The sequence below is a fragment of the Microbacterium lacus genome, from assembly GCF_002812805.1.
Classification (GTDB): Bacteria; Actinomycetota; Actinomycetes; order Actinomycetales; family Microbacteriaceae; genus Microbacterium; species Microbacterium lacus_A.
On the sequence record NZ_NMUM01000019.1, the window covers coordinates 1 to 181,085 of the forward strand.

179 protein-coding genes and 4 tRNA genes are annotated in these 181,085 nt (G+C 67.6%); 112 read left to right on the forward strand and 71 right to left on the reverse strand.

All coding sequences use genetic code 11. From position 1 onward, the window contains the following. Positions 1–181: 181 nt before the first annotated feature. Complete coding sequence (locus tag CGU34_RS05330; protein WP_036294992.1) at positions 182–1,651, reverse strand: IS1182 family transposase; 1,470 nt, start codon at positions 1,649–1,651, stop codon at positions 182–184. 90 nt (positions 1,652–1,741) lie between these two features. On the opposite strand from CGU34_RS05330, the gene CGU34_RS05335 reads away from it, so the two are divergent. Continuing rightward, positions 1,742–3,568, forward strand: coding sequence for a DUF2207 domain-containing protein (locus CGU34_RS05335; protein ID WP_232711552.1), 1,827 nt, complete (start codon positions 1,742–1,744; stop codon positions 3,566–3,568). Between the two features lie 27 nt (positions 3,569–3,595). Here the strand turns inward: CGU34_RS05335 and CGU34_RS05340 are convergent, their stop codons facing one another. Then, complete coding sequence (locus CGU34_RS05340; RefSeq protein ID WP_100813510.1) at positions 3,596–5,080, reverse strand: HNH endonuclease signature motif containing protein; 1,485 nt, start codon at positions 5,078–5,080, stop codon at positions 3,596–3,598. A gap of 328 nt (positions 5,081–5,408) precedes the next feature. Between CGU34_RS05340 and CGU34_RS05345 the strand changes: the two genes are divergently transcribed. Next, positions 5,409–6,002 (forward strand): putative glycolipid-binding domain-containing protein, encoded by a 594-nt coding sequence (locus CGU34_RS05345; protein ID WP_100813511.1) that lies wholly within the window; start codon positions 5,409–5,411, stop codon positions 6,000–6,002. A gap of 12 nt (positions 6,003–6,014) precedes the next feature. On the opposite strand, the gene CGU34_RS05350 is transcribed toward CGU34_RS05345, so the two are convergent. Further along, the gene (locus tag CGU34_RS05350) at positions 6,015–6,686 is read right to left on the reverse strand and encodes a response regulator transcription factor (RefSeq protein WP_100813512.1); all 672 of its coding nucleotides are present in this window, start codon (positions 6,684–6,686) and stop codon (positions 6,015–6,017) included. A gap of 139 nt (positions 6,687–6,825) precedes the next feature. On the opposite strand from CGU34_RS05350, the gene CGU34_RS05355 reads away from it, so the two are divergent. Beyond that, positions 6,826–7,113, forward strand: a complete 288-nt coding sequence (locus CGU34_RS05355; RefSeq protein WP_036297704.1) for a GlsB/YeaQ/YmgE family stress response membrane protein — start codon at positions 6,826–6,828, stop codon at positions 7,111–7,113. A 201-nt stretch (positions 7,114–7,314) separates the two neighbouring features. Here the strand turns inward: CGU34_RS05355 and CGU34_RS05360 are convergent, their stop codons facing one another. After that, complete coding sequence (locus CGU34_RS05360; RefSeq protein WP_100813513.1) at positions 7,315–9,432, reverse strand: MMPL family transporter; 2,118 nt, start codon at positions 9,430–9,432, stop codon at positions 7,315–7,317. 81 nt (positions 9,433–9,513) lie between these two features. On the opposite strand from CGU34_RS05360, the gene CGU34_RS05365 reads away from it, so the two are divergent. Next, a complete protein-coding gene (locus tag CGU34_RS05365; RefSeq protein ID WP_100813514.1) occupies positions 9,514–10,014 on the forward strand; it encodes a MarR family winged helix-turn-helix transcriptional regulator in 501 nt (166 codons plus the stop codon). Between the two features lie 15 nt (positions 10,015–10,029). Here CGU34_RS05365 and CGU34_RS05370 read toward each other — a convergent pair whose 3' ends face one another. Beyond that, on the reverse strand, positions 10,030–11,355 hold the full coding sequence (locus CGU34_RS05370; RefSeq protein WP_100813515.1) for a flavin monoamine oxidase family protein: 1,326 nt from the start codon (positions 11,353–11,355) through the stop codon (positions 10,030–10,032). 149 nt (positions 11,356–11,504) lie between these two features. On the opposite strand from CGU34_RS05370, the gene CGU34_RS05375 reads away from it, so the two are divergent. Next, a complete protein-coding gene (locus CGU34_RS05375) occupies positions 11,505–13,193 on the forward strand; it encodes an FAD-dependent oxidoreductase (RefSeq protein WP_100813516.1) in 1,689 nt (562 codons plus the stop codon). Between the two features lie 205 nt (positions 13,194–13,398). On the opposite strand, the gene CGU34_RS05380 is transcribed toward CGU34_RS05375, so the two are convergent. Then, entirely contained in the window at positions 13,399–13,698 is a 300-nt protein-coding gene (locus tag CGU34_RS05380; protein ID WP_232711553.1) for a metal-sensitive transcriptional regulator, read from the reverse strand. Positions 13,699–13,814: 116 nt separating this feature from the next. Here CGU34_RS05380 and lgt point away from each other — a divergent pair, with 116 nt between their 5' ends. From lgt to CGU34_RS05415, 7 genes are all read left to right on the forward strand, one after another. After that, on the forward strand, positions 13,815–14,684 hold the full coding sequence (gene lgt, locus CGU34_RS05385) for a prolipoprotein diacylglyceryl transferase (RefSeq protein WP_332870608.1): 870 nt from the start codon (positions 13,815–13,817) through the stop codon (positions 14,682–14,684). Positions 14,685–14,781: 97 nt separating this feature from the next. Continuing rightward, positions 14,782–15,126: a PadR family transcriptional regulator gene (locus tag CGU34_RS05390; RefSeq protein WP_036300245.1), complete on the forward strand. Its 345-nt coding sequence runs from the start codon at positions 14,782–14,784 to the stop codon at positions 15,124–15,126. A gap of 1 nt (position 15,127) precedes the next feature. Continuing rightward, a complete protein-coding gene (locus CGU34_RS05395) occupies positions 15,128–15,487 on the forward strand; it encodes a DUF1048 domain-containing protein (RefSeq protein ID WP_036300242.1) in 360 nt (119 codons plus the stop codon). Positions 15,488–15,489: 2 nt separating this feature from the next. Continuing rightward, on the forward strand, positions 15,490–16,284 hold the full coding sequence (locus CGU34_RS05400; RefSeq protein WP_100813518.1) for an ABC transporter ATP-binding protein: 795 nt from the start codon (positions 15,490–15,492) through the stop codon (positions 16,282–16,284). Next, positions 16,281–17,045, forward strand: a complete 765-nt coding sequence (locus CGU34_RS05405) for an ABC transporter permease (protein ID WP_100813519.1) — start codon at positions 16,281–16,283, stop codon at positions 17,043–17,045. Before CGU34_RS05400 ends, CGU34_RS05405 begins: the two co-directional genes overlap by 4 nt. A 41-nt stretch (positions 17,046–17,086) precedes the next feature. Further along, a complete protein-coding gene (locus CGU34_RS05410) occupies positions 17,087–17,797 on the forward strand; it encodes a spermidine synthase (protein ID WP_100813520.1) in 711 nt (236 codons plus the stop codon). Positions 17,798–17,829: 32 nt separating this feature from the next. Further along, complete coding sequence (locus tag CGU34_RS05415) at positions 17,830–18,471, forward strand: hypothetical protein (RefSeq protein ID WP_100813521.1); 642 nt, start codon at positions 17,830–17,832, stop codon at positions 18,469–18,471. Positions 18,472–18,475: 4 nt separating this feature from the next. Here the strand turns inward: CGU34_RS05415 and CGU34_RS05420 are convergent, their stop codons facing one another. After that, positions 18,476–19,027: a pyridoxamine 5'-phosphate oxidase family protein gene (locus tag CGU34_RS05420; protein WP_081766397.1), complete on the reverse strand. Its 552-nt coding sequence runs from the start codon at positions 19,025–19,027 to the stop codon at positions 18,476–18,478. A gap of 106 nt (positions 19,028–19,133) precedes the next feature. On the opposite strand from CGU34_RS05420, the gene CGU34_RS05425 reads away from it, so the two are divergent. Next, the gene (locus CGU34_RS05425) at positions 19,134–19,748 is read left to right on the forward strand and encodes a cyclodeaminase/cyclohydrolase family protein (RefSeq protein WP_100813522.1); all 615 of its coding nucleotides are present in this window, start codon (positions 19,134–19,136) and stop codon (positions 19,746–19,748) included. Between the two features lie 91 nt (positions 19,749–19,839). On the opposite strand, the gene CGU34_RS05430 is transcribed toward CGU34_RS05425, so the two are convergent. The 3 genes from CGU34_RS05430 to CGU34_RS05440 are packed head-to-tail and all read right to left on the reverse strand — an operon-like array spanning position 19,840 to position 22,205. Next, positions 19,840–20,475: an NADPH-dependent F420 reductase gene (locus CGU34_RS05430; RefSeq protein WP_100813618.1), complete on the reverse strand. Its 636-nt coding sequence runs from the start codon at positions 20,473–20,475 to the stop codon at positions 19,840–19,842. Positions 20,476–20,520: 45 nt separating this feature from the next. Beyond that, complete coding sequence (locus tag CGU34_RS05435; protein ID WP_100813523.1) at positions 20,521–21,783, reverse strand: RNA polymerase sigma factor; 1,263 nt, start codon at positions 21,781–21,783, stop codon at positions 20,521–20,523. Continuing rightward, positions 21,780–22,205, reverse strand: coding sequence for a YciI family protein (locus CGU34_RS05440; RefSeq protein WP_100813524.1), 426 nt, complete (start codon positions 22,203–22,205; stop codon positions 21,780–21,782). The genes CGU34_RS05435 and CGU34_RS05440 overlap by 4 nt, the downstream gene beginning before the upstream one ends. A gap of 154 nt (positions 22,206–22,359) precedes the next feature. Here CGU34_RS05440 and CGU34_RS05445 point away from each other — a divergent pair, with 154 nt between their 5' ends. Continuing rightward, the gene (locus CGU34_RS05445) at positions 22,360–23,193 is read left to right on the forward strand and encodes an aldo/keto reductase (RefSeq protein WP_036299400.1); all 834 of its coding nucleotides are present in this window, start codon (positions 22,360–22,362) and stop codon (positions 23,191–23,193) included. A 12-nt stretch (positions 23,194–23,205) separates the two neighbouring features. Here CGU34_RS05445 and CGU34_RS05450 read toward each other — a convergent pair whose 3' ends face one another. Beyond that, entirely contained in the window at positions 23,206–23,613 is a 408-nt protein-coding gene (locus CGU34_RS05450; RefSeq protein WP_100813525.1) for a VOC family protein, read from the reverse strand. A 96-nt stretch (positions 23,614–23,709) separates the two neighbouring features. Between CGU34_RS05450 and CGU34_RS05455 the strand changes: the two genes are divergently transcribed. Further along, positions 23,710–24,969, forward strand: coding sequence for an FAD-binding protein (locus CGU34_RS05455; protein ID WP_100813526.1), 1,260 nt, complete (start codon positions 23,710–23,712; stop codon positions 24,967–24,969). Positions 24,970–24,994: 25 nt separating this feature from the next. Here CGU34_RS05455 and CGU34_RS05460 read toward each other — a convergent pair whose 3' ends face one another. From CGU34_RS05460 to CGU34_RS05475, 4 genes are all read right to left on the reverse strand, one after another. Continuing rightward, positions 24,995–25,213 carry a hypothetical protein gene (locus tag CGU34_RS05460; protein ID WP_036299365.1) on the reverse strand — a complete coding sequence of 73 codons (219 nt, stop codon included), beginning with the start codon at positions 25,211–25,213 and terminating at the stop codon, positions 24,995–24,997. A gap of 25 nt (positions 25,214–25,238) precedes the next feature. After that, a complete protein-coding gene (locus CGU34_RS05465) occupies positions 25,239–26,192 on the reverse strand; it encodes a DNA-3-methyladenine glycosylase family protein (RefSeq protein WP_100813527.1) in 954 nt (317 codons plus the stop codon). 51 nt (positions 26,193–26,243) lie between these two features. Further along, positions 26,244–26,960: a winged helix-turn-helix domain-containing protein gene (locus CGU34_RS05470; RefSeq protein WP_036299382.1), complete on the reverse strand. Its 717-nt coding sequence runs from the start codon at positions 26,958–26,960 to the stop codon at positions 26,244–26,246. Between the two features lie 355 nt (positions 26,961–27,315). Next, positions 27,316–28,296 (reverse strand): acetylxylan esterase, encoded by a 981-nt coding sequence (locus tag CGU34_RS05475; RefSeq protein ID WP_100813528.1) that lies wholly within the window; start codon positions 28,294–28,296, stop codon positions 27,316–27,318. Between the two features lie 213 nt (positions 28,297–28,509). On the opposite strand from CGU34_RS05475, the gene CGU34_RS05480 reads away from it, so the two are divergent. The 12 genes from CGU34_RS05480 to CGU34_RS05535 all read left to right on the forward strand — a co-directional run bounded on the left by CGU34_RS05480 (position 28,510) and on the right by CGU34_RS05535 (position 42,318). Continuing rightward, complete coding sequence (locus tag CGU34_RS05480; protein ID WP_100813529.1) at positions 28,510–29,538, forward strand: LacI family DNA-binding transcriptional regulator; 1,029 nt, start codon at positions 28,510–28,512, stop codon at positions 29,536–29,538. Positions 29,539–29,660: 122 nt separating this feature from the next. Then, a complete protein-coding gene (locus tag CGU34_RS05485; protein WP_100813530.1) occupies positions 29,661–30,974 on the forward strand; it encodes an ABC transporter substrate-binding protein in 1,314 nt (437 codons plus the stop codon). A 96-nt stretch (positions 30,975–31,070) separates the two neighbouring features. Beyond that, on the forward strand, positions 31,071–32,048 hold the full coding sequence (locus tag CGU34_RS05490; RefSeq protein ID WP_036299355.1) for a carbohydrate ABC transporter permease: 978 nt from the start codon (positions 31,071–31,073) through the stop codon (positions 32,046–32,048). Next, entirely contained in the window at positions 32,048–32,941 is an 894-nt protein-coding gene (locus tag CGU34_RS05495; RefSeq protein WP_100813531.1) for a carbohydrate ABC transporter permease, read from the forward strand. Before CGU34_RS05490 ends, CGU34_RS05495 begins: the two co-directional genes overlap by 1 nt. After that, positions 32,941–35,178 (forward strand): alpha-xylosidase, encoded by a 2,238-nt coding sequence (yicI, locus tag CGU34_RS05500; RefSeq protein ID WP_100813532.1) that lies wholly within the window; start codon positions 32,941–32,943, stop codon positions 35,176–35,178. The genes CGU34_RS05495 and yicI overlap by 1 nt, the downstream gene beginning before the upstream one ends. After that, a complete protein-coding gene (locus tag CGU34_RS05505) occupies positions 35,175–36,620 on the forward strand; it encodes a GH1 family beta-glucosidase (RefSeq protein ID WP_100813533.1) in 1,446 nt (481 codons plus the stop codon). Before yicI ends, CGU34_RS05505 begins: the two co-directional genes overlap by 4 nt. A gap of 63 nt (positions 36,621–36,683) precedes the next feature. Further along, positions 36,684–36,983: a GNAT family N-acetyltransferase gene (locus CGU34_RS05510; protein ID WP_100813619.1), complete on the forward strand. Its 300-nt coding sequence runs from the start codon at positions 36,684–36,686 to the stop codon at positions 36,981–36,983. Positions 36,984–37,019: 36 nt separating this feature from the next. After that, a complete protein-coding gene (locus tag CGU34_RS05515; protein WP_232711554.1) occupies positions 37,020–37,442 on the forward strand; it encodes a DUF1622 domain-containing protein in 423 nt (140 codons plus the stop codon). Positions 37,443–37,539: 97 nt separating this feature from the next. Beyond that, a complete protein-coding gene (locus CGU34_RS05520) occupies positions 37,540–37,761 on the forward strand; it encodes a hypothetical protein (protein ID WP_100813534.1) in 222 nt (73 codons plus the stop codon). Continuing rightward, positions 37,758–38,051, forward strand: coding sequence for a hypothetical protein (locus CGU34_RS05525; protein WP_100813535.1), 294 nt, complete (start codon positions 37,758–37,760; stop codon positions 38,049–38,051). Before CGU34_RS05520 ends, CGU34_RS05525 begins: the two co-directional genes overlap by 4 nt. A gap of 62 nt (positions 38,052–38,113) precedes the next feature. Then, positions 38,114–39,298: an exonuclease SbcCD subunit D gene (locus CGU34_RS05530; protein ID WP_100813536.1), complete on the forward strand. Its 1,185-nt coding sequence runs from the start codon at positions 38,114–38,116 to the stop codon at positions 39,296–39,298. Positions 39,299–39,300: 2 nt separating this feature from the next. Next, positions 39,301–42,318, forward strand: coding sequence for an AAA family ATPase (locus CGU34_RS05535; protein ID WP_100813537.1), 3,018 nt, complete (start codon positions 39,301–39,303; stop codon positions 42,316–42,318). A 1-nt stretch (position 42,319) separates the two neighbouring features. Here the strand turns inward: CGU34_RS05535 and CGU34_RS05540 are convergent, their stop codons facing one another. Further along, entirely contained in the window at positions 42,320–43,273 is a 954-nt protein-coding gene (locus tag CGU34_RS05540; RefSeq protein WP_100813538.1) for an aldo/keto reductase, read from the reverse strand. A 73-nt stretch (positions 43,274–43,346) separates the two neighbouring features. Between CGU34_RS05540 and CGU34_RS05545 the strand changes: the two genes are divergently transcribed. Then, positions 43,347–43,529, forward strand: a complete 183-nt coding sequence (locus tag CGU34_RS05545) for a hypothetical protein (protein WP_036299335.1) — start codon at positions 43,347–43,349, stop codon at positions 43,527–43,529. A gap of 4 nt (positions 43,530–43,533) precedes the next feature. Here the strand turns inward: CGU34_RS05545 and CGU34_RS05550 are convergent, their stop codons facing one another. Next, positions 43,534–44,091: a nucleosidase gene (locus CGU34_RS05550; RefSeq protein WP_036299370.1), complete on the reverse strand. Its 558-nt coding sequence runs from the start codon at positions 44,089–44,091 to the stop codon at positions 43,534–43,536. Between the two features lie 91 nt (positions 44,092–44,182). Here CGU34_RS05550 and add point away from each other — a divergent pair, with 91 nt between their 5' ends. Both add and CGU34_RS05560 read left to right on the forward strand, forming a co-directional pair. Then, complete coding sequence (gene add, locus CGU34_RS05555) at positions 44,183–45,241, forward strand: adenosine deaminase (protein WP_100813539.1); 1,059 nt, start codon at positions 44,183–44,185, stop codon at positions 45,239–45,241. Positions 45,242–45,244: 3 nt separating this feature from the next. Then, complete coding sequence (locus CGU34_RS05560) at positions 45,245–45,868, forward strand: nucleoside deaminase (RefSeq protein WP_100813540.1); 624 nt, start codon at positions 45,245–45,247, stop codon at positions 45,866–45,868. 7 nt (positions 45,869–45,875) lie between these two features. Here the strand turns inward: CGU34_RS05560 and CGU34_RS05565 are convergent, their stop codons facing one another. Then, positions 45,876–46,532, reverse strand: coding sequence for a response regulator transcription factor (locus CGU34_RS05565; RefSeq protein WP_036299329.1), 657 nt, complete (start codon positions 46,530–46,532; stop codon positions 45,876–45,878). Continuing rightward, positions 46,532–48,058, reverse strand: coding sequence for a sensor histidine kinase (locus CGU34_RS05570; RefSeq protein ID WP_100813541.1), 1,527 nt, complete (start codon positions 48,056–48,058; stop codon positions 46,532–46,534). Before CGU34_RS05570 ends, CGU34_RS05565 begins: the two co-directional genes overlap by 1 nt. Positions 48,059–48,147: 89 nt before the next feature. Here CGU34_RS05570 and CGU34_RS05575 point away from each other — a divergent pair, with 89 nt between their 5' ends. From CGU34_RS05575 to CGU34_RS05585, 3 genes are all read left to right on the forward strand, one after another. After that, the gene (locus CGU34_RS05575) at positions 48,148–49,281 is read left to right on the forward strand and encodes a phosphotransferase (RefSeq protein ID WP_100813542.1); all 1,134 of its coding nucleotides are present in this window, start codon (positions 48,148–48,150) and stop codon (positions 49,279–49,281) included. A 102-nt stretch (positions 49,282–49,383) separates the two neighbouring features. After that, the gene (locus CGU34_RS17160) at positions 49,384–49,803 is read left to right on the forward strand and encodes a hypothetical protein (RefSeq protein ID WP_198517693.1); all 420 of its coding nucleotides are present in this window, start codon (positions 49,384–49,386) and stop codon (positions 49,801–49,803) included. Positions 49,804–49,924: 121 nt separating this feature from the next. Beyond that, the gene (locus CGU34_RS05585; RefSeq protein ID WP_100813544.1) at positions 49,925–50,494 is read left to right on the forward strand and encodes a hypothetical protein; all 570 of its coding nucleotides are present in this window, start codon (positions 49,925–49,927) and stop codon (positions 50,492–50,494) included. Here the strand turns inward: CGU34_RS05585 and CGU34_RS05590 are convergent. Next, on the reverse strand, positions 50,491–52,560 hold the full coding sequence (locus CGU34_RS05590) for an NAD(+) synthase (RefSeq protein WP_100813545.1): 2,070 nt from the start codon (positions 52,558–52,560) through the stop codon (positions 50,491–50,493). The two genes, CGU34_RS05585 and CGU34_RS05590, sit on opposite strands and share 4 nt — an antisense overlap. 31 nt (positions 52,561–52,591) lie before the next feature. Between CGU34_RS05590 and CGU34_RS05595 the strand changes: the two genes are divergently transcribed. Together CGU34_RS05595 and CGU34_RS05600 are read left to right on the forward strand one after the other, a co-directional pair. Then, positions 52,592–54,067, forward strand: a complete 1,476-nt coding sequence (locus CGU34_RS05595) for an MFS transporter (RefSeq protein WP_081766213.1) — start codon at positions 52,592–52,594, stop codon at positions 54,065–54,067. Between the two features lie 54 nt (positions 54,068–54,121). Continuing rightward, positions 54,122–57,670, forward strand: a complete 3,549-nt coding sequence (locus tag CGU34_RS05600; RefSeq protein WP_100813546.1) for a TM0106 family RecB-like putative nuclease — start codon at positions 54,122–54,124, stop codon at positions 57,668–57,670. Here the strand turns inward: CGU34_RS05600 and CGU34_RS05605 are convergent. Beyond that, positions 57,606–58,166: a gluconokinase gene (locus CGU34_RS05605; protein WP_100813547.1), complete on the reverse strand. Its 561-nt coding sequence runs from the start codon at positions 58,164–58,166 to the stop codon at positions 57,606–57,608. The two genes, CGU34_RS05600 and CGU34_RS05605, sit on opposite strands and share 65 nt — an antisense overlap. A gap of 93 nt (positions 58,167–58,259) precedes the next feature. On the opposite strand from CGU34_RS05605, the gene CGU34_RS05610 reads away from it, so the two are divergent. Beyond that, a complete protein-coding gene (locus CGU34_RS05610; protein WP_036297406.1) occupies positions 58,260–58,634 on the forward strand; it encodes a hypothetical protein in 375 nt (124 codons plus the stop codon). 3 nt (positions 58,635–58,637) lie between these two features. Here CGU34_RS05610 and upp read toward each other — a convergent pair whose 3' ends face one another. Further along, positions 58,638–59,270 carry a uracil phosphoribosyltransferase gene (gene upp / locus CGU34_RS05615; RefSeq protein WP_100813548.1) on the reverse strand — a complete coding sequence of 211 codons (633 nt, stop codon included), beginning with the start codon at positions 59,268–59,270 and terminating at the stop codon, positions 58,638–58,640. A 77-nt stretch (positions 59,271–59,347) separates the two neighbouring features. Here upp and CGU34_RS05620 point away from each other — a divergent pair, with 77 nt between their 5' ends. Then, positions 59,348–59,794 carry a nucleoside deaminase gene (locus CGU34_RS05620; protein ID WP_100813621.1) on the forward strand — a complete coding sequence of 149 codons (447 nt, stop codon included), beginning with the start codon at positions 59,348–59,350 and terminating at the stop codon, positions 59,792–59,794. Here the strand turns inward: CGU34_RS05620 and CGU34_RS05625 are convergent. Then, positions 59,698–60,678, reverse strand: coding sequence for a cation diffusion facilitator family transporter (locus tag CGU34_RS05625; protein ID WP_100813549.1), 981 nt, complete (start codon positions 60,676–60,678; stop codon positions 59,698–59,700). The two genes, CGU34_RS05620 and CGU34_RS05625, sit on opposite strands and share 97 nt — an antisense overlap. 13 nt (positions 60,679–60,691) lie before the next feature. After that, complete coding sequence (locus tag CGU34_RS05630; protein WP_100813550.1) at positions 60,692–61,804, reverse strand: alpha/beta hydrolase; 1,113 nt, start codon at positions 61,802–61,804, stop codon at positions 60,692–60,694. A 90-nt stretch (positions 61,805–61,894) separates the two neighbouring features. Here CGU34_RS05630 and proC point away from each other — a divergent pair, with 90 nt between their 5' ends. Next, the gene (gene proC, locus CGU34_RS05635) at positions 61,895–62,752 is read left to right on the forward strand and encodes a pyrroline-5-carboxylate reductase (RefSeq protein WP_100813551.1); all 858 of its coding nucleotides are present in this window, start codon (positions 61,895–61,897) and stop codon (positions 62,750–62,752) included. A gap of 30 nt (positions 62,753–62,782) precedes the next feature. Here proC and CGU34_RS05640 read toward each other — a convergent pair whose 3' ends face one another. Further along, a complete protein-coding gene (locus tag CGU34_RS05640) occupies positions 62,783–63,280 on the reverse strand; it encodes a MarR family winged helix-turn-helix transcriptional regulator (RefSeq protein WP_100813552.1) in 498 nt (165 codons plus the stop codon). A 137-nt stretch (positions 63,281–63,417) separates the two neighbouring features. Here CGU34_RS05640 and CGU34_RS05645 point away from each other — a divergent pair, with 137 nt between their 5' ends. Further along, the gene (locus tag CGU34_RS05645) at positions 63,418–64,401 is read left to right on the forward strand and encodes a bacteriorhodopsin-like (RefSeq protein ID WP_232711555.1); all 984 of its coding nucleotides are present in this window, start codon (positions 63,418–63,420) and stop codon (positions 64,399–64,401) included. On the opposite strand, the gene CGU34_RS05650 is transcribed toward CGU34_RS05645, so the two are convergent. Together CGU34_RS05650 and CGU34_RS05655 are read right to left on the reverse strand one after the other, a co-directional pair. Further along, positions 64,305–64,976: a potassium channel family protein gene (locus CGU34_RS05650; RefSeq protein ID WP_036297397.1), complete on the reverse strand. Its 672-nt coding sequence runs from the start codon at positions 64,974–64,976 to the stop codon at positions 64,305–64,307. The genes CGU34_RS05645 and CGU34_RS05650 overlap by 97 nt on opposite strands. Beyond that, entirely contained in the window at positions 64,969–66,363 is a 1,395-nt protein-coding gene (locus tag CGU34_RS05655; protein WP_232711556.1) for a TrkH family potassium uptake protein, read from the reverse strand. Before CGU34_RS05655 ends, CGU34_RS05650 begins: the two co-directional genes overlap by 8 nt. A gap of 172 nt (positions 66,364–66,535) precedes the next feature. Here CGU34_RS05655 and CGU34_RS05660 point away from each other — a divergent pair, with 172 nt between their 5' ends. The 5 genes from CGU34_RS05660 (at position 66,536) to CGU34_RS05680 (ending at position 68,282) form a co-directional block, all read left to right on the forward strand. Further along, positions 66,536–66,946, forward strand: a complete 411-nt coding sequence (locus tag CGU34_RS05660; protein ID WP_036297393.1) for an ArsR/SmtB family transcription factor — start codon at positions 66,536–66,538, stop codon at positions 66,944–66,946. A 123-nt stretch (positions 66,947–67,069) separates the two neighbouring features. After that, a complete protein-coding gene (locus CGU34_RS05665; RefSeq protein WP_036297391.1) occupies positions 67,070–67,279 on the forward strand; it encodes a helix-turn-helix domain-containing protein in 210 nt (69 codons plus the stop codon). A 99-nt stretch (positions 67,280–67,378) separates the two neighbouring features. Further along, positions 67,379–67,477, forward strand: coding sequence for a 30S ribosomal protein bS22 (locus CGU34_RS05670; RefSeq protein ID WP_003792170.1), 99 nt, complete (start codon positions 67,379–67,381; stop codon positions 67,475–67,477). 112 nt (positions 67,478–67,589) lie between these two features. Then, on the forward strand, positions 67,590–67,883 hold the full coding sequence (locus tag CGU34_RS05675; protein WP_036297388.1) for a rhodanese-like domain-containing protein: 294 nt from the start codon (positions 67,590–67,592) through the stop codon (positions 67,881–67,883). A gap of 90 nt (positions 67,884–67,973) precedes the next feature. Continuing rightward, on the forward strand, positions 67,974–68,282 hold the full coding sequence (locus CGU34_RS05680) for a glutaredoxin family protein (RefSeq protein ID WP_100813554.1): 309 nt from the start codon (positions 67,974–67,976) through the stop codon (positions 68,280–68,282). 3 nt (positions 68,283–68,285) lie between these two features. Here the strand turns inward: CGU34_RS05680 and CGU34_RS05685 are convergent, their stop codons facing one another. From CGU34_RS05685 to CGU34_RS05710, 6 genes are all read right to left on the reverse strand, one after another. Next, the gene (locus tag CGU34_RS05685; RefSeq protein WP_100813622.1) at positions 68,286–69,392 is read right to left on the reverse strand and encodes an ABC transporter ATP-binding protein; all 1,107 of its coding nucleotides are present in this window, start codon (positions 69,390–69,392) and stop codon (positions 68,286–68,288) included. Further along, positions 69,386–70,201: an ABC transporter permease subunit gene (locus tag CGU34_RS05690; protein ID WP_100813623.1), complete on the reverse strand. Its 816-nt coding sequence runs from the start codon at positions 70,199–70,201 to the stop codon at positions 69,386–69,388. Before CGU34_RS05690 ends, CGU34_RS05685 begins: the two co-directional genes overlap by 7 nt. 32 nt (positions 70,202–70,233) lie before the next feature. After that, on the reverse strand, positions 70,234–71,181 hold the full coding sequence (locus CGU34_RS05695) for an ABC transporter permease (RefSeq protein ID WP_370651708.1): 948 nt from the start codon (positions 71,179–71,181) through the stop codon (positions 70,234–70,236). Further along, positions 71,178–72,338 carry an ABC transporter substrate-binding protein gene (locus CGU34_RS05700; protein WP_100813555.1) on the reverse strand — a complete coding sequence of 387 codons (1,161 nt, stop codon included), beginning with the start codon at positions 72,336–72,338 and terminating at the stop codon, positions 71,178–71,180. Before CGU34_RS05700 ends, CGU34_RS05695 begins: the two co-directional genes overlap by 4 nt. A gap of 280 nt (positions 72,339–72,618) precedes the next feature. Beyond that, a complete protein-coding gene (gene aspS, locus CGU34_RS05705) occupies positions 72,619–73,962 on the reverse strand; it encodes an aspartate--tRNA(Asn) ligase (protein ID WP_100813556.1) in 1,344 nt (447 codons plus the stop codon). A 27-nt stretch (positions 73,963–73,989) separates the two neighbouring features. Beyond that, positions 73,990–75,402, reverse strand: a complete 1,413-nt coding sequence (locus CGU34_RS05710; protein WP_100813557.1) for an HNH endonuclease signature motif containing protein — start codon at positions 75,400–75,402, stop codon at positions 73,990–73,992. 265 nt (positions 75,403–75,667) lie between these two features. On the opposite strand from CGU34_RS05710, the gene CGU34_RS05715 reads away from it, so the two are divergent. From CGU34_RS05715 to ccsB, 7 genes are read left to right on the forward strand one after another with little or no spacing between them, the layout of a single operon-like run. Beyond that, a complete protein-coding gene (locus CGU34_RS05715) occupies positions 75,668–76,408 on the forward strand; it encodes a DedA family protein (protein ID WP_100813558.1) in 741 nt (246 codons plus the stop codon). Next, positions 76,405–77,436, forward strand: a complete 1,032-nt coding sequence (locus CGU34_RS05720) for a DUF368 domain-containing protein (protein WP_081766459.1) — start codon at positions 76,405–76,407, stop codon at positions 77,434–77,436. Before CGU34_RS05715 ends, CGU34_RS05720 begins: the two co-directional genes overlap by 4 nt. A 9-nt stretch (positions 77,437–77,445) precedes the next feature. Then, positions 77,446–78,075, forward strand: a complete 630-nt coding sequence (locus CGU34_RS05725; protein WP_036301531.1) for a histidine phosphatase family protein — start codon at positions 77,446–77,448, stop codon at positions 78,073–78,075. Beyond that, entirely contained in the window at positions 78,072–78,674 is a 603-nt protein-coding gene (locus tag CGU34_RS05730; protein ID WP_100813559.1) for a TlpA family protein disulfide reductase, read from the forward strand. The genes CGU34_RS05725 and CGU34_RS05730 overlap by 4 nt, the downstream gene beginning before the upstream one ends. A gap of 13 nt (positions 78,675–78,687) precedes the next feature. Next, a complete protein-coding gene (locus CGU34_RS05735) occupies positions 78,688–79,443 on the forward strand; it encodes a cytochrome c biogenesis CcdA family protein (protein ID WP_100813560.1) in 756 nt (251 codons plus the stop codon). Further along, a complete protein-coding gene (gene resB / locus CGU34_RS05740) occupies positions 79,424–81,163 on the forward strand; it encodes a cytochrome c biogenesis protein ResB (RefSeq protein WP_100813561.1) in 1,740 nt (579 codons plus the stop codon). Before CGU34_RS05735 ends, resB begins: the two co-directional genes overlap by 20 nt. A gap of 4 nt (positions 81,164–81,167) precedes the next feature. Further along, positions 81,168–82,211: a c-type cytochrome biogenesis protein CcsB gene (gene ccsB, locus CGU34_RS05745; protein ID WP_100813562.1), complete on the forward strand. Its 1,044-nt coding sequence runs from the start codon at positions 81,168–81,170 to the stop codon at positions 82,209–82,211. 104 nt (positions 82,212–82,315) lie between these two features. Here ccsB and CGU34_RS05750 read toward each other — a convergent pair whose 3' ends face one another. Together CGU34_RS05750 and CGU34_RS05755 are read right to left on the reverse strand one after the other, a co-directional pair. Further along, positions 82,316–84,289, reverse strand: coding sequence for a YhgE/Pip domain-containing protein (locus tag CGU34_RS05750; RefSeq protein WP_100813563.1), 1,974 nt, complete (start codon positions 84,287–84,289; stop codon positions 82,316–82,318). Further along, a complete protein-coding gene (locus CGU34_RS05755) occupies positions 84,286–87,072 on the reverse strand; it encodes an efflux RND transporter permease subunit (protein WP_100813564.1) in 2,787 nt (928 codons plus the stop codon). The genes CGU34_RS05750 and CGU34_RS05755 overlap by 4 nt, the downstream gene beginning before the upstream one ends. Positions 87,073–87,199: 127 nt before the next feature. On the opposite strand from CGU34_RS05755, the gene CGU34_RS05760 reads away from it, so the two are divergent. Next, on the forward strand, positions 87,200–87,850 hold the full coding sequence (locus CGU34_RS05760; RefSeq protein ID WP_100813565.1) for a TetR/AcrR family transcriptional regulator: 651 nt from the start codon (positions 87,200–87,202) through the stop codon (positions 87,848–87,850). Here CGU34_RS05760 and CGU34_RS05765 read toward each other — a convergent pair. After that, entirely contained in the window at positions 87,828–88,829 is a 1,002-nt protein-coding gene (locus CGU34_RS05765; RefSeq protein WP_100813566.1) for an o-succinylbenzoate synthase, read from the reverse strand. The two genes, CGU34_RS05760 and CGU34_RS05765, sit on opposite strands and share 23 nt — an antisense overlap. Before the next feature lie 38 nt (positions 88,830–88,867). Here CGU34_RS05765 and CGU34_RS05770 point away from each other — a divergent pair, with 38 nt between their 5' ends. From CGU34_RS05770 to CGU34_RS05785, 4 genes are read left to right on the forward strand one after another with little or no spacing between them, the layout of a single operon-like run. After that, on the forward strand, positions 88,868–89,767 hold the full coding sequence (locus tag CGU34_RS05770; protein ID WP_100813567.1) for a 1,4-dihydroxy-2-naphthoyl-CoA synthase: 900 nt from the start codon (positions 88,868–88,870) through the stop codon (positions 89,765–89,767). A gap of 7 nt (positions 89,768–89,774) precedes the next feature. Beyond that, positions 89,775–90,836, forward strand: coding sequence for an AMP-binding protein (locus CGU34_RS05775; RefSeq protein WP_100813568.1), 1,062 nt, complete (start codon positions 89,775–89,777; stop codon positions 90,834–90,836). Between the two features lie 9 nt (positions 90,837–90,845). Further along, positions 90,846–91,484 (forward strand): LysE family translocator, encoded by a 639-nt coding sequence (locus tag CGU34_RS05780; RefSeq protein WP_100813569.1) that lies wholly within the window; start codon positions 90,846–90,848, stop codon positions 91,482–91,484. A 27-nt stretch (positions 91,485–91,511) separates the two neighbouring features. Continuing rightward, positions 91,512–92,477: a 1,4-dihydroxy-2-naphthoate polyprenyltransferase gene (locus CGU34_RS05785; protein WP_036301556.1), complete on the forward strand. Its 966-nt coding sequence runs from the start codon at positions 91,512–91,514 to the stop codon at positions 92,475–92,477. Here CGU34_RS05785 and CGU34_RS05790 read toward each other — a convergent pair. Further along, positions 92,451–92,729 carry a DUF4229 domain-containing protein gene (locus tag CGU34_RS05790; RefSeq protein ID WP_036301557.1) on the reverse strand — a complete coding sequence of 93 codons (279 nt, stop codon included), beginning with the start codon at positions 92,727–92,729 and terminating at the stop codon, positions 92,451–92,453. The two genes, CGU34_RS05785 and CGU34_RS05790, sit on opposite strands and share 27 nt — an antisense overlap. 274 nt (positions 92,730–93,003) lie before the next feature. Beyond that, complete coding sequence (locus CGU34_RS05795) at positions 93,004–94,473, reverse strand: IS1182 family transposase (protein ID WP_036294992.1); 1,470 nt, start codon at positions 94,471–94,473, stop codon at positions 93,004–93,006. 91 nt (positions 94,474–94,564) lie between these two features. Here CGU34_RS05795 and CGU34_RS05800 point away from each other — a divergent pair, with 91 nt between their 5' ends. Continuing rightward, positions 94,565–94,957 (forward strand): PLD nuclease N-terminal domain-containing protein, encoded by a 393-nt coding sequence (locus tag CGU34_RS05800; protein ID WP_036301559.1) that lies wholly within the window; start codon positions 94,565–94,567, stop codon positions 94,955–94,957. A 50-nt stretch (positions 94,958–95,007) separates the two neighbouring features. Then, a complete protein-coding gene (menD, locus tag CGU34_RS05805) occupies positions 95,008–96,750 on the forward strand; it encodes a 2-succinyl-5-enolpyruvyl-6-hydroxy-3-cyclohexene-1-carboxylic-acid synthase (RefSeq protein WP_100813570.1) in 1,743 nt (580 codons plus the stop codon). On the opposite strand, the gene CGU34_RS05810 is transcribed toward menD, so the two are convergent. Further along, positions 96,751–98,058 carry an isochorismate synthase gene (locus CGU34_RS05810; protein ID WP_232711557.1) on the reverse strand — a complete coding sequence of 436 codons (1,308 nt, stop codon included), beginning with the start codon at positions 98,056–98,058 and terminating at the stop codon, positions 96,751–96,753. A gap of 22 nt (positions 98,059–98,080) precedes the next feature. Between CGU34_RS05810 and CGU34_RS05815 the strand changes: the two genes are divergently transcribed. The 5 genes from CGU34_RS05815 to CGU34_RS05835 are packed head-to-tail and all read left to right on the forward strand — an operon-like array spanning position 98,081 to position 102,917. Next, positions 98,081–98,662 (forward strand): DUF402 domain-containing protein, encoded by a 582-nt coding sequence (locus CGU34_RS05815; RefSeq protein ID WP_232711558.1) that lies wholly within the window; start codon positions 98,081–98,083, stop codon positions 98,660–98,662. A gap of 55 nt (positions 98,663–98,717) precedes the next feature. Next, positions 98,718–99,380, forward strand: coding sequence for a class I SAM-dependent methyltransferase (locus CGU34_RS05820; protein WP_081766464.1), 663 nt, complete (start codon positions 98,718–98,720; stop codon positions 99,378–99,380). A 9-nt stretch (positions 99,381–99,389) separates the two neighbouring features. Next, positions 99,390–100,451, forward strand: a complete 1,062-nt coding sequence (locus CGU34_RS05825) for a polyprenyl synthetase family protein (RefSeq protein ID WP_036301570.1) — start codon at positions 99,390–99,392, stop codon at positions 100,449–100,451. A gap of 50 nt (positions 100,452–100,501) precedes the next feature. Further along, a complete protein-coding gene (locus CGU34_RS05830; RefSeq protein WP_036301571.1) occupies positions 100,502–101,893 on the forward strand; it encodes an FAD-dependent oxidoreductase in 1,392 nt (463 codons plus the stop codon). Between the two features lie 22 nt (positions 101,894–101,915). Then, positions 101,916–102,917, forward strand: coding sequence for an alpha/beta hydrolase (locus CGU34_RS05835; RefSeq protein ID WP_100813571.1), 1,002 nt, complete (start codon positions 101,916–101,918; stop codon positions 102,915–102,917). 27 nt (positions 102,918–102,944) lie between these two features. On the opposite strand, the gene CGU34_RS05840 is transcribed toward CGU34_RS05835, so the two are convergent. Then, positions 102,945–103,847: a LysR family transcriptional regulator gene (locus CGU34_RS05840; RefSeq protein ID WP_036301573.1), complete on the reverse strand. Its 903-nt coding sequence runs from the start codon at positions 103,845–103,847 to the stop codon at positions 102,945–102,947. Positions 103,848–103,972: 125 nt separating this feature from the next. On the opposite strand from CGU34_RS05840, the gene CGU34_RS05845 reads away from it, so the two are divergent. Genes CGU34_RS05845 through CGU34_RS05865 form a run of 5 tightly spaced genes read left to right on the forward strand, consistent with a single transcriptional unit; the run spans position 103,973 to position 109,111 of the window. Next, on the forward strand, positions 103,973–105,616 hold the full coding sequence (locus CGU34_RS05845; RefSeq protein WP_198517694.1) for a thiamine pyrophosphate-binding protein: 1,644 nt from the start codon (positions 103,973–103,975) through the stop codon (positions 105,614–105,616). Positions 105,617–105,666: 50 nt separating this feature from the next. Next, positions 105,667–106,731, forward strand: a complete 1,065-nt coding sequence (locus tag CGU34_RS05850; RefSeq protein ID WP_198517695.1) for an ABC transporter substrate-binding protein — start codon at positions 105,667–105,669, stop codon at positions 106,729–106,731. Positions 106,732–106,755: 24 nt separating this feature from the next. Further along, positions 106,756–107,535 (forward strand): ABC transporter ATP-binding protein, encoded by a 780-nt coding sequence (locus CGU34_RS05855; RefSeq protein ID WP_036299189.1) that lies wholly within the window; start codon positions 106,756–106,758, stop codon positions 107,533–107,535. Further along, the gene (locus tag CGU34_RS05860) at positions 107,532–108,314 is read left to right on the forward strand and encodes an ABC transporter permease (RefSeq protein WP_036299180.1); all 783 of its coding nucleotides are present in this window, start codon (positions 107,532–107,534) and stop codon (positions 108,312–108,314) included. The genes CGU34_RS05855 and CGU34_RS05860 overlap by 4 nt, the downstream gene beginning before the upstream one ends. Continuing rightward, complete coding sequence (locus tag CGU34_RS05865) at positions 108,311–109,111, forward strand: ABC transporter permease (protein WP_100813572.1); 801 nt, start codon at positions 108,311–108,313, stop codon at positions 109,109–109,111. The genes CGU34_RS05860 and CGU34_RS05865 overlap by 4 nt, the downstream gene beginning before the upstream one ends. Here CGU34_RS05865 and CGU34_RS05870 read toward each other — a convergent pair. After that, a complete protein-coding gene (locus tag CGU34_RS05870) occupies positions 109,069–109,641 on the reverse strand; it encodes a mismatch-specific DNA-glycosylase (RefSeq protein WP_100813573.1) in 573 nt (190 codons plus the stop codon). The two genes, CGU34_RS05865 and CGU34_RS05870, sit on opposite strands and share 43 nt — an antisense overlap. A 12-nt stretch (positions 109,642–109,653) precedes the next feature. Then, positions 109,654–110,142 carry a YajQ family cyclic di-GMP-binding protein gene (locus CGU34_RS05875; RefSeq protein WP_100813574.1) on the reverse strand — a complete coding sequence of 163 codons (489 nt, stop codon included), beginning with the start codon at positions 110,140–110,142 and terminating at the stop codon, positions 109,654–109,656. A gap of 58 nt (positions 110,143–110,200) precedes the next feature. On the opposite strand from CGU34_RS05875, the gene CGU34_RS05880 reads away from it, so the two are divergent. From CGU34_RS05880 to CGU34_RS05895, 4 genes are all read left to right on the forward strand, one after another. Then, on the forward strand, positions 110,201–110,683 hold the full coding sequence (locus CGU34_RS05880; protein WP_100813575.1) for an FBP domain-containing protein: 483 nt from the start codon (positions 110,201–110,203) through the stop codon (positions 110,681–110,683). A gap of 9 nt (positions 110,684–110,692) precedes the next feature. Continuing rightward, entirely contained in the window at positions 110,693–111,625 is a 933-nt protein-coding gene (locus CGU34_RS05885; protein ID WP_100813576.1) for a carbohydrate kinase family protein, read from the forward strand. 84 nt (positions 111,626–111,709) lie between these two features. Beyond that, positions 111,710–111,794, forward strand: a tRNA-Tyr gene (locus CGU34_RS05890). A 211-nt stretch (positions 111,795–112,005) separates the two neighbouring features. Beyond that, positions 112,006–112,509, forward strand: coding sequence for a hypothetical protein (locus CGU34_RS05895; protein WP_198517697.1), 504 nt, complete (start codon positions 112,006–112,008; stop codon positions 112,507–112,509). Between the two features lie 269 nt (positions 112,510–112,778). On the opposite strand, the gene CGU34_RS05900 is transcribed toward CGU34_RS05895, so the two are convergent. The 11 genes from CGU34_RS05900 to CGU34_RS05950 form a co-directional block, all read right to left on the reverse strand. Beyond that, the gene (locus CGU34_RS05900) at positions 112,779–113,363 is read right to left on the reverse strand and encodes a hypothetical protein (RefSeq protein WP_100813578.1); all 585 of its coding nucleotides are present in this window, start codon (positions 113,361–113,363) and stop codon (positions 112,779–112,781) included. 181 nt (positions 113,364–113,544) lie between these two features. Continuing rightward, entirely contained in the window at positions 113,545–114,774 is a 1,230-nt protein-coding gene (locus CGU34_RS05905) for an AAA family ATPase (RefSeq protein ID WP_100813579.1), read from the reverse strand. Then, complete coding sequence (locus CGU34_RS05910) at positions 114,764–115,393, reverse strand: hypothetical protein (RefSeq protein ID WP_100813580.1); 630 nt, start codon at positions 115,391–115,393, stop codon at positions 114,764–114,766. Before CGU34_RS05910 ends, CGU34_RS05905 begins: the two co-directional genes overlap by 11 nt. 50 nt (positions 115,394–115,443) lie before the next feature. Then, positions 115,444–115,830, reverse strand: a complete 387-nt coding sequence (locus tag CGU34_RS05915; protein WP_100813581.1) for a hypothetical protein — start codon at positions 115,828–115,830, stop codon at positions 115,444–115,446. Further along, positions 115,830–116,048, reverse strand: a complete 219-nt coding sequence (locus CGU34_RS05920; protein WP_100813582.1) for a helix-turn-helix transcriptional regulator — start codon at positions 116,046–116,048, stop codon at positions 115,830–115,832. Before CGU34_RS05920 ends, CGU34_RS05915 begins: the two co-directional genes overlap by 1 nt. Before the next feature lie 302 nt (positions 116,049–116,350). Beyond that, a complete protein-coding gene (locus CGU34_RS05925) occupies positions 116,351–116,872 on the reverse strand; it encodes a hypothetical protein (protein WP_100813583.1) in 522 nt (173 codons plus the stop codon). Between the two features lie 75 nt (positions 116,873–116,947). Beyond that, positions 116,948–117,523, reverse strand: coding sequence for a hypothetical protein (locus CGU34_RS05930; protein ID WP_100813584.1), 576 nt, complete (start codon positions 117,521–117,523; stop codon positions 116,948–116,950). A gap of 13 nt (positions 117,524–117,536) precedes the next feature. Next, positions 117,537–117,803 carry a hypothetical protein gene (locus tag CGU34_RS05935; protein WP_100813585.1) on the reverse strand — a complete coding sequence of 89 codons (267 nt, stop codon included), beginning with the start codon at positions 117,801–117,803 and terminating at the stop codon, positions 117,537–117,539. A gap of 31 nt (positions 117,804–117,834) precedes the next feature. Further along, a complete protein-coding gene (locus CGU34_RS05940; protein WP_100813586.1) occupies positions 117,835–118,029 on the reverse strand; it encodes a ribbon-helix-helix domain-containing protein in 195 nt (64 codons plus the stop codon). A gap of 306 nt (positions 118,030–118,335) precedes the next feature. Continuing rightward, positions 118,336–118,554 (reverse strand): hypothetical protein, encoded by a 219-nt coding sequence (locus CGU34_RS05945; RefSeq protein ID WP_100813587.1) that lies wholly within the window; start codon positions 118,552–118,554, stop codon positions 118,336–118,338. A 360-nt stretch (positions 118,555–118,914) separates the two neighbouring features. Continuing rightward, positions 118,915–119,661, reverse strand: a complete 747-nt coding sequence (locus CGU34_RS05950) for a helix-turn-helix domain-containing protein (RefSeq protein ID WP_100813588.1) — start codon at positions 119,659–119,661, stop codon at positions 118,915–118,917. A 58-nt stretch (positions 119,662–119,719) separates the two neighbouring features. On the opposite strand from CGU34_RS05950, the gene CGU34_RS05955 reads away from it, so the two are divergent. Together CGU34_RS05955 and CGU34_RS05960 are read left to right on the forward strand one after the other, a co-directional pair. Continuing rightward, the gene (locus tag CGU34_RS05955) at positions 119,720–120,241 is read left to right on the forward strand and encodes a small multidrug efflux protein (protein WP_198517698.1); all 522 of its coding nucleotides are present in this window, start codon (positions 119,720–119,722) and stop codon (positions 120,239–120,241) included. Between the two features lie 5 nt (positions 120,242–120,246). Further along, positions 120,247–120,885: a hypothetical protein gene (locus CGU34_RS05960; RefSeq protein WP_100813590.1), complete on the forward strand. Its 639-nt coding sequence runs from the start codon at positions 120,247–120,249 to the stop codon at positions 120,883–120,885. Positions 120,886–120,888: 3 nt separating this feature from the next. Here the strand turns inward: CGU34_RS05960 and CGU34_RS05965 are convergent, their stop codons facing one another. Together CGU34_RS05965 and CGU34_RS05970 are read right to left on the reverse strand one after the other, a co-directional pair. Beyond that, a complete protein-coding gene (locus CGU34_RS05965) occupies positions 120,889–121,725 on the reverse strand; it encodes an NAD-dependent epimerase/dehydratase family protein (RefSeq protein WP_100813591.1) in 837 nt (278 codons plus the stop codon). Between the two features lie 52 nt (positions 121,726–121,777). Next, positions 121,778–123,085, reverse strand: coding sequence for an HNH endonuclease signature motif containing protein (locus CGU34_RS05970; protein ID WP_198517699.1), 1,308 nt, complete (start codon positions 123,083–123,085; stop codon positions 121,778–121,780). 107 nt (positions 123,086–123,192) lie between these two features. Here CGU34_RS05970 and CGU34_RS05975 point away from each other — a divergent pair, with 107 nt between their 5' ends. From CGU34_RS05975 to araA, 4 genes are all read left to right on the forward strand, one after another. Further along, positions 123,193–124,188 (forward strand): LacI family DNA-binding transcriptional regulator, encoded by a 996-nt coding sequence (locus tag CGU34_RS05975; protein WP_100813593.1) that lies wholly within the window; start codon positions 123,193–123,195, stop codon positions 124,186–124,188. A 108-nt stretch (positions 124,189–124,296) separates the two neighbouring features. Then, a complete protein-coding gene (locus CGU34_RS05980) occupies positions 124,297–125,010 on the forward strand; it encodes an L-ribulose-5-phosphate 4-epimerase (protein WP_100813594.1) in 714 nt (237 codons plus the stop codon). Continuing rightward, entirely contained in the window at positions 125,007–126,599 is a 1,593-nt protein-coding gene (locus CGU34_RS05985) for a xylulokinase (RefSeq protein WP_100813595.1), read from the forward strand. The genes CGU34_RS05980 and CGU34_RS05985 overlap by 4 nt, the downstream gene beginning before the upstream one ends. Positions 126,600–126,622: 23 nt before the next feature. After that, a complete protein-coding gene (araA, locus tag CGU34_RS05990) occupies positions 126,623–128,137 on the forward strand; it encodes an L-arabinose isomerase (protein ID WP_100813596.1) in 1,515 nt (504 codons plus the stop codon). Position 128,138: 1 nt separating this feature from the next. On the opposite strand, the gene CGU34_RS05995 is transcribed toward araA, so the two are convergent. Then, a complete protein-coding gene (locus tag CGU34_RS05995; RefSeq protein WP_100813627.1) occupies positions 128,139–129,353 on the reverse strand; it encodes an ROK family protein in 1,215 nt (404 codons plus the stop codon). Positions 129,354–129,441: 88 nt separating this feature from the next. Here CGU34_RS05995 and xylA point away from each other — a divergent pair, with 88 nt between their 5' ends. The 4 genes from xylA (at position 129,442) to CGU34_RS06015 (ending at position 134,264) form a co-directional block, all read left to right on the forward strand. Then, the gene (gene xylA, locus CGU34_RS06000; RefSeq protein WP_100813597.1) at positions 129,442–130,638 is read left to right on the forward strand and encodes a xylose isomerase; all 1,197 of its coding nucleotides are present in this window, start codon (positions 129,442–129,444) and stop codon (positions 130,636–130,638) included. Between the two features lie 9 nt (positions 130,639–130,647). Then, the gene (locus tag CGU34_RS06005) at positions 130,648–132,048 is read left to right on the forward strand and encodes a xylulokinase (protein ID WP_036298709.1); all 1,401 of its coding nucleotides are present in this window, start codon (positions 130,648–130,650) and stop codon (positions 132,046–132,048) included. After that, complete coding sequence (locus tag CGU34_RS06010) at positions 132,045–132,989, forward strand: aldose 1-epimerase family protein (RefSeq protein ID WP_100813598.1); 945 nt, start codon at positions 132,045–132,047, stop codon at positions 132,987–132,989. Before CGU34_RS06005 ends, CGU34_RS06010 begins: the two co-directional genes overlap by 4 nt. 414 nt (positions 132,990–133,403) lie before the next feature. Continuing rightward, positions 133,404–134,264: a hypothetical protein gene (locus CGU34_RS06015; protein ID WP_100813599.1), complete on the forward strand. Its 861-nt coding sequence runs from the start codon at positions 133,404–133,406 to the stop codon at positions 134,262–134,264. A 3-nt stretch (positions 134,265–134,267) separates the two neighbouring features. On the opposite strand, the gene CGU34_RS06020 is transcribed toward CGU34_RS06015, so the two are convergent. Continuing rightward, positions 134,268–135,899 (reverse strand): phytoene desaturase family protein, encoded by a 1,632-nt coding sequence (locus tag CGU34_RS06020; RefSeq protein ID WP_100813600.1) that lies wholly within the window; start codon positions 135,897–135,899, stop codon positions 134,268–134,270. A gap of 51 nt (positions 135,900–135,950) precedes the next feature. On the opposite strand from CGU34_RS06020, the gene CGU34_RS06025 reads away from it, so the two are divergent. The 4 genes from CGU34_RS06025 to CGU34_RS06040 all read left to right on the forward strand — a co-directional run bounded on the left by CGU34_RS06025 (position 135,951) and on the right by CGU34_RS06040 (position 138,323). Then, complete coding sequence (locus CGU34_RS06025; protein WP_100813601.1) at positions 135,951–136,745, forward strand: inositol monophosphatase family protein; 795 nt, start codon at positions 135,951–135,953, stop codon at positions 136,743–136,745. 166 nt (positions 136,746–136,911) lie between these two features. After that, a complete protein-coding gene (locus tag CGU34_RS06030) occupies positions 136,912–138,075 on the forward strand; it encodes a M23 family metallopeptidase (RefSeq protein WP_100813602.1) in 1,164 nt (387 codons plus the stop codon). A gap of 74 nt (positions 138,076–138,149) precedes the next feature. After that, positions 138,150–138,221, forward strand: a tRNA-Thr gene (locus CGU34_RS06035). A gap of 28 nt (positions 138,222–138,249) precedes the next feature. Continuing rightward, positions 138,250–138,323, forward strand: a tRNA-Met gene (locus CGU34_RS06040). A gap of 209 nt (positions 138,324–138,532) precedes the next feature. On the opposite strand, the gene CGU34_RS06045 is transcribed toward CGU34_RS06040, so the two are convergent. Beyond that, on the reverse strand, positions 138,533–138,775 hold the full coding sequence (locus CGU34_RS06045) for a hypothetical protein (RefSeq protein WP_232711559.1): 243 nt from the start codon (positions 138,773–138,775) through the stop codon (positions 138,533–138,535). Positions 138,776–138,853: 78 nt separating this feature from the next. Continuing rightward, positions 138,854–140,242, reverse strand: a complete 1,389-nt coding sequence (locus CGU34_RS06050; RefSeq protein WP_232711560.1) for a D-alanyl-D-alanine carboxypeptidase family protein — start codon at positions 140,240–140,242, stop codon at positions 138,854–138,856. Positions 140,243–140,459: 217 nt separating this feature from the next. Between CGU34_RS06050 and CGU34_RS06055 the strand changes: the two genes are divergently transcribed. The 11 genes from CGU34_RS06055 (at position 140,460) to CGU34_RS06105 (ending at position 150,917) form a co-directional block, all read left to right on the forward strand. Further along, entirely contained in the window at positions 140,460–141,887 is a 1,428-nt protein-coding gene (locus tag CGU34_RS06055) for a hemolysin family protein (RefSeq protein ID WP_100813603.1), read from the forward strand. Then, positions 141,884–142,912: a hemolysin family protein gene (locus tag CGU34_RS06060; protein ID WP_100813604.1), complete on the forward strand. Its 1,029-nt coding sequence runs from the start codon at positions 141,884–141,886 to the stop codon at positions 142,910–142,912. The genes CGU34_RS06055 and CGU34_RS06060 overlap by 4 nt, the downstream gene beginning before the upstream one ends. Further along, the gene (locus tag CGU34_RS06065) at positions 142,912–143,859 is read left to right on the forward strand and encodes a DUF5996 family protein (RefSeq protein ID WP_100813605.1); all 948 of its coding nucleotides are present in this window, start codon (positions 142,912–142,914) and stop codon (positions 143,857–143,859) included. Before CGU34_RS06060 ends, CGU34_RS06065 begins: the two co-directional genes overlap by 1 nt. Before the next feature lie 94 nt (positions 143,860–143,953). Next, on the forward strand, positions 143,954–144,253 hold the full coding sequence (locus CGU34_RS06070; RefSeq protein ID WP_036298753.1) for a hypothetical protein: 300 nt from the start codon (positions 143,954–143,956) through the stop codon (positions 144,251–144,253). Positions 144,254–144,608: 355 nt separating this feature from the next. Continuing rightward, on the forward strand, positions 144,609–145,337 hold the full coding sequence (locus tag CGU34_RS06075) for a potassium channel family protein (protein WP_100813606.1): 729 nt from the start codon (positions 144,609–144,611) through the stop codon (positions 145,335–145,337). Positions 145,338–145,409: 72 nt separating this feature from the next. Beyond that, positions 145,410–146,234, forward strand: coding sequence for a sulfite exporter TauE/SafE family protein (locus tag CGU34_RS06080; RefSeq protein WP_100813607.1), 825 nt, complete (start codon positions 145,410–145,412; stop codon positions 146,232–146,234). Between the two features lie 28 nt (positions 146,235–146,262). After that, complete coding sequence (locus tag CGU34_RS06085) at positions 146,263–146,709, forward strand: FAS1-like dehydratase domain-containing protein (RefSeq protein WP_036298767.1); 447 nt, start codon at positions 146,263–146,265, stop codon at positions 146,707–146,709. Beyond that, positions 146,706–147,122, forward strand: coding sequence for a MaoC/PaaZ C-terminal domain-containing protein (locus CGU34_RS06090; protein ID WP_036298769.1), 417 nt, complete (start codon positions 146,706–146,708; stop codon positions 147,120–147,122). Before CGU34_RS06085 ends, CGU34_RS06090 begins: the two co-directional genes overlap by 4 nt. Before the next feature lie 5 nt (positions 147,123–147,127). Continuing rightward, positions 147,128–148,279 (forward strand): UDP-N-acetylmuramate dehydrogenase, encoded by a 1,152-nt coding sequence (locus tag CGU34_RS06095; protein WP_100813608.1) that lies wholly within the window; start codon positions 147,128–147,130, stop codon positions 148,277–148,279. 86 nt (positions 148,280–148,365) lie between these two features. Beyond that, positions 148,366–149,832, forward strand: a complete 1,467-nt coding sequence (locus CGU34_RS06100) for an aldehyde dehydrogenase (protein WP_100813609.1) — start codon at positions 148,366–148,368, stop codon at positions 149,830–149,832. After that, positions 149,829–150,917 (forward strand): zinc-binding dehydrogenase, encoded by a 1,089-nt coding sequence (locus CGU34_RS06105; protein ID WP_036298775.1) that lies wholly within the window; start codon positions 149,829–149,831, stop codon positions 150,915–150,917. Before CGU34_RS06100 ends, CGU34_RS06105 begins: the two co-directional genes overlap by 4 nt. A gap of 22 nt (positions 150,918–150,939) precedes the next feature. Here CGU34_RS06105 and CGU34_RS06110 read toward each other — a convergent pair whose 3' ends face one another. The 10 genes from CGU34_RS06110 to aceB all read right to left on the reverse strand — a co-directional run bounded on the left by CGU34_RS06110 (position 150,940) and on the right by aceB (position 163,397). Continuing rightward, positions 150,940–152,139 (reverse strand): pyridoxal phosphate-dependent aminotransferase, encoded by a 1,200-nt coding sequence (locus CGU34_RS06110; RefSeq protein ID WP_100813610.1) that lies wholly within the window; start codon positions 152,137–152,139, stop codon positions 150,940–150,942. Positions 152,140–152,185: 46 nt separating this feature from the next. Next, positions 152,186–153,454: a sugar ABC transporter permease gene (locus CGU34_RS06115; RefSeq protein ID WP_036298777.1), complete on the reverse strand. Its 1,269-nt coding sequence runs from the start codon at positions 153,452–153,454 to the stop codon at positions 152,186–152,188. Then, positions 153,451–154,239: an ATP-binding cassette domain-containing protein gene (locus CGU34_RS06120; RefSeq protein WP_036298779.1), complete on the reverse strand. Its 789-nt coding sequence runs from the start codon at positions 154,237–154,239 to the stop codon at positions 153,451–153,453. The genes CGU34_RS06115 and CGU34_RS06120 overlap by 4 nt, the downstream gene beginning before the upstream one ends. Positions 154,240–154,324: 85 nt before the next feature. After that, the gene (locus tag CGU34_RS06125; protein ID WP_036298781.1) at positions 154,325–155,401 is read right to left on the reverse strand and encodes a sugar ABC transporter substrate-binding protein; all 1,077 of its coding nucleotides are present in this window, start codon (positions 155,399–155,401) and stop codon (positions 154,325–154,327) included. Between the two features lie 281 nt (positions 155,402–155,682). Then, on the reverse strand, positions 155,683–156,876 hold the full coding sequence (locus CGU34_RS06130) for a sugar ABC transporter permease (RefSeq protein WP_232711565.1): 1,194 nt from the start codon (positions 156,874–156,876) through the stop codon (positions 155,683–155,685). Positions 156,877–156,908: 32 nt separating this feature from the next. Further along, positions 156,909–157,766, reverse strand: coding sequence for an ATP-binding cassette domain-containing protein (locus tag CGU34_RS06135; RefSeq protein WP_198517700.1), 858 nt, complete (start codon positions 157,764–157,766; stop codon positions 156,909–156,911). Next, complete coding sequence (locus CGU34_RS06140) at positions 157,763–158,836, reverse strand: sugar ABC transporter substrate-binding protein (RefSeq protein ID WP_036298785.1); 1,074 nt, start codon at positions 158,834–158,836, stop codon at positions 157,763–157,765. Before CGU34_RS06140 ends, CGU34_RS06135 begins: the two co-directional genes overlap by 4 nt. Positions 158,837–158,863: 27 nt before the next feature. Continuing rightward, positions 158,864–160,051, reverse strand: a complete 1,188-nt coding sequence (locus CGU34_RS06145; RefSeq protein ID WP_100813631.1) for an ROK family transcriptional regulator — start codon at positions 160,049–160,051, stop codon at positions 158,864–158,866. A 57-nt stretch (positions 160,052–160,108) separates the two neighbouring features. Then, a complete protein-coding gene (locus tag CGU34_RS06150; protein ID WP_036298787.1) occupies positions 160,109–161,704 on the reverse strand; it encodes an isocitrate lyase in 1,596 nt (531 codons plus the stop codon). Between the two features lie 49 nt (positions 161,705–161,753). Then, entirely contained in the window at positions 161,754–163,397 is a 1,644-nt protein-coding gene (gene aceB / locus CGU34_RS06155; protein WP_036298789.1) for a malate synthase A, read from the reverse strand. Positions 163,398–163,522: 125 nt separating this feature from the next. On the opposite strand from aceB, the gene CGU34_RS06160 reads away from it, so the two are divergent. Next, positions 163,523–165,001: an XRE family transcriptional regulator gene (locus tag CGU34_RS06160; RefSeq protein ID WP_100813612.1), complete on the forward strand. Its 1,479-nt coding sequence runs from the start codon at positions 163,523–163,525 to the stop codon at positions 164,999–165,001. Between the two features lie 6 nt (positions 165,002–165,007). Here the strand turns inward: CGU34_RS06160 and CGU34_RS06165 are convergent, their stop codons facing one another. Next, complete coding sequence (locus tag CGU34_RS06165) at positions 165,008–166,561, reverse strand: PucR family transcriptional regulator (protein WP_100813613.1); 1,554 nt, start codon at positions 166,559–166,561, stop codon at positions 165,008–165,010. Between the two features lie 93 nt (positions 166,562–166,654). Between CGU34_RS06165 and gabT the strand changes: the two genes are divergently transcribed. From gabT to rplA, 12 genes are all read left to right on the forward strand, one after another. Continuing rightward, positions 166,655–168,013 carry a 4-aminobutyrate--2-oxoglutarate transaminase gene (gene gabT / locus CGU34_RS06170; protein WP_036302097.1) on the forward strand — a complete coding sequence of 453 codons (1,359 nt, stop codon included), beginning with the start codon at positions 166,655–166,657 and terminating at the stop codon, positions 168,011–168,013. A gap of 14 nt (positions 168,014–168,027) precedes the next feature. After that, entirely contained in the window at positions 168,028–169,386 is a 1,359-nt protein-coding gene (locus tag CGU34_RS06175) for a flavin monoamine oxidase family protein (protein WP_036302099.1), read from the forward strand. Then, positions 169,383–170,267 (forward strand): universal stress protein, encoded by an 885-nt coding sequence (locus CGU34_RS06180; RefSeq protein WP_036302102.1) that lies wholly within the window; start codon positions 169,383–169,385, stop codon positions 170,265–170,267. The genes CGU34_RS06175 and CGU34_RS06180 overlap by 4 nt, the downstream gene beginning before the upstream one ends. Next, positions 170,264–171,847 (forward strand): APC family permease, encoded by a 1,584-nt coding sequence (locus tag CGU34_RS06185; RefSeq protein WP_036302104.1) that lies wholly within the window; start codon positions 170,264–170,266, stop codon positions 171,845–171,847. The genes CGU34_RS06180 and CGU34_RS06185 overlap by 4 nt, the downstream gene beginning before the upstream one ends. Next, on the forward strand, positions 171,844–173,316 hold the full coding sequence (locus CGU34_RS06190; RefSeq protein WP_100813614.1) for an NAD-dependent succinate-semialdehyde dehydrogenase: 1,473 nt from the start codon (positions 171,844–171,846) through the stop codon (positions 173,314–173,316). The genes CGU34_RS06185 and CGU34_RS06190 overlap by 4 nt, the downstream gene beginning before the upstream one ends. Before the next feature lie 21 nt (positions 173,317–173,337). After that, positions 173,338–174,705, forward strand: coding sequence for an NAD-dependent succinate-semialdehyde dehydrogenase (locus tag CGU34_RS06195; RefSeq protein WP_036302119.1), 1,368 nt, complete (start codon positions 173,338–173,340; stop codon positions 174,703–174,705). 69 nt (positions 174,706–174,774) lie between these two features. Continuing rightward, positions 174,775–175,212, forward strand: a complete 438-nt coding sequence (locus tag CGU34_RS06200) for a pyridoxamine 5'-phosphate oxidase family protein (RefSeq protein ID WP_036302109.1) — start codon at positions 174,775–174,777, stop codon at positions 175,210–175,212. Between the two features lie 148 nt (positions 175,213–175,360). Next, positions 175,361–175,433 (forward strand) — tRNA-Trp (locus CGU34_RS06205). Positions 175,434–175,481: 48 nt separating this feature from the next. After that, positions 175,482–175,760 (forward strand): preprotein translocase subunit SecE, encoded by a 279-nt coding sequence (gene secE / locus CGU34_RS06210; RefSeq protein ID WP_036302121.1) that lies wholly within the window; start codon positions 175,482–175,484, stop codon positions 175,758–175,760. Positions 175,761–175,834: 74 nt separating this feature from the next. Then, positions 175,835–176,950, forward strand: coding sequence for a transcription termination/antitermination protein NusG (nusG, locus tag CGU34_RS06215; RefSeq protein ID WP_157811242.1), 1,116 nt, complete (start codon positions 175,835–175,837; stop codon positions 176,948–176,950). Positions 176,951–177,072: 122 nt separating this feature from the next. After that, a complete protein-coding gene (gene rplK, locus CGU34_RS06220; protein WP_036302113.1) occupies positions 177,073–177,504 on the forward strand; it encodes a 50S ribosomal protein L11 in 432 nt (143 codons plus the stop codon). 14 nt (positions 177,505–177,518) lie between these two features. Beyond that, positions 177,519–178,208: a 50S ribosomal protein L1 gene (gene rplA / locus CGU34_RS06225; protein WP_036302115.1), complete on the forward strand. Its 690-nt coding sequence runs from the start codon at positions 177,519–177,521 to the stop codon at positions 178,206–178,208. A gap of 66 nt (positions 178,209–178,274) precedes the next feature. On the opposite strand, the gene CGU34_RS06230 is transcribed toward rplA, so the two are convergent. Continuing rightward, positions 178,275–178,913: a LysE/ArgO family amino acid transporter gene (locus CGU34_RS06230; RefSeq protein ID WP_232711561.1), complete on the reverse strand. Its 639-nt coding sequence runs from the start codon at positions 178,911–178,913 to the stop codon at positions 178,275–178,277. A gap of 69 nt (positions 178,914–178,982) precedes the next feature. Here CGU34_RS06230 and CGU34_RS06235 point away from each other — a divergent pair, with 69 nt between their 5' ends. Together CGU34_RS06235 and CGU34_RS06240 are read left to right on the forward strand one after the other, a co-directional pair. Then, positions 178,983–179,705, forward strand: a complete 723-nt coding sequence (locus tag CGU34_RS06235) for an ArgP/LysG family DNA-binding transcriptional regulator (RefSeq protein ID WP_100813616.1) — start codon at positions 178,983–178,985, stop codon at positions 179,703–179,705. A gap of 58 nt (positions 179,706–179,763) precedes the next feature. Continuing rightward, the gene (locus tag CGU34_RS06240; RefSeq protein WP_100809674.1) at positions 179,764–181,032 is read left to right on the forward strand and encodes an IS256 family transposase; all 1,269 of its coding nucleotides are present in this window, start codon (positions 179,764–179,766) and stop codon (positions 181,030–181,032) included. Positions 181,033–181,085 lie beyond the last annotated feature (53 nt).

Below are 181,085 nucleotides of genomic sequence, written 5' to 3' on the forward strand. Positions count from 1 at the left end.
CTAGGTGCGCGGGTCAGAATCGGGTGGCGTGGCGCGCGGCGTTGACTCTGGCATCGCGCGCTGACGGTCGCGAACGGGAACGGGCGGGCCGTTGCGGTGTGAGAGCGTGCGGGATCGCACGGCGAGGGGCTCGTGGCGACTGTCGGTGCGTGCTGTGACGCCCAGGGACCCCTGGGGAGGCCTATGCGGGCGCCAGCCCGGCGGCTGTAGCGACGCGGAGCTTGCGGAGGTTGTGGCAGATCGTGTGGAGTAGCCATTCGCCTTGGGCGCCGGCGAGTCCGCGTAGCCGGAGCTGTCCGGCGTTTTGCCGGGTCTTCATCTGCCCGAACGCGGGTTCAACGATGGCTTTGCGGCGCGCGTAGTCGGTGCGGCCCTGCTCGGTGCGCAGCGCGTGCGCCATCCGCTCCCGCCGGCTCGCGTCCTCTGGGGCCGGGTCCGGGGCGCCGGCGGTAGGGAAGCTCTCGCCGTGACGTTGCCGTCCCGTCGCGATCAACACCTGTGCGTCCAGATCGTCGGCGGCTTCGAGGTTGGCTTCCGAGCAGTAGCCCGCGTCAGCGAGGACGACCTCTGGGGAACGCTCGATTCCTGCCGCGTCGAGGTTCCGTAGGGTCTGCTCGGCCATCGGGACGAACTGCTGGATATCGGTGGCCTGCTGGGTGACCTCGGCGCTCAACACGATCTGGTGGCCCTCATCGACAACGGCCTGCGCGTTGAACGCGTAATCGAAGCCGCGGACCGTCTTCATCATCCGCGCCTCAGGATCGGTGAAATTGCGTTGCGCTTTCGGCTTCGGCGCCGCCGTGTCCACCGCAGTCGCGACGGCCGCGTCGGCCTGCTCAGGGGGCTGACCGGCGGCGTCGGCCTTCTTCCGCGCCACGGCTGCCGCCTTCTCGGCGGCGTCGGCCTCGATCGCGTCCTTCGCGGCACGTAGTTTTGCCAGGCGCCCCTCACGGCGGGCCAGCTCCGGGGCGACCTCGTCCCCGCGCCGGTCCTGGCCGAACTGCTGATCCTCGGCCTCATCGACCGCCTCCGCCTCGGCGAGCAGCGCAGCGACCTCGGCTTGGAGCTGATCGATCTTCGGCACGATCCGGTCATAGCTCATCGCCTTATGCCGCGACGCGTTCGCAGCCAGCTTCGTGCCATCCAGCGCGACCCGCCCCAACCGCACCAGCCCCGCCTCCGCGCAGACCCGCAGCACCTGCAGGAACAACCCCGGCAGGGCATCCAGGTGACGCCGACGAAACCGGGCCAGCGACCGGTAGTCGGGCGCCTGGTTGCCCGACAGCCACCGGAAGGCGATATCGCGCTTGCAGCGCCGCTCCAACTCACGAGACGAGGTCACGCCCGTCGCGTACGCGAACAGCAGCAGCTTCAACATCATCCGCGGGTCATACGGAGGCGCACCCGAGGCGGACGCGTACGACGCGTAGACCGGCGTCAGATCCAAGAGCTCTTCGACGACCTCGGAGATGAACCGGGCCTCATCATCCTCGTCCAGCCAGTCATCCAGACTCGGCGGGAGCAGGAAACACTGCCCCTGGTCATACCCACGGAACGTCTTGCCCGCACCCGCCGGTGCAGCCGATCCCGGCGCCCGCGCCTCACCCGGCTCGACCTCGAACAGACCCTCCAGGCTGGCAGTCACCGTCATGAATCGATTCTCCCAGCACCCCGCGCTATCCACCGGATTCACCCCGGCGCGTTAACGGAAGGATCTGACCCACGCACCTAGGCTGGGCCCATGCGTGCATTGCTTCGAACGGGACTGATCGTCGCGATATCGATCGCGATGTCGATCGTCGTCGCGGGGGGAGTGGGCGCCGGTGTTCCCCCGGCGTCCGCCGCGGAGCGGGGTACGGGGTCCGACTTTGCCGCCGCCGTTCCGAGCGATGTCGACGACTTTTCGTTTGCGAGCCTCGACGTCGAATACACCCTGTCCCGGGCAGAAGACGGCACCAGTCGGATGCGGGTGATCGAGACGTTCGTCGCCGTCTTCCCCGAGAGTGATCAGAATCGGGGCATGCGGCGGCTCATCCCGAACAGCTATCTGAACGCACCCCTATTCCCCTCTCTCGTTTCGGTGACGGACGAGACGGGTGCCGAGAGGCCCGTCGAGACCGACGACGAAGACGACTTCCTCATCGTCACCTCGCGAGCGGATGACTACGTGCACGGCGCGCAGACCTACGTCTTCACCTATGACCTTCAGAACGTCACGCGGGGCTTTGATGACACGGGCGTCGACGAGCTGTACTGGGACGTCAACGGAGAGGAATGGGCGCAGCCGTTCGACCGCGTGGATGCGCGCGTGGTGCTCGACGGAGACCTGGCCGAGGCGGCGATCGGCGATGTCGCGTGCTATCAGGGATCAACCGGCTCGACCGATAACTGCGAGATCGACGTGGCGACCGATGCGACGGGCGCCGTCGTCTCAGCGCGCGCCGATGCCTTGGCGCCGCGCCAGACGATGACAATTGCGGTTGCCTTCGAGCCCGGCACGTTCGCCGCGTTCGATTCGTCGCCCTTCGCTTCACCGGTCGGTTGGTTGCAGGGCGGGGCGACTCTCGTCGCTGTGCTGGCCGTGATCTGGGCCGCGGTCATCCGGCGCCGTCGGCTGCAGGACGACCCTGGCCGGCCGACGGTGATCGCCGAGTACGACCCACCGCCAGGCCTCGACGCGCTCGAGTCCGCGGTGCTGTGGGGCGCGCAGACCAAGGGCATTCCGGCGGAGGTGCTGGAGCAGGCGATCGCGGGCTCGATTCGAATCGTCGAGGGCGAGCGCAAATGGGGCAGTCAGACATTCGAGCTCGAGCTCGTCAACCGTTCGCTGGCTGACGAGAACGGCCGCGAGCTGCTCGACGGGATGTTCCCCGACGGGAAGACGACGTTCACGCTCGGCAAGAGCGACGCGCGGGTGTCGCGCACGGCGCAGAAGATCCTGAAGGAGGCGGATGCGACGCTGGCCGCGATGGGTGTGCGGCGCGAGGTGCCGGGAATCGTGCGAGCGCGGCCGATCCTCGTCGGAGTCCTTGCGGCGGTCGCGTCGGTGATTCTGGGCGTTGTCGGTCTCGAGGGTGGGATCACCCCCGCCTGGTCTGTTCCGCTGCTCGTCGCGGCGCCCATCCTCGCGATCACGGCGGGTGTGCTGGTCTCGCGCCGGCCCCTGACCTCGCGCGGTGCGGAACTGCGCGACCACCTCGCCGGGGTGAAGGTGTTCATCGAGTGGGCGGAGGCCGACCGCATCCGGATGCTGCAGTCGCCGCAGGGAGCCGAGCGCACGTCGATCGCCGTCGACGATCCGCGACAGATGATCAGGCTGTACGAGCGTCTGCTGCCCTACGCCGTGGTGTTCGGCCAGGAGAAGAAGTGGGCCGAACACATCGTCGTCTACTACGGCGACTCCACGCCCGGCTGGTACTACGGCACGAGTGCTTTCAGTGCGGCCGCTTTCTCGTCGAGCATCTCTTCCCTGTCGACGAGCTCTTCTACGGCATCCACCTCGGGTGGATCGTCCGGCGGCGGTTCCGCGGGCGGTGGCGGCGGCGGAGGTGGCGGCGGCGGGGTGTAGGTCCTTGCCCGGCCTCTAGCCCTGCCCTCACCCTGGCCGCGCTCGTGTTCCTCGCCGATGCCCGTGTGGGTGCACCGGGCGCCAGGGCCTGCGGGCTTCGACCCAGGCCGGTGCGCGGGTTTCGGGCACCCCGTTGCGCATGCGCACCTCCCATCCGCTCGTCTCGAGGGTGCGGTGGTGGAACCAGCACAGCAGGACGCCGTTGTCGGTGTGCGTCGGTCCGCCGCGGGCGTGGTCGGTCGCGTGATGGACCTCGCACCAGGCCGAGGGGACGTGGCATCCCGGGATGACGCATCCGCCGTCCCTCGCGATGATCGCGCGCCGCTGGTGCGCCGTGAAGACGCGCTGTGGTCCGCCGAGTTCGATGATGCGGCCGTTGGCGTCGAGAACAAGGCGCTGGATGCCACCGGAACACGCAACCTGTCGAGCGAACGTAGCGGGAATCGGCTGGGCAACCGCGTCGGCGCCCATGTCGTCGCTCAGGTGCGCGGCGTCGAGTAGGCCGAAGCCGTCGCGACGCTCGAGTTCGGAGGCGCTGATCGTGACGAGCAGCGTCGGTGCGCTGCCGCCGATCGAGGGCGACTCGGCCGCGCGCGCTGCCACCCCGAGGATCGCCGCGAGAGCGTCGTGCTGTCGCTGCGCCCGGGTGCGCGAGTCATCCCTCGCGTGCGCGGCGTCGTGCGCGCCGGCCGTGTCCTCAGTGAAGGCAGGGCGCCCGCGGTCCGCCACGCGCGGGCTGATCTGGGCGTCGAAGAGTCGCTGCAACTGCGCCGCAACGTCGATCGTCAGCGCGCCCGAGAGGGGAGTCAGGCCGTCGCGCTCGCGTCCGAGCGTCAGGCCTCGACGCCGCATGGTGCGATCAGGATCGGGCAGGACGCCGTCGGGATCGAGGTAGAGAGCCCAGAGCTTCGCCTGCATCCGGATCTCGTCGGCTGCGGCCGGCGGCGCCCCGTCGGGCGCGGTGCCCGTGGCGGCCGCAACCAACTCGCCCTCGGCCGCAGCGACCGCCTCAGCCCCGCACCGTTCGGTCAGGGAAGAAAGGGTGCCGGTGATGGCGACCAGCGAATCGATGCCCAGCTCGCCGGCGCTGAACGCCGCCCGCGCCGCGGGAAAGTCTGAGGGAAGAGTTTCACCCGCGAGGCCGAACCTCGGCGCTATGTGCGCGCCGAGTCGCAACCGAGTCCGCGCCGTCGCGCCCGACACCGAACACAACCGCTCGAGGAGTTCAGCCGGGTTGCGGCATCCGAGGCGTGAACTCAGCCCCTCCGCGCCCCGCTCGGGTCCTGACCGGCGTCCGACCTCCGCGGCCGCGAGCGTTCGCAGCGCATCCGCCCGCCTGCCCAGTTCTTCCGCAACGCGCGTGAGCTCCAGGAGCTCGTCGTCGGGCAACAGGCCCAACTGATCCCGTGCGGGGAGTACGTGCGCGTCGAGCAGGGCGGTTGCCTCGGCCACACCAGCCCGCAGCGTCGTGCCGAGGGATGCCCCCGTGTCGCGGGGTGCGGTCGTGAACATGCCTCCAGAATCCCATCGACCAACGACATTGACGGCGACAAAAGACCCGGTCAAACGTTTGTTCTGTGGATAACTCTCGGAGACTTGTCCTGTGGAGGAGCGAATGCGCGCCGCGGCACGCAGGCAGGTCGCAGACGGCAAGAGTAAGGGCCGGTCAGAGAGGCTTCTGACCGGCCCTTGTCCCTTGCACCAAGAGTGTCCTGCAATCACATGTCGGGAGCTGCCACAGCAAACAACTTCCGTGCTTGCACTCTATAACGGCGAGGTAACGACAAGCAAGGTTTCCCGTTATCTATCTGTGATGTTTTCGTCGAGCTAGATTCGCCTCATGAGGCTGACACCATTGCCTTCCGCCGAGAGCTGGAATCACCAGGGGCTGCGGGTCGGCTTCGAGGTTGCGTTCTTCCGTGATGTGCGGCTGGGTCATCGTTTGACGGGGCACACAACAGCGAACGAGTCGGGCGCCCTGTGGTCGGTCGGCTACGACCTGACCGTGGATCCTTCGTGGACGACGATCTCGGTGCGGGCGTCTCGCTTGAGCGCTCAGGGGACGGGCGAGATGACGATGACGCGTGACGCGCAGGGTCATTGGATTGTCGGCGGGACGCAGCGCCCGGACCTCGACGGATGCGTTGACGTGGACTTCGAGTCATCCGCTGTCACGAATACTCTTCCGATCCACCGGCTCGACTTCATCGTCGGAGCCAGCGTCGACGTGCCCGCGGCTTTCGTTCGCGCCGATGACCTTCGGGTGGAACGACTGGAGCAGAGATACACCCTGGTCGGGACCACGCCCGACCGGTTGCTGTTCCACTACGAGTCATCGACGTTCGATTTCGCGTGCGACATCCCGTTCGACCGTGCGGGGCTCGTCGTGGAGTATCCCGGTATCGCCGTTCGGACCCCTACCGGGCGCGGGTGAGCCCGGCGCGCGTCACGGCCCGCCCATCCAATGGTCGATCCGGTGGGTGTCGGGGGTGAATCCGTGGGCGACGCCATACAGCACGGCCTGAGTGCGGCTCGTCGCGCCGATCTTGCGGTAGACGGATCGGATGTATGACTTCACCGTGTTCGGGCTCAGGTAGGTGAGGCTCGCGACCTCGGCGTTGCTCTTGCCCTGGGTGATGAGCGCGAGAATCTCGGACTCGCGATCGGTGATGCCCTCGAGTCGTCCCGGCCAGTCGAGCCCCGGCGCGCTGGGCGCCCGGCGGCCCTGATTGCTGATCACGAGTTCACCCGCGTGCACCGCCTCGATCGCCGCGACGAGCTGCGGTGCCGTCAAGGTCTTCGAGAGGTATCCATGGACCCCCTGGCGCCGAGCCGACTCGATGAGTTCGGGATGGAAGTTCCAGGTGTACATGACGACGCGACGGGCGCTGGGGTTCTTGATGAGCTCGGAGATCTCGTGATGGTCGGACTCGGGCTGCGCAAAAGAGTCGTACAGCACGACATCAACCGAGTCGCTCACCCCCCTGTTCGCGTCGATCTCGGCGACCAGAACTCGATCACGGTATTCGTCGAACAGATGCGCCAGCCCCTTCAACACCACGTCGTAGTCATCGACGAGGGCGACGGTGATGGGGCGCGAGGCCGGGGATGAGGGCATGCTCGAGCTTTACACCCCCAGGGGTGTGCCGCCACACCCTGAGGGGTGATGAAGTCAGGTGTTGTCGCGAATTGCGGCATTCCGCGCATCGAATGGTGCGCGCCCACCACGCCTCTCGGCGTCGAGAAGAGGAGCAACCATGCTCGGTCTCATCATCAGCATCATCGTCATCGGCCTCATCGCCGGATTCATCGCTCGCGCCGTGGTTCCTGGCAAACAGGACATGAGCATCCTCATGACCATCGTCCTGGGAATCGTCGGTTCGTTCGTGGGTGGATTCCTCGGCTTCTTGCTCTTCGGGCAGGACGCCGCCGACGGCTTCTTCCAGCCGGCCGGAATCATCGGTTCCATCATCGGCGCGATCATCGCGCTGCTGATTTACGTCATGGTCAGGGGTCGTGGCGCCTCAGCGCGTCGCCGCGGCTGATCCGCAGCGCGTCCGTGCGCATCCGGTCGCGATCCACGTCGTCGTCCGGACACAAGTGAGGGCCGGTCAGAGAGGCTTCTGACCGGCCCTTGTCCCTTGCACCAAGAGTGTCCTGCAATCACATGTCGGTAGCTGCCACAGCAAAACAACTACCGTGCGTGAACTCTATAACGGCCAGGTAACGATGGGCAAGGTTTGTCGTTATCTTTCTGTGACTCTTTGCGCCGCCGGTGCCAGAGCAAGCGCATCCGCGCCGGCGGCCGCGGCGTCCGCGTCCCGGAGCTTCGGCTTGCGGGGCCACCAGAAGGCGTCCTTCGTGATGAACGCGAGCGCGGGAACGATCACCGTGCGTACGAGCAGCGTGTCGATGAGCACACCGATGCACACGATGATGCCGATCTGCGTCAACGTGATGAGCGGGAGCACTCCGAGCACCGCAAACACCGCGGCCAGCAGGATTCCCGCGCTCGGGATCACCGCGCCCGTAGCGGCAAGGGCACGAATCATGCCCTGCGTGATGCCCAGGTGGTCGGACTCCTCTTTCGCCCGCGTCACGAGGAAGATGCTGTAGTCCACGCCGAGTGCCACGAGGAACAGGAAGCTGAACAGCAGCACGTTGGCGTCGATGGCGGGAAAGCCGAAGAGCGGCGTCTGGAAGAGCCACCAACTCAGGCCGATGGCCGAGAAGAAGCTCGCCACAACCGCGAGGAGCAGCAGGAGTGGCGCGACGAGCGCGCGTAGCAGCACGACGAGGACGATGAATACGAGCACCAGGATGAGCGGAATGATCAGGGCCTGATCGCGCGCCTGCGCGTTCGTGACGTCGAGGGCTTGGGCGTCGAGCCCACCCACCAGACCCTCGCCGGTGCCGACTCCGTCGAGGGCTGCACGCATCCGCTCGACCGTGGCGAAAGCCTCCTCGGTCTCGGCGTTCGCGCCGAGCGTGACATCGATCCGGGCGAGGTCGTCGGTCGTCTCGCCGATCGCCGCTGAATCGACTCCCTCGAGGGCGGCCAAGGCGCTCTCGGCCTCTTCGGCTTCGTCGAGCGGAACGATGACGATGGAGGGCGAGGTCGTTCCGGCCGAGAAAGCCTCGGCGAGGACCTCCTGTCCCTGAACGGCCTCGGGCTTCTGCAGGAATCTGTCGTTTTGCGAGAGCCCGGTCTGGACGAAGAACAGCCCGCTCGCCATCACACCCAGCACGATGAATCCGCCCGTAGCCACGATGACCGGACGCTTCGAAACCGCGCGGCCGAGCTTGCCCCAGACGCTCCGGGCGATCGCGTCGGGCGAGCCGAAGCGCGGGATGTAGGGCCAGAAGAGTCCGCGGCCGAACAGCACAAGCGCCGCGGGCAGAACGAACAGGGCGAAGATCATCGCGACGACGATGCCGACGGCGCACGCCAGTCCGAGTGCCCGGTTGCCGGCGAGCTCGGCGAGCAGCAGCGTCAGCAGCGCGAGCGCGACGGTCGAGCCGCTCGCGATGATCGCGGGGCCGGCTCCCCGCAGGGCGCGCTGCATCGCGTCCCGGCGATCCTCATGCAGGCGTAGCTCGTCGCGGTACCGCGCGATGAGCAGCAGTGCGTAGTTCGTTCCCGCTCCGAAGACCAGTACCGACAGGATGCCGGTGATGGATGCATCGAGCTGCACCCCGACCGCGCTCGCCACCTGTCGCGCGACGATGCCGGCGAGCCCGTCCGCGACCCCGATGACGACGAGTGGGACGAGCCACAGCCAGGGGCTGCGGTAGGTGATGAGCAGCAGCACGGCGACGACGATCACGGTGGTCAACAGAAGGGTGAAGTCGGCCCCCGCGAAAACAGCAGCGATATCGACCTCAAAGCCCTCTGCGCCGGTCAGGTAGACCCGTACCCCGTCGAGGCCCGCTGACGCCGCATCGCGGAGTTCCTGTGCGCGCTCGCTCTGCGCCGCGACGTCGGTCTCGGGCTCGAGCGGTACGACGACCAGGGCGACCGTTCCGTCGTCCGAGACCTGCGCGGGAGGAACAAATCCCTCGCGGGAGAGGTCCGCGAGCTCTCCCATGGCGTTCTCGTTGATCAGGGCGAGCGTGTCGGCGTCGAGCTCGCCCTCATCCGACGCGAAGACCAGCAGGGCTGAGGTATCGTCGGCGCTCGGAAACTCTTCGCGCAGCTGATCGACCTGGACGGACTCGGCGCTGTCGGGCAGGCCGACCGAGGGTGCCGTTTCGGACTCTTCGCCGCCCGCGATGCTGAACAGTGCGGCCGCTGCGAGAGCGGCCAGGACGAGCACGATCCATGACGTCTTGGCGGATGTGATGAAGCGCAGCAGGCCGCTCATGGGGGTTCTCCACGTCTGTGAAAGTTATTTGAAGATCAAACTATATGACTATCGAATGAATGTAGCGATATCGTGGGTCTCATGCAACCGAGGCACGGCGACAGTCCAAGCGCGGACGCGTCCGGGTTCTCTCCGACCCGTCCGGCCACGGCGTCGTTGCGGGAGTTCATCGAACTCACCGATCAGTTCGAGCGTGCGATAGCAACCGAGCTCGAGGTCAATCCGACGGATCTGGCGGCCATGGAGCATCTGCTCATGGGTGGTCCGCTGGGGCCGACCGAGCTGGCGCGGCGCGTGGGCATCTCTGCCGGCGCCGCGACGACCTCGATCGACCGGCTCGTCGCGCTCGGTCACGTGACGCGCGAGCCCCACCCCACGGATCGCCGCGGCACTCTCGTTGTGCCGCAGCCCGCTTCGCGCGACCGCGCGATGGGGCGGCTCATGCCCATGATCATGGGCATCGACGGCGAGCTCGACGCGTTCACCGAGGCCGAGCAGGAGGTCATCACGCGGTATCTTGCCCAGGTGGTCGAGCGGTTGCGGATGCACGCAAGTCCCCGGGCATCCGAAGTCGAAAGCTGAGCTGCGCGCCGCAGGTCAATCCATCCAGAGTCGCTCGATCGGGATGTCATGATCCAGGATGCGTGTCGCCGCACGGTGTCCCGAGCACATCGCCGCGGTGACGGTGGCCGGGTCATCCGTCCACGTCGCCTCGCCCGCCAGGTGCAGGACGCCGCCGATCGGGGTGGCCAGGGCGTCGTGGTCGTCGGTCGTCGACCCGAGTGTCATGTACGCATACGAGCCTCGGGCGAACGGGTCGCCCTGCCAGGCGGTGATGTGGACGTGGGACGGTTCCTCGACGCGGTCGCCGCAGAGCCGACGCAGCTGCGCGAGCACGGACTGGGTGACCCGGTCTGTCGCCCAGCCCCGTGTCTCGATGCCCGCGGGTCCCGCCGCGAAAGTCAGCAATGTGGGCTCGCTGTGCAGGGCGGTCAGGTCGTACCACGAGTGCCACCAGCGTCCCTCGGGGCCTTGCTGGCGGATCGCGTACACGTCGTCGTCCCAGAACTTCGTCGGGAAGCGCAGGAAGACTTTCTCGAAGGCATTCATCGTCAGGCGTCCGAGCGCGCCCGCCACCGGTTCCGGGAGGGCGGGCTCGATCACGAAGTCCTCGGATTGCAGCACGCCGACAGGCACGGTGACCACCGCATCGCGTGCGGCGAATGTTCCGCGATCGGTCGTCATGACGACTCCATCGGTGCTCCACTCGACACGAGACACCACATGCTCGAGTCGCACGTCGAGCCCCTCCGCCAACCCCGCCGCCAGCGCGTCGTACCCCTGCGGGAACACCACTTCGTCGCCGTCGATCGAGTCGTCGTCGAGGCCGTGGGCTGCGAGATCCTCGATCCACGCGCCGTACTGCTCCTCGGCGCGGTGCTCGAGGTATTCGCGGACGCGCTGGACGCGGTCCTCGCTCCAGTTCTGAAGCGCGAGGGCTGCTTCTGTCACATCACGGTACGAGGCATCCGGGCTCGATGAGGCGATCACGTTGACGAGAGCCGCGTCGACCGCATGGATGTCTGAGACATAGGCCTGTGCGGCGGCGTTCGAGAGGCGGTGCCCGTCGGGCCCGTAGTGGGCGATCGGGCGACCGTCGGGCTGATATCCGCCGACCGTGAACTCGACCATCGGCATCCCGAACGCTTTTGCTACCGCGGCGACGGGGGAGTCGGTGATGCCGTGGATCCAGGATGCGCCGAGGTCGGTGACGAGCCCCTCGCTACGGTCAGTGTGCACCCGGCCACCCACGCGGTCGCGCGCCTCGAGAATCACGACGCGGCGCCCTTCTCTCGTCAAGAGGCGCGCTGCGGTCAGTCCTGCGATGCCCGCGCCGACCACGATCGTGTCGAAAACGTCCACGGCGAAACCTCTCTCGACGCGCCCGCATGGCGCGATCCCGACGCTATCGCTCCGACCTTGTCAAGCGCGAGGGATCGCCGGTTCGGCGGCGCAGATAGATACCCCCCGGGGTATGCTAACGTGAGTCAGAAGGACCAGAGAGGTCAGTTATGTCCAGGATCGTGATCGTCGGTGGGGTCGCCGGGGGAATGAGCGCCGCGGCCCGTGCGCGCCGCCTCGACGAGTCGGCCGAGATCATCGTGCTCGAGCGCGGCCCGCACGTATCGTTCGCGAACTGCGGCCTGCCCTACTTTGTCGGCGGCGAGATCGAAGATCCCGCGAAGCTCCTCGTGCAGACGCCGGAGACGCTGCGCGCGGCGCTTGCGCTGGATGTCCGGCCCGGGCATGACGTCATCGCCGTCGACACTGCCGCGAAAAACGTGACCGTGCAGACGGCGAATGGTCTCGAGGTCATCGACTACGACGCCCTCGTGCTCGCTCCGGGTGCGGCCGCGGTCATCCCCGCGATCCCGGGAATCACCTCCGCCCGGGTTCGCACGCTCCGCACCGTCGACGACGCCCTCGCGCTGCGCGACTCGGTCACGGGCGGCGCGCGCCGTGCTGTCGTGCTCGGCGCAGGGTTCATCGGCGTCGAGGCTGCCGAAGCTCTGGCCGCGAGCGGTCTCGAGGTGTCGATCGTGCAGAGCTCCGCGCATCCGCTCAGTCCCTTCGAACCCGAACTCGCCTGGCTCTTTTCGCAAGAACTGCGAGCGATCGGAATCGACGTGCACGCCGGCGCGACCGCGACCGTGATCGAGGAAGGTGCAGGCCACGACATGGTGGTGCTCTCGGATGGCTCACGCCTTGCCGCCGACATGATCGTGCTCTCCGTCGGGGTTCGTCCGGATACGGCGAGCTTCGAACGCGCCGGCATCGCGTGCGTGCGCGGTGCGATTGTGGTGGATGACCACGGCCGCACGAGCGTGCCCGGGGTCTGGGCTGTCGGAGACGCGACCCTCGGCGTCGATCCGATCACGGGCGCCCGTCACCCCGTGGCGCTCGCGGGACCCGCCAACCGCGCCGGACGCCTGGTGGCCGACGACATCCTGCGCCCGGCGACGGCGCGAGCGATTCCGCCTGCGCTCGGCACCGCGATCGTGCGCGTGGGTTCGCTGACCGCCGCGCTGACAGGCGCGAATCGTGCGGTGCTCCACGCCCACGGCATCGCGCACACCACCCTGCATCTGCACGCGAATCAGCACGCTGGGTACTTCCCGGGTGCGAGCCAGATCCATCTCGTGGTGCACATCGACCCCGACACGGGGCTCTTGCTGGGTGCCCAGGCTGTCGGAACCGAGGGCGTCGACAAGCGGATCGACGTGCTCGCCACGGCCATCCGCGCGGGCATGGCGGTCGACGAACTGATCGACCTCGATCTGGCCTACTCGCCGCCCTATGGACAGGCGAAGGACGCCGTGAACCTCACCGGCATGGTGGGCGAGAACGTGCTGAACGGGACCCTGTCGCTCTGGTACGCCGAAGACCTCGACGAGGTGCTGGCTACCTCACTGGTGCTCGACGTGCGCCGCGACGACGAGTGGGCCACCGGCCATGTTCCCGGTGCGCTGCACATTCCGCACACCGAACTGCGCGAGCGCATCGACGAGGTGCGGGAGCGTGCGGCCGGCCGCCCGGTGCGCGTGATGTGCGCCTCGGGCGTGCGTTCGGCCATCGCCCACCGCGTCGTGACGCAGGCGGGTCTGGACTCGGCATCGCTGTCGGGAGGCATCCTCACGCTCCGGGCGTCGCTCGGCTCACGTGCTCGCGACGTCCTCGTCGTCGACGCAGCCGTTCGCTGACCGCAACATCTCCAGGAGACAGACCATGTGCTACCAAGTGGCGTGCAAGAAGTGCGGCAAGGCGAGCTGGGCAGGGTGCGGCCAACACGTCGATCAGGTGATGCGATCGGTTCCGCGCTCGCAGCGGTGCGAGGGCCACGCGAAGGAGCCGTCGACCGGATTCTTCGCGCGATTCTTCGCCCGCTGAGCCCGCGCTGAGCTCGCCTCAGGCGAGCGTGAGGAAGAGCTTCTCGAGCTCGTCCGGCGTCATCGACTCGTCCTCGGGGTCGGCGATGCAGGTGCGCATGGCCGAGGCGACGATCGCGTAACCCGCGCGGTCGAGGGCTTTGGACACCGCCGCCAGCTGGATGACGACGTCGCGGCATTCCGCGCCGGACTCCACGGCGTTCACGACGGCTGCGAGCTGACCCTGTGCCCGGCGCAGGCGATTGACGATCTTGCGTTGCTGCGCGATCAGCTCGGCCTCGCGGTCGTCCGTGGTTTCGGATGTCGCGGTCTCGTTCACGGTGGGCCTCCTGGTACCGCACGCCGACGGCGTCGCGGGTTACACGCCATTATTCCACGAAAAGCAGATACCCCACCGGGTATCGCATACAGGTCCGAGGACTACAGTTGCCCCTTGTGATTCGAGCCAGCATCCCGAGCCCCGACCCCGTCTTCGCCCAGTTCTCGCTCGGGCCGCTGACGATCCACACGTACGCGCTGTGCATCATCGCGGGCATCATCGCCGCGGTGCTCATCACGCAGCGACGCCTCGGCAGTCGCGGGGCGGAGCCGGGGACTGTTCTCGACGTCATCATCTGGGCGGTGCCGCTCGGCATCGTCGGCGCGCGTTTTTACCACGTGTTCACCCACGTCGGGGATTACTTCTACCCTGGCGCGAACATCTGGGCGATCTTCGCGATCTGGGATGGCGGCAACGCGCTGTATGGCTCGCTGCTCGGCGGAGCGGTGGGTGCGTGGATCGGATGCCGCATCGCGGGCATTCGGCTGTGGTCGTTCGCCGACGCACTCGCCCCGGCCATGCTGGTGGCGCAGGCGATCGGGCGCCTCGGCAACTGGTTCAACCACGAGCTCTTCGGTCTGCCCACCACCCTGCCGTGGGGGCTGGAGATCGAATCGACGAACCCGAAATTCCCGGAGGGTCTCGCCGAGGGGACGCTGTTCCATCCACTGTTCCTGTACGAGATGATCTGGAACCTCGTCGGGGTTGCGATCATCCTGCTGCTCGAACGCCGCATCGCGCTGCGCTGGGGCAAGGCGTTCGCGGTGTATCTGATCTGGTACGGCCTGGGTCGCAGCTGGCTCGAGGCGATCCGCATCGATCCGACCAGCGATGGTCTGTTCGGAATCCCGGCCAATGTCTGGGCCTCGTTCGTGGCGATCGGTCTCGGCGTCGCGCTGTTCGTGATCCAGAGCGTCCGTCACCCGGAGCCGGAGCCGAGCATCTTCCGCGATGGGGTCGGTCCGAAGGCCGCACAGCCCGCCTGATCTGACCTTTACGCAGAACGGATGCTTGACGCATCCGCAGTACTCAGTGTTACTATCTACCAGTACCTAGTGACACTGAGTAATGAGGCGATTCCGGATGGGTAAACAAGCGACCGAGATGCTCAAGGGCGTGCTGGAGGGCATCGTGCTGGCGATCCTCGCGACGCAGTCCGCGTACGGCTACGAGATCACGGCCCGGCTGCGTGACGAGGGCTTTGCAGACATCGCCGAGGGCACGATCTACGCCCTGCTGATCCGTATCGAGCAGCGGGGGCTCGTCGATGTCGAGAAGGTCCCGTCGGAGAAGGGTCCCCCGCGCAAGGTTTATTCGCTGAACGCTCAGGGCCGCGACTACCTCGACGAATTCTGGGGAACGTGGGGCTTTCTCACCACGCGGCTTGAACAGCTCCGCACCGCATCAACCGAGACCGAAGGGAACTGACATGTGGATCGAGAAATTGACCGGCGACCTCGCCGACAAGAAGCACTACCGCGAATACAAGGCGCGGGTGAAGGCTCTGCCCGAGCCGTACCGTGAGGCTGCCGGGGGCCTCGAGCGCTACCTGATGTACCTCGGCCCGAGCGACGACGGCAAGAGCCTGATCGCGATGTTGACGGACCTGGCCGAACTCTTCGAACAGGCAGTCGCCGACGAAACACCCGTGCGCGACCTGGTCGGCAGCGACCCGGTCGAGTTCGCAGAGACGTTCATGCAGAACTACGGCGGGGGCAGTTGGATCCGCAAAGAACGCGCGCGCCTCGAGAAGACCATCGATCGCGCCGTCGAGGAAGAGGGGCGCTGAGCATGTCCGCCGCGGCCATCGCTGTGCGCGGGATCGAGAAGTCCTTCGCGGATGTCTCGGTGCTGCGCGGCGTCGACCTCGACGTGCAGGCTGGGAGCATCTTCGCCCTGCTCGGATCGAACGGCGCGGGCAAGACGACGCTCGTGCGGATACTGTCGACACTGCTGAAGGCGGACGCGGGCACGGCATCCGTCGCCGGGTTCGACGTGGCCGCGGCTCCCGCCGACGTGCGCGAGTCGATCAGCCTGACGGGACAGTTCGCCGCGGTCGATGAGGTGTTGACCGGGCGCGAGAACCTCGTGCTCGTCGCGAAGCTGCGGCATCTGCAGGATCCGGGCGCGATCGCCGACCGCCTGCTCGCGCAGTTTTCGCTCGTCGAGGCTGGCGGTCGCCGAGCCGGTACGTACTCGGGCGGTATGCGCCGACGCCTCGACATCGCGATGAGCCTGATCGGCGATCCGCCGGTCATCTTCCTCGACGAGCCCACGACGGGCCTCGACCCGCAGGCTCGTCTCGAGGTGTGGCGCGCGATCACCGACCTCGCCCGGGGTGGCACGACCGTCCTGCTGACCACGCAGTACCTCGACGAGGCCGAGCAACTCGCCGACCGCATCGCGATCCTGCACCGCGGCACGATCATCCAGAGCGGCACGCTCGCCGAGCTCAAGAAACTTCTGCCCCCGGCGAAGGTCGAGTACGTCGAGAAGCAACCGTCGCTCGAGGATGTCTTCCTCGCCCTGATCGGCGAGACCGAACCACCCGAACGATCCGGAGCATCCGAAGGAGAGCCGTCATGAGCGCCCACGTTCTCGCCGACACGAGCGTCCTCACGGGGCGGTCGCTGCGACACATCCTTCGCAGCCCCGACACGATAATCACGACCGCCGTCACCCCGATCGCGCTCATGCTGCTGTTCGTCTTCGTGCTCGGCGGTGCGATCAACACAGGCTCGGGGGAGTCGTACGTCAACTACCTCCTCCCCGGCATCCTGCTGATCACGATCGCGTCCGGAGTCGCGTACACCGCGTATCGGCTGTTCCTCGACATGCAGGGCGGCATCTTCGAACGCTTCCAGTCGATGCCGATCGCCCGATCGAGCGTCCTGTGGGCCCACGTGCTGACCTCCCTCGTCGCGAACGTCGTCTCCATCGCGCTCGTCATCGGCGTTGCACTGCTCCTGGGTTTCCGAACGGGGGCAACGGTCGGGGCGTGGCTCGCGGTAGCGGGCATCCTGATCCTGTTCACCCTGGCGCTGACGTGGATCGCCGTCATCGCGGGGCTCTCGGCCAAGACCGTCGACGGCGCGAGCGGCTTCAGCTACCCGCTGATCTTCCTGCCCTTCATCAGCTCGGCGTTCGTGCCGACCGATTCGATGCCGGGCCCGGTGGCGTGGTTCGCCGAGAACCAGCCGGTCACATCGATCGTCAACACGATCCGTGCGTTGTTCGCCGGCCAGCCGGTCGGTGGCGAGATCTGGATCGCTCTGGCGTGGCTCGCGGGCATCCTGGTCGTCGCCTACGGCTTCGCGATCGTGATCTATCGGCGCAAGGTCCGCTGAGTGGCAGCGTAGGGTGTGACGTCACCGGAAGGCGGACGCCGATGATCGCGCGATTCGAAGAGCTCGACTGGCAAGAGACGCGGATGGGGGAGTTGAACCTCCGCCGCCGTACCGACAGCCAGTCCGGCGAACTCATCTACGAGGTCAAGCTCGGCGATGAATATCTCATGTCGAGTCTGTTCACTGTCGCGGAAGAAGAGCTGGCACGGCTCGGCCTCGCGGCGACCGACGGCGGCTCGCTTGCGGTCTTGGTTGGAGGCCTCGGCCTCGGATACACCGCGGTGACAGCGCTCGAGGACAACCGTGTCGCCCGCCTCGATGTGATCGACGCCCTCCCGGCCGTGATCGGATGGCACGAGCGGCATCTGCTGCCCGTTTCGACGAAGCTCGTGGATGACCCGCGCACGACGCTCGTCCACGACGACTTCTTCGCGGTGATGCGTCGCGCCGCCGCTCCAGACGAGGCGCCGTACGACGTCATCCTGCTCGACGTCGACCACTCGCCCCGCCATACCCTCGACCCGAGTCACGCCGATCTGTATACCGCCGCGGGACTCGAGCGTCTCGCCGCTCATCTGGCCGATCGCGGGATCTTCGCCCTGTGGTCGGACGATCCGCCCGACGCCGACTTTATGACGGTGCTCGCCTCGGTTTTCGACGAAGCCCGAGCCCTCGAGGTGGCGTTCGAGAACCGCCTGACCGGTGGTAGCTCGTCGAACACGGTGTACGTCGCGCGGCGCCGGTCACTCTGACGCGTCGGACGCGCACGGCAGAATGGGTCGGGATGGACGACCAGCTGATCGACGAACTCCGGATGCTGCGGACCCGGGCGTACGGTCCGGAGCCCGACATCCAACACGACCCGTCCGCCCTGGCCCGCTTGCAAGACCTCGAGCGCCTCGCCCGCGGACCCGAGGTCGAACAGCTGCCGCCGAAGCCGCCGCTGCCCGTGCAGACCGAGCCTGTCGTTGACGTCGAGCCGCTCGTCTCGGCGGAGCCGTCCCCCGACGAGGTCGCCGTGCTGGGAGTCGACGCGTTCGCCGAGTGGCCTGGAGCGTTCTCCAACTACTACGTCGCGCAAGACGGATCAGAAGAGAGATCCGACGTGCCGGAAGGGGGCAGGGCTTTTCAGACCTTCCACGGACTGGCCCTGTTCAGCATGCCGAGTGGGCCATTCAGCTACGGGACCGGGCAAACCTGTTTGATGGTCGTGGCGTCAACGAACATCGACAGCGAGTCCAGCTCCCTTGAGGGGCCGTTCTTCAACGGGTGCACGGCGGGCGACTTCGCGGCGACCATCGAAATCGTCGTCACCGAGGACTATCAGGGCCTCCCCGACGAACTCCTCCAGGTCTTTCCCAAAGGCACCGGCCTGCAGTTTGTCCTCGAGGGCGACGAGGTCGTCGTCCTGAGCGACCAGGACTGAACGCTTAGGCCTTCGGCGGCGGGTGATGCGGGATCGGCCGTGGCGGCCGCGCACGCTCGGAGTTGATGATGGGCCCTGTGCGCGGCGTCGCCCCCGACGCGCCCCCGTCGCGGATCCTGATTCGGCGGCCACTGATCGTGACGACACGCAAACGAATAACGTACGGCTTGCCGCCCGAGTTCACCGACGCGAGTCGCAGAACACCGGATGCCTCGATCTCGGCATCTGTCGCCGCATCAACGTCCGTCTCCAGGCGCGCAGCCGTACCGCGAGCGACAACACTCCAGCGGTGATCGTCGCCCTCCCCGTCGATCTCGATCGCGGTCTCGGGGTGTTCGGCGATGACGCTCAGCTTGGACCCCTCGGCGGAGCGGGCGTACAGCGCGCCGTCGTGGGCGAGGACGTTGAGGGGAAAGACATCCGGCTTCCCGTCCGCGCCCGTCACAGCAAGTCGCCCGATCGCGGGGTCGGCGAGTAGTCGCCAGCATTCCGCGGGGCTCAATCGTTGGAAGGCGTGTGCTCCCGACGCCCCGGGCCCAGCACTTGATCGAGTCATCGCACGTGCCTCCGTTCGATCACTTCGATTCAACTCCGTTGACCCGCGCACCGCTAGGGGTCAACCCTCTGAACGAGAAAGTCGAGCGCGGCTAAGGTCATGGCTCATGACGGACGAATCGCGTGTACCCGTATCTCTCTCGCTCGACGCCTGGCTGGATCGCCTTTCGCAGCGCGGCGGTGAGCCGGGCGGTGGGGCGGCCTCGGGTGTGATGATGGCGATCGGTGCCGCGCTGCTGCACATGGTCGCGGCGTACACCCCCGACGACGAACGAGCGCAGCAGAGCGGCCAGCGCTCGATCGAGTTGCGTGTTGAGGCGCTGCAGGCGGCGGAGGATGACGGGGTGCGCTCGGCCGCCCTGGGCGCTGCGCTCGCGGCCGAGTCCTCCCCGGAGCGGGACGAGCGCATCGTGGCGACGGGCACGGCCGGCGCCGAGTCATCCGCGACTCTGGTCGGGATCGGCGCCGCGCTCGCCGCTGAACTGCGGGTGCTCGCCGATCGCGGCAACCCGCACCTGATCGCGGATGTCGCGGTTGCGGCAGAGGCGATCGGCGCGGGCCTCGGCGGCGCGCTGACGAACCTGCGCGCGTGCCTCGCGCTTGCCCGCAAGCACCTGCCCGCGGGGGCAGGGTTGTCTGGCGATTTCGACCGTCCGCTCGCAGAGGGCTCCGCGGCGCGAGCCGACGTTGCGCTACTCGCACAGGCGGTCGAAGAGCGCTGAGGCTCGGCTGCTCCCTTCGACAGGCTCAGGGAGCGTGCTTCGTCACCCGGTCACTGAGCTTGTCGAAGTGACCCGTAGCGGGGCGCCCTGATCAGCGCTCTGCGGCCGCCAGGTTGGCGCGAAGTTCGTCCGCGTCCTGGCGCACGCCATACGCCGGAGTGTCGCGCTCGACACGCCAGCTGTCGGCGAGCGGGCCGATGTTGACCGTGTCGTATCCGAAAGCGTCGTAGAGGTCGGTCACGAACTGCGCTGCCTCGGGTGCGTCGCTCGCCGTGGCGAGAGCACGACGGCCTGGCGTGCCCTGAGGTGCGCCCGCTGTCAGGATCTCTGCCGCGCCGATGTGATTGAACGCCTTGGCGACCTTCGACTCCGGCAGGTGTCGCTGAAGCATCTGCGAGGTCGTGATCTGCTTCTCGTCGAGCTCGAGGATGTGCCCGTCGCGCTCCCAGTAGTAGTTGTTCGTGTCGAGCACGATCTTGCCCGCGAGGGGGGCGACGGGGACGGTGTCGAGCGCCTTCAGCGGGACGGTCACGATGACCCACACGCCGGCCTCTGCGGCCTGCTCCGGTGTTCCGGCGGTCGCGCCGGCGCCGAGCGTGGCGACCAGATCGGCGAGGGTCGCGGGCCCGCGAGAGTTGCTGATCACGACCTCGTAGCCGCGGTTGACCAGCCCCTGCGCGAGTGCCGATCCGATGTTTCCTGCTCCGATGATTCCTACGCGTGTCATGTACGGCCCAACGCCGGTGGGCACGTCGCGCATTCCCTCGTGCACCTACAGTGCTGCGGCCTTCGCCTCGAGAACGGCGCGTTCGCGCGTGTTCGCCGTCAGCCCGGCCGCGGTGAGCAACTCGGAGCGCGCCTCGGACACGCGGCCGAGCCGGGCGAGCAGTTCGCCACGCACGCTCGGCAGCAGATGGGACCCCCGCAGGGCGCCATCCGAGGCCAATCCATCGATGATGCGGAGGGCGCTCGCCGGGCCCGTGCTCATCGAAACCGCGACCGCGCGGTTGAGCTCGACGATCGGGCTGGGGGCGATCCGCCCCAGCGCCTCGTACAGGATCACGATGCTCTCCCAGTCGGTCTCGTCCACGCTCGGCGCGGCGGCATGGCATTCGGCGATGGCTGCCTGGAGGCCGTACGTTCCTCTCCCGCGTCCGCGTCGACCCGAGGCATCCGCTCGCTGGAGCGCCGCGCGACCCCGCGCGATCTGTGCGCGGTCCCACTTCGTACGGTCCTGATCTGCCAGGAGGATGGGCGACCCGTCCGCCGCGGTACGAGCGCCGAAGCGGGATGCTTGCAGCTCCATCAGAGCGAGAAGTCCCTGCGCCTCGGGCTCACGCGGAACGAGGCCCGCGAGCACGCGACCCAGCCGAAGCGCTTCGTTCGCCAGATCGACGCGCACCCAGCGGTCGCCCGACGTCGCCGCATACCCCTCCGTGAAGATGAGATAGACCACGCTCAGCACCCCGGTGAGACGCTCTGCCCACGCGGCGGGATCGGGCACCTCGAACGGCACGGCCGCCGCAGACAGCGTCTTCTTGGCCCGGGTGATGCGGGCCTGCACGGTCGCTACGGGCACGAGCAGCATCCGGGCGATCTCTTCCGATGTCAGCCCGCCGACGACACGCAGGGTCAGGGCGACCTGCGACTCGCGCGAGAGAACCGGGTGACACGCGACGAAGATCAAGCGCAGCACGTCGTCGTCTATCGGCTGCCAGGTGTCGGCGTGGTCCGATCGTTCTGTTTCGTCGGCCAGATCGTGAGCGAGGGCGGCGTAGCGGTCATCCAGCCGCTCGCGCCGCCGCCATCCGTCGATCGCCCGGCGCTTCGCCACCGTGGTCAGCCAGGCTCCGGGATTGCTCGGCACGCCGCGTTCGGGCCACTGCTCGAGGGCCTCGACCACCGCCTCCTGGGCCAGGTCCTCGGCGAGCCCGAGGTCGCCCGTGGCCTTCGCCAGTGTGGCGACGACCCGGGCGCCCTCGATGCGCCACACGGCGTCGACGCGGCGGCGGATGTCTGGCGCCGGCCTACTCATTTCGTGCCGAGCTCCTCGCGCCACTGCTCTTCCTTCTGCACGTACTCGTTGTCGGCGTAGTCCGCGAAGTCGGACTCATCCGTGACGCGCCGCACCTCGAGCTTGCTGCCGGGTCCGAGGGGGCAGCGCTTCGCCCATTCGGCGGCCTCTTCCTTCGAGGATGCCTGGATGATCCAGAAGCCGTTGAACAGCTCGTGCGTCTCGCCATAGGGGCCATCCGTGACGATCGGGGTCTCGCCGGCGAAGTCGACCACGAAGCCCTCCTTCGCATCGGAGAGCCCCTCGCCCGCGAGCAGCACCCCCGCCTTCATCATCGATTCGTTGTACGCGCCCATCGCGTTGATCACGGCCTCGAAGTCCATGGACTCGTAGTCCTCGACGGCGGCCTCGTTCGACCGCATGATCAGCATGTATTTCGCCATCGTCTGCTCCTCTGTGTCATCTCTGTGCCATCGGCCGATCCCGGCCGCGGGTGGGCGCTCGTGCGTCCTCCTACTATCGCGTCGAACGGCACCGAGCGAAATCGACATCGTCGCGAAAGTTCTTGCAGTCCCGGATGTGGGCCAGGATGGCAACATGCTCTCCATCCCCGAAGTAACCCTCAACGACGGTCACCGCTTCGCCGAACTCGGTCTCGGCACATACGGGCTGCGTGCCGAAGAAGGCATCGAGTCGGTCACTGCGGCAATCGATTCCGGGTATCGGCTGCTCGACACCGCCCTCAACTACGAGAACGAGTCCGAGGTCGGCGAGGGCATCCGCCGCAGCAGCGTCGACCGCGACGAGCTGATCGTCACGACCAAGCTCCCCGGACGCGACCACGGCTACCACGAGACCATCGCGAGCGCCCAAGCCTCGCTGGCCGCCCTCGGCCTCGATCGAATCGACGTGTACCTGATCCACTGGCCGAACCCCCGCGTGAACAAGTACGTCGACACGTGGAAGGCGATGATCCACCTCCGCGACGAGGGTGTGCTGCGCTCGATCGGCGTCTCGAACTTCACGGTCGGGATGCTCGAGCGACTCGCCGACGAGACAGGCGTCGTACCGGCGGTCAACCAGGTCGAGCTGCATCCGTATTTCCCGCAGGCGGAGCTGCGGGCCTATCACGCAGCGCACGGCATCCGCACCGAGAGTTGGAGCCCGCTCGCCAAGCGCAGCGAACTGCTGAACGAGTCGATCGTGCAGGAACTGGCAGAAGTTCACCGCGTCACGCCGTCGCAGATCGTGCTGCGTTGGCACGTCGAGCTCGCGAGCACCCCCATCCCGAAGTCGGCCGACCCCGACCGTCAGCGCGAGAACGCCGATGTCTTTGGATTCTCGCTCGACGCCGAGGATGTCGCCGCGGTCTCGGCCCTCGAACGGGGTCGCCTCTGGGGCGGAGACCCCGAGACGCACGAGGAGTTCTAGGGGGGGGTTCGCTCAGCTCGCGTTGAGCGCGACCATCCAGTCGATCCCGAATCGATCGGTGAGCATGCCGAAGCGACCACCCCAGGGTGGTGTCTCGAACGGCATACCGACGGTTCCGCCGTCGGCCAGCGCGTCCCAGTAGCGCTCGAGTTCGGCCTCGTCGTCCCCGCTGATCGAGATCGAGACGCCCGCCGCGGGCGTGTAGGGCATCGAGCTCGGTGTGTCGGCCGCCATGAGGACGAATCCTGCGGGCGTCTCGAGCTGGCCGTGCATGATTAGGTCGTTTTCGCGGGGATCCTGGCCCATGTCGAACGCGGCGAAGGTATCGAGGTCCAGTTCGCCGCCGAACACCGAGTGGTAGAACTCGAGGGCGGGGCGTGCCTGATCCCGGAACGAGATGTACGGGTTGAGGCGGGTCATAACGGTGCTCCTGTCGTGACACGATTTCCGCTTTTGCGCGGCACGCTCAGTGTCTTCCCTGCCTCCGACATCCGCAAGAGCCCCGACAATGGAGGGATGTCTCAGCAGAACTGGTCGGGAAACATCCGCTTTCGCGCGCGTGCCATCGAGTCGCCGGCGGATCTCGACCAGCTCCGCCGGATCGTGACCGACAACGAACGCGTGCGAGCTCTCGGGTCGCGACATTCGTTCAACGACATCGCCGACACGGATGGCGTTCTGATCGATCTCACCCGCCTGAATGCGCCATTCGAGATCGACGTGAAATCCCGCTCCGCGTGGGTGCCCGCCGCGGCTCGATACGCCGAGATCGCCTCGGCGGTCGAGGATCACGGGCTGGCGCTCCGCAACATGGGGTCGCTGCCGCACATCTCGATCGGCGGGGCGATCGCGACCGGGACGCACGGATCGGGCGATGGCAACAGAATCCTCGGCGCATCCGTCACCGGCCTGGAGATCGTCCGCGCAGACGGGCGCTTCGAGGTCCTCGAGAGTGAGGATCCGCGCTTCGCCGGATCGGTCGTCGGGTTGGGTGCGCTCGGTATCACCACGCGCGTGCGCCTGGACCTCGTGCCCTCCTTCGATGTGCGGCAGGACATCTTCCTGAACGCTCCGTGGGATGAGGTACTCGCCGGGTTCGACGCCGTGATGGGGTCGGGTTACCGCGTGAGCCTCTTCATCGCCGACTGGGGGACGGACGTCGTCGATCAGGTCTGGATCAAGTCGGTGGTCGGTACGACCAACGCCGAGGCGGTGCTTCCCGCCGGCGTGACGGCCGAGCGGGCGACCCGACAGATCGGCCCCATCGCATCCGGTCCCACCGACTCCGTCACGCCGCAGCTGGGCGAACCGGGGCGCTGGCTCGACCGGCTGCCCCACTTTCGGCGGGACGCGCCACCGAGCAACGCGGGCGACGAACTGCAGTCCGAGTTCTTCGTGGCGCGCGAGGATGCTCCGGCGGCGCTCGCCGTGCTGCGAACACTGGCCGCGAGCATCTCGCCGGTGCTGCTCGTTTCAGAGGTCCGGAGCATCGCCGCGGACGATCTGTGGCTCAGTGGAGCCTACGGTCGCGACACGATCGCGCTGCACTTCACCTGGCGGAACGATCCGGACGGCGTCGCGGCACTGCTGCCGACCATCGAGACCGCGCTCGCACCCTTCGACGCACGCCCGCACTGGGGCAAACTCTCGGCCACGGGCGGCGGCGCGTCCGTCGATCGCTATCCGCGCGGGGGAGACTTCCGTGCACTCGTCGCGGCGGAAGACCCCGCGGGGCGGTTCACGAACGAGTACCTGCGGCGCGTGCTCGGTTCCTGAGCGCGGCGAGCCCTCAAGGCTCCGGTCAGAGCTGGATGCCGTGGTTTTCGTCGTTCACGCCGGCATTCCGCCCACGCCACGACTCGTACGCGATCAGCCAACCCAGGGACACCGCGATGCCGATGACGAGTCCCAGCCAGACGTTCGAGAGGCCGAAGCCCACGAGCGCTCCCGCGATGAGCAGACCGATGGTTCCGAGCAGCCACTGCACACGGCCGCGCGGCCAACGTTTCTGTCCTGACATGCCCCCAGCCTAGAGGGAGGGCGCGTCAGCGTGCCCGGTGGTCTTCGGGGTGCAGGCGTGGTCCTCGGCGCTCTTCGCGGGCGCCGCTCATGCGGATCAGCCGGATGGCTCGCTGACGCTGCCCCGCCCACGGCTCGAGCAGTTCGAGCATGCCGTCATCGTCCACGCGGTGACCCGTCAGCGCATAGCCGACCTCGTGGGCTAGGTGGTAGTCGCCGACGCTCACCGCATCTGGATCCCCGAAGGCCCGGATGCGGGTCTCGGCCGCCGTCCACAGGCCCACGCCGCGCACGCTCGTGAGCACGCGGTCGCGATCGGGGCCGTCGCCGGCGCGCTCCGCGGCAGCCACGAGCGAGCGGCCGATACGAGCCGCGCCCACGATGGTCCGCGCCTGCGGCGGTTCGAGACCCGCCCGGTGCCACGACCACGAGGGGATGCTCCGCCATCCTTCGATCGTCGGCGGGGCGTGCAGAGGCACCGGCGTCGGCCCCGGGGCGAGCTCGCCGTGCCAGCGCACCAGCCGGCGCCACGCCGCGAACGCCTGCATTCCGGTCACCTTCTGCTCGATGATCGCGCCGGCAAGCGCGTCGAAGACCAGATCCGTGCGGCCGAGTCGGAGCTCGATACTGCGGCGGTGGGTGTCGCGGAGGAGGGGATGGTCTCGGGGGTCGAAGGCGTCGGGGTCGTCGGAAGCGCCGCACAGGTCGGGGACCTGGGCGAGAGCCCACCCGGCTCCGTCACCCCACGCGGCAGCGCGGACAGCGCCCGACGAATCCTGTCGCAGGGCGACCGTCGCCGTGCCCTCGGGAGTTCGGCTCGCACGCCAGATCACCGGACCGTCCTGCAGGATCGTCGGATCGCCGCCCCCGCGTCGCTGGAACATGATGACCTGCGCCAGATTGAGTGGGTGCGCGGGGCGATAGACGGTCTCGATCGGCCGATCGAAGACGCGTCCCGTTGCGCTCAGACTCAACGTCATCGCCCCACCATACGGCGCCCGTCCGACACCGGGGGCCCAAGGCGGATCGGCTCAGAACCGGTCGGGCGAGGGCGTGCCGTGGCCGTAGCGGATCGAGACATCCGCGTGCCGGTCGAACCGGTAGCCGACGCCGCGGACCGTCCGCACGATGTCTTCGTAGCGTCCGAGCTTGGCGCGCAGTCGCCGGACGTGCACATCGATCGTGCGCTCGCCGGGGGCATCGTCGTCGGCGGCCGACCAGAGCGACGACACCAACTCGGTGCGCTCGATCGTGCGTCCCTCGCGGAGCACGAGGTACTGCAACAGCTCGAACTCCTTGTAGGTGAACGCCGCGGATTCGCCGTCGAGCAGCACCTTCTTGCGCGAGATGTCGACGACGACGCCGACGGATGCCGCTTCGGTCTCGTCCGAGTCGCGGCGGCTGCGTGCGACCGCGGACGGCTCGTGCAGTGCCAGGCGCACAAGATCGACGTCGCGTCCCCCGGCGTCTGTCGGCGCAAGCGCGACCGTTGCGTAGGTCTCGGCGTCGGGGGCCAGGTCGGCGAGGGTGCGGCGGAGGGCTTCGACGAGGGTGCCGAGGCTGACACCCGCCGCGGCGGCCTTCTGCTCATCGAGACCGACGTACAGGGCGAAGCCGCGCGGTGCGCTGCGCGGAGCGGCCGCGCGAACCGGTTGCGCAGCGGGGGTGCTCGGTGCGGGAAGGGATTCGACCGGCCGCAGATGTGCGGGTCGAGCGAGGGGAGCTTCGAGAAGGGCGGTGTTCGACATGATGAGGTCTTCTTCCGGGAGGGAACCCTGCGGGTTCTCCGAGGTACGGCGATGTGTCGGCCGGTGGCCGGGTGAGGGGTGTCCGAAATCCCCGACTTCTGCGGGGGTGGCACCCGGGGCCGTCGCGGCCGCGTCGGCGGCGGCGTGAGGGCCCGGCTGGGTCACGAGATCAGCGACACATTCGACAACACAGGGCAACGCGACCGGCGCTCATCGTGCCGGCACTCCGGTTCGCCTCCCAGGCGGACACAGGGCGTGCGTTGTCACTCATGCCGCCGATTATCTCCGAGATCCCCGGGATGTGTCAAACTGCGCGGGCATCCCGGCATTCTCGGTGGCCGGTTTCGCATTCTGCTCAGTCGGCGCCGAAGCGCTCCGCCAGCCAGGAGACCTGTCGCAGCCACTGGTGGTGACCGCCTCCCTCGTGACCGTTGTACTCGTACACTTCGATGTTTTTGTCTGCCGATGACACCGCGTTGTAGGCGGCGAAAACGCTCGCCGGGAGGACGATCTCGTCCATGAGGGCCACCGAGAACAGCGCCGGCGCGGTGATCCGCCGCGCGAGGATCGCGCCGTCGAAGTGAGAGAGCGTGTGCAGGGCCGTCGCGGCGGCGGCGCGGTTCACCGACAGGTAGCGGGTGATTTCGGTAAACGGGTCGTGGGGTGTGCGGGTGATCGAGCGCGGGAAGTCGCAGAGGAAAGGTACGTCGGGCATGACGGCGGCGACCAGAGGCGAGAGAGCAGCCGCCGCGATAGCGGTACCCCCTCCCTGGCTACCGCCGGTCACGGCGATGCGGTCCCGGTCGATTCCACGCAGCTCCGCGACAGTTTCAACGAGTCGCACGGCGTCGGTGAACATGCGCCGGTAGTAGTACTGCGATGGGTCGTGGATGCCTCGGGTCATGACCCCCTGCGCTGCTGGTCCGGACCCGTGCGGGTCGGGAGTGTCCCCGCCCGATCCCCAGTTGCCGCCCTGACCGCGGGTGTCCATGAGGACGTGCACATAACCGCAGGCGGCCCACTTCAGGTGTTCACCCGGTAGACCCCGACCGCCCCCGTAACCGAGGTACTCGATCACAACCGGGCGGGACTCGCTCGATCGCGGGCGTGAGATCCATGCGCGGATGGGGTCTCCGGCGAAACCCGAGAACTCCAGGTCTTCGATCACGATCTCAGAGATCGGGGTGCGCGCCGGCGCGATGACCGGATCGGATGCGGCGGCCCGCGCCTCATCGAGCGTTTCGCTCCAGAAGGCATCGAGTCCGGTGGGCTCGGCGAGTTTCGGGGAGTAGACCCGTAGCTCGTCCAGGGGTAGGTCGGTGAACGAAAGCGCCATCGATTCCTCGTTCGGTGCAAGGGAGAAGTGTCCACAACCCTAGGGGAGCGTCGATGCGTTCACCGCTCGATAAGTTGTGTCAAACGCCAAAAGGTCTTGCTTTTGTTCGAGGGTGCGGCATAGAGTGCCTGTCGAAGCGCTTCCGCGAAACGCTTCGACATTCCGATCCGCTCTCAATCCTCAGTTCGACAACACTCAGACAACGGAGTCCGCATGGCGAAGATCAACGAGGTGGCCAAGGCCGCCGGCGTCTCGATCAGCACCGTGTCGTATGCGCTGAGCGGGAAGCGCCCCGTCTCACCCGACACGCGTCGGCGCATCGAGGACGTCGCTCGCGAGCTCGGCTACGAGCCGAACGCGGGAGCTCGCATGCTCGCGGGTAGCCGCACGCATATCTTCGCCCTGACCGAGCCGTTGCGCGTCGACACCCACGCGCCGACCCACATGGCGTTCGTGCTCGCGACCGCCGTCGCCGCGCGCAGGCAGGGCTACGACATCCTGCTGCTGACCGACGAGCAGGCGTCCGCGGGCATGCGGAGGGTCGCGGCGAGCGACCTGGCGGACGCGGTTCTGGTGCTCGATGTGGCTCCTGATGACGAGCGAGTGGCGATCGCGCGCTCGATCGCGATCCCCACGATCTTCATCGGGATCCCGAACGACCATGAGGGCCTGGTCTGCGTCGACCTCGACTTCGAGGCCGCAGCGCGCATGGCTGTGGATCGCGTGGCGGACGCCGGGCACAGGCGTGTCGCGATGATCGGGCAGCCCGCGGTCGCGTATCGACGATCCAACTTCCCCCCTCGCGTCCGCACCGCGTACGAGGCGCGAGCGCAGACACGAGGCCTGGCGCACTCATTCGGCGCGAGTGGCGAGCTTCAGATGGAAGCCCATGCCGTCCGGGCAGAACTCACCGCGGCGCTGGAGCAGGGCGCGACCGCGCTTCTCCTGCACGGAGCGGACGACATGCACGTCGTCGTTCTGGCCGAGCTTGCCGCCCGCGGACTCGAGGTCGGCCGTGACATCTCGGTGCTCTCGGTTGCCGCCTCGTTCGACATGGCACTGCTGCCGATGGCGCTCGACACGATCCCGCTCATCCCGCAGGCGTCGTGTGAACGGGCGGTCGAATTGGCTGTGCAGGCCCTGGGGCCCGACCGGCTGCAACCGGCGGTTCACCTCATCGATCCCCTCTACGTGGCTGCGGGCACCGTCCTCGCCCCCGCCGCACTCGCCGAACGGGCGTGAGCGTGAAGAACACGCACACGACCATGTCATCAATCGAAGCGCTTCGACGAATACCCCCACACGCAGCGTGTGCGGTTCACCGATCCCGACCAATGCGGGTCACCAAGAAAGGAGTGCCGACGATGGCACAACACAGCACCAGAAAGAAGAACACGCGGCTCATCGCCGCCGTCGGCGCGATCGCCGTCGGCGCGCTCGCCCTCAGCTCCTGCTCGGGCGGATCCGGGGGAGGCGAGGACGACAACACCCTCACCCTCTGGCACTACGAAGGAGCCAACAGCGCGATGGGCATCGCATGGGCCGAGGCGATCGAGGTCTTCGAGGAGGAGACCGGCGCGACGGTCGAATTCGAGGAGCGGAGCTTCGAGCAGATCCGCTCGACCGCGAGCCAGGTGCTGAACTCCGACGAGGCCCCCGACCTCATGGAGTTCAACAAGGGCAACGCCACGGCAGGATTCCTTGCCAGCCAGGGTCTGATCAGTGACATCAGCGAAGCCGTCGAAGAGTACGGCTGGGACGACATGCTGGCCCCCGCCCTCCAGACCACGGCGCGCTACACCGAAGACGGCGTCATGGGCTCCGGCGAGTGGTACGGCATTCCCAACTACGGCGAGTTCGTCACCGTGTACTACAACAAGGACGCCTTCGCCGCTGCGGGGCTGGAGGTGCCGACGACCTACGACGAATTCATCGAGGTGCTCGACGCGTTCCAGGCGCAGGGCATCACGCCGCTCGCCGAGGCAGGCCTGGAGTACCCCCTGGGTCAGCTCTGGTACCAGCTCGCGCTGAGCCAGGCGGACCGCCAGTGGGTCAACGACTACCAGCTGTACGAGAACCCCGTCGACTGGACAGGGGATGAGATCACGTACGCCACCGAGACCGTCAAGGAGTACGCCGACAAGGGCTACTTCTCGCCCGACGTCACGGGCATCAAGGCCGAGGATGCGGGTGTGTCCTTCATCAACGGTACGGCGCCTATCTTCGTCTCGGGCAGCTGGTGGTACGGCCGCCTCGTCGACGAGATCTCGACCTTCGACTTCGGCGTCTTCCCGTTCCCCGACAGCCAGCTGAGCCTGGGTTCGTCGGGCAACCTGTGGGTCGTTCCCGAGCGTGCGGCGAACAAGGAACTCGCGTACGAGTTCATCGACATCACGATGCGTCCCGAGATCCAGGCGCTCATCGGCAACAACGGCGGTCTGCCCGTCGCCGCCGATGTGGCCGACATCACCGACGAGAAGAGCCTCGAACTCATCGAGGCCTTCAACGCCGTCAACGAACTGGACGGCCTGTCGTTCTACCCGGACTGGCCCACCCCCACGTTCTACGACACCCTCGTCGCCGAACTGCAGGAGCTCGTCAACGGCACGAAGACGGCAGCTGAAGTCCAGGAGGCGCTCGGCGCCGAGTACGACTCGTACGTCGACGACTTCCGTTGATGCACCGGTGGTGGCTCGCCCGTGTGCGAGCCACCACCGACCGCGCTGCTCCGGCAGCATCCTTCTGTTCGCACGAACCTCCCGAGGAGCCCGGCGATGACCGCTGTCCCGTTCGTCCGCACGCCGCGGACAAAAACGAAACTCCCACCCGAGGAGCCGCTGATCCCCCAGCGTCGGGGTGGCACGGCCGGGTACTGGCTGTATCTCGTTCCGGGCCTCGTGCTGGTGACGGTCATCATCGTCGTCCCGCTCGTCTGGAACGTGTACCTCAGCTTCACCGACTGGCGGGGCATCCGTCCGCCGGAATTCATCGGGCTTGCGAACTGGATCGAACTCGCCGGTGATGCGAAGTTCTGGACGTCGTTCGGCAACAGCATCTGGATGATCATCGCGATGGTGATCTTCCCGACCATCATCGGGCTCGTGCTGGCGGCCCTGCTGTTCGACGTCATCGGCCGGAAGTTCGGTGGCCGCTTCGCCAGCTTCCTGCGCGCCACCTATTACCTGCCGCAGATCCTGCCCGCGGCGATCGCGGGCATCGTGATCGGTTGGATCCTCCGTCCGCAAGACGGAGCGCTCAACACCATCCTCGAAGACATCGGTCTCGGATTCCTCGCCCACAACTGGCTCGGCTCGCCCGACACTGCTCTCGCCAGCATCATGGTCGTGCTGGTCTGGATTCAGATCGGCTACCCGGTCGTCGTGTTCATGGCGGCTCTGCAGCGCGTGGACCCCGAGCTGTATGAGGCGGCGGAGCTCGACGGTGCGAACTGGTTCCAGCGGTTCCGTGCCATCACGGTCACGATCATCCGGCCCGAGATCTACGTCGTCACGCTCACGTGCACGATCGCGGCCTTGAAGGTGTTCGGGCCGGTGTACGTGCTGACCCGCGGTGGTCCCGGCGACTCCACGATCGTGCCGGCGTACTACGCATACAGCGAGTTCTTCCAGTCGCAGCAGGTCGGCTACGGCTCGACCATCGCCACGGCGCTGACGATCGTCATCGCGGTCGTATCGATCCTGTTCATCCGCGCGCAGAACGCCGCGGAGCGCAAAGAAAGGGCGGGACTGTAATGGCCGCCACAATGGCAATGACCACGGTGCGAGGCGGCAAGAAGGCCCCCGCGCCGCGCGGCGGAATGACCAAACGCCGGGGCGTCGACTGGCTCCTCGTCGCGTTCGCGGTCGTTGCGGCGATCCTGATCATCGCGCCCTTCTACCTGATCCTGATCAACTCGTTCAAGTCGCCCACCGACTACTCCAACGGCGGCCCCCTCGCGCTGCCGACGGGTCTCTACTTCGACGGCATCATCGCGTTCTGGGAGCGCGTGAACTTCCCCGAGAAGGTGTGGAACTCGTTCTTCATCTCGGGCACGGTCGCGGTACTCGCCGTGCTCATCTCGGTGCTCAATGCCTTCGCCATCGGAATTGGACGCGTGCGCGGGCGCTCGTGGATCGTGCTGCTGTTCCTGCTCGCCAACCTGCTGCCGCAAGAGGCGCTCCTGTACCCGCTGTACTACATGTTCCGCGAGGTCGGTCTGTACAACAACGTGTGGAGCGTGATCATCGTCTTCACGGTGATCCAGGCGGCGTTCGGCACGTACCTGCTCTCGGCGGTGTACGGCACGTTCCCGAAGGAGGTGCTCGAGGCGGCATCCATCGACGGCGCAAGCCGGTGGCAGATCCTCTGGCGCGTCATCTTCCCGATCAGTCGCCCGACCCTGTCGGTGCTCCTCATCTTCTTCTTCATCTGGACGTGGAACGAGTTCCTCATCCCGCTGACGTTCCTCGTCTCGAACGAGAACCAGACGGTGCCGGTCGCCATCAGCGTGCTGCAGGGCGACCGCCTGATGGATGTCACGACCACCAGTGCCTCGGCGCTGCTGGGCCTGATTCCGACCCTTCTCTTCTTCCTCATCTTCCAACGCACGCTCACCCGCGGCATCACAGCAGGAGCAGTCAAGTAATGAAGTTCACCGATGGTTTCTGGCAGCTACGACCCGGGGTCACGGCCCTGTATGCGCAAGAGGCCTACGACATCTGGCAGGTCACCGACACCGCGGACGGGGCCGGGTTGCAGATCACGGCGCCGACGGCGGTCATCGCCAAACGCGGCGACGTGCTCAACCGGGCCACGCTGACCGTAACGCTCTCGTCGCCGCTCGAGGGCGTCGTGCGGGTGCGGATCGCGCACCACGAGGGCGGTCGCCGCGAGGCGGGCTTCGAGTTGCCGGGTGCAATCGCGGGCGGTGTGGGCGAAGCATCCGTCACCGAAACGGGCGGATCGTTGACGTCGGGCCCGCTCACCGCGCGGATCACGCAGGGCGCGCCGTGGTCGCTGTCGTTCGAAGAGGGTGGTCGCCGCCTGACCGGCAGCGGGCACAAGGCGCAGGGCTACGTGCAGCTCGCCCCCGATGCGCAGGTCGATTCGGGGATCGTCGGGAACGCCCGTGCCGCGCAGGCACGACCCGCGGCGAACACGTTCGTGCACGAGCAGCTCGACCTGGGCGTGGGCGAACTCATCTACGGCCTCGGCGAGCGATTCGGTCCCCTGGTCAAGAATGGCCAGAGCGTTGAGATCTGGAACGCGGATGGCGGGACGTCGAGCGAGCAGGCGTACAAGAGCGTGCCGTTCTTCCTGTCCAGTCGCGGCTACGGTGTGCTGGTCAACGACCCCGGCCACGTGTCGTTCGAGATCGGGTCCGAGGCGGTCGAGCGCACGCAGTTCTCGGTCGCGGGCGAGGCGCTCGAGTACTTCGTGATCGCCGGCCCGACGCCGAAGGATGTGCTCGAGCGGTACACCGGCCTGACCGGCCGGCCGCCGGTCGTGCCGGCGTGGTCGTACGGGCTCTGGCTGTCGACCAGCTTCACGACCGACTACGACGAGGCGACGGTCACGTCGTTCATCGACGAGATGGCGCGGCGCGAGCTTCCGATCTCGGTCTTCCACTTCGACTGCTTCTGGATGCGCGAGTTCAACTGGTGCGACTTCGAGTGGGATCCCCGGGTGTTCCCGGATCCCGATGGGATGCTCGATCGGCTGCACGAACGCGACCTGCGCGTGTGCGTGTGGATCAACCCGTACATTGGGCAGCGCTCGCCGTTGTTCGCCGAGGCCGCGGCTGCGGGCTATCTCGTCCGCCGGGCCGACGGCTCGGTCTGGCAGTGGGACCTCTGGCAGGCCGGAATGGGCCTGGTCGACTTCACCAACCCCGACGCGACCGCCTGGTTCCAGGGCAAGTTGCGCGCCCTGGTCGACCAGGGTGTCGACTGCTTCAAGACCGACTTCGGCGAGCGAATCCCCGTCGACGTGGTCTGGCACGACGGTAGCGACCCCGCGCGCATGCACAATCTCTACACGCACCTGTACAACAAGGCCGTGCACGACGTGCTGGTCGACGCCCGCGGCGCCGGCGATGCGGTGCTGTTCGCGCGCTCGGCGACGGCGGGCGGCCAGACCATGCCCGTACATTGGGGCGGCGACTCGACCTCGACGTTCCCGTCGATGGCCGAGACACTCCGGGGAGGACTGTCGCTGGCCCTCAGCGGCTTCGCGCACTGGAGTCACGACATCGGCGGGTTCGAGGGGACACCGGATGCCTCGGTCTTCAAGCGGTGGACGGCGTTCGGCCTGCTCGGCAGCCACAGTCGCTTCCACGGGTCGCAGTCCTATCGTGTGCCGTGGATGTTCGACGACGAGGCCGTCGAGGTCACGCGCGTCTTCACCCGCCTGAAGATGCGTCTCATGCCGTACCTGTTCCAGGTCGGAATCGATGCGACGCGCACGGGCGCGCCGATCATGCGTCCCATGGTGCTCGAGTTTCCGGATGACCCGGGCGCCGCCTACCTCGACCGTCAGTACATGCTCGGGCGCGACATCCTGGTTGCCCCAGTGTTCACCGAGTCGGGTGAGGTCGACTTCTATCTGCCCGCGGGCACGTGGACGCATCTGCTGACCGGTGAAAAGGTCGAGGGTGGCGGTTGGCGGCGCGAGCGGCATGACTTCCTGAGCCTGCCGATCTATGTCCGTCCCGGCGCGGTTCTGCCCTGGGGTGCACGGGAGGATCGCCCCGACTACGACTATCTCGACGGACTGACGCTCCGCGTCTTCCCGGGTGGGACCGGTACCATCGAGGTAGCGGTCACAACGCCTGACGGGCGCAGAGAGACGTTTTCTGCGGACCGTGCGGAGGTGACCGAATGAGCATGCAGGGCAACAGCGACTACCGGGATGCGGGGCTCGTCTTCCCAGACGGCTTCACGTTCGGGTCGGCGACGGCGTCGTACCAAGTAGAGGGTGCATTCGACGAGGACGGCCGCGGCCCCTCGATCTGGGACACCTTCAGCAAGACGCCCGGCAAGGTCTGGAACGGCGACACCGGTGACGTGGCTTGCGATCACTACCACCGTGTGGACTCCGACCTCGATCTGATGCAAGACCTGGGGCTCGGGGCGTACCGCTTCTCGATCGCCTGGCCCCGCATCCAGCCCACCGGCACGGGTGCGCCGAACCAGGCGGGGATCGACTTCTACTCGCGCCTGGTCGACGGTCTGCTGGAGCGAGACATCCGTCCCGTCGCGACGCTGTACCACTGGGATCTGCCGCAGCCGCTCGAAGATGCGGGCGGGTGGCCGGTGCGGGCGACGGCGGACGCGTTCGAGCGCTACGCCGAGATCATGGGTGCGGCCCTCGGCGACCGCGTGCACACCTGGACGACTCTCAACGAGCCGTGGTGCTCGGCCTACCTCGGGTACGGGCAGGGCGGTCACGCACCGGGACGCCACGAACCCGCGGCGGCCCTCGCCGCCGTGCATCACCTGAACCTCGCCCACGGACGTGCCGTGCAGGCACTCCGCGCGACGTCCACGGGCGATCCGGATTACTCGGTCACCCTCAATTTCCACGTGCTCCGGGGTCTCGAGAACAGTCGCGGGGAGGACGCCGCTGACGCGATGCGCCGGATCGATGCCCTTGCAAATCGCGCTTTCACCGGTCCCATGCTCCGCGGGGAATACCCTGACGATCTGCTCGAAGACACGGCATCCGTGACCGACTGGGCGTTCGTGCAGGACGGCGATCTCGAGCAGATCAACCAGCCGATCGACGTGCTCGGGGTGAACTACTACTCCACCGCCACCGTGCGTCTGTGGGACGGCGAGTCGCCCAAGCAGCAAAACGATGGTCACAAGGGCGCGGAGGGCGGAACGGCCTGGCCGGGCAGCAACGACATCGTCGAGTTCGTCGAGCAGCCCGGGCCGTACACGACCATGGGTTGGAACATCGCGCCCGAGGGTCTGGAAGAGCTGCTGCTGTCGCTGCGCGAGCAGTTCCCCGAGCAGGCACTCATGGTCACCGAGAACGGGGCCGCCTTCGACGACGCGGTCGCCGGAGATGGCTCGGTGCCGGACGCCGAGCGCCTGGACTACCTGCGCCGTCACTTCACCGCGGCACACCGGGCGATGCAGGCGGGGGTGGACCTGCGTGGTTACTTCGTGTGGTCGCTGATGGACAACTTCGAGTGGGGCTACGGCTACGCCAAGCGGTTCGGGATCGTCCGCGTCGACTTCGACTCGCTCGAGCGCACCGTCAAGGACAGCGGGCTCTGGTACCGCGATCTCGCACGCACCGGAGTTCTTCCTGCCTAGACCGATCACGGCATTCAGCGTGCGCCCAGCCTCGACCGCTCGGGGCGGGCGTACGCTGTGCCGGTGACTTCGCTGACTTTCACCCACGAACCGGATGCCTCGCGGTACACGTTGCACGACGGGCCCAACCTCGTGAGCGCCCTCGACTACCGCGATGACGGACGTACCGTCGCACTCACCCGTGCGTACACGGTGCCCACCTTCCGCGGCCACGGCTATGCCGGCGAGGTCGTCGACCGTGCCGTGACAGAACTCGAGCAGGCCGGGGATCGCAAGGTCCTGCCGGTGTGCTGGTACGTGGCGGAGTGGTTCGAGGCGCACCCCGAGCGCGCGGGAATCCTCGCCGAGCGCACCCGCGCGTAACGGTTCGAGCGCTCGGCCCACCCCTATGCTGGCCGGGTGGATACGGAGCAGGCCTTCATCACCGTCGCGGTCGTCTTCGAGGCGGCCGGCGCCCTCGCGATGATCGTCGGCGCGGTCATCGCGATCGTGCTCGGCATCCGCACCCTCGCCCGCGGCGACGGTGGCACGGCGGCCTTCACGACGCTCCGCACGACCTTCGGTGGGGCGATCCTGCTGGGCCTCGAGGTTCTCGTCGCCGCGGATTTGCTACGCACGATCACGTCTAAGCCCTCGCTCGAGGACGCCGTGATCCTCGGCATCATCGTGCTGATCCGAACCATCCTGTCGATCTCGATCCAGATCGAGATCGAGGGTGTGCTGCCGTGGCGGCGCGCGCTGCTCACGAGTGGCGCGGGGGTCGTTGCGGGCGAGGTGGCGCGGGAGCGAAGGGCGAGCGCCGCCCGAACGCCGCGAGATTGACGTAGTCCCGCCCCCGAGGTGCGTCAAGCCCCTTGGCTCGGGCGCGGATCCGGGTGATGGTTGTCTCGACCACCCGGCTCGATCAAGAGGAGACCCGATGAGCTCGTCACGCGAGGAACTACCCGAGGGCGTCATCGACGCCGATCCGACGGGCGGGTGGCAGAGCGGCGACACCGCGAATAAGGACTCCGGAGAGCCGGTCGCACCCGACGCTCCGATCGAGGGTTCCGAGCCCGGCCAGGTGGCCGACCCCGATCTGAGCGACGATGTAACGGACGAGTCCGTCGAATCCGACGGCGATGACAGGAGCGACTCATGACCTCGGGAGAATCCGCGCACGACAACACCCCCACGGAGAAGGCCACGGCCGAGCGCGACGCCGTCCACGATTCGCCGATCGTCCGGACGGGCGACGTTGTGCAGACCGAGCCCGCGATGGACATGAATGACACGACAACGTCCGAAAAGATCGACGGCATCGTCGCCCAGACGCGAGCGGATCACGCCGCCGATGGTCACGACCGCATCATCGCGGTCCTGAAGCAGCGCCTCGATCAGGCGGGCATCGAGATGTCGGACGACGAGATCGTCCAGCTCGCGAAGGACTGACGCTCGGCGAACCGCGGCCGGGGATCCGGGCCGATGTCGGTGCTCCCGCATAGCGTGGGAGCATGCGCATCCTGCACACCTCCGATTGGCACATCGGGCGCTCGTTCCACGGGCACTCGACACTCGCCGCGCTCGCGGTAGTGCTGGACGAACTCGTGTCGCAGGTCGCCGAGCGCGACGTCGATCTCGTCGTGGTGGCCGGCGACGTCTTCGACTCCGCAACGCCCGCCGCGGGCTGCTATCCGCTGCTGACCGACACCCTCGCGGCGATCCGTGCCGCGGGGGCAGAAGTCGTTGTCACGAGCGGCAACCACGACAGCGCCGCGCGGCTCGGCTTCCAGGCGCCGTTCGTCGCGGCAGCGGGCATCCACATCCTCACCCGATCCGATCGCGTGGGCACTCCGGTGACCCTGCACGACGAGCACGGGCCCGTGCACGTCTACGGCATCCCGTTCCTCGAGCCCTCGCTCGTTCGTCATGTCTGGCCGGACGTGACGCTGCGGACGCAAGAGCAGACGATGGGGCATGCGATGGGGCTCGTGAACCACGATCGGGCCGAGCGCGGGGGCCGCTCGATCGCGATCGCGCATTGCTTCGCCGCGAACGTCGAGGCGACACCGGGGGTCGAGCGTGAGATTCGGCAGGGCACGCTCGATGTCGTCCCCCTGTCGACCTTCGACGGCCCCGACTACGTCGCGCTCGGTCACATCCACGGACGCAACGAGCTCTCCGAGCGGGTGCGGTACGCGGGTGCTCCGCTGCACTACTCCTTCGGCGAGCAGCACAAGCCACGCGGTTCGTGGCTCATCGACCTGGATGCGGAGGGCCTGGCGGCGGTCGAGTGGGTGCCGCTCACGGTGCCCCGACGCCTCGTCACGATCACCGGGACGCTCGACGAACTGCTGACCGATGCCCGCTTCGAGTCCGAGGCCGACGCCTGGGTGTGCGCGCAGTACACCGACACGACGCCGCAGCGCGACCCGATGCGGCGGCTGCTCGCGCGTTTCCCGCACTGCGCGACCGTGCAGCATGTCCCGGCTACGGTGCCGGAGTCGAGCGAGCGCTCGTACTCGGCGCGGGTGCGCGAAGCACGGGACGACGGTGAGTTGATCTCGGCGTTCCTCGCGCACGTGCGGCAGGGCCAGGCCGCCGATCAGGCCGAGGCCGAGATCCTGGCCGAGGTGATCGTGGAGGGCGCCGACGAGCGCGCTCTCGCCGAGCGCACGGAAGGCGGCGTGCTCGCGTGAGGATGCATCGGCTCGAGATCGAGGGTTTCGGGCCGTTCCTGCGCCCCCAGACCGTCGACTTCGACGCATTCGCCGACGACGGGATCTTCGTCATCTCAGGCCGGACGGGCGCGGGCAAGTCCAGCATCCTCGACGCGATCTGCTTCGCGCTGTATGGGTCGGTCCCGCGTTACGACACGGGCGAGAAGCGCCTGCGCAGCGACCACAGCGGCCCCGACGATTCGACGATCGTCGCCCTGGAATTCAGTGCGGGTGGCGAACGCTGGCGGGTGGAGCGTTCACCGGAGTACGACCGTGCCAAGCGCAACGGAACGGGAACGACGACGGCCCCGCCGCAGGCGCGATTGTTCATCTGGACGAACGGCGGGTGGGAGGGCCGCGCGGCGCGTCCCCGCGACGTGGGCGAAGCGCTGCACGAGATCCTTCCGCTCACGCAGGAGCAGTTCCTCCAGGTCATCCTCCTGGCACAGAACCGCTTCGCGCGGTTTCTGCTCGCGACGCACGGCGAGCGGCAGGCTCTCCTACGCACCCTCTTCGGTACGCGCCGCTTCGAGGAGTACGAGCACGCGCTCGAGCAGCGCCGCAAGGACTCCGAGGCGCGCGTCGCCCGCGACGGCGACACCCTCGCCCACCGCCTCGACGACGCCGAGCGGCTGATCGCGGATCACGACCTCCGGGGTGAACTCGGGCGAGAGGATGCCAAGGGTGGGGCACCCGCGAATACCGCCGTGCGGATCGATGCGGTGCGCCAGGCGGCGCAGCGCGCGGCGTATCGCGCCGATACCGCCGCCCTCGCACAAGACGCCGCTCGAGCCGCGCGGGATGCCGCCGAGTCGGCCCTCGCGGATGTTCTCGCTCGACGGGACGTGCAGGAACGCCGCGACCGTGCGCGCCGCAGCGTCGCGGCTCTCGAGGCGGATATGGCCCGCATCCAGAGCGTGCGCGACGAGCGCGACACCGCGACGCGCGCCGAGCTGGCGCGTGAGGGTATCCGGGCGCTGGATCTGGCCCGTGCCGAAGCCGCGCGTGCGAACGACGCGCGCGAAGTCGCGCTTGCGCAGTGGCGGGCCCTGGCTGGCACGGTCGGTACCGACGCCACGCCACCAGGGACCACCGAGCTTGCTGCGCGTATCGATGAGGTCAAGCACGCCGTCGGCGGATGGCGGCTCCTGCTCGCGCGCGAAGAGAGCATCGCCGAGCGGCGCGCCGAGCTCTCGCAGGGCCGAACCGATCTCGCAGCCCTGCAGGCTGCCGTGGACGCCAGCCGTACGGAGCGTGACGTCGTTGTCGCGCGTCGCGATCGGGTCGACGCCCGACTCATGCAACTCGCGCCCAGCGTCGGGGGCAGAGGCACTGCCGAATCTCGCCTCGCAGACCTCGATGCCCGCTCGGCGGCCGCCGCGGACGCCGAGCGCCTCGAGAACGAAGCCGCAACGACCGAGCGGAAGGCGCTGACGGCCGATCGGGCGCTTGCTGAGGCATCCGTCGCCCTGGCGGATCTTCGTGAGCGCCGCCTGCGCGGGCACGCGGGCGAACTCGCCGCCGAACTCGTGCCGGGCGAGCCGTGCGCCGTATGCGGGGGCGTGGACCACCCCGCGCCAGCCCCACGCGGGGAGGATCCCGTGAGTGCCGACGACATCGAGTCGGCCGAGGCGCGGGTCGTCATCGCCGTCTCGGAGCAGCGTGAGGCATCCGACGCACTGGCGACCGTCCGGCAGGCGGCGGCGCGAGCGCGGGGGCGAGCGGGGGATCGATCGGCCGAACAGCTCGCCGCCGAGCGGGCTGAGGCTGCGCAGGCGCTCGCGATCGCCACGAAGGCCGAGCTCGAGGTGACCACGCTCCGCGCGGAACGCGAGGACTGCACGACGACCCTCGAAGCGCTCGACGCGGCGCTCACGGAAGCAGCGCCGCGCATCGAGTCCCTGGATCGGTCTCTCGTCGTCCTCGATGCGGGCATCGCGTCGGACAACGAGGCTCTGACGGAAGCACGGGGCGGCTTCGCGTCCGTCGCGGAGCGGATCGCGGACGCGGAGAGCATCGCCGAAGCTGCGGAGCGACTGCGCGATGCCATCACGACGGCCGAGCGCTGCACGAGCGCCGAGTCCGCCGCGCGGGCGCGAGTCGAGGTCGATCTCGCCTCAGCCGGTTTCGAGTCCGCAGATACCGCCGTCGCGGCGCTCCGGGACGCGGCCGCTCGAGCCCGCCTCGACGAGACCATCCGCGAGCACGAGACAGCGCTGTCCGCGGCCAAGTCGGTTCTCCTCGACCTCGAGTTGCAGATGCTGCCCGAGGAACCGATCGATGCCCGCGCCGCCGAAACCGCGCGCCAGGACACCCGAGAGGCCTGGACCGCCGCGGTACAGAAGACCATCGCGGCCGATCAGATCCGCGACCGCCTGTGGGAACTCGCCCGGCAGGCCGAGGCGGCCCAGTCGGGTATCGCCGCGGCCCTCGCCGAACACGAGACGATCGAAAGGCTCGCCCACACGGTGGCGGGCAAGGCGCCGAATACGCACCGGATGAAGCTCGAGACCTTCGTGCTGGCGGCCGAACTCGAAGAGATCGTGCAGGCGGCGAACCTGCGTCTTCACGACATGTCGGATGGTCGCTACCGTCTGCTGCACACGGATTCCCTCGCCGCGCGCGGGGCCGCCTCCGGCCTCGGCCTCGACGTGCTGGACGCCTACACGGGGCGCCCGCGCCCGCCGCACTCGCTCTCCGGCGGAGAGACCTTCCTCGCCTCTCTCGCGCTGGCGCTCGGCCTCGCCGAGGTCGTGACCGGACGCGCCGGGGGAATCGAGCTCGACACACTGTTCATCGACGAGGGCTTCGGCTCACTCGACGCCGAAACCCTCGACACGGCCATGCGGACGCTCGACGAACTACGACAGGGCGGCCGGACGGTCGGAGTCATCAGCCACGTCGAGGCGATGAAGGATCAGATCCCCGCGCAGCTGCTCGTCGCCGTCGCAGAAGACGGCTCGAGCGAGGTCGCTGCCCACGCCATCATGCCCGTCTGATTCAGGCGGGCGACCAGGTCGAGACGCGGCCCAGCTCGTCGAGCTCAGCAGCGGACAGCTCCAGCGTGCCGGCGGCGAGCAGGTCGGCGACCTGGTCCGCCCGGGAGGCACTCGCGATCGGCGCAGCGACCGTCGGTTGGGCGCGCAGCCACGCGAGCGCGGTCGTGGCGATCGATGCACCGTGCGCGGCGCCGATCGACTCGAGCGCATCGACGATCGCCAGGCCCTCCGGTGTGGCGTACTTCGCGGCACCCTTCGCCCGCGGCGAGGTGTCCGCCGCATCCGGAACATCGGCCGAACGGTACTTGCCCGTCAGGAAGCCGCTCGCCAGCGCGTAATAGGGCACGAGGCCCAGGCCGAACTCTTCCGCGACCGGGACGATGCTCTCTTCCACGGTATTGCGGTGCACGAGGTTGTAGTGCGGCTGCACGGCCACCGGGAGGGCAGAGCCCGCGGCGCTCGCGTAGCCGACCCACTCGCGGATGCGGTCGGCTGAGTAGTTCGAAACCGCGGTGTGACGAACCAGCCCGTCCGTCACGAGGTCGCCGAAAGCGGCCACGGTCTCTTCGAGGGGCACGGTCTCGTCGTCGTAGTGCGCGTAGTACAGGTCGATCGTGTCCACCCCGAGGCGCTTCAGCGACGCCTCCGCAGCGGCGCGGACGTTCTTCGGCGCGAGCCCGCGGAAGTCGGGGTGCTGGCTGACCTTCGTCGCGATGATGACGTTCGCCGGGCGCCTGGCGGCGAGCCATTCACCGATGATGCGCTCGCTGTCGCCACCCGTGTTTCCCGGAACCCACGCGCTGTACGAATCGGCGGTGTCGATGAAGTTGCCGCCTCCGCCGTGGAACGCGTCGAGGATGCGGAAGGATTCGTCCCGATCCGCCGTCCACCCGAAGACATTGGCGCCGAGGCAGAGGGGGAAGACATCGAGATCACTGCGGCCGATACGGGTCATGCTGCTCCTTGCTCGAGAGATCGGCGACCCGGATGCTGCGCGGGAGCGCCGTCGATCAGCCTAGGCTGGAGGAATGAAGACCGGCACCCTGTGGACAGTCATCGGCGTCATCGTCGCCATCATCATCGCGTGGGTGCTCGTGAACGTCTTGTTCTCGGTGCTCGCGTTCGTCTTCAAGCTGCTGGCAGTTGCGGTCGTCGCCCTCATCGTGTTCGTCATCCTGCGGATGGTGTTCGCACGATCGTCGGACGACTGACCCCCTACAGCTGGTAGTCGGCGCGGAAGCTCTGCCAGAGCGCCGCGCTGCAGGTTGCGACGACCTCGTCCCACAGCTGCGTCGCGCCGTCCTGCGCACGGTCCGATACGGCCTTGATGATGCGCAGCGGCACACCGAACTCACCGGCCACATACGCGTAGGCGTAGGCCTCCATGTCGACCAGCACGGCGTCGAGGTCGCGGATCCGGACGACCGCATCCGCGTCGTCGACGAAGATGTCGCCTGTGGCGATCGCATGACCGTCGTTCGGCAGGTCGATGCGGGCGGGCAGTGAGACGTGCTGCCCGACGATGCCGTCCAGGTCGCTCACATCGTGCTGAAGCACGGTGCCGACCTCATGGACGGCCGCCTCGAGCTCGGGATCGAGCGCGCCGGCGGTGCCGACCACCACGATTTCGCTGTACTCGCGCGCGGAGAGGGCCCGGGTGAGGGCAACGGCCGCCTTCAACTTGCCGGGTCCGGTGACGAGACGGTCGAAACCGTCGATCTGAGCGGGGAATGCCACGAGTTCGGCGTCCAGCGCCGCGACGAGAAGTCTCACGGTCACCCATTCTGTCCCGTTACGGCCGCGAAACACGCATCGGGCAAGCTGAACGGGTGCCGTCGCCCGACCGGCGCCCCCGAGGAGCCACGTGCTGAGCTACGCCGACTATCTGCAGCTGTTGCCGAAGACCGAGCTGCACTGTCACTTCACGTCCACGATGACCGCCGAGCTGTTCGTCGCACTCGCCGGCAAACACGGCGTCGAGCTGCCCACAAGCGATCCGGCCCATCTCTTCGCGTATGCCGACCTGCGCGAGTTCTTGGTGGGTTTTGAGCTCGCCCACGACGTGCTGCGCGACCCCGAAGACATCGAGGCGGTCGCACTCGAGGGTGTTCGCGTCGGCGTCGAGGCGGGCCTGCGCTACCGCGAGTACTACGTCAATCCGCAGTACTTCATCGCGCGCGGCATGTCCTACGCGGATGTCATCGATCCCCTCATCTCGGGGCTCTCGGCCGCGGAAGCCCAGTACGGGGTCGGGTTTCGCATCGTCGTCGCGGTCAATCGTGCGGAGAGCGGTGCCGAAGCCATCCGTCTCGTTGAACTCATGGCCGAGAACCCGCGACCGAGCGTCGTCGGACTCGGGATGGATGATCTGACGCCCGAGGGGCTCGAGGCGCCCGAACGGTTCGCCGAGGCGTTCGCGCTCGCCCGGAGCGCAGGCCTCCGTCTCACCGCCCACGTGGGCGAGACCGATCGGTCCGAGGCGCACTCCGTGCGTTTCGCGATGCACGACCTCGGTGTCGACCGCATCGACCATGGCTACCGCGTGCTCGATGATCCCGACCTCGTCGCGGAGGCGCGGGAGCGTCGCCTGCCGTTCTGCGCAACGCCGGTGTCGACGACGATCTGCTCCGACTGGCAGCTCACGCCCGATCACCGCATCGCCCGGATGATCGAGGCCGGGCTCGCCATCAACGTCTCGACGGACGACGCCATGTTCTTCCGCACCGACATCGGACGCGAGTTTCGCGAAGCCCTGCCAGCCCTCGGAGTCGACGCGGCGACCGCGCGTCGGATCGCGTTCAACGGCATCGACGCCGCGTTCTGCGACGATGATCAGAAGGCGCGTCTGCGCTCACAATTCACGGCCGAGTTCACGGCCCTCGACGCCCTATTTCAGCGCGACGCGCTGCTCCCGGAGGACTGACGCATGGACATGGCCTATTTCGCGACCGGATACTCGGTGAACCTGCCCGATTGGATCGGGGAAGAACTCCACGGCGTTCCCGACATCATTCCCGACCGGGCGGAGCGGATGGCTCTCGTGCACCGTCTCGCCGATCGCAACTGGCGTGAGGGCAACGGCGGCCCGTTCGCCGCGCTCGTGGCCGAGTCCGACACCGGGCGCATCGTGTCGGTCGGGGTCAACGTCGTGCTCGGCAGCGGCATCTCGTCCGCACACGCCGAGGTCACTGCGCTCGGCACGGCGCAGGCCCGCGTCGGATCGTGGGATCTCGGGGCCGAGGGGCTCTCGCCCCACGAACTCGTCGTCAACTGGCGCCCCTGCGTGCAGTGCTACGGAGCCACGATGTGGTCCGGCGTGCGCACGCTCATCGTTGCGGGCTCGGGTCCCGAGCTCGAAGAGATCAGCACCTTCGACGAGGGGCCGATGGTCGCGGACTGGGCCGAGCAGTTCGAGGCGCGCGGCATCGAGGTCGTGCAGGACGTGCTGCGCGACGAGGCGCTGGCGGTCTTCCGCGCCTATCGCGCCGCGGTCGACAGCGGTGGCGTCGTGGTCTACAACGCACGCTCGGGGGATGACGCCGCGGAGTGAGGCGCGCCTAGATGAGGCGGTAGCCGGCGCCGCGCACGGTTTCGATTCGGTGCGAGCCGAGCTTCTGGCGGAGGTATCCGACGTAGACATCGGCGACGTTCGATCCGGGGTCGAAGTCGTAGCCCCACACTCGGCTGAGGAGTTGTTCACGGCTGAGCACCTGACCGGCGTTCCGGATCAGCTCCTCCGCGAGGGCGAACTCGCGGGCGGACAGTTCGACCGCCCGTCCGTCGACGAGTGCGCGACGGGTCCGGATGTCGAGGGTGAGACCTTTGTGCGTCATCTCCGACACGACGGCCGGCTCATCCGTCCGCATCCGCAGCCTGATGCGCGCGAGTAGCTCGTCGAACCGGAATGGTTTGCCGAGGTAGTCGTCGGCACCGCCCTCGAGGCCAGCGATCGTGTCGTGCAGCTCGACGCGCGCGGTGAGCATGATCACGGGCAGGCGGGATCCCGATCCGCGCAGCTGTTCGAGGACCTCGAACCCGTCCATCCCGGGCAGGTTGACGTCCAGCACGAGCAGATCGAACTCACCGGTGAGAGCCAAGCTCAGCGCCGAGGGTCCGGTCTTGGCGACGCTCGTCGCGAATCCGGCCGCGCGCAGTCCCTTGTCGATGAATCCCGAGATGCGCGCCTCGTCGTCGGCGATCAGAATCGACGGCATCAGGTGGCCTTCTCGGATTCGAAGGGGAACGGCAGGGGTGGTACCGGCGGACGTGGAGGCACGTCCGAGGGGGCCAGACTCTGTTCTACCGGACGCCGCAGGGGAACCGAAACCACGAACAGCGCGCCACCGCCCTCGGCCTCTTCGACTCGCGCCGAGCCACCATGGGCGCGGGCGATGACCTGCACGATGTTCAGGCCCAGGCCGCTGCCGGTGGAGGCATCCCGCCCCTCTTCTCCGCGGTAGAAACGCTCGAAGACTTTCTCGCGTTCGGTGAGCGGAACGCCCGGCCCGTGATCACGCACGGTGAACTCCAAATTCGGTCCGGCCAGCGAGCTGCCGATCTCGACCGACCCGTCGCCGTGTGTGACGGCGTTCTGCGCCAACTGCAGCAGGGCCTGCGTAATGCGGTCGGAATCGAGTGCCGCGACGATGTCGACGTGCGAACCTGCTCGCACGGTCGCGCCCGCTATGCCCTCGGCTTTGCGCACCACCTGACGTGTCAGGTCGGCGACGTCAACCGGGCGCGGCGAGATCGGCGAGGCGCCGTGCAACGAGGCCGAGCGGGCGAGGTCTTGCACGAGTTGGCCCATCCGGTCGAGCTCGTCCACGGCCAGAGCCTGCGTCTCGCGCACATCCTCTGGATCGGTGGGGTCCATCACCTCGACGTACCCGCGGACGATCGTGATGGGGGTCTTCAGCTCGTGCCCGATATCGTGCAGCAGGCGGCGCTGCGAGTCCACCGCGTCGTCCAGGCGATCGAGCATCGCGTTCATCGTCGCGGCGAGCTCGGATACATCGTCCCGGCCCTGGATCGGAAGCCGCTCCGAGAGCGAGTTGGCCGACACGCGGTCTGCCGTCTCACGCATCTGGCGGAGGGGGCGCAGGAGCCGCGTTGCGACGAGCCACGCGACTCCTGCGATGACGACGAGCGCGATTGCGCCGGTGAGCAGATACACCTGCGCGGCGACGTTGATCTCGGCGAGTTCGGCCTCGACGTCGTACGCCATCGTGAAGAGTGCGGTCTCGGGCGCCGGGGAATCCGGCACCGTGATCGGAGCTGCGAGGTAGCGCCACACACGGTCGCCGGCCACGTAGGTGCCGATTACGGGTCGGCCATCCGCGCTTTGCTCGGTGACTTCGGCGACGAAGCCGGGGGCGGCGCTCAGGTCCACGTCGAGCGCCACACCGGGCGCGAGAGCGGGCTGACCCTCGATGACGCCCAAGGCGCCGGTGTTGTCGTCCGGACTCATCCGCTGCACGACGGTTGTGAGTGCTTCGGTCGACGAGGCCCACGTGCCCGTCTCCGGATTCCCCTGCGAGACGAGGTAGCGGGCCGAGTCGAGGTTCGCCGCGAGCCGATCGTCGATCTGCGCGATGATGCGTGCGCGCTCGACCATATACACGGCCGCACCCACCGAGATGAGGCCGAGCGCGGAGACGATCGTGATGACCGCGATGATGCGCGTGCGGACAGAAAAGACGGTTCGCTTCCGGCTTTTTTCTGCTGATTCCGACGCGCTCATATTCTTAGTATGTCGGCGGGCGAGAGGCGGCCGGACTGCCTAAGGAACATCTCACGAAGCACCTTAGACGCGGGTGCTGAGATGGATGGATGACTCGAAGCGATCCCGCCGCCGCTGAATCGGCGCTCCTGTGCGATGCGTTAGAAGTGGCGCCCGAACGCGTGAGCTTCATCCGCCGCGAGCCGCTCGGGCCGGGTTCGGTTGCCGCGTTCGCCGTGTCGGGTGAGCCGGTCGAGGGTGACTACTTCGTCGACACCTCGGGTCTGGACGTCGCTGTCGAGACCGGGATGGCGCTGCCGGGTGTCGCGCGCATCTGGATGCATCCGGCCGATCCCCATCTTCCTGCCCTGGCGCCGACGGCCTACGGCGGCGCCGCGGGGGTCCTGCTCTCTCGCATCGGACACGAGGCGACGGACGCGCCCGCGATGGTCGCCTACCGTCCCGGTCGACGGGCGGTGCTCACTGTTCCCACGCGAGAGGGCGTGGTGTGGCTGAAGGTCGTCCGCCCGTCGCGGGTTGAGCCGATCGTCGAGTCCCACGCGTTGCTCGCAGCATCCGGCATCCCCGTCCCGGCGATCCTGGCGTGGTCGCCCGAGGGTCTGATCGCGCTCGCCTCGGCCGAGGGGGCCCCGGCGACGGAGGTCGCGTGGCATCCCGAAGCGCTGCTCGATGTGGCCGAAGAGGTGCAGAGCAGGTTTGCTCAGGTGCCCCTTCGGCGCACGGCGCGTACGGGGCTGGAGGATCGTCTGCCCTGGTACACCGCCAAGCTCGAGGCCGTCGCGGCTCGGCCGGATGGGGTGAGTCTCGTCTCCGCGCAGACGGCTGCCGCGCTCGATGTCGGCCAGGGTGAAGTCGAGCCGATCCACGGAGATCTCCACCTCGGTCAGCTCTTCCTCACGGGTGAGGGTTCGGAGGTGAGCCTTGCCGGCATCATCGACGTCGACACCGCGGGTCGCGGGTTCGCCGCCGACGACAGTGCCGCGTTCCTCAGCCACGCCATCGCGAGCGCCATCCTGACGGAAAACGGGGGCGATGCCCCGCGTGCGTGGGCGCTCGCCGACGGCGCTCTCGTGCGGTGGGGTGACCGACCCGGCGTCCGCGGGCGGGCGGCCGTGCACCTGCTCGGTCACGCGCTCGCCGCCGCCGAGGGTGGCGAATTACTGCGGAGCGAGCGGCTGCTGGGCCGTGCTCACGATCTCGTAAGCGAATCGAAGAATACCTAAGACCGCCCTCATGTCCGGCTTCGAGGGCCCTTAGCGGGGCTTGCCAATCTGGAGCTATCGAACAGAGCCCGTCCCCCCGGGTCACAGACGAAGGAGAGAAACATGGACACCAAGAAGAAGTGGATCACATTCGGCGCAATCGGCGTTGTGGGGCTCGGCATCCTCGCCGGAGGAGCTGCGGCCACCGCCGCGAGCATGGATTTGCGTTCCACGGACGGCACCGTTCTTCCCGGTGGCGCGATCACTGGCCGTGAGTCCGGCGTGCTCGATCGCTCGGGTGTGCAGATGAACGTGACGGACACCTCGGTATCGGTCGTCTCGGTCGCCTCCGTCGTGACGCCGCCCTCGGTCCCGTCGCCCGCCAGCGTCGCCTCCCCGATCACCCCGCCCCCGGCTCCCGCCCCGGCACCTGCGCCCGCGCAGCCCGCCCCGGCACCCGCCCCCGCCGACTCGCCCGCGAGCATCCCCAGCGCGGCATCCGCGGCCTCCGTCGCGTCGGTCGCATCCGCAGGATCGAACTGACGCCTCCCGAACAGAGGCCGCCGATGCGGGTGCCGGGTCCCCAGCCCGGCACCCGCATCGCTTTACGAAATCGGTGGGCGGGGGACATCCGCTCGCAACACGACCCGACTTAGGCTGAGTCATGGCGCACTCAGACACCTCCCCCTTCGCGGGAGCCTCCGGCACGGTCGTCGCAATCGTCGGTACAGAATCGGCCGGGGCACTCGCAACTCTTGAGGGCATCCCCGGGGTGGAAACCCTCACGCTGCGGGACGCGGATCCCGCGATCGCCGCTCGCCGCATCTCGGCGTGCAGCACGCCCTGGATCGTGCACGATGCAGATCCCCTCGAACATGTCGCGGCCGCGTGGGTCGAGCTCTACGAAGAGCGCGCGACGCTCGGCACCCTCGAGGTCGAGGTCGAGACAGCTCTCGCCCACTTCGAGGAGGGCACCGCGCTCATGCCCGACTACTACATCGTCCTCGACCCGGACGCGGCGGACGGCACGTGGCGGCACTGGTGGTGCGGGGCCCTCGGCTTCCGGGCTCCCCGTCGTGTGCTTCCGGCGGCATCCCCCTCGACACCGCGCGACACGGCGATGCGGCGGATGCTCACAACTCTGCCGACCTCGCGCCCGTGGCCGGAGCCGATCTCGTGGCTGCCCGGGCTCGCGTTCGAGATCCCCGACCGCGTGGGGTTGCGGGATATCTAAACCGGGTCGGGAAGGGCCTGTCGGAGCTCCTCGAGCCACACCTGCGCATTGCCGTCCGAGGGGGCCCGCCAGTCGCCACGCGGCGAGAGCGACCCGGCGGCCGAAACCTTCGGTCCGTTCGGCAGCGCCGAGCGCTTGAACTGGGCGAACCCGAAGTAACGCTTCAGGAACACCTCGAGCCAGCGCACGATCGTCGGCAGGTCGTAGGCGACCCGGGCGTCGTCGGGGAATCCCGGGGGCCAGCCCGAGGCATCCGCATCGCTCCACGCTTCGGATGCGAGGAAGGCGATCTTGGAGGGCCGGAACCCGTAGCGAAGCACGTGGAAGAGCGTGAAGTCGTGCAGGGCGTAGGGGCCGACGAGCGACTCGGTCGACTGCGTCGCCCCGTCTGCATCCGCGGGCACGAGTTCGGGGCTGATCTCGGTATCGAGCACCGATTGCAGAACGGCGGCTTCGGCCGCATCCACGCCCTCACCCGCGGCGATGACCCAGCGGATGATGTGCTGGATCAGGGTCTTGGGTACGCCGGTGTTCACGGCGTAGTGGCTCATCTGGTCGCCGACGCCGTAGGTCGCCCAGCCGAGCGCCAGCTCGGACAGATCGGACGTACCGATGACGATCCCGCCGTTCTGGTTGGCGAGGCGGAAGAGGTAATCCGTGCGCAGGCCCGCCTGAACGTTCTCGAAGGTCACGTCGTAGACCGGCTCGCCGCCGCTGAAGGGGTGCCCGATCTTCTCGAGCATCTCGTTCGCCGCGTCGCGGATGTCGATCGTCTCGATCGAGGCGCCGACGGCCTCCGCGAGGGCGATCGCGTTGGACTTCGTGTGGTCGCTCGTCGCAAAGCCGGGCATCGTGTACGCCAGGATGTCGGAGCGCGGCCGGCCCATCCGGTCCATCGCGCGAGCGATGACGAGCAGCGCGTGCGTCGAGTCGATCCCGCCGCTGACGCCGATCACGGGCTTCGGATCGCCGATCGCGCTCAGCCGCTGAACGAGTCCCGTGACCTGGATGTTGAACGCCTCGTAGCAGTCCTGGGCGAGGCGCGCGGGGTCGTCGGGCACGAAGGGGAAGCGGTCGAGGGGGCGCCGGAGCCCCGTCTCGCCCGCGGGAACACCGAGCGTGAACGGAACCGTGACGAACGAGCCGGTGCGCGCGGCGTGGGTGCGCCGGTTGTCGTCGAACGTGCCCTGGCGGGCCCGGTCCTGGCGGATCCGGTCGAGGTCGACATCCGCGACCGAGCGACGCGGACCATCCGGAAAGCGTTGCGTCTCGGCGAGCAGTCCGCCGAGCTCGTAGATCATGGTCTGCCCGTCCCACGACAGGTCGTTGGTCGACTCGCCCTGGCCGGCCGCGGCGTAGACGTATGCCGACAGGCAGCGGAACGACTGAGCGCGACACAGGATGGCGCGCTCGTCGGCGCGGCCGATCGTGATGGGGCTACCCGAGAGGTTCAGCAGAACGGTCGCGCCCGCGAGCGCAGCTTCGGACGAGGGTGGGATCGGAACCCACACGTCCTCGCACACCTCGGCGTGCAGCACGAGCCCGGGCACGTCTTCGGCGTCGAAGAGCAGGTTCGGCCCGAACGGTGCCTCCATGCCACCGACCGAGATCCAGCGCGCATCCTCGCTCAGTTCGTCGCCCGCGGCATACCACCGGCGCTCGTAGAACTCGCGATAGGTGGGCAGGTACGACTTCGGCACGACGCCCAGCAGTTCACCGCCGTGGATCACCACGGCGCAGTTGTACACGCGGTTGCGGTGCCGCAGCGGCGCACCCACGACGAGCACGCTCATCAGATCGCGGGATGCCTCGACCAGGCGCGCGATCGCGGCCTCGGTCGCATCCAGCAGGGCGTCCTGAAGCACGAGGTCTTCGATCGCGTACCCGGTCAGGCAGAGTTCGGGGAAGACGGCGACCGCGACGGCATCGGCGTGGCACTCGCGGGCCGTCGTCAGCACGGCCTCCGCGTTCGCTGCGGGGTCACCGATACGCACCGGGATCGTGCACGCCGCCACGCGCGCAAAACCGTGGCGATAGGCGTTGCGGAACGGAAGGCCGGCGGTCATCACCCCAGTTTGGCACCTTAGAGTTGTCAGGATGAGTACGGCACCCCCGGAAGAGCCCCCGCGCACGCAGGAGATAAAGCTCACCGACCGTCATCGTTGGCGTGCCTACTGGGTCTGTGTCGGTGTCGCCGCGCTCACGATCCTCGACCTGAGCAAGGTCAACGTGGCCCTGCCCTCGATCGAGAAGGCGTTCGGTGCCGGATCGACCGAGCTGCAGCTCGTCGTCTCGGGATACGTGCTGGCTTTCGGTCTGGCGCTCGTTCCGATGGGGCGTCTCGGCGACCAACGTTCCCGACGGGTCCTGTTCATCGTCGGCCTGTCCCTCTTCACCGTAACGAGTCTTGCCTGCGCCCTCGCGCAGGACGTGACCTTCTTGCTCGTCGCGCGTCTCATCCAGGGTGTCGCGGCCGGCATCCAGATGCCGCAGGTCCTCGGTCTGATCCAGCAGCTGTTCCGCGGGGCGGAGCGCGGCAAGGCCTTCGGCCTGTTCGGGGCGAGCATCGGCATCGCGACGGCCTTCGGCCCCACGCTCGGCGGCTTGGCGATTGCGATCGGCGGTCCGACCGACGGATGGCGCGGCATCTTCTGGATGAACGTTCCCCTCGCGCTCATCGCGATCGCGGCGGCGATCTGGCTGCTGCCGGCGACGCGGACGAAGTCCCGGCGAAAGCTCTCCCTCGACCCGGTCGGCATCCTGCTCTTCGGGCTCGCGGTCATCTCGCTGCTGTGGCCGTTCCTGTTCACGACGGGTTCGCCGAGCGATGACCCGAACCGGTGGTGGCTGCTCGTGCCATCCGTCCTCTTCATCGGGGCGTTCATCGTGTGGGAGCGCGCGTACGAGGCTCGGGGTCATCAGCCGCTCGTGCCTCTCGGACTGTTCGGTGTGTCGTCATACCGCAACGGAACGGTCCTGGCGACGGCCTACTTCGCCGCGCTCCCGGCGCTCTTCCTGCTCACGACGCTGTTCCTGCAGACCGGCGTCGGGCTCGAGCCGGTCTTCGCGGGCATGGTCACGATCGGATTCGCGCTCGCGAGCGCGCTGACGTCGTGGTTCGGCGGCCTCTGGGTCAACCGCATCGGCCGCCCCCTCGTCGTATGGGGGCTCGCGATCATGCTCGTGAGCACGGCGGGCCTCGTCGTCACCGCGCTCTACGTCCCGTCGGGCGCGATCATCTGGGTCATGGCGGCCATCATGATCGTCGCCGGTGCGGGCGGAGGCCTCGTCGTCTCACCCAACCAGACGCTCGCCCTCGCCAATATCCCCCCCAAGCGCGGTGGACTCGCGGGCTCTGTCGGGCAGCTCGGTCAGCGCATCGGAACATCGATCGGCACCGCGATCGCCCTCGCCTTCTTCTACGCGACGGTCTACAGCGAGACCGACACCGCGCCGACCATCGTCGTCTACCACGACGCGTACGCGATCGGAATGGTCACGGTCGGTGTCGGACTCGCACTCGCCTTCGTGATCTCGCTCGTGGACCTGACGGCACGCGCCAAGTCGAAGTAGCTCGCCGGGCCGCTGTCTGAGGCCGCGGGTAGGGTCGCAGACGGAGAGGGTCCCGTGCGTTATATCGAGAACGAAGGCCGGCTGGTCACGAGCGCGAGCGACCTCAAAGCCGCGTCGGAATGCGAGTTCGCGTGGGTGCGGGCGATCGATGCCCGCCTCGGTCGTGTCCCCCAAGTCGTCGAGCCTGAAGACCTGACGCTCGAGCGGGCGGCGCGACTGGGCGATCGCCACGAGCAGCGGGTGCTGGATGAGTATCTGGCGGACGATCCGGATGGCGTGGCCACCATCGAGCAGGTCTCGTCGGGCGATGCTTCGGCGCTGGCAGAAGCCGTTCGGCTCACGAATGCGGCGCTCGCCGACCCATCCGTGCGGATCATCTATCAAGCGGCGTTCGCGACCCGTGACTTCGTCGGTTTCGCCGACTTCCTGGTTCGCGACGAGAACGGTCGCTGGCTGGTGCAAGACACCAAGCTCGCCCGCCGGGCGCGGGTCACCGCCCTCATGCAGCTGGCGGCATACGTCGAGCGTCTCGACGATCTAGGTGTCGAGCGCTCGGATCGCGTCGAGTTGCTGCTCGGCGACGGCACCACGAGTTCACACCTCGTCGACGACATCCTGCCCGTCTACCGGCTGCGCTACGCGCGCCTGATCGAACTGATCGAGAGCCGTCAGGTCGAGCTGGGTGCGGGGGGAGCGCCGACCGCGTGGGGGGACGACCGGTACTTCGCCTGCGGTCGATGCGCGACCTGCCAGATCGAGGTCGAGGCATCCCGCGACCTGCTCCTCGTCGCGGGCATGCGGCCGCTGCAGCGCACGAAGCTTCGGGCGGCGGGCATCCGCACGCTGGACGACCTCTCGGTCGCGCAGACGCCGCCTTCGACCCTGAACGCGGACGTCTTCGGCCTTCTGCGGACGCAGGCGCAGCTGCAGCGTGCGTCCGAGATCGCCGCGACCGACGCGCCCGACGCCGTCCCTGCGCCGGTGTATCGCGTCGTCGACCGTGCGGGACTCGCGGCGCTGCCCCCGGCCGACCCGGGTGACCTGTTCTTCGACTTCGAGGGCGACCCGCTCTACACAGAGGGAACGGGGACGGGAACGGGAACGGGCACGGGCGCGAGTACCGGCACGGAGTGGGGCATCGACTACCTGTTCGGCTGGGTCGACGAGAGCGAGACGTTCTCACGCCTCTGGGCGCACTCTTTCGCGGAAGAACGCGTGGCGCTCCAGCGCTTCCTCGACTTCGTGGATGTGCACCGCGCGGCTCATCCCGGCATGCACATCTACCACTACGCCCCCTACGAGCCCACTCATCTGCTCGCGATGGCTGCGCGCCACGGCACGGGCGAGGCGCAGGTCGATCGGTTGCTTCGCGACGGGGTCTTCGTCGACCTCTACCCGATCGTGCGTCGTGCCCTGCGCGTCGGGTCGCGGTCGTACTCGATCAAGAAGCTCGAGCCGCTGTACATGGGGCACGAAACGCGTCAGAGCGACGTACAGCGCGGCGACGAGTCGATCGTCCGCTACGTCGAAGCGCGGATGCTTCAGGATGCGGGCGACGACGAGGGTGCGCGGGCGATTCTCGATGACATCGCCGACTACAACCGCTACGACTGCGTCTCGACCCGTCGTCTGCGCAACTGGTTGCGCGACCGCGCCGACGAACTCGGGATCGTCGCGATCGCCGACCCCGAACCCGACGCCGCCGGTTACGAACCCTCGCCGCGCGCCGTCGCGCTCATCGCGCTCGCCGAGTCGGCCGATGGCGAGGATGCCGCGGCCCTCCGCCTCGGATCGGCCGCGATCGACTACTACCCGCGCGAGGCGAAGAGCTACTGGGCGACGCACTTCCTGCGCCTGCGCGAGCCCGTATCGGTGTGGGAGCAGAGTCGCGATGTCGCGGTCTTGGATGCGTCGCGCTGTGAGGTCGTCGAGGACTGGCACCGTGCCGAGGGGCACCGGGTGGATCGACGCATCCTGCGCCTGCGCGGCGAACTCGCTCCCGGCACGCGCCTCTCGCCCGGAAGCGAGCCGTTCCTGCTTTACGAGCTGCCCGCGCCCTTCGTCTTCGAGGCATCGCCGCGGTGGTTGCATGCCGATCACCGCGGTCGCGTGTTGGAAGAGTTGGAGGACGGCGCGATCATCGAGGAGCGCGCTCGGGGCGGATTCACCTGGGGTGAACTCCCCATCGCGATCACGCCGGGCTCGCCGCCGCGTGCCCTGTCGCAGCAGGTCGCGATCGATGAGTGGGCCGACCGCGTGATCGCCGCGAGCCCCGCTTTCCCGACCGATGCGGCGACCGACCTGCTGCGCCGTCGCCCGCCGCGCCTGCGCGCGGGGCACCCGGTTGCCGCCGATCCGACAGATCCCGTTCCCGCGATCGTCGCGACGCTGCGCGACCTCGACCACAGCTACCTCGCCGTACAGGGCCCACCGGGCACCGGAAAGACGTACGTCGGCTCGCACGTGATCGAGCGTCTGGTGCGCGAGCACGCGTGGACGATCGGTGTCGTCGCGCAGTCGCACGCCGTCGTCGAGCACATGCTCGATCGGATCATCGACGCGGGTGTACCCGCCGCGCGGGTCGGCAAGGCGCCGAAGGACGATTCCGTGCCGGTGCGGTTCACCCCGCTGCAGAAGAACGGCGTCGCGGCATTCGCGGACGAGCACGCCCAGGCGGGGTTCGTGGTCGGCGGCACGGCGTGGGACTTCAGCCACGAGGGCCGCTTCCCCCGCGGTTCGCTCGACCTTCTCGTGATCGACGAGGCCGGGCAGTTCTCCCTCGCCTCCACCATCGCGGTCTCGGTTGCAGCGCAACGCCTGCTCCTGCTCGGTGACCCGCAACAGCTGCCGCAGGTCAGCCAGGGCACCCATCCCGAACCCGTCGACACGTCGGCGCTCGGATGGATCATGGATGGGTCCGCAGTGCTGCCCGACGCTTTCGGGTATTTCTTGCCCGAGAGTCGGCGGATGCATCCGCTCGTCGCCCTGCCCGTGTCGAACCTGTCGTACGCCGGGCGGCTGGCCTCACACCGCTCCGCAGCGCTCCGATCCATCGATGGCGTCGAGCCTGGCCTTCATCGGGTTCCGATCGAGCATCACGGCAACGCCACGGCATCGGTCGAAGAGGCGGCTGCAGTCGTGGATCTCGTGCGTGGGCTGATCGGCACCTCGTTCACCGATCTCGCGCGAGACGGCGGAGAACCCCGGGTAGTCGCCCCGCGGCTGCTCACGGCGGATGACATCATCATCGTGACGCCCTACAACGCACAGGCGGCGACCGTGTTGGCCGCCCTCGCTGAGGCGCAGTTGCCGCCCGTCCGCGTCGGAACGGTCGACAAGTTCCAGGGGCAAGAGGCCGCGGTGTCGATCGTTTCGCTCGCCGCGTCGTCGGGGCGGGATGCGCCCCGTGGACTCGAGTTCTTGTTGCTCGCGAACCGTCTGAACGTCGCGATCTCGCGCGCCGAAGTGGCCGCGTTCCTCGTCTATTCGCCGGGCTTGCTCGACGATCTGCCGCACACCCCCGAGGGTGTGGCCCGGCTCAGTGGCTTCGCGCGGCTGGTGGAAGATCCAGGCGCTTCGTCAGCCCGACCACGGCGGCCGTGACCAGATCGTCGACGGGCAGGCTCGCATCGACGGCGAAACCCTCCTCGTCGGCGTCGAGGGGTTCGAGTGTTGCGAGCTGGGAGGCGAGCAGAGAAGCGGGCATGAAGTGGCCCTCACGCGCCCCGGCGCGGATGGCGAGAACGTCCGCGGGGGCATCGAGATGCACGAACACCGCGCCGGGCGCGGTGGTGCGGATGGCGTCACGGTAGCGCCGCGCGAGAGCGGAACAGGCGATCACCGCGCCGCCGGACTGTTCGGCCAGCGCCATGCCCACCCGCCCGAGCCACGGCATCCGCTCGATATCGGTCAACGGGATACCCGCCGCCATCGACGCGACCGCGGCCCCATCGTGCAGGTCGTCCGCATCCAGGAAGGGGATACCGAGGCGTTCGGCGAGGGCTGAGCCCACGGTCGACTTACCGACGGCCGAGACGCCCATGACCACGATCCGTGCGGGTACGGAATGCTCGGACGACGGCTCTGTCGGGGCGCTCATCCCTCCACGTTATCGCGGGCCCGCGATCGGTACCCGCCACGCCGAAACGCGATCCTCCAGCGCCGCTGTGCCCGGATCCGCCACACTGATCGCATGAAAACCCGAATCCTGGCCCTTGCTGCCGCTGCCGTGTTCGCCTCGTTCGCCCTCGCGGGCTGCTCGTCCTCGGGGGATGACAGTGAAGTCATCGCCCCCGTCATCATGTCCGCCGAAGAACTGCAGGGCGCGAGCGTCGAACTGCGCGTCGGCCAAGGCCTCGACATCACGACGGGCGACCTGGCGGAAGACAGCTACTCGGCCGAGATCGCCGACTCGTCGATCGTGAGCTTCTCGAAGGGTGGCGAGCGCGATGGCGCGACCTTCAACCCGGGGCTCATCGGCGAGGCTGTCGGCGAGACCGAAGTCACCCTCACGAACGAACAGGGCGGCATTCAGCCGGTCGAGTTCACCGTGACGGTGACCGAGTAGGACTTAGACGGTTCCGTACAGTCGATCGCCCGCGTCGCCGAGTCCCGGAACGATGTAGCCCTTTTCGTTGAGCCGCTCATCGAGCGCGCCCAGCACGAGGGTCACATCGCGTCCGGCGACTTGGCGCTCGATCGCCGCGACACCCTCCGGGGCTGCCAGCAGGCAGATCGCGGTGACGTCCTGTGCGCCGCGGTTGAACAAGAACTCGATGGCGGCTCCCAGAGATCCGCCCGTTGCCAGCATGGGGTCGAGCACGAAGCACTGGCGATCGCTGAGATCGTCGGGCAGTCGCTCGGCGTAGGTCGAGGGCTCGAGTGTCTCTTCGTTGCGGACCATACCCAGGAACCCGACCTCGGCGGTCGGCAGAAGCGTGACCATGCCCTCGAGCATCCCGAGACCCGCGCGGAGGATGGGAACGACGAGCGGACGCGGGTCGCCGATCCGCACACCCATGGTCGTCGTTACCGGAGTCTGGATCTCGACCTCTTCGACCCGGACGGCGCGGGTCGCCTCGTAGGCGAGCAGCGTCACCAGCTCGGAGGTGAGTTGACGGAACACCGGCGAGGGGGTGCGCTTGTCGCGCAGCACCGTCAGCTTGTGGGTGATGAGGGGATGATCGGCGACATGCACACGCATAAACACAGGCTACCGAGTCGTATGCTCGGGGCGTGACCGTCGCAGCCCCGGGCAACTCGCCCGCCGACTCCACCGCCATGGCTCGCGCGCTCGCGCTCGCGGCCGAGGCGGGTGCCGCGGGCGACGTCCCGGTGGGGGCGGTCGTGACGGATGCCGCGGGCGTCATCATCGCCGAGGGCCGCAACGAACGCGAGGTGACGGGGGATCCGACCGCGCATGCCGAGGTCCTGGCTCTTCGCCGAGCTGCCGAGGTCGCGGGGTCGTGGAACCTCGAGGGTCATTCGCTCGTTGTGACGCTCGAACCCTGTGTGATGTGCGCGGGCGCGCTGTTGCAGGCCCGGATTTCGCGTGTCGTCTTCGGATCGTGGGACGCCAAGGCGGGCGCCGCGGGTTCTGTCTACGACGTCGTCCGCGATCGGCGGTTGCCCTACCGCGCCGAGGTCGTCGGGGGAGTGGCGGCCGAAGAATCCGCTGCGCTGCTCGGGACGTTCTTCGAAACGCGCAGGATGTCCGGCTCGAGGTAGACGACGCGCGCGGCGGGAACTGCGGCTCGCACCCGAGCCTCGATCGCATCGATCGTGGCCGCAACCTCACCGAGCGTCTGGTCGGCGGGGAAGGCCAGCTTCGCGGCGACCATCAACTCATCGGGTCCGAGGTAGAGCGTCTTCACGTGGATCACCGAGACGGGCGCATCGCCGGACTCCAGAGCCCGCACGATCGCGGTGTGGTCGCCTTCGTTGGCACCCTCGCCGACCAGCAGGCTCTTGGTTTCGATGCCGAGGGTGATCGCCACGACGATCAGCAGCGTGCCGATCATCAGGGTGCCGAGTGCGTCGAACAGCGGGTCACCCGTGATGGCGGTCAGGCCGACGCCCAGCAGCGCAAACACGAGACCGATCAGCGCCGCGACATCCTCGAGCAGAACGACGGGCAACTCGGGTGCTTTCGCGTGACGGATGAATCCGATCCACGACTCGCCCTTGGCGCGCACCAGGTTGCTTTCGCGGACGGCGGTGCGGAGCGAGAAGGACTCAAGTCCGATCGCGATGACCAGAACGACGAGGGGAATCCAGAGGTTCGTCACCTCATGCGGATCGATGAGCTTCTCGACGCCCTCGTAGATCGAGAACAAGCCACCGACGGAGAACAGGATGATCGACACGACGAACGCGTAGACGTATCGTTCGCGCCCGTAGCCGAACGGATGCTCCTGGTCGGCTTTCTTGCGCGCCTTTCGACCACCGAGCAGCAGCAGGATCTGATTGCCCGAGTCGGCGAGGGAGTGGATGCCCTCGGCGAGCATGGACGCCGACCCGGAGAAGAACCACGCGACGAACTTCGCCAGGGCGATGCCGAGGTTTGCGAGGAACGCGGCGATGATCGCCTTTCCTCCGCCGGATGCACTCACGAGGCGCGCCCTTTCAGTCCGCGGACTTCAGGATGATCGCCTCGGTGGGAGGCGCGGGGTCGGCGGGCTGGTCGACGTAGCCGATCACGCGCAGCAGAGCGCGGCGCACCTCGGCGGGGCGTTCGAGGTGCGGGGTGTGGCCCACACCCTCGAGGGCGATCTCGGTGACGCTGCCACCGCGGTCGGCGTAGCGCGCGAGGACGTCGCGCGTCTGCGACACCATCGGCTGGGCCGGCGCGACCTCGGCGCCCGGCCAGTCGGGGATGATGCCGGCCTCGCCCAGATAGCCCGCGTCGAAGAACGACGTGTCGGAGACGATCGCGTCGTCCTCACCGTGGATCCAGAGGATCGGCGGCTTGGGGTCGAGATCGACGATGTTCGAGACGTCGAAGTACCGCGGCGCCAGGGCATTCATGACACCGATCGCCCCGGCCGCGAAGCCGGGCCAGTTCTGGGACGCGACGGTCTCGCCGGGGTAGTTGCCCGTTGCGGTCGAGGTCGAGAGCATCGACTCGACCCAGGTGTCCTCGTTCTCGGACGTGTAGCCCGGAGCAACATACGCGGTGCGGAAGACACTGCGGGGCGAGGTGGGGGCATCGGTCGACGTGTCGCCCGCGATGAGTCGCTCGACGAAATCCGGGTTTGCGACGCCCGCGCCCGCTCCGGCGTCGTCGTCCGTCAAGCGCGTGCCGTCGCGCCGCGTTCCCCCGAACCCGAAGGGCGAGACGGGGGATTCGAGCGTCAGGCTCAGCACCGGGTGATCGAGCGCGTACTGCATGACAACCGCGGCGCCCAGGGCCCAGCCCACGAGGTGTGCCGGTGTCGCCTCGAGCAGTTCGAGGGTTACGTGCAGGTCGTCGCTGAAATCGCGCACCCCGCGGGTGGCGTCGACGGGGGCGTTCTCGGTCGCGCCGAATCCGCGCAGGTCGACCGCGATGATCCGCAGATCCGGCGGCAGGTCCTGCATCAGCTCCTGCCAGATCAGGCTCGACGACACCTGACCGTGCACGAACACCAGGGTGCGCTCGGGAACGGTCGTCGCTTCGTCACTTACGCGCTCGAGAATGTTCACCGTGAGTCTCGAGGTCTCGATCTGACGTGCGGTGATTCCGTCCATGATCGCCATGATGTCCCTCTTCTCGGTGCCATCTCAGTGCCCGTGCGCAGGGCTCCTGTTACCTCGCCGATCCTAGTCCGGCCCTCATAGGATGACCTGATGGTCGACCACGAAGAATCCGCCCGTCCGCTTCCGTCCGTCGCCATTCTCGGGGCCGGTTCGATGGGCGGTGCGATCCTCTCCGGACTGCTCGCCTCGGGTACAGCGATCGAGGGCTGCGTCACGGTGACGAACCGGTCGCGTGAGAAGGCCGCGGCGCTCGCGGAGCTCGCGGGTGTGACCTCGATCGCCCTCGCCGACGACTCCGACGGAAACCTGCGTGCCGTCCGAGACGCCGACATCGTTCTGGTCGGGGTGAAGCCCGCCATGGTGCCCGCGCTGCTCGCCGAGATCGCCCCCGCGTTGCGTCCGGGTGCGGTTGTGGTGAGCCTGGCGGCCGGTGTCACCCTCGCGACCTTCGCCGAGGTGCTCGGCGGCGAGGTCGCGGTGATCCGCTCGATGCCCAACACCCCGGCTGTGGTTCGCCAGGCCGTGACCGGTATCGCGTCGGGCAGTGCCGTGACCCCCGAGCAGGTGGACGCCGTTCGGCGCCTGTTCGAAACGGTGGGCGTGGTCGTCGAGGTGCCCGAGGACCAGATCGACGCCCTCGGGACGATCTCGGGGTCAGGGCCCGCCTACGTCTTCCTCCTCATCGAAGAATTCACTCGGGCGGCGATCGCGCGGGGCTTTGGCGAGAGCGAGGCGCGCCTGCTCGCCGAGCAGACGTTCATCGGTGCGGGTGCGCTCCTGGCGGCGACGGGCGAGAACCCGGCCGAGCTGCGACGGCGGGTGACGAGTCCCGGTGGCACGACCGAGCGGGCAATCGCGGTGTTGCAGGATGCCGAGCTCGGCACTGTCTTCACGCGCGCGACCGACGCGGCTCTGGCGCGCTCTCGCGAACTGGCTGAGGGCGCCTGACCGACGCGCTCCATCGAGTGCGAGAGCCGGTCAGAGTGCCGCGGCGCTCTTCGCGGCGCTGATCTTGGCGGTGTGCTCGGCGATCGCCGTGGCTACCGAGTCGAGTGAGCGGGTGAACTGATCCAGCTCTCCCTCACTGAGATGAGCAGTGGCGCCGCGCACCATGTCGGCGAAGTCCGCGTGAATCCGCTCCATCGTGGAGTGCGCCAGCGGGGTCAGCTCGACGAAAACGCTCCGCCGATCGCCCGGGTGCTCGGTGCGAACCAGCATGTCGATCTCAACGAGCCGACGGGTGATGAAGGTGATCGCACCCGTCGTGACGTGCATGTGCGAGGCAAGTTGTTTCGGGGTGACGCGGATGTGCTCGGCGACGTAGAACAGCGCTCGCAGTTCGCTCGCTGAGAGGCCTTCTTCTTCGGCGATGCGCTCACGATTGCGGTCGAGGGCACGCGAGAAGCGAACCGCCGCGGTGGGGAACGCGTCGAGCCGGTGGGAACGCCCGATCTGCGCCGCCATCTGCTCCGTCATCTGGTCTCCTCCCGAATCGTTCAGTGTAACCGCGTTTTCGGGCAGAGGTTGTAATAGCGACTAACTAAGTTAGTAACTTGTATAGTGACTGTGATAACGGAGTTCCGCCCGGAACTCCCCCGACGAAGGAGTCCTACGTGATACCCGACCTCCTGACCGCCGCGCAATTCTCGACGGTTTACAACGCCCTCTCGTTGGTGATCGCCGCGCAACTGTTCACGGCGATATTCCTGCTGATCTCGCTCCCGAGGGTCCTACCGAGATATCGGACCGCCCTCACCATCGCGCTCGTCGTCTGTGGCATCGCCGCGTACCACTACTTCCGCATCTTCGATTCCTTCAACGCGGCCTTCACGACGGAAGCCGCGGGAGGGCTGGGTGATTACACCACGACGGCCGGAGCGGCCTTCAACGAGGGCTACCGGTACGTGGACTGGCTGCTGACCGTCCCGCTTCTGCTGGTCGAATTGATCGCCGTGCTGGCGCTCGCCCGCCAGCTGCAGAATCGTCTCCTCATGCAGCTCGTGCCGGCATCCATCCTGATGATCGTCCTCGGTTACCCGGGCGAGATCAGCAGTGATCTCGGTGTGCGGACCGTGTTCGGAATCCTCTCCACGATCCCGTTCCTGTTCATCCTGTACGTGCTGTTCGTGCAGCTGTCCCGTTCGCTCGCGAACCAGCCCGAGGCTGTTCGCGGCAAGATCAGCCGCCTGCGGTACCTGTTGGTGCTGAGCTGGGGCGTCTACCGATCGCCTACCTGTTGCCGTCGCTCGACCTCGGCGCCGATGGCTGGGTGTGGAAGCAGGTCGGCTATTCGATCGCGGACATCGTGGCGAAGGCCGTCTACGCCATCATCATTTACCAGGTTGCGCGCACGAAGTCGCTGCTCGAAGACCCGGCGTTCGCCGCCGTGGAGCGTCCGCACTCCGACCACCGTCCGGCGAAGGACACGGCTCTGGCGGCCTGATACCGGGCCTGATACCGATGGGGTGCCGCGGATGCGTCTGCGGTACCCCCGTCGGCGTCAGCGGTCGAGCGACGCGAAGCGCTCGATGTCGCTGTTGGTGCCCGAGACGATGATCAGGTCGTGGTTCGTCACGACCGTCTGTGCTTCGGCATAGCGGAATGGTTTGCCGGGGCTCTTCACGCCGACGACCGTCACGTTGTACTTCGTCCGCACGCCCGACTGGTTCAGGCCCACCCCGCGGATGAACCGGGGCGGGTACATCTTGGCGAGCACGAAGTCGTCGTCGAAGCGGATGAAGTCGAGCATGCGTCCGCTCACGAGGTGGGCGACACGCTCACCGGCCTCGCGCTCGGGGTAGATGACGTGGTTCGCGCCCACACGGGCGAGGATCTTGCCGTGCGACTGCGAAACCGCCTTCGCCCAGATCTGCGGGACCTTGAGGTCGACGAGGTTCGCGGTGATGAGGACGGATGCCTCGATGCTCGAGCCGACCGCCACGACCGCGACCTGGAAGTCGGCGGCACCGATCTGGGTGAGGGCGTCGATGTTGCGCGCGTCGGCCTGCACCGTGTGCGTGACCCGCTCGGACCACTTCTGCACCAGGTCGAGGCTCTCGTCGATCGCCAGGACCTCGCGGTCGAGTCGGTCTAGCTCGCCCGCGCAGGCGGCGCCGAATCGTCCGAGTCCGATCACAAGAACGGGCGCGTCGCCGCGGATCTGCTCAACCAACGATGGGCCTTTCCACGGGCAACGAATAGAGCTGCGAACGGGATGTCGCGGCCACCGCCGCGGCGAGAGTCACTGTACCAATGCGGCCCATGAAGATGGTGAGGGCCATGACGTAGGCGGCGGGATCGGGAAGCTCGGCCGTCAGGCCCGTCGACAGCCCGACGGTGGCGAAGCCCGAGATGACGTCGAAGAGCACCTCGGCGATCGGAGCCTTCGTCATCTGCGCGATCGTGATGGTCGACAGTGCCACGATCGTCGCGCCCCACGCGACGACCGACAGCGCGACTCTCTGCACGTCGCTCGGGATGCGGCGGCCGAACGCCTCCACCGACACGCGCCCCTTGGCCTCGGACCAGACTGCCAGGGCCAGCACCGCGAGGGTCGTGACCTTGATGCCGCCGGCCGTCGAGGCCGAGCCGCCGCCGACGAACATCAGCATGGATCCGACGACGAGCGAAGAACCATTGAGCTCGCCGATATCGACAACCGAGAAGCCGCCGGAGCGCGTCATGGCCGAGAGGAAGAAGGCCTGGAAGACGGTGTCGCCGGCGTCCATCGATCCGAAGGTGCCCGGGTTGTTGTATTCGAGCCCGAGGAAGACGATCGCACCTGCCACGAAGAGCAGCATCGTCGTGATCAACGTCAGCTTGACGTGGAGGGACCACTTCTTGACGTGCCAGAGGTGCTTCGACAGGGCGTAGATGACGGGGAATCCGATGCTGCCGAGGAAGACGCCCATCATCAGGATCGTGAGCACGAGATAGTCGTCGGCGAACGGCTCAAGGCCGCCCGGGTTGGGGGTGAAGCCGGTATTCGTGAACGCCATCGCGGCGTAGAACGGCGCCTCCCACAGGGCGTCGAGGGGAGCGACATTCGCGAGCAGCAGCGCGGGGTAGAGCAGTGCGGCGATCACGGCCTCGATCACGAGCGTCGAGATCGCGACGGTGATCAACAGCTGCCCGACCTCGCCCAGACGGACCGTCTGGCCCTCGTTCACGGGGCCGCCGTGGGCCCGCATCGGGTTGGTGTCGCTCGCCGCGATCAGCTTGGCGCGCAGGCCGAGGCGCTTGGAGATGATGAGGCCGAGGAGAGAGGCGAGCGTGAGTACGCCCATCCCACCGATGTTGACCCCGAGGAAGATGATCGCCTTGCCGATCGGAGACCAGTAGGTGGCGATGTCCACGACCGTCAGGCCGGTCACACAGATCGTCGAAACGGCGGTGAACAGGGCATCGACGAGAGGCGCCTGCCGGCCACTCGCGGATGCGGCGGGAAGCGACAGTAACGCGGTGAAGATCAGGATGAGCGATGCGAAGACGAGGATCGCGAAGCGTGCGGGTGACGAGGTGGTGAAGTCCCGTAACAACTGCCCGATCGAGGAGAACACCTGTCTGCCCGACGGTCTCGTGGCCGACGAGTTCGATTGACTGCTCGCCTGCCCGCTCGACCGATTGCTCGACCGTTTGCTCAACAATGGCCGCATCCTCGCCATGCAGCCGCCCCCTTCGCGCAGAACCTCCATCATGGTACTCGGGCCCTCGCGCGGCTAACCTATGGGGATGGCGGACATCTTCGACGTGATCGCGGACGGCACACGGCGGGAGATCCTGCAGATCCTGCTCTCTCGTTCTTCCTCAGGGGACGGTGGCACGAGCGTCTCGCAGATCGTGCACGAGCTCGGTGTGAGCCAGCCGACCGTGTCCAAGCACCTGAAGGTGCTGCGCGAAGCAGACCTTGTGACGGTGCGCGAGGAGGGGCAGCACCGCTACTACAGCCTGCAGAGCACCCCCCTTGAGACCGTCGACGACTGGCTCGTCCCCTTCTTCATCGACGAAGCGGATGGCGAGGAGATCGTGCGGATCGGGTCGAGCGCGCTGCCCGAACCTGCCGCTCAGGCGGCCGAGTTCGTGGGCCGCGCTGCCGCGTCCGCCAAGCATGCGGTGACCTCCGCGTTCCGCCGTCGCACCTGACCCGCGCGCGGCGCACGCAGCACGGTTCCCACTCGTCCCACGAGTCACACGGGTTTACACGCGCCTCTCGCACCCCTAGAGTGTGCTGAGCGTTCGCGTTTGGGGAGAAAGTGGGGCGGTCACATGGCCGAATTGCCGGACATGCGGTTCTTGACCGTTGCCGAGGTTGCCGAGATCATGCGCGTCTCGAAGATGACGGTCTACCGTCTCGTTCACGCGGGTGAGCTTCCCGCCGTCCGCTTCGGCCGGTCGTATCGGGTTCCCGAGCAGGCGGTGACGGAGGCCCTCAGTCGTCCTCTCGAGTTCGGCCGGCCCATCGCCGACGCCGGCTGACTGGTAGGCTATTTCGAAGGCTCTGTTCGCAGAGCCTGTTCCCGGGCCCTCCGCACGCATCGCGGACGGCGCCCACCCCTGACATAGTGAGGTCCTTCCGTGGGTTCTGTCATCAAGAAGCGCCGCAAGCGCATGGCGAAGAAGAAGCACCGCAAGCTGCTTCGTAAGACTCGCCACCAGCGCCGCAACAAGAAGTAAGCGGCTCGGGGACTCCGGTTCCCACACGCCGAGCGCCTGTCCCCTGGACGGGCGCTTCGTGTTTGTGCTCGGCAGCAGTCATCCGTTCATCTCGAGGCGAGGGGCCCCGGTCATGAAGTCGATAACCGTTCAGCAGCTGCACGATCGGGGCGATGTCCCGCTGATCGACGTGCGCGAGGAAGACGAGTTCGCCGCCGGGCACGTTCCCGGTGCCGTGAACCTGCCGATGTCGAAGATCGGCGACCTGCTCGACCAGCTGCCGGCGGAGCCGTTCGACGTCATCTGCCAGGCCGGGGGCCGTTCGGCGCGGGTCGTCGAGGCGCTCGAAGCGCGCGGCTACGAGGCGACGAACGTCGAAGGCGGCACCGGCGAATGGATCGCGGCGGGGTACCCGACCGAGAAGTGACCATCGCGTTGAGCGAGACCTGATCAAAAGCTGATCCGGCGCTATCCACAGCGTCGCCGAGGCGTGGGAATCCGTGCCTAGGATGATTTCGTGCCCACAATCACCGTGATCGGCAAACCCGACTGCCACCTCTGCGATGTCGCAGAAGGGGTCGTCGAACGCGTGCTCGCCGATCTTCCTGAGCGTGTCGCATCCCGCATCGAGGTGATCGAGTCATCCATCGCCGACGACCCCGATCTGTATGCGAAGTGGTGGGAGAAGATCCCCGTGGTTCTCATCGACGGGCAGCTGCATGCGCATTGGCGGGTCGCACCCGACCGCCTGCGTGAGGCTCTGCTGGACGCCAGCGACAAGAAAGTCGCCGGCGCCCGTGCGGATGCCGAGGAAGTAACCCTCTAGCGATCAGTCGGCCACCGGCCGCACCACGACGGGCTCGGGTGCAACCGTCAGGCGCACCGAGTCGTCGTAGGACAGGCGGTCGGCTGCCGAATGCTGGACGCGGACGAGTTCACCCTCGGCCGTCCGCACGAGGGTACGGCGGAAGCTGCCGAGGAACGTGCTCTCTTGGACGTTCCCGTATACGCCCGAGTCGCCAGAGACCGCGAGTCGCACGTTCTCGGGCCGCAGGAACACATCGACGGCTCCGTCTACGACCGATCCCTGCACGGGCAGTCGTTGGCCCCACAGTTCGACCTCCGTACCGTTGACTGTTCCGCGCACGGTGCTCGAGAGCCCGACGAAAGCGGCCACGTAGGGCGTAGCGGGACGCAGGTACAGGTCTTCGGGGGTTCCGACCTGTTCGATCCGTCCGGCGTTCATCACGGCGATCCGGTCCGAGACGGCCAGGGCCTCTTCCTGGTCGTGCGTCACGAAGACCGTCGTGGTGCCGAGGCGCAGCTGAATGCGTCGGATCTCGTCGCGCAGCTGCACGCGTACCTTCGCGTCGAGCGCCGAGAGCGGCTCGTCGAGCAGCAGCACGCGGGGTTCGGTGACGAGGGCCCGCGCGAGCGCCACGCGCTGCTGCTGACCGCCGGAGAGCTGGTGCGTGTAGCGCTCGCCGAGGTGACCCAGGCCGACCAGATCGAGCGCGTCCATCGCGCGCGCCTCGGCCGCGACGCGAGCGACACCCCGTCGCCGCAGCCCGAACGCGACGTTCTCGCGGATCCGCAAGTGCGGAAAGAGCGAGTACGCCTGGAACACCATCCCGATGTCGCGCTTGTTGGTCGGCACGCGCGAGACATCCCGATCCCCGAGCAGAACCGAGCCCTCGGTCGCATTCTCGAGTCCCGCCAGAACGCGGAGCGCCGTGGTCTTGCCGCAGCCCGACGGACCGAGCAGCGAGACGAACTCGCCGGGCTTGATGTCGAGGTCGACGCCGTGCAGCACGCGGGTGCTGCCGTAGTCCTTCACGACCCCGCGGAATTCGACGCGAGTTCCCTCGCCGGCGTCGGCCAGCAGCTGGTTGTCGGATGTGCGGGGCAGGGGGCGGGGGGTGGTGTCGGTCACGATGAGGTCCTTCCCGTGCGGGCTCTGCCCGCGCGGCCGATGAAGAGCAGGAGGAGGAAGGCGAACAGCAGCGCCAGCAGTGTGAAGATCGAGGCCGCGTAGGCATCGATACGGTTCACGACGACGAGCGCGGTCTGCAGCACCTGGCGGTTCAGTAGCGAGGCGATGGTGAATTCGCCCAGCACGACGGCGACCGAAATGAGGGATGCGGCGAGCAGCCCCTGACGCAGGTTCGGCGCCAGGACGCGCAGCACGACCGTCGGCCACGATGCGCCGAGCGAACGGGCCGCCTCGGCGAGCGTCTTCATGTCGACGGCGTCGATCGAGGCCTGGATCGAGCGGTACGCGAACGGCAGCACCGTGATTCCGTAGGCGAAGGCGAGGGTCCACGCTCCCGTGCCGAGGGTGCGTCCGATCTGCAGGTAGATCGGGGTCAGGCCGACGACGAGCACGATCGCGGGGATCGAGATGGGCAGCAGCACACCGAACTCGAAAGCCGGCCGCAGCTTCGGGAAGCGCAGCGACACCAGGATCATCGTCGGGGCGAGCAGCAGCAGGACGATGAGGACCGTGACGACCGCGAGAATCAGCGAGTTGCCGAGGCCCGTCCAGATCGGCGCATAGAGTCGCGCGTTCTCGGGGTCGAAGAGCGCCGCCCAGTTCGTCAGCGACAGCCCACCGGTGGACTGTCCCTCAACTGAGTTGTCGCGCAGCGTGTAGAGGAACGTCGAGACGAGCGGGATCGCGAACGCGACGCCGACGACGACGCCGATGATCCAGCGCGTCGCCCGTGAGGGGGCGATGCCGCTCATCGTGCCGCTCATGCCGCCGTTGAACGCGCCCTTCATGACTGCCACCGGGCGGCGCGACTCTGGACGACGGAGTAGGCCCACATCACGATGCCGACGATCACGATCATGCCGAGCGCGAGCGCGCCGGCGAGGTTCTCGCGACCCAGCACCGTCTCGCTGGTGAGAGCGGTGCGGATTCCGAGGGGCACGATCTGCGAGCCCTGGCTGGCCAGGGCCGCGGCCGTCGCGTACGACGAGAACGCGTTGGCGAACAGCAGCAGCAGGCTCGCGAGGAACGAGGGGGCGAGCACGGGGATTCCGATCGTGGTCCAGAAGCTCAGGCGTGTACCGCCGAGCGTGAGGTTGGCCTCGGCCCACTGCGGTTTGAGGGCCGAGAGGGCCGGCATGAATGTGATGACCATGAGCGGCACCTGGAAGTAGATGTAGGGCAGGATCAGGCCGGGAAGCGCGTAGAGCCACCCTCCGTCGGCGATGTTGATGCCGGTCGCGCTCAGGATGAATTGGGTGACGACGCCCTGGATGCCGATCGTCGCGATGAAGGCGAACGCCAACATCACGCCACCGAACTGGGCGAGGACGCCGGATGCAGCATCCACCGTCGTGCGAACGCCACTGGTTTCGTGCAGGCCGAGCATTGCGTAGCAGACAAGGGCGCCGAGCACGGCGCCGATGACCGCGGTGAGAAGCGATAGCCAGGTCGAGTTCCAGAATGTCTGGAGGATGACGGGATCACCGAGTGCGGCGAGGTTGTCGAAGGTGAATGCGCCATCTGCGTCGAAGAGCCCCGAACCGATGGCGAGGACGGTCGGCAGGGCGAGGAAGATGAGGACGTAGACGGCGAACGGCGTGAGGCCGAGCCAGGCCCAGCTGCGGACGCCCCGCCGACGGGCCGGAGCGAGAGGCTCCGACCCGGCGGCGTTCTTCGACAGCTCGGCGTCCGCCAGCCCCGCGGGGCTGGCGATCGCTTCGAGGGAGGTCACTGGACCGCCGAGGCCCACTTCTCGCCGAGCAGGGTGCCCGCGGTCGAGCTCTGCTCTTCGGTCGGAACCACCGTGTCGGCGGGCGCCTCGGGCAGTGCGTCGGCCAGCTCCTGGACGATTGTGCCGGCCTCGATCATTGCCTCCATGCGAACAGGGCGAGCGCCACCCTTCAGCCACAGGTTCTGGACCTCGTCGCTGTAGAGGAACTCTTGCCACAGGCGCGCGGCGGCCGGGTTGGGGGCGTCGATGTTGATCGCCTGGTTGTAGTAGCCGGCGTATCCGGTGCCGTCGAAGATCACGACCTCCCAGGCGGGGTTGTCGGCCTTGTGCGAGGCGTTGAGGTAATCCCAGTCGAAGACGACCGGGGTCTCGCCGCTCGCGATCGTCGCGGTCGTGACGTCGAGCTTCAGCATGTTGCCCGCGGCGTTCAGCTCGGAGAAGAAATCGATGCCCGGCTGGAAGTCATCCAGCGTGCCGTCGTTCTGCGCGTCACTATTCAAAAGCGTCGCGAGGCCGACGGCGGCGAAGGCCGCGCCCGCCTGCGTCGGGTCACCGTTGATCGCGACCGAGCCCTTGTAGTCGGAACCCAGCAGGTCGCCGATCTCTTCGGGGGCATCGAACTTCGACGAGTCGTAGCCGACCGACATGTATCCGCCGTAGTCGCCGACGAACAGGCCCGTCGACTCCTTGAGGGCGTCGGGGATGTCGTCCCACGTCTCGACCTTGTAGGGAGCGAAGACGTCGGTGTTCTGCAGGGCGACGGTCAGGCCGATGTCGAAGACGTCGGGCGCGGTGTCGAGGCCCTTGTTCGTCTCGGCAGCGGTGATCTCTTCGGCACTTGAGACATCCGGGGACTGCTCGTTGATCGTGATCTCGGGATACTTCTCGGCGAACAGGTCGAGGATCTCGCCGTAGTTGGCCCAGTCGCGGGGGAGGGCGATGACGTTCAGCTGGCCCTCGGCGATGGCGGCCGCCTCGAGCTCTTCCATCGTGCCGAAGTCGGCGAGGCTGGTCGCCGTGGCCGCGTCGACGCCACTGGCCGACTCGGTGTCGGATCCGGCGCCGCCGGCGCAGGACGACAGCAGCAGGGCGGCGCTGAGGGCAGCGGTTCCTGCGATCAGCACGCGGCGCATACGCCGCGGTGAGATTGATGACATGCGTGTGGGTTCCTCTCGGTGTTCCCGGGCGCTCGGGTAGGGCGCCGAATCGGGGTGACGGAGGAACGCTAGGGAGCGCCGGTTACCACGGGAGCGGTCCCGGGTAAACGGCGGGTGAGAGGTGTGTGGCCGGTCGGCGCTCGCGGGTCTGGCTCGGGGCGTGGCGGCACACCGAGTCCGCCGCTTGTTTACGAGGTCGCCGGTTATTGCCCGCGGCTAAGCAGCGGTCTCGGCGACAAGCGGCAGTCTCGGCGGCGCGGGTTGCCGATGCGCGTGCGGGTTACGGCGCGAGGCGCGTCGGGCCGCGGAACAGGTAGGTGACCTCGCGGATCGACGATTCGCCGAGCAGCAGCATCAACACGCGCGCGAGGCCCATGCCGAACCCGCCGTGCGGCGGGGCGCCGAAGCGGAAGAAGTCGAGGTAGAAGTCGAGGTGCTCGGGGTCGAGCCCCTTCTCCTTCGCCTGCTCGATCAGGATGTCGACGCGGTGCTCGCGCTGGGCGCCGGTCGTGATCTCGACGCCGTTGAAGAGCAGGTCGTACGACTTGGTCAGCCCGGTTTCTTCGTCGCGCATGTGGTAGAAAGCGCGGATCTGCGGGTGGTAGTCGGTGACGAACACGAACTGGTGCCCGAAGGTGTCCTGTGCCCACGCGGCGATCTGGCGCTCACCCTCGGGGTCGAGGTCGCCGTCGGTGCGCGGGACTTCGTAGCCGCGCGCCTTGACGATCTCGAGCGCCTCGGCGAGCGGGACCCGCGGGAACGGGATGGCCGGAACGTGCACCTCGACGCCGAAAAGTTCTTCGATCTCGGCGCCGTGCTTGTCTTTCACGGCCTGGAAGGCGAACTGCAGAAGCTCTTCCTGCATCCGTGCGACGTCTTCGTGCGAGTCGATCCAGCTGATCTCGGCGTCGATCGAGGTGAACTCGGTCGCGTGGCGGCTGGTGAAGCTCGGGTCGGCGCGGAACGCGGGGGCGATCTCGAAGATCTTGCCGAAGCCGGCGGACTGCGCCATCTGCTTGAAGAACTGGGGGCTCTGCGCGAGGTAGGCCGTCTTGTCTTCGAAGTAGTCGAGCGAGAACAGTTCGGCGTTCGACTCCGACGGGCTCGCCATGAGCTTGGGGGAGTGGATCTCGATGTAGTCGCGTTCGATCCAGTAGGTGCGCATCGCGTGCTCGAGCGTGGTCTGCACGCGGAAGATGAGGTTGTTTCGGCGCTGGCGCAGGTCGAGGAAGCGCCAGTCCATGCGCTTGTCGACGCTCGAGTCGGCCGCGATCGGGGTCTCGGGGTTGGCGGCCGCGGCGATGTCGAGGGTCGCGAGCTTGATCTCGACGCCGCCGAGCTTGACGCGCTCGTCGTGCTTAAGTTCGCCCGTGACGGTCAGGAAGGTGCCCGTCGCGAGTCCCGAGATCGTCTCGGTGAGGGTCAGGGCAGCGGATGCCTCAGGCGCGGCGTCTTCGGCGAGCTCGCGCGTCGCCGGGTTGACGAGCTGCACGGCGCCGGTCTCGTCACGCAGGATGACGAACTGCACCTTCTTCTGGTCGCGGACGGTCTCGACCCATCCCGACACCGAAACGGTGCCGTCGGGCAGACCCTGAAGCTGGTTGACCAGTACGCGTTGACTCACGAGGGTTCAGTCTACGGGGGGCTCGCTTCACGTCTGCCGGACGACCCGATCGCGCAGATGGGTGGGGGAGCGGGTGACCGGACGCCACAGCATTCGGGCATCGATCCAGGAAGGTGCGCGGACTTCGGGGACGCCCCGGTTCATGCGGATCGACCAACCGTTTCGATCGACGAACCTGTGGTGGTACCAACAGAGGAGGACTCCGTTGTCGGTGTGAGTCGGGCCGCCCTCGGCATGACCCGTGACGTGATGGATTTCGCACCAACCGGCGGGGACTCCGCAGCCGGGGATGATGCATCCGCCGTCCCGCAGCGCGATCGCGCGTCGCTGGTAGCGGTTGAAGACGCGCTCCTCGGTGCCGAGGCGCAGGATGCGGCCGTTGTCGCCGAGGGTCACGCGCTGCACGACGCCGGCGCAGCCGATGTGCCGTGCCGCGGTGAGCGAGAGGGGCTCGTCGGTTGCCTCGGTGTGTGCCCAGCCGCGACCCTCGACGAGGTCTTCTGAACGCACCGAGACTACGAGGGTGGGGGCCGCGCCGCCGATCGTCGGCAGCTCTCCGCTCACGGCTGCGGCCGCGAGCGCGCCGGCGAAGGCGTCGTGCTGTTGCTGCGGGCGGCGGCGGTCGTCATACGGTGCCGAAGTGTTCGACGCATCCGCTTCGACGAATCGCACGCCGTCGCCCGCGACCTTCGGCGAGAGCGATGCGTCGAAGATGCGCTGCAGTTGCGCCGCGACCTCGGGCAGCAACCGACCGTTGATCGGGACGAGCCCATCGCGCGCAGGTCCCAGCGTGAGCGCCCGCTTGAGGAGCGCTTGTCGTTCGCGGGGCTCGGCGCCGTCTTGGTCGAGCACGACAGCCCAGACTCGTGCCTGCACCTTGAGCAGGTCGGCGCAGAGGGGCGGGGCGCCGTCGGGCCCCTCGCCGCGCGCTTCGGCGGCGAGCACCTGATCGGCGACCAGCAGCGCCTCGCGCGACACCCCTGACGCCAGCGACGAGAGCGGCTCGGCCACGGCGAGAACTCCATCGAGCCCGACCTCGCCATCCAAGAGCGCCTCGCGCATCGCGGGAAGCGCGGCCGGTTCGAGTTCACCCGAGAACACCGAGCGACCCTGACGCGTGGCCCGCGCCGCGCGCTCCAACCGACCCACGGTGTGGGGGCCGAGGCGTGTCGTCCGCTGCACGAGCTCGCTCACGCTCCGGCATCCGAGCCGCGACGTCAGTCGCTCCTCCCGCACCGCCGATTCGGACCGCGCCGTGACCTCAGAAACGGCCTCGATCGTCACGGCGTCGACGCGGCGGCCGAGCCGACCCAGCAGCTCGAGCGCGACCGCCTGATCGGCATCGGATGCCGCCGCCACGAGCCCCTCGTCGTGCATTCGATCGACGACCTCGCCGACGTGCGCGACCAGTTCGCGCAGCGTGTCGACGAGGCTTTTCATACCTCAATTCTGCCGAGGGCCACCGACATTCAGCGGGGGTTTTGGGCAGGTCAGATATGAAATAGTTCTCATGTTTCGGGGCGTCTTGGGGTAGTCGTTTCGACTCGCCTTCGGCTCGCTCAACGACCGGTGCGGGGAGCGTTTCGTCTCGTCTGCGGCGCGCTCAACGAACGGAGGTCTGGCTCACAGAATCCGGACATCCGCGGCTCATATTCTGAAAAACGACCCACCGACCGAGCACGATCACCGAGCGCGAAGGCACCCGATGACCGCAATCATCAGCGCCACGACCACAGCAGTCCACGTCTCCGACGGCTCGTGGCTTACGGCGATCGTCGACTGGTCGGTGTCGCTCATGGAGGTCATCGGGCCGGTCGGCGCCGGTATCGCCATCGCCCTCGAGAACATCTTCCCGCCGCTGCCGAGCGAGGTCATCCTGCCGATGGCGGGTCTGACCGCCAGCCGCGGCACGTTCACCCTCGCCGAGGCGCTGATCTGGACCACCCTCGGCTCGATCGTCGGGGCGTTTCTGCTCTACGGCATCGGAGCGGTGCTCGGACTCCCACGACTGCGGAGGATCGCCGCGAAGGTGCCGTTGTTGCATCCCGAAGACATCGACCGCACCGTGGAGTGGTTCCGCCGTCACGGCGGCAAGGCCGTCTTCTTCGGACGGATGATTCCCATCTTTCGGAGCCTGATCTCGATTCCCGCGGGAATAACGCGGATGCCGCTATGGAAGTTCGGCCTGCTCACCGCCGCGGGCAGTGCGGTCTGGAACACGATCTTCGTCCTCGCGGGGTTCTATCTCGGTGAGTCCTGGCCGATCGTCGAGGAATACACGGGGATCCTGCAGTACGTCGTCATCGCCGCGGTCGCCATCGGCGTCGCCTGGTTCCTCTATGGCCGCACACGCGCCCTATTGCGCGCGCGCCGCGATCGTTCGCGGACTCCCGACGCGGCCCTCTCAGCATCCGGAAGGCGCCCCACCCGTACCCTTGATGCATGACGCTGACCTCGACGATCTCGCGCCGCCGGGCCACCCTCCGTTCGCTCATCAACGCGGTTCGTGGTGGCCTGATCGGGATCGCCGAGCTGTTGCCGGGTATTTCGGGTGGAACCGTGGCCCTGATCACGGGCGTCTATGAGCGCCTGATTGACTCGGCGGCCCACCTGACCTCCGCGGTCAAGGTCTGGGTGACGGGCCCCAACCGCAAACAGCGTTTCGCGGCCGAGATGCGCCACGTCGAGTGGTCGTTGATCCTTCCCCTGATGGTCGGGATGATCGCCATGGTCGTGCTCTTGGCGGGCACGATCGAATCCCTCGTCTCGACCCACGCCGAGGCGTCTCGTGGACTCTTCTTCGGTCTCGTCGCTGCGAGCATCGTCGTGCCCCTCGCGCTGATCCCGAAGCGCAGCCGCTCGATCGTGTCTCGTCTGCTTGGGTTCCTCGCCTTCGCCGCGGCCGCCGTGACCGCCTACCTGCTCGTGGATCTGGCCAGCGGCACGATCACCGTAGACCCGCCCCTCTGGGTCGTGTTCATCGCCGCGGCGATCGCGGTGTGCGCGCTTGTCGTGCCGGGTATCTCGGGCTCCTTCTTCCTCCTGGCCATCGGGCTGTACTCGCCGACGCTCATCGCGGTCGATCAATTCGACCTCGCCTATCTCGGCGTCTTCGCCGCGGGCGCCCTGCTCGGGTTGGTGACGATCGTCCGCGTCATGAAGTGGCTGCTCGACCACGTTCGCCGCTTCACGTTGCTGGCGATGGCGGGACTCATGCTCGGGTCTCTCCGAGCGCTCTGGCCGTGGCAGGAATTGGGCCCCGGCCAGACCAGCGGCGTCGGGGTACCGATCGCACCGACCGACCCCGTGTTCGCGCCCATCGCACTCGCGGTGCTGGGCGCGGCGCTCGTGATCGGTCTGGTCGTCGCAGAACGTCGGCTGGGCGGTCTCGCACACCCGAAAACCAGCGACACTGCCGCGGAGGGGCCCTCTCATAAGGTCCGCACAGAGACCGTACAGAAGCGCCCCACGTAGACTGAAGAGGTGCCCGCCGACCGCCTCCACCTCGTGCGGCATGGCGAGGTGCACAACCCGATGCGCGTGCTCTATGGCCGCCTTCCCGGGTTCGGGCTGAGCGCCGACGGGCGCCGGATGGCCGCCGACGCGGCGCGGTACGTCAATGATCTCGACCGGCCCCTGGCATCCCTCGTCTGCTCTCCGCTGCAGCGCGCTCGCGAATCGTCGATTCCGTTCTCCGAACTCTTCGGCTTCGAACCGCGCGTCGATGAGCGCGTGATCGAGCCCACCAACGTCTTCGAGGGGCGCCGCATGAAGCAGGCGCTCGCGAATCCCGCCAACTGGCGGTATCTGCGTCGGCCCGAGATCCCGAGTTGGGGCGAGCCCTACGTGAGCGTCGTCGAGCGGATGCACGCGGCGATGAACGAGGCGTGGGACGCCACCGACGGCGGCGACGTCGCGATCGTGTCGCACCAACTGCCGATCTGGGTCACACACCTGTCGGTCGCGGGATTGCCGTTGCGCCACGATCCCCGCCGTCGGCGCTGCGCGCTCTCGAGCGTGACGAGCTTCGAGCGCCACGGCGATGTGTGGCGCGAGGTGGACTATGCGGAGCCCGCGAACACCGCCGGCGCCGTGGATGTGGGGGCGGTATGAACGTGCGACGGATGCTGGGCGGCGTTGCCGCTCTGGCGCTCGCGGTGACGCTGGCGGCCTGCACGGGTGGCGGTGACCCCCTCGCCGACGAGTACCGCGAGGGCAGTGACAAGGGTTACATCGCCGGAAGCTACGACGTCGTCGAGATCCCCGCCGCCGAGCGCGGCGAACCGGTCGAGTTTGCGGGCGTCACCGAGCTCGGCGATCCGGTCTCGAACGAAGACTCCGCGGGCGAGGTGCTGGTCGTCAACTTCTGGTACGCCGCGTGCGGCCCGTGCCGCGTCGAAGCGCCCCTGCTCGAGCAGGTCTGGCAGGAATACGAGGGACAGGATGTCTCGTTCCTCGGCGTCAACACCTATGACCAGCCCGATACGGCCCTGGCCTTCGCTGAAACCTACGGCGTCACGTACCCGAGCGTGATCGACATCAACGACAAGAATGTCGGGCTTGCGTTCGCCGACGCGACCCCGATCCAGGCGACGCCGACGACGCTCGTGCTCGACCGCGAGGGTCGGGTCGCTGCGCGGATCATCGGTCAGCTGCAGAGCGCGTCGATCCTGTCGACCCTCGTCAGCGACCTCCTGGCGGAGTCGTCATGATGGCGGAGAACCTGTGAATCCCGGGGCCACGATCGTCGATGGCGCTCTGTGGCTCGCGATCCCCGTCGCCCTGCTCGCTGGCCTGATCTCGTTCCTCTCGCCGTGCGTGCTCCCGCTCGTGCCGGGCTACCTCGGCTTCATCGGCGGCTCCGTCGCGCCGCGCGCCGCGGGTTCGAGCGCCGCAAAAGCGGGTCGTGGCCGTCTGCTCGGCGGCGTCCTGCTCTTCATCGCCGGTTTCACGGTCGTCTTCATGACCGTGACGATCCTCGGCGGTGCGGCCGGGCGCTTCTTCATCCAGTACGGCGATCTCATCACCCGCATCATGGGTGTCGTCATCATCCTGCTCGGGCTGGTCTTCATCGGCATGTTCGGCGTCGCTCAGCGCACGCTCCGCCCGCAGCTCCGCGGCAATGTCGGGCTCATCGGCGCCCCGCTGCTCGGGCTCGCGATGGGCATCGGCTGGACCCCGTGCATCGGCCCGACGCTCACCGCGATCGTCTCGGTCTCGTGGAATCTCGGTGATCCCTGGCGCGCGGCCTGGTTGGGCTTGGCGTACTCGCTCGGGCTCGGCATCCCGTTCATCCTGATCGCCCTCGGACTCGGCTGGGCGACGCGATCGGTCGACTTCCTGCGCCGCCACATCCGTGTCGTCAACATCATCGGGGGCCTCATGCTCGTCGCGCTCGGTCTGCTCATGGTGACCGGCTTCTGGGGCCAGATCATGTCGCGTCTCGGGGCGGTGATAAGCGGTGTCGAACTCCCTCTCTGATCCGCTCCGCCCGAGCGATCACGCGGATGGTGCGGCGGATGTCTCGGCGCCGCGCCTCGGGCCGGTCGAATGGCTGCGGTGGGCCTGGCGCCAGGTCACGAGCATGCGGACGGCCCTCGTGCTGCTGCTTCTTCTCGCGATCGCAGCCATCCCCGGATCCCTCGTTCCCCAGCGCAGCGCCGACCCGAACGGCGTCACGCAGTACTACACCGACCAGCCCGACCTCGCGCCGATCCTCGATGGGCTGAGCCTCTTCGACGTCTACACGTCGCCCTGGTTCTCCGCGATCTACCTCCTGCTCTTCCTCTCGTTGATCGGCTGCGTCATCCCGCGCGCCAAGCACCACGCGAAGGCGCTCATGTCGAGGCCTCCGCGCACGCCCGTGCGCCTCTCGCGCCTCGCGGACTACGAAAAGCACAGTGTCGAGGCCTCGGAGGGGACGGATGCCTCGGCCCAGGCATCCGACGCCGTCGATCTCGCCGCGAAGCAACTGCGCCGCGCCGGCTACCGCGTCGAACGGGACGATTCCCGCGGCAGCTGGTCGGTTTCGGCGGAGCGTGGGTATCTGCGCGAGACCGGGAACCTCGTCTTCCACATCGCTCTCGTCGGGGTGCTGATCGCGGTCGGTTTCGGTGGCGGCTTCGCCTACACGGCCCAGCGCGTGGTGGTCGAGGGCACGACCTTCGTGAACACGCTCACCGACTACTCGTCCTTCAACCCGGGTCGGTTCGTCGACGGCACGACTCTCGCGCCCTACGCTGTCACCCTCGACGAATTCCAGGTCTCGTACCAGGGCTTCGGCACGAACGCGGTGGGCCAGGCCGGGGACTTCGCCGCCGTCATCACGACGCGCGAGCCCGATGGTCAGACCACCGAGGACGCGATCCGCGTCAACCACCCGGTCGACCTCGCGGGCGACAAGCTGTATCTGCTGGGCAACGGCTACGCACCGACGATCGTCGTTCGTGATGCCGAGGGCGTCGTGCGGTATCGCGAATCGCAGCCCTTCCTTCCGCAGGACACCAACATGACTTCGCTCGGCGTGGTGAAGGTCGCGGATGGCTTCGCGGAACAGCTCGGCATGATCGGATTCTTCTATCCCACCCAGGATGTGCTCACGTCGGGGGCCTACACGTCGACCTTCCCCGATCTGATCAACCCGGTTCTCACATTGAACGTCTTTCAGGGCGACCTCGGGATCAACGATGGCACCCCCCGCTCGGTCTACACACTCGATGTCGGCGAGATGACCCAGCTCACGGGCGGATCGACGGGCGTCGACTCCATCGAGCTGCGCCCCGGAGAGACGGCGGATCTGCCGAACGGCCTCGGCACCGTCACGTTCGAGGACGAGTCCGCGACGATCGCATCGGAGGCTCCGGTCAAGCGCTTCGCGTCGTTGCAGGTGCACCGCGATCCGTCCGCCGTGTGGGTTCTGGTCTTCGCCGTGCTGGCACTGCTCGGTCTGCTCACGGCCCTGTTCGTGCCGCGTCGACGTGTGTGGGTCAAGGCCGCCGTCCGCGAGAGCGAGGATGGCCCGCTCATCGATCTCGAATACGCCGGCCTCGCCCGTGGTGAAGATCCGGCCCTGCGCGCCGCCGTGACGCAGGTCGCGGATCGGCACCTCGCGGCGTTCGATCACCCCGTTGTCGACGCCCTCGAGCCCGGCGATACCGGCAGTGGCGACCGCCGCGATGCCCCCACCCCCGACGTAAACTGAGGCCATGCCCGCCGAAGAAACCCTCTCGCTGGACGCCGTATCGGTGCTCCTGATCTGGACGGCCATCGCGATCTACGCCCTCGCGTTCATCGCCTACGCCCTTGACCTCGCACGCCGCTCGGCGATGGCGGTCGACGCCAAGGGGGTTCCCGAGTACGCGACGCAGCGCGAGCTGGTCGGGGTGGGCACGCGTCTCGGATCGGGCGCGCCGGCCCGCGGAACCGGCTCGGTCGACACCGCTCAGCCGGCCGCGACTCCCCGTCGCCCGCGGCAGATGTGGGCCCGCGTCGGCACGGCGTTGACCGTTCTGGCGTTCCTGTTCCACCTCGGTGCCACGATCACGCGCGGAATCGCGGCGGAACGCGTCCCCTGGTCGAACATGTACGAGTTCTCGATGACCGGCACCCTGCTGATCGTCGCCGTGTACCTCGTCGTCCTGTTCCGCTACGACCTCCGCTTCCTCGGCACGTTCATCACCGGCCTCATCGTGATCCTTCTCGCCGGAGTGCTCCTCGGTGGGCTCTACACCGAGGTCGTTCCGCTGATGGACCCGCTGAAGAGCGTGTGGCTCGTCATCCACGTCTTCGTCGCCTCGCTCGGCACGGCATTCTTCGCGCTCGCCTTCGCCCTGTCGGTCGTGCAGCTCATGCAGGCACGTCGCGAGCGGCGTGCGGTCGAGGCATCCGAGTCATCCGAAGCGAAGCCCTCACCACGTTTCCTGCGGACGCTTCCGACCGCCGACACGCTCGAGAGCCTGGCCTACCGCTTCGCGATCGTCGGCTTCATCTTCTGGACGTTCACCCTGATCGCCGGCTCGATCTGGGCGCAGGATGCCTGGGGTCGCTACTGGGGCTTCGACACGAAGGAAGTCTGGACCTTCGTGATCTGGGTGCTGTACGCCGGATACATCCACGCCCGCGCGACCCGCGGTTGGCGCGGCACGCGTTCGGCGTGGCTCGCGATCATCGGCTTCGCGGCGGTCATGTTCAACTTCACGATCGTGAACATGTTCTTCAAGGGTCTGCACGCGTACAGCGGCCTGTCGTAAGTCTCTTCTCCGCGCCGGATGTCCCACCTTTTCACCTGACGCTCAGTCTTGGGGTGAAAAGGTGGGACATCCGCGTGCCGGCGATGCCGGGGCGGGCCTGGAGCTCAGGCGGGCTGCGCCGCGAGCAGAGCCCGCGCCGAGGTCGAGCGGCGCTGCGCGACAACGACCATGCTCGCGATCAGCGACAGTGCGCCCCACGCGATCAGGCCGACGCCACCGGCGGTGACCCCGCCGGCGCCCGTGAGGGCACCGACCATCGCGTGATACGCCGGAGCTGTGGGCAAGAGGCCGGCGATCGAGGCGAGGGGCCCCGGTACGGTCGACACGATTCCGGTCGCGAGCGCCAGCACCCCGACGAGCGCCGCGACCCAGCGGCCAGCACCCCCGAGTACCGCGACGAGCGCCTGGTTGACGGCCGCGAAGGCGACCCCGGCGATCATGCACACGGCGGCGAACGTCCACCACTGGCCCCAGTCGTACGAGGCCGCGAACTGCGCGACGATCGCGACCAGTAGGCCCTGGGCCGCCCCGAGAAGAGCGGCGGGCAGGAAGGCCCGCAGCGTCAGGCGCACCGTGGATTCGCGTGCGGCGAGGGCACGGCCGGTCGCGGCGCGCAGTGCGACGAATGTCGCCAGGCCCCCGAACCAGAGCACGGCCATCGAGAGCAACGGGATGGCGGATGCGCCGAAGAGGGATGTGCCGATGCCTTCGGTGCCGACGGGGTTGCTCAGCACGGTTGCGAGGCTCGTCGCTTCGTCGTCGGTGTAGGTCGGCAGGGCCGCGGTGGCCTCGTCGAGGCCGTCGGCGAGCGAGGTCGCGCCGTCTGCGAGAGACCCGACGCCGTCGACGAGCGTCTGCGCGCCGGCGCCGAGCTGTTCGGCCCCCGTCGCGAGCTGCGCGGTGCCGTTCTGCAGTCCGCGGGCGCCGTTCGCGCTCGCGGTCGTGCCGTCGGCGAGCTGCGTGAGCCCGGACGAGAGCGAGGTCGCCCCGGAGGCGGACTGGCGCAGACCGTCGACAACGGGAGAGGTCGGGCCGGTGATCTGACCGACCCCGGCTGCGGTGCCGGCGGCTGCGGGTACGAGCTGATCGGCGTACGCATCGGTCGTGCTCGAACTCACGAGCGCTGACTGCAACGAGGTGCAGAACGCGCCCGAGGCGCCGGATGCGTCGCAGTCCGCGACGAGCTGCGTCAGGGCAGCCGTCGTGCCGCCGCTCTGCGCGTCGACAGCGGCGGCGAGCTGGGACGCCCCGTTCGCGGCCTGGGAGAGCTGCGTGCCCGAGAGCTGGTCCGCGATCTGCGTGATACCCGAGCCGAGGCTCGCTGCCCCGCCCGCCGAGCTGCGCATGCCGCCGGCGATCGTGTCGAGACCACCGGCAAGCTCTCCTGCCCCGGAGGCGGCCGAGCTCGCGCCCGTGGCGAGTTGTGTCGCGCCGCTGGGGAGCGCCGCACCGCCCTCGGCCGCCTGCGCGGCGCCGTCGGCGAGTTGCCCTGCCCCGTCTGCCGCCTGACCGATCTGGTCAGACAGCGTTGTGAAGCTCAGGAAGACGTTCTCGAGGGTGAGGGTCGAGATCTGCTCGCCCATGACGGTCGCGGCCGTCTGTGTGACCTGCGAGGTGATCGCGTCGTCGACGAGCAGGGATTCGGATGACGTCGCCACCTCGATGACGGCCTTCTCGGGCGTCGTCGCGGCAGAGTCGGCCAGAGCCTGACCCGATGAGGTCGCGGCGGCCGAGAAGCCCGACGGGATCGTCACGATGGCGTCGTACGTGCCGTCGGCGAGACCTTCGGCCGCGTCCTCATCGTTCGAGAGCACCCAGGTCAGGTTCGAGTCGAGGTCGTCCGATCCCTCGACGAGTCCGGCCGAGAGCTGACGACCCAGCGGCGTGTACTGGTCATTGACCGTGACGGGCTCGTCGTCGTTCACGATTGCCGCGGTGATCTCGTCAAGGCGTTCGGTCGGGTTGTAGAGGGCGGTCACGAGGATTCCGCCGAGCACGGCGGGCAGCAGGAGCACCCCCAGCACGGTCAGCCAGGTCACGGGGCGGCGCGAGCGCGCGCGCTCGATCGGAAGAGTCATACGTTCACCTCATTCGAGCTCGTGCGAGCTACGTTCTTCGTCAAAGTCAATCCCGTCACGTCCGGCCGTCGTGCCTCCGCGAGCAGGGCGAGGGCCGCGGGCTCACGCCGGGCCGAGGCGATCACGGTGAGCCTTCCGTCGGGCGACCGGTCGGCAGCGTCGCGCAGCAGCGCGGATGCCTGGTCTCGTTCGGCGTCGCCGATGACGGCGTCGAGTCCGTCGATCACGACGAGGCGCGGCGAACCGGCCAGCGCGCTTCGCAGCTCGCCCATCGGGTCATCCGTGTCCGTGAGCAACGCGACGCCGACGTGCGAGCGCACCCAGGCGCTCCGGCCGGGCAGCAGGTGCCCGCAGACCTTCAGCGCGCCGTCGCTGGGTGCGATGCGGCCGGCGAGTGTCAGGAGCAGGCTCCGTGCGGCGATCGGTTCGGACGACGTCACCACGAGGGTCTGCCCCGACTCGAGGCGAAGGTCGACACCGGCGAACAGAACGCGATCATCCTCGACCAGTGAGAGGTCCTCGGCCACGGCCACGGCCGTGGTATCCGGCTCGGGCCAGTCCGCGTACTCGATCTCGCGGCGGACGGCGTCGCCCTCGATATCGATGTGCGGCAGGATCCGGTCGACCCAGCGGGGAATCCACCAGGCTTTGTCGGCGAGGAGCGCCATGACCGCGGGGATCAGCGTCATGCGAACGAGGAAGGCGTCGATCGCGATTCCCGCGGCTAGACCCAACGCGATCGGTTTGATCGAGGTATCGCCCTCGGGCACGAAGGCCGCGAAGACCGCGAACATGATCAAACCGGCCGCTGTGACGACGCGCGCCGACGCGGTGAATCCCGAGCGCACGGCGCCGATTGCGGTAAGCCGGTCTGCGCGGCCACGCCGCTCGCGGGACGCATGCACGAAGTCCTCGCGCATGCGGGTCACGAGGAACACCTGGTAATCCATGGCGAGCCCGAACAGCACACCCATCAACACGATTGGCATGAAGCTGATCACGGGGCCCGTGCGGGTGACGTGCAGCAGATCGGCGAACCACCCCCACTCGAAGACAGCCGCGACGATGCCGAAGGCGGCGGCCACCGAGAGCAGGTAGCCGAGTGCTGCGGTGAGCGGCACGGCGATCGAGCGGAACACGATCATCAGCAGGATGAACGAGAGCCCGACGACGAAAATGGCGAAGGGGAGCAGCGCGGCGCCCAGGCGATCGGAGATGTCGATCGCGATGGCGGTGAACCCGGTGACCTTCAGGTCGACACCGTACTCGTCGAGCAACTGATCGTGCAGCGCGCGCAGATCGCGGACGAGTTGCGCGGTGGCCGGGTCATCCGGCGCGGTCGTCGGGATGATCTGGATGATGCCCGTATCGGCGGTTTCGTTGGGTGTCGCGAGAGCGATCGTGTCGACCCCCGGGGTTTTCTCGATCTCGGCGGCGAGGTCGTCCATCAGGGCGACGGGGTCGGTCGAGGTGACGATCGTGCCCGTCATGATGAGCGGTCCGTTGAACCCGGGACCGAACTCCTCGGCGATGAGGTCGTAGCTCTTGCGCGCCTCGGACGACTCGGGCAGCATCCCCGCGTTCGGCAGGGCCAGGGCGAGCTGTGTCGCCGGGATCGCGGTGATGCCGAGGCCGACGATCAGCGCCACGGTCGTGATGACCGGGTGCTTCGTCACGCCGCCGACCCACCGCTGCGCGAAGCCGAGGCGAGGGCGCGTCGGACCCGACCGGCGGGCGCGCGGCGTCCTCGGCCGCGGCATCCGTCCACGTACGCGCCCCTTGACGAATCCCAAGAGGGCGGGGGTCAGGGTGAGCGCGACCAGCACGGCGATGGCCACGGCGACGGCGGCAGCGATACCCATCGTCGTGAGGAAGGGGATGTTCGCGAACGAGAGTCCGATCAAGGCGATGAGCACGGTGATTCCGGCGAAGACGACCGCCGAACCCGCGGTTCCCGTCGCGCGCGCGACCGACTCCTCCGGATCGATGCCCGACCGCACCTGGTCTTGATGTCGAGCGACGATGAAGAGCGCGTAATCGATGCCCACCGCGAGCCCGAGCATCAGTGCGAGCAGAGGCGTCGTCGACGAAATGGTCGTGAACACCGTGGCGAAAAGGATGAGCGCCATCGACAGACCGACGCCGATGAGTGCGGTGACGAGGGGGAGCCCCGCGACCAGGAACGATCGGAAGGTCACGATGAGCACGAGCAGGGCGATCAGGATGCCGACGGCCTCCGTGATCGTCACCCCCGGCACCGATGTCGAGAACAGGTCGCCGCCGAGCTCGGCTTCGGACCCCGCGGGTAGTTCGTCGCGCAGCTCGGTCACGACGTCGGTGAGTGCGGCGCGGGTCTCGGCCGAGACATCCGTCGCCTGCCCGTCGAACTGCAGCCGGACGATCGCGGCGGACGCATCCTCGGTGACGAGACCGGAAACCGTCTCATCGAACGGATCCGTGACCGCCAACACGCCGTCGATGTCTTCGAGTTCGGCGATGGATGCCTGGATGTCATCGAGATAGGGGGCCTCATCGGCGCGATCGCCCTCCGCCGCGACGACGATGAATTGGGCGCTGGTGCCGCTCGCCTGGGGGAATGTGCGGCTCAGCTGCTCGAGGCCCTCTTGTGCCTCGGTGCCGGGAATCGAAAATGAGTTATCGGTTCCCTGGCCGAGCAGCACGGCGCCCGCGCCGCCGAGGCCGAGGAGTAACAGCCACGCGATCAGCACCCGCCAGCCGTGACGGTACGCCCAACGTCCCAGTGAGTAGAGCAGAGTGGACACACGGCCTCCAGGGCGCTCGAGTGGTCATATCGATACGCCGGTGTATCCGATACATAGGTGTATCGTAAAACGTCCGCGCAGGGCAAGGCTGTGTAGTCGATGTGAGGATTTCTTGGAGGGAGCGCGCATGGGTGACACCACGGTTGACAGAACCGTCGCGACGACCCGTCGCCGTGAGGCGACCCGTCAGCGACTCCTGGACGCAGCGGCTCAAGTGTTCGCGGAAGTCGGGCTGGATGCGGCCACCGTCGAGGCCGTGTGCGAGCGCGCCGGCTACACGCGAGGCGCCTTCTACTCCAACTTCGACAGCAAAGAAGAACTCTTCCTCGAGCTCGCCGGTCGCGTTGCGCGAGAGAGGGTCGCCGCTGTGCGGGCGCGGGTCGGGGAGCTCGAGCACGCTGACACCGCTCCGAGCGCCGACGCGTTCTCGATCGTTCAGGAGGTGCTCGACGTCTCGAACGACGATCGGCTGGGCGTGCTGCTCATGAGCGAGATACGCATCCACGCGCTCCGCAATCGTTCGCTCGCCGATGCATACCTCGCGCAAGAGGCCGAAATGGTGACGAGCGTCGCTCAGATCATCGCCGACATCGTCCGTACGCGCCGCCTTGCGTTACGCGTACCCGCCGACGAGGCGGCCCGGCTGATGCTGATGGCGTGGGAAGGCGCGTCGGTACGTGCCGTGATGGCCGGTCTCGACTACGAGCAGCTCTGCCGTCGCACGAGCGTCGAGATCGGCCGGCTCGCGCAGCTGATCATCGACCCTCCCGCTCCCTGAGCACAGCGAGACAGCGCTCGAGGCGGGCGAGCCACCAGTCGCGGCGCTCGGGTGCAGCGGCCAACCGCTCGATGGCATCGGCATCGGGGCGAATGCGGCCGACGCCGATTGAGCCCGCGTTCTGCTCCAGCACAGCGACATCCGTCTCGAAAAGTGCGGACGTGCCCAGCCCGCAGTCGTAGTCGAGGTCGGGGAGCGCGGCCGCGAGCGCGACGCCCATCGAGAGGCCGATCGCCGTGTCGAGGGCGCTGGAGACGACGACGGGAAGACCCGCCCGTTCGACAATGTCCATGGCCCGGCGAATCCCGCCGAGGGGTTGGGCCTTGATCACGAGAAGATCGGCGGCCCCGGCTCGCGCGACCGCGATCGGGTCCTCGGCCTTCCGCACACTCTCGTCGGCCGCGATCGGGATGTCGAGGTAGCGGATGCGTTCGCGCAGCTGCACGAGCTCGTCGATGGTCGTGCACGGCTGCTCGATGTACTCGAGGTCGAACTCGGCGAGGGCGTGCACCGCATGCTCGGCCTCGTCGACGTTCCACCCGCCGTTCGCATCGACGCGGATGCGCCCCTCGGCACCGAGCTCGTGTCGAACGGCACGCACGCGTTCGACATCGTCGGCGAGGCGTTGACCGGGTTCGGCGACCTTGATCTTGGCGGTCCGGCACCCGGGGAAGCGCGCGAGGACCTCGGGGACGGATGCTGCGGGCACGGCCGGGATCGTCGCGTTGACCATGATGTCGGTCCGCCGCGGCTCGGGCAGCTCGTGCCAGCCGTAGTCGAGCGCTGCCTCGAGCCAGGTCGCCGCCTCGTCGTCGCCATATTCGATGAAGGGTGAGAACTCCGTCCACCCCGCGGGCCCCTCGATCAGCAGCGCCTCGCGCGCGTCCAGGCCGCGGGAGCGGACGCGCAGGGGGAGGGCCACGACGACCGCGCGTTCGCGGAGGTCGGCGAACGAGGGAAGGGGTGATGCATCCGTCATGTCCCCATCTTGCTCCTGCCGGTGCCTAGGCTGGGGCCATGGTCTCGGAGATCTTCGATCCCGCGGAGTGGCGCCTCGCGCCCGGCGCGGACGCCTACACGGACATTACGGCGCACGTGTCGATCGACGGACGCGTCGCGCGCGTCGCTTTCAACCGTCCCGAGGTGAGGAACGCTTTTCGTCCGCGCACGGTGGATGAGCTCTACCGAGCTCTCGACGTCGCGCGCCAGGACCCGAAGATCGGCGTCGTGCTGCTCACGGGCAATGGGCCGAGCCCGAAGGACGGCGGATGGGCGTTCTGCTCCGGAGGAGACCAGCGCATCCGTGGCCGGGACGGGTACAAGTACTCCGAGGACGAGACATCCGTCACGGACCCTGCCCGTTCGGGGCGCCTGCACATCCTCGAGGTACAGAGACTCATTCGGTTCATGCCGAAGGTCGTGATCGCGGTGGTGCCCGGCTGGGCGGCCGGGGGCGGGCACAGCCTGCACGTGATCTGCGACCTGACGATCGCGAGCGCCGAGCACGGAAAGTTCAAGCAGACGGATGCGGATGTCGGATCGTTCGACGCGGGCTACGGCAGCGCCTACTTCGCCAAGCAGGTCGGCCAGAAGGTCGCGCGCGAGGTCTTTTTCCTCGCCGAGGAGTACTCGGCCGAGCGCGGTCGCGAGATGGGCACGGTCAACAGGGTGGTGCCGCACGCGGAGCTGGAGCGCGAGGCTCTCGCGATGGCGCGGACGATCTTGGGTAAGTCGCCGACCTCGATCCGCATGCTGAAGTTCGCGATGAACGCGGTCGACGACGGACTCGTCGGGCAACAGGTCTTCGCCGGCGAGGCGACGCGGCTCGCCTACGGCACGGATGAGGCCGTCGAGGGCCGCGACGCGTTCCTCGAGCGCCGCGAGCCCGACTGGGCGCCCTACCCCTGGCAGTTCTAGCGCCCGCATGAGCGACACGTCGAGCGATCCGCGCGCCCTCGCCGCGACGCTGCCGACCCTGCTGAGCGGCGTCGAACCGATCCTGATCACAACGTCCGGCTCGACCGGCGTGCCGAAGACCGTCGTCGTGAGCACCGCGGCGCTGCGGGCCTCGGCAACCGCCACGGCCGCGCGTATCGGCGAGGGTGCGTGGCTGCTCGCGCTGCCGGTGGCCTATGTCGCGGGGCTGCAGGTTCTGGTGCGCGCGCACCTCGCGGGGACGCGGCCTGTGTATCTCGACGGACGATTCACCCCGGATGCGTTCGTCGCGGCCGCGCACGAGATGCCCGTGTCGGCGTCGCGCTACACCTCGCTCGTGCCGGCCCAGCTCGCAACGGTCGTGTCCGCCGCCGAGACGGAGCCGGGAGTGCGGGACGCCCTGCGGTCTTTCGAAGCGATCCTGATCGGCGGTCAGGCGCTTCCCCTGCCACTGCGCGAGCGCGCCGACGCCCTCGGAATTCGCGTCGTCCGCACGTATGGCTCGACCGAGACGAGCGGCGGGTGCGTCTACGACGGCGTGCCGCTCGACGGTGTCGATGTGCGCGTGATGGGCGGCGAGCTGGTGATCGCGGGGCCGACGTTGGCCGACGGATACCTGGGCGACGACGCACTGACGACCGCGACCTTCCCGGTCGACCCCGACGGCACCCGCCGCTACCGCACGGGCGACACCGGTTCGGTCGAGGACGGCGTCGTGCGTGTCACCGGGCGCCGCGACAACGTGATCGTCTCCGGAGGAGTGAACGTCTCGCTCGATCGCGTCGAGGCGGTCGTGCGGGGGGTGCCCGGGCTCGAGCATGCCGTGGTGATCGGCGTGCCGGACGAGCGGTGGGGCGAGGCATCCGTCATCGTCCTCGAGTCGATCGAAAGTGCAGACGACGCCGCGCTGCTCGAAGCCGCCCGCGCGGCCGTCGCCGAGGCGATCGGACCCGCCGCTCGCCCCGCGCGGATCGCGCGACGAGCGATCCCGCAGCTGCCTTCGGGTAAACCTGATCGGACCGGCATGAGGCAGGATCTCGCGCGGGAATAGGATCGCGGCATGGTTCCCTGGCCCCAGCTCGTCGCGTTCTTCATCGCCTCGCTCGTGCTGATCGTCATGCCCGGACCCTCGGTGCTGTTCATCATCGGCCGGTCTCTCGCACTCGGCCGCCGAGGCGGCGTCCTGTCGGTCGTCGGCACGACGCTTGGCATGCTCGTGTTGGTGGTGCTGGTCGCGCTCGGGCTGGGTGTGATCGTCGCGCAGTCGGTCGTGCTGTTCACGATCGTGAAGTTCGCCGGAGCCGCCTACCTGATCTGGCTGGGCATCCAGGCCATCCGGCACCGCAGAGAGGCAGCCGCCGCGGTCGCCGCGGGAGCTGCGGCGTCGTCGACCCGCCGCCTCGTCGGTGAGGGGTTCGTGGTCGGCGTGACCAACCCCAAGACGATCGCCTTCTTCGTCGCGGTCCTGCCGCAGTTCGTCGACTACGGCGCGGGGACCATTCCCCTGCAGATGCTCGAGCTCGGTGTCATCTTCGCGTTCCTGGCGTGGGCGAGCGATTCGGTGTGGGCGCTCGCCGCAGGGTCTGCCCGGGATTGGTTCGCCCGCAGCCCGCGCCGCGTCGAGCGTCTCTCGGCGGCGGGCGGCGGCATGATGATCGGTCTGGGTGGCGTGCTCGCGCTGACCGGCTCGAAGCACTGAGAGGCGATCCGCCTAGGATGAACCCTCGTGGCAGGTACAACTCGCAAGCGGACCGGTAAGAAGCAGCGTGGCGGCGGCGACCCGCGTCGGAGCGGTCGCCCCGACGCCGTGACAGTCAAGCCCGCAACCGCGCGGGATTGGATCGGTGCCGCGCGTCCCCGAACCCTGCCCCTGGCGATCGCGCCCGTCGTCGTCGGCACGGGAGCCGCCGTTCTCGCGACCGGCATCTTCCACTGGGTCATCGCGCTCGCGTGCCTCGCCGTCTCGGTGTGCCTGCAGATCGGCGTCAACTACGCCAACGACTACAGCGACGGCATCCGCGGCACCGACAACCACCGGGTGGGTCCGGGACGCCTCACGGGTGCCCGTCGTGCGAAGCCCCGCACGGTCCTCACCGTCGCGCTGGTCTTCTTCGCCCTCGCCGCCGTCGCGGGCCTCGCCATCGTGATCCGCACCGAACAGTGGTGGCTGATCGCCGTCGGTGCGGCCTGCATCGTCGCGGCGTGGTTCTACACGGGCGGTCGTCGCCCCTACGGATACTTCGGGCTCGGCGAGATCTTCGTGTTCGTCTTCTTCGGGCTCGTCGCCACGATCGGTACGACCTGGGTGCAGGCGCTGTACGTTCCGCAGGAGGCGTGGTTCGGGGCGGTCGCGATCGGCCTGCTCGCCTGCGCCGTGCTGCTCGCCAACAACCTGCGCGACATCGACCAGGACCGGAGCGCGGGCAAACGGACGCTCACGGTTCTGATCGGCAAGCGGGCAACCCAGGTGCTCTTCACGGTCTTCGTGCTCGTGCCGTTCGGAATCGCGGCTTTCTTGGCGTTGGTCTATCCGATCGCGTGGCTCACGCTGCTCGCATTGCTCGCGGGACTCCCGGCCATCCTGATCGTCTGGACGTTCCGGGCGCCGCGCGAACTCGTGACGGCGCTGGCGCTGACGTCGGTGACGTCGCTCGGCTACGCCGCGCTACTCGCGTGGGCGTTCGTCGGCTGACAGATCGTCTTCCGCATCCTCGTCGGGCACCTGCGCCCGTGAGTCGGACCGGCGCTTCGCGAGGCCCTGGGCGACGGCGGCGCGCGGCTGACGGAGGAACAGCAGGGACAGGCTGAGCCCGATCAGGGCCGCGAAGACGACGGCGATGAGCCAGTTCTCCCGGAAGATCGGAAGCAGCAGCATGAGGCCGAGCGGAACCAGGAACGCGAGCAGACGCAGCACGCTGTAGACGAGAACCGGCGGAACCTTCACCCTCTCATCCTAAGTCGGCGCTTCCGGCCCGAAGGCTGGCCTGGGCAGACCCTCACAGTTGCGCAACGACGGGTCTCGACCCACCCCGCGCGCCTAGGTGCGCGGGTCAGAATCGGGTGGCGTGGCGCGCGGCGTTGACTCTGGCATCGCGCGCTGACGGTCGCGAACGGGAACGGGCGGGCCGTTGCGGTGTGAGAGCGTGCGGGATCGCACGGCGAGGGGCTCGTGGCGACTGTCGGTGCGTGCTGTGACGCCCAGGGACCCCTGGGGAGGCCTATGCGGGCGCCAGCCCGGCGGCTGTAGCGACGCGGAGCTTGCGGAGGTTGTGGCAGATCGTGTGGAGTAGCCATTCGCCTTGGGCGCCGGCGAGTCCGCGTAGCCGGAGCTGTCCGGCGTTTTGCCGGGTCTTCATCTGCCCGAACGCGGGTTCAACGATGGCTTTGCGGCGCGCGTAGTCGGTGCGGCCCTGCTCGGTGCGCAGCGCGTGCGCCATCCGCTCCCGCCGGCTCGCGTCCTCTGGGGCCGGGTCCGGGGCGCCGGCGGTAGGGAAGCTCTCGCCGTGACGTTGCCGTCCCGTCGCGATCAACACCTGTGCGTCCAGATCGTCGGCGGCTTCGAGGTTGGCTTCCGAGCAGTAGCCCGCGTCAGCGAGGACGACCTCTGGGGAACGCTCGATTCCTGCCGCGTCGAGGTTCCGTAGGGTCTGCTCGGCCATCGGGACGAACTGCTGGATATCGGTGGCCTGCTGGGTGACCTCGGCGCTCAACACGATCTGGTGGCCCTCATCGACAACGGCCTGCGCGTTGAACGCGTAATCGAAGCCGCGGACCGTCTTCATCATCCGCGCCTCAGGATCGGTGAAATTGCGTTGCGCTTTCGGCTTCGGCGCCGCCGTGTCCACCGCAGTCGCGACGGCCGCGTCGGCCTGCTCAGGGGGCTGACCGGCGGCGTCGGCCTTCTTCCGCGCCACGGCTGCCGCCTTCTCGGCGGCGTCGGCCTCGATCGCGTCCTTCGCGGCACGTAGTTTTGCCAGGCGCCCCTCACGGCGGGCCAGCTCCGGGGCGACCTCGTCCCCGCGCCGGTCCTGGCCGAACTGCTGATCCTCGGCCTCATCGACCGCCTCCGCCTCGGCGAGCAGCGCAGCGACCTCGGCTTGGAGCTGATCGATCTTCGGCACGATCCGGTCATAGCTCATCGCCTTATGCCGCGACGCGTTCGCAGCCAGCTTCGTGCCATCCAGCGCGACCCGCCCCAACCGCACCAGCCCCGCCTCCGCGCAGACCCGCAGCACCTGCAGGAACAACCCCGGCAGGGCATCCAGGTGACGCCGACGAAACCGGGCCAGCGACCGGTAGTCGGGCGCCTGGTTGCCCGACAGCCACCGGAAGGCGATATCGCGCTTGCAGCGCCGCTCCAACTCACGAGACGAGGTCACGCCCGTCGCGTACGCGAACAGCAGCAGCTTCAACATCATCCGCGGGTCATACGGAGGCGCACCCGAGGCGGACGCGTACGACGCGTAGACCGGCGTCAGATCCAAGAGCTCTTCGACGACCTCGGAGATGAACCGGGCCTCATCATCCTCGTCCAGCCAGTCATCCAGACTCGGCGGGAGCAGGAAACACTGCCCCTGGTCATACCCACGGAACGTCTTGCCCGCACCCGCCGGTGCAGCCGATCCCGGCGCCCGCGCCTCACCCGGCTCGACCTCGAACAGACCCTCCAGGCTGGCAGTCACCGTCATGAATCGATTCTCCCAGCACCCCGCGCTATCCACCGGATTCACCCCGGCGCGTTAACGGAAGGATCTGACCCACGCACCTAGGATGGACCCTATGCCCCGCGTGCTCCTGATCGTGGCGGTGCTGGCATTGGCGTTCTACGTCGTGAGCATCGTTGACGTCGCCGTGCAGCCACCGACCCGTCACCGGGGAGTCTCCAAGACCACGTGGATTGCGATCGTCATTCTGCTCCCCGTTCTCGGCGGCGCCCTGTGGTTCGTGGTGGGCCGATCGCGCCCCTCACGGCTGAAGCTCGCGCTCGCACCCGACGACGATCCCGAGTTCCTCGGACGCGTCGGCGGCGGGACGTTCTCGGACCAGGATGAGCGCATCCGTCGTCTCGAAGAAGAGCTCGCGATGCTCGACGCGGAAGCGGACGACCCTCCGAAGGATCCTGGCCCCGCAGACCCGGACTCCGACGGCCCGCGTCGCGGCTCGATCGGCTGACAGTGTCCCTTGCCGGCGGCGGTACGCCGCGAACCTCGCCGAGCCCCGCCATGGACGCGGCGTCCGCGCTGCTCGACGAACTCGTGCACCTCGGCGTGCGCGACATCGTGTTGAGCCCCGGGTCGCGCTCGCAGGCGCTGGCTCTCGCGGCGACGGCCCTGGAGCGCGCTGGACGCGTCTCACTGCACGTTCGCATCGATGAGCGGGTTGCCGGCTTCACAGCGCTGGGCCTGGCCCGCGAGTCCCGCCTGCCCGTTCCCGTGATCTGCACGTCGGGCACGGCCGTCGCGAACCTGCTGCCGGCCGCGCTCGAAGCGCATCACGCCGGGGTTCCCCTGATACTGCTCACGGCGGATCGCCCTCCAGAGCTCCGCGGAGTCGGAGCCAATCAGACCACCCGCCAGCCCGGGCTGTTCGGTCCGTCGACCCGGTTCGCGCTCGACGCGCCGGTGCCGGAAGACATCGACGACGCGGGGGATTCGACCCAGACCGCGACCTTCCGGGCGATTGCCGCGGATGCCTTCGCCGCCGCATCCGGTTCCGTCTCGCTTCCCGCGGGGCCCGCGCACGTCAACCTGCCGGTGCGCGAACCGCTCGCCGGGTCCCTGCCCGCATGGTTTGCGACCGAACGCGAGCCGACAGAAGACGCGCCGCCCCCCGTCGAGGCTGCTTCGGGTGCGCTGTACCAGGGGGGTGGCGGCATCGGCCTCGCCGAATCGAGCGACCTCGACCAGGCCATGCCGTACGCGTTGGCTCGAGGTCCGCGCACGCTGGTGATCGCCGGTGCCGACGCCGGTGTCGGGGCCGAACAGGTCGCACACGATGGCGGGTGGCCCCTCGTCGCCGAGATTGTCAGTGGCGCCCGTTTCGGACGCAATCTGGTGCACGGATACCGCGCGCTCCTGCGCGATGAGACCCTGGGCGGCGCCGTCGAGCGAGCCATCGTGTTCGGGCGGCCGACCCTGAGCCGTGAGGTGGCGGCGCTGCTCTCGGACCCCGAGCTCGACGTGATCGCCGTTCGCGGACCCGGTGAGCGCCTGAACCTCAACGGACACACCGAGCCCGTTGAGTCCGTGCGGGTCGACCCGGGCGAGACCGACCGGGAATGGCTCGGCGTATGGATGCGGGCGTCTCAGGCGCAGGAAGTTGACCTCGGCGCACCCGCGCCCGACCTCGCAGGTCTCTCCGCTTCGGATCCCGTCGCGCGGCGGAAGGCCGTCGACGCAGAACTCGCGGCCGTGCGCGCCCCGCTCGATCGCACCACTCTCGTCGATGCGCTCTGGCGTGCCACGTGGCCGCACGATCGCCTGGTGTTCGGGTCGTCGCGTCTGGTGCGTGTGGCAGACGGCGTGCTCGGAGGCAAGAAGGTGCCCGTCCACTCCAACCGGGGTGTCGCGGGGATCGACGGCACGATCGCCACGGCGACGGGGATTGCCCTCGCCAGCCAGGCCGACGGGCACTCGGGCGTCACCCGCGTGCTGCTGGGTGACCTGGCGCTGTTGCACGACGTCGGGGCGCTCCTGCTGCCCCCGAGCGAACGCGAGCCGCGGCTGCAGGTCGTCGTCGGGAACGACGGCGGCGGCACGATCTTCGACGGGCTCGAGGTCGCGCAGGTCGCCTCGCCCGAAGACATGGACCGCGTGCTGTTCACCCCGCAGGCCGTGCGCCTCGAACACCTGGCGCTCGCCTACGGCTGGGAGTACCACCGGCCGACAACGCGTTCGGCGCTGGATCAGCTGCTCACCTCGCCCATCGGCGGACGCCAGCTGATCGAGGTGCCGCTCGAGCGGTGATCACGCCAGCGCGTCGACGATCGGGCGGAACTTCATCCGCGTCTCGAGCAGCTCGGCCTCGGGATCGCTGCCGAGCACGATGCCCGCGCCCGCATGAGCGGTGACGGGTCGGGTGTCGTTGAGCTGCCACGAGTGCCCGTCGCTGGTTGCAGCACCACCGAACTGAGCGCTGCGCAACGCGATCGCCCATTCTCCATCACCGGAAGCGTCGATCCAGCCGACGGGTCCCGCATACCGACCGCGATCGAAAGGCTCGATGCGTCGAATGACCTCGAGTGCTGCGGCGGTGGGTGTTCCCGCGACCGCGGCAGTCGGGTGAAGGACGCCGACCAGATCCAGCGCTGAGACACCGTCCGCGACGATCCCCTCGACATCGGTCGCGAGGTGCCAGACGTTCGGCAGCTTGAGCGCGAACGGTTGCTCGCTCGCGGTGAGCGCGCTCGTGTGGGGCCGCAGGGTCCGCAGCACGCTCTCGACGGCGAAGCGGTGCTCGTCCTGGTCTTTGCCGCTCGCGGAGAGGGCGACGGATGCCTCGGTGTCACCATCCGCATCGGCACCTCGTGGCGCCGTGCCGGCGAGCACCCGGGCCGTGATGGTCCCGCCCGACACGGTCACGAGAGTTTCGGGGCTCGCGCCGATGATGCCGTCGACGGCATACGTCCAGACATCCGGATACCCCGTCGCGAGTGCGCGCACGAGTCTCCGCAGATCCGCGCTCGCGGGAACAGAGCCGATGAGATCACGTGCCAGCACGACCTTGCTGACCTCACCCGCCGCAATGGCCTCGAGGCCATTGCGGACGGCCGCCTGGTAGCCGGGTGCATCGAGTTCACCGGGCCCGACGGTCGCCGACCAGGCGGGGCCCCACTCGCGCGCGGAGGGAGTGATGGGTGCCTCTGCGCCGGCGCGATGGATCGTGGTGATCCACGACCGTCCCGCCCGGCGTCCGAAGACGAACTGGGGCACGATCAGGGCGCTAGCCGTCGCCGACGAGGGGTCGAAGCTCAGTGCGCCGAACGCGATGAGGCCGGTTCCGGGTAGCCCGACCTGGTCAGAGACGCTCGCTGCCGCCGCGACCGCTCGCCACGTATCGGCGAGGGCAGCGGCCTGCGAACCATCGGGCGGATTGGCGCGATGACCGCCCACCTCGATGATCGCAGCCGAGCCGAAACCCACCATTCCCTCGCCGCGGCGCAACCACGCGAGCGGATGCGCGGGCTCGGCGTACGAAAGAAGGTCCTCGATGAGATCGAATTCTCGGGTTGTGACGACAAGCCGAAGCACGCGGGCGGGGGCGGACTCGGTCACTGCTCCAGCCTAGACTCGCTGCGTGAGCGCAGATCCGAATGTGCCGGCCGAGGCATCCGAACCTCCCCCTGTAGGGACGAAGGTGGAGTTCCGCTGGCGCAAGTGGGATGGCTCGACCCACTGGGTGCACGAGTGCGTTTACCTCGGCTCGGACGAATGGGGCGACTGGTTCGGCCAGCGCGGGGGGTGGCGGAGCGACCGACCGGGTCGTTCTGTCGTGGTCGTCGAGGACAACGTGATGCTGTTGCCGCCGTCGGGCGATCACGTCTTGACGATGAATGCGCGCCCGCATCCCACCCGCGTGTACATCGACATCGCGTGGGACGCGCGCTGGTCCGGCGGCGAGCCGACCGGCATCGACATGGACCTCGATGTCGTCGACCAGGAAGCGCGCGGTGTCTATATCGACGATGAGGACGAGTGGCAGGAGCACCGGGTGCTCTACGGATACCCGCTCGACCTGGTCGAGAAGCTCGAGGCACTCACGGCCGATCTGTTCGCGGCAGTCACCGCGCACGAGCCCCCGTACGACCCGGCGACCGCGGCTCACTGGCTGGCACGCCTCGTAGACTCGACGGGTGACCCCGCAACCGCCGAACGATGACCGTAACGAGCCGAACCGTGCCGATCTCGGCAAGGATCCGGCTCGGGTCAGTGGCATGTTCGACCAGGTCGCGGGTCGCTACGACCGCACCAACACCGCCCTCAGCCTCGGCAACGATCGGCTGTGGCGTGTCGCCACGCGCCGCGCCGTTGCTCCGCGCGCGGGCGAGCGGATCCTGGATCTCGCGGCGGGTACCGGCGCCTCGTCCGTTTCGCTCGCGCGGAGCGGTGCGGAGGTCGTCGCCGCGGACTTCTCTCCCGGCATGATCGCCGAGGGTCGACGCCGGCACGGCGACGTGCCGGGCCTGTCGTTTGTGGAGGCTGACGCGACCGATCTGCCCTTCGGCAACGATGAATTCGACGCCGTGACCATGTCGTTCGGCCTGCGCAACGTCAACGAACCACGCAAGGCGCTCGCCGAGCTGTACCGGGTGACCAAGCCCGGGGGGCGCGTCGTGATCTGCGAGTTCTCGCATCCGCCGTCGCGCGCTTTCGCCGAACTGTACGGCTTCTACAACTCCCGTGTGCTCCCTGTCGTCGCGCGGGCGCTCTCTTCTAACGCCGATGCCTACGACTACCTGAACGAGTCCATTCGCGACTGGCCGGATCAGCAGACCCTGGCCGCATGGATCCGCGCCGCGGGCTGGCAGGATGTCGCCTACCGAAACCTCTCGTTCGGGATTGTCGCTCTGCACCGCGGGCGGAAAACCCGCCGGTAGGCTGGAGGGGTGACTCCGGGCCCCTCAGCGCGCGGCTCGCGACTGACGAGCCGACTCGGCATGACCGAGCGCGTCTTCGCCGGACCCCGCTCGCGCAAGCTCCTCGCCCAGGTAGAGGAGGGCCTCGATCGGGTCGAAGCCACGCTGGCCGACGAACTGAAGATGACCGATGCTCTCGCCGACGCGACGAGCCGGTACCTGTACGAGGCCGGTGGCAAACGCATCCGTCCGATGCTCGCCCTGCTCTCGGCCCACCTCGGTGCGGGCATCACGCCCGCCGTGATCGAGGGTGCGACCGCGCTCGAGATGACGCATCTCGGCTCGCTGTACCACGACGATGTCATGGACGGTGCGGATGTGCGGCGCGGGGTGCCGAGCGCCCAGACCGTGTGGGGCAACAACGTCGCAATCTTGACCGGTGACCTGTTGTTCTCGCGCGCGAGCCAGATCATGGCGCGCCAGGGCGAGCGGGCTATCCGTCTGCAGGCCAACACGTTCGAGCGTCTCGTGCTCGGTCAGATGCACGAGACAGTGGGGCCGCAAGAGGGCGACGACCCCGTCGCGTTTTACTTGCAGGTGCTGGCCGACAAGACCGGGTCGCTGATCGCCGCGTCCGCCGAGACGGGCGTCGTGTTCGCGGGTGCACCCGAGGAGTACGGCATGCCGCTGCGCACCTTCGGTGAGAAGACGGGTGTCGCCTTCCAGCTGCTCGACGACGTGCTCGATCTGAGCGCGGATCCCGACGAGACCGGCAAGGTGCCCGGCACCGACCTGCGCGCGGGTGTTCCGACGATGCCGTTCCTGCTGCTCGGGCAAGAGACGGACGCGGCATCCATCGCTCTCAAGGTCCGCATCGACGAGGGTGTCGCCCGCATCGCCGACGGCGCGGATCCTGCCATCCTCGACGCCGCGCTGGCCGAGCTGCGTGACCACGACGCGACCGCACGCACGCTGCGCCTGGCCCACGACTGGGCGCGCGAGGCGGTCGAGGCTCTCGATCCGCTCCCGGACGGTCCGGTCCGTGACGCGCTCAAGCGTTTCTCCGAGGCCGTCGTCGACCGCAGTAGCTGAGCGCTCGCCGCCTCGCTCCCCCTCTTCGCAAGCATCACCGGAAGGACCCCATGACCAAGCTCAGGCTGGCCATCGTCGGCGCGGGCCCCGCGGGCATCTATGCCGCGGACATCCTGCTCAAGACCGAGCGCAAGTTCGATGTCTCGATCGACCTCTTCGAGCAGCTTCCCGCCCCCTACGGACTGGTCCGGTACGGCGTCGCGCCCGATCACCCGCGCATCAAGGGCATCATCACCGCGCTCCGCGAGGTGCTCGACCGGGGCGACATCCGCCTCTTCGGCAACGTCCGCTACGGCGAGGACCTCACCCTCGACGACCTCAAGCACCACTACCACGCGGTCATCTTTGCGACGGGCGCGATCCGCGACACCAACCTCGACATCCCCGGGATCGACGCCGAGGGCTCGTACGGAGCCGCCGACTTCGTGAGCTGGTTCGACGGACACCCGGATGTGCCGCGCACGTGGCCGCTCGAGGCCGAGTCTGTCGCCGTCATCGGCAATGGCAATGTCGCGCTCGACGTCGCACGCATGCTCGCAAAGCACGCCGAAGACCTGTTGCCGACCGAGGTTCCCGACAACGTCTACGAGGGGCTGAAGGCATCCCCCGTCACGGACGTTCATGTCTTCGGGCGCCGCGGTCCGGCACAGGTCAAGTTCACCCCGCTCGAGCTTCGTGAGCTCGGCGAGCTGCGCGACGTCGACATGGTCGTCTACGACGAGGACTTCGACTACGACGAGGCATCCAAGACCGCGATCGCGAGCAACAAGCAGGTCATGGTGATCGACCGCGTGCTGCAGTCGTGGCGCCAGCGGCCGTCCGTCAACAACGCCGGCCCTTCGACAGGCTCAGGGACCGAGGCATCCCGTCGCCTGCACCTGCACTTCTGGGCGCGTCCCGTGGAGGTCAAGAAGGATGCCTCCGGTCGCGTGACGGCGTTCGTGTACGAGAGGACCCGTCCCGACGCCGAGGGTGGCATCGAGGGCACCGGCGAGTTCCGCGAGGTGCCGATTCAGGCCATCTATCGCGCTGTCGGATACTTCGGGTCGCCGCTGCCCGACGTGCCCTTCGATCCCCGGCACGGCGTCATCCCGAACCACGAGGGCCAGGCGATCCACCAGGACTCGAACGAGCGTGTCTCGGGCGTCTACGCCACGGGGTGGATCAAGCGCGGACCCGTCGGTCTCATCGGCCACACCAAGTCCGACGCGATGGAGACCGTCCGGCACCTCATCAACGATCAGGCGTCGTGGTGGCAGCCGGAGGACCCCTCGGAAGAGGCTATTCCCGCTCTCCTCGCCGAGCGTGGGGTCCGGTGGACGGACCTCGATGGATGGCACCGTCTCGACGAGCACGAGGTGGCGCTGGGTGCGCCCCACGAGCGTGCCCGCGTCAAGGTCGTGCCCCGCGATGAGATGGTCGCGATCTCGCGCGGAGAGTGACGCCGCGCAATAACCTGGGCGGATGACGACGGACGCGGGATGGCGGCCCGATGTCCTCGGGCCGGGGTTCGAGCAGCGGACGCTCGCGCTCGGCGATGACGATGAGGGCGCGGTCGTTGCGACGCTCGTGCGGCATCTGCCAGACGAATCTCTGACAGACCGGCTCTTCGGCGATCGCCGCCCGCTCGCGGATGTCGACGTGCTCTACGTGCACGGGTGGTCGGACTACTTCTTCCAGGCGCGGTTGGCCCGGTTCTTCGCCGAGCGCGGTGCCCGCTTCTTCGCTCTCGACCTCCGCAAGTACGGCCGGAGTCTGCGGGAGGGGCAGACCCCCGGCTACATCACGGACCTCGACGACTACGACGAGGACATCTCGGCCGCGCTCGAAGTGATGGACCGGGGGGAGCGCCGCCTGGTGCTGCTCGGGCACTCGACTGGTGGGTTGACGCTCAGCCTCTGGGCGTCGCGGCATCCGGGCGTCGCTTCGGCGCTCATCCTGAACAGTCCGTGGCTGGAGTTCCAGCTGAGCGGCATCACGCGAGCCGCGCTCGCCCCGGTCGTGAGCCTGCGCGCTCGGCTGCACCCCCTGGATGTCGCTCCGCAGGTCGACCTCGGGTTCTACGCACGCGCACAGCGCGAGGTCGCGGACCCCGACGATCCGGTCGTGATCGATCCGCGCTGGCGTCCGGATCAGACCATGGCGGTGTACGCCGGGTGGTTCAACGCGGTGCTCATGGGGCATGCGAGAGTCGCAGCCGGGCTGTCGATAGATGTGCCCGTCTGTGTTCTGCTGTCGGCGAGGTCGGCCCTCCCGACGCGCTGGTCGAACGAGCTCACCGGCGTCGACAGCGTGCTGAACGTCGATGAGATCGCGCGCGCGGCCCTCCGGCTCGGATCATCCGTCACGATCGAGCGGATCGACGGGGCGATTCACGATGTCTTCCTGTCGCGTCACGAGGCCCGAGAGGATGCCTATGCGCGTCAGAATCGCTGGGTGCTGGGTTTCGTCGAGCGCCACGGTTAGGCGACGAGTCCGCTCGCCTCACCCCCTCTACGCGGCGAGCGTCGACCGAACCGTGTCGAGGAACCACGTCGTCGCGGACGTCGCGTCCGCGTCGTGGTGCGAGATGAGATGGACCGATGTCGTGGGCGACGGGAACGGCAGCTCGAGCAGCTTGGCCCCCGAGGGTAGCGCGAGAGCGGCGAAGGCGTCGATCGGGACGATCGCGACGTAGCCGCAGCGCGCCACGATCCACGGCAACGACGTGAATCGAGGCACCTCGACGTGGGCGACCCGCGACAGCACCCCGGCTCCGAGCGTGGTGACGGCCTCGGTGATCGCGCGGTGCCCGGCCGCGGCGCCGACGCGCGCTTCCCGAAGCCTGCTCAGGTCATCGACCCGGATGCGTCCCTCGTCGTCGTCCAGGTCGGCGGGCACGAGGCAGGCGTAGCGGTCCTGGAAGAGAACCTCCTGATGGACCTGACCCGCCACGGGCGAGCTCGTGATCGCGGCGTCGATGTCCCCCGAGAGAACGTCCTGTGCCACCGAATCGATGTCGAGCGGGACGACTTCGACCGAGACGCCGGGCGCCGTCGCCGCGGTCGCGAGCAGGATGCGGGGGAGGAGCCCCGCCTCGCCCAAGTCGGTCAGGGCGATGCGGAAGCGGCGGTGCGATGTGGTCGGGTCGAACCGCGTGCCGTCCTCGGCGCGGGCGACGATGCGTGAGAGAGGGCCGCTGATCTCCGCGTACAGGTCCGTGGCCGAGCGCGTCGGGCGAACACCCGTGCCTGTGCGGACGAAGAGCGGATCGTCGAAGTGCGTACGCAGACGCTTCAAGGCATGGCTGACCGCGGGCTGCGACACCCGCAGCGACTCGGCTGCCAACGTCAGGTTTCCGGAGCGGTAAACCTCAACGAAGGTGCGCAGCAGGTTCAGATCGATGGTGGCGGGCATACGAACATTATTCATGAAAAGAATGACCGGGATGCCGATTATTCATTGGACGAACATCGAGCCCGAACGTACCGTGGAAGAAGGTCGCCGATGACCGAAGAAACGGAATCAGTGCAGTGACGCAGATGATCAGGGTCGCCGATGCTCTCGGCCGCATGCTCGCCGAATTGGGTGTCAAGCAGGTATTCGGAGTCGTGGGAAGCGGAAATTTCCGCGTGACGAACGCGCTCGTGGCATCGGGTGCGACATTTGTCGCGGCACGCCACGAGGCCGGTGCGGCATCCATGGCTGACGCGTACTCCCGCATCACCGGTGACGTCAGTGCGCTGAGTCTGCATCAAGGGTGCGGGCTCACGAACGCGCTGACGGGTATCGCCGAGGCGGCGAAATGTCACACTCCTCTTCTCGTCCTCGCCGCAGACACGGCGGTGGGTGATGTCACGTCGAACTTCTACATCGATCAAGACACCGCCGTGCGTGGCATCGGCGCCACACCGATGCGCATTCACTCGGCCGAGACCGCGCTTGCCGATGCGGCCCGCGCGTTCCGGGTCGCGCAGATCGAACGCGCCACCGTCGTGCTGTCGTTGCCCATCGATATCCAGGACCTCGAGATCGCGTATCCGGGCGCCCGGCCGGCATCGAACCTGCGGGTACCGACGCCCGCGGTCTCGGGGGCCGACGCCGCGGAGCTCGGAGAAATGCTGGCGCGGGCGGAACGGCCGGTGATCATCGGTGGTCGCGGTGCCCGTATCGCGAAGCACGATCTGCGCGAACTCGCCGCGGCGACCGGCGCGCTGCTGATCGCCTCGGGCGGCGCCCGAGGCGTGTTCGAGGGTGATGAGTGGGCCCTCGACGTCGTCGGAGGCTTCGCAACAGACAGTGCGGCCGAGCTCGTTCGGGATGCGGACCTCATCGTCGGGTTCGGTGTCGCGCTGAACAACTGGACCACGCGCGGGGGCTCGCTCGTTGAGAAGGCGACGCTCGTTCAGGTCGATGACCGCGTCGACGCGATCGGCAAGTATCGCCTGGTCGACCTCGGCATCGTTGGCGACACCGGAGCCGTCGCACGTGCCGCCCTCTCGGCGCTTGAGGCAACGGGGACGACGAGTGTCGGATACCGCACCGCCGATGTCGCCGAGCGCGTCCGCGCGGCGCGGTACTGGTCTGAGCAGGCTGTGGAACCGGTGGACGAGCCGGGCTTCGTTGATCCCGCCGCCCTCACCAACGCGCTGGACGCGATGCTTCCCGACGAACGCGTCGTCGTGGTCGACGGGGGCAACGTCAACGCCTATCCGGGTGCTCACCTGCGCGTTCCGGACGACGAGGGGTACGTCCTCCCCCTCTCGTTCCAGTCCATCGGGCTGGGGCTTGCCAGCGTGATCGGCGCCGCAGTCGCACGTCCCGACCGGATGGCCGTGCTCGGCACTGGTGACGGGTCGCTGCTCATGGGAGCTGTGGAGCTGGAGACCGCCGTGCGGTTGCGGCTCGGCATGGTGGTCATCGCATTCAATGACAGTGCGTATGGCGCCGAGATCCATCTCTTTCCGGAATCGACGGCCGCGGAACAAGAGATCGTCCGGTTCCCCGACACCGACATCGCGGCGATCGCGCGGGGCTACGGCTGCGACGCGATCACCGTGCGCTCTCTCGACGACCTGGGCGGCGTGGCCACCTGGCTCGCCTCCGCTCGCGATCGGCCTCTCGTGATCGACGCCAAGATCACCGGACGCCCCTCCTGGCTCATGGCCCGGGAGCACGGGCACTGACCAACACCGCACGTACTCGCACGCAACAGAAACAAGGGAGTTTCACCATGATGCACAACACAGCAATCCGTGCCCGCCGGGCCCTCGTCGCCACGGGCGCCGTTGCCGCGCTCGTTCTGGCGGGCTGCGCCGCCGACCCGGAGGGCGCCTCATCCGGAGGGGACTCCGGTGGGGGCGACGCAGCAGGCGAGGGTGGCACGATCCGGGTCGCCTATCTGGCAACCGGCTCGTCGCTTCCCCTCTTCGTAACCGCCGAGAAGTATGCCGAAGAGGTCGGGATCAACGTCGAGCTCGTCGAGGTCGCGAGCGGCAACGAGTCGATCACCGGAGTCGCGACCGCCCAGTACGACGCCGGGTTCGCCGGGATCGGTTCTGCCGCGTACAACGCCGTGGACGAGGGGTTGCCCGTGCGCTACGTGGCGCCGATGCACGCCGGATACATCGAGGACTACTTCATCGTGTCGTCGCAGCTCGCGGGCTCGTCGGATGAGGCCGCCGCGGTCGCCGAGGACATGTCGCAGCTCGCGGGTCAGACGTTCGCCGTCAACGCGCCGGGCGTCGTGACCGAGGCGCTGCTCGGCTTCGCCCTGGAGCGCGGCGGGCTGTCGATGGACGACATCGCGCTGGAGTACATCCCGTTCCCCGATCAGGTGCCGGCGCTCGCAAACGGGGGCATCGCGGCCGGCATCCTCTCGGAGCCGTTCCCCACGCAGGCGGAGGGCAACGGGTCGGGTTACCGCCCGTGGGAGACCCCGACGGATGAAGATCCGCTGCCGTTCACGGGGATCATCTACAACACGGACTGGGCGGACGAGAACCCGCAGGTCGCCGAGGACTTCATGCGCGCCTATGCGATGGCCGCCGAAGATCTCGACGCGAACGGTTGGGACACCCCCGAGATGCTCGAGCTCGTCGAGCAGTACACGGGTGCGGATCCCGCCATCGTGGCCGCGTCCCGCCAGCACCACATCCCGGCCGACCTGAGTGTGGACTTCGACGTCCTGCTGCGTTACCAGGAGTTCTTCATGGAGCAGGGCTCGTTGAACTATGACGAGATCATCCCCGAAGAGGACATCTGGGACTTCAGCTGGCGCGATGCCGCGCTCGAGAACTGACGCGGTGAGCCGATGAGCGCACAGATGCAACCGAAGGTCCGACTCACCGACGTGAGCAAGCGGTTCCCGGGAAAGGAACAGGTCACCGCACTCGAGGATGTCTCGCTCGACATCGCGGAAGCCGAATTCGTCTCCATCGTGGGGCCGTCGGGCTGCGGCAAGTCCACTCTGCTGCGTCTCGTCGCGGGCCTGTACGAGCCATCCTCGGGCACGGTCGAGATCCAGAGCTCCAAACCCGACCGACCGAAGACGGCCATGGTGTTTCAGGAGCACGCGCTCTTTCCCTGGATGTCGGTGCGCGAGAACGTCATGTTCGGCCCACGCAACCGCAATGTCCCCAAGAAGGAGGCGGCCGAGATCGCGAACGAGCAGCTGGCGCGGCTCGGCCTGGCACGCTTCGGCGACTTCTTCCCTCACCAGCTCTCGGGCGGAATGAAGCAGCGCGTCGGCATCGCCCGCGCGCTCGCGCAGGATGCCGAAGTGCTGTTGATGGACGAACCACTCGGCGCGCTCGATGCCCAGACGCGCACCCTCTTGCAGGAGCAGATCCTCGAGCTGCGTCAGCAGACGAAACCGACGGTGCTCTACATCACGCACGCGATCGATGAGGCGGTCTTCCTCTCGGATCGCGTGGTGCTGATGTCCGCCCGACCGGGAAGGATCCGGGACATCGTCGAGCTCGACTTCGGGCCCGACCGCACACCTGAACTTCGCGGTACGCCGGAGTTCGCCGCGCTGTCGCAGGACATCTGGAATCACCTGCGCGACGAGGTGCAGGCGGCCATGGCGGTGGACGACCGGTGAGCTGGCGTGGCCTTCGCGACAAGTGGGCCCTCTTCGTCGGTCCCGTGGTCATCCTGCTCGGGTGGGAGATCCTCAGCCGGACCGGCGTCATCCGCGCCACCTTCTTCCCACCCCCTACCGAGATCATCGCCCGCAGCGTGATCATTTTCGAACCCGCCTCCGGGCTCGGTGGCGACATCATCGCGACCGTCCTGCGCGTGCTCGTCACGATCGTGCTGGCGGTGGTTCTGGGAGTCGGGGTGGGGATCGCGATCACCGCCTCGCAATGGATGGATCGCGGAGCGCACACGATCCTGGCATTCCTCTACCCCATCCCTGGCGTGCTCTTCTTTCCGTTCCTGACGTTCCTGCTCGGCCGGACCGAGATGGCGATCATCCTGACCGCCCTGGTGACCCCGCTCATCGTCATGATCCTGTACACCGTCGCGGGAGTGCGGAGCATCGATCGGACTCTCGTCGAGGTTGCGGACAACTACGGCTCACGGGGCGTGAAGCGATTCTTCGGCATCCTCGTACCGGGTTCGCTGCCGTCGATCGTCACCGGCATCCGGGTGTCTCTCGGATTCACCCTGATCGCGGTCATCGCGATCGAGATGGTGGGCGCCCCGAATGGCCTGGGTCAGTTCCTCTGGTCCAACTGGCAGATCCTGCGGGTTACCGACATGTATGTCGCCCTGCTGATCATCGCCGTGATCGGGCTGATCAGTTCCGTCGGATTCGATGCCGTGGCCGACCGCCTCTTGCCGTGGCGACGTGACGTGCAAGGAGCACAGATATGAACCCGACGGTACGGCGCTGGGCGCAGTCGTGGGCCATTCCCCTCGCGGTCATCGTGCTGTGGGAGGTCGTCACGCGCGCGGGACTACTCGACCCGCGATTCTTCCCGCCGTTGAGCGACATCGTCGTGACGGCGTTCGACGGCCTCGTGAACGGGCGGCTGGGCCTCGATCTGGTGCTGACTGTCCAGCGATTGCTGATCGCCTTCGCGCTCGCCGCGGTTTTCGGCGTTGCGATCGGCGTCGCCTCGGGACGGTGGCGCACTGTTGAGCTGCTCATCCGGCCGATCACGGACACGCTCTATCCGCTGCCGAAGATCGCCCTGCTTCCGCTCTTCATCATCATCGTCGGGCGGGGAGAGGTGGCGTACATCATCACCGCTTTCGCCACCGCCTTCTTCCAGATCATCATCAGCACGCGTGGCACCGTCCGGGACGTGCCGACAGATCTGATCGAGGCAGGGCGCAACTTCGGTGCCACGGGCATCCGGTTCTTCACCCGACTGCTGTTTCCGGCGATCGCGCCGGGCCTGCTGAACGGGCTGCGGCTCGGGATGGCGACGTGCCTGATCACGCTGATCGCCGCCGAGTTCGTCGGTGCCGAGTTCGGCCTGGGAGCGGCAATCCGCAGGGCCGGTCAGCAGTTCGCCATCGACGAGGTCTATGCGGGCATCCTGATCGTCGGTCTGCTCGGTTTGCTCATCAACCTGGCGTTCCGACTGGTCACGCCGCTGGTGCTGCCGTGGCAGCGCAAAACTCAGCCTGCGAGCACGCCGGCTGCGCGGGCCGGTAAGGCGTAGGCGGCGGCGAGCGAGGCGGCGCTCTCGTGGGCGTTGAGGCCACTGGGGTTCGGAAGCACCCACAACTCCGCCGCGGCGATTGACTGGTCCTGTCGGCCAGCCTTCGCGCGCGGTCGGTCGAACCCCTGGCGGTATGCGGTCAGCCCGAGGACCGCGACGAGGAGCGGCCGCCACCGCTCGACATCCGCTGTCAAGCGAGTCGCTCCGTCGAGCAACTCTTGCCGTGTGAGTTCGTCCGCGCGAGCGGTCGCGCGAGGGACGATGCTCGTGATGCCGATACCCGCGTCGAAGAACATCGCGCGGTCTTCGTCCGGCATCCCGTCGTCCGGAATCCGCGGCAGTCTCGGAATGATCCCCGCGGCGACGAGTGCCGGATAGAAACGGTTGCCGGGCCGGGCAAACGGCGCGCCGGTCGCGGCCGTCCACAGCCCGGGATTGATGCCGACGAAGAGCAGTCGCGGGTGCGGGGGAACGAATTCCGGGATCTCGCGATCGCGGAACGACTCGAGCTCAGTGCGAGAGAAGCCCACCGGCCGCGGGATCTACCGGTAGTTGACGAACTGCAGATCTACGTCGAGGTCGGCGGCCTTCAGCACACGGATGACCTCTTGCAGGTCGTCGCGGCTCTTCGACTGCACGCGCAACTCGTCGCCCTGGATCTGCGACTTGACACCCTTGGGGGCTTCGTCGCGGATGATCTTGCCGATCTTCTTGGCGTTCTCTTGCGAGATGCCGTCCTTGATCGTCGAGACGACGCGGTATTCCTTGCCGCTCGCGAAAGGCTCACCCGACTCGAGGCTCTTCAGCGAGATGCCGCGCTTGATGAGCTTGGACTGGAAGACATCCAGTACCGCCTTCGCACGCTCTTCGCTGTTCGCCTTGATCAGAACCGTTTCGCCGCTCCACTCGACCGAGGCGCCGGTGCCCTTGAAGTCGTAGCGCTGCTCGATCTCTTTGCGCGCCTGGTTCAGGGCGTTCTCGGCCTCCTGGTGGTCGACTTTGCTGACGATGTCGAAGGATGAATCGGCCATCCACGCAGTCTATCCGTCGTCGTTCGTAGACTGGAGGGGCACTACGCATGGAGGTGGGATGCGACCGCTGACCGAGGATGAGGTTCGGGCGTCGTTCGTGAACGTCGTCGACGAAGAGATCAGGCAGCTGCAGTTGCCGCACGACTTCCTGTTGACCGACTGGGATCATCTGGACTTCTTGGCCTGGCGTGACCCCGAGGTGCGCGGGCGCGGGTATGTCGTGACCGAGCAGAACGGCAAGCCGCTCGGGGTCGCCCTGCGCGCGGCTTCGACGACGTCGCGCGCCCGGTCCGGGATGTGCGACATCTGCCACACCCTGCAACCGGCGGATCAGGTGTCGCTGTTCACGGCGCGCAAGGCGGGGGATGCCGGCGTGCACGGCGACAGCGTCGGCACGTACATCTGCGCCGACCTGTCGTGTCACGAGAACGTTCGCCTCGCGGCGCCGCTCGCTCCGTCCGAGATGCGGGCGAGCGTGGACCGCCGGATCGACGGAGCACGACGACGCACCGAACGGTTCGTCGAACGGGTGCTGGCGTAGTCTCGCGTCATGACGCAAGCACGGGTTGTGGTGGTCGGCGACGCACTCATCGATGAGTTGCGGGACGACCTCGGAGTTCGCGAGTTCGTCGGAGGGGCGGCGCTGAACGTCGCGGTCGGGCTGGCTCGCCTGGGCGTTCCGACGACCCTGATCGCGATGGTGGGGGGCGACGATGCGGGAGAGCGCATCCGCGCCTATCTGGGCGATTTTGATGTCGAGCTGCTCGAAACCCCGTCGCCGCTCGGTACGTCGCGCGCGGTCAGCGAGCGGGCGGGCGGCGCCGAGCCGGTGTACGTGTTCAATGAGGCGGCTCAGGCCCGACGCATCCACTTCGGCGATGCCGAGCGGGCGGCGATCGCGGATGCCTCGATGACCGTCGTGAGCTGCTTTCCCTTCGATGATCCGGCACAGGCGGCGGAGTTCGCCACGGCGGTTCGCGCGACCGATACGCGTCTCGTGATCGACCCCAACCCCCGCACCGGGATGATGGGTGATCTCGCGGAGTTCGTCGCCGGGTTCGAGGATCTTGCGCCCCGCGCTTCGCTCGTGAAGATCGGTGACGACGACGCGCATCTGATGTTCGGGGAGTCGCTGGATGACTCGGTGGAACGGATGCGCGAGCTCGGGGTGCCCGTCGTGCTGGGCACGCGTGGTGCGGACGGCGCTTTTGTTCGCGCCGATGTGCTCGGGGGAGACGAGCTGGTGGCGCCCATCGCCGATCTTCCCGGCCGCATCGTCGACACCATGGGTGCCGGCGACGCGACGCTTTCGGCCACGGTCGCCCGGTTGGCAGTGGATGGAGAGCCCGCGAATGCCGAGGCGTGGGGTGCGGTCCTCGCCGAGGCGATGGAGATCGCCGCCGCGACCTGCCGGTTCGAGGGTGCGCTGCTGCGGACCCCGAGCGAACTGCGCGACGTGGATCTCGATCGCCTCGGCACCTGACGGGCGTTCTTCGGGGCTCCCGTGATTGGGTAATATGGGAGATCGCGCTTCCGGTCGTCTGCAAAAGTCGGACGGGCGCGCCCTGGCGAGTTACCCAAGCGGCCAAAGGGATCTGACTGTAAATCAGCCGGCGTAGCCTTCGGGGGTTCGAATCCCTCACTCGCCACCAAACGACGAACGGCCCGGAATCACTGAGCAGCCTCAGCCTCCGGGCCATTCTCGTTCTCGCGGTGCCTCACGACATCCCCGGCATATCCCCGGCCGGGGCGGCCCGTTGTCGCCGATGTCTTCCGATACGCTTCGCAGAATCTGCCGAGAGGACACGGGGCATGGGGCTAGACGACCGAGCGCATCGCGGGGCAATGAGTTATCTTCCCGCCGTGATGTCGCTGCTGAGAACGTCGCTCTATCGGCGCAGGGACAACATGACTGCAGTCCAGGTGAATGTGAACGAGTTGTTCTCATTCGATCTGGTGTTTGCGAACAAGGTGTGGTCGTTCGTGACGAGCGAGCGGGCACCAGCCGGGCGCTACCTTCCTCCCCAGAGCCTGCATGGGTCTCTCGGCCGAGTGGCGCTGCACACGGCTCAGATCGCGTTCTGGAACGGCTGGGAAATGTTGGACAGCGAACTCGAAGCCGCGGATGAACTCCGATACTTGCCGGACCAGCGCCTCACCGCGCTCGATAGATTTCGCGGAGATGCAGTAGCGCGTGAAGCGTACATGTTTGTTTGGAGCGCCGCCTTCGGCCAGTTGAAGCCGCCGTTGCGGAGCGACGAGATCTTCTACGCCAAGCAGATAATGGTGCAGTTCGATGAGCAGTTGGACAGTGTCGATCTCGATGCTCAGTCATGGTCGGTCCGCGAGCTCGGAGAACCCGTCTGACGGACCCATCTGCCGGACGCAGTTGCGAGACGGAACATGCCATAGACGAAGCGGGAGGGGCACCCGACGAACGGATGCCCCTCCCTACGCTTGCCCGCGGTCCCGTCGGTCCGTAGACTTCGGTGAGTTGGCACCCACCTCAGGCCAGCGCAGGCCTGTACCTCGCTACCCGAGGCTGCGACTCAGGGGAACTGGAATTCCCGTTGAGCCGGTAGACCGAGATCACCGCGTCCGGCGACTTGAGACCTCGGTCGATACCTACCTGGCCATCACGACTCCTCGCGATCGTCGGAGTCGCTCCCGATGGGCTTGTAACCCAGTGGGGCGAAAAGGTTCTCTTTCAGCTTGCGCACCATGCCTCGCTCGACCGCCCGCCCGAGAGCGTTGTTGACGGAGTTGCGCGGGTTCGTCCACGCCTCGGGGAAACCCTTGTAGTGGCCGAAAGCCTTGTAGATGTCGTCACGGTCAGCAGGTTGCCCGATTCGCTCGACAACCTCGGCGACCCAGTCGGTCGAAGGAACACGCTTGCGCACAGCAGGCGTAACGGGGCCGAAGTCGGGATCGACGTCATCGTCCTTTGAGCTGACCGGCGCGTCGGGCACGTTTGTGAAGTCGAACTCGCGGACCGTCGCGCCAGCAGGCTCGTCATCCTCGAAGTTGTCGGCGAGTACGGCCTCGTCCTCGGCGCTCGGCACTCCCAGGAGGGCCTCGATGTTTTCGATTGCGCCGCGCAGGTGCGTCAACCGCTGTCCGACCGCTTTGAGCTTCTGATCCAGTTCGATGGCGTCGCGCTCAGCACCCTCGCGCTCGGAGCGGAGCGTGTCGAGGGTGATGCGGAGTGGGTCCTGGGCCATGTGCACAAGTGTGGCACACCACACCACCCGAACTCAACTGAAATCCGGAGTTTTTCTGGAGCACCCGAGAAGTGGGCCGAATATGTTTACATGTGTGTCCTGTAAAGGTGTGATCGATGGTCGACACTTCGACACCTATAACCTCCGCCAGACTGAGTGGGAGTGCCACGGGTAACGGCGCTCAGCTTCCGATCCGCGCGAGACGGGGCGCCGGAGCTACGGCGTCCAGGGCGTCGAGGCGGCTCATGTCCTGGTGGTTCGGGAACAGGTGCATGTAGGTGCTGTACGTGATGCGGATTGTGCCGCGCTTCTCGCCGAGCTTGATCGCGGACGACAGCTCAGGGTTGCCGCACAACTTGGCATCGCGCAGCTCGTTCAGGCCCAGGCCGGGGTTCGCGGCGATGTGGTCTTCGACCACCGACAGGTAGCGCTCGCCCTTGCTCTCGTCACGGGTGACGGTGCCGGTCGTTAGGCGCGCGGTCGCGGAGTCGAAGTCGAGCGAGACCTCATCCAGACCGACGCCGCTGCGACCCTCGGCGCGGAAGAACCGGCGACCTGCTGCATCCTTCGTGAGGAGCCACCGGGCGTCGGCGTCGTCATCCAGCACCGTCGCGCCACGACCGTGCTCAGCGCCGATCTCATGTTGTGCGCGGCCGGTGTGAACAGGCATCAGAGTGCCGAGGACGCCCGCCTCTTTCACGATCTCGTCTATGGCGTCGAGGAACACACGCACATCGTTGTTGTCGTTCTCAGAGCCAAACCCGCGCAGCGCACGACCGAACGGGTCCATCACCCAATAACAGATGTCGTGGAGGATGAGCCACTTCACTGCCAGGTCGCGGTGATATCCGTTGGCGAGCGAGAACCCAGTGCCGCGCAGCGACTCCAGGAAGATGCGGTTGGTGTTGCGGACGCCCAGGGCACCATACATATCGAGGGCGTCGTCGTCGGTTAGCTCGTAGTCGAGGATCCCGATGTTCCCGGGCAGGTCCATAACGGGGAACCGGCCGAGGAACGGCTCGTTGTCGGCGAGGGAGCGCACGACGTTCCCGCTGAGCGTCGTCTTGCCCGCCTTGAAGCCAGCCGTCAGCGTTGCCTTGTGACCCTGCATCTGCAAACCGCTGATGATCGCAGGCTTGACCTCGCGCGGCACTAGGAGCGCCTCGCCGAGAGACAACGACATGAAGCCGCCGAAGGTCGATTTTGCGACTCGCTCGGTGATCCTGCGCTGAGCCTCTAGCTCGATCTCCTTGCTGCGGACTCGTGCCTCGACATCGGCCAGGCGGCGCTCTTCGACAGACGGTCCTCCGAATGTCTCGCCGTTCGATCGTGCCTCGATCTCGGCGGCGGAGATATGGACGCGGCGTTGGGTGTTCTCTGGATTGAACAGAGCTGCATCGTCAGACGGCACGATATCCCGCCTTCCGCGCCGTGGCGGCGGAGTGCTGGGCGGCAAGCGTCGTGACCGTCGACTTCGCCATCGGTACCGCCTCCGCGACGGTGTGACCGGCGTTCAGGTGGTCGCGCACGTCCTTGCCGGCCAGGGCAACCACGATCACGATGCCCTCCTCGGGTACGCCTGTCGCCAGCAGGAGTTGCCATCGCCTCCACACGTCGTACGCACCGGGGATGTCGCGGTCGGCCCACAGGACCACGCGCTCAGCGCCTCGCAGCCACGCCGCCTGCTCCGGCGTGACGTGGCCAGCGCCCTGGTGGTGCGAGGTTGCCACGTAGCCCTGCGCCGTGAGCGCGTCGCAGTCGGCCTCGCCCTCGGTCCAGTGCACGACCTCGCCCGCGCTGACACCTTCGAGCACAGCAGGCAAGTTGTAGATGATGCTGTCCGCGATGGCGGGTTTGCGCTTCTGATCGAAGGGCAGTGCGTCCGGGTTGAAGTATCGGAAGGTCTTGGTGCGACCGTCCGGTTTGGGGTTCAGAATCTCGTAGCGAACCTTCTCAAACCGCAACCTGCCGTACCGGTCGGTGAATGGATAGCGGCACACTTCTCGTGTTCGCTCGACGTACTTGGACATGGATCTCTTTCGGGGTCGCCCTTGGTGACGAATTCGGAATAGGGAGCGGTTCAGGACAGAGGTTTGCGCGCGAAGCGACGTGGGGTCGTGAGCACAGGGCGCAGCACGTCCAGAGCGATGGACGTGCCCTCCCTGAGCAACAGGTGCCCTGCCTGATGGCGGACGAGCGTCCCGAGCGCTTTCAGGTCGTGCACGAGGGTGTCGAGCGCCCGACCCTCCGCTACGGCCTCTTCGTTGCCGACCATCGCGCCGAGGAACTCGGGCATGTCGTCGCGCACTCGTTGCGCTCGGAGCGACAGAAGATGCTCGAAGGTGCGCGGTCCCTCAGCCAGCCAGATCATCACTTCGAGCGAATCGCTTGCCCTCTCGACCGCCGCCACGATGAGACGGACGTTATGACCGAGGTCGGAATCGCCAGGACGCTTGAAGCTGGGCATCACTTCACCGACTCGTCGTTCGAGCGCGCGGCGATGAACGCCTCCACCTGGGCGCGGGTGTGGCGTACGGCGGAGCCGCTGATGCGGACGCACTTGAGCGCACCGGCCTGACGGGCTCGGGCTACTTGGCGTTCGGTGATCCCCAGCCACTCCGCGACCTCCGCGGTATCGAGCAGGCGGTCGTGAACAGAGGGGTGATCGGGGTTGATGATCGACATTGCAGTTCTCCTCAGAGAGCTGCGCCTAAATGCACAAAAGGCGCACGGTGGGAGTCGCCACCTTCAAGTCGAAGGTGGTTCTCCACTCGCCCGTACGCCTGTGGTCCTGAGGATTCAGCGTGAGCAGACTCGAACTAGTCGAGGCTGGGTATGTCGTAGTGGTGTCGCATTTGGTCTTGCTCGTCGCTTCGGTTACGTATGTCGTCGTGCGTTTCGTGTCATGAGTGAGCTGGTCTCCCTGGCTCGCGTTCAACTTTACCTGATCGACCCTCGTCGCCGCTGGTCAGCGTGCGTCAGGCCAACTAGCGCCGCTTTCGCAACCTCGAAAGGCGACCTTCGACATTTGCGATTCGGGCGAGAGCCGTTCCGAGCCTGACTTGTTCGAACTCGAAAGGGTCCTCGACGGTCGGCGTGGAGCACCAAAGCTCGGTGCTGCACATCGACAGCTCATCGATGCAGCGCAGAAGGTCGAGACCGAGCAGCGGGACATTGCCGCCGCGCCGACCGTCGCCACCGAAGAAGAGCGACTGAAAGTTGAGCGCCATCTCGTAGGCAGAGAGGTTTAGCCCTCGGTCCTTCCAGATTGCCGCGCGGATCGACGCCTCGGTGACGAGACCTCGGGTGGTCGGTCGCCACGACTTCGCGGGTGTCGCTTGTAGTTCCAGAGTCGCCAAAGCGATTGCAGGCAGTGCCAACATCCGGGTACGCGGGGTCAAGCCCAACTCCGGCTCACTCTCCACGTCCCAGAACGCGTCGTGATACGGGTCGAGCGGAGTGACCAGCGGCACAAATGCCTGGTCGGGTAGAATTGTCGCTAGGGACATGGGTCGTTCCTTTCTCGGGGTGTGTGCGTTCAGATGAGGGCCGGTGCTTGCGGAAGGCACCGGCCCTCGTCACGCTCAGGGGCGACGCGGTCGCAACGGCCGGAAGCTGGAGTGCGGCATCTTGGCGATGACCTTGTTCTGGACGCGGCCATAGGGGTCCTCCATGTTCGGAAGGTGGCTCTCCTCGACCATCTGGAGCGCGCGGGCCATCTTGGGGACTGCCATGTGCCGTGCCTGGTTCTGGAGGTCCTTGAACCGCTCGGCGAGCTGGCTGGCGGGCGTCCCGCGTTCGAGCTGGGTGACCAGGTTGTTGAGCTGCGTCACGATGCCCTCGGTGGACTCGATGAGCCCGGGCGACACTGTGTCGGTGCCCTTGCGCTCGATGTCGTCGATGAAGTTCTCGGCGCGAGCCGCCATGCCCGCCTCAACGGGACGAACGCGGTCGAACGCGGCCTGGTCGATGTCCATGACGGCCTCGATCTCGGCCTGGCGATTCCCGTACTGGGCTTCGCGAGCGGCGATGCGGGGTCCGTCGAGCTGGTTCGGGCCGATGACGTTGACGATGGTTCCGCCCATTTCGCGATAGCGCACCGTTTCGGCGGGCTGCACGTCCGGGGTGACGGACTCGGGTCCGGTGACTTTCGTTGCCATGATGGAATTCCTCTCAGATGCGGCGCTGGTTGCGCTTGTTGGTCAGGTTGTCGAGGCGAGCCTGTGCGGCTTCCTTGCGGCCCTCGGCGTCGAGCGCGTCGGCAAACTCGTTCAGCGCCCGGTCGAGGGCCGCTTCGGTGCGAGAGAGCGTCGCCTGAAGGCTCTTCTGCACTCGACGGAGCTTGACCTCGGTGCCGGACGTGGATCGCGGATAGGCCGGGAGGCCGGTCTTCTCATCGAACTGCTTGTGGTTCGCGTCGATGATGTATTTGGCGGGCATGGGGTTCCTTTCGCGGGGTTGGTACGAACGCCTACGCGGCGCTCGTCTCGGTCACCGGCGCGTTGGCGAGTGCGGCGGCGAGTTCGGGATTAGTGTCGGCAAACTGCTGGAGGCCGGTGAGGATCGCCTGACGCAGGATCGCCGCCTTGCTCACGCCGCCGCTCACGGCCGCGAGCTCATCGACGGCATGATCGACCTCCGCGGGAATCTGGGTTTGCACGCTCATGCTGCCCTCGGGGAGGGTCTTGGTCGAGCCATGTCCGGCCCCTTTCGTTTCTGCTTCACTAACCCGAAGTGAACTCCACCAGATGTGTCCCCGGCAAACCTGGGTCGAGAATCGGATACGACCTCTGACCTGGGAAGTTGCAGGTAATTTCCGCGGCTCGTCCCCGCCCGACCGCGTCGCTCAGGGTTGTCATTGGCCGCATTCCCACGCGGCTGTGGCGAGCATGGCCAGGGACCAACGAGAACGGCGCGGTAGGGGAGTTGCCCCGACCGCGCCGTTCTCGTGCGCCTACGCCCAGCCCTGGGGTCAACTAGCCTCTCGCAGCGGCTCGTCGCTGGAGTAGGCGTCGTCCATCCATGTGTGGAACCAGTCGGAGACGATAAACGCGAACTCGTTGAAGGTCGGGCGCTCCTCCATCTCGTCGTAGTAGCGCTGCAGTGGTTCAAGCAGGTCGGCGGCAGCTTCGACCGCGTAGTCGGGCGTGTAGTCGTTCTGGGATCTGACTGTCTCGGCCATGGTGCTCATGGTGTGTCCCTTCGTTGGTGCCGCGGGGTGCGGTGGAACACAAGAGTGCGGCGGTTCTGGAAGCTGGTCAAACAGAGGGTCAGAACCCCGGCATAACCCCGGTTGCGACGCCCTACCACCGCTGCCCAGGGGCATACCAGTTCGCCCTCAGAGCCGCGAGATTCCGGGCGAGAACGTGTAACAGTGGGTATCCCTGGTGAGCCCTGGTTATCGCAGTTGTCGCTAAGCCGGATAGCTGTAAATCAGCCGGCGTAGCCTTCGGGGGTTCGAATCCCTCACTCGCCACCAAACGAAGAACGCCCCCGCGCATGCGGGGGCGTTCTTCGTTTATCGGGTGCCGCGGGATTCGAACAGCGGCGCTCACTCGCCTGTACTTCCTTCGCTTGCCACCAGTCCCCAGGCAATGACGGTCGCCCGAGCCAGCACGTCGAACTGGGCGGGGTTGTAGAGCGCCAGGACCGACTCGGATACGGCGCTCGCGGCCAGCTTCGGTGCCTTTGAGAAGTGCGCACCCGGCGAACTCATCAGCCAGGGATAGTCGGCCATGGCGTGCGCCAGGGTCACCGCGTATCTCTCGGCGAGTCGACGTCGCTCATCCTCGTCTGCATCCGGCGCGAGCGCATCGAAGTCCTCGGTCGCCTGGTCGCGCTCGGCCTCGAGCATCCGTCGTACGTCCGCCATCGCGTCCTCGTCGTACAACTGTTCATAGATGAGGATCAGCGCCCGGTCTGAGGTGGACAGCCCGGCGGCGACGTGTTCGAAGCCGCTCGGAACGTCGGTCGCCGAGGAGCCCCGCAAGATCGCGGCGATCTCGGCTCGCGCACGCTGTAGGCGCTTGATACTCAACGCCAGTTCCGCGTCGATGGCTTCGAGTGCCTGCGAGGACGTATCGCCGTTCTGTCCGACCTGTTCGATCTGTTCGATCGGTACGCCCAGATCCCTCAAACGCCGGATCTGCAGCAGCCGCACGAGGTGCTCAACCTGATACTGCTTGTACCCGTTCGACATCCGGTCCGGCTCGTCGAGAAGCCCGACGCGGTGATAGTGCCGCACCGTATTGACGGTCGTGCCGGCGAGATCCGCGAGCTCGCGTGTGCTCCATGCCATCCGGTCGATTCTGCCCGATTTGACCGTGTTCTCGGAACACGGTTTCTACTCGTAGATCATGAACGCTCTTCAGGAGCTCGTCACCAACTTCCAGGACCTGGTCGCGCAGGTCCCCGAGATCCTCCGCCCTCTCATCGTGATGCTCGCCGGGACCATTCCGTTCGTCGAGGGCGAGGTCGCGGCGATGATCGGAATCGTCGGCGGGCTCAATCCGATCGTCGCCGCGATCGCCGCGGCATCCGGCAACTTCTTGTGTGTTCTGGTCGTGGTGCTGCTCACATCGAGGGCGCGGACCGCCGTCGTCAACCGCGCCAGCGCTTCTCAGGACGACGCGGCGCCCAGCAAGCCAGAGTCGAAGGGGCGTCAGCGTTTCAAGCGGTGGCTGGTTCGGTTCGGCGTGCCCGGCGCGAGCATCCTGGGCCCCCTCGCGATCCCGACGCAGTTCACGTCCGCGATCTTGGTCGCCAGCGGAACTCGGCGAGGGTGGGTCTTGCTCTGGCAGGCCGTGGCCATCGTCATCTGGACAACCGTGACCACGGTGTCGATCTGGGCGGCCATGACCTACGTCGTGGGAGTCTGAATCACATGCTCAAAAGGTCGGTGAAGCCCGGAGATGGGCACCCACTACCTCGCTTTCGTTGGTGGCAGCTGTTCTCGCGCTCCGTCTTCCATCTGGGTCTTGTCAGTCCGGACGGCTCCCGTCAGACGTGGACGGTCGACGTCCGCCACGGAGGCGACTCGAACGGCACCGTACTCGCGAAGCTCTACCGCGACGGAGTCCATGAGGCGACGTCGAAACTTCCCGCGACGTTCACCGTGCCCGGCGGCAAGATCGAGGTCGTTGTCTCGGGTTTCGGGATCAAACGGTGTCACTACGTCACCCCGGATGGTTCGGAGCGGCAGCTCACTCCCGATCAGGCCTCCGCAGAGGGTCGTCGTGCTCGTCTCGACCGTGCTCACCCTGTCCTGAGTCGCGCGATAGGGTCCGCGTCGTTGATCATCCTCGTGATCGCGCTCGTTCTCGGTGTGCCGCAGATCATCGACGAGATCTCACACATTCCGCTGATCGCCGACAACATCGGCACCTTCGCGAGCCCTATTCATCTGCCGGCGTGGGCGAACATCTCGCTGGTCGTCGCGACCCTCGTCGCGAGCACCGAGCGTGCGCTGCGGCTGCGATACAACTGGGTCCTGGATGGCGGTCTGTTCGACGGTGGCGAATAGGCGTCAGTCGCGCCAGGAGTGCTGCGGGTCGTAGCCGAGCAGGCGCCGTGCTTTCACGATCGAGAGCATCGTGTCGTGCTCGCCCAGGTCGCCGTGCACGGGAACATCGGGGAACACCTCGGCGACGAGCTCGGCGTTCGGCCGGGTCGTGACGGTGTCGGCCGCCGCGATGATGAAGCGGTCGAAGCCCGGGGGAGCAACCTGCAGCGCGCGCTCGATGGCCTGGGCGCCGTCGCGCGCGTCGATGTAGCCCCAGAGATTCCACTTACGATCCCGCGGATCGGCGTCGTAGGGGAATGCCTCATAGTCCTGGGGCACCATGACGTTCGAGAACCGCAGTGCGGTGATCGAAACTTCCGGATGCCACCGCACGAGCTCGATCGCGAGCTGCTCCTCGAGGTGCTTGACCAGCGAATAGACGGACTCAGGGCGGGCGGGGTACTCCTCGTCCACCGGGATGTAGGGCGGCGGCACATCGAAGGGCAGACCGAGCACGGTCTCGCTCGATGCGTAGACGATCCGCGTGATGCCCAGGCGGATCGCAGCCCAGAAGACGTTGAACGTGCTGGGCATGTTGTTGTGGAACGTCGCGACATCGGGCGCTATGCCGGGTGCCGGGATGGCGGCTAGATGGACCACCGCGTCGAAGCCGTCGTGCTGGTCGTTGACGGCGGTGAGGGCATCGACGACCTGGCCGTAGTCGGTGAGGTCGACACGAACAAATCCGGGCCCGCGTTGCCCGACGATATCCATGCCGATGACGTCGTGCCCGGCGGCGCGCAATTCATTGAGGACGACGGAACCGAGCTTGCCGGAGGAACCAGTGAGAGCGATGCGCATGTCTCCAGGCTCGCACACGGGTGCCGTGCTAGGGCGGGCGAAGCGCGCGCGGTCAGAACGGCGGCGGAGCGGAACTCGCGTATCCCGTGGGAGTCTCCACCCTGACCGTGCCGTCGCTTCGTGTGATGAACCGGAACTTGGTGATGTGCCGGTGCTGATGATCCGGAGGACAGAGCGGGCGCAGGTTGACCTCGTCGGTCTTCCCTCCCAGGGCCCAGGGCTTGTCGTGATCGATGTCGGCGTCGAGGGCGAGGCGGGTGCAGCCATCGCGAGCGCACCTTCCGTATCGCAGGACGAGCCAATCCCGCTGCGCCTTTGTCGGGCGATACGTGCGGCGGTCCATCTGGAGCACGACCCCGCGTACCGGATCCGTGATCACGCGGTGAAAGGCCTTGGCATCGCTGAAGATCTGAGCGGCCGTGAGTGGATCGATGGGACCGTGACCCACGAGCTCCGCATCCTCGCGGGGGAGTCCGGCCAGCCGCGCTGCGAGGTCGCCACCTGCGCCCGCCGTCGTCCCCTCTCCCGCGAGCAGGGAAACCGGCACGGTCACGAAGACCTTCGTCTTGACCGCGGTCGCCGTCCCGTCGCCTTTCAACCATGACGCGAACAGGTCAGCGCGGATCTGATCGCGGGTGCGCAGCTCGCGGGTATCCTTCGACGTCGCCTTTGCGGTCGCGTCCAGGCGACGACCGAGGGCCACCGCGTCGACGGTCGGTACGAGGGCAGAGACCCACGACATCCCGTCGTCGACGTGCTCGATGCAGACGCGACGATCGCGCATTGCAGCGGCGTGGCGTACCTCGGAGCGACGGGTGTCGAGGCGCTCGAGCAGCCGCTTGAGGCGTGCGCGGAATGCGGCGCGCGTGCAGGACAGGACCCACTCCGATGTGGCTGCGTCAAGTTCAGCGATGGCCGACTCGGCCTCCGCGATCTCTTCGGGAGAGGCGCCGTCCGCAGCACGCAGCCGGGCGGCTCCCGCGACGACCGCATCGACGAGTACGAGAGGCGCGAAGCCGTCGAGGGCGCGACGCCACAGCCACGGCAACGACTCGGATGCGGCCGATGCCGTGTACGCGTGGGACCGGAGGGTCTGCTCGGAGACGTTCAGACGCAGAGACAGATCGAGCAGAACCCCACGCTCCGCCAGTTCTTCGCCGTCTCGCCCGACGATGTCCGTGTAGACGTACGGATGCCGACGCGCGATCTCGATCGCCTCTGCGATACCGGCCGCACGGCGCGCATCGTGCCGGATCGACGCGAACTGATCACCTTGGAGATCGTCGAACAGAAAGCCCAGCGACTCTTCCATCGACACGCTCGTCGACGATGTCTGCGGATGCTCGAGAACTTCGATCACAGATCGATCGTAGCACATAGATACGATGAAACGCTACGGCAGAGACAAATGAATAGAACATATGTTCTGTCACTACGCTGAGGCACAGCCCAAGGAGGGGATGACAGATGACGCAGCCCGCCCCCGTGCGCGCCGTCGGGGTCCGCGACGTCGCCGCGCACGCCGGAGTATCGACGCAGACGGTGTCGCGCGTGCTCAATGGTCATCCGCACATCCGCCCCGAAACGCGTCAGCGGGTACTCGATGCGATCCAGGCGCTCGGCTATCGCATCAACAACGCCGCGAGAGCCCTGGGCACCAGCACATCGCGCACTCTGGGCGTCGTGGCATCCGATGCCGCCCTCTACGGACCCGCCGAAGGGGTCGCCGCACTCGAGGCGGCGGCCCGAACGGGAGGGCGCTGGATCGCCACGGCCTACGCGGACGGCGCGAATGCGTCGTCAGTCGAAGCCGCGGTAAAGCACCTGCTCGCGCAGGGCGTCGACGGCATCGTCCTCGTCGCACCCCACACGCGCACGCTCGAGGCGGCCACCGCGGCGGCACCCGGTGTTCCGATCGTCGCCCTGCACGGCGGCACCGGTGTGGCGACTCAGTCAGCGGGCGCGGCACTCGCGGTGGCGCACCTGATCGACCTCGGGCATCGACGAATTGCGGAGGTCGCGGGCCCGGGTGACTGGCTCGAGGCGACGGCTCGTTCCCGGGGTGTGGCTGACGCGCTTGACTCCGCAGGCTTGACCCTCGCCGACCGGTGGGAGGGCGACTGGAGTGCTGCTGCCGGGTATGCGCTCGCAGAGGCGGTCGCCGAAGCCCTCGGGCGCGCACAGGCGCCCACTGCGCTCGCCGTTGCGAACGATCAGATGGCGCTCGGTCTGATGGCGGGACTGCGTGCTCAGGGCATCGACGTGCCCCGCGAGGTCTCCGTCGTGGGGTTCGACGACAATCCCGACTCCGCGTTCTACCTGCCCGCGTTGACGACGGTGCGACTCGACCTCGCGTCCGAAGCGCGGCGGGTGGTCGCTGAGGTCGTCGGCGCGCCGGGGGAGGCGTTCGCTGAGCCTCCGGTGCTCGTCGTGCGCGATTCTGCGATTCCGCTCGGCGACTGAACGAACTCCCCAGCGGCGGACGGGCTCTCGCGAAAATTGGATGGTACCGGTAACATCGCGAGGGTCGCTCGAACCCGAGGCGACCGCCGCGAGACCGATGGAGCCCCCGTGAGCACGACCGAAGACCCGAATTCCGTCGAGGCAGCGATCGCCGCCACCCGAATCGAGGTCGCCGCGCTGCATGCGGAGTTGGTGCGTTACGGCTTGGTGGTGTGGACGGGTGGGAATGTGTCGGGTCGTGTGCCCGGGGCGGACTTGTTCGTGATCAAGCCCAGTGGTGTGTCGTATGACGATCTCGCTCCGGAGAACATGATTCTGTGCGATCTGGATGGGAACGTCATCGCCGGTACTCCGGGCAGTGATCGTTCTCCGTCGAGTGATACCGCGGCGCATGCGTATGTGTATCGGAACATGCCGGATGTGGGTGGTGTGGTGCACACGCATTCGACGTTTGCGGTGGCGTGGGCGGCGCGGGGGGAAGAGATTCCGTGTGTGATCACGGGGATGGCGGATGAGTTCGGGGGTCCGATTCCGGTGGGTCCGTTTGCGGTGATCGGGGATGACTCGATCGGCCGCGGCATCGTGGAGACCCTCACGGGCCACAGGAGCCGTGCGGTGTTGATGCAGAATCATGGGCCGTTCACGATCGGGGTGTCGGCGAAGGATGCGGTGAAGGCGGCGGTGATGTGTGAGGACGCTGCCCGCACGGTGCACATCGCCCGGGAGGCGGGACCTCTGATCCCGATCCCGCAGGACAAGATCGACGCCCTCTACGGCCGCTACCAAAACGTCTACGGACAGAACGAGGACGATCGCCGATGACCGAAACATCTGCCGCGGACGCTATCCGCTCCGGCCGAACCGCCCTCGGCATCGAGTTCGGCTCGACCCGCATCAAGGCGTGCCTCGTCGACGCCGACAACCCGGCCGACGTCCTCGCGGTCGGCGGCTTCGAATGGGAGAACAGCTTCGACGACGGGCGCTGGACCTACGCCCTCGACGAGGTGTGGACGGGACTTGCCGCCGCCTACGCCGAGTTGAAGACGGATGCCGAGCAGCGCCATGGTGTCAGCCCCGCCACGATCGGCGCCATCGGCGTCTCGGCCATGATGCACGGCTACCTCGCTTTCGATGCCGACAACGAGCTCCTCGTCCCGTTCCGCACCTGGCGCAACACCTCGACCGGGCCGGCAGCCGCCGAACTGACGAACCTCTTCGGGGTCAACATCCCGCTCCGCTGGTCGATCGCGCACCTGCACCAGGCGGTGCTCGACGCGGAAGACCATGTCCGCGACATCCGCTTCGTCACCACCCTTGCGGGCTACGTGCACTGGCGTCTCACCGGTCGCCGTGTGCTCGGTGTCGGTGATGCGTCCGGCATGTTCCCCATCGATCCGACCACCGGCACCTACGACGCCGACATGGTCTCGGCGTACGACTCGTTGGCGGAGGGGCGTCTGCCCGCTCCTCTCGTCGAACTCCTGCCCGATGTCCTCGCTGCGGGCGTCGACGCCGGTGGGTTGACGACCGAAGGGGCCGCCCTGCTCGACCCGACCGGCGCGCTTGCCCCCGGCATCCCGTTCTGTCCGCCCGAGGGTGATGCCGGTACCGGGATGGTCGCGACGAACTCCGTCTCGCCCCGCACGGGAAACGTCAGCGCGGGCACCAGCATCTTCGCGATGGTCGTGCTCGAACGCCCGCTCGCGCAGGTGCACCACGAACTCGACGTCGTCACGACGCCGGCCGGTGACCCCGTCGCGATGGTGCACTGCAACAACGGCGCGAGCGAACTCGCTGCGTGGGCCAACATGTTCGGTCGCTTCGCCGAGGCAGCCGGAACCCCTCTCGCCGCGGACGCCGTCTACGAGGTCCTGTTCCGTGAGGCACTCGAGGCGGAACCGGATGCCGGGGGTCTGCTGGCCTACAACTACCTCGCGGGCGAGCCGATCGCCGGGCTCGATGCGGGGCGTCCGCTCGTCGTTCGCACCCCCGACTCGCGCCCCACGCTGGGCAACTTTGCGCGGGCCCAGCTCTACGCCGTCTTCGGCACCCTGAGCCTCGGGATGCGCGTGCTGCGTGGCGAGCGCGTCGCGGTCGACACCATGTATGCGCACGGGGGTATGTTCCGTACGGCCCGTGTCGCGCAACGTTTTCTCGCTGCCGCGATCGATGCGCCGGTCGCTGTCGCAGCGACGGCATCGGAGGGTGGCGCGTGGGGCATCGCGGTGCTCGCGGCCTACCTCGACGCGGCCGACGCCCCGCTCGACGCCTACCTGGCCGACCACGTCTTCACCGCGACCGGGTTCGAGACCGTCGCGCCCGACCCCGACGACCTCGTCGGATACGCCACCTACCTCACGCGCTACGAAGCCGGGCTCGCCATCGAGCACGCCGCCGTCGCAGCGCTCTGACTCCACACCGAAAGTAGAACTCCATGACTCGCACTCCTCTCTCCACCTCGCTCGAGCCCTACGAGGTCTGGTTCGTCACCGGCAGCCAGAACCTCTACGGCGAAGAGACGCTCCGCCAGGTCGCCGACCAGTCGCAGGGCGTCGTCGCCCAGCTCGAGGGTCACGTCCCGGTCAAGGTCGTCTGGAAGCCCGTGCTGAAGGATGCCGACAGCATCCGCCGCCTCGCGCTCGAAGCCAACGCCGCCGACAACGTCATCGGCCTGATCGCCTGGATGCACACCTTCAGCCCCGCGAAGATGTGGATCGGCGGGCTCGACGCCCTGCAGAAGCCACTGCTGCACCTTCACACACAGGCGAACGTCGAGCTGCCGTGGGCAGACATCGACTTCGACTTCATGAACCTCAACCAGGCCGCGCACGGCGACCGCGAGTTCGGTTACATCCAGACGCGTCTGGGCGTCGCCCGCAAGACCGTCGTCGGACACGCATCCGACGCCCGTGTGCGCGCCGAGATCGAGTCGTGGCAGCGCGCGGCCGCGGGCTGGGCGGCCTCGCGCAGCCTCAAGCTCGCCCGTTTCGGCGACAACATGCGCTACGTCGCCGTGACCGAGGGAGATAAGACCGAGGCCGAGCTGCGGTTCGGCGTGCAGGTCAACACGTGGGGTGTCAATGAGCTGGCGGATGCGGTGGCCGCTGCATCCGAATCCGACATCGACGCGCTCGTCGCGCTATATGAAGAGGAGTACGACGTCGTGCTCGAGCTGCGTGCCGGGGGAGAGCGCCACCAGTCGCTGCGCGATGGTGCCGCGATCGAGCTCGGTCTTCGCTCGTTCCTCGAGGAGGGTGGCTTCGGCGCCTTCACGACGAGCTTCGAAGACCTCGGTGCGCTGAAGCAGTTGCCGGGCCTCGCGGTCCAGCGTCTGATGGCCGAGGGCTACGGCTTCGGTGCCGAGGGCGACTGGAAGACGGCCATCCTCGTCCGGGTAGCGAACGTCATGGGCGCGGGCCTGCCCGGTGGGGCGAGCCTGATGGAGGACTACACCTACGACCTCGTGCCCGGCAGCGAGCGGATCCTCGGGGCACACATGCTCGAGGTGTCGCCGTCGCTGTCATCGCAGAAGGCGCGGCTCGAGATCCACCCGCTCGGTATCGGCGGCAAGGAAGACCCCGTGCGCCTGGTGTTCACGGCCGACCCCGGCCCCGCGGTCGTCGTCGCGATGAGCGACATGCGCGACCGCTTCCGACTCGTCGCGAACGTCGTCGAGAACGTCGAGGCGCCGGACCTGCCCAACCTGCCGGTAGGGCGCGCCGTGTGGAAGCCGCAGCCCGATTTCGCGACGAGCGCCGCGGCCTGGCTGACGGCCGGTGCCGCGCACCACACCGTCATGACGACCGCCGTGGGCATCGAGGTCTTCCGCGACTTCGCCGAGATCGCCAAGACCGAGTTGCTCGTGATCGACGACGAGACCACGTTGCGCGGGTTCCAGCAAGAGGTGCGCTGGAATCAGGCGTACTACCGCCTGGCTCAGGGCCTGTAAGTCAGGGCGTTTCGACTCGCTGCGCTCGCTCACGATCGGTGGGCGCCGCCAGCGCGCCTACGGGGTCATCGAGTAACCGGGCGAAGGCCGCCTCTGCCGCACCGACCAAGAGGCGGTCTTCGCCCAGCGCAGCCGAGCGGATGTCGACGTCCTCTCCCGCGGCCGGCATCGACAGGGCTCGCACGTCCTCGAGCAGTTCGCCGGTGCCGCCCTCGGCGATCGTCGCGAGAAAGCCGCCCAGCACGATCAGCTGCGGATTGAGCACGTTCACGGCGTTCGCGAGCGCCGTGGACAGGATGCGTCGCTGCCGCGCGATCTCGTCGCGCGCGTCGGGCAGGGTGCTGGCCGCGAGAGCGGCGGCGAGGGTCGGTTCGTCGGCGCTCGCCAGGCCAGCGACCGCGAGCAGGCGCACTCGGCTGACCTCGTCTTCGAGGACGCCGTCCCCGGCGAGCCGGTCCGCGCTCGACGGTATGCCCGGTCGGTTCTGCCCGAACTCACCGGCGTAACCCGAGGCCCCGGCCACGGGCATCCCGTGCACGATCAGGCCACCACCGATACCGCTCGCGCCGCCATTCAGGTAGACGAGATTGTCGATGCCGCGACCCGCGCCGAACAGGTGCTCGGCGATCGCGCCGAGGGATGCGTCATTGCCGACCACGATCGGTAGGCCCGTCGCTTCGGCCGCGAGTTCGTGCAGCGGCACATCGTGCCACTCGAGGTGCGGGGCGTTCCGCACCATCCCGTCGGCGCCGCGCACCAGCCCGGGTACCGCAAAACCGAGTCCCACGAGCCGCGCGTCCCTCAACGCGTCCGCGCGCCAGAGCTCGATCGTTTCGGCGACCAGCCGCACCGTCTCGGCCGGAGTGAGCAGGTGGTCGACCTCTATGCGGCGGCGGGCGGCGACCGTCCCATCGAGTCGTACGGCAGCGATGGCGAGGGCATCGACCTCGGGATTCGCGGCGATCGCCATGATCGACGGATGCGTCACCACGACCGGAGACGGACGTCCCGCGCGCGTCGACGGAGCCGGCGGAAGCTCTTCTGCCAGGCCGATCGAGGCGAGTTCCGCAACCAGGTCGGCGATCGTCGAGCGGTTGAGTCCGGTTGTCGCCGTCAACTGCGCGCGCGACTGGGGGCCCGCCAGATGCAGGATCCGCACCAAACGCGCGAGGTTCGCTCGACGCACGGCTTCGAACGTCGTCGCGCGGTCGGTCATCGCACCAGCGTAGGGGGTCGCCGCGTCCGACGGAATGGTATAGGTTGTGTTCAACAACATTTCCGTTCAGCGAGGATCAGGATCACCCATGAGCACCCCTACGCCCACGCCCGCCGACAAGTTCTCCTTCGGCCTCTGGACCGTCGGCTACAACGGGACCGACCCGTTCGGTGGCCCGACGCGTCCGCCCCTCGACACCGTGCACGCCGTGGAGAAGCTCGCCGAACTCGGCGCGTATGGCCTGACCTTCCACGACGACGACCTCTTCGCCTTCGGTTCGACCGAAGCCGAGCGCGAGAAAGAGATCGACCGGCTGAAGGGCGCACTCGCCGACACCGGCATGATCGTGCCGATGGTCACGACCAACCTCTTCAGCGCCCCTGTCTTCAAGGACGGCGGCTTCACGTCGAACGACCGCGGCGTCCGTCGCTTCGCTCTCCGCAAGGTTTTCCGCCAGCTCGACCTGGGCGCCGAACTCGGCGCCAAGACGTTCGTCATGTGGGGCGGCCGCGAGGGTGCCGAGTACGACGCCGCGAAGGACATCCGCGCCGCGCTCGAGCGCTACCGTGAGGCCGTCAACCTGCTCGGCGACTACGTGATCGACAAGGGTTACGACATCCGCTTCGCCATCGAGCCCAAGCCCAACGAGCCGCGCGGCGACATCCTGCTGCCGACGCTGGGTCACGCCCTCGCGTTCATCGACTCGCTCGAGCGTCCCGAACTCGTCGGCCTCAACCCCGAGGTCGGGCACGAGCAGATGGCGGGCCTGAACTTCGCCGCGGGCATCGCCCAGGCGCTGTACCACGGCAAGCTCTTCCACATCGACCTGAACGGCCAGCGCGGCATCAAATACGACCAGGACCTGGTGTTCGGTCACGGCGACCTGCACAACGCGTTCGCGCTCGTCGACCTGCTTGAAAACGGCGGACCCGGCGGTACGCCCGCCTACGACGGCCCCCGACACTTCGACTACAAGCCGAGTCGCACCGAGGACGAGACGGGAGTCTGGGACTCGGCAGCGGCCAACATGCGCACCTACCTGCTGCTCAAGGAGCGTGCCGCGGCCTTCCGCGCCGACCCCGAGGTGCAGGAGGCGCTCGAGGCTTCGCGTGTGCCCGAGCTCTCGGTGCCGACGCTGAACGAGGGCGAGTCGTACGACGACTTCCTCGCGGACCGCTCGGCATACGAGGACTTCGACACCGACGCCTACCTGGGTGGCAAGGGCTTCGGCTTCGTCCGCCTGCAGCAGCTCGCGACCGAGCACCTGCTCGGCGCCCGCGGCTGAGGAGAGCAAATGACGCTCGTCGCGGGGGTCGATTCGTCGACGCAGTCGTGCAAGGTCGTCATCGCGGATGCCTCGACCGGCCGGATCGTTCGCACCGGCCGGTCGGCGCATCCGGATGGCACCGAGGTCGACGCGGAGGCGTGGTGGAACGCTCTGCAGGCCGCGATCGTCGACGCCGGTGGGCTCGACGACGTGGCATCGGTGTCGATCGCGGGTCAGCAGCACGGCATGGTCGTGCTGGATGCGCAGGGCGCGGTCATCCGTCCCGCCCTGCTCTGGAACGACACGCGTTCGGCCGTGGCGGCACGCCAGCTCATCGCGGAGGTCGGGGCTGACACGTATGCGGAGCGGACGGGCGTCGTGCCCGTTGCCTCTTTCACCGCGACGAAGTTGCGCTGGCTGCGCGACACCGAACCCGAGAACGCGGCCCGCGTCGCGGCAGTGGCGTTGCCGCACGACTGGCTGACGTGGCGCTTGCGCGGGTACGGCCCGGCGGGATCGCCCCTCGGCCCCGTGCTCGACGAGCTCGTGACGGATCGGTCGGATGCCAGTGGCACCGCCTATTGGGGCTCCGCCGGCTATCAGCCCGACCTGTTCGAACGCGCGCTGGGTCACGCGGCCGTGCTGCCACGTGTGCTGGGTCCGCTCGAGCGCGCGGGTACAACGCCGAGCGGGCTCGTCATCGGCCCCGGCGCGGGGGATAACGCAGGCGCGGCCCTGGGTCTCGGTGCCACGGGCGGCGACGGCGTCATCTCGATCGGTACATCGGGAACGGTTTTCGCCGTCACGGAGACTCCGATCGCGGATGCCTCGGGTACGGTCGCCGGCTTCGCCGACGCCACAGGACGGTTCTTGCCGCTCGTCGCAACGCTCAACGCGGCGCGCGTCCTGGATGCTTTCGGCGGGCTGCTCGGGGTCGATCACGATGAGCTCGGTCGCCTCGCGCTCGAGGCGGCACCGGGGCCGAAAAGTCCTGTGCTCGTGCCGTACTTCGAGGGTGAACGAACGCCGAATCTGCCGGATGCCACGGCATCCCTGTCGGGTCTGACGCTCGCCGGTACGACGAGGCCGGCGATCGCGCGCGCGGCGATAGAAGGCATGCTCTGCGGTCTGGCCGCGGGTCTCGACGCGATCCGCGAACAGGGGGTCGAGCTTCACCGTCTGCTGCTGATCGGCGGCGCGGCTCGAAATCCCGCGGTATCGGCGATCGCCGCGCAGGTTTTCGACCTGCCGATCGTGGTACCGGCGCCGGGCGAGTACGTCGCCCTCGGCGCGGCACGTCAAGCCGCAGCCGTCCTCGCGGGTGACTGGCCCGACTGGGCCGCATCCGGCGAGATCGAGGTGCCCGTCGACACCCGAGCCGACATCCGCGCGCGGTACGCGCACGCCGCGCTAGGGTTCCGTCCGTGACTCCGAGAGAACGACGCCCCGCATCCGGCACCCAGCACTTGCTGCGATCGGGTGACTATCAAGCGGTCGTCGCGAGTGTCGGAGCCTCCTTGCGGGTCCTGCGTCACAGCGGGCCCATGGGTGAACGCGATCTCGTCGTGCCCTTCGACGCCGACGAGGTCCGGCCCGCCTATCGCGGCGTGACTCTCGCGCCCTGGCCCAACCGGATCGTCGACGGTCGCTATCGCTTCGGAGGGATCGATCACGTCTTGCCGCTGACCGAGCCGGAGCGCGGTCATGCCCTGCACGGGCTGGTTTCGTGGCTCGATTTCGAGGCCGTCGACAAGGGCGCCGATCACGTCACGCTCGCCGCCGAGATCGAACCGCAGACGGGCTATCCGTGGCGGATCTGTATCGAGTCGACCTTCCGCCTGAGCGAGGGGGGCCTCGAGCAGACCGTCACGGGAACGAACATGTCCGACACGGTCGCCCCATTCGGCATCAGCGGGCACCCCTACCTCGTTGCGGGCCCAGGACGCGTGGACGACTGGACGCTGGAGCTGCCCGCCGATGTCGTCCTCGGTGTCACGGAGGACCGTCTCATCCCCACGACCGAGCAAGATGTCGACGCACACGACGCCCGTTGCTTCGATTTTCGTCGGCCGCGCCGCATCGGTGATGCGCGCATCGACCACGCCTTCACGGGGCTGCGGTGGGACGACGGAATGGCTCGTGTGCGTGTGACGGATGCCTCGGGGTCCGGTGTCTCCCTTGCTTGGGATGGGGCGTGCCCCTGGGTGCAGGTGCACACGGCGGATATGCCCGGGCGTGCGACCGATCGGATCGGATTGGCCGTCGAGCCGATGACCTGCCCACCCGACGCTTTTAATTCTGAGAACTCTCTCATATACCTTGACCCCGCATCCCGGGCCGGGGGAAGCTGGACCATCGCGTCGATCTGAACAAGATCCCGCGACAAACTTTCCCTCGCAAGAGCTTCCCGATTCGGTGTTTTGACGATTTGTCCACCGAAAAGGGGACATAAATTTATGATTTGTCCCCCAAAAGGGGGACATACCTTGCGTGCGCGGTGGGGTTATGCTCGTTCTAGCTCCTTCTGAAGCATTCGAACCGACGTCCCCAGCGTTGGGCGGGCCGTTTCCCCAAGCGGTTCTGCGATCGGATGGGAAGGAAGCGGGGCCCCCTCGAGTCGCCCAGTCCCCAATGGGCCACCCGAGGGGGCCAATTCTTTTCTTCGGCCCTCCCCGCGACTCACGAGGCGCAACCGTCCACAGGACGCCGGTTCTTCTCCTTGCCGGCACGCGATGACCTGTCAGGATGGGTCGCATCCGTCCGTGTGATCGAAGAGAGCCACTATGTCGCAGCCCCAGGGCCCATCGCCCGTCGAGGCCGAAGAGGCCCGGAGTCCCTACTGGAAGTTCGCCGTCTGGATCGCGATCGGCGCACTCATCGCCGCCGCACTCGTGTGCGTCATCTGGGTGCTGATCGGTGATCAGAACGGACTCATCGGTCGGGCGTTCTTGACGATCGTGCTGCTGGCCGGTTTTGCCGGCGCCGCGCTGCTTGATGCGAGCGCCGCGCCGCGCCGCCCGCAGTGGTACGTGCTCGTGAGCATGATCGGGTGGGTGCTTGCGCTCCTCGCCGGCGCCATCAAGATCTGGGCGCCGATGGACTGGGGATGGCCGTGGGGCTCGTCGCCTTTCATCCGCTTCGTCGAATTCGTGGGGATCGTCCTGGTGCTTCGGCTGGCCATCCTGCACATCCGCTTGTTCACGAAGACTCAGGGCGAGCCGCGCAGTGCTTTCTCGCGGATCGTCGTGCCCATCACCGTCGTTCTTGTCTCGGTGCTCGCCGTCCTCCTGATCCTGCCCATGCTGCTGGCGCGAGCCGTGGACTTCTCGGAGTTCTACTGGCGCGTCGTGGTCGCAATCACGATCCTGGCTGCCGTCGGCACGGCTCTCGTGCCCCTCGTCAAGGCTCTCAACGGCCCGCGACGTCTCGCGCCGCCCGCCCCGCCCGTACCGGCTCCCGTCTGGCCGACCTATGTCGACGGCATGACCCCGCTGCCCGCGCTCGCAGACGGCTCGCCGGACTGGAACGCCTACTACACGGGCTACCCGACACAGCAGGCGGCTTATCAGCAGCAGGGCATCGCGCCGACTCCGCCCCCCGTCCCTCCGGCGCCGCCCGTGCCTCCTGCGGCTCCGCCGAGCTGAGTCTCACCGGTCGAGGATCTCGAGCGCGGCCATCGCGGCGTTCTGGCCACCCAGACCGCTGACGCCACCCCCGCGTCGCGCTCCTGCACCGCAGAGCAGTACACGCGGGTGTTCCGTCGCGACGCCCCAGCGCACCGCCGGACCGCGCGAGCCCCCGCCATCGACTCCGCCATCGACTCCGCCACCGGCATCCGAATCATCGCCCAGCCACGGCCACGACAGGGGCCCATGGAAGATGTCGCCGGCGGCCATTCCGAGCGAATCCTGCAGGTCGAGCGTTGATCGTGCTTCGAGACAGGGCGTGCCGTCCGGGGCCCGATAGATCACGTCCTCGATGGGCTCGGCAAGCACGCTGTCGAGCGAGGCCTGAGCGGCAGCGAGCAGCTCAGCGCGCGAGGCATCCGGGTCCCGTCCGGTGACGAGACGATGAGGTGCATGCAAACCGAACAGCGTCAGTGTCTGGGCGCCCTCGGAGCGCAGGTCGGAGCCGAGGATCGTTGGGTCGGTCAACGAGTGGCAATAGATCTCGGCGGGAAGCGGTGAGGGAATCCGCCCCGACGCGGCTTCCGCGTAGGCCGAGTCCAGCTGCGTCAGCGTCTCGTTCACATGGAACGTGCCCGCGAATGCGGATGCCGGATCCACCTCGTGATCGCGCAGCCTCGGCAGGCGGCGCAGCAACATATTGACCTTGACCTGCGCTCCCTCGACTTCCCGCGCAGCGGCGTCCGGCTCGTCCCCGTCCGCGCTGACGAGCCGATCGAGAACGGCAGGTCCGACGCCGCTCAGCACGAGTCGAGCGGCGACACGCTCGCCATCCGCCAGTGTGACCTCTCCATCAGGGCTCACCACGACGACCTCCGCGTTGACGCGTAGGGTGGCGCCGGCGCGCACGGCTGCGTCGCGCAGAGCATCTGTCACACTCCCCATGCCCCCGACCGGGACATCCCAGTCGCCCGTGCCACCGCCGATCACGTGGTACAAAAAGCAGCGGTTCTGGCGCAGCGAGGCGTCGTCCGACGACGCGAAGGTGCCGATCAGCCCGTCCGTCATGACAATCCCACGCACGAGGTCCGACCCCACCGAGTCGCGGACGAGTTCACCGAGCGGACGATCGACGATCCCCTGCCAGAGCTCGTCGTCGCCGACGGCCCGGCGCACAGCCCGCGCATCGGGAAGTGGCTGCGTGAGCGTGGGGAACACGGCTCGGGCAACGGCACCCACCCGAGCCGAGAGGGCGGCGTAGCGAGCTGCTTCGGCACGGTCTCCCGTCGCGCGTGCAAAGGATGCGGCGGTGCCCGAGGCATCCCCGTGATCGATCAGAACACCGTGCTCGGGCGAGCCCGGGTCGGGCGTGTACGACGAGATGCGGCGCCGCCGGAGCGTGATTTCGAGCCCGAGGTCGCGGACGATCGAGGCGGGGAGCAAGCTCACGAGGTACGAATAGCGCGAGATGCGCGCGTCGACACCCGCCCACGGTCGCTCCGAGACCGCGGCGCCGCCGACATGGCCGAGGCGCTCGAGCACGAGGACGCTCCGGCCTGCCTGCGCGAGATAGGCGGCTGCGACGAGTGCGTTGTGACCTCCTCCCACGATCACGACATCGTGAAGGGTGTGCGGGCCGCTCGAGCGCGTCATGCGCCCACCCTAGGACGCGCGGCGCCGAGAACCCATGGGTAGCGTAGGGGCGTGGATTCAGACGCGGAACTTTTGTCCTTGGCCGTCGAGATCGCACGGGAGGCCGGAGAACTCGCCCGCACCCGGCGGGACCAGGGGGTGGCGATCGCGGCGACCAAGTCGGGGCTGGCCGACATCGTCACGGAAGCCGACCGCGAGGTCGAGCAACTGATCCGCGACCGGATAGCGGCGGCGCGTCCGGACGACGGGTTCCTCGGTGAAGAGTCTGCGGCCGAAGAAGGATCGTCCGGCCTCACCTGGGTCGTCGACCCCATCGACGGGACCGTGAACTACGCGTACGGAATTCCCGCGTACGCCGTGTCGATCGCGGTCGTCGAGGGTCCGCCCGACCCCGGCGTGTGGACGGCGGTCGCCGGCGTCGTCAACAACCCGGCCACCGGCGAGCTCTTCCATGCATCCCGCGGCGAGGGCGCCTATCTCGGCTCGCAGAGACTTGCGATCCTGGGCGAACCGGATGCATCCGGCGCGCTCATCGCCACCGGCATGAGCTACGACCCCGAGCGCCGCACGCAGCAGTTCGAGATTCTGGGGCGGGTGCTGCCACTCGCTCGCGACATCCGGCGAATCGGTGCGGCGTCGCTGGATCTCGCCTTCGTCGCGGCCGGAAGATTCGACGCGTATTACGAGTGGGGCCTCTGGCCATGGGACATGGCAGCCGGTTCGCTGCTCGTCAGCGAGGCCGGGGGAGTTGTGGGTGGACTCGCGGGAGCTCGCGCGGGACGCGACCTTTTGATCGCCGCGAGTCCCGAATTCTACGGATCGCTGGAGGCAGTGCTCGCTGGTTGAGCAGTCTGCTCACACATGGCATTCTCAGTCCCGACGGGTTAGTGTTTACCTATTCGTTACCTCCGCCCGAACGGATCTGACGAGAATCTCAGAAGCAAGAACCCGAGCAAGACATCCCGAAGCCCGTCGCGTCCCCCCGCGCGCCTGATCCGAGAGTTCCATCCGCTTGCAACCCGACGCCCCCGAGTCGGAGTTCGGCCTCACACGCCGTGCTCGACGTGCAGACGCCTCTGCGTCCGCCCTCGACTCTGCCTCCGATTCCGCTGCGACACACTCGTCCGCTGAGTCCGAGACGCGTGCCGCTCGTCGGCGAGCAGCGATCCAGGATGCTCCGCAGAGCCGTCGACAGGCTCGCCTGAGCGGCACTCCCATCGTCGAATCCGTCACCGCTTCGGACTCGTCCGTTCCGCTCGTGCCTTCGCCGGCCGATCTGACGCCTGCGTCTCAGTCCGTCGAGGGCGATGTCTCGGATGCTTTCGAGACAGCGGCTCGCCTGTTCAGCTTCACCGGCGAGAACCCGGTGATCGTGCCGGTCGCCCAACCTGCTGCAGACGAGTCGGAGGCCCCGGCAGCCGCTTCACACCGCGCGCCGCGTCGCGTGCGGCGGCCCGGGTCCGCCCTCAGGCGCGTGGCTGCCACCGGCTTCAGCATGGGTGTCATGGCGGCCGTCGGACTGCTCACGGTCGCGGTGACGGTGCCCGCCGAGGCACTCGCCGCGGCGACCCAAGCCGATTCCGTCACGTCGATCACGGTTGCGTCCGACGACGAGGTTGCGGAAGAAGACGAGATCCAGGCGTTCGTCGCTCCCGAGGGTGCCGACACCGAGCTCAATCGGGACGAGCAGTACTCGACGGCCACCTTCAGCGACATCGCTGCGGCGACCGGCATCAGCCGCCACACCAATTTCTTCGTCAACGACCCGAGCGCTCCCATCCAGTGGCCCTTCGCCGTCGGCGTTCCCATCTCGGATGGTTACGGTCCCCGCTGGGGCTCGTTCCACTATGGGCTCGACTTCACTCCGGGTGAGGGTGCCGAGATCCAGGCCGTCGCTGCCGGCACGGTTCGTGTCGCGAGCGAGAGCGGCGGAGCGTTCGGCGTCCACGTGATCGTCGATCACGAGATCAACGGCGAGGTCTTCGCAACCCACTACGCGCACATGCTGTACGGCTCGATGCAGGTCAAGGCCGGCGACGTCGTCGAGGCCGGTACGGTTCTCGGGCACGTCGGCGACACGGGTCTGTCGTATGGAGCGCACCTGCACTTCGAGGTGTTCGTCAACGGCGCACGCATCGATCCGCTGCCGTGGCTGCGCGAGCACGCGGGCGGCTGATCCGCGAGGTCGCCTCGGTTTCAGGTCGGCGCCCCGCCGATGGTATTCTCTTGTGGTTGCCCGCTTGCGGGTGCGCCCCGATAGCTCAGTGGTAGAGCACTTCCATGGTAAGGAAGGGGTCGTCAGTTCAATCCTGACTCGGGGCTCGCAGCATCCTGGACCGGGATGCGGTGTGGCGGGGTAGCTCAGTTGGTGAGAGCGCACGACTCATAATCGTGAGGTCGCGGGTTCAAGCCCCGCTCCCGCTACGAAAGAAGCGCCCCCTCGTGGGGCGCTTCTTTCGTTGGTGGAGTGGTTGGTTGGCCCGTCACGCGCGGGTGGGCCCACGCCGCCAGAGGCTCCGCGCGCCGCGCAGCGGCGTGTGGAGAGGCGGTGGGGACAAGCCCCGCTCCCGCTACAGAAAGAAGCGCCTCCTCGTGGGGCGCTTCTTTCGTTGGTGGAGTGGTTGGTTGGCGCGTCACCCGCGGGTGGCGCTGCGGCCAGCTCGGCGCAGTCGTGCCTCACGGCTCGCGACGTGGACGCCGACGCCCGTCGTTCCGGCTGCGAACGCCGCCAGCAGACCGAAGAACGCGAGCTCATCCCCGGACGCGTAGATCATGGCCGAGCAGACGAGTGCGACCACAGCGACGAACATCACCGCTGTACCGAAAATCTCACCGATGCTCGAACGATCCAGCATTTCGCGTGCGTATCCCCACATGCCTTCAGGATGCGGCTGCCGGCTCCCACCCGCAATCGTCCTCGGGTGAACAGATCGTCACGATCCCGCCATCCCCGGTTATCCGAGCTCGCCGGGGTGCGTGAGGCGCCACCAGGCGGTCGGCTGCTCGATCCCGCCCTCGAGGGTCACATCGATGGTCGCGGTGTTCGGACCGGCGCTCCAGGTGATGGTTCCGACGGACTCGCCGTCCTCGTATGTCTCGGGCGCCGTTGTGTCCATGGTCACGGCGAGGGGGGTGTCGGACCAGGTCAGGATCGACGCGCTATCGAGGACGATCATCCGTCCGGCCGATCCCCATGCCGTCGTGTACGTGCCGACCTGTTGGCCGCGCTCAGAGAGCGGTACGTTGTGGAACCCCGCGCGGATGCTGTCGAGCAGCGAGACGACCCCGGCGCTGACGGAGTCTCGTGAGAACCCGCCGAGCATCACCCCGGTGACGCTGAGTGGCTGCCCCGTGCCGACATCGAGGGTCGCCGTGTACAGCAGGGTGTAGTCGTTCTCGCCGAGCGTTCCCGTCTTGAGTCCGGTGATCCCGGATGTGCCCAGCACGCCGTTCGTGTTCAACATCGTCCCCGGACCCGGCAGCGTGAGGGAACGCGTCGCCGCGATCTGCGCGATCACGGGGTTGGCGGCGGCGATCTTGCCGATTGCGATCATGTCGCTCGGGGTGCTCGTGTTGCGGGCACTGAGGCCCGTGGGTTCGACGATCGTCGTGCCGGTCAGTCCGTTCGCCGCGAGCCAGCGCTGCGCCGCGCTCACGAAAGCGCCCTGCGAACCGAACGCCCAGGTCGACACGGCCTCGGCATAGTTGCTCGCGGAGGGGATGAGCATCGTCGCGAGCGCGTCGTGCAGTGACATCGTCGTGCCCCGAGGCATCTCGGCGACCGTCGCCCCGAGCACGTAGTACTTGTCGAACAGATCGCGGTCGGCCTCGCCGAAAGCGATTGTCGGACCGGGGTCGTCCGCGCTCGCGAGGGGCTTCGCGTCCAAGATCACGAGGGCCGTGATCAGCTTGCTGATGCTCGCCATCGGCCGGGGATCCGCTGCGCCGCTCGACTTCCAGATGCCACCGGCTTCAGGGCCCAGATAGTCGTCGGCGCCAGCGACGCTGATCGCAGCGGCGCCCTCGAGGGGCATGGTGATGGTCGCGGCCGGCGGAACCGAGATATCCGGTGTCTGCCACTCGACGACAGGTTCCGGGAGAGGAGCGTTCAGTGCCCAGGCCACGTAGCCGCCGGTGGACGCGAGCACGACCGCGAGGATGATCGCGACGATCAACCAACCCCTCCGGCGGCGACGTCGCCGGATCGCGGGATCCTCCCGCACGCGCCACTCGGGTGCCGCCCGTTCATCGCGCATCAGGTCGTCCAGGCCGGACAGCCCATCGGTGGAATCGTGCTGAGTCGTGATCGCGGGCCCCCGTCCGTCGAGCTCAGGCTCCCCCATCTTGGCGGTCGAGCGTTCACCGCGTCCAGCACTCTCTCGGCAACGCGAAGGGCTCGCCCGCTAGCCTGGAAGACCACGATCCCCGGAGGCGTAAGCACACCGTGCACACCACCCTGACTGCCGCGTCGTCGACCGACGACCCCAGCCATAGACCGTATTCGCCCTTCCGAACCCGCCTGCGCGGGTTCGATTCCCCGCCGAGCGTGGTGATCAACCGATGATCGCCGCGCTTCTTCTTTTGCTGGCCGGGCTGGCCCTGACGGCCGCGATCATCGCCGCCAACGGCTACTTCGTGGCGCAGGAGTTCGCGTACATGTCGGTCGACCGCGTGAAGTTGCGCGCACGGGCCGAAGCGGGCGACGCATCCGCCAAGCGGGCGCTCGCCGTGACCAAGCGCACCTCGTTCATGCTGTCGGGGGCCCAGTTGGGCATCACCGTCACCGGCCTGATGGTCGGCTACGTCGCCGAACCCTTCATCGGCGAATCCCTCGGCGTGCTGCTGGGCGGTGTCGGCATCCCCACCGCCGTGGGCATCACGATCGGAACCGTCGGCGCGCTCGTGCTCGCGACGGTCGTCCAGATGCTCTTCGGCGAGCTCTACCCGAAGAACCTGGCGATCGCGAACCCCGACCCGCTCTCACGCGGCCTCGCGCGCTCCACCCTCATCTACCTGACGGTCTTCGGATGGCTCATCCGGTTCTTCGACGCGTCCTCGAACGCGGTGCTCCGGCTCATGCGCGTGGAACCCGTGCACGACGTCGATGCGAGCGCGACGGCCGAGGATCTCGAGAACATCATCGAGGACTCCCGCGCCAGCGGCGACCTCCCGGAAGAACTGGCGGTGCTGCTCGATCGCATCCTCGACTTCCCGGATCGTGATGTCGAACACGCGATGATTCCGCGCGTCCGCGTCGACACCGTCACGCCTGACGCGACGGTCGCGGACGTTCGTGCGCTCATGTCCCGCGCGCACACCCGCTACCCCGTGATCGGTGACCACGACGAACCCATCGGGGTCGTCCACCTGGCCGATGTGCTCGGTACCGACGTGAGCGACCCGCGCCCCGTGACCGCGATCATGCGCGATCCGCTGGTCGTGCCTACTCTCATGGCTCTGCCCGACGCGCTGGCGCTGCTTACGAAGACCCGAAACGAAATGGCGTGTGTGATCGACGAGTACGGCGGGTTCGCGGGAGTTCTCACGATGGAAGATCTCGCCGAAGAACTCGTGGGCGAGATCACGGACGAGCACGATCCCGATGACGTCGCCGGATCGGAACAGGACGCGGACGGTGTCTGGGTGATGGACGGAGACGTGCACATCGACGAGGTCGAGCGATCCGTGGGGCGTGATCTTCCCCGCGGTGACTACGAGACGATCGCGGGCTTCGTGATCGCGGAGGCCGGGCGTCTTCCCGAGATCGGCGAGCGGATCGAAGTCCGACTGCCCGTCGAGGGAGCGGACCTGGTCGAGGATATCCAGACGGTGCGGATCATCGACATCGAGGTCGTCGAGATCGAACGCTTCGTGCCGCGCACCGTGCGGATCACACTGCGCGAGGAACCCTATTCCCGCGAACAGGAGCACGAGCGCGAGCACACTGCGCCCGCGGCTCCCGCTGACGATGAGGAGGTCGACCGATGAGCGCCGGTCTCGTCATCCTGGTGACCATCGCGCTGATCGCGCTCAGTGCCTTCTTCGTCATTATCGAGTTCGCCCTTCTCGGCGCCCGCCGGCACAGGCTGGAAGAGATGGCTCCCGAGAGCGCGTCCGCGCGCGCGGCGCTTCGCGGAATGAACGAACTGACGATCATGCTCGCCGGCGCCCAGCTCGGTATCACTGCCTGCACCTTCGCACTCGGGGCTATCACGAAGCCGTTCGTGGACGGATGGCTCGGCCCGGTCTTCACGGCGTGGGGCGCGCCCGAATGGCTCGCGGGCGGGGCAGCGTTCGCGCTGTCGCTGCTGGTCGTGACGTTCCTGCACCTCGTGATCGGCGAGATGGCGCCGAAGTCCTGGGCGATCGCCCATCCCGAGCGTTCGGCCAAGCTCATCGGGATCCCGGCACGCGCCTTCATCTGGCTCTTCCGGCCCTTCCTGCTGTGGATCAATCGGATCGCGAACGCACTCGTGCGCCGAAGCGGTGTCGAACCCGTCGACAAGGCGGCGGTCGGTGGCCGCGACGCCGACACGATCAGGCACCTCGTCGAGTACTCGACACAGGTGGGCGTTCTCGAGCCCGAGCTGCGCACCCAGATCACGGGCGTCATCGCTCTGCAGACCCTCACCGCCGAAAGCATCACGTCTAACAATGGGCATCCAACGTCCGTCGCAGGCGGCGCAACCGTTGCCGAGGTGCGTGCCGCTTCGCAGCGTTCGGGCCACCTCCGGATTCTGCTCACGGATGCCGCGGGCAACGCGCAGTCGGTTGTGCACGTGCGCGACACCCTGCTCGCCGACGATGGCTCCCCGGCGGCCGCCTTCGCGCGACCTGCGCTGCGGCTGGACGCAGCCACGCCGGTCTACGAAGTGCTGCGCCAGATGCGCGAGAGCCGGGTACAACTGGCGGTCGTGGAGAGCGCCGCGAATATGATCGGGGTCGTGACACTCACGGACGTCGTCAAGCGAGTTCTGCCCGGTGGGAGCGAAGCCGTGGCAGCAGCACGCTGATGGTCGCGCTGCCGGAGCTGCCGTACGAGTCCTGGCGTGACACGAAGGAGACGCTCCACCGCTACCTGCAGATCGTCGGAAAGCTGCGCCTTGCCGACAGCCCACGACGCAACCACTGGTGGAACGTCCCCTTCCACGTCACCGGAGCCGGGATAACAACCCGACCGATGGGCTCGGACCCGGTGTTCGCGGTCGACTTCGACTTCATCGAACATCGGCTCGTCGTCGCGACGACCGATGGGCGGAGGGAGTCGTTCAGCCTGCGGGGGTTGAGCGTCGCGGGATTCCACTCGGCGTTCGTCGACGTATTGACGAGGGCAGGCGTGGACCCATCCCCGATCGTCGAAGCCACCCCCTTCGACCTCCCCGATGCCGGGCGGCGTTTCGCGGATGACACCGAGCACGCAACCTACGATGAGGACGCCGTCGCCACGTATTGGCAGACGTTGTCGCACGTCAACCTCATCCTCGAGGAGTTCTGCGGACGCGTCTCGGGGAAGACGAGCCCGGTGCACCACTTCTGGCACACGTTCGACATCGCAGCCACGCGCTTCTCGGACACGATCGTCGCGCACGACGCCACATCCGATTCCGTCACGCGTGAGACCTACTCGCGCGAAGTCGTGAGCTTCGGATTCTGGTTCGGGGATGAGTCCTACCCTGCCCCGGCGTTCTACTCCTATACGTCGCCCGAGCCTGCGAGGATCAGCTCGTGTGCGCTCCCGTCCGGAGCCGAGTGGCTCGACCGAGGCGCCAGTCACCTCGCGGTCTACCCGCTAGCAGCCGTTCGCGACGCCCCCGACCAGGCCGCCGCGATCCTCGACTTTTTCGAGGCCGCTTATCGCGGCGGTGCCACGCTGGCGGGTTGGGACATCGAGCGCTACGCGTGTTCGGGCGGTGTGACCGATCCGGTGCACGCCGCAGCGAATGGCGACCGGCTCGGTTGATACGGTCGGTTGAGACATGAACGCGCCCCGTTGTCAAGGGGTGCGGGGATGCCGAAGTGCCGCCGCACACTGGACGGACAACGGTTGGAGAACCATGTCCAGCATCCACAATCCGCACTACGCGTTGCAGCCGACCACCACGATGATGTGGGTCGTCCTCGACTTGGGACGTCCGCTCGGAGATCCACGCCGCACCGTCGCGCGCATCTACGAGGTTGACGCAGACGAGGTAGAAGTCGAGTGGCTCCTCGATCTGCCTTTCCCCGCGCGATACAGCTCGCCGGTCGCGGTCATTCGCGACCTGCAGCGGCGCGAGGCGCGCTCCAGATCTGAGCGCCCTGTCCCCATTCCGCACCGCGGTCCGCCCCGCACCACCCTGATGTCACGGGACTAGGACCCTCGCTCATCGGTCCTTCTGTGGGCGAGATGCCCCGTGCACAGAAGGGCCCTCTCGCGTCGTCGTCTTCCCCAGCCGTCGACACGAGAGGGCTATCCTGATTCCCCACGAACATTCGTCCTATGGCACGAAAAAACACGCGCATTTCGGCGCGGATCAGATCGCATAGCAATAAGACACGGTGATCAGTCCCCACGTCACACCGTTGAGATCGGGTTCTCGTAACCTAGCAAAACCGTTCACCTACTGTCCACCGAAAGGGGGACACTTGTGGATAATTCGTCGGAGTGTTACGCACCCGTTGCGGGCGAGTTGCGCGGACGTGTGTCCGGGCATCCGAGAGAATTCGGACATGACCCCAGAACGGTGGCACAAGCTGACCAATTGGCCACTGATCGTGGCATCGTTCGCGTTCATAACCGCGTATTCGTGGCAGGTCATCGGTGAGCTCCGGGGAATGCCGCGGGTCGTCACGGCCACGATCATCTTCGTCACCTGGATCATGTTCGTCGCGGACTATCTGGTACAGCTCTCGCTCGCGCCGAAGAAGGGCGTGTGGTTCCGTGCGCATCTCTTCGCTCTCGCGGTCGTCATCGTTCCCGCCCTCAAGCCCCTCCGGTTGCTCCGCGTCCTGACGCTGTTCCATCCGTTCGGCCGGAGCGCGGGCGACGCGCTGCGTGCCCGCCTCATGATCTACGGCGTCGCATCCGCGCTGATCGTCGTCTACATCGCCGCGCTCTCGGTGCTCGAGGCCGAGCGGGCGTCCCCCGACGCGAATATCACCAACTTCGGTGATGCGATCTGGTGGGCGTTCGTGACGATCACCACGGTCGGCTACGGCGACTTCACGCCCGTGACGGTCGCGGGCCGCGTCGTCGCCGTGATCCTCATGCTCTCGGGGGTCGCCGTGCTCGGCATCAGCACCGCGACACTGGCATCGTGGGTCGCCGAGCGCGCGACCGCCGGTCACGCGGAGTACCAGCCGGCCACCCGGGCCGAGGTACGCAAAATCTCGGCGCAGCTCACGGCCCTGGGCGCACCCGCCGACTCGTCGTCACCAGCGCGGACGCCTGACGCCTGAGCGCGGCGGGCGCACGGTCGTGCCTGGACTAGGGTTTTCCTGGTGTGCCCGCGTGGGCAGAGAGGTCGGGCAATGCCAAGACGTGGTGCAACCGGTGGAGATGGCGACATCGTCGAGGGCTACAGGTGGACGCCGGGACGGGTCATCCTGCACATCTCGGTCGGTCTGTTCGCCGGTCTGCTGTCGGGCATGTTCGGCGTCGGAGGCGGCATCGTCATCGTCCCGCTCCTCGTGTTGCTGCTGGCCTATCCGCAGCGCCTCGCGGCCGGTACGTCGCTTGCGGCCATCATCCCCGCGGCGAGCGTCGGCGTCATCTCTTATGCATTCAGCGGCGATGTCGCTTGGATCCCCGCGCTGATCCTGGCCGGTGGGGCGGTCATCGGCGCTCAGGTCGGCACGTGGCTCCTGCCTCGGGTGCCGGTGCGTGTCCTGCAGTTCGGCTTCGCCGCGTTCCTCATCGTCGTCATCGTCAGCCTCTTCCTCGTCATCCCCAGCCGGGGCGAGCCGTTCGAGCTCAGTGTGGTGACCGTTCTCGGACTGATCGCGCTCGGACTCATCACGGGGCTCCTCTCGGGACTCCTCGGCGTGGGAGGCGGCATCGTCGTCGTGCCCGCCCTGCTGCTCATCTTCGGCACAAGCGACCTGATCGCCCGCGGCACGAGCTTGCTGATGATCATCCCGACCGCAATCTCGGGCACGATCGGCAACCTCGGCCGTCGGAACGTGAACCTGTTGGGTGCTGCCCTGGTCGGTGGTTCGGCGTGCACGACCACAGCGCTCGGCGCGATCATCACAAAGAGCATCGATCCCTTCTCGGCGAACATCATCTTCGCGGTGTTCCTCTTCTTCATCACCGTTCAGATCCTGGTGCGGGCAATCCGCGGGCGATCCAAGTAGCCCCCGTACGCCGTCATAGGATGGCGGGGTGCCAGTGAACCCCGAGCTCGTCGGTCGTGACTTCCCGCCGACGCAGCCGTACCTCGTCGGCCGGGAGAAGGTGCGCGAGTTCGCCCGCGCCGTCTTCGCCACGGACCCCTCGCATACGGATGTCGCAGCGGCCCAAGCGCTCGGGTACACGGATGTCGTAGCGCCGCCGACCTTCGCGATGGTGATCCAAGATCACACCCTGCAGCAATTGCTCGCCGAACCCGACTCGGGCGTCGTCCTCGAGCGCACGATTCACGCCGAACAGAAGTTCCGCTACACGAGGCCGATCGTCGCGGGCGACGAGCTCACCGGCCGACTCGCCGTCACCGGGGTCCGTGCGATCGGCAAAGGCGCCATGGTCACGAGCGAAGCCGAGATCACGGATGCCTCGGGTGCTCATGTCGTGACCGCGACATCCATCCTGCTGATCGGCGGCGAAGAATGACCGGCCTGCTTCCCACCGTCGGCGAGGTCGTCGCCGAGCGCACCGTCCACCTGACCCGAGAGTCCCTCGTGCGTTATGCCGGGGCATCGGGGGACTTCAACCCCATCCACTACAGCGACGAGGTCGCGGCCCGTGTCGGGCTGCCCGGCGTCTTGGCGCACGGAATGCTGACGATGGGCCTCGCGGGTTCGACGATCGTGCCATGGCTCGGCGACGCCGGCCACATCACCGACTACGGTGTGCGTTTCACGCGTCCCGTCGTCGTCGACGCCGAGGATGGCGCCGACGTTCGGGTCGTGGCGACCGTGGCCGAGGTCGACGAGGCCGCCCGAACCGCGCGCATCGACCTCGTCGTCTCGCATGCCGAAACGACCGTGCTCGGCAAGGCGCAGGTGCGCGTTCGGTTGGGGTGAGTCCCATGCCCGACATCGAACCCGTTCCCCTCTCGAAGCTGACGACCCTTCGCACGGGCGGACGGCCCGCCCGCATGATCGCCGCGACCACCCGTGATGAGCTGGTTGCAGCGCTCCGTGAAGTCTGGTCGACGGGTGAACCGTGGCTGGTGCTCGGCGGAGGCTCGAACCTGTTCGTGGGTGATTCCGACTACGACGGCACCGTCGTACGGATCCTGACGAGCGGCATCGAGCGGATACCCTCAGCACGTCCGGGTTATGCCCGCCTGCGGATCGAGGCCGGACACGACTGGGACGACCTCGTCGCGCACACGGTTCGCGAAGGCCTGGCCGGTATCGAGGGGATGTCGGGAATCCCCGGAACGGTCGGAGCAGCACCCGTGCAGAACGTCGGCGCGTACGGGCAGGAGATCGAACAGACGCTCGTCGAGGTCGAGCTCATCGACGAGACGACCGGCGATGTCGAGACGGTGCCGGTGGAGCAACTCGGGCTCGGCTTCCGCACCTCCGTGTTCAAAGCCCACTACGGCTCGGTCGCCGAACGTCCCTCCGTCATCCTCTCTGTGACCCTCGAGTTGGAAGAGGTCGGGGACGCGCCGCGCCTCGTGCGCGGCGAGCAGTTGCGACGTGCCCTCGGGTACGAGCCAGGCGCGGCGGCAACGTTGCGCGACGTGCGTCACCGTGTGCTCGCGACCCGTCGAGCGAAGGGCATGGTGCTCGACGACCTGCCTGACGACCGTGCCGACCCCGACACGCGTAGCGCTGGATCGTTCTTCCAGAACGCGATCGTGTCGGCTGCGTTCGCCCGGACGCTCCCCCCCGAGTGCCCGCGCTGGCCGGTGCGCCCGGATGTCGAGGTCGACACCGTGATTCCCCTGGAGTCGTACGACGGCATTGTGCCCGCTGCATCCACCTCCGCTCCCGATGTCAAGGTGAGCGCCGCCTGGCTCATCGAACACTCGGGGTTGCGCAAGGGGTTCTCGCTGCCGCGCTCGCGGGCCGGACTCTCGACGAAACACGCGCTCGCGCTCACGAACCGCGGGGGAGCGACGGCGGGCGAGATCGCGGAACTCGCACGATTCATCCAGCAGCGGGTGCAGGCGGAGTTCGGCCTGCTCTTGCAACCGGAGCCCGTCCTGATCGACGTGGAGTTGTAGAGCGCGATCGACCAATTTCAGTCAGGCTGATGACAAGCTGGCCCGCGTCGTATAGAACAAGAGGGATTCCAAAGGAGGAAGCCCCCATGTCGACGATGACATCGCATTCCGATCACCGCCTGTTCGCGGGCGGAGAATGGCTGACGCCCCACACTTCGGCCCGCATCGAGGTCGAGAACCCCTACACCCGAAGGATTGTCGGAACCGCCCCGGACGGGGACGCTGCCGACATCGACGCCGCTGTTCGCGCGGCGCGTGAAGCGTTCGATCACGGACCCTGGCCGCGCATGAGCGCCGACGAGCGGGCGACGTTGCTCGAGCGTCTCGCGGACGAACTGGAGCGTCGCGGCGCGGACATCGCAGACCTCGTGACCGACGAGATCGGTCAGCCGACGGGCCTATCGCGCTACGTGAACGGGATGATGCCGGCCGGCCAACTGCGCTACTTCGCCGGACTCATCCGCGCCTTCGCGTTCGAAGAGGAACGGGCGAACATCGCCGGTCCCGGTGCTTCGACCATCCGGTACGAACCGGTGGGTGTCGCGGGCCTGATCGTGCCCTGGAACTATCCGCAGTCTCTGCTCTCCGCCAAGCTCGCGCCCGCGCTCGCGGTCGGGTGCACCGTCGTGATCAAGCCCGCGGCCGAGACTCCGCTGGACGCGCTCGCGCTGGCCGAGGCAGTCGAGGCGGTGGGATTCCCTCCGGGCGTCGTGAACGTCGTCACGGGTGGTCGTGAGACGGGCGACGCCCTCGTGAAGCACCCCGGTGTCGACAAGATCGCATTCACCGGATCGACCGCCGCGGGCCGCATCATCGCCCGCAACTGCGGCGAGCGGCTGATCCCGGTCACTCTCGAGCTCGGCGGGAAGTCCGCGGCCATCGTGCTGGACGACGCCGACATCGATGTCACGCTGGCGGGGCTGCGCGGTAACTCCTTCATGAACTCGGGTCAGACCTGCTTCCTGCTCTCGCGCGTGCTTGTGCCGCGTTCGCGGCGGGACGAGGTCGTGGACGGACTCGTGGACGTGGCGCGCTCGTTCCGGCTCGGCGATCCCCGAGACGCCTCCACCGAACTCGGCCCGCTCGTCTCGGACCGCATTCGCTCACGCGTTCGCGGTCTGGTCGACGGGGCTCGCGCACGCGGCGCCCAGGTCCTCACCGGCGGACGCGATCTGCCCGGCGAATCGGGCTACTTCTATGAGCCGACCATCCTGGCCGGAGTCTCGCCGGAAGACGAGATCGCCCAGGAAGAGGTGTTCGGTCCCGTCGTCACCGTCATGGAATATCAGGACCGCGACGATGCGGTGCGCATCGCCAACGACTCGAAGTACGGGCTCGGCGGGGCGGTGTTCTCGCGTGACATCGAAGCGGCCCGAGACGTGGCACGCGCGGTGCAGACCGGCACCATCGGCGTGAACGGGTACGCCCCCGACCTTGCTTCGCCTTTCGGCGGCTACAAGGCATCGGGACTCGGACGAGAGCAGGGCCACGAGGTCTTCTACAACTACCTCAACACCAAGTCGATCAACGTCATCCTGGGAGCAGGAGCATGAGGGCCGCGGTCGTCAACGGCTTCGGGGCCGGCTTCGATGTCGAAGAGATCGACATCGACGAGCCGCGCGGGCGAGAGGTGCTAGTCGACATCAAGGCATCGGGTCTGTGCCACTCCGACCTGCACTTCGCCGAGACGAACTTCGGGATGGAACCGCCGATGGTGCTCGGCCACGAGATCGCGGGGGTGGTTGCGGGAATCGGCCCGGAGGTCACCGAGTTCTCCGTCGGCGACCACGTCGTCGGATCACTGGTGCAGTTCTGCGGGGCGTGCGTCGCCTGTCTCAGCGGCGATACCGTGCGCTGCGCGCACCCCGAGGCGACCCTGCGTGCGCCGGATGAACCCCCGCGCCTGAGCCGCCGCGGAGAGCCCGTGCTGGCCGCGATGGGAACCGCGGGATTCGCCGAGCAGGCGCTCCTGCACGAGAACCAGCTCGTCGGGATCGACCCGGCGGTCCCGTTCGCCGAGGCATCCGTTCTCGGTTGCGGCACCATCACGGGGGCGGGCGCGGCGATCAATTCCGCCGGAGTACGTCCCGGTCAGACCGTTGCGGTGATCGGTCTCGGCGGCGTCGGCCTGAACGTCATCAGCGGAGCGCGCCTGGCGGGTGCCGCGAGAATCATCGGCATCGACCTGAACGACGAGAAGCTCGAACTCGCTCGCGCGTTCGGAGCGACCGATGTCGTCAACGGTCGCGATGGCGATGTCGTCGCAGCGGTGCAGCAGCTCACGGACGGGGGTGTGGACCATGCCTTCGAGGTGATCGGGCGGAAGGACACCGCGCTCCAGGCCATCGCGATGCTCGCCGTCGGCGGCACCGCCAGCCTGATCGGTATCCACGGTGCGGGATCGACGATCGAGCTCGACCCGAACGACTTTCTGCGCTGGCAGAAGAAGGTGCAGGGCGTCTACATGGGGCACGCGAACATCAAGCGCGATATCCCGTTCTACGCCTCGCTGTTCCTGCAGGGTCGGCTCAACCTCACGGACCTTATTTCGGTCGAGATCGGAATCGACGACCTCAACGAGGCCTACGATCAGCTCCGCACGGGGCGAACCGCGCGGAGCGTCATCACCCGGTTCTGAAGCGGCTCGCGCGCCCGCTCGGTCAGGCGAACAGTTGCTGGAGGCGCCGGATGCCCTCCAGCAGCTGATCGTCTCCGAGTGCGTACGACAGGCGCAGGTATCCGCTCGGCCCGAATGCCTCGCCGGGTACCACGGCGACCTCGGCCTCTTCGAGGATGAAGTCGGCGAGTTCGAGCGAGGTGTTCAGCGTGCGGCCACGCCATTCACGCCCGAGCAGACCGGTTACGTCCGGATAGACGTAGAAGGCGCCGAGCGGGACGGGGACGACGACGCCATCGATCTTCGAGAGCTCATCGACGATCAGCCGCCGACGACGGTCGAAAGCGAGCCGGAACTTCTCGGCTTCGTGCTGCGGACCGGACAGCGCGGCGAGGGCCGCGCGCTGGGCGATGTTGTTGACGTTGCTCGAGAGGTGCGACTGCAGGTTCGAAGCGAGGGAGATCGCGTCGCGGGGACCTACCATCCACCCCACGCGCCATCCAGTCATCGCGTACGTCTTCGCGACCCCGTTGACGAGGATCGTGCGATCGGCGAGGCCCGGAACCGCCTCGACGATCGACACCGCACGTGCGCCCTCGTAGACGAGGTTCTGATAGATCTCGTCCGTGATGACCCAGATGCCGTGCTCGAGTGCCCACTCGCCGATAGCGCGCGTTTCTTCCGGCGTGTAGACCGAGCCGGTGGGGTTGGAGGGTGAGACGAAGACCAGCACGGTCGTTCGCTCGGTGCGCGCCGCGTCGAGCTGCTCGACCGTGACCTTGTAGTCCTGGTCGGCCCCGGCGAACACCTCGACGGGCACGCCGTCGGCGAGGGCGATGGCCTCGGGGTACGTCGTCCAGAACGGCGCCGGCAGAAGGACCTCGTCGCCCGGGTTCACGACGGTCTGGAATGCCTGGTAGACGGCCTGCTTGCCGCCGTTCGTCACGACGATCTGGGCGGGGTTGACCTCGAGACCGGAATCGCGCATGGTCTTGGCCGCGATCGCCTCGCGGAGGACCGGAAGACCCGCAGCGGGGGTGTAGCGGTAGTTGGCGGGATCCCGCACGGCCTGGGCCGCGGCATCCACGATGAACTCGGGGGTGGCGAAGTCCGGTTCGCCCGCGGCGTATGAGATCACGGGACGCCCGGCGGCCTTGAGGGCCTTCGCTTTCGCGTCGACCTTGAGGGTCGCCGACTCGGCGATGGCGGAGAGTTTGCGGGAGAGCGGAGCGCGTTCGGTCACGTCTTGAATGGTAGTCGCGTGACCCGTGCCCCGCCCTCTCGCCGCCCTACACTCGCGAACCGCCCCCCGACCGTAGGCGAGAGAGGGCGTCGACCGTCGCAGCGAGGATCAGCACGCCACCGGTCACCAACAGGTTGATTCCCGCCGGGAGGCCGAGCAGGCCCAGGCCGTTCGTGATGACCGCGATGACGAGCGCTCCGATCGCGGCGTGGACGAGCCGGCCCTTGCCGCCGAACAGGCTGACGCCACCGACGACAGCGGCCGCGACACCACTCAACACGATGTCCCGCCCGACGGTCGCGTCGACCGAACCGACACGCGCCACGCTGAAGAGTGCCGACAGGACGGCCAGCGTGGAACAGATCACGAACGCCCACCACATGATCAGTCGGACCTTGATGCCCGAGCGCCGCGCGGCCTCTTTGTTCCCGCCGATCGCGTAGATGTAGCGGCCGAACTTGGTGCGGTCGAGGACGAACGTCCCGATCCACAGCACCGCCAGAACGATCGGCACGATCACCGGCACGCCCTGCACGGCCACGACCGACTGCCCACGATCCTGGTTGAGGACGAACACGACGATGCCGCCGATCACCAAGATGGCGGCCAGCTTGATCCAGACGACCGTGATCGTTCGGTTCGGAACGCCTGCCCGAGTGCGTCGCGCCCGGTCCCACCACGACGTCCCGCCCGAGATCAAGATCATGATGGCGAGCAGCGCCCACCCCGCCCAGACGGGCAGGTTGCTGTTCTGGATGGCGACGAGCTCGGGAACCTGGACGCGATACAGGCCGCCGTCACCGATGATGAGCAGCGCGAGCCCCTGGTATCCGAGGAAGAGCCCGAGCGTGACGACGAAGGATGGTATCCCCACCCTCGCGACGAAGAATCCGATGAGCGCACCGGTGGCGAAGCCGACCACGAAGCCGATGAGCAGCGCCAGCGGCCACGGCACGCCGAACTGCGCGTTGAGGACGACGAACAGGGCCATTGCAACGCCCCCGGTGACACCGGCCGACAGGTCGATCTCGCCGAGCAGCAGGACGAAGACGAGGGCGATCCCCAACATCACGAGGGTCGCGGCCTGGTTCATGAGGTTCGCGAAGTTGCGCTCCGTGAGGAAGAACGGGCTGAGCAGGCTGAACAGCGCGCCGAGCACGACGAGCCCGCCGATTGCGGGAAGCGCACCCATGTCGCCGGAACGCACTCGCTGCCACCAGGCCCGGATCTGGTCGCCGAGGCCTCCCTCGATGCCGGATCCGATCATGCCCTCGCCCATGAGGGGCGGAGCCGCATCCTTGGACGACGTTGTCATTCTGCGCCTCCCGTGGCGATGGTGCTGGTCTCTTGAATGGTGAATCCGGGCGGAGTCTTCGTGCCGGTGATGTATCCGACGACATCGTCACGGGTCGTTTCCGAGACCTCGAGCTGCGCGACGAGCTGACCGAGGTAGAGCACGGCGACGTCGTCGGCGACCTCGAACACATCGGCGAGGTTATGGCTGATGAGGACGACCGCGACCCCCTGCTCCGACAGGCGACGCACGAGGTTGAGCACCTGTTCGGTTTGAGCGACGCCGAGCGCGGCGGTGGGTTCGTCCAGAATGACGACACGAGCCTTCTTGAGGACGGCTCGTGCGATGGCCACCGTCTGCCGCTGGCCGCCCGACAGCGACGAGACCCGCTGCCGCACGGACTTCACGGTGCGCACCGAGAGTGAGCGGAGGGTGTCGGATGCTTCTTTCTCCATCCGTCCCTCGTCGAACGTTCCGACCGAGAGCTCCTCGCGGCCGAGGAACATGTTCTGCACGATGTCGAGGTTGTCGCAGAGCGCGAGGTCTTGATAGACGACCTCGATGCCGAGCGCCGCCGCTTCCCGCGGCGTGGTCAGGTCGCGGTGAACTCCGTCGATGCGTACTTCGCCCTGGTCGTAGGGCTGCACGCCGGCGAGCCCTTTGATGAGCGTCGATTTGCCCGCTCCGTTGTCGCCGACGAGCGCGGTGACCTTTCCGGGATAGACCTTGAGGTCGATCCCTTTCAGCACGGAGACGGGTCCGAATGATTTCTTCACTCCGACCAGTTCGATAATCGGGTCTGGCATCTTCGCTCTTTCGTTGGTCGTGTTGGCGGTCGTTGTCGGGGGCGCCGCATCGTGCTGCCGATGCGACGCCCCCGGATGGATCGAGCTACGGTGCCGTGACGCCGAACTCCTCGCACGCGGCCATGACATCCGGCGTGCAGACGTCGTCGTAGGCGGCGTCGCCGGCGGCGATGACGTCGTTGACGCTGTCCGGTCCGACCAGGATCGGCGTGACTTGGATGTACGGGGTTCCGTCGTCGAGCTCCGCGTCAGCCGAGGGCTCTTCACCGCTGAGCAGCGCAACCGCCACCTCGACAGCGGCGTCCGCCTCATCCTTGACGGGCTTGTAGACCGTGGCGGTCTGCCAGCCGAGAAGGATGTTCTGCAGGCCCGCGACGTTGGCGTCCTGACCGGAGACGGCAACGCCCGTCAGGTTGTTGTCCTGCAGGACCTTGATGACACCGGCTGCGTTGGTGTCGTTCGCCGCCCAGACCCCGTCGACGACGCCGCCGAGCGAGGTCAGAGCCTGCTCGAAGTTGGTCTGCGACTTGGCCTGGTCCCAGATTCCCGGGGGCTCGGCGGCCGGCTCGATTCCGGCAGCCTCCATGACCTCGGCGGCGCCCTCCTTGAACATGGCGGCGTTGCCGTCGGTCGGGTCCCCACCCATGTAGACGACGACGGACGTGGCGGGATCTTTGCCCGCGGCTTCGAGGCCGTCGAGCACGGTCTGGCCCTCGAGGCGGCCGACCTCGACGTTGTCGAACGACACGTAGTAGTCGGCACCCGTGAACGGTCGGTCATAGGCGATGACCGGGATTCCCTCGGCCTTCGCCTTGGTCGCGACTGCTTCGGCCGCACCCTGGTAGTCGACGAGGAGCATGACGCCGCATCCCTGGGTCAGCTGCTGGTCCGCGATCGTGGAGTACTTGTTGACGTCGCCCTGGGCGTTCTGGATGTCGACGTCGAAGCCCGCGGCCTCGAGACCTTCCTGGAGGTACTTGCGGTCGAAGTTCTCCCAACGGGGCGAGGACGCGGCATCGGGGAGGATGACGCAGGCCCGTCCGGCGGCGTCGCCGCCACCGCCTTCCGAGGCTGACGGGGTACCCGAACCGGAACAGCCGGCCAAGAGCACCGCCGAGGCTCCGACGACGGCGAGCGCCGGGAGCAGCAGAGACTTCTTCATCTTTCGCCCTTCCACACTGAATATGCGATTGCCGGGGCATCAGTGCCCCGCAGGTCGATCATGACGACGCGGCTCGTTAACGTCAAGACTTGAACGCAAGAATTGATGGGACCGTTCCCGAATCGATTCAGAGGACGAGAAGGCTCGTTTCGTTGAGCATGACGCGCAGGGTGACCGGCCAGAAAGTGGCCATGTGCTCAGAACGAGGAACGAACACTGCCGATGGGCGATCGCAACGATTCAGTAACTGAAGGCAAAAAGGTGATCGAGCTTCCGGCGGATCAGTTCCGCCCGTGTGCCGCCCGGCTCTTTCGCGATGTCGAATCGATGATCACGGCCAACACGAGCACGGCACCCGTGACGATGAATCGCACCGACGAATCCAGGTTGAGCAGTGTCAGCCCCGAAGAGATCGACTGGATGACGAGGATGCCGAGCAGTGCCGCCCACGCGGTCCCGCGTCCCCCGAAGAGGCTCGCGCCCCCGATGACCGCAGCGGCGATCGCGTTCAGATTCGTGTCTGCCGCGCCCGAACTCTGATTGACCGCCGCAAGCCGGGCCGCGGCGAGGATTCCGCCGGTCGCCGCCAAGGTCGAGCACAGAACGAAAGCCGAGACGTAGATGCGGTCGACGCGGATCCCGGCGCGCCGGGCTGCTTCCACCGATCCGCCGACCGCGTAGACGGCCCGCCCCCACCGGGTGCGGGTGAGTGCGAAGTCGGCGATGACGACGAGACCGACGAAGAACAGAAAGGAGAGTCCGACGCCGCGCGACAAATTCAGGTACCACGCCGCAACGCCGAGTCCCCCGAGCAGCGCGATGGCGCGGAGCGCGATCGCGCGAGTGCTCTGGTACGTCAGGTTCGCCCGCTCTCGGCGGCGCGCCGTGCGCAGGTGAGCGACAGCATTCGCGGCGACGGCCAGCACGATCACGACGTACGAGGCCCAGGCGGGCAGGAACATCTGCTGGGCGAAGACCACCAGCCACGAGTCGAAGGGCAGGTTGATCGAACCCGACTCGCCGAGCACCCAGAGCTGAACCCCGAGGATGCCGAGCAAACCAGCGAGTGTGATGACGAAACTCGGGATCCCGAATCGTGTGTAGAGGAATCCGTACAGCAGCCCGACGGCCGTACCCGCCAGGACCCCGGCGAGCACGGCGAGGATCAGGGGCCAGCGAGATTGCACGAGGCCGACGGCGAGCACCGCGGAGGCCAGCCCCGATACGGATCCGACCGAGAGGTCGATCTCGCCGACCAGGAGGACGATGACCACACCGAGGGTGATCGTCCCGATCGCCGCGGACTGAAGCGTGAGATTTACCAGGTTGGTGCTCGAGAGGAACACCGGGTTGAGAATCTGGAAGATCGTCCAGATCAGCGCCAGGCCGAGGACGACGGGCAGAACTCCCAGATTTCCGCTACGCGTGCGCTCCACGAGTGCGGTGGCACCGTCGCGGATGCGGTACCCGGCCATCGCGAGCGATTCGCGCGCGGACTCGGACGCGCTCATGTGATCCGCCCCCGTCGTCGGCCATTGCGATCCGCGAGAGACACGACGTCCGCCGCGTGGCCGGGCATGGTGATCGCGGCGGGATCGGTGCGGGTGACGCGGGGCGGCGCGGATGCTGTCGGTTCCATAGCGCCGGTGATCGCCGCGAGCAAAGTCTCGGTCGTGATGTCGGCCACGTTGTAAACGCCGTTGTTGCGTCCGAGGCGCAGGACCGTGACGCGATCGGCCACCGCCATCACGTCCGCCATGTTGTGGCTGACCAGCACGACACCGTGTCCGCGCTCTCGCAGTCGCTCGATCAGGTTGAGCACCTCGGCCGTCTGCGCAACGCCGAGGGCGGCGGTCGGCTCGTCGAGGATCACGATCTTCGGTTCGCCGACGAGCGAGCGGGCTATCGCCACCGTCTGACGCTGCCCGCCCGACAGCGTCGACACGTGGTCGCGCACCGACGGGATCCGCGCCGAGAGATCTCGGAGGAGAGACCAGGTGCGCTGCTCCATCTCGACCTCGTCGAGGCGTCCCTCGGTGACGAGCTCGCGTCCGAGCCAGACGTTCGCGACGACATCCAGGTTCTCGCACAGGGCAAGATCCTGGAAGACGGTCGCGATTCCGAGATCGTTCGCGTCCGCCGGGTCGGAGAGCGAGACGACGCGCCCGTCGTACTCGAGGGATCCGCTGTCTGGCGCATGCACGCCGGCCAGAATCTTCACCAGAGTCGATTTGCCCGCGCCGTTGTCTCCGACCAGAGCCACGACCTCGCCCTCGTCCACCCAGAAGTCCACCGCGCTCAGGGCAGTCACCGCGCCGAAGCGCTTCGTCGCGGCGGTAACGGTCAGAATGCGCTCGTGGCTCACGGTGCCACCAACCCGGCGGCGGCGCACGCCTCGGCGTAGTCCTCCGTGCAGACCTGCTCCCACGACCAGAAGCCGTCGGCGAGCACCGTCTCCGCGATGTTCTTCTGTGTGACGGCGACCGGCATCAGCAGGGTGGCAGGGATGCCGCTCACCTCGACGCTCGACGTCACTTCTTCGCCGCGGGCCAGAGCGACGGCGACTTCGGCCGCCTTTCGCGCCTGGGGACGCACGTCCTTGAAGACCGTCATGAACTGATCCCCCGTGATGATCCTCTGAATCGCGGTCAGCTCGGCATCCTGTCCCGTCACGAGCGGCAGGGGATCGACGTTCGCGCTGCGAAGCGCAGAGATGGCGCCGCTCGCGGTGCCGTCGTTCGCCGCGTACACGCCCTCGATCTGCGACCCGAACCGGGCCACCTGCCCGGCCACCCACTCCTGCGCCTTATCGGGACTCCAGTCGGGCGTGTCATACGAGGCGAGAACGGTCAGATGGCTGGAGTTGATGACGCTCAGGGCGCCCTCCTCGAACTGGGGAGCATTGCTGTCGGTCGGGGACCCGTTGACCATCAGAATCCCGCCGGTGCCGCCGGTCGCGAGCGCGTTGACGAGCGCTTGCGCCTGGAGCACACCGACGAGCGCGTTATCGAACGAGACGTAGTACGCGATGTCGCCACCTGCGATCAGGCGGTCGTATGCCACGACGGGCACGCCCATCCCCGACGCGGAGTTGACGATGCTGACGGCCGCCTCGGCATCGACCGGGTCGAGCACGAGCACCGAGACCCCCGCGGCCAGGAGCGACTCGGCCTGCTCCTGCTGCTTACCCATGTCTTGATCGGCGTTGGCGTAGAGAACCTCGTAGTCACCGAGTTCGGCGACGCGCTGCTCGAAGAAGGGCCGATCGAAGCTCTCGTAGCGAGCGGTCTTCGCATCGGGCAGCAGCAGTCCGATCTTGTCCGCTCCGCCCGCGAACGCGTTGCAACCTGTGAGCATCGCGGCAAGAAGAAGAAGTGCCGAGGCGCACGCGATCGCCGTGCGAGCACGGCCAGGCTGACCATCGCGAATCCCCATCGACACGCGATGAGTCTAGGGTCGCCATCACGCGGGAAGAGCGACGGACTCCGAATCGACGCTCACGTGATCGAGCGCGAGCGCGATCGCGCCCCGCGTCTCGGTCCACTCCCCGAAGCTGTACTCGACGATTTCGGGCAGCTCACCCGAAGCCGAGAGGGCGGCGCGCTCGAGGGCGTGGCGCATCGGCGCGAGGAGAATCTCGCCGGCCCGGGCGAGTTCGCCGCCGACCACGATCGCCTCGGGGTCGAAGAGATTGGTCAGGCTGGCCGCCGCGATGCCGAGGTGCTTGCCCGCGTCGGCGATCACCCGACGTGCGCGGCCGTCCCCGAGTTCGGCGGCCTGCACGAGGTCGCCCAGGCGACGGAAGCCGCCGTCGGGCGCGAACAGGCTCAGCAGGGCGGGGCCACCCGCGTAGGTTTCGAGGCAACCGCGGTTGGAGCAGCGACAGACGGGCCCGTTCTCGTCGAGGGTGATGTGCCCGATCTGACCGGCCTTGCCGTTCACGCCGCGGAAGAGGTCACCGCCCACGACGAGTCCCGCGCTGATGGTCTGTCCCACCCGGAGGTAGACGGACGACGCGGACGTGCGCGCGGCCCCCTCCCGCGCCTCGGCGAGGCCGCCGAGGTTCGCTTCGCTGTCGATGAACACCGGGCGACCCGTGCGCGCCGACAGGCTTTGCGCGATATCCACGCCCTCCCATCCGCGCAACAGGCCGGGGGTGGAGATCCGCCCGGTTCGTGGATCGACCGGCGCGGGAAGACCCAGGCCGATCGCCAAGATGTCGGACAGCGAGCCGCCGATCAAGTCCATCATGTCGCTCAGAAGCAGGGCAAGGCGGTCGAGCTCGGCGTCGTGCCGATGATCTACGGGCAATGGCAGTGTCGATTGCGTGACGATCGTTCGCGTCGCATCGGCGATCGCGATGTGCAGGTGCCGCGACGAGAAGTGCGCCCCAGCGACGATCCCGAGGTGACGCGCGAGCGAGACGAGGGTTGCCCGGCGACCACTGCGCGAGGTGATCGACGTGTTCAGGACGCCCGCTGCGGTCAGCTCTTTCACGATGTTGGACACCGTGGCGGGGGAGAGGCCCGTGATGCCGGCAAGTTCTACCTGTGTGAGGCGGCCATACCGCTTGAGGCTGTCGATCACGCGGGCGCGGTTCGCCTCACGCAGAGAGGTCTGCGAGCCCGGAGAGGCCTGGAACCGTGCCACGTCGCTCACTGTAGCGGACCCCTCCGGGCGTGCATCCTGATGATCTCGCGAGGTGGCTCAGCCGAACTGGCTCATCGTGTTGTCTTTGCCGCCCGCCTTGAGCGCCGCGTCGCCCGCGAAGTACTCCTTGTGGTTGTCGCCGATGTCGCTGCCTGCCATGTTCTGGTGCTTCACCGTCGCGATGCCCTCGCGGATCTCTCGGCGCTGAACGCCCGTGACGTAGGCGAGCATCCCCTCGTCTCCGAAATAGCCCTTGGCGAGGTCATCCGTCGACAGCGCAGCCGTGTGGTAGGTCGGCAGGGTGATGAGGTGATGGAAGATTCCCGCGCGGGCCGAGCCATCCTTCTGGAACGTCCGGATCTTCTCGTCGGCTAGGCGTGCGAGCTCTGTGTCGTCATAGGAAACGCTCATCAGGTCGGCGCGGTCGTAGGCCGACACATCGGCCCCCTGGGCGACCAGAAGGTCGTACGCCTGTTGACGGAACTTCAGCGTCCAGTTGAACGACGGACTGTTGTTGTAGACGAGCTTCGCGGTCGGGATCACCTTGCGGATCTCATCCACCATGCCCGCGATCTGTTCGACGTGGGGCTTCTCCGTCTCGATCCACAGCAGGTCGGCGCCGTTCTGCAACGAGGTGATGCAGTCGAGCACGCATCGGGCCTCGCCCGTGCCGGGGCGGAACTGGTACAGGTTGCTGGCGAGCCGCCGCGGGCGGAGCAGTTTGCCGTCGCGTCGGATGACGACGTCGCCGTCGGCGAGGTCGGACGAGGGGATCTCTTCGACATCGAGGAACGCGTTGTACTGGTCGCCGAGATCGCCCGGCGTCTGCGAGACGGCGAGCTTCTGTGTGAGGCCTGCGCCGAGCGAGTCGGTGCGCGCGACGATGATGCCGTTCTCGATCCCGAGTTCGAGGAACGCATAGCGGACGGCATGGAGCTTTGCGATGAAGTCGTCGTGCGGAACCGTGACCTTGCCGTCCTGGTGGCCGCATTGCTTCTCATCCGAGACCTGGTTCTCGATCTGGATGGCGCAGGCGCCAGCCTCGATCATCTTCTTCGCGAGCAGGTATGTTGCCTCAGGATTGCCGAAGCCGGCATCGATGTCGGCGATGATCGGCACCACGTGCGTTTCGTAGTTGTCGATCTGGGAATGGATGAATTCTTCGGCAGTCTCATCGCCTGCGGCACGGGCTGCGTCGAGCTTCGTGAAGAGAAGGTCGAGTTCGCGCGCATCGGCCTGGCGAAGAAAGGTGTACAGCTCTTCGATGAGGGCCGGCACCGAGGTCTTCTCGTGCATGGACTGGTCGGGTAGCGGACCGAACTCCGAGCGCATTGCCGCCACCATCCACCCCGACAGGTAGAGGTAGCGCTTCTTCGTGGTCTTGAAGTGCTTCTTGATGGAGATGAGCTTCTGCTGCCCGATGAAGCCGTGCCATACGCCCAGGGACTGCGTGTACAGCGACGAGTCGCCGTCGTACTCCGCCATGTCGCGCCGCATGATGTCGGCCGTGTATTGGGCGATCTCCAGCCCGGTCTTGAAGCGGTTCTGTGCGCGCATGCGCGCGACGTACTCGGGGGTTATGGCATCCCAGCTCGGGCCGTTCTGTTTCTTGAGAGCGTCGACGGCTGCGATGTCGTCTTCGTAGTGGGTCATGTCAATTCCTTCGGAATATGGGGTGGATAGTGGGGCTCGAAAAGCGCGGTCAGTCGGTCTCGACGAGGTACTTCGCGTATGCGGGGAGCGTGAGGAACGCCGGGAAGTCCTGGCCCAACGCCACTTCGCGGAAGATCTGCGCGGCGTCTTCGTAGCGGTCTCCCTCGCGTCGGTCGACCTCGCGCAGCACCTCGCCGATGAGACCCTCGATGTACTCGCGGGTGATCGGGTCGCCTTCCGCGGTGGAGCGGTCTTGATGGATCCACTGCCACACCTGGCTGCGCGAGATCTCGGCGGTTGCCGCATCCTCCATGAGGTTGTCGATCGCCACGGCTCCGAGGCCGCGCAGCCACGCTTCGATGTAGCGGATCGCGACCGACACGTTCGCGTGCACGCCCGCGGCGGTCACGGGCCTGCCGATGTGCACGTCGAGCAGGTCCGCCGCCTTCACCTGCACGTCGTCGCGTTGGCGATCGAGCTGGTTCGGTCGGTCGCCGAGCACGGCGTCGAACTCGGCCATCGCGGTCGGGATCAGGTCGGGGTGCGCCACCCACGTGCCATCGAACCCGTCGCCGGCCTCGCGCTTCTTGTCGGCGGCGACCTTCTCGAAGGCGCGTGCGGTCACCTCGGGGTCACGACGGTTCGGGATGAACGCGCTCATGCCGCCGATCGCAAAGGCTCCACGCTTGTGACAGGTCTTCACGAGCAGTTCGGTGTAGGCGCGCATGAACGGCACCGTCATCGTCACTTCGCTGCGGTCGGGTAGGACAAAGCGCGCTCCGCGTCCGCGGTAGTTCTTGATGATCGAGAAGATGTAGTCCCAGCGGCCCGCGTTCAGGCCGGCACAGTGGTCGCGTAGCTCGTAGAGGATCTCATCCATCTCGAACGCGGCGGGGAGTGTCTCGATCAGCACGGTCGCGCGGATTGTGCCGTGGGGAATGCCGAGGTACTTCTCGCTGAATGAGAACACGTCGTCCCAGAGCTTCGCCTCTTCGCTGGATTCGAGCTTGGCGATGTAGAAGTAGGGTCCGCGTCCCGAATCGATGAGCGCTTGGGCATTGTGGAAGAAGTAGAGGCCGAAGTCCACGAGCGATCCGGATGCCGCGAGTTGCCGTCCCGCGCGATCGGTGTACCGCATGTGGTTCTCGCCCAGGTGCCAGCCGCGCGGGCGCATCACGATGGTGGGGGTGCGCTCGGCGGTCACGCTGTAGGTCTTGCCTTCCGGCGACGTGAACGACAGCTCGCCGCGGATCGCGTCACGCAGCGACAGCTGGCCCTCGATCACGTTCTTCCAGGTGGGGGACGTGGCGTCCTCCTGATCGGCCAGCCACACCCGCGCGCCGGAGTTGAGGGCGTTGATCGTCATCTTCGGGTCGGTCGGCCCGGTGATCTCCACGCGGCGGTCTTCGAGTCCAGGTCCGGCGCCCGCGACCCGCCAGCTGTCGTCGGCGCGGATGTGTGCGGTGTCGTCGCGGAAGCGCGGGTCGTGACCGTTGCCGATCTCGAACCGGCGACGCAACCGGTCGGCGAGGCGATCATGCCGACGGGACGAGAAGCGGTGGTGCAGTTCGGTGAGGAACGCGAGTGCATCGGGACTGAGGATCTCGTCGTACCGGTTGCCGAGTGCGCCGAGGACCTCGATCGAGGGAGCGGTCGTGGTCAGGGGCGGCGTGCGGGTTTCTGTGATGGTCATGATCTGTCCTTCGGGATCGGCGCCTCGGTGGGCTTGTCTCCACTGTGGGCGAAATTGGGGCACTGAACTTGTCGATGAGGGTGTGAAGTTCTAGCAAAATTCTGCTTTCGTGACAGAATCGGGGTATGAGCAGCGTCACGCGCCCGGTTCACGGTCTCGAGCCCGACGAGGATGAAGAGGTGGATCCCCTGACGATCGGCCGACGCATCCGTCAACTGCGCACCGCCCGCGGAATGACGCTCGACGAGCTCGCCGCGGCCGTCGACCGGGTGCCGAGCCAGCTGTCGATGATCGAGACCGGCAAGCGCGAGGCGAAGCTCAGCCTGCTGCGCTCGATCGCCCGCGCGCTCGGCACGAGCCTCGACGCCCTCCTCGAGTCCGAGCCCCTGGACGAGCGCTCGGTGCTCGAGATCTCTCTCGAGCGCGCCATGTCGGGGCAGACGTTCCGCGCGCTCGGTATCGAGCCGTTCCGGATCGGCAAGACGCTGCCGACCGAGGCGCTGCGCACGATGCTGGCGCTGCAGGGCGAGATCGAGCGTCTGCGCGACGAGCGTGCCGCCACCCCCGAAGAGGCCCGCCGCGCCAACGTCGAGTTGCGCCACCTGATGCGGCGCCAGCACAATCACTTCCCCGAACTCGAAGAGCACGCCGTCCGCATCCTCGAGGCCGTGCGGCACCCGGGCGGACCCCTCACGCAGCGTTCGGCGTCAGATATTGCGGCGCACCTCGGCTTCACGATCCACTACGTGCCCGACCTGCCGCAGACGACGCGGAGCGTGGCGGACCTGAAGAACGGGCGGCTCTACCTCTCGAGCAGAATCTCGGCGAAGGGTGATCCCCGGACGGCCGTTCTGCAGGCGCTGTCGAGCCGGATCCTGGGGCACGCCGAGCCGACGAGCTACGCGGAATTCCTCCGCCAGCGCGTCGAGACGAACTACCTCACGGGTGCCCTGCTGATTCCCGAGGCGCACGCCGTGCCGTTCCTGCACGAGGCGAAGTCGCGGCGGGCGATCTCGATCGAGGACCTGCGCGACGCCTACTCGGTGTCGTACGAGACGGCGGCGCACCGCTTCACGAACCTCGCGACCCGGCACCTCGACATCCCGGTGCACTTCTTGAAGGTGCACGAGTCGGGCACGATCACGAAGGCCTATGAGAACGACGACGTGAACTTCCCGACCGACCGGCTGGGTTCGATCGAGGGTCAGATGTGCTGCCGACGCTGGACGAGCCGCGTCGTCTTCGACGTCGACGACCGCTTCAACCCGTACTACCAGTACACCGACACCGGCAACGGAACCTATTGGTGCACAGCCCGCGTCGAGGCATCCAGCGAGGGAGCCCACTCGGTGAGCGTGGGGGTGCGGTTCGACGACACCAGGTGGTTCATCGGTCGGGACACCCCGAATCGCGGCGTCTCGAAGCATTCGGTCGAGGTCTGCTGCCGTCGGGCCCCCGCCGACCTCGAGGACGCCTGGCGTGACCAGGCCTGGCCGAACGTGCGCACCCCGCGGACCCTTCTCGCGACGCTGCCGACGGGGTCGTTCCCCGGCGTCGACACGACCGATGTCTACGAGTTCTTGGACGCGCACGCCCCGCGCTGATCGCGCTCAGACGAGGGTGCGAAGCGCGGCCCAGACTTCTGCGCGGGCGGCGAAGGTCGTCAGGTCGCGCTCGAGCAGGCGACCGGCCGTGGCCACGCGCGCGCGGACGGTATGGCGATGGATGCCGAGGGCCCGCGCCGTCGCCTCGTGGGAGCCGTCGTGCTCGAGCCACGACCGCACCGTGTCGACGAGCGCGGTGCCCCGCTCGGCATCGTGTCGGAGCAGGGGCTCCAGCTGAGTTCGCCCGGCGGCGCGGGCGTCCGGACCGCCCAGCAGTGCGAGCACGCCGCCCACGGCGGGATCGGCGAACGGTGTGACCCCGCTGCCCGTCCCGCGGTCCCGCGCCGTGCGCGCCTGGGCGGCCGCGGCGGCGAACCCGTCGTACGCGGTCGGACCGGACAGCCCGATCCGCAGACCCAGGTCCCCGGCCACTTCGGCGAGCACGCTCGTCTCGCCGGGGGTGAGGACGATGACGACTCCGGATGCCTCACGACCGAAGAAGATGCGACCCCGGTGTTCTTCGGCGAGCAGCTCGAGGCGGTCGGTCACCGTCTCGCGGCGCGCGGCCGCGGCATCCGTGACCGCCACGACCACGGGCGCCTCGGGCAGTCCGCCCCACGTCTCGCGGGCGATGCGCGCGGCGATGTTCGGCTGGCTGGATAGCAGCAGCTGAACAACGCCCGCCCGGAGCTGTCCGCGTGCCCGCGCCGCCCCCTCGCTTTGCTCGAGCGCGAGGCCGGCCATCGCGATGACCGCGGTCACGACGCTGCGACTCTCTTGGTCGAGGTCGCCCGCCGCGATAGCGATGGCTCCACGCAGGCGCCCGCCGCGGCCGAGCGTCTGGAGGGTGAAGGGGATGTCTCCGACCCGCAGCGTCGATCCCGCGCGTGCTCCGCGCCGGAGGACCCGCCGCGCCTCGTCGTGCAAACCGGCGAAGACGTCGGCTTCGAGGCCCGAAGGATGCTGGCGCGTCAATGTGCCCGTCGCGTCGAACAGGCCCACCCAGGTGTCGAGCTGTCGAGACAGCTCCGCGAGGGTCGCGCCGAGTCCGTCGGGACGGAGTGCCGCGAGCGATATCGCCCGCTGTGCCGCCAGGGCCCAGCTGCGGCGCGCGTAGGTCTGGGCCGCGACGGCCTCGGCGTTGGCACGGGCCACCGCGATGAAGGGGGTGCGATAGGGAACCTCGACCAGGGGCATCCGGTGCGCGCGGCACGCCGCGTCGAGCCCGTCGGGGATGCCCTCGCGCACGACCTCGGTGCCGAAGCCGAGGGCGACAACGCCCCGGGCGGACAGCCGCGCGACGTACTCGTCGTAGATCGACGCGTCGTCCGCTTCGTCCGTGTCGAGGAACTGCGTCCCCGTCGTGAGGAGCGCGAGCCCTTCGGAGAGAAACGGGGTGGGATCGGCGAGGTCCGAACTGTGGATCCAGCGGATCGGACGGTCGAGGGCGTCGTCGTTCAACTCTCCGTCCGCACCGGCAAGCCGCAGGGCAAGGTCGGTGCGCGCCAGCAGCGCACGCAACGTGGGTGCCGACGGGGTCGGGGGAGCGGAGGAGGCCACGGGGCCAGGCTATACGCGGTGGATAGTGTGTGCGGCAAAGTTGTACACGGCGGCGAGTGCGCGGCCCAGTCATCCGGGCCTACGCTCCGGATCATGAGTGTCATCGAGAGCTTCACCGCGCTGCCCCTCGGGGGGCCCTCGCTCCCTCAGGAGCGCCGCCTCGTCACCGACCTGCCGGGCCCCCGGTCCCGCGAGATCCTGGACCGCAAGGCCGCCGCGGTCGCGTCGGGCGTCGGGCACACGGTCCCGATCGCGGCCGTCGCCGCAGGCGGGGGCGTCGTCGTCGACGCAGATGGCAACTCACTCATCGATCTGGGGTCGGGGATCGCGGTCACGACAGCGGGTAACGCGAACCCGCGTGTCGTGGCCGCGGTCACTGAACAGTTGGCCCGCTTCACGCACACCTGCTTCATGATTGCGCCGTACGAGTCCTACGTGGCCGTTGCCGAGGCGCTCAACGACCTCACCCCCGGCGACCACGAAAAGCGGACGGCCCTGTTCAACTCGGGGGCCGAGGCCGTCGAGAACGCGGTCAAGATCGCCCGCAAGTACACCAAACGCCACGCGATCGTCGCGTTCGACCACGCGTACCACGGCCGCACGAACCTGACGATGGCACTGACGGCGAAGAACATGCCGTACAAGCACGGCTTCGGACCGTTTGCCGGCGAGATCTACCGCGCGCCCATGTCCTACCCGTTCCGCGACGGACTGACGGGGCCCGAGGCCGCGAAGAAGGCGATCCTGCACATCGAGAAGCAGGTCGGCGCCGACAACGTCGCGGCGGTCATCATCGAACCCATCCAGGGCGAGGGCGGATTCATCGTGCCCGCCGACGGCTTCTTGAACGCGCTCGCGGACTGGTGCCGCGAAAACGGCGTCGTCTTCATCGCCGACGAGGTGCAGACAGGCTTCGCCCGCACCGGCCGCTGGTTCGCCAGCGAGCACTTCGGCATCGTGCCCGACCTCGTCGTCACGGCCAAGGGCATCGCCGACGGCCTACCCCTCTCGGGTGTGACGGGCCGCGCCGAGATGATGGATGCCACGCACACGGGTGGACTGGGCGGCACCTACGGCGGCAACCCGCTCGCCTGCGTCGCGGCGCTCGCCGCGATCGAGTCCTACGTCGAGGATGGACTGCTCGAGCGGGCGACCGAGATCGGCGACATCCTGACATCCCGACTGCGCGCCCTGGCCGCAACGGACGCCCGCATCGGCGACGTGCGCGGTTTCGGCGCGATGATCGCCGCCGAGTTCGTCGACCCCGAGACGGGAGAGCCGGACGGTGCGCTCACAGCTCGGGTCGCGAAGGACTGCATCGCGAACGGCGTGATCGTGCTGACGTGCGGTACGCACGGGAACATCATCCGGTTCTTGCCGCCGCTGACCATCCCGAACCACCTGCTGAACGAGGGTCTCGACGTTGTCGAGGGCGCCCTCGCTCGCGACTGAAGGAGAAACGCCAGATGAACGAGATCACCCGTGACGTCGTTGTCATCGGGGCGGGGGCTGCGGGACTGACCGCGGCGAATACGCTTCGCAAGGCCGGGCTGTCGGTCGCCGTGCTCGAGGCCCGCGACCGCGTCGGCGGCCGGCTCTGGACCGACGAGATCGACGGAGCCATGCTCGAGATCGGCGGGCAGTGGGTCTCGCCCGACCAGGACGCGCTGATCGACACGGTCGCCGAGCTCGGTCTCGAGACGTTCAGTCGATACCGCGAGGGCGACAGCGTGTATGTCGGACCGGATGGCGTCGCGCACCGCTTCACGGGCGAGATGTTCCCCGTCTCGGCGGAGACCGAGCGCGTCATCGCCGAGATCACCGAGCGGCTCGACGCGATGGTCGCCGAGATCGACCCCGACCGGCCCTGGGCGCACGAGAAGGCAGCCGAGTGGGATCGTGTCTCGTGGGACGCGTGGCTGCGCGCACAGACCGACGACGACGAAGCCGTGCGGAACCTCGCCTTCGCGACCGGTTCGGCGATGCTCACCAAGCCGACACATACCTTCTCGCTGCTGCAGTCGCTCCTGATGGCAGCCTCCGCCGGGTCGTACTCCCACCTGGTCGACGCCGACTTCATCCTCGACAAGCGCGTCGTCGGGGGACTCCAGCAGGTTCCGATCTTGCTCGCGGAGCGCCTCGGCGAAGACGTGCTGCTGAACCAGCCCGTGCGAACGCTCGAGTGGGGCGAGACCGCGGTCACCGCCATCGCCGACACCACGACCGTGCGTGCGCGATTCGCCATCATCGCGCTCGCCCCGAACCTCTACTCGCGCATCTCGTACGTGCCGCCGCTGCCGCGGTTGCAGCACCAGATGCACCAACACCTGTCGATGGGTTTCGTCATCAAGGTCCACGCGGTCTACGAGACCCCGTTCTGGCGCGCCAAGGGGCTCTCGGGTACCGCGTTCAGCCCGTACGAGCTCTCGCACGAGGCCTACGACAACACCAACCACGGTGACTCCCGCGGAACGCTCGTCGGCTTCGTCTCGGACCAGACCGCCGACGATCTGTTCCGGCTGAGCGCCGAGGAGCGCAAGGAGCGCATCCTTGAGTCCCTCTCGCACTACTACGGGCCCGAGGCGAAAGACCCCGTCGTCTACTACGAGAGTGACTGGGGCTCCGAAGAGTGGACGCGCGGGGCCTACGCCGCGAGCTTCGACCTCGGTGGTCTCGCTCGCTACGGTGTGGATCTGCGCACCCCGGTCGGCCCCATCCACTTCGCCTGCAGTGATCTGGCAGGCGCCGGTTACCAGCACGTCGACGGGGCGATCCGCATGGGTCGCGAAGCCGCGGCACACATCATCGAGGAGGCCCGCGCATGAGCGCACCCGTTTTCGTCGTCGGCTACACGGCGACCGATTCCGGCGCCGACGCCGCGGCTCTTGCCGCCCGGCTCGCCACCGCGTCTGGTGGACAGGTCGAACTCGTCACCGTCCTGCTCGATGAGGGCCGCGGGGCCGTCGTGCCGCCGGATGCCAGCTACGACGCGTACGTGCGCGAGCAGGCCGCCGGATGGCTCGACTCGGCCGTCGCTGCCCTCCCCGCGGGGCTCGCCCACGCCACGCACGTTCGCTATTCGGACTCGTTCGCTGAGGGACTTCTCGAGGTAGCCACGGAACTGGGCGCGGCGTACATCGTCGTCGGTGCCTCGCCGGGCGGGATCCTGGGGCGCTACACCCTCGGTGCGGTCGCGAATGAACTCCTGCACTCGTCGACCGTGCCCGTCGTGCTCGCCCCCGCCGGCGCCCGCACCGTGACGGCGCCGCTGACGCGCATCACCGCCGCGGTCGGCACGCGTCCCGGCGCGGACGCCCTGATCGATGACGCCGTCTCGCTCGCCGCCGCCACCGGCGCGACACTACGACTCGTGTCGCTCGTGACGATCGACCTCCCCTCGGGAGTCGACACCGGCGTCATCCGTCTTGCCGGTTCGACGCACGCCGACATGGTGCTGTCGCAGGCGCGCGCGGGGCTTCCGGCCGACATCGTCGCCGAAGCATCCGCCGCCCAGGGTGCGAGCATCGAAGATGCCGTCGCCGAACTCGACTGGCAGGACGGCGAGGTCGTCCTGGTCGGGTCGAGCAGGCTCGCGCAGCCGCGTCGCCTGTTCCTCGGTTCGACCGCCGCCAAGATGCTCCGGACCCTTCCGGTGCCCATGATCGTCGTGCCCCGAACGCACGCTGTGGAAGGAGAACGCGCATGAGCACCACCCGAAAGAGCGTCGCCGAAACCGGGGACCCGGTGACCGGGGGACTCTCCAAGAAGGGCCTGAGCGCCGGGACGGTCGGCCTGATCGGCGCGGTCGTCATCGGTATCTCGTGCATCGCCCCGGCCTACACACTGACGGCGGCCCTCGGTCCCACGGTGTCCGAGGTCGGATTCCAGGTACCCGCGATCATCCTCATCGGATTCATTCCGATGCTGCTGGTCGCGTTCGGTTATCGCGAACTCAACCGCCAGATGCCGGACTCCGGCACATCGTTCACCTGGGCCGCCCGCGCGTTCGGTCCGTGGGTCGGCTGGATGGCCGGCTGGGGGCTGATCGCCGCCACGATCCTGGTGCTGTCGAATCTCGCGGGCATAGCCGTCGAATTCTTCTTCTTGCTGATCGACCAGATCGCTCAGACGAACGGCGCGATCGCCGACCTGGCATTCAACCCGTTCATCAACGTCGCCGTCTGTCTGGCCTTCATGCTCGGCGCCACGCTGATCTCGTACCGCGACATGCAGACCACCCAGAAGTTGCAGTACTTCCTCGTCGGCTTCCAGGTGCTCGTGCTCGTCGTGTTCGCGATAGCTGCGTTCGTTCACGTCGCACAGGGCAACGCCTTCGACGCGTCGATGCCCGAACTGTCGTGGTTCAACCCGTTCGCCGTCGGCTCGTTCACGGCCGTCGTTGCGGGACTCTCGCTGTCGATCTTCATCTTCTGGGGGTGGGATGTCACCCTCACGATGAACGAAGAGACGAAAGACCCCGAGAAGACGCCGGGACGCGCCGCGACCCTGACGGTCATCACGATCGTCGTCCTCTACCTGCTCATCGCGATCTCGCTGCTGGCGTTCGCCGGTATCGGAACGGGTGAACTGGGACTCGGCAACGAGGACATCCAGAGCAACGTGTTCTTCTTCCTGAGCGGTCCGATCCTCGGACCCCTCGCGTTCCTCGTCTCGCTGGCCGTACTCACGTCGTCCGTGTCGTCGCTGCAGTCGACGTTCGTCTCACCGGCGCGCACCCTGCTGGCGATGGGGCACTACGGGGCCCTGCCGAAGAAGTTCGCCGCCGTCACGCCGCGCTTCTTCACCCCGGGCTACGCCACGATCGTGTCGGCCGTGATCGCGTCGGTCTTCTACGCCGTCATGCGCTTCGTGAACGAGAACGTGCTCTGGGACACCATCACGACCCTCGGTCTGATGATCTGCTTCTACTACGGCATCACGGCCTTCGCGTGCGTCTGGTACTTCCGCAAGCAGTGGTTCGACTCGGTGCGGAACGTCTTCTTCACCCTGCTGTTCCCCCTCGTCGGCGGGATCATCCTGGCGGCACTGTTCGTCATCACGCTGGTCGAGAGCATGGACCCCGACTACGGCAGCGGAACCGAATGGTTCGGCCTCGGCAGCGTGTTCGTGCTCGGGGTCGTGATCATCGGCCTCGGCATCGTGATCATGGTGATCCAGCGCTTCCGCAGCCCCGCGTTCTTCCGCGGTGAAACCCTGTCCCTCGACGCACCCATCAGCGCACGTTCCCTCAGAGGACGAAGCGCACGAAAGGAATCCCACCGATGAGCATCACCCCCGAGCGCGAAGCCGCACTGCTGGCATCCATCCCCTCCGGTCTCTTCATCGGGGGCGAGTGGACGGATGCGACGGGCGCTCGCACCTTCGACGTCCGCGACCCCGCGACGGGCGCCGTCATCAAGACGATCGCCGATGCGACGCCCGAAGACGGCATGCGCGCCCTCGATGCGGCCGTGGCCGCGCAGGACGCCTGGGCCGCGACGCCGCCGCGGACGCGGAGCGACATCCTGCGCCGCGCGTTCGACCTGGTGCAGGAGCGCAAGGAAGACCTGGCGCTCGTCATGACGCTCGAGATGGGCAAGCCGCTCGCCGAGGCGCGCGGTGAGGTCGCCTACGGCGGCGAGTTCCTGCGCTGGTTCTCGGAAGAGGCCGTGCGGATCGCCGGCCGCTACGGGCTCAACCCCGAGGGCACCGGTCGAATGGTGGTCTCGCAGCGTCCGGTCGGCCCGTCGTTCTTCATCACGCCGTGGAACTTCCCGCTCGCGATGGCGACGCGCAAGATCGCCCCGGCGCTCGCCGCGGGGTGCACCGTCGTGATCAAGCCTCCCGCGCTGACACCGCTCACCACGATGCTCTTCACCACCATCCTGGAAGAGGCGGGACTGCCCGCCGGCGTCGTCAATGTCGTCAACTCGTCGTCGTCATCGAAGCTGGCCGCGCCGATCATCGCCGACCCGCGGCTGCGGAAGCTCTCGTTCACCGGCTCGACGGGGGTGGGGCGCAAGCTCATCGCGCAGGCCGCCGAGGGTGTGCTGCGCGTCTCGATGGAACTCGGCGGCAACGCGCCGTTCGTCGTGTTTGAGGACGCCGATATCGATAAGGCCGTGGACGGGGCCATGCAGGCCAAGTTCCGCAATATCGGTCAGGCCTGTACGGCCGCGAACCGGTTCATCGTGCACGACGCGGTGGCCGACGAGTTCGCCCGCCGTGTGGGTGAGCGGGTCGCCGCGATGCGCATCGGCCGCGGCACGGAGGACGACGTGCAGATCGGGCCGCTCATCGACGACGACGCGGTGGCCAAGGCATCCGCGCTCGTCTCGGACGCCGTCGATCGCGGCGCGCGCCTGGTCACGGGCGGTTCGGCGATCGAGGGCGAGGGATCGTTCTTCCAGCCCACGGTCATCTCCGATGTGGTCGCGGGCAGCGAGATTCTGCGCGAAGAGATATTCGGCCCCGTGCTGGCGATCGCCCGCTTCCGTGACGAGGACGAGGCCGTTCGCCTCGCGAATGACACCGAGTACGGGCTGGTGTCCTACGTGTACACGAAGGACCTCGCGCGTGGGCACCGGATGATCGATCGCCTCGAGACGGGGATGATGGGACTGAACGTCGGTGTCGTCTCGAACGCGGCCGCACCGTTCGGGGGCGTCAAGCAGTCCGGCATCGGGCGCGAGGGCGGCCTCGAGGGCATCCACGAATATCTCTCGACCAAGTACACGCTGATCCCCGTCGACTGACGCGGACGAATGGGAGCGATCATGACCGAATACGCCGTCGTCAACCCGGCCACGGGTGAGACTCTTGCCTCGTACGAGACCTTCACGGACGCGCAGATCGAGGCGGGAGTCGCAGCCGCCGCGACCGCCTATCGCGACTGGGCTCGCGACGCATCCGTCGCCGAACGCGCCGAGCGCTTGAACCGCGTGGCCGACCTGCACCGCGAGCGTCGGGACGAACTCGCCGAGATCATCGTGCGCGAGATGGGCAAGCCGCTCGCCGCTGCCCTCGGTGAGGTCGACTTCGCCGCCGACATCACGCAGTTCTACGCCGACAACGCCGCGAAGATCACGGCCGACCAGCCGATCGACATCCTCGGCGAGGGCACGGCAGTCGTTCGACGGTCAGCGCTCGGTCCGCTGCTCGGGATCATGCCGTGGAACTTCCCGTACTACCAGGTCGCCCGGTTCGCCGCTCCGAACGTCGCGATCGGCAACACGATCCTGCTCAAGCACGCGCCGCAGTGCCCGGAGTCCGCCGCGGCGATCGAGCAGATGTATCTCGACGCCGGGTTCCCCGAGGGTGTCTACGTCAATCTGTACGCCACCAACGAGCAGGCGGCGACGATCATCGCCGACCCGCGCGTGCAGGGCGTCTCGGTCACGGGATCGGAGCGCGCGGGCGCGGCGGTCGCCGAGGCCGCCGGCCGCAGCCTGAAGAAGGTCGTGCTCGAGCTCGGTGGCTCGGACCCGTTCCTGCTGTTCTCGACCGACGACCTCGACGGTGCGGTGGAGGCCGCCGTCGAGGCGCGCCTGGACAACGTCGGCCAGTCTTGCAACGGCGCCAAGCGCTTCGTCGTGGTCGACGGGCTGTACGACGCTTTCGTGGAGAAGTTCGCCGCGGCGATGAGTGCCGCGACGGTCGGTGACCCGATGAGCGAGGACACGGTGCTCGGTCCCCTGTCGTCGCTTGCGGCGGCCGAGCGTCTCGAGCAGCAGGTGCAACGCGCTGTCGAGCAGGGCGCGACGCTCGTCACGGGCGGTGTGCGCGATGGCGCTTTTTTCCCGGGCACGGTGCTGACCGACGTCACGCCCGAGATGGATGCCTACGGCGAAGAGTTCTTCGGACCCGTCGGCGTCGTCTACCGCGTCGCCGACGAGGCGGCGGCGGTGGCCCTGGCGAACGACACCGGCTTCGGGCTCGGCTCCTATGTGTTCACGACGGACGAAGCGCAGGCCGAGCGGGTGGCCGACGCGATCGACGCCGGCATGGTCTACGTCAACCTCGTGCTCGCGGACTCGCCCGAACTGCCGTTCGGGGGGGTCAAGCGTTCCGGCACGGGGCGCGAAATGGGCCTGCTGGGAGCAGACGAGTTCGTCAACAAGAAGCTCATCCGGGTCGGTCCCTGATATTCACGGCCGCCGCGGCTGGTGGCTCCCTGTCGTTCGGGGGACGATAGGGATGAGGAGGTCTGTCTCATGGACGAGATGAACGAAGCAGTCAGTCGCCTGGGAGCGCAGGAGTGCTGGGATCGTCTGCGAACGCAGCAGCTTGGCAGGCTCGTCACACACGTGGGGCATGTTCTCGACATCTTCCCCGTCAATTACGTCGTGGACGACGAGACGATCGTCTTCCGCACGGCCGAGGGCAGCAAGCTCTTCGAACTCACGGTGAACGACGAGGTGCTGTTCGAGGTGGACGACCACTCGGGAACGGATGCGTGGAGCGTCGTCGTGCGGGGGCATGCCCACCGACTCACGGTGAGCGACGAGGTCCATGCCGCAGACGAGTTGCCGCTGCGCCCGTGGATCCCGACCCTCAAGTACAACTACGTGCGCGTCGCGCCTGTCTCTCTCACAGGTCGCGCTTTCGAGATCGGACCGGAGCCCGACCGGTACGGCGCGGCGGACTCCTGAGCGCGAGAGGCATTCGCGACCTTCCCCGGGCATGACGTAGACTTGCGGTGCAGTCGAAATCTGCATTCTTTGCCGTGCCCGCGGTCGGGCGAAATCCTGTTCGTGAGCACGGTGCAAGAGTGTGGACCCGGGGCCGGAAACGGTCCTTAGGGCGGTAGCTCAATTGGCAGAGCAGCGGTCTCCAAAACCGCAGGTTGCAGGTTCGATTCCTGTCCGCCCTGCGCGTCAGCCCCGAGCTGACACACGAAAGGTACATTCAGGTGAGTGCAGTGGCCCAAGACGAGCCGAACGGCGAGATCGTCGCGGCGGGCAAGACGGATCGCGGAAAGAAGCCCGGCTTCTTCGCCCGCCTCGTCTTGTTCATCCGGCAGGTGTTCGCCGAGCTCCGCAAGGTCGTCACGCCGACGCGCCAGGAACTGCTGAAGTTCACCGCGGTGGTGCTCGGATTCGTCGTCGTCATGATGGCGATCGTCTACGGCCTCGACTTCGTCTTCTCCTGGATGGCCTCGGTCGTCTTCGGAACGCCCGGCGAACTCGTCGGCGCGTAGACACACCCCGGCCAGACGCACCCAGACCGAATCATCGGCGGCCCGAACAGGCCGTCATCAACGGAAGTGATCCAGTGACCGAAAGATTCACCGACGACGCCGACTGGGCGACGGCCGCCGAGCAGTCCAGTGAGGACGACGAGGCGCAGGAGGGCGACCAGCTCGCTGCCGAGGAGCGCTCGGTCGAGCCTGCGGAGCACGCCGCGCTGCACGTCGTGAGTGACGGGGACGACGACGAAGACTTCGCTGAACTGGACGACATCGAGATCGACGACCCGGAGGCCGACGCTATCGTGAACGACGCCCTGCACATCGACGAGGCCGCCGAGGCCGAAGCCGCCGCCGAGGTCCTGACCGATTCGCTCGAGGACGAAGAGTCCGAGCGCGCAGCCGAGGATGCCGAAGAGGTCACCCCCTACGACGGTCCCGACATCAACGGTGAGCCCGACGCGCCCGTCCTGGACGAGGACTTCGTGGCAGAGGTCGACGCAGCTGCGGCAGTCGTCGATGACGCCGAGGCATCCGTCGACGGCGAATCCGAAGACGGCGAATCCGAAGACGACGCCGAGGCTGACCCGTACGAGGCGTTCCGCGCCGAACTGCGCTACCTGCCGGGCAAGTGGTACGTCATCCACTCGTACGCCGGCTTCGAGCGCAAGGTGAAGGCGAACATCGAGCAGCGCAAGTCGTCGCTCGAGGTCGAGGACGAGATCTACCAGATCGAGGTCCCGATGGAGGACGTCGTCGAGATCAAGAACGGCCAGCGCAAGATGGTCACGCGTGTCCGTATCCCGGGCTACGTGCTCGTGCGCATGGACCTGAACGAAGACACCTGGTCGGTCGTTCGCCACACGCCCGGCGTGACCGGCTTCGTCGGCAACGCCCACAACCCCACGCCCCTTCGTTTCGAAGAGGCCTTCAACATGCTGAAGTCCCTCGTCGAGATCAAGGAAGTCGCCACGGCGAAGTCCGGCAGCGGCAAGGGTTCGGCGACGCAGGCGCGCAGCATCGTCACCGAGGTCGACTTCGAGGTCGGCGAGACGATCACGATCAAGGAAGGCTCGTTCGCGGGCCTGCCCGGCACGATCAGCGAGATCAAGCCCGAGAGCGGCAAGCTCACGGTGCTGGTGTCACTGTTCGAGCGCGAGACCCCGGTCGAGCTGTCGTTCGACCAGGTCACGAAGCAGTAAAAAGCAAGCAGTAGGAACTAATACAGGCTTCCGGAGTTCTGCTCCGGAGAACCGCGATCCGGAAATGCCGGGTGCGCGGGAGAGCGGATGCAGAAGCATCCGGTCGATGAGAGGAAACAAGAATGGCACCCAAGAAGAAGGTGACCGGCCTGATCAAGCTCCAGATCAAGGCCGGAGCCGCCAACCCGGCGCCGCCGATCGGGCCCGCGCTCGGTCAGCACGGCGTCAACATCATGGAGTTCTGCAAGGCGTACAACGCGGCGACCGAGGCCCAGCGCGGCAACGTCATCCCCGTCGAGATCACCGTCTACGAGGACCGCAGCTTCACGTTCATCCTGAAGACGCCCCCCGCTGCCGAGCTCATCAAGAAGGCCGCTGGCGTTGCCAAGGGCTCGCCGACTCCGCACACGACCAAGGTGGCCAAGCTCACCAAGGCTCAGGTGCGCGAGATCGCCGAGGTCAAGCAGCCTGACCTGAACGCGAACGACATCGAGGCCGCCTCGAAGATCATCGCCGGCACCGCCCGTTCCATGGGCATCACGGTTGAGGACTGAGGGGAATAACGACTATGGCTACCAAGTCCAAGGCCTATCAGGCCGCCGCCGCGAAGATCGCGGCTGACACGTTCTACACCCCGACCGAGGCTGTTGCCCTCGCGAAGGAGACCGGCTCGGCGAAGTTCGACTCGACCGTCGAGGTCGCGCTGAAGCTCGCCGTCGACCCCCGCAAGGCAGACCAGATGGTGCGCGGCACCGTCATCCTGCCCCACGGCACGGGTAAGACTGCCCGCGTCATCGTCTTCGCAACGGGCCCCGCGGCCGAGGCTGCTCTCGCGGCCGGCGCCGACGAGGTCGGTGGAGCCGAGCTCATCGAGAAGGTTGCGGGCGGCTACACGTCGTTCGACGCGGCCGTCTCGACGCCCGAGCTCATGGGCCAGGTCGGTCGCCTCGGAAAGGTGCTGGGCCCCCGTGGTCTGATGCCGAACCCGAAGACCGGCACCGTGACCCCCAACCCGGCCAAGGCCGTCGAGGAGATCAAGGGCGGAAAGATCGAGTTCCGCGTCGACAAGCACGCCAACGTTCACTTCGTGGTCGGCAAGGCGTCGTTCTCGGCCGAGCAGCTCGACGAGAACATCAAGGCGGCGCTCGACGAGATCGTTCGTCTGAAGCCGTCCAGCTCCAAGGGTCGCTACATCCAGAAGGGTGCAGTGTCGACCACGTTCGGCCCCGGCATCCCGCTGGACGTCAACGCGATCTGACGCGCTGCATAAACGAAGGGCTCCACCGGAAACGGTGGGGCCCTTCGTCGTTGTTCCGTCGTTGTTTCAGCGGAACACGACAAGGCTGATGCCGAGGACGATCATGACGACGGCGATCGAGGCATCGAGGATGCGCCAGGCCCGCTCGGTGGAGAGGAGTCGGCCGAGGTAGCGGGCGCCGAACGCCAAGCCCGAGAACCAGACCGCACTGGCGACGATCGCACCCGCGGCGAAGGCCCACGGGCTCGCGTAGGTTGCCGCGATCGAACCGAGAAGGAACACGGTGTCGAGGTAGACGTGGGGGTTCAACCACGTCAGGGCGAGCGCCGTCGAGGCGACCGCGACGGCGCTCGTCTGCGTCGCCGTCCTGGCGTCGGTCGCCCGAGCGGTCGGGCCCGGCGCCGGGAGCAGCACCTCGCCGCTCGGGCGCCACGCGCGTCGTGCGGCGAGGCATCCGTATGTCACTAGGAACACCGCTCCCGCCCAGCGCACGATCTCGGTCAGCCACGGCAGTGCCTGCAGTGCCAGGCCGACGCCCGAGACGCCGAGCGCGATCAGCACGGCGTCGGAGACCGCACAGATCGTCGCGACGAGCACGATGTGTTCCCGACGCATGCCCTGGCGCAGCACGAACAGGTTCTGCGCGCCGATGGCGACGATCAGTGAAAAGCCGAGGCCGAGGCCCGAGACGGCGGAGATGAGCACGACTCGAAGGTACGGTGCCGGATCAATTAAGGCCAGCTCACGTTTCTTTCGCACCATTAGCATGGCTTCATGAAACTTCCGCTCGAACTCGTCGCGACCGTAGCCGCTGCGGTCGATGCCGGCACGCTCGACGCCGCGGCGCGCACGCTGCACATCACGCCGTCCGCGGTCAGCCAGCGAATCCGGGCGCTCGAGGAACGGATCGGTCGGACATTGCTGATCCGCTCGAAGCCGTTGCGCGCCACCGAGGCGGGCGAGACCGTCGTCCGCCTCGCCCGCCAGCTCGCCCTGCTCGAGCACGACACCCTCCGCTCGCTCGGGCTCGACGAAGAGGGACCCGCGCGACTGGCGTTGGCGGTCAATGCCGATTCCCTCGCCACCTGGTTTCTGCCCGCCGTGGCTCGGATCGTGGCCGAGGGGGACGTCGCGATCGAACTGCATCGCGACGACCAGGACTACACGGCACGTCTGCTCGCAGACGGCAGTGTCTCGGCTGCTGTGACGTCGCAGAGCGCCGCGGTCGCCGGCTGCACGGTGACGCCGCTCGGGGTCATGTCGTATCGGGCATGCGCGACCCCTGTGTTCGCGCGGCGCTGGTTCGCGGGAGGGGTGAACGCGCAATCGCTCGCCCGTGCGCCCGTCATCGAATATGACCGCCGAGACGACCTGCAAGCGCGGTGGCTCCGCGCACACGGCGGATCTGCCGAGGCGCCGCCGCGGACCTTCGTCCCCGCGGGTGCGTCTCGTAGCTTGGTGTCAATTCCTGCGGGGTTCTCGTCGTCGTTGACGTAGGAGGGCCATCGTGGGATGACCAGTTGTTTCCGCCAAGAAGCAAAGAAGAGATCCCACGATGACCCAGAATCAGTCTGCCTTGACGACCCTGATCGCAGAAGTCCTCGCCGATCCTGACCTCGCCCATTCCGACGTGTTCCGTCGGATGCTGCAGGCGGGGCTGCAGGACCTTGTTGACGCGGAAGCGACCGCGAAGATCGGCGCGGCCCGTTACGAACGCACGGCGGAGCGCACCACGCGTCGCAACGGTGCTCGCGCGAAGACGCTCGCCACGCCCGCGGGGGAGGTCGACATTCAGATTCCGAAGCTGCGGGAGGGGTCGTTCTTCCCGAGCCTGCTCAGCCCACGCCGCCGTGTCGACAAGGCGCTCTACGCGGTGATCTGCCAGGCCTGGATCGACGGAGTCTCCACCCGCAAGGTCGACCAGCTCGTCCGCGCGCTGGGCAACGACACCGGCATCAGCCGGTCCACCGTCTCCCGCATCTGCTCCGAGATCGATGAGGTGGTGCACGAGTTTCTGCACCGCCGGCTCGATCACACCTGGTTCCCGTACCTGTTCCTGGACGCCACCTACCTCGACGTGCGCCACCGTGGCCGGGTTCTCTCCCAAGCCCTCATCGTCGCGACCGGGGTCAGCGGCGACGGCCGTCGGGAGATCCTCGGGATGGCTCTCGGCGACGCGGAGACGACGGACTTCTGGACCGAGTTCCTCCGCTCCCTCCGCGACCGCGGTCTGAAAGTCTCCACCGACACAGACCCGCTCGGCGTGACCCTCGTCACGTCCGACGCTCACGCCGGCATCAAAGCCGCCGTCAAAGCGATCCTCCCCGGATCGGGCTGGCAGAGATGCCGCGTCCACTTCGCTCGTAACGTCACCCAGAAGCTCGGATCGGCACGCTCCAAGCCCGTCAACGCGCTGATCTCGACGATCTTCGCGCAGACCACCCCCGAGGCCGTGATCGCCCAGTATCACCAGGTCTCCACGTCCCTCCGCGGGTCGTTCCCGGAGATCGCAGACATGCTCAATGCTGCCGAAGCAGACCTCACCGGATTCGCGCCGCTCCCGCGTGAGCATTGGCAGAAGGTCTGGTCCAACAACCCGATCGAGCGCCTCAACCGTGAGATCAAACGCCGCGCCGACGTCGTGCAGATCTTCCCCGACCGCGACTCCGTCACCCGCCTCATCGGCGCCGTCCTGCAGGAGCAGCACGAGGAATGGCAATACGGTGAACGCCGCTACCTCTCCGACATCTCCATGCGCAAACTCGTCCACACACTCCAAGACCACGCCGAGCCTGAGCGCCCCGACCTGTTCCTCACCGCCTGACCCTCACCCATCAAGGAAGCAGCCGGATTGACACCACAACACGGGACTTGACC

What these genes read in the sequence shown, in the direction of transcription:
- CGU34_RS05375 (WP_100813516.1), top strand. Translation starts at nt 11,505, where the DNA reads ATGTCCAGGATCGTGATCGTCGGTGGGGTCGCCGGGGGAATGAGCGCC.
- CGU34_RS05405 (WP_100813519.1), top strand. Translation starts at nt 16,281, where the DNA reads ATGAGCGCCCACGTTCTCGCCGACACGAGCGTCCTCACGGGGCGGTCG.
- CGU34_RS05350 (WP_100813512.1), bottom strand. Translation starts at nt 6,686, where the DNA reads ATGCCCTCATCCCCGGCCTCGCGCCCCATCACCGTCGCCCTCGTCGAT.
- CGU34_RS06180 (WP_036302102.1), top strand. Translation starts at nt 169,383, where the DNA reads ATGAGCGCACCCGTTTTCGTCGTCGGCTACACGGCGACCGATTCCGGC.
- CGU34_RS05850 (WP_198517695.1), top strand. Translation starts at nt 105,667, where the DNA reads ATGCACAACACAGCAATCCGTGCCCGCCGGGCCCTCGTCGCCACGGGC.
- CGU34_RS05700 (WP_100813555.1), bottom strand. Translation starts at nt 72,338, where the DNA reads ATGTCATCAATCTCACCGCGGCGTATGCGCCGCGTGCTGATCGCAGGA.
- rplA (WP_036302115.1), top strand. Translation starts at nt 177,519, where the DNA reads ATGGCTACCAAGTCCAAGGCCTATCAGGCCGCCGCCGCGAAGATCGCG.
- CGU34_RS05855 (WP_036299189.1), top strand. Translation starts at nt 106,756, where the DNA reads ATGCAACCGAAGGTCCGACTCACCGACGTGAGCAAGCGGTTCCCGGGA.
- CGU34_RS06020 (WP_100813600.1), bottom strand. Translation starts at nt 135,899, where the DNA reads ATGACGCGCTCGAGCGGCCCGCACACCCTTCACGATGTCGTGATCGTG.
- aceB (WP_036298789.1), bottom strand. Translation starts at nt 163,397, where the DNA reads ATGACCATCACAGAAACCCGCACGCCGCCCCTGACCACGACCGCTCCC.
- CGU34_RS05585 (WP_100813544.1), top strand. Translation starts at nt 49,925, where the DNA reads ATGGCGCACTCAGACACCTCCCCCTTCGCGGGAGCCTCCGGCACGGTC.
- CGU34_RS06075 (WP_100813606.1), top strand. Translation starts at nt 144,609, where the DNA reads ATGACCCCAGAACGGTGGCACAAGCTGACCAATTGGCCACTGATCGTG.
- CGU34_RS06195 (WP_036302119.1), top strand. Translation starts at nt 173,338, where the DNA reads ATGACCGAATACGCCGTCGTCAACCCGGCCACGGGTGAGACTCTTGCC.
- CGU34_RS05590 (WP_100813545.1), bottom strand. Translation starts at nt 52,560, where the DNA reads ATGACCGCCGGCCTTCCGTTCCGCAACGCCTATCGCCACGGTTTTGCG.
- CGU34_RS05360 (WP_100813513.1), bottom strand. Translation starts at nt 9,432, where the DNA reads ATGAGCGGCCTGCTGCGCTTCATCACATCCGCCAAGACGTCATGGATC.
- CGU34_RS06190 (WP_100813614.1), top strand. Translation starts at nt 171,844, where the DNA reads ATGAGCATCACCCCCGAGCGCGAAGCCGCACTGCTGGCATCCATCCCC.
- CGU34_RS06125 (WP_036298781.1), bottom strand. Translation starts at nt 155,401, where the DNA reads ATGAAGAAGTCTCTGCTGCTCCCGGCGCTCGCCGTCGTCGGAGCCTCG.
- CGU34_RS05775 (WP_100813568.1), top strand. Translation starts at nt 89,775, where the DNA reads ATGAGCGACACGTCGAGCGATCCGCGCGCCCTCGCCGCGACGCTGCCG.
- CGU34_RS05675 (WP_036297388.1), top strand. Translation starts at nt 67,590, where the DNA reads ATGAAGTCGATAACCGTTCAGCAGCTGCACGATCGGGGCGATGTCCCG.
- CGU34_RS05730 (WP_100813559.1), top strand. Translation starts at nt 78,072, where the DNA reads ATGAACGTGCGACGGATGCTGGGCGGCGTTGCCGCTCTGGCGCTCGCG.
- CGU34_RS05820 (WP_081766464.1), top strand. Translation starts at nt 98,718, where the DNA reads ATGTTCGACCAGGTCGCGGGTCGCTACGACCGCACCAACACCGCCCTC.
- CGU34_RS05910 (WP_100813580.1), bottom strand. Translation starts at nt 115,393, where the DNA reads ATGTCCAAGTACGTCGAGCGAACACGAGAAGTGTGCCGCTATCCATTC.
- CGU34_RS05450 (WP_100813525.1), bottom strand. Translation starts at nt 23,613, where the DNA reads ATGACCCGCCTCAACCCGTACATCTCGTTCCGGGATCAGGCACGCCCC.
- rplK (WP_036302113.1), top strand. Translation starts at nt 177,073, where the DNA reads ATGGCACCCAAGAAGAAGGTGACCGGCCTGATCAAGCTCCAGATCAAG.
- CGU34_RS05480 (WP_100813529.1), top strand. Translation starts at nt 28,510, where the DNA reads ATGGCGAAGATCAACGAGGTGGCCAAGGCCGCCGGCGTCTCGATCAGC.
- CGU34_RS05760 (WP_100813565.1), top strand. Translation starts at nt 87,200, where the DNA reads ATGGGTGACACCACGGTTGACAGAACCGTCGCGACGACCCGTCGCCGT.
- CGU34_RS06050 (WP_232711560.1), bottom strand. Translation starts at nt 140,242, where the DNA reads ATGGGGGAGCCTGAGCTCGACGGACGGGGGCCCGCGATCACGACTCAG.
- CGU34_RS05690 (WP_100813623.1), bottom strand. Translation starts at nt 70,201, where the DNA reads ATGAGCGGCATCGCCCCCTCACGGGCGACGCGCTGGATCATCGGCGTC.
- CGU34_RS05955 (WP_198517698.1), top strand. Translation starts at nt 119,720, where the DNA reads ATGAACGCTCTTCAGGAGCTCGTCACCAACTTCCAGGACCTGGTCGCG.
- CGU34_RS05330 (WP_036294992.1), bottom strand. Translation starts at nt 1,651, where the DNA reads ATGACGGTGACTGCCAGCCTGGAGGGTCTGTTCGAGGTCGAGCCGGGT.
- CGU34_RS05425 (WP_100813522.1), top strand. Translation starts at nt 19,134, where the DNA reads ATGACGGACGAATCGCGTGTACCCGTATCTCTCTCGCTCGACGCCTGG.
- CGU34_RS05430 (WP_100813618.1), bottom strand. Translation starts at nt 20,475, where the DNA reads ATGACACGCGTAGGAATCATCGGAGCAGGAAACATCGGATCGGCACTC.
- CGU34_RS05605 (WP_100813547.1), bottom strand. Translation starts at nt 58,166, where the DNA reads ATGAGCGCCCCGACAGAGCCGTCGTCCGAGCATTCCGTACCCGCACGG.
- CGU34_RS05365 (WP_100813514.1), top strand. Translation starts at nt 9,514, where the DNA reads ATGCAACCGAGGCACGGCGACAGTCCAAGCGCGGACGCGTCCGGGTTC.
- CGU34_RS05710 (WP_100813557.1), bottom strand. Translation starts at nt 75,402, where the DNA reads ATGAAAAGCCTCGTCGACACGCTGCGCGAACTGGTCGCGCACGTCGGC.
- CGU34_RS06130 (WP_232711565.1), bottom strand. Translation starts at nt 156,876, where the DNA reads ATGGCCGGGTACCGCATCCGCGACGGTGCCACCGCACTCGTGGAGCGC.
- CGU34_RS05960 (WP_100813590.1), top strand. Translation starts at nt 120,247, where the DNA reads ATGCTCAAAAGGTCGGTGAAGCCCGGAGATGGGCACCCACTACCTCGC.
- CGU34_RS06150 (WP_036298787.1), bottom strand. Translation starts at nt 161,704, where the DNA reads ATGACCCACTACGAAGACGACATCGCAGCCGTCGACGCTCTCAAGAAA.
- CGU34_RS05780 (WP_100813569.1), top strand. Translation starts at nt 90,846, where the DNA reads ATGGTTCCCTGGCCCCAGCTCGTCGCGTTCTTCATCGCCTCGCTCGTG.
- CGU34_RS05975 (WP_100813593.1), top strand. Translation starts at nt 123,193, where the DNA reads ATGACGCAGCCCGCCCCCGTGCGCGCCGTCGGGGTCCGCGACGTCGCC.
- CGU34_RS05530 (WP_100813536.1), top strand. Translation starts at nt 38,114, where the DNA reads ATGCGCATCCTGCACACCTCCGATTGGCACATCGGGCGCTCGTTCCAC.
- gabT (WP_036302097.1), top strand. Translation starts at nt 166,655, where the DNA reads ATGAGTGTCATCGAGAGCTTCACCGCGCTGCCCCTCGGGGGGCCCTCG.
- CGU34_RS05715 (WP_100813558.1), top strand. Translation starts at nt 75,668, where the DNA reads ATGACCGCAATCATCAGCGCCACGACCACAGCAGTCCACGTCTCCGAC.
- CGU34_RS05570 (WP_100813541.1), bottom strand. Translation starts at nt 48,058, where the DNA reads ATGAGCGCGTCGGAATCAGCAGAAAAAAGCCGGAAGCGAACCGTCTTT.
- CGU34_RS05845 (WP_198517694.1), top strand. Translation starts at nt 103,973, where the DNA reads ATGATCAGGGTCGCCGATGCTCTCGGCCGCATGCTCGCCGAATTGGGT.
- CGU34_RS05940 (WP_100813586.1), bottom strand. Translation starts at nt 118,029, where the DNA reads ATGAGCGTGCAAACCCAGATTCCCGCGGAGGTCGATCATGCCGTCGAT.
- CGU34_RS05835 (WP_100813571.1), top strand. Translation starts at nt 101,916, where the DNA reads ATGACGACGGACGCGGGATGGCGGCCCGATGTCCTCGGGCCGGGGTTC.
- CGU34_RS06175 (WP_036302099.1), top strand. Translation starts at nt 168,028, where the DNA reads ATGAACGAGATCACCCGTGACGTCGTTGTCATCGGGGCGGGGGCTGCG.
- CGU34_RS06015 (WP_100813599.1), top strand. Translation starts at nt 133,404, where the DNA reads ATGTCGCAGCCCCAGGGCCCATCGCCCGTCGAGGCCGAAGAGGCCCGG.
- CGU34_RS05930 (WP_100813584.1), bottom strand. Translation starts at nt 117,523, where the DNA reads ATGGCAACGAAAGTCACCGGACCCGAGTCCGTCACCCCGGACGTGCAG.
- CGU34_RS05575 (WP_100813542.1), top strand. Translation starts at nt 48,148, where the DNA reads ATGACTCGAAGCGATCCCGCCGCCGCTGAATCGGCGCTCCTGTGCGAT.
- upp (WP_100813548.1), bottom strand. Translation starts at nt 59,270, where the DNA reads ATGCGTGTGCATGTCGCCGATCATCCCCTCATCACCCACAAGCTGACG.
- ccsB (WP_100813562.1), top strand. Translation starts at nt 81,168, where the DNA reads ATGCCCGCCGAAGAAACCCTCTCGCTGGACGCCGTATCGGTGCTCCTG.
- CGU34_RS06070 (WP_036298753.1), top strand. Translation starts at nt 143,954, where the DNA reads ATGTCCAGCATCCACAATCCGCACTACGCGTTGCAGCCGACCACCACG.
- CGU34_RS05915 (WP_100813581.1), bottom strand. Translation starts at nt 115,830, where the DNA reads ATGCCCAGCTTCAAGCGTCCTGGCGATTCCGACCTCGGTCATAACGTC.
- CGU34_RS05470 (WP_036299382.1), bottom strand. Translation starts at nt 26,960, where the DNA reads ATGTCGAACACCGCCCTTCTCGAAGCTCCCCTCGCTCGACCCGCACAT.
- CGU34_RS05595 (WP_081766213.1), top strand. Translation starts at nt 52,592, where the DNA reads ATGAGTACGGCACCCCCGGAAGAGCCCCCGCGCACGCAGGAGATAAAG.
- CGU34_RS05800 (WP_036301559.1), top strand. Translation starts at nt 94,565, where the DNA reads ATGCCCCGCGTGCTCCTGATCGTGGCGGTGCTGGCATTGGCGTTCTAC.
- menD (WP_100813570.1), top strand. Translation starts at nt 95,008, where the DNA reads ATGGACGCGGCGTCCGCGCTGCTCGACGAACTCGTGCACCTCGGCGTG.
- CGU34_RS05640 (WP_100813552.1), bottom strand. Translation starts at nt 63,280, where the DNA reads ATGACGGAGCAGATGGCGGCGCAGATCGGGCGTTCCCACCGGCTCGAC.
- CGU34_RS05415 (WP_100813521.1), top strand. Translation starts at nt 17,830, where the DNA reads ATGGACGACCAGCTGATCGACGAACTCCGGATGCTGCGGACCCGGGCG.
- CGU34_RS06045 (WP_232711559.1), bottom strand. Translation starts at nt 138,775, where the DNA reads ATGTGGGGATACGCACGCGAAATGCTGGATCGTTCGAGCATCGGTGAG.
- CGU34_RS05610 (WP_036297406.1), top strand. Translation starts at nt 58,260, where the DNA reads ATGAAAACCCGAATCCTGGCCCTTGCTGCCGCTGCCGTGTTCGCCTCG.
- CGU34_RS05830 (WP_036301571.1), top strand. Translation starts at nt 100,502, where the DNA reads ATGACCAAGCTCAGGCTGGCCATCGTCGGCGCGGGCCCCGCGGGCATC.
- CGU34_RS05720 (WP_081766459.1), top strand. Translation starts at nt 76,405, where the DNA reads ATGACGCTGACCTCGACGATCTCGCGCCGCCGGGCCACCCTCCGTTCG.
- CGU34_RS05795 (WP_036294992.1), bottom strand. Translation starts at nt 94,473, where the DNA reads ATGACGGTGACTGCCAGCCTGGAGGGTCTGTTCGAGGTCGAGCCGGGT.
- CGU34_RS05505 (WP_100813533.1), top strand. Translation starts at nt 35,175, where the DNA reads ATGAGCATGCAGGGCAACAGCGACTACCGGGATGCGGGGCTCGTCTTC.
- CGU34_RS05340 (WP_100813510.1), bottom strand. Translation starts at nt 5,080, where the DNA reads ATGTTCACGACCGCACCCCGCGACACGGGGGCATCCCTCGGCACGACG.
- CGU34_RS05925 (WP_100813583.1), bottom strand. Translation starts at nt 116,872, where the DNA reads ATGTCCCTAGCGACAATTCTACCCGACCAGGCATTTGTGCCGCTGGTC.
- CGU34_RS05920 (WP_100813582.1), bottom strand. Translation starts at nt 116,048, where the DNA reads ATGTCGATCATCAACCCCGATCACCCCTCTGTTCACGACCGCCTGCTC.
- CGU34_RS05465 (WP_100813527.1), bottom strand. Translation starts at nt 26,192, where the DNA reads ATGACGTTGAGTCTGAGCGCAACGGGACGCGTCTTCGATCGGCCGATC.
- CGU34_RS06100 (WP_100813609.1), top strand. Translation starts at nt 148,366, where the DNA reads ATGTCGACGATGACATCGCATTCCGATCACCGCCTGTTCGCGGGCGGA.
- CGU34_RS05390 (WP_036300245.1), top strand. Translation starts at nt 14,782, where the DNA reads ATGGGTAAACAAGCGACCGAGATGCTCAAGGGCGTGCTGGAGGGCATC.
- CGU34_RS05565 (WP_036299329.1), bottom strand. Translation starts at nt 46,532, where the DNA reads ATGCCGTCGATTCTGATCGCCGACGACGAGGCGCGCATCTCGGGATTC.
- CGU34_RS05880 (WP_100813575.1), top strand. Translation starts at nt 110,201, where the DNA reads ATGCGACCGCTGACCGAGGATGAGGTTCGGGCGTCGTTCGTGAACGTC.
- CGU34_RS05460 (WP_036299365.1), bottom strand. Translation starts at nt 25,213, where the DNA reads ATGTCAGGACAGAAACGTTGGCCGCGCGGCCGTGTGCAGTGGCTGCTC.
- CGU34_RS06235 (WP_100813616.1), top strand. Translation starts at nt 178,983, where the DNA reads ATGAAACTTCCGCTCGAACTCGTCGCGACCGTAGCCGCTGCGGTCGAT.
- CGU34_RS06185 (WP_036302104.1), top strand. Translation starts at nt 170,264, where the DNA reads ATGAGCACCACCCGAAAGAGCGTCGCCGAAACCGGGGACCCGGTGACC.
- CGU34_RS05420 (WP_081766397.1), bottom strand. Translation starts at nt 19,027, where the DNA reads ATGACTCGATCAAGTGCTGGGCCCGGGGCGTCGGGAGCACACGCCTTC.
- CGU34_RS05395 (WP_036300242.1), top strand. Translation starts at nt 15,128, where the DNA reads ATGTGGATCGAGAAATTGACCGGCGACCTCGCCGACAAGAAGCACTAC.
- CGU34_RS05455 (WP_100813526.1), top strand. Translation starts at nt 23,710, where the DNA reads ATGTCTCAGCAGAACTGGTCGGGAAACATCCGCTTTCGCGCGCGTGCC.
- CGU34_RS05630 (WP_100813550.1), bottom strand. Translation starts at nt 61,804, where the DNA reads ATGGCGATCATGGACGGAATCACCGCACGTCAGATCGAGACCTCGAGA.
- CGU34_RS06005 (WP_036298709.1), top strand. Translation starts at nt 130,648, where the DNA reads ATGACGCTCGTCGCGGGGGTCGATTCGTCGACGCAGTCGTGCAAGGTC.
- CGU34_RS05985 (WP_100813595.1), top strand. Translation starts at nt 125,007, where the DNA reads ATGACCGAAACATCTGCCGCGGACGCTATCCGCTCCGGCCGAACCGCC.
- CGU34_RS05525 (WP_100813535.1), top strand. Translation starts at nt 37,758, where the DNA reads ATGACCTCGGGAGAATCCGCGCACGACAACACCCCCACGGAGAAGGCC.
- CGU34_RS05665 (WP_036297391.1), top strand. Translation starts at nt 67,070, where the DNA reads ATGGCCGAATTGCCGGACATGCGGTTCTTGACCGTTGCCGAGGTTGCC.
- CGU34_RS06055 (WP_100813603.1), top strand. Translation starts at nt 140,460, where the DNA reads ATGATCGCCGCGCTTCTTCTTTTGCTGGCCGGGCTGGCCCTGACGGCC.
- CGU34_RS05950 (WP_100813588.1), bottom strand. Translation starts at nt 119,661, where the DNA reads ATGGCATGGAGCACACGCGAGCTCGCGGATCTCGCCGGCACGACCGTC.
- CGU34_RS05560 (WP_100813540.1), top strand. Translation starts at nt 45,245, where the DNA reads ATGGACATGGCCTATTTCGCGACCGGATACTCGGTGAACCTGCCCGAT.
- CGU34_RS05865 (WP_100813572.1), top strand. Translation starts at nt 108,311, where the DNA reads ATGAACCCGACGGTACGGCGCTGGGCGCAGTCGTGGGCCATTCCCCTC.
- CGU34_RS05440 (WP_100813524.1), bottom strand. Translation starts at nt 22,205, where the DNA reads ATGGCGAAATACATGCTGATCATGCGGTCGAACGAGGCCGCCGTCGAG.
- CGU34_RS06200 (WP_036302109.1), top strand. Translation starts at nt 174,775, where the DNA reads ATGGACGAGATGAACGAAGCAGTCAGTCGCCTGGGAGCGCAGGAGTGC.
- CGU34_RS05355 (WP_036297704.1), top strand. Translation starts at nt 6,826, where the DNA reads ATGCTCGGTCTCATCATCAGCATCATCGTCATCGGCCTCATCGCCGGA.
- CGU34_RS05900 (WP_100813578.1), bottom strand. Translation starts at nt 113,363, where the DNA reads ATGGCCCAGGACCCACTCCGCATCACCCTCGACACGCTCCGCTCCGAG.
- CGU34_RS06160 (WP_100813612.1), top strand. Translation starts at nt 163,523, where the DNA reads ATGAGCAGCGTCACGCGCCCGGTTCACGGTCTCGAGCCCGACGAGGAT.
- CGU34_RS06060 (WP_100813604.1), top strand. Translation starts at nt 141,884, where the DNA reads ATGAGCGCCGGTCTCGTCATCCTGGTGACCATCGCGCTGATCGCGCTC.
- CGU34_RS05770 (WP_100813567.1), top strand. Translation starts at nt 88,868, where the DNA reads ATGGTCTCGGAGATCTTCGATCCCGCGGAGTGGCGCCTCGCGCCCGGC.
- CGU34_RS05485 (WP_100813530.1), top strand. Translation starts at nt 29,661, where the DNA reads ATGGCACAACACAGCACCAGAAAGAAGAACACGCGGCTCATCGCCGCC.
- CGU34_RS06090 (WP_036298769.1), top strand. Translation starts at nt 146,706, where the DNA reads ATGACCGGCCTGCTTCCCACCGTCGGCGAGGTCGTCGCCGAGCGCACC.
- CGU34_RS05545 (WP_036299335.1), top strand. Translation starts at nt 43,347, where the DNA reads ATGAAGACCGGCACCCTGTGGACAGTCATCGGCGTCATCGTCGCCATC.
- CGU34_RS05475 (WP_100813528.1), bottom strand. Translation starts at nt 28,296, where the DNA reads ATGGCGCTTTCGTTCACCGACCTACCCCTGGACGAGCTACGGGTCTAC.
- CGU34_RS06065 (WP_100813605.1), top strand. Translation starts at nt 142,912, where the DNA reads ATGGTCGCGCTGCCGGAGCTGCCGTACGAGTCCTGGCGTGACACGAAG.
- CGU34_RS05520 (WP_100813534.1), top strand. Translation starts at nt 37,540, where the DNA reads ATGAGCTCGTCACGCGAGGAACTACCCGAGGGCGTCATCGACGCCGAT.
- CGU34_RS06080 (WP_100813607.1), top strand. Translation starts at nt 145,410, where the DNA reads ATGCCAAGACGTGGTGCAACCGGTGGAGATGGCGACATCGTCGAGGGC.
- proC (WP_100813551.1), top strand. Translation starts at nt 61,895, where the DNA reads ATGGTCGACCACGAAGAATCCGCCCGTCCGCTTCCGTCCGTCGCCATT.
- CGU34_RS05875 (WP_100813574.1), bottom strand. Translation starts at nt 110,142, where the DNA reads ATGGCCGATTCATCCTTCGACATCGTCAGCAAAGTCGACCACCAGGAG.
- CGU34_RS06105 (WP_036298775.1), top strand. Translation starts at nt 149,829, where the DNA reads ATGAGGGCCGCGGTCGTCAACGGCTTCGGGGCCGGCTTCGATGTCGAA.
- CGU34_RS05335 (WP_232711552.1), top strand. Translation starts at nt 1,742, where the DNA reads ATGCGTGCATTGCTTCGAACGGGACTGATCGTCGCGATATCGATCGCG.
- CGU34_RS06095 (WP_100813608.1), top strand. Translation starts at nt 147,128, where the DNA reads ATGCCCGACATCGAACCCGTTCCCCTCTCGAAGCTGACGACCCTTCGC.
- CGU34_RS05435 (WP_100813523.1), bottom strand. Translation starts at nt 21,783, where the DNA reads ATGAGTAGGCCGGCGCCAGACATCCGCCGCCGCGTCGACGCCGTGTGG.
- CGU34_RS05620 (WP_100813621.1), top strand. Translation starts at nt 59,348, where the DNA reads ATGGCTCGCGCGCTCGCGCTCGCGGCCGAGGCGGGTGCCGCGGGCGAC.
- CGU34_RS06120 (WP_036298779.1), bottom strand. Translation starts at nt 154,239, where the DNA reads ATGCCAGACCCGATTATCGAACTGGTCGGAGTGAAGAAATCATTCGGA.
- CGU34_RS05750 (WP_100813563.1), bottom strand. Translation starts at nt 84,289, where the DNA reads ATGACTCTTCCGATCGAGCGCGCGCGCTCGCGCCGCCCCGTGACCTGG.
- araA (WP_100813596.1), top strand. Translation starts at nt 126,623, where the DNA reads ATGACTCGCACTCCTCTCTCCACCTCGCTCGAGCCCTACGAGGTCTGG.
- CGU34_RS05535 (WP_100813537.1), top strand. Translation starts at nt 39,301, where the DNA reads ATGCATCGGCTCGAGATCGAGGGTTTCGGGCCGTTCCTGCGCCCCCAG.
- CGU34_RS05885 (WP_100813576.1), top strand. Translation starts at nt 110,693, where the DNA reads ATGACGCAAGCACGGGTTGTGGTGGTCGGCGACGCACTCATCGATGAG.
- yicI (WP_100813532.1), top strand. Translation starts at nt 32,941, where the DNA reads ATGAAGTTCACCGATGGTTTCTGGCAGCTACGACCCGGGGTCACGGCC.
- CGU34_RS05445 (WP_036299400.1), top strand. Translation starts at nt 22,360, where the DNA reads ATGCTCTCCATCCCCGAAGTAACCCTCAACGACGGTCACCGCTTCGCC.
- CGU34_RS05540 (WP_100813538.1), bottom strand. Translation starts at nt 43,273, where the DNA reads ATGACCCGTATCGGCCGCAGTGATCTCGATGTCTTCCCCCTCTGCCTC.
- CGU34_RS06115 (WP_036298777.1), bottom strand. Translation starts at nt 153,454, where the DNA reads ATGACAACGTCGTCCAAGGATGCGGCTCCGCCCCTCATGGGCGAGGGC.
- CGU34_RS05410 (WP_100813520.1), top strand. Translation starts at nt 17,087, where the DNA reads ATGATCGCGCGATTCGAAGAGCTCGACTGGCAAGAGACGCGGATGGGG.
- CGU34_RS05765 (WP_100813566.1), bottom strand. Translation starts at nt 88,829, where the DNA reads ATGACGGATGCATCACCCCTTCCCTCGTTCGCCGACCTCCGCGAACGC.
- CGU34_RS05490 (WP_036299355.1), top strand. Translation starts at nt 31,071, where the DNA reads ATGACCGCTGTCCCGTTCGTCCGCACGCCGCGGACAAAAACGAAACTC.
- CGU34_RS17160 (WP_198517693.1), top strand. Translation starts at nt 49,384, where the DNA reads ATGGACACCAAGAAGAAGTGGATCACATTCGGCGCAATCGGCGTTGTG.
- CGU34_RS06140 (WP_036298785.1), bottom strand. Translation starts at nt 158,836, where the DNA reads ATGGGGATTCGCGATGGTCAGCCTGGCCGTGCTCGCACGGCGATCGCG.
- CGU34_RS05400 (WP_100813518.1), top strand. Translation starts at nt 15,490, where the DNA reads ATGTCCGCCGCGGCCATCGCTGTGCGCGGGATCGAGAAGTCCTTCGCG.
- CGU34_RS05345 (WP_100813511.1), top strand. Translation starts at nt 5,409, where the DNA reads ATGAGGCTGACACCATTGCCTTCCGCCGAGAGCTGGAATCACCAGGGG.
- CGU34_RS05995 (WP_100813627.1), bottom strand. Translation starts at nt 129,353, where the DNA reads ATGACCGACCGCGCGACGACGTTCGAAGCCGTGCGTCGAGCGAACCTC.
- CGU34_RS05965 (WP_100813591.1), bottom strand. Translation starts at nt 121,725, where the DNA reads ATGCGCATCGCTCTCACTGGTTCCTCCGGCAAGCTCGGTTCCGTCGTC.
- CGU34_RS05495 (WP_100813531.1), top strand. Translation starts at nt 32,048, where the DNA reads ATGGCCGCCACAATGGCAATGACCACGGTGCGAGGCGGCAAGAAGGCC.
- CGU34_RS05935 (WP_100813585.1), bottom strand. Translation starts at nt 117,803, where the DNA reads ATGCCCGCCAAATACATCATCGACGCGAACCACAAGCAGTTCGATGAG.
- xylA (WP_100813597.1), top strand. Translation starts at nt 129,442, where the DNA reads ATGAGCACCCCTACGCCCACGCCCGCCGACAAGTTCTCCTTCGGCCTC.
- CGU34_RS05840 (WP_036301573.1), bottom strand. Translation starts at nt 103,847, where the DNA reads ATGCCCGCCACCATCGATCTGAACCTGCTGCGCACCTTCGTTGAGGTT.
- CGU34_RS05660 (WP_036297393.1), top strand. Translation starts at nt 66,536, where the DNA reads ATGGCGGACATCTTCGACGTGATCGCGGACGGCACACGGCGGGAGATC.
- CGU34_RS05945 (WP_100813587.1), bottom strand. Translation starts at nt 118,554, where the DNA reads ATGAGCACCATGGCCGAGACAGTCAGATCCCAGAACGACTACACGCCC.
- CGU34_RS06240 (WP_100809674.1), top strand. Translation starts at nt 179,764, where the DNA reads ATGACCCAGAATCAGTCTGCCTTGACGACCCTGATCGCAGAAGTCCTC.